Below are 230,686 nucleotides of genomic sequence, written 5' to 3'. Positions count from 1 at the left end.
TTCTCGTAGCTATTCGCGGTAATAATCCAGGAATGACTTTCCATTTCATTTTCTAGTTGGTTTTCATTCCAACCTGTATAACCTAGAAAGAATCGGATGTTATCGTTGTTAATGGCTCCTTTGTTGATTAATTCCTTTGTCGATTCAAAATCACCTCCCCAGTATATTCCATTAGAGATTTCGATGCTATTGGGAATCAATTCTGGAATGTTATGTATAAAATAGAGGTTGTCTTGTTCTACCGGACCGCCATTATAAATCTTAAATCGCGCGTCTATATCCGGAATTAAATCATGTATAGTATATTTCAAGGGTTTGTTAATTATAAAACCAACTGATCCTTCTTCGTTGTAATCAGCTAATAAAATCACCGATCTGTTGAATGATAGATCCCCAATTATCGTAGGCTCTGCTATAAGCAAATATCCTTTCTTTAGTTTATCTGTAATCATCGGAATGTGTTTTTTTATTAAATTTAAGTTTTTTATTATAATAATGCAAAATAAAATCGTTGAAACGCATAAAAAAACCTTCCAGATGGAAGGTTTTGATTATATTGGGGGAACTAAAATTAGTTTACCGCACCTTCTAATTCTGCACCTGCTTTAAATTTTACTACATTTTTAGCAGCGATTTGAATAGTTTTTCCTGTTTGAGGATTTCTACCGTCTCTTGCAGCTCTAGCAGAAACAGACCATGATCCGAAACCTACTAAAGATACTCTTCCACCTTTTTTCAAAGTTCCGCCTACATTACCTAAAAACGACTCTAAAGCCAATTTTGCTGCAGCTTTAGTAATTCCTGCATCAGCAGCGATAGCATCGATTAATTCTGATTTGTTCATAATAATTAGTTATTAATTGTTGGTTAAAAAAATTGTTAATACACAAATTTAGTAGGAAATACGTTCCTTGCAAGTGTTTTGCTTGATTTTAGTTTATTTTGTTAATAACTTATTTCTTTTGTTAATAATTGGAAAGTTATTTCTTACTAAAACCAATTAAACGCCCGTTTTTATTGATGTTAATGAGCCTTTGCTTCAGCTGAAAATGCAATTCCATTAAGTAATTCTGCCGTATTCATCTTCTTTTTGCCTGGAAACTGCAAACTTAGCACTTGAATAAATCCATTTTCTACCGCAATCTTCATTTCTTTTTTGGTACAAATCAAACTTCCAATGCTGTAATTATGATCTTCTAAAACAATTTTAGCTTCGTATATTTTTACATTCCATTCTTCATTTTTGTCCTGAATGAAACACCAAGCTGCTGGATATGGACTCAAACCTCGAATTAAATTGTTGATTTCTAAAGCTGGTTTTGTCCAGTCAATTTTGCAATTCTCTTTATTAAGTTTGTAAGCCGTTTTAATATCGGCAGTGTCTTTTTGAATAATTGTGGATACATTGCCTTTTTCAATCATCTCCAAAGTATCAATAACAGTCTTGCTTCCAAGATCCATTAATCGGTCATGCAATTGACCTGCATTTTCGGTTTCATTGATAGGTGTTTCGGCACTTAAAATCATTGCACCGGTATCAATTTTGTCATCAATAAAAAAAGTAGTCACACCCGTTTTTGTCTCTCCATTTATTATTGCCCAGTTTATTGGCGCTGCTCCGCGATAATTCGGTAGGAGTGAGGCATGAAGATTGAAAGTGCCTAACGCTGGCATTTCCCAAACTACTTTTGGTAACATTCTAAAGGCAACTACGATTTGTAAATTAGCATTCAACGATTTCAATTCCGATAAAAAAGTTTCGTCTTTAAGATTTACTGGCTGTAATAAAATAAGATTATTAGCCAGCGCATATTCTTTTACTGCTGAATATTTTAATTTTTGTCCACGACCGGCAGGTTTGTCTGCGGCAGTTATGACACCCACAACTTCGTAGTTGTTTTTGAGTATGGTATCTAATATTCCCACTGCAAATTCGGGCGTTCCCATAAAAACAATTCGTAATTTTTCCATTATGATTTTAAAGTATATTTATTATTTGGTTTAACCAAAATTGTGTTATTTTCTAATAAATTCTGAAGTGCAAAGATAACTTCGTCAGGGTTATTTTTAGTTCTGTTTTGTATGTCTCTCGAATTTAAATCTTCGGACTGTAATAAAGCTATGATTGCTGCAGAAAGTGACGTGTTGTCTTTTTTCTTGTTTTTCTTGGTAATGCAAAAGGAACAAATTCCACAATCAACATCCGTTTTTTCTCCAAAATAATTCAAGATTAGCTTGTTCTTACAAACCTTTTTTTCGGTAATATAATTCAGAACGGATTGAAGTTGTTCTTTCTTTAGTTGATTTTGATTTTCTAAATATTTTGAAACCCGGCTGATAGTTCTTTCATCTTCCCTAACTTCATTAAAAATTAATGTGGAATCATTATTTTTCGAATGGTACTCAATAATTTCTTTTCCTTTCAATTTATTTAAGACCGCTTGTATTTCAGCTTCCTTATGATTTGATTTTTTGGCAATCAATTGTAAGTTGAAAGCGGTTTGCATTTCATAAATCCCGGGATAGGTTCGCAATATTGCCAAAATAATTTCTTCGTCATTCGGATTCAAACTCATATACCGAATCACTTCTTTGGAAGGAATAAGAAATTGTAATGTAATTTTTTCAGAAAACTCTTGAGACAAATTGATAATTCCTTGTCTGTCCAGAAATTGCATTGCATTGTATGTTTTCAATGTGGGGAATTCATATTTTAAACAAAAATGATTCAAATTGAATGTAAACTGCTCGTTGATTCCTTCTCCGTAAGCTATCTGAAAATAATTGCAGAGTTTGACATACATGAGATTCAAGAACTTTTTATCTGGAAGAATATTTATAAATTGGTTTTCAGCCTGAATTATATCCGAAGGGCTTGTTAGTAAAACGGCATAGGCTTTTTCTCCATTTCTTCCGGCGCGTCCCGCTTCTTGGTAATAATTTTCTAAATTTTCGGGTAATTGAATGTGGATTACGGTTTTTACATTGGCTTTGTCAATTCCCATCCCGAAGGCGTTGGTGGCCACAATAACCTGAACGTCTTCATTCATCCATGATTGCATGTTTTTATCTTTTTCTTTGGACGAAAGTCCGCCGTGATAATACGTTGCTTTAAATCCTAACGAATTCAGTTGTGCCGAAATGTCCAGACACGATTTTCTGTTTCGAACATAAATGATAGATGATTCTGGATTTTTCTTCAGGATTTGTTCTATTCTGAAAAGTTTGTCTTCTACTTCAAAAACCATGTAGGCAATATTTTCTCTTGCAAATGATTTCTCAAAAACGTGTACATCATGCAATCCAAGTTCAGTGATGATATCTTCTTTGACTTTTGGAGTTGCAGTAGCCGTTAATGCAAGGAAAGGTACTTTTGGGAAATGTTTTTTTAATGCCGAAATCTTCAAATAAGCAGGTCGGAAATCATGTCCCCATTGTGATACGCAATGCGCTTCATCAATGGTAATTAAGTTTATGGGAAGGCTTTTTATTCGGTCCAAAATCCAATCGGACTGTAAGCGTTCCGGGGATAAATAGAGGAATTTATAATTACCGAATTGGCAATTGTCCAGCAAATCAATCATTTCTTCGGATCTGATGCCACCAGTTAATGCAATGGCTTTGATATTTCGCTTTTGCAAATTAGCAACTTGATCTTTCATCAGCGCTACTAATGGCGAAATTACCAGGCAAATTCCCTCGTTCATCATTGCCGGAATCTGGAAACATATAGATTTTCCTCCTCCGGTTGGCATCAATGCAAAGGTGTCTTGACCACTTAAAACGGAATCAATAATTTCCTTTTGCAGCGACCTGAATTTGTCGTGTTTCCAATATTTTTGAAGAATAGCTAACGCTTCTTGCATAGATTACAGATTTCAATTCGTAGAAAAAATCCCAAATTGTAACTTCTAAACTCGAAAATTATTTAGAAATTTCATCTAAGATAAAAAGAATTCTGTTATCCAGAGTATTTTTAGGAACTTCTATGAGTTCGTAACCGTAACTTTGATATGTTTCAGTAAGGTGATTATAAATAAGTTTAGCTTGTTCGAAGTTTTCATAACGTTCATGATCGCTAATGTAAATTTCTTCCCAAGGCGGAAGAATGAAGATTTTTGAGTACGTATGTTCGCGACAAGCGATGTCAAAAGACGCAGGATAGCTATCGCCAATGTAATGCATGTAAGCCAAAACATCTGGAATTCCTCGGTCAATAAAAACGATTTCATGTGGCTCTTTGGAAGCATTATGAAATTGTTTTTTTCTTCCTTCAAGGAGTAATTCACTGAATAAGAGTGGTTTTTCGAGGAATAATTGCTCAATTCCTTGTTTTTTTGCTTCCAAAGTTACTTCCCGTGAAATTTCGGGATAACAACAATGTCCTTTGGCTATCAATCCATCGATGATAGTTGTTTTACCTGTTCCTGGACCGCCAATGATAACTATGATTTCTTTCTGCACCTTTAAAAAATAAGGGGCAAATTTACTTAAACTTATTGGGATTTGAAAAAATGATTGCGGTTAAAATAATATTAGGTAAAAAATCATAATTCAAAATTCATAATTTACGTTTGAAACAGTATATTTGCCTTTATTTTTAAATGAAAAATGGATAAGAACACTCAAGAATTTTATGATAGATTAAAAGTAGAGTTGGACATGAGCAATACATGGCCTGCAGAATACTTGTTTAAGTTTATTGTGCCAACTGAAGAGGACAATATCGAACGTGTTCAACTGGCTTTTGATTGTATGGGAGCGGTCATAAAAACGACAAAATCTAAGACGGGTAAGTTTACCAGTATATCTGTTGACGTAACCATGAAAGATTCACAAGAAATAGTAGATAAATACCTAGAAGTTTCTACCATTAAGGGAATTATTTCTCTTTAGATATAAAACTAAATTTTGATGCATATACAATCGAATGATTGCAAATCTTCGAAAAAGAGCATGTAAGATTAAAAAATATACATTCGAATATGAATTCAAAATATATTAAAGAAAACTCGAACGATGTGGTGCATCATTTGGAATATAATGCGGAAAGATCGCATTTGATTATTCCAGAATATGGACGCCATTTGCAAAAACTAATTGATCAAGCGACCAAAATTGAAGATGATGTAGAACGCAATAAAGCGGCAAAATACATTATTCAGGTTATGGGAAGTTTGAATCCACATTTGCGTGATGTTCCTGATTTTCAGCACAAGTTGTGGGATCAGATTTTTATTATGTCTGATTTTAAATTAGTGGCTGATTCTCCATATCCAATTCCATCCCGTGAAGTATTACAATTGAAACCGGATGTGTTAAGTTATCCTCAGAATTTTCCAAAATACAGATACTATGGCAACAACATAAAATACATGATTGATGTAGCCAATAAATGGGAAGATGGTGAAATGAAAAGTGCTTTAGTGAAAGTTATTGCTAATCACATGAAAAAATCCTATTTGAGTTGGAACAAAGACACTGTTAAGGATGATGTTATTTTCGAACATTTATATGAATTGTCAGGCGGTAAATTGAATTTGCTTCAAAGTACCGAAGAGCTTCTTAATACCACTGATTTATTGCGAACCAATAAGCGAGTTTCTAATAAAATCTCACCGGCTGGTCCTCCAAAAATTCAAAGTAATAAGAATACAAAAACTGGAAAACCAAATCCGATTCACAAAAATCAAAATAGAAAACCGTTGTAAAATTTAGTTATAAGGTATCAATTATAAGTTATGAGTTTAAAAAACCGTAGTTTATCAATTCATAGTTTATTCATTCATAATTCATAATTGTAAAAAAATATGGGAATTTTTAAAATAGAAGGCGGCATTAGTCTTAAAGGAGAAATCACGCCACAAGGAGCCAAAAATGAAGCATTACAAATTTTATGTGCTGTTCTTTTAACCCCTGAAAAAGTGATTATTAATAATATTCCTGATATTATTGACATCAATAAACTAATTACACTTTTAGGAAACTTAGGAGTTAAAATCCAAAAAACAGGATCTGGCTCGTATACTTTTCAAGCTGATGAAGTGAATATTCAGTATTTAGAAACCGAAGCATTCAAGAAAGAAGGCGGTTCTCTTCGTGGATCGATTATGATTGTTGGACCACTTTTGGCAAGATTTGGAAAAGGATATATTCCAAAACCAGGTGGTGATAAAATTGGACGTAGAAGATTAGATACTCACTTTGAAGGATTTATAAATCTTGGAGCAAAATTCCGTTACAATAGAGAAGATCATTTTTATGGTGTAGAAGCGCCTAAAGGATTGAAAGGTGCCGATATGTTATTGGACGAAGCTTCAGTTACCGGAACAGCAAATATTGTTATGGCTGCCGTTTTGGCCAAAGGAAAAACAACAGTTTATAATGCTGCTTGTGAACCTTATTTACAACAATTGTGTAAGATGTTAAACTCCATGGGAGCTAAAATTACAGGCGTTGGGTCTAACTTATTGACTATTGAAGGTGTTGAAAGTTTAGGTGGTTGTGAGCATAGAATTCTTCCTGATATGATTGAAATAGGAAGTTGGATTGGTCTTGCTGCAATGACAAAATCAGAAATCACGATAAAAGATGTAAGTTGGGATAATTTAGGAGTAATTCCTAATACTTTTAGAAAACTTGGAATTACCCTGGAGCGTAAAGGAGATGATATTTACATTCCTGCTCACGTAGATGGATATGAAGTAAAAACAGATATTGATGGTTCTATTTTAACAATTGCAGATGCTCCTTGGCCTGGATTTACTCCGGATTTATTGAGTATTGTTCTTGTAGTTGCGACTCAAGCGAGAGGTGATGTATTGATTCATCAAAAAATGTTTGAAAGCAGATTGTTCTTTGTGGATAAATTAATCGATATGGGGGCTAAAATTATGTTGTGTGATCCACATCGTGCCGTTGTTATGGGGCACGATTTCAAATCACAATTGAAAGCCACCACAATGTCTTCACCAGATATTCGTGCGGGAATCTCATTGTTAATTGCAGCGCTTTCAGCAAAAGGAACGAGTACCATTCAGAATATTGAACAAATTGACAGAGGGTACGAGCGCATTGACGAACGATTGAGAGCTATTGGAGCTAATATTGTACGTGCATAAATCAAATAAATAATTACAAAATATCGTTTAAGTAAACCAAATAGGATTTGAATCTAACCATTCAATACGGTTTACTTAAACGTTTTTAATTTTAATTCATCTTTAGAAAAAGAGCATGTCAACGGAACAAACAGCGATAAAGGCCACTTATTTTAGTATTATTGGAAATACATCTTTGGCCATTATTAAAGGGCTGGCAGGTTTTTTTGGAAATTCGTATGCTTTAATAGCGGACGCAATTGAATCTACCACGGATATTTTTGCTTCATTTTTAGTTTTATTTGGAATAAAATATTCGAATAAACCTGCAGATAAAAATCATCCTTACGGACATGGAAGGGCAGAGCCTTTAATCACTTTTTTAGTTGTTGGTTTCTTAATCACTTCAGCTACCATCATCGCTTATGAAAGTATCATCAATATTGGTACGCCACATGAATTGCCAAAACCATGGACATTAATCGTTCTTGGAGCAATAATTATTTGGAAAGAGTATTCCTTTCGAGTAGTGATGAAAAGAAGTATTCAAACAAATAGTTCCTCATTAAGAGCTGATGCTTGGCACCATCGTAGCGATGCAATAACATCGGTAGCGGCATTTCTTGGGATTTCAATTGCTTTGATTTTAGGAAATGGATACGAATCAGCCGATGATTGGGCAGCACTTTTTGCTTCAGGATTTATTCTTTATAACAGTTATCTTATTTTTAGACCTGCTTTGGGCGAAATCATGGATGAACATTTATACGATGATTTGATTGAGCAAATTAGAATAGTTTCACTTCAAGTAGACGGAATAATAGATACCGAAAAGTGTTTTATTAGAAAAGCAGGAATGCAATATCACGTAGATTTGCATGCAATTGTAGATTCGAATATTACGGTAAAAGAAGGGCATGACTTAGCACATAAACTGAAAGATACGTTGCGGGAGGAAATTCCGGAATTAGGTCATGTTTTAATTCATGTAGAACCGAATTAATTTTATAATTTAATTCATTTTGAAATTTATAAGACAAAAAAAAGGCACAAGAAATAATCTTCTTGTGTCTTTTTTTCTTGTGGAAGTTTTACTCTAAAATATTTAAAAATTTAAGTCCAAAAACTACTCCGTCACCTTGAAATCCATTTTGGTAGGAACGTACATAGTCAACTCTTAGCATCTTAAATTTTCCAAATCCTAAATTATTTAAACCTACCGTGAACTCAGTGTAAGGCTTAATATTTGGTGTAGAAAGTGTATGAGCACCCAGAATTAATGTTGATTTTAATTTATTCAACAACGGAATTTTATTCATAAAATATCCTTCGTCATTGTATTCTGCATGTGCTTCAAAATAACGGTCATTTGTACTGTTAGAATAATAAGGCAATAAGTTAAAAACATTCAAGTAGCGTTCTGTCTGGCCTATGTGTGTTTGATTTCCATTGAAATGTTTGTAATCTACAAAGGAGATATTTTCTGCATTCAGGAATTTCCCGGCTTTTAAATTCATTCCTAGAGTTCCTTTATTTTCTAATTTTAAATCATAAGTTAATCGTGCATTTACATGGTCAAATTCATATTTTTTTTCATTGGCAGCAAAGCCTTTTTCATACCCTAAAAATAGTGTAGGATATTTTTCATTTCTAATATTATATTTTCCGTCTGGACGGGAAGAATATTTATTTCCAAAATTTATTCTTGCATTTAGATTCGCTTTCATCAAATGATGTTTTTCAAAAGCTGGAGTTGTGAAATCACCCGGAGCCAAAGGATTATTCGAAGTATATAAATCGTCCTTGTTAAAAAATGAGAAATCAGTGTTGTTGAATAATGGTTTGCGTTGTTGGTATTCTATTTTTCCATTTAGGTTCACTCCATTTGCAATATCCTGGCTGTACCCAATTGCTGCCGATTCCAGATTATACAACTTCATGAAATTGTTCTTAAATGCTAATGAACTTATCGAATTTATAGTAGCACTAATGGGTTGTTCTGCATTAAATTGTTTCACTGTATTTCCTCCGGTTAAGTATAAAGTGGCATAATTCTGGTTGTTGAACCGATGGATAAATTGTCCTGTTATACGCAAACGATCTTCAGCAAAACCATAATTGAGTTTTGTACTGATGGAAGTGTACATCCCTTTATTTTCCTGATTTTTCCAGTTGGTGTATCTAAATCCAGAATCAAAATTATATCCTTGTACAGTATTGAAACTTAGAGAACCCAGATTTAGCAATCCTTCATAACTAAAGGAATTTTTCTCTGAACTGTTTCTATAAGTATAACCCGTTAAGATTTTCAGCAGTTTGAATTTATTCCCTTTTGCATCAATAGAATCTAAATATTTTTTAGAATTTCGAACCTTATAAATACTGTCTTTTCGAATATAATCATTACTCTCTTCAATTGATAAAGGAATGGGTCTGTTGCTATTCCAAAAAATAGAATCTTTTTTATTTGAATTTATTTCGACACTTGTAATTTGATTTGTAAACGTTTTTTTAGCAAATGAGTTTACAAATTCATAATTACTGTAGACATAGGTATATTTCCCATCGAATTTTATTCCAAAGGCTCCGGCTGTAATATCGAGACTTTGGGTATTTTTTGCCCATATTTTGTTGCTTTTGTTGTAACTGAAGTTTTGTTTTAAGGTCATTACATCTACAAATTCTTCTTTCATTCGGTAACCTTTAATATCCAAGTCAACGGCATATATCGCCCAAGAATCTTCAACAATATAAATGTAACCTTCAAAAACAGGTTCGCTGTCACGTTTTGCAGTAACTTTTATTTTATTAATCATTTGATTATTGTCATCATAAAAAGTGCTCTCCAGTTTATATTTATAATAATTGAAGGCATTATTTGCGATTGGAGAAATCATATTAACCCCAAAGTCAATCGTATTGTCATAGAAGTCATAAAACGAAGATCTGGCCGTATTGTAACTGTAGCCGTTATCTCTTCCGCTTACTTTGGAGGCAGTTACGACTTCTCTTAAATTATTGGGTTTCTCAAAAGTAATTTTAGAAAAAGTTTCAGACAATGAAATAATTCCCGTTCCTGTAGAATCCAAAGAACCATTCAGATCGCCAATTTTTTGACCAAATATTTTTTTAGGGGCATTTTTTAGTTTGAAAATTCCTCTGGAGTAAAAATCAGCATTGAAAAGTGCTGTTTTTTCAGTATTTTCTTTTTTACTGGCAATCGCATTTTTTATGATAGCAATTGCAGGATTTATTTTAGTGTTGATTACCACTTCGTTCAAAGAATAACTTTCTTCAATCATCTTAACGTCAAATGAATAGGGTAATTTATCCGTCTGAATTGTTATTCTTTGCGTTTTAAAACCTAAAAATTGAAATACTACTGTTTGCTTTTCCGCTTTCTTCAAGTTGAGTTCATATTTTCCTACTTCATTTGAGGTAGTCCCATTATAGGTTTCTTCTTGAAAAATAGTCACAAAAGGTAGGGGATTCCCTTTTTCGTCAGAAACAGTTCCTTTTATTTGTGCATGGTTGGTAAGCGATACCAATGAAATTAGAAGTAGGTAGTATTTTCTCATGAAAGTTTTTTCTTTCACAAAAATATAAGAAGTTTAAAAAGAGGCTATTAATTATTTGTTAAACATTTATAAGAATATTTTTATTCTAAAATGTGACTTACACGAAAGATTGGATAGCCAATTCATAACTTTTTAAACCAAAACCTAAGATTACTCCTTTTGCATTTCCAGAAATGTAGGACTGATGTCTGAAACTTTCACGTGAAAATGTATTCGAAATATGGACTTCAACAACTGGAGTTGTGATAGCTTTAATGGCGTCACCAATGCCAATGGAAGTGTGGGTATAAGCGCCAGCATTTAGAATAATACCATCGTAGGTGAAACCAAATTCCTGAATTTTATCAATTAATTCTCCTTCAATATTACTTTGAAAATAAGAGAATTCTATTGTTGGAAATTTTATTTGTAAAGTCGTAAAATATTCTTCAAAAGTTAAGCTGCCATAAACTTCTGGTTCGCGTTTTCCTAAAAGATTGAGATTTGGTCCGTTGATGATACTAATTTTCATAATTCCAGTTTTGGTAAAAATAAAAAAACCGTTCTAATTTAAAGAACGGTTTTGATAAATTTAATTTTTTTATTGGAATTAGAACGTAAATCCAGCTGATATTTGTACCACAGAGTTTTTAACTTCAGCCTCTTTTGACGCTTCAGTTAATCCTAGTACATAACGACCTTGTAAAAAGAAGTTTTTAGTGATATTAAATCCTAATCCTCCTGCTACACCAAACTCAAAAGTTTCTGCGTTTTCTATATCAAAATCATTTCTTTCGCTCAATAAAAAGGATGCTTGTGGTCCAAGATCAAGACTGACTGTTTTATTCAAATGAAATTTTGCTAAAACAGGAATAGACAGGTAACCTAATTCATTTTTGAATTCTTCAGCAGCATTCTTATAGGTTGCACCTTGAGTAGAGTACAATAATTCAGGCTGAACTGAAAAACCATCGGTTAACTTAATCTCGGCTACTAGTCCAGCATGATAACTGGTGATAGCATCTGTTGAATTGTAATTTGTCGAATTGATTGTCACTTCGCTTCCAGTTTGATTGGCATAGTTTAAACCAGCTTTAATTCCAAACTTGACCAATTGAGCTTGCATGTCTACAGACGCGGCAAGAAGTACTACTGCTACTAAAATTATTCTCTTCATAATTTGTTTTTTATATTAATAATTGAATTGGGACTTTTACTTAAAACTATTTTGTTTAAGTATTATTGTCTAATTTTTCTTAAAACCAATTCTTGCAAAAATTAGTCCAATAAATTACAAAAGCAATTTTAAGTGCTCTGTTTTTACTTGTTTTTTATGTTTTTAAATTTATTAAAAATATAAAATAATGACAGTCAGATAGTTATAAAATATATTTTTTACTGTTTTTAATCTGATTTATTTGATACTCAACGAGTTTTTCTTTCAAATAAGCCTTCTCCTATTTGATTTTTTTAACTTTGGTAGTATTAATTTTAAATGATGAATCATGAAAAAAATTATTTTAATGGTAGTTATGGTGTTCACTTTTGGTTTTGTGAATGCTCAAGAAAAAGCAGATATGGCATTTGGGGTTAAAGGAGGTTTGAATATCTCCACAATTACTAATGCTGATGTAGATGGAGTAAATACTAAATCTTTAGTAGGATTTCATGTTGGTTTTTTTGGAGAATTTATGATTAGTAATAAATTCGCGATTCAACCTGAAGTTTTGTACTCTGCGCAAGGAACGGAATTAGAGTTTGAGGGGATAAGTGGAGATTTGAAATTAGATTACATTACTATTCCTGTTATGGCTAAATATTATGTAGCGGATGCTTTTAGTCTTGAATTAGGTCCTCAAATAGGATTTTTAGTATCAGCCAAGGCTAAATCCGGTGGAGAATCTGAGGACGTTAAGGACGAGCTTAAATCAACCGATGTAAGTTTGAATTTTGGTGCAGGATATGATATTACGCCAAACTTTATGATTGGTGTGCGTTATAGTTTAGGCTTGACACGTTTGCAAGATGAAATTTTCCCCGGAGAAGATGAATCTAAAAATTCTGTTTTTCAAATTTCAGTAGGTTACAAATTTTAATATTTTAAAAAAGTTATATTCTAAACCTCCCAATTTGGGAGGTTTTTTTATGTAATTAAATCGATATTTTCTTCAAATGAACTTTCTATCTATTTTTTTTATAAGTTTTATATTGTTAAATTTAATTGGATTGTTTTAAAAAATAAACTCACTAAATTCCGTGAGAGAAGTGATATTAAATTATTGAAATTCATATATTTAATTAAAATTGATTAAATATCTCAAAATAAACTTACAATGAGTTTTTACTTTTTATTATAGAAAAAAAGTACTTATTCTGAGGTTTTTCTTATGTTTGTTGAAAAAAACAATCAAATGAAAAAAATTATTTTAACTGCAGTAGCAGTATTTGTATTTGGATTCGCAAATGCACAAGAAGCAAAATTTGGGCTTAAAGGAGGATTAAATCTTTCTACATTTACGGGTGATACTGATGGTCTGGATCTAAAATTAAAGCCAGGATTTAATGTTGGAGCTTTTGTAGCGGTTAAATTATCAGATAAACTTACATTTCAACCAGAAGCTTTGTATTCGATGCAAGGAACAAAAATTGATGAGTTTGAATTTGAATTTGATAATGCTGTTTATTTAGCTGAAGCCAAGATTAATTTGTCTTATATAAATGTGCCTTTGATGTTAAAATATTATGCTGCTGAAAAATTTAATCTAGAAATCGGACCACAAGTTGGGTTTTTAGTAGCTGCAAAAACAGTAGCTGAGGTAAATGGAAATGAGGGAGAAGAAGATGTTAAAGATAGTTTCGAATCGGTAGATTTTGGACTTAATTTTGGTGCAGGATATGACTTTACAGATAATATCTCAGCTGGCTTAAGATATAATTTAGGTTTATCTAATAACGCAAAAACAGAATCTGGTGATGACTCTAAACTGAATAACAGTGTGTTGTCAATTTCATTAGGATACAAATTTTAATATTTTAAAAAATATATAATTTTAAGCCTCTCAATTTGGGAGGCTTTTTTTATGCTCAAAAAAGCTTTACTTTGTAACTATGAATTGGATTTCCTGTATCAAAAGCTATCAGTCATACTTGAAAATCGAACGCGGTTTGTCTAAGAATACTATAGATAATTATTCTTTCGATATTGAACGGTTGTGTCTTTTTTTGACTAAAAATGAAATTGTTGTTTCACCGATTAAAATTGGAGAAGAAACGGTTCAGCAATTTATTTATAGTGTTGCTAAGGAAGTCAATCCACGTTCACAAGCCAGAATCATATCGGGTCTTAAAAGTTTTTTTAGTTATTTGATATTTGAAGATTATCGGGTAGATAATCCATTAGAACTTATTGAAACTCCTAAAACTGGCAGGAAACTCCCGGACACTTTATCCGTAGATGAGATTGATAGTCTTATTTTTGCGATTGACTTAACCACTAACGAAGGCGAACGCAATCGCGCCATGCTCGAAACACTTTATGGATGTGGATTGCGGGTTTCCGAATTAGTTTCTTTGAAAATTTCGGATTTATTTTTTGAGGAAGGTTTTGTTAAAATAACGGGTAAAGGAAATAAACAGCGTTTTGTGCCCATAAGTGATTTGACGCAGAAGTACATTCAAATTTACAGGAATACCATTAGAACTCATATCACTATTCAAAAAGGTTTTGAGGATACGCTCTTTTTAAACAGAAGAGGGAAACAGTTAACAAGGGCTATGATTTTTACTATCATTAAAAACTTAGCGGTCAAAATAGATTTGAATAAAACGATAAGTCCGCATACTTTACGACATTCTTTTGCTACTCATCTTTTAGAAAACGGGGCTGATTTGCGCTCTATACAATTGATGCTTGGGCATGAATCGATAACAACTACAGAAATATATGTACATCTTGACAGAACGTTTCTGACACAAGTTCTAAATTCATTTCATCCTAGAAAATAACATTTTGTTAATAATTTAAAATTTAGAATTGTTTAAGAAAGAAAAGGTTTACGGATTAAGCCTAAAATTAAATTTCTGAAAATTCAGTTTATAATCTCATCAAATTGGTGGGATTTTATTGTTAATTTGCCTGTTAAATAAAAAATATAATCTAAATTGTTCACCTATTAAATGTTATAAAAGAATATGGTTTTTGATTTTCCCCAAAACGGAAATTGCCAAGAGGTAAATGATTTTTACAGTAAATTATTTAATGAGATTCCAGATTTAATTTTTGAATTTGTGATTGCTCCTGACAATACCTATTTGTTTCCTTTAGTGAGTAAATCGGTAAACGATTTTTTTGAGCTGTCTTCAAATCATTTTGTTGACAGTGACAAATACGTAATCTATAATAGAATATTTGAAGCTGACCGATTGTCTTTTTTTCAGTCATTGGTAAATGCAAAAAGGAATATTACAAGATGGGATTTTGAGTTTCGGGTTTTATTACCTGAAAAGGGATTGAGATGGCTTAAAGTTTCATCAAAACCAGAATTATATCCTGATGGGAATATTGCTTTTTATGGAAGAATTTCAGATGTAACGGACTTAAAAGAACAGGAAATCAAGCTTAAAATTTCTGAAGAACGATTTAAATTTGCTCTTGAAGCTTCTACAGCAGGAGTATGGGATTGGGATTTAACGACCAATAAAGTTTTTTATTCCTCACAATCGATGAAAATCCTGGAGCAAGAGTCTTTGGATATTTTTGATAATCCGGAACGTTGGGACGAAATTGTGCATCCGGATGATTTAGAAAAATATTACTCTGAAATCCATGATCATTTTGATAATAAAATACCTTTTTATGAAAATTACCACCGTGTTTTAACCTCCAGCGGGAAATACAAATGGATTTTAGACAGAGGAAAAGTAATTGAGCGTGATGAAGATGGGAAGCCATTACGAGTTATTGGCACGCATACTGATATTTCTTCGCAAAAAGAAAAAGAGCTAGAATTAGTGCGAACAATGGAATTGTTTAGTCAGCAAAATAGCCGACTATTGAATTTTTCACATATTGTATCCCATAATTTAAATACACAAGCAGGAAATATTAAATCACTATTAGACATTATAGATGAGGATGATAATTTAGAGAGTAACAAAGAAATGTTGGCTCATTTGCGCACTGTTTCGAATGATTTAAACGAAACAATTGCTAATTTGACTCAATTGGTGCTAATACAAAGTAATTCGAACATTCCGATTAAATCATTAGACTTGAATTTTTATTTAAATAAGACTTTAGATTTAATCAAAAATTTAAAAAATTACAATCAAGTTACCATCATAAATGAGATTCCTGAAGGTGTTTTTGTCGATTTTAATCCGGCTTACTTAGAAAGTGTTTTGTTGAATTTTACAACAAATGCCATAAAATATTCGAATTCTAATAAACCAGTGGAGATAAAATACTCGTTCTCATTGGAAAATGGTAAAAAGACCTTATCGATTTCAGATAATGGATTAGGCATCGATTTGAAGAAATATGGAGATTCTCTTTTTGGTATGTACAAAACATTTCACAAGCATGAAGAAGCTAGGGGATTAGGATTGCATATCACGAAGAATCAAATAGAATCGATGAAAGGGACTGTTTCGGTTGAAAGTGAAGTAGGAGTAGGAACTACTTTTAAAATCGTTTTTCACGACAGTTTGAATGATTAGTTAATTGGTTTCGATAGATAACAAAGTGTCTTTTAAAGTAATTAAATAGCATGCAAAAAAAAACTTCTCAGCGATGAGAAGTTTTTTTATATGTAAATTTAAATAAATTATTTGGCAATATTCACGGCTCTTGTTTCACGAATTACAGTTACTTTAACTTGTCCAGGATACGTCATCTCTGTTTGGATTTTTTGAGAGATATCAAAAGATAAGTTAGCCGCGTTTTCATCAGAAACTTTTTCGCTTTCCACAATTACTCGAAGTTCTCTACCAGCTTGAATTGCATAAGCGTTTTTTACACCGCTGAATCCGTAAGCTACTTCTTCAAGATCTTTTAGACGTTGAATATAAGAATCCAATACTTGTCTTCTCGCTCCTGGTCTTGCGCCTGAGATTGCATCACAAACCTGAATAATTGGCGATAATAATGATTTCATTTCTATCTCATCGTGGTGTGCTCCAATAGCGTTACAAACCTCTTCTTTTTCACCATATTTCTCCGCCCATTGCATTCCTAATAATGCGTGTGGTAAATCACTTTCGGCATCTGGTACTTTACCAATATCGTGTAATAAACCAGCTCTTTTAGCCAGTTTTACGTTTAGACCAAGTTCAGCTGCCATGATTCCACAAAGTTTAGAAACTTCTCGGGAGTGTTGTAATAAATTCTGTCCGTAAGAAGAACGGTATTTCATACGTCCTACCACTTTAATCAATTCAGGATGTAAGCCGTGAATTCCTAAATCGATAACGGTACGTTTACCAACTTCTATAATTTCATCGTCAATTTGTTTAGCAGTTTTTGCAACTACTTCTTCAATACGAGCAGGGTGAATTCTTCCGTCAGTTACTAATTTATGTAAAGCCAAACGTGCAATTTCTCTACGTACAGGATCAAAACAAGAAAGGATAATCGCTTCTGGTGTATCATCTACAATGATTTCTACTCCAGTCGCAGCTTCCAGTGCACGGATATTTCTACCTTCACGACCAATGATTCTACCTTTTACGTCGTCAGATTCAATGTTAAATACCGAAACACAGTTTTCTACTGCTTCTTCTGTACCAACTCTTTGAATGGTATTGATGATGATTTTTTTAGCTTCTTGTTGTGCAGTCAATTTTGCCTCTTCAATAGTATCTTGAATATGAGACATTGCTTTGCTTTTTGCTTCCGCTTTCAATCCTTCTACTAATTGATCTTTAGCTTCTTCAGCAGATAAACCGGAGATAACTTCTAATTGTTGCAATTGACTTTTATGCAATTTGTCAACTTCAGATTGTTTCTTATCTAGGTTTTCAATTTTAGTGGTGTATTCTAAAGTTTTAGATTCGAAATCATCATTTACTTTTTTAGCTTTTGATAATTCATTAGAAACTTGAGATTCTTTGTCACGAACTCTTTTTTCTATTTCTGCAACTTTTTTATCACGAGATAAAATGACCTGTTCGTGCTCTGATTTTAATTCAATAAACTTTTCTTTTGCTTGAAGAATTTTATCTTTTTTTATGTTTTCAGCTTCCAGATTTGCATCTTTTAATATGGATGCTGCTTCTTTTTTTGCGTTTTTAATTAAGTTTGAAATATTGCTTTTTTCAATCAATTTGGCGATCCCAAAACCTCCCGCAATACCTATAATTCCTGAAATAATAATCGTTAATATGTTGTCCATGTTTGTTAAAATTTATATATAAAAAAGCCTACATTAGATTGCTTGTATAAACTCGAAAAGACAAGTTTTGAGCTAACTCGTTGTTCAAGCTTCCAAACTGAATTGGCTTGCTATAGTAACGATGATTTGCTCATTCTAAATTGTTAGTGTTGAGTTTACCAAATATGAACTAATGTAGGCAGTATCTTAGTTTTTGTAAAGAACGTTTATTTGTCGAGATATTGATCTAAAATCGCATTGATTTTTTTAATTCTTTCGATGGTTGCTTCTCCATCTATCGCATTATCAATTTGTTTTTGTTCCGTTTGTGAGGCAAATTGTAAAGCACACATGGCTAATACATCTTGCTTGTCACGAACAGCATAATTTTCTTCAAATTGCTTGATCATCGTATCAATTTTTTTAGAAGCGCTTCTAAGGCCTTCTTCCTGAGAGAAATCAACCGTTAACGGGTAAACTCTGTCTGCGATTGATATTTTAATTTTAAGCTTTTCGTCCATATCTTTTATTAATCTGATAGCTGTGCTATACAGTAATCAATTTCGCGAATTAATGAATTTATTTTAAGCTTCGTATCTCTTTTATTATCGTCACTGCCTAGTAATGTATTTGCTACTTTGAGTGTTTCATACTGCGTTTTTAGCGCTTCAATCTCTTGTGACTGAGTTTGTATTATGGATGCAGTTTTTGTTAATTCGTTTTTCAAATCTTGATTATTTTTCTCCAAACCTTTCATTTTTGTGAAAAGTTTTTCAATCTTACTTTCAAGAGTATCAATAATTTCTGCAATTGCACTCATTATATATCTTATTCATTACATAATCATACAAAGTTAGTATTCCTTTTTAATTTTGCAATATTTTATTATTTTTTTTGCATTAAATTAATTAAATATCAGTTGTACAAATGGTTACGAACCATTTTTTTTATCGCTGTTTTGAATACTTTTTTTATCTTAGCAAAAATGTAAACGATGAGATTTCCTGTATTTTTTTTATTTTTTTGCACTTCTGTTTTTGCACAAGTTGACTATCCAAAAGATTATTTTAGATCTCCTTTAGATATTCCGATGCAATTATCAGGAAATTTTGGAGAATTGAGACCCAACCATTTTCATGCAGGTTTTGATTTAAGAACGCAACAAAAAGAAGGATTGAAAGTATACGCAGTGGCCGATGGTTATGTGTCCAGAATAAAGATTTCTACTTTTGGAAACGGAAAAACAATTTACATCAACCATCCCAATGGGTACACATCGGTTTATGGGCATTTAAAAATGGCCAATGGCGAAATAGAAAACTACATCAAGAAAACGCATTATAAAGAGGCATCATTTGAAATCGAAATGTTTTTTAAACCTGATGAAATGGTAGTAAAAAAAGGAGAAATCATTGCTTTTTCCGGGAATACAGGAGCTTCAGAAGGGCCACATTTACATTTTGAATTTCGGGATACTAAAACAGAGTTTATAATCAATCCGATGCTTTTTGGGTACGATAAATTTTTAAAGGATACAAAGAAACCTGTCGTTTCCGGAGTTTATGTGTATCCTTTGGATTCAAAAACTACGGTTAATCACTCGAAACGACCTTTGTTGCTGAATGTCTCCTTGCAAAAAGATGGAACTTACCTTTCTGATAAAGTAGTTGCAAACGGTACAATAGGTTTTGGAATTTCGGCTTATGATACTGATGATGTTTCGTTTAATAATAACGGAGTGTATAAAGTGCAGTCTTTTTATAATGGAAAACCAAATTTCGGTTATGAATTCAATACCTATTCATTTGACGAAATGCGCTATATCAATGCGTTGATTGATTATTCTAGATATAAGAAAATGCAGCAACGGGTTCAGAAATTATTCATGAAAAACCCGTATAATTTGAGCTTTATCCAAGCCGATGAAAATAAAGGAGTTTTACAGGTAACTCCAAATTTAGCATCTTTATATCGTATTGAAGTTTCGGATTTTTTTGGAAATAAAAAAACAATAGCCATTCCTATTCAATATGATTTATTGTCTACAACTATCAGTCCTGAGCCAGTGCAATCGAACTATTTTGTTAAAGCGAATAAAGACAGCAATTTTGCTTTAGCGAATATGTCGGTTTTCTTTCCTGCGGGAACTTTTTACGAAGATTTTGATTTGAATTTTGATGTAAAAAATGACACGTTGTTTTTACACGACGATACAGTTCCTGCCCACACTAATTTTACGGTTTCAATTGAAGACACAAAATCGACTGAGGCGCAAAGAGAGAAAATGTTCATTGGCAGAATAGAAGGAAAGAAAATAAATTACAATCCAACCTATAGAAAAGACAGCATATTCAATACAAAGGTTAAAATTTTAGGTAAATATGCTTTGGTTGCAGATACTATTGCACCAAAAATTACTATGGCGGTTCCTGTTGAAGGGAAATGGATTAGCGAGCAAAAAACAATTCAGCTTTCTATATACGATGAAGTGTCTGGCATAAAATCATACAACGGCTATTTAAACGGAAAATGGGTGTTATTCGAATATGATAATAAAACCAGAAAACTAACCCATTATTTTACTGATGGAATTGTTGCTGAAGGTGCCAATGATTTAAAAGTTGTTGTGATTGATAATGTAGGAAATTCAACTACCTTTGAAACTCGTTTTTTTAGAAGCCAAAAAAAATAAAAACCAAATCATTTGAGTACTAATAAATTAATTTTTGTTTTCTTCTTCTTCTTCGTAAGCCTATCTTTATTGGCTCAAACGGCTAGAATAAAAGGAGTTATTTTAGACAAAAACAATCAACCCGTAGGTAACGTAAATGTTTCTTATTCCAGTATTGGCACTCAATCCAATAAAAATGGATTTTACGATCTAAAAGTTCCTGCGAACCAAAAAGTAACGCTTGTTTTTACGCATGTTTCGTTAAAAAAAATAACAATAACTTTTTCTTTGGATTCCAATGAGCAAAAGGAATTCAACCCAGTGATGAGTGATCAGGAAGAACAAATGGGTGAAGTGATTGTGACGTCCAATAATAGAAAGCTGATTCAAGGAATTTCTACAATTGAGCCTGAGGTTATCCGAAAAATTCCAGGAGCTAATGCCGGTATCGAAAATATTTTAAAAACCTTACCTGGAGTAAACTCTAATAACGAATTGAGTACACAATATGCCGTGCGCGGTGGAAATTATGACGAGAATTTAGTTTATGTAAACGAAATTGAAGTTTATCGCCCGTTCCTGATTCGTTCGGGACAGCAAGAAGGTTTGAGTTTCACTAATACTGATTTGGTACAAAATGTTGATTTCTCAGCGGGAGGTTTTCAAGCTAAGTTTGGAGATAAATTATCCTCGGTTTTAGATATTACATATAGAAAACCAGTTAAATTTGGCGCAAGCCTTGAAGCGAGTTTTCTTGGCGGAAGCCTTTCTGTTGATGCGGTTTCTAAAGATAAAAAATGGTCTGTGGTAACGGGAGTTCGATATCGAAACAACAGCCTTTTGGTGAAAAGCCAAGAGACACAGACGAATTTTACGCCGTCATTTGCAGATATTCAAACCAATATAAATTATCAGGCCTCGGCTAAATGGCAGTGGAGTTTTTTAGGAAATATTTCTCAAAATAAATACCAATATCAGCCATTGACGAGACAGACTACTTTTGGAACCATAGATAATCCTATGGCACTTACTGTTTTTTATGAAGGTCAGGAAAAGGATAAATACGATACGTATTTTGGAGCTTTAAAAACAACATTCAATGTTTCTGATAATTTTACGTTGAAATTCATCGGTTCTGTTTTTCATACTTTAGAACAAGAATATTTTGATATTTTCGCCCAATACCGTTTAGGCGAAGTGGATTCCAGTATTGGGTCAGAAACTTTTGGAGAAGTCGCTTTTACAAGAGGAATTGGTTCGCAGCTGAGTCATGCCAGAAATGATTTGGATGCACTAATTGTAAATACCGAGATAAAAGGATTCCACGACTGGAAAGAAAATCAATTTGAATGGGGAATTAAATATACGCGGGAATCCATTCGTGACAGAATAATAGAGTGGGAGGTAATTGATTCGGCTGGTTTTTCATTGAATCCACCAATTATTGATTTGCCTAAAAATGATCAGCCGTATTCGCCTTACACCGGACCGCTTGTTCCGTATCAAAATATTCGAGCGACTAATTTTAACTCTATCAATAGATTTTCGGGTTATGGTCAATGGAGTTTGAAATCGAATATTGGTTCGAGTGAAGTTTGGTATAATGCCGGCGTGCGCATGCACAATTGGGAAGTTATAGGGGCTACTACATCGGGAAAATCCCAAATTACTTTTAGTCCCAGAGCGCAATTTGCCATAAAACCAGATTGGGAGAAAGATATGGTTTTTAGACTTTCAGGAGGATTATACCATCAGCCGCCATTTTACAGGGAATTGAGAGGTGCGGATGGAATGATGCAACCCAATACTAAGGCGCAACAATCGGTGCATGTTGTTTTTGGGAATGATTATAGTTTTAAGATGTGGGATCGTCCTTTCAAATTGGTTTCGGAGTTGTATTATAAATCGCTGACAGATGTAAATACGTACACGATTGACAACGTTCGCATTCGTTACTCAGCCAATAATAATGCAACAGCCTATGCTCAAGGATTAGATGTTCGCTTGAACGGGGAATTTGTACCCGGAACGGAATCTTGGTTTAGCTTTGGCTATTTAAAAACTGAAGAAAATAGTGATGATAAAGGATATATTGCCAGACCTACAGATCAACGACTGAAATTTGGGCTTTTGTTTCAAGATTATATGCCTAATATTCCAAGTATAAAATTGTACTTGAATTTGGTTTACAATACTGGATTGCCAGGAGGTTCGCCATCATATGCTGATCCTTACTTATACCAAAATCGATTGAATGATTACCGCCGTGTGGATGTTGGTTTCTCCAAAGTTTTCATAGATAACACTACAAGAAAAGAGAATAATACGGGTTGGTTCAAAAACTTTAAAGAGTTGGCGATAGGATTAGAAATTTTTAATCTTTTTGACAATCAAAATGCCATTACGAATACCTGGGTTCGGGATGTATATTCGAAAAATCAATATGCAATTCCTAATTATATGACCACCAGAGTTTTTAATGTAAAATTGACTGCGAAGTTATAAACGTTAAGAAGCGGTAAAGTTTAACCCAATTTTAATTCGTTAAATCAAGTATTGAATGGCGTTACCATTTTTAAAAATGATTACATTTGAATTTTAATAGTACAACAACATGAAAAAACTACATATCACAATATTAGGAATCGCAATTTTGCTTTTAACCAGTTGTAAAGAAGAGGTTGAAAAACCAAAAGTTACTTACGATGGAGCGAGTAGGGCTAAAGAACTAGCCAAAGCGGATTCTACCCAAATACAAATCGCCGATTTGCCACTTCAAATGGAAGGAACGGACTATTTGATTCATCCCGTAGCTGATTTAAGCATTCGTGAGAAAGGGATAAAATCGAGATATGGTTCTTCCAGTGTGAACGATTTGAGTTTTACAATATCGAACTATGGTGAATATGAAATCACCGGTTTTTTACAGAATTTAAAATTTCAAAAAGTAGATTCGGATTCCATCAGAAAATTGACAGACAAACCTGTTTTGATTCAAACTGCTACGTATTTAAAATCGGTTGCTGACAAAACCAATAACCAAATTATGGTATATACTATGGTTGACATGGATACGAATAAAGACGGGAAATTAGATACAAGTGATATAAAAGCATTGTATTTAAGCGAAATCAGCGGGGAGAAATTCACTAAAATATCTTCCGATTTTCAGGAATTAATAGATTGGAAATTGATAGGTTCAAAAAATCGTTTGTACTATAGAACCGTTGAAGATACTAACAAAAACGGAGAGTTTGATAAGAAGGATGTGGTGAATTACTACTATATCGATTTGTCAAAAAAAGAATGGAAAATAATTGGTTACGAGCCAGTTTAGTAACACTAATTCTAAATCAAAATATCACTTTCCAAGTCTGATTTTTCAATGGTGAAATCAAATCCCAGTTGTTTTACTAATTGAATAACCAGGTTTTTATACCAGTTTTCGGATTTGGGATGAATGTATATTTTTTCAATCAATTGATTGATATCTACATTGATTTTAAGTCCCTCATTGATTTTGATGTCGCTTTTGCCAATGTCTGTGATAATGCGCACTTCGCCTTCATATTGAAAACTTTTTCGCTTGAATAAAAAAGGAAAAAACATATCATCAAACGGAATGTGTTCTTTTTTGTAATCGATGTAATTTACTTCCCCAATATATTGATTGAAATTAGTTTCTGGAATAAGAGATTCCTGTAATCTGCCAATGGTTGATTGTATCGCCAAACCTTCACTATTTTGGGTGAAAATCTGCCACATAGCAAACGATTCATATTCATTGATATGCCAGCTGCTAATCGCGACTTTTTCCCGATGTGTTTTGTAATAATTTAAAAAGTCAGGATTGTCAATGGAAAGTTTTTTTATTTCCTCAAAAGTGGGTTCGCTAAAAGTGCCTTCATATTGATCTTCAAATTTATCAGATCGCGACATGAATAACTTCTCGGACATTAATAAATCTAAGAATTTAGATAAGTCAAGATATTTCCAAACAATAGTATTTGGGTCTTCAGGTAGTTTTATGTTTTGATTATTGATGTACATTTAAATTATTTAAAAAATTGTCAGGGCAACAAGTAAATAAGACATGTAAAGTTCACCAATTTATTTTAGAATTATGATTTAAGGACTTGTTTTTTTATAATGATTTTTTGTCCATTCAACTTTTCTATTTCATAGCTGTCTTTTTTAAGATTTTCAATTCTCCACAATAAAAAATCACACTCGTCTATAAAATCCGTTGCAGCTAAACCATTTATTGATTTTATTTCTTCTTCTGTAGCTAAATCTTTTGCTGAACTTTCAGAATTGTTGTTTTTACCGACTATTATTAACTTACCATTTTTCAAAAAACAATCGGCATCAAAACTCATTTGTAAAGAAATAGGTTTGTTTGAAAGTTTCAAATAATATTTAGAATTGTTATTGTTTAGAATCATAATTGAGGATAATTGAGAAAAGAATTTGAGCCCGATTTTATTTTCAATATTGGACCTGATTTCAATTTTTAAATCGTCAAATCTTGTGTTGCCTATCATCAAATTATCAAAGCTTAAAGTCTCGTACTTGTTGATTTCCATATTTGAAAGACTCATTGTCAATCGCGAACCAGAAATTATTGCATCTTGATTTTCCTGTTTTAGTTTTTTAAAAAAGGGTTCTTTCTCAGAAACTTCAAAAAAGTCATTATATCCTAAGTCTACTAAGCAATTTTTGAATACTGTTTCATTGATGCTAAAAGTAGTGAAATGTCGGTTGTTTTTATAATTAATGGGCATTTCGAGCATTTCGTCTGAATATTCAAAAGTTGATTTTGAGACGTATAAAAGTTTTTTTTCAAAATCAATTTTCCAGTTCAGCTTGTTGATTGCATTTGCACCTAATAAATAATAATTATTACAAGTCAAAAACGGCATGTCATAAACGACACTTTTTATATTTTTAATTTCGAAAGAGCCAATTGTTACTGTTTCAATCATGGCTTCTGACATTGAGTTTACATTCTCATTGCTGTCAGTGATATTCTTTTTCCCAGCAATTCGTATTTTAGTATCACTTGCTTTCGCAGATGTAATAACTCCAATAGCTGCACCTGTATCTAACACAAAATCAGTTTCGACACCATTTATTTGTCCCTTGAAAACTAATAATGATGATGAAGTAGTAAAGGGAATTGTATCAATTTTGACAGATTGAGCTTTACTTAAAAAAGATATTAAAAAGAGCACTGAGAGTAGTAGATTTTTTCTCATTGGTATTGATTTGATTTTTGAGATTTTAGTTTTCGTAATGTTCGACCGATGAAGATACCACCAATAATTCCTGGTAAACTCCACGCTAAAACTGCGGGTAAAAAAGTGTTATTAATAACAAGAAATGCTGTAAAAGCTGCAATATAAGCTCCAGTCATTCTACCGATATGATTCTTTAATCCGTATAATTTATCAGTTACTTTTCCGGTGTAAGCTTTGTATTCAACGGAACATAATCGCAAACTAATACTTCCAAACAGAATATAAACTATCCCGAAAATTTGTTTTGCTAACATATATTTAAACCCAATATAAAAGAAGATAATACTGGAAATAAGCATTAGAATAGTTAAAAAAGCATCGCCTATTTTAGGTTTTTGACCCAGATGAGCCTTTTTTAAATGAATCATTCGATAGCCTGAAATAGACAGGTAAATTGTAAACACGCCTACTATAAAAAGGAATAAGTTAGGATGTACATACGAAAGGTAGAATGCGCACAAACCAGTTGAAACCATGGCTAAAGTAAATACTTTGCCAAGTTTTTTATGAATGACATCTCCTTTTTTGCGAATTAAAAGCAGCGTTCCTAACAGTAATCCGGTGAATCCGGAAATGATATGAATGGTTAAGATAATTTTGAAAATCATATTTTTCAGTATTAAATTAAAAAGGTTGAGTAAATATATTAGATGTTACTCAACCTTTTTTAAATTTCTTACTGAACTGTAATTTTAACAGTCTGAAGTGTATTTTATGGCAACTTACTCGAAAGACTGCATGGTAACTAATTTATTATATGTCCCATTCATTGCAATAAGTTCCTCGTGTTTTCCTTGCTCCACTATTTTTCCTTTTTGCATTACCACAATCAAATCGGCTTTTTGAATGGTAGAAAGACGGTGTGCAATAACAATTGAAGTTCTGTTTTGCATCATGTTTTCCAGTGCTACTTGAACGAATTTTTCGCTTTCCGTGTCCAATGCTGAAGTTGCTTCATCCAAAATCATAATTGGAGGATTTTTCAAAACTGCTCTGGCAATGGATAATCGTTGTTTTTGTCCACCGGAAAGTTTGTTTCCGCTGTCGCCAATATTTGTATGAATTCCCAATGGCAAGTCTTTCACAAATTCGTAAGCATTTGCAATTTTTAGGGCTTCAATGATTTCTGTATCAGTGGCATCATGTTTTCCCAAAGCAATATTTGCTTTTATAGTATCATTAAACAAAATACTGTCTTGCGTTACTAATCCCATTAAATCACGAAGGGAATGCAGGTTCATGTCTTTGATGTCAATTCCATCAATAGCGATTGTACCTTCATTTACATCGTAAAAACGAGTCAATAAATTGGCAATCGTACTTTTTCCACTACCGGATTGTCCTACAAGAGCAACAGTTTGTCCTTTCTTAACTTGAAGCGAAAAGTCTTTTAAAACATTTTCGTCCTCGTATCTGAAATTAATATTCGTAATTGCGATACTGTCTTCAAAAGTTAATTTTTTAATTGCATTTTCGCTGTCTGTTATCTCATTTTTTACTTCTAAAACTTCAAAAACACGTTGGGCTGCTGCTAGTCCATTTTTTACCGAATAAGAGGCTTTAGAAATGGCTTTGGCAGGAGTTAAGATGTTATAGGCAAGACCCATGTAAGCTAGGAATTTAGCTCCATCAAGTAATGCTTTTCCATTAGGTAATTTGTCAACAAGTACCATTTTTCCACCAAACCAAAGTAATATGCAAATAGTAATGATCCCTAAGAACTCACTTAAAGGTGTAGCCAAGTTGTTTTTTTTACCTATACTGTTAGACAATTTTAAAACTCGGGTAACTGAATCATTAAATTTTTGTTTAAAATTTGATTCGGCATTATAGCTTTTAACAACTTTTAGTCCAGATAACGATTCTTCTACAATCGATATTAGATAACCGTTTTCATATTGTACTCTTTCGGATTTGCTGCGCAGTGATTTACCAATTTTTGATATTAATAGTCCTGAAAGAGGGATGAAAATAAAGACAAACAAGGTTAACTTGAAACTGATTGCAATCATACCAACGAGGGTGAATATGATGGTCATTGGCTCCTTAACAATTAATTCTAAGACAGAAAAAAAAGAATTTTGAACCTCATTTACATCACCTAGCATTCGAGCCATAATATCACCTTTTCTTTTTTCGGAATAGTAGGAAACAGGTAAGTTGATGATTTTGTGATACATTGAATTTCTTAAATCCTTCAATACACCATTTTTAAGATGCATCAAATGATTAGATGCTAAGTAATTAAATAGATTTTTGAATAGGAAAGTTATACTCACTATGGCAATAACTAACAGTAAGGCAAATTCAGGACCATTCTTTTCGGTTAGTAGTGTGATGTTGTAATATAAGTACTCTTTAGAAAATTTGATGATGTCAAAAATTGACTCTAAAACAGGTTTTTCATTGACTTTTTCAGTAGTGCCAAAAAGGACATCCATCATTGGGATTAATGCAATAAAAGACAAGGTGCTAAAGAGTGCGTAAAAAATATTGAATATTACGTTCCAAACCACATGAGAACGGTACGGGTTTGTGAAAGGAATAATTTTTTTGAAATTTGAATCCATTTAAGTTGTTTTTTTATCATCAAGACCCGATAAGTGGAGAACTTATCGGGTCTGTCTGAAAAATCAATTTTGTTTTTTTTTATTAATTCAATTGCATTGAAGTAATAATGTTTTTTATTTTATTGTCCAAAATGCTTTCTACTTCGTTGAAATCTTCAACTGAATCCAATTCCGTATTTACACTGATATAGAATTTTATTTTAGGCTCCGTTCCACTTGGTCTGGCGCAAATTTTTGAACCGTCTTCGGTATAATAAATCAATACGTTCGATTTTGGAATTTCCATTTTGGTTTCCTCATCAGTAAGCAAGTTTTTAGCTATTGAAGATTGGTAATCCTCTACCATGACAACTCGTTGTCCGTTGATTTCTTTCAATGGATTTTCACGCAAATCAATCATCATCTGATTAATTTCCTGTAAGCCATCCATTCCTTTTTTGGTCAATGAAACTAAATATTCTTTGTAAAAACCGTTATCAACATACAGTTGTAGTAGTTCTTTGTAAACCGTGCTTCCTTTTGCTTTGGCTTGAGCCGCAACTTCGCAAATCAATAAAGTAGCCGCAACTGCATCTTTATCACGTACAGCATCGCCTACCATATAACCAAAACTTTCTTCGCCACCACCAATGAATTCCAACTCAGGAAAATCCTTAATCATCTTGGCAATCCATTTGAAACCAGTCAAACCAACTTTGCATTCTACACCGTAATTTGTTGCTAATTCCATCATCATAGGAGTAGAAACGATTGTAGAACCCACAAATTGTTTGCCATTGATTTTACCCGCTTTTTTCCATTGTTCCAATAAAAATGCAGTCATCAAAATCATCGTTTGATTTCCGTTAAGCAACGTCATTTTGCCTTCGTTATTTCTAACGGCAATTCCTAAACGGTCACAGTCAGGATCAGTCCCAATAACAATATCCGAATTTGTCTTGTCTGCCAATGCCAATGCCATTGTCAATGCTTCCGGCTCTTCAGGATTTGGAGATTTAACAGTTGGGAAATCACCATTCGGCACTCTTTGTTCTTCAACAATATTCACATTAGGATAACCCGCTTGCGATAAAGTATCAGGAACTAATTTTATAGATGTTCCGTGCAAAGAAGTGAAAACAATATTCAGATTTTTTTTGGCTTCAGCCGAAGTTCCAAAGCTCGCATTTTCGATAGTCGATTTGATAAAAGCTTCATCAACTTCTGTATCAATATAGTGTATCAAATCTTCATTGGCAGTAAACTTGATTTGATTGTAATTTAAATTCTCAATAACATTGATGATACCCTCATCTTCCGGTGGTACAATTTGTCCACCATCTTGCCAGTACACTTTGTATCCGTTATATTCCGGTGGATTGTGTGATGCGGTAAGAACAATTCCGCACTGACAGCCTAAATGTTTCACTGCAAATGACAATTCTGGAGTAGGTCTCAATTCCGAAAACAAATACACTTCAATTCCGTTAGCCGAGAAAACATCCGCAACTAATTTGGCCAACGTATCACTATTATGACGACAATCGTAAGCAATAACCGCTTTCAAAGGCTGGTTAGGAAATGCAGTATGCAAGTAATCAGAAAGTCCTTGCGTGCTTTTTCCAAGTGTGTATTTATTGATGCGATTGTTTCCCACACCCATAACTCCGCGCATTCCGCCAGTTCCAAATTCAAGATTTTTATAAAAACTCTCTTCCAGTTCTTTAGGCGATGTAGTCATTAATTCTTTAATCGCTTCCTGCGTAGCGGTGTCAAATGTTGGCGTAAGCCACTCATTTACTGCGTCCAAAATGTTTTGTTTGATATCCATTCGATATGTTTTTTAGTTTCTAAATTCGTAATTAAAATTTAAATACAGTTGTTTTGTTTTAGGAGCTATATCCTGCTATCCGCTGTATCTTTTTCTTTTTTTTAAGAAAAAAAAGAAAAAGGATGCCGCTGTTATCAGGGCTAGTTATAGTGTAAACGATAACTATTATCTTTAAATTTAGTTTTAGTTAAATTTATAAAAAATTAACTTCACTCGACACTTTATAACGCTCTTCATTATTTTTTGTTCGCAAAATTATTTCGCCAAGAAATCCGGCCAAAAATAATTGTGTTCCCAAAATCATTGTCGTAAGTGCAATATAAAACCAAGGATTATTTGTTACCAGACTATAGCGCATGTCATTATACATATGATATAGTTTTGAAATACCAATATATCCGGCAAGCATAAACCCGATAATAAACATTAACGATCCCATGGCACCAAATAAATGCATCGGTCTTTTTCCAAAACGAGAAAGAAACCAAATGGTAATTAAATCCAAGAAACCATTGATGAAACGTTCCATACCAAACTTGGTCTCGCCGTATTTTCTGGCTTGATGCTGTACTACTTTTTCGCCAATTTTTCCAAAACCGGCATTTTTTGCCAAAACCGGAATGTATCGGTGCATTTCGCCCGAAACTTCAATGTTTTTCACAACAACATTTTTGTATGCTTTCAATCCGCAATTGAAATCATTCAATTCAACTCCCGAAGTTTTTCTCGCAGCCCAGTTGAATAATTTAGAAGGCAAGTTTTTTGCCACTACGGAGTCGTAGCGTTTCTTTTTCCATCCGGAAACCAAATCATATTTACCGTTGGTAATCATATCATACAATCCCGGAATTTCCTCTGGACTGTCCTGCAAATCAGCATCCATAGTAATAATTACATCGCCTTGTGCTTTTGCAAAACCAGCATGTAGCGCTTGCGATTTACCAAAATTTTTCATGAAACGAACCCCTTTTACATGAGGGTTTTCTTGTGCAAATCCTTCGATAATAGTCCATGAATTATCAGTACTTCCATCATCCAGAAAAATGATTTCGTACGTATAATTATGAGATTGCATCACTTTGATGATCCAGTTGTATAGTTCATTAAGTGATTCCTCTTCATTAAGAAGCGGTATGAGTATAGATAAATTCATTAATTTTTATTCTTGTGTAGATTTGCTTTTAAAGAATGCTGCCAAAATTAATCCGAAAATTGAACTAAAAACAATACTAAAAATAGATCCTTTTAGTAATTCCAATGTAGAATAAGGATTGTTTTCTTTCATTTTTGCTATAGCGTCGTTAATGGCTGATGCTGGTGTACCAAATTTTTGCATCATGTTGACAGTATATTTAATCATTAATTCACTTAAAGTCTCTTTAGCAGAAGGATCAATAAAATTGAATAAAAGAACATTAAAAAGTGTTGAAATTAAAATACCTATTAGTGTAGCAATGAAGTAAGTTGTAAAAGCATCTTTGAAAGAAAAAACATTGTTGAGCTCTTTTTTTGTTTTCGAAAGTAAAATAATTCCCAATGTAAGATAAACCAAAATACTTAAGACTCCAATCCACCAAGAAGTAAACAAATTTAAATCAATAGCGTAAATTGTTGAAGTAATTAATGCAGAAACAATTCCAATTGTTACTCCAAAGGTTATTCCATTCTTTTTAATAATTTCATTTATCATTGTTGATGTTTTAGAATTAATCCACAAATATAACAATTCCCAATATATTCGTAGCTAAAAATCGTTTTTTACGATTATATAAAAAAAGTGATACAAAGATTTGTTTATTGGAAAATAATTGTAAATTTGCAAACTCAAAATAATATTGTAAAACAAAAAGTTATAAGGAGTTTATACCTTTTCTGTTAGAAGAAAAGCTTCAAGACTAATTATAATTAACAAATAAAAAAGATTAACAAGATGAAAAAAGGAATTCACCCAGAAAATTACAGATTAGTTGCATTTAAAGACATGTCAAATGACGAAGTTTTTATCACTAAATCTACTGCAGATACAAAAGAAACATTAACAGTTGACGGAGTTGAATATCCAGTTGTGAAAATGGAGATCTCTAGAACTTCTCACCCTTTTTACACAGGTAAATCTAAACTTATTGATACTGCAGGTCGTATTGATAAATTCAAAACTAAATACGCTAAACACGTTAAATAATTTTAACTCGTTTTCAAATACAATTAAGCCTTCCTTTTTGGGAGGCTTTTTTATTTTTATCTATTTGAAAACTTTGTAACTTTGGTGTCAATATTATTAAAACGGCAGGTTGATGAAATTAATTTTCAAATCAACAAATAACCGAATCAACAAATAAACAATTTTATGAATTACATACTTTTTGACGGACCTTCCAGAAACGCTTTATTGCCTTTTACTTTCACGCGTCCGGTTGCGGATATTCTTATTGGAATCATGACCATTCGTCAAAAATGGGAAATGCGTTTGGGTTCTACTACAACCACATTGACAGAGGAATATTTGTCTGAGAAATTCCCAATGGTAGAATTAGAAGAGAATGTAATGATAAACGCTTCCTTTCTTCCTAATGATGTTTTAGCAGAAATGGTTAGTAATCTGGAACCCAATCAAGCTATTTTCAAAGGAGACGAAGTAATTGCTTTTTATACGAATGATAAGCAGGAAGAAGTAAATTTTGATACCTATGAAATTATTGAATACACTGATGATTGCTTGACTGTTGAGCATACTTGGGATATTTTTTCTAAAAATGATGCAGCGATACGAGAAGATTTTGAATATTTGACGGAGGATAGAAAATCACAACCAATACCAAAAAGTGTCAATGTCATTGCACCTGAAAATATATTCATTGAAGAAGGAGCGAAGTTAGAGTTTGTGACTTTAAATGCTTCTGCAGGTCCTATTTATATTGGTAAAGATTCAGAAATCATGGAAGGTTCCGTAATCAGAGGACCTTTTGCCTTGTGCGAAAATGCGCAAGTGAAAATGGCTTCAAAAGTATATGGTGCTACAACCGTAGGACCTTATTCCAGAATTGGTGGTGAAGTAAAAAACGTGGTGCTTTTTGCATATTCGAATAAAGGGCATGATGGGTTTTTAGGAGATTCTGTTCTTGGCGAATGGTGTAATATTGGAGCCGACAGTAATAATTCTAATCTAAAGAATAATTACGAAGAAGTGAAATTGTGGAGTTATGAAACGGAAGGTTTTGCTAAAACGGGACTTCAGTTTTGCGGATTGATGATGGGAGATCACAGTAAATGTGGCATTAACACCATGTTCAACACAGGAACGGTAGTAGGCGTAAGCGCTAATATCTTTGGCAGCGGATTTCCTCGCAACTTTGTGCCTAGCTTTTCTTGGGGTGGTGCTTCTGGTTTTACCACTTATGTGACCAAAAAAGCTTTTGAAACAGCTCGATTAGTGATGAGTCGCAGAAACGTAGATTTTGATGAAAGAGAAGCTGCTATTCTTGAACATATTTTTGAAGAATCAAAAAAGTGGAGAAAAGAATAATTTCTCATTTTAGATATAAAAAAAGCCTCTTGATAGAGGCTTTTTTATTTTAAGTTAACCTTTTATTGATAAGCATAAATAAGTGACCCATTTTTTATTAAGTTAATTAGGGTGTTGGCATTGTTGTCCGGAACTGAAAAACATCCCCAACTGAATTTACTAAACATCTTTTTTGACGAATGGACTACGATATTTCTTTTCAAAGCATTCGAATTTTTATCATTTTCCAACCCATCTAATCGTAAAGAATATCCCCACATCCCTTGATAGGTCTGTAATGTAAGATAGCATCCTAATGAAGTGGCTTTGCTTCCTTCAATATTGCTAAAAGAACTGGGAGTTAATCCTGTTCCTGAGCCGGAACCATGATCAACATTACTGGTTAGAAGTATTTTGTTGTTTTTTAAATCAATAACGTAGAGCCTTGCTTCGTTGATTGATTTTGAAAAATCAATGAGTGTAATAATATTTTTATTTTTGGCTTTAAAGCCCCATTTTGTTTGTACTTCGCAAGCTTTTTGTACAATTTCTTCATTGCTTTGGGCTGCAATAAACTGGAAAGCGCACAAGAGAATAATTGTTAATGTTTTTGTCATGATCTAGTTTTTAAATTTTCATTCAACCTATAAAAGTTAGGTTTTCGGTTTACGCATCGGTTTTATTTTCTACACCATTCTCCTGTTTTTACATTGTTTAAACAGGGATTACTATTTTCATAATGATTTAGGGATTTGTTGTTTTTAAGATTTAATGTTGTTTCAAATGAAAATATTTTTTGTAGTTAAACGTCTAATTATCAAATGCAAAACTATAAAAAAATACTATTATTGTGCGTTGTTTAAATTTTATATTTCTTTTATTCAAAATTTAAATTGTTATAAATTATTCAATTGTCCAATTCCTGAATTAATCTATCTTTGCACTTTTAAAAAACACTTGCTGAGAAGTCTAATAATCTAAGCAGTCTAAAAATCTAAAAATCTAAATGATTACAGTTAACGATATTTCTGTGCAGTTTGGTGGCACGACACTTTTTAGTGATGTTTCTTTTGCTATAAATGAAAATGATAAAATTGCCCTTATGGGTAAAAATGGAGCAGGAAAATCGACGCTTCTAAAAATTATTGCGGGTCAAAGTAAGCCTTCAACCGGTAATATTTCGGCACCAAAAGATGCTGTTGTGGCCTATTTGCCTCAGCATTTATTGACTACAGATGGTGCGACGGTGATGGAAGAAACTTCGAAAGCGTTTGGAGAAGTTTTTGCAATGAAAGCAGAAATCGATGAAATCAATGAGCAACTAACCATTCGTACTGATTATGAAAGTGATGCATACATGAAATTAATCGAAAGAGTTTCGGACTTGAGCGAGAAATTTTATGCTATTGAAGAAATAAATTATGAAGCCGAAGTAGAGAAAATCCTAATCGGTTTGGGATTTGTTCGTGAAGATTTTAGCCGTCAGACTTCAGAGTTTTCCGGAGGATGGAGAATGCGAATCGAACTTGCCAAAATCCTTTTGCAAAAACCAGACTTAATTTTACTGGATGAGCCTACCAACCACATGGATATTGAAAGTATTCAATGGTTAGAGGATTTCTTGATTAATTCAGCCAAAGCTGTTGTGGTAATTTCTCACGACAGGGCTTTTGTAGATAATATTACGAATCGTACCATCGAAGTTACAATGGGACGTATTTATGATTATAAAGCCAAATATTCTCATTATTTGGAACTTAGAAAAGACAGACGCGTGCATCAGCAAAAAGCGTATGACGAGCAACAACGCATGATTGCTGATAACAGGACTTTTATAGATCGTTTTAAAGGGACATTTTCTAAAACGGATGCCGTTCAGTCTCGTGTTAAGATGTTAGAGAAGCTGGTTATTGTTCAGGTTGACGAGGTGGATACTTCGGCTTTGAAACTAAAATTCCCTCCTGCTGCACGTTCCGGACAATATCCCGTAATTGTAAAGGATTTGTCAAAATCATATGGCGATCATGTGGTTTTTTCGAATGCAAATATGGTTATTGAAAGAGGAGAAAAAGTAGCTTTTGTAGGAAAAAATGGGGAAGGAAAATCGACGATGATAAAAGCCATTATGAAAGAAATCGAAATAAATGGTGGAAGTTTAGAGATTGGTCATAATGCACAAATTGGTTATTTTGCCCAGAATCAAGCCTCTTTATTAGACGAAAATGCTACTATTTTTGAAACTATTGATGATATTGCCGTGGGGGATGTTCGAACTAAAATTAAAGATATTTTAGGGGCTTTCATGTTTCAGGGTGATGATGTGACCAAAAAAGTGAAAGTGCTTTCCGGTGGCGAGAAAACGCGTTTGGCAATGATTAAATTATTGTTGGAACCAGTGAATTTATTGATTCTGGATGAGCCTTCGAATCACTTGGACATGAAAACCAAAGATATTATCAAAGATGCGTTGCGTGATTTTGACGGAACATTAATTTTGGTTTCTCACGACAGGGATTTCTTGGATGGATTGGCGACTAAAGTTTTCGAATTCGGAAACAAAAGAGTAGTAGAACATTTTGAAGATATTACCGGTTTCTTGGCAAATAAAAAAATGGACAGTATGCGAGAGATAGAAAAATAGTCTTTGGTAAGAACAGTTTATAAATACTAAAACGGCATGCGGATAACGCATGCCGTTTTTATTTAAGTCAATTTTTGAGTAGTTTTTTTGCAGTAAAACGATAGTGATTTTTGAATGTAATTTTTTATATATAAAAGGTTAAAGTGCTTGTTATTAAGTGTTTAATTTTAAATTTTTCGTACCTTGTGTAGTAATTTAATTTCAATGTATAAAATTTTTTAGTCATGAAAAAATTAATTTTATCCTTAGTCTTTTTAGCTACTGCGCTGTTTAGTGTGCCTCTGTTTTCGCAAATAGACAACAGACCGGTAGCTTTGGGTATGCCGGGTGATAACCTTAATCTTTATGCTGTATTAGATATTTTTCAAAAATCAAAAACTTTAGAAGAATTTGAAAGAGCAATTAATGATAAAGATACCAATGTTAATAATCTTGATTTGAATAATGATGGCTATGTCGATTATATTCAGGTAGTTAGTTATAGAGAAGGCGATTCTTATTCAATAGTCCTTCGCGTAGCGGTAAATAGAATTGAATATCAGGATGTGGCCGTTATAGAAGCCAATAAAAATAGATACGGGAAGGTTGTTATTCAAATTATAGGCGATGAAGAATTGTATGGTGAAGATTATATTCTGGAACCTTCAGCAGGGGATGGGTATGCGCCAAATCCAGGCTATTTAGGTTATGAAAGAACGTACACGGGTAATTATTGGAATGGAGTTTTATATGTTAACAATTGGCCAATAATAATCAATTTATTTTCTCCGTCATTTGTAGTTTATATATCTCCGTGGCGTTGGGGTTATTATCCGTCTTATTGGCGTGCATGGACTCCCATTTACTACTATAATTATTGGGATTACCACCGTCATTATTATAGAAATGATTTTTATCGCAGAGTGGGATATGTACGATATCCGCTTGCGTATTCCTATTATTATTCCAGAAGGAACAGTTCTCCGATGGTAAGGAGAAACAGAGTCAATAATGTTTATAGAGATACCTATCAAGGAAGAAGTTTTACAAGACCGCAAGGAACAGTTCTTCCTAGAACTCGAGAACAAATGAGAGGCGACCGTTCTGTAAATCCTCGAACCTCCCGTTCGGATCAGCCCATGAGACCTACAAGACGTCAAAATATAGAAGAAAATCGTCAACAAAACCCTTCATCAGCGCGTCCTGTTCGGCCTGCATCGCCAACAAATCGCCAACCGGCTCCAAGAAGCCGACAAGATAATCCTGCAACTGCACGTCCATCTCGATCCAATGCGCCGTCAAGTCGTCAACAAAACGAAGGAGCTCGTTCTGCTCCATCTAGAAGACCTATGGAGAAATCGGCTCCGGAAAGAACGAATAATCCTTCTCGTGGTAAGGATAGAAATTAATACGGGTTTTGAATTTTCATTAAATAAAAAAGGCTGTGTTTTTATATGACACAGCCTTTTTTTATAATCGTATTCCAGGAGGCAACAGCTCTTTGTAGACAGGATTTTTTTTGAAAAACGCCACTATTTTAGGCTGGATAGGAACAACTTTTAATTTTCGTTCAATCGCAATTTCCATGATATTTTTTAGAAAATTAGAAACGAATTCCTCGTTTTTGAATGTTTCCGGTACATTTAATTTTGTCAGAAATATTTTTTTCTCCTGAAAAGAATACTCAACTGAGATTAATTCTTTTTCAACTATAGTTTCAAATTGTCTTGAAAAAGTATTGTCTTTGATTTCCATAGTGATTGCTGTATCCATACTAATTAACGCTAATTCATTGGCACTTCTACCAATAGTATTTTTGATTTGGTACTGATTTTAATTTCGAATTGATCAAAATCGGTTATTCCCATGGCATCTCTTGCCTTCAAAGTTTGATTATTCACTTCTATTTCGCCCTCAATCAAAAATAAATAGACACCATTTTTAGGGATTTTAACCTCATATTTAGTGGTGGTATTGCTATCGAAAATGCCTAAATGGAAAAAGGTTTTTTGGTAAACCCAAAGTGCATTTCCGTCATTTTTATCCTTTGGCGAAACGATGTTTACAAAGGTATTGATTTGATTTTCAATATCAAATGATTTTTGGTCATATCTTGGAGCCACGTTTTCGGTGTCAGGAAAAACCCATAATTGCAGTGTTTTTGCTTCGTTTTTCTGGCTGGCATTCATTTCAGAATGTTCTACTCCAGATCCGGCACTCATTACCTGCACTTCTCCAAAACCAATTACACCTTCATTTCCCATACTGTCGCGATGTTGCAGCCCGCCTTCGAGCGGAATAGTGATGATTTCCATATTGGCATGGCCATGAGTACCAAAACCTGATCCGCCCGCAATAGTATCGTCATTTAAAACGCGTAACATTCCGAATTGTACGCGTTCTGGATTGAAATAATTTCCGAAAGAAAAAGAAAAATTGGCTTTAAGCCATCCAAAATCGGCCTTGCCTCTTGTATTTGATTCAAATAGTTGTGTAGTCATAAATTATTGATAATATAAAGTGAAAAGTGAATAGGGTTTGAATAAAAAAATTATTTTTATACAAAATTCGCCATAAAAAGACTGAATTTTGTTATAAAATAGTTAAAACAATTATGAGTAAAATCGCAGTTTATTTAATGCCGGGATTAGCGGCAAGTACAACCATTTTTGAGCGAATTGCACTTCCCGAAGAAATGTTTGAAATAGTCTTGTTGGAGTGGGAAATCCCTCTTAATAATGAGTCTTTGACGGATTATGCCAAGAGAATTGCAGATAAAATTACGCATCCGAATCCGGTTTTGATTGGGGTTTCGTTCGGAGGTATTTTGGTACAGGAAATGGCTAAATATGTCGAAGCCAGAAAAATAATTATTATTTCGAGTGTCAAAAGTAATGTGGAATTTCCCAGAAGAATGAAAATTGCTAAAACTACCAAAGCTTATAAATTAATTCCCATGAATCTGATAGCAAATATTGAAAGTCTTGCTAAGTTTTCCTTTGGCGAAAAAGTAAACCAAAGGCTCAAGCTATACGAGAAATTTCTCTCGGTTAGGGATATTCGTTATTTGAATTGGGCAGTGGAACAGGTGATTTTATGGGATAGAACGGTTGTTGACGAGAATGTAATCCACATCCATGGAGATATGGATGATGTATTTCCTATAAAATATATCAAGAATTGTGTCGTTGTAAAAGGAGGGACGCACATTATGATTTTGAATAAGTACAAATGGTTGAATGAAAATTTGCCTTCCATTATATTGGGAACAGAAAAGAAGTAAACGCACTTTTATAGCTATATGAAAGGTCTAAAAAAGAAAAGATGAAATTGATTAATAAAGCTGCCATAATCCTTACCGTGATTTTTGCGAGTAGTGTATTTATTTTTGCCGCTAAAAATCCGACAGAGGAAAAAGAGGTTGCAAAAGAAATAGCGGGTGATTTTCCTGTGAAATTAGATTTTGCAGGCGAGGAAACACCTTTAAAAATATCAGATGTAAAAGAACGTTTGGATAGGGAATTGCTGGTAAATGTAAATCTGCATGCTTCTACTATTTTGGCTATAAAAAGAGCGAATCGTGCTTTTCCTGTAATTGAGCCTATTTTAAAAAAGAACGGAATTCCGGATGATTTTAAGTATTTGGCAGTTATAGAAAGTGGCTTGGTCAATGTGGTTTCCCCAGCAGGAGCAAGAGGAATTTGGCAGTTCATGCCGGATACGGCTAAAGAACGCGGAATGGAAGTCAATGAAAATGTGGATCAGCGCTATGATTTAGAAAAATCAACGCAAGCAGCTTGCAGTTATTTTTTGAGTGCCAAAGGAAAATTTGGAAGCTGGACTTTGGCGGCAGCCTCTTATAACGGAGGAATGACGGGTGTCAATAAACAAATTGACATTCAAAAAGTGACGAATTATTACGATTTGTTGCTTACCGAAGAAACGTCTCGCTATGTTTTTAGGATTTTAGCCTTGAAAGAAATCATGGAGAATCCCGTAAAATATGGATTTACAATTGCTTCCGAAGATTTATATGCAACGTTACCAACCAAGAAAATCGAAATAGACAGTACGATTACAGATTTGGCTGATTTTGCAAAAGGGCAAGGGATTAACTATAAGATTTTAAAAATTCACAACCCTTGGCTCAGAGAAACGAAACTAATAAATGATACCGGTAAAAAATACCAAATCGAAATTCCGTTAAAAGGATATTAACTATTCTTAAACTATATAAAGCATTTAAGGAAATATAACCCACGTAAAAACTTATATTTCTTATATGGTTAATAAAAAATGGGGAGTAGCTTTGTTCTCCAAAAATTTAGGATATAACCAAATAAAAAAGGGTCAAATGTGTATCATTTGACCCTTTTTCGATAATTATAAAAAAAATTATATTTTTTTCATTTGTTCTTTCATCATGACAATCTGATCTTTCAACATGTTTTGTTTGTCTAATTTTTTGGCTTCATTCAATAACGTAGTAGCTTCTAATTTTCTTCTGCGTGTCATGGCAACTCCGGCTAAGTTTAATTTGGCTACAGCCAAATCCATATCCATTGATAATCCCAGTTCAATTGCTTTTTTGAAAAATTTCTCTGCTTGATTGATATTGGTTTGCGAAAGCATGATTCCGTGTAGGTAATTAAAGTATCCTTGTTGTTTTCTTACCAAAGCTGTTTCCGGGTTTTTGATGTAAGCCAACCATTTTTTGGCTCCTTCAAAATCTTGTTTTCTTAATTTTAAGAAGGCTAATAAGATGAATTCGTTTTTAAAGTAAAGGAAAATAGGAATTGCACTCAATAATATAAGGAAAATTCCATTACCGATATTGCTTTCCGTGAATTGCCAAATGCCAGTAATGATAATTAGTCCGGCGATAATAAGTTTAATATTTCTGTGAAACATAGTGTGATTATTTTAAGATGACAAATATAGTAAAATGAATTGAAAATATTTTTACAAAACTGCTTGTGAGAAAAAAAAGTCTTTGTATATTTGCACTCGGTTTTAGAATAACAGTTATTCAAAAATAGGAAGACATATAAATAAGATTTTAAAGATACAAAGCAATGAGCAAAAGAACGTTTCAACCATCGAAAAGAAAAAGAAGAAATAAGCACGGATTTATGGACAGAATGGCTTCTGCAAATGGAAGAAAAGTTCTTGCGCGTAGAAGAGCTAAAGGAAGACATAAATTGACTGTTTCTTGCGAACCAAGACACAAAAAATAATGTTTCTATAAACATAAATAAGGCGTTACTTTTTTTAGTATCGCCTTTTTTTATACCTATTCGTTAAAAAAAGTTTAAGATTTACAGTTAAAGGGTTTGAGTTCAGTAACTTTAATCTTTTGAAGACAACAACTACACAACACAATAATACCATACAATGCCAAAAGATACATCTATAAAATCAGTTTTAATAATAGGTTCAGGTCCTATTGTTATTGGTCAAGCGTGCGAATTTGATTATGCGGGATCGCAATCTGCCCGTTCTATTCGTGAAGAAGGAATTGAAGTTATTTTGATAAACTCCAATCCGGCAACGATTATGACCGACCCAAGTATGGCCGATCATATTTATTTGAAGCCATTAACGACCAAGTCAATTATTGAAATCCTTAAAGCACATCCTCAAATCGATGCCGTTTTACCTACAATGGGTGGACAAACCGCTTTGAACTTGTGTCTGGAGGCAGATGAAAAAGGAATTTGGGAAGATTTCGGAGTACGATTAATCGGGGTTGATGTAAACGCCATTAATATTACCGAAGACAGAGAGCAATTTAAGCAATTGCTTCAAAAAATAAATGTACCAACTGCACCTGCAAAAACGGCTACTTCTTTCTTGGAAGGAAAAGAAATTGCACAGGAATTTGGTTTCCCGTTAGTAATTCGTCCTTCGTTTACACTTGGGGGAACTGGAGCAGCTTTTGTACATACCAAAGAAGAATTTGACGAAAAACTAACCTACGGATTAGAAATGTCACCCATTCATGAAGTTTTAATTGATAAAGCTTTAATAGGTTGGAAAGAATACGAATTGGAATTATTGAGAGATAAAAATGACAATGTTGTTATTATCTGTTCTATCGAAAATATGGATCCAATGGGAATTCATACCGGAGATTCCATCACGGTTGCACCAGCAATGACATTATCAGATACGACTTTTCAAAAGTTGCGTGATATGGCAATCTTGATGATGCGCAGTATCGGAAATTTTGCAGGAGGTTGTAACGTGCAGTTTGCCGTTTCACCAGATGATAAAGAAGATATCGTAGCGATTGAAATCAATCCTCGTGTATCTCGTTCCTCAGCTTTGGCATCAAAAGCAACGGGTTATCCTATTGCAAAAATTGCTTCTAAACTGGCTTTAGGTTACAATTTAGATGAATTACAAAACCAAATTACCAAATCGACTTCGGCTTTATTCGAACCGACTTTGGATTATGTGATTGTTAAAATTCCACGTTGGAACTTTGATAAATTTGAAGGAGCTGACAGAACGTTAGGACTTCAAATGAAATCCGTAGGTGAAGTAATGGGTATTGGACGTTCGTTCCAAGAAGCCTTGCACAAAGCGACTCAATCATTGGAAATCAAAAGAAATGGTTTGGGTGCCGACGGGAAAGGATACACTAACTACGAACAAATTATCGAGAAACTGACTTTTGCAAGTTGGGACCGTGTTTTCGTGATTTATGATGCTATCGCGATGGGAATTCCATTGAGCCGTATTCATGAAATCACTAAAATCGATATGTGGTTCTTGAAACAATACGAAGAACTTTATACTTTAGAGAAAGAAATTTCGAACTATAAAGTTTCGAATCTTCCAAAAGAATTGTTGCTTGAAGCGAAACAAAAAGGTTTTGCTGACAGACAAATTGCTCACATGATGAACTGTCTGGAAAGTGAAGTGCATACGTTGCGTATGGATAAGAACATCAACCGCGTCTTTAAATTGGTTGATACTTGTGCCGCAGAATTCAAAGCTAAAACACCATATTACTACTCTACTTTTGAGGCTGAAATCGAAAAAGCAAACGGCGAACGTTATGTAGATAACGAAAGTGTTGTAACTGATAAAAAGAAAATCATTGTTTTAGGTTCAGGACCAAACAGAATTGGACAAGGAATCGAGTTTGATTATTCTTGTGTTCACGGAGTTTTGGCAGCAAAAGAATGTGGTTATGAGACGATTATGATTAACTGTAATCCGGAAACAGTTTCGACTGATTTTGATACAGCTGATAAATTATACTTCGAACCCGTTTTCTGGGAACATATTTACGACATCATTCAGCATGAAAAACCAGAAGGTGTAATCGTTCAATTAGGTGGACAAACAGCCTTGAAATTGGCTGAAAAGCTTTCTAAATACGGAGTAAAGATTATAGGAACCAGCTTTGATGCACTTGATTTAGCCGAAGACAGAGGACGTTTCTCTGAATTGTTAACTGATCTGAATATTCCTTTCCCACAATTCGGGATTGCTGAAACAGCTGATGAAGCTTCTGCCTTAGCAGATACTTTAGACTTTCCATTATTGATTCGTCCTTCGTATGTGTTAGGTGGTCAGGGAATGAAAATCGTAATCAACAAGAAAGAGTTGGAAGAGCATGTTATCAATTTATTGAAAACAATTCCAGGGAATAAATTGCTGTTAGATCATTATTTGGCCGGAGCAATCGAAGCGGAAGCCGATGCAATTTGTGATGCGGATGGTAATGTGTACATCATAGGAATTATGGAGCACATCGAACCTTGCGGAGTACACTCTGGAGATAGTAATGCTACTTTGCCTCCTTTTAACTTAGGAGAATTTGTGATGCAACAAATAAAAGATCATACCGTTAAAATTGCTAAAGCGTTAAAAACTGTAGGTCTAATCAATATTCAGTTTGCTATAAAAGATGATACGGTTTACATTATCGAGGCAAATCCTAGAGCTTCTAGAACTGTTCCATTTATTGCAAAAGCATACGGAGAACCTTATGTAAACTATGCTACTAAAGTAATGTTAGGTCACAATAAAGTAACCGATTTCAAATTCAATCCACAGTTGAAAGGATATGCGATCAAGCAACCAGTTTTCTCTTTCAGCAAGTTCCAAAATGTAAACAAAGCATTAGGACCAGAAATGAAATCAACAGGAGAAAGCATCTTGTTTATTGATGACTTGAAAGACGATCAATTCTACGAATTGTACTCCAGAAGAAAAATGTATTTGAGTAAATAAAACTTGAATGTATATATTGAAAAAGCCCCGTTTGGGGCTTTTTTTGTTGAATAGTGTTTCTTGTTTGATAATAATTACGGGGTCAAAGTCGGAGACATTTATCCCAACGAATTCTATATTTTGTCAATAGTTTTAAATGTCAAATAAAAAATTGTTGAATTTCAGTTGTTTGTATTTTTAAAGTCATCAATTATCAAATAACCATCAAATAAGAATTATGCCCAAAAAGGGACGTATTTTTTATATTTTCTTGAATTGCTTTCGGGATCATCTTCTTTGATAACTTTTGCAAGTAAAGCTTCTTTGATAATTCTAGAAGCTATTGCAGCATTTTTATCTTCAATTTTAAATCTATCTCTTAGTGATTGGTTAGTCATTTTGTCATTTGAAACATATCTCAAACAACAATGCTGATAACAAGCTCTTACTTTATCTTTTTTATCCATTTGATTTAGAGTTTTATAAGAATACATAATTACTTTGGTATGCTTCTCTTGAATAAGTATTTCTGGAGCCGGAAGTTGATAAATTTCATTATAGGATATTACTTTATCAATTCCACTTCCTTTTTCCTCACATATTCCTAATCGTCTCATTAAATCTGCAAGGGTATCATTTCTAGATTGGTATTCATCAATAAATCTCTCTGGAGTAATTAAGGGAATTCCGGGATTTGTAATTTCTATCCTATCCGAGAAAATTTCAACCATAGGAAATCCTTTTTCCTCAAAATCTTGGTGGATTATTGCATTAGCTAATAATTCTCTCACAGCAATTTCTGGATACATTCTTTTATCATCTCGAAATGCTTTACCTATTTCTTCATTTGCTGGTAGTTGACTATTTACCCAATCAATTAATCCTTGATAGCCTGATACATATCCTTTTCCTCCAATTTGCTCACGAATTGTTTCAATCTTATTATTGTTTTTGTAAACTATAACTCTAATTGCTTTTCTTTTTAAATTCGGGAAGTCTTCTAAGTTTTTAGCGAATAAAATGGCACCTAAATTTGTAATTGAGTATTTTGTAGTTTTCTTAATGATTAAGTTTTCTGAAATGAATTTATCGATTACTCCTTGTCTATTAGATGGATAAGGAAGTTTCAGTAAATCAAAATAAGTTTGAGTATCAAGTAAATAAATGATTGTGTCGTCATCAATATTTTCTTTAGCTAATTGCAACTCGAATTTATCTTTGGTTTTTCTATTCCAAATTTTTGCTTCTTTTTCTGGAAAATCTTTAAGTAATCTCGTATAACTACCAATTCTAATGTAAGCTTGATTAAGGAACTTGACGGGACGATTAATAGACGCAGGAATAACAAACATACTAATTCGGATATTCTCCGAATAAAAAAATTCATAAGTTTTAAAATCGATACGGGGATCTAAACGTTGAATTAGCCAATTTTCAAGTTCCTCTTTTCCTTGAGTTGCCGATTTTACTTTAAATGTTGTTCCCTTAATTGTATGGGTTTTGTCTTCGACTCCAAAAATTAAAAACCCATTTTGTTTATTATTTAAACAAGCACCATTTGCTAAGGCTGAAATTCTTTCTCCTATTTCTTCATTAGAATGAAAGTTCAACTTGAATTCAACCCATTCGGTTTCTTGAGAAAAGGTTACAAGCTCTTTTATTAATGATTTTAATTCGATTTCTTCCATATTTTCAAATAAGTGTCAAATAAGAAACCCTTTAAAATAGGGCTTTATTTACTGATCAGATGTAAATATACATTTTTTAATCAAATAAGATATTGGATTTTTATTGAATTTAAAATTATTACCAAACCCGTTGGGTGTAATTATTTTTTAAAGATCAATTTGATAAAGATTGTCTCACTGAGCTTGTCGAAGTGTATCTTTTTTGGTCTTCGACAGGCTCAGACTGACATTTTTATTTCTATTTTGATGTAATTTTAACTTGAAAAGTTATATTTTAAACAATTTATTAATTAACCCCAACGGGTTTATTACCAATATAAAAAATACTCAACACCAGACCTAAAAAAAGCCCCAATCACGGGACTTTTAAATAGCAGTATTCTGAAATTATTTCTTCTTCAATTTCTCCTTAAAAAAATCTATGGTTCTTGTCCAAGATAAAGTAGCAGCTTTTTCATCATATCTGGGAGTGGTATTGTTATGAAAACCATGATTCACTCCTTCATAGAAATAAGCGGTATGTTCTACTTTGTTCTTTTTAAGGATGGCTTCAAAAGCGGGCCAACCTTCATTTACGCGGGTGTCTAAACTGGCATACTGCGCTAGGATTGGCGTTTTTATTTTTTCGGCTTCGGCAGCAGTGGGTTGTCCACCGTAATAGGGAACTGCGGCACACAAATCTGGGATTTTTACCGCCATCATATTGGCAATCCAACCGCCAAAACAAAATCCTACCACACCAATACGACCATTACAATCTTTGTGGGATTTTAGGTATTCGTATGCTGCAATAAAGTCTTCGAGCATTTCCTCACGAGTACGTTTTTTTTGTAATTCCCTTCCCGCATCATCATTTCCGGGATAACCGCCCAAAGGCGATAAAGCATCAGGAGCCAAAGTAATAAATCCTTCCACAGCGGCTCTTCGTCCTACATCTTCAATATACGGATTCAGTCCACGGTTTTCATGTACGACGATGATTCCCGGTAATTTCTTTTTGGTTCCTGTGGGTTGGGATAAAAGTCCTTTGATTTTTCCTCCGCCTTTTGGAGAATCGTAGGTGATAAATTCTGATTTCAACCTTGGGTCACCAGGTTTTATCAAAATAGAATCAATATAATTGGGTGTCATGAAGCTTAGAAGTGACGGTAGCGTAAGTGTTCCTACCGCAAACAAGGATAGTTTCTCGACGAATTGTCTTCTTTCAATTTTGTTATGGGCGTAATCATCGTATAAGTCAAATACTTCCTGACTGATATCTTCTTTGGTTAGTTTTTTCATAGCATTTATTTTGATTCAACTAATTTAGGAAAAAAAAGCAAGTAAAGTCCCAATGAAGGAATTTTACTTGCAGTATACGAATTGATTTACTCCCCTTGATTTTTCTCAAAATTTATCATCCAGTTCACCCCAAATTTATCCGTGAATGTGCCAAAATAGCCACCCCAAAAAGCATCTTCCATAGGCATGATGACTTTTCCACCGGCTGAAAGAGCTTGGAACACTTTATCGGCTTCGTCTTTGCTTTCGGCATTGATAGAAAGTGAAAAATTATTCCCGTAAATAGTTTTTGCCTCAAAAGATTCGAAACTGTCACTTCCCATTATTGCTGTTTCGTCACTAATGGGCAGAGAAACATGCATTATTTTTTCAGCATCTCCGGGAGGGCAGGTTTTGCCTTCTGACATTGGCATTTCTTTGAATCTTCCAAAATAAGAAAATTCACCACCGAAAACTGATTTGTAAAACAGGAATGCTTCTTCGCAATTCCCATTATAAGTGATATACGTATTAACTGTTACCATGATACTTTTTATTTAAAGGATTGTTTGCTTCTTTACTTTTTTCTAAATTTATAATTGGTATTATTCGTCTTTTGTTGTTAAATACCTTTTGTACCAAACCATTGCTAATTCAGCTACTTCAAGTAATTTTCCAGATTCTTCAAAAAGATGGGTGGCTCCGGAAATTATTTTCATTTCTTTTACGGATTCTAATTGATCGTAGGCCATTTTATTCATCCCGATAACTGCAACATCAAGACCGCCTACAATCAGTAGAGTGGGAGCGGTTACTTGTGGCAATTCGGTAATGGCTAAATCGGGTCGTCCGCCACGGGAAACGACAGCTTTAATTTTTGTCTTGAAATAAGCCGCTGCTCGCAACGCCGATGCAGCTCCCGTGCTGGCTCCAAAATAACCAATTGGTAAATCCGTAGTGCTTTTATAGTCCATCAACCATTGCGTAGTTTCGATTAATCGGTCGCTTAATAAATCAATATTGAATCGGTTCTCATACAGTTCATCTTCTTCCTCGGTGAGTAAGTCAAAAAGGAATGTGCCCATGTTTTGTTTTTGTATCAACTCAGCTACCATTCTGTTTCGGGAACTGAATCTGCTGCTACCACTTCCGTGAGAAAAAATAACGATTCCTCTTGCGTTTTCAGGAATTATCAAATCTCCTTTCAATGTGACAGATGATAAAGGAATGTCTAAATCTAATTTTTCCATCATTTCAAGTTTTAAATATGAAACTGTATTTTAAAAATGACATTATTCTGTGCTAATAGGAAGTCGCAACAATTCTATCACTTCATTATCTTCTACTTGATTGAATACTTCATAAAATCCGCCTACACCCGTAAAATATTTCGAAGCTATCAGGTAGATAAATTCATCGGTATTTTTCTCAAATACAGGCACGTTCTCATAGGGTATTACGGGTGTAGCCACGATTATTTTTGCCGGATTTTTTTTCCGAAGCATATTTATGCTGGCAAGCAAAGTATTTCCTGTAGCGATGCCATCATCTACTAAAATTATATTTTTACCTTTTACATCCAGCGGTTTTCTATTGCCCATATAGAGCTCGTATTTATGTTTCATTAATTGCCGCAGCCGAATAATTTCACTGTCGATATACTTTCTAGGGATATTTGGATGTTCATCAAGAATCATAGAATCTGATGAGACGGCACCAATCGCAAATTCTTTATTATTGGGGTGTCCTATTTTTTTTGAAAGAACGATATCTAAAGGAAGGTGTAAATTTTTAGCAATTACATATCCCACAGGCACTCCGCCTCTGGGAACGGCAAGTACTATGGTGTTGCTATTCTGGTACTTTTTTAGTTTTTCCGAAAGCAATAAACCCGCCTCAATTCTATCTTTTAAGATCTCGTCAAACATAGCTTAAAGTTTTGTGTGAAAGAATAAATCACACATAAAGATATTGATTTTCAATTAATTACAATTGTGTTTTAAAAATATTTTAGCATTAAAAACAGCAGTTATGCAAAAAAATGTTTTTAAAAAGAAACATTAGTGATAAATAAAAAAAGGAGGGTACAAATGAACAAATAGCGTTATAAAAACAAGTTGGATTAAGGAATGGTATATTCGAAAGGTAAAATCACTTCTTATTTATAAAGCGTTTTTTTTGCTATTTTTACCTCACAACAAATGAATAGCAATAACTGCAATGAAGAAAATAAATTCAAAGGCTAAGGCAGATACCAATACTGGTTTTGGAGTAAATGCCAATAACTATGGTGGGCGTTTTGTGAATAAAAATGGAACGGCTAATGTAGAGAAACGAGGCATGCATCTCTTGCATCGCATTAGTTGGTATCATACCATGATTGATTTGCCAAGATGGAAATTCATGTTGATTCTTTTGTTGTTCTACGTGGGTATGAATTTTCTATTTGCGCTACTGTATTATGCCATTGGAATCGAAAATCTGAATGGGATTGATGCTTCAGGTTCAAATTGGGTTCAATTTGGCCAGGCTTATTTTTTTAGTGCGCAAACTTTTACAACCGTGGGATATGGACACATTAGTCCTTCCGGTTTTTTGACCAGTTTATTAGCTGCTGCTGAGGCTTTGATAGGATTGTTGAGTTTTGCGATTGCTACCGGTTTATTTTTTGGACGTTTTAGCAAGCCCACCGCTTTTTTGAAATTTTCTCACAATGCCCTGATAGCTCCTTATGGGGAAATCAAGGGGTTAATGATAAGAATTACACCTTTTAAAAATACTAATTTTACTGATGCTGAAGCCAAAATGACGCTCGGTATGAGTGTGGAAGAAAATGGTGCAAAAACAAATAAATTCTATTCTTTAGATTTAGAATTGGAAAGAATAAATGCATTAACCTTAAGCTGGACTTTGGTTCATCCCATAACCGAAAATAGTCCGCTGTATAACTTAACCAAAGAAGATTTTGATAGTATTCATGGAGAAATCCTTGTTTTTATAAAAACCTTTGATGATATGTTTAGTAATACGGTTGCCATTCGTACTTCGTATACTTTTGAGGAAGTTATTTACGGAGCAAAATTTGAACCTATGTACACTCGAAGTACTGATAATTCAAAAACAGTTCTTGATTTAGACAAATTAAATGCTTTTTACAGCGTCACTTTAGACTAATGCAATAGTTTTCAAATTATTTCAAATTTATAATAAAATTTATTTTACATTTGTTTATTAAATTTAGACAAATGATAAACAATATAAAAAGTGTGTTTAGTATAAAAGATCTTGAAAATCTTTCAGGAATCAAAGCACACACTATACGAATCTGGGAAAAAAGATACGATATTCTTCAGCCGATGCGTACAGATACTAACATCCGATTGTACGATTTGGCTAGTTTGCAGAAACTATTAAACATTACTTTGCTACATGACTATGGCTATAAAATTTCAAAAATAGCGACTTATCCACAAGAAAAAATACCCTCTCTTGTACGAGAAATAATTTCGAACAAAACGGCCAAAAGTCATGCTATCAGTGAGTTTAAGATGGCAATGATGAATTTTGACCAAGAGTTATTTTTTAATACATACAATTGGTTGATTGCTGAAAAATCATTCAAAGAAGTATTTCTTCAAGTCTTTATCCCTTTGATGAATGAACTGGGATTGTTATGGCAATCTGATACGATAACACCAGCCCACGAGCATTTTATCAGCTATTTAATCAAGCAAAAACTACTCATTAATACGGAGAAACTTCAAGTTTTAAAGCAAACTAAAAACGATAAAGTTTTTGTGCTTTCGTTACCAATGAATGAAATTCATGAACTTGGGTTGATGTATTTAAATTATGAAATTCTGTTACTGGGTTACAAAACCATCTATCTGGGTGAAAGTATGCCTATCAGTAATTTGAAAGATTTGAAAAAGCATTTTGACTCGATTATTTTTATTTCGTATTTCACGGTGCAACCTGAAAGAGATATTTTGGATGAATACATCCAAAAAATGGCAGATGAATTATTAGATGAGAATACAGAGTTATGGTATACTGGACGTTTGGTGGAGTTTATCAACAAAGAAGGGCTTTCAGATAAAATATCAATTTTCAATTCCATTTCTGAATTAGTGAATGAAATTTGATTTTTTGTTTAAACTTTTTGTATATTTGCTAAACAAATGAAAGAGATAAAAAAAATTACAATTATAGGTTCTGGGTTTTCTTCACTTGCTGCTTCCTGTTATTTAGCGCAAAGCGGTCACGATGTTACCGTTTATGAAAAAAATGCAACAATTGGAGGAAGAGCACGACAATTAAAAATGGAGGGTTTCACGTTTGACATGGGGCCAAGTTGGTACTGGATGCCAGATGTGTTCGATCGTTTTTTTGCTGATTTTGATAAAAAAACTTCTGATTATTACGAGTTAATAAAGTTATCACCGGCGTATCGTGTGTATTACGGAATCGATGATTTCATTACCATTGCGGATAATTTAACCGATATAATATTTGCTTTTGAAGCGATTGAAAAAGGTAGCGGAAAAATATTAAATGATTTTATGGCTGAGGCCAAAAGCAATTATGACATTGCCATAAAAGATTTAGTTTACCGTCCGGGAGTTTCTCCACTGGAGTTGATAACTGTTGAAACGGCTAAAAAAGTAGGACAGTTTTTCAGTAACATCAGTAAAGATGTTCGTAAGAAATTTAAAAATGAACGATTGATTCAAATTCTGGAATTCCCAGTTTTGTTTCTTGGTGCAAAACCATCCGATACGCCTTCGTTTTATAGTTTTATGAACTATGCCGATTTTGGTCTTGGAACCTGGCATCCTAAAACTGGAATGTTTGATGTGGTTCGTGCCATGGAAAGTTTAGCAAGAGAATTAGGAGTTACGTTTCACACGAATTCAAATATTGAAAAGATAATTGTTGAGAATAAAACAGCTAAGGCTTTAGTGGTAAATGGCGAAACAATTGCATCTGATTTGATTTTGAGCGGTGCCGATTACCATCATACCGAAACATTATTGGATCAGGAACATCGTGCGTATTCTGAGAAATATTGGAACAGCAGAGTTTTCGCACCTTCGTCATTATTGTTTTATGTTGGTTTCAATAAAAAAATAGATAATATTTCGCATCATGCATTATTTTTTGATGTCGATTTTTATCAGCATGCCAAGGATATTTATGATGAACCACAATGGCCTAGTGAACCGTTGTTTTATGCCAATTTTCCATCAGTGACAGATAAAACTGCTGCTCCTGAAGGAATGGAATCTGGCTTTTTCTTAGTGCCTTTGGCCCCGGGAATCAATGATACTGAGGCATTACGAGAAGAATATTTTGAAAAAATAATAGATCGTTTTGAAACGTTAACACAGCAAAGCGTGAAAAATAATATTATATTTAAAAAATCATTTTGCAAAAACGACTTTGTTTCAGAGTACAATTCTTATAAAGGAAATGCATATGGAATGGCGAATACATTATTGCAAACCGCTTTTTTGAGGCCTAAATTAAAAAGTAAAAAAGTAAAGAATTTATATTTCACAGGTCAATTGACCGTTCCGGGACCAGGTGTTCCGCCAGCATTAATTTCTGGAAAATTAGTGTCAGAATTAATTAATAAGCAATTTTCAGAGCAATAATATGAAGCAATTATTTGATGATGTATCTTTTAAATGTAGCAAGCTAGTTACAAAAAACTATAGCACCTCTTTCTCTATGGCGGTTTACATGTTGTCGCCAAGTATAAGAGATGCCATTTATAGTATTTATGGATTTGTTCGTTTTGCAGATGAAATTGTAGATTCATTTCACGGTTTCGATAAAGAAAGTTTAATCACGGAGTTTGAGGATGAGTATTACAAATCAATGGATAGAGGAATCAGTCTGAATCCAATTTTGAATTCTTTTCAGCAAACGGTAAAACAATACAATATCTCGGATGATTTAATTCAAGCTTTCTTGAGAAGTATGAAATTAGATTTAATCAAATCCGATTACAACAGCAAAGCCGAATATGATGAATATATTTATGGTTCCGCTGATGTGGTTGGATTGATGTGTCTTAAGGTTTTTGTTGCCGGTGATAATAATCGATATGAGCAACTAAAAGACGAAGCCATGCGATTGGGTTCTGCTTTCCAGAAAGTTAATTTTTTGAGAGATTTGAAAGATGATAATTTGGTTTTGAACCGAAACTATTTTCCAGGTGTAGACTTGAATTCATTCGATGAAAAAGCTAAAACAGCAATCATCAATGAAATTGAAGAAGATTTTAAAGTCGCCTATCAAGGAATTGTGAAATTGCCAATTGAAGCTAAGTTTGGCGTTTACACCGCATTTGTGTATTACAAAAAACTATTGAAAAAATTAGAAAACACGCCTTGTCATGAAATTGGAAATGCAAGAATTCGAGTTTCTAATTATACTAAAGCGGGTCTTTTGGCGCAATCTTTTGTGACGTATAAATTAAAATTGGTATAAAATAATACCAATTTTGAAAAGTATATTTTTAATTAAATAAAAAAACAATGATTTCCTTTTTAATCTTTTTGGGTGTTTTCCTTTTCATGGAATGTGTGACCTGGCTTACGCATAAGTACATTATGCACGGTTTGATGTGGTATTTTCATGCCGATCATCACCAACCTAAATACGCCAATGTTTTCGAACGAAATGACATTTTTTTTGTGATTTTTGCCATTCCCAGCATCGTTCTTTTCTACTTTGGCGTGCAAGGCGGAATGAATTATTTGTTTTTCATTGGACTCGGAATCACATTTTATGGATTTTGTTATTTCATGATTCACGACGTCTTAATTCACCAACGATTTAAGTGGTTCAAAAACACCAATAACAAGTATTTAATAGGCTTGCGAAAAGCACACAAAGTACATCACAAACATTTGGGTAAGGAACACGGCGAGTGTTTCGGAATGTTATTTGTGCCTTTCAAGTATTATAAAATGTAACAATTCCATTTGGGCGTGACCCGCTGAAAAAGCTGGTCGGGCTGTACGTTCCCGCTTTTTTATAGGTAGTCTCGTTCAAAAAAACGAGACCACCTATAAAAAGAGCTCCACTGCCATCCCTCACGCACAATTCCGTAAAGTTAAAGAGATTTTTGGATGAAGATTAATGATTTTTGTCCTGAAGCTTCGGGAGCAGATTTCTGAAAATCCTTAAAAGCACGTTTGAAAATCTTAAATCAAGAATCGTTAATCAAAAATCTTAAATATTTTTAGATGAAACTCTATAAAAAAGAAACCGTTCAGCATGTAAATGCAACTTTAGAAGAATGTTGGGCTTTTTTCTCCAGTCCACGTAATCTTCAAAAAATCACACCAGAAACGATGGGTTTCGAAATCACTGATTTCGATAATAAATCCATGTACGCAGGGCAAATAATACAATACAAAGTGTCACCACTTTTGGGATTGAAATTGCCTTGGGTTACTGAAATTACATTCGTAAAAGAGAATAGTTATTTTATAGACGAACAACGTTTTGGACCTTACGCACTGTGGCATCACAAACATTTTTTTGAAGCTACTGAAAACGGAGTGAAAATGACTGATTTGGTTCATTATGCGTTGCCTTTGGGTTTCATCGGTCGCATTATGAACACACTTATCGTAAAGAATAAATTGAAAGCCATCTTTGATCACAGACGTGTTATGGTAGATCAAATGTTTAACTCAAAATAATGGTGAAACAAGAAGTATCTTTTTTTTGGTTCAGACGCGATTTGCGTTTAGAAGATAATATTGGATTATTCCATGCTTTAAAATCCAAATGCCCGGTTATTCCATTGTTTATTTTTGATGATTCCATTTTAGACAGTTTACCAAAAAACGATGCTCGAGTAGGTTTCATCCACGAATCACTTTCGAAAATAAACACGCAATTACAAGAAATAGGAAGTTCTCTTTTGGTAAAAAAGGGAAAAACTCTGGAAGTTTGGCAATCGCTGATTCAAGAATTTGATGTTAAGGAAGTCTTTTTCAACAAAGATTACGAGCCATACGCAATACAACGAGACATTGTTATTTGTGAGATTTTGGAAGCTAACAATACCATCACTTATTCTTTTAAAGACCAAGTAATTTTCGAAGAGAAAGAAATCACAAAAGCTGATGGATTGCCGTACACGGTTTATACTCCTTTTAAAAATAAATGGTTAGAAAAATACAAATCAATGGCTCCGGTTCCAGAATACGATGCCACGGATATGTTTTCTAATTTTCATAAAAATAGTTTTACTTTTTCAACATTGGAACAAATAGGTTTCGAAGAAAGTCCAATAAAAGTAAAGCCGCACAATTTAAAATTCATTGTAAATTATCACGATATAAGGGACTTTCCAGCCTTGGACAAAACCTCATATCTTTCGCCACATCTGCGTTTTGGAACCGTAAGCGTCAGAAAATTAGTCAATTGGGCATTTCATAAAAATGATGTTTTTTTGAGTGAATTGATTTGGAGAGAATTCTTCATGCAAATCTTATTCAGTTTCCCAAAAGTTGTTACGCAAAACTTCAAATCAGCGTATGATGGGATTCAGTGGCGCAATGATGAAGAGGATTTCAAGCGATGGTGTTCGGGAACAACTGGATATCCTATGGTTGATGCCGGAATGCGTCAGCTCAATGAAACAGGATACATGCACAACAGAGTCCGAATGGTCGTGGCGAGTTTTCTCTGCAAGCATTTATTGATTCAGTGGCAATGGGGTGAGGCTTATTTTGCTCAAAAACTATTGGATTACGAATTGTCTGCCAATGTAGGAAACTGGCAATGGGCAGCAGGAACCGGTTGTGATGCTGCGCCTTATTTCCGTGTTTTTAATCCGGAAATTCAACAAAAAAAATTCGACGAAAAAGGAATCTACATCCGAAAATGGATTCCAGAATTTGATTTAGGATATGGAAAACCAATGGTAGAACACGCCATGGCTAGAGACAGAGCGATTGCAACTTACAAGGCCGGAATTTTAAAATAAAAGATACAAATTGAACAGATTGATAACCTGTTCAATTTGTATTTCCTTTTTCCAGTAGGTACAGAAAAGGATATTTGTTTACTATTGAATTAATTTCTTCAGCATTCCCTCGAAAATAAATCCATGAAACGGTAAAACAGAATACCAGTATAATTTTCCCCAAATTCCTTTTGGTCTGAAAGTCGCCGCTTGATACAAAGTATTTCCGATAATTTTAAATTCTAACCAAGCTTCACCTGGTAATTTCATTTCGGCAAATAAGATTAGTTTTCCCTCTTCTTTATTGGCATACAAAACGCGCCAAAAATCTAAGGCATCACCAGAATGTATATCATGACGATTCGTTCTTCCTCTTCGGGAACCCACGCCACCGTATAATTTGTCTATAAAACCTCGTAAATCCCAAAGCCAATCCCCATAATACCAACCCGAATCGCCACCGATGGACCAGATTCTGCTGATGGTAAAATCGCGGTCAATGATTTCCATTTTACGGCGGTCGATGTAGCAATCTTTTTTTGGAACTTTTAAATATTCCGACATATTGCTGCTAAAACGCCCGCTGATTAAGGAATCTTTCCAACTTGAAGCTACTTTGTCTTCGTCTACTTTTATCAAAGCACGGGAAAGCGCTTGTTTGTAAGTCATAGGCGTAACATTCAATAAAGCATTGATTCGGTTATCACTGCAAACCACTTCGACTTTCATACTGCTAACCAGTGCTGATGCGAGTCTATACGATGTTGAGGTTACAAAATACAACCAATAAGAGGATAATTTTGGAGTCATTATTGGGACAGTAAAAATCCATCGCTTTAGTTTTTTTGCTTCTGCAAAACCCAAAAGCATTTCTTTGTACGTTAAAATATCCGGTCCGCCAATGTCAAAACTCTGATTGTAGGTAAGCGGATTTAATAAAGATTTGGATAAAAAATCAAGAACATCCGGAATTGCAATCGGCTGGCATTTTGTATTGAGCCACTTTGGAGTAATCATAATGGGTAATTTATTCACTAAATCCCGAATGATTTCGAACGATGCACTTCCGGAACCTACAATAATTCCAGCTCGTAAAGTTGTCGTGGCAAACGTTCCAATATTTAAAATTTCTTCTACTTTTTTTCTCGATGATAAATGTTTGGACAGCGATTTATCATTGACAATGCCGCTCAAATAAATAACTTGTTTTGCTTTGGTTTCATTCAATCGTTGCACAAAATTCAATGCTGATACACTTTCTAATTCATCAAAATTATTAGCGGATCCTGACATGGAATGAATCAGATAATAAGCGGCATCAATAGCATCTGGAATGGCTGTCAATGTTTCTTGTTTGAGAAAATCGACTTCAATTACGGTAACACTTTTTTGAAATTCTATGGGACAATAAAACCTGTTTTTATCTCTTACACAACAGATTATTTCATGTCCTTGTGCCACCAACAAAGGCAAAAGTCGCTTCCCGATATAACCTGTTGCGCCTGTTAAGAGAATTTTCATGATTTTGTGTTTAAATGATAAAAATTAACTCAGTTTATTAGAAACCAAACTGATAAATTCTTTTCTGGTTTTGTCTTTTTCGAAAGCACCGGTGAAAGATGATGTTGTGGTAACTGAGTTTTGTTTTTGAATCCCTCGCATTTGCATACACATGTGTTGGGCTTCAATCACAACCGCTACACCAAGTGGATTCAAAGCGTCCTGAATACAGTTTTTAATCTGGTCTGTCAATCGTTCTTGTACTTGCATTCTTCTGGCAAAAGCATCTACGACTCTTGGTATTTTACTTAAACCTACAATTTTTCCATTTGGAATATAAGCGACATGTGCTTTTCCAAAAAACGGCAACATATGGTGTTCACACATAGAGTAAACTTCGATGTCCTTTACCACAATCATTTGTTGATGGTCTTCGGTAAACATTGCCGATTTTAATATCTCTAATGGATCTAATCCGTAACCATGAGTTAAATATTGCATGGCTTTGGCAACACGTTCCGGTGTTTTTTCAAGACCTTCTCTAGTTACATCTTCTCCTAAATTTTCAATTATTACTCTATAATTATCAGCTAAAGCTTCCGTTATTTCAGTATCGTATTGTTCGATTTTTTCGTAACTTTTCATTTCTTTTATCATGGTGTTCTGTCTTTCAATATTAAGTTTGGCTAATTATTTTATTGGATGTTTTTAATTTTTTTTATAAACCATTAAGAGATTAAGAAAAGTTAAGTACACTTTCTAAATAAACTTAATTCCTTAATGGTTTAAAAACTTATTTTCTAGATGATAAATAACAACTTCTTTAGATTTTAAAAGTCACTATTCCGTAATCCATCTCGAATATCTGACCTGAGATTGATTTCGCATTTTCCGAAATCAGGAAGTTTGCCATATTCGCTACTTCTTCCGGTTTCAAATAACCTTTCATCGGGTGGCGTTCCACCATATTTTCTTTCATTCGATCATTTCTTAAAATACCTGCCGAAAGTGATGTTTCGGTAATCGTGGGAGCAATGGCATTGATGCGTACTACCGAAGCCAATTCTGCTCCCAGCGATTTCACTAATCCTTCAATTCCTGCTTTTGCGGTAGCAATACTAGCATGAAACGGCATTCCTAATTTTGCGGCTACGGTGCTAAACAAAACAATCGATGGATTAGTTCCCTTTTTTAAAACAGGTAAATATTTCTGAATGGCTTTTACTGCGCCAATGACATTAATTTCAAAATCATTTCTAAAATCATCGATACTAAGACTTCCGATGGGTTTCAAATTGATAGAACCCGGACAGTAAATCAAGGTATCAATAGTTTCAATTTCCGGAAGTGCATCCTGCAAAACATCTGCAGAAAAGTGTTTCAGATTGGGATGTGTGATATCTGGAGCGTTTCGGCTGATGTTGTACACCATGTTTGTCTCTAATTGTTGCAACAAAATGGCACTGCCAATTCCCTTACTACCACCTATGATTACTATGTTTTTCATTTTTTATATGTTGTTGTTTTAATAGATTACGGTTCGCTAAACCCTAATTTTTATCGCTTAGAAATCTTGTTGTTGTTAATTTGTCTTTGCATCGTACATTTAAAACGCCCTTCTCGAAAATCCCTCAATTTTTCATGTTTTGTTTTGCGGCCTTGCACTCTTTCGCGCCACATTCTAAAACTCGAAGGTTTCATTTCGGTACGCATCAGGTCGATTACTTCTTGTTCTTTTAATCCAAATTGCATTAAAATCGCATCAAAAGTGGTTCGGTCTTCCCAAGCCATTTCTATGATTCGGTCTTTGTCTAAATCGGTAAGTTCTTTTTTTACAGTCACGATATTTTATTTATTTGAAATTGCTTTTGTTTTTGAGATTGCTTTTGAAAAATTATTCACTGTCGCCAATATCGGCCATGGTGTGTAATTTTAATATGCGTGAACTTTCCTCTTTTACCAATGGATTTTTCTTCATTTTCCATAAAAAATCACTGGCAAATTTCCTCGTTCGTTCCATATTTACAATTGGTTTCGGATAGCTGATGCCTATTTCGAAATCATTAAATTTCTGGTCTAAATAGGTCATTTTATATGGTTCATGTATAAAACCTCGTGGCAAATTGCGTAATTCCGGCACCCATTTTTTTATAAATTCACCATCAGGATCGTGTTCGTAACTGTTCTTTATTGGATTATATATACGTAACATATTGATTCCGGTTTCACCAGCCTGCATTTGCAACTGCGGAAAATGAATTCCAGGTTCAAAATCCAAAAACATTTGTGATAAATGTTGTGTGGCTTCTTGCCAAGGCTGCCATAGATTATGTGTAAAAAACGATACTAACATGGCACGCATTCTAAAGTTCAAATAACCGGTTTCATTCAAGCAGCGCATGGAAGCATCGATTAACGGAAATCCTGTTTTTCCTGTTTTCCAAGCTTCAATATAATTTTCATTGACTTTCTTTTTCATCGAATGAAAACCTTTATTGACACTTTCAAACTCCATGATTTCTTCCATTTTAAATTTTTGAATGAAATGTGCCTGCCAAGTAAGTCTGGAGATAAAAGAATCAATTTGTTTTTTATGGCTGCACGTCAATCGGAACGTAGCTGCTTTTTGCAAAACTTGTCTGGATGATAGATTTCCCCAAGCAATGTATGGGGATAATCTGCTGCAACTTTTTCGAGCCAATAAAGGTTTCGAAATATGCGAACTATAATTATGATAGCGCTCGTCAAAGAAGTTTTGTAAATATTTGCCAGCCATTGTGCTACCTCCCTTTTGAAAAATAGTATCCGGAACAGTTTCTAAATTTGTCTTTTCTAATGCTTTTTCGAGTTCGGTTATTGCTTCTGTATCGAGGAAATTTTCTGCTTTCGAATCAAAAATGAATTGTGGTTCATTCATGTATTTTTCCCACTTTGAAACCCAGTTTGTTCTGTTTATTAACGCTCTAAAAATTCCGTTATTGGTGTTTTCAACCCAATTTATTTGATTGTTTTTACAAAAACGTTTGAAGGTTTTGTCTCTTTCATAAGTGATTTTTAGTCCCGTTTCCTGATGCGAAAAAACCGTGTCTATTTTATAGATTTCTTGTAGGGTATTGAAAACCGGAAGCACTTCAGAAGACACCGCTAAAACATGTGTATTCGATTGTTCCAGTTGTTTGTTGATATCTACAAGCGATTGTTTGATGAAATTCCAATGTCTCGGGCTGTAATGCGAATCATTTTCTAAAGATTTTTCGAATACGTAAAGCAACAAAGTAGGAGTGTTAGTTTTTAGGGCATTAAAAATCGCTTCGTTATCCTGTAAACGAAGGTCTCTTTTAAACCAAACCACATTGATATGTTTCTTGTTTGTATTCATTTAATTTTTAAAATAATTGTTGTTGCAACCATAATTTCTGGAATTTTGATTGCCCGTCATAATTCTCGGCCTGTAACTTAATATTGAATTTTCTATCTCTTGGGTCGTTGCCAACTCCTGAAACATACATCCAATTCCCGTAATTGCTGTGTACATCGTAATCAATAAGCATCGCTTCAAAATAAGCCGCTCCTATGCGCCAATCTAACAAGAGATTTTTTGCAAAATAGGAACCTACATTTTGTCTGCCACGATTGCTCATCCAGCCTGTTTGTTGCAATTCAATCATATTGGCATTTACAAAAGGCTCTTCAGTTGTGCCGTTAATCCAATTTTTTATCGCTAATGGATTGTTTTTCCAATCGTATTTTTTGTCTAAAATCCCTCCAATTTTAAAAATCGAATTCCCGTTTTTCATCGAAACGTATTTAAAATAATCTCTCCAAATCAGTTCAAAAATCAACCAATACGTAGAATCATTTTTCTCGATTTGTTGCTCGTATTTGACAATCTCCCAATAAATGGTTTTCGCCGAAATTGAACCGTTTGCCAACCAAGGAGAAAATTTCGAACTAAAATCAGTGCCAATTAATCCGTTGCGAGTCAATTTATAAACACTTAGTTTTTTGGTTTCCCAAAAATATTGCTCCAACCTTTGTAACGCTTCATTTTCACCACCACGAAAAGGAAAAGCTGTTCTGGAATCCATTTGAAAGTCAGTAAATCCTAATGTTTCCATCGTAGGAATTACAGTTTTATTTGCGATCCAATTTTCTTCAGACATCTGTTGAACTGCAAATTCAGGTCTGACTTTTGTCGATTTTTCACACTGATTTCTGAATTGTGTAAAAACATTTGGAATCGATTGAATTTCAAACGGAATGTCTTCAGGATGAAATAAGAACTGATTGTAAGTTGCTTTAAACGATACTGAACCCGATATTTTCGATTTGATATTATATAAAACTTCCATTTCTTCACTCGTCCATTCTTCTTGGAAGTAAACAGAATTGATTTCATTTTGAGTTACAATTTCCGGAATAGAATCTTCGGGTTTTTGATGATACACCAAAAGAGGAATATTCAATTTTTCCAGATTTTGTCTCAATACTGTCACAGACTCAATTAGAAATTTGGCTCGAAATTTTTCTGTTTTTTTAAAACCAAATCTTGTTTGTTCAAAGTGTCTTGGATCAAAACAATAGACGGCAATTACTGTGTCATTTTCTTGTATCGCATTTGTCAAAGATTCATTATCATGGACTCTGAGATCATTTCTAAACCAAACTAACCCTTTTTGTTTCTCTTGCATTTTTCGCTACAATATTTGACTTCCTTCCAAACTTTTTCCCATTTTTTCCGCCAGCTAAAAGGTCGGTTACAAACCAAACACATTTTTGAAGGCAGATTTTCCTTTTTCACTAGTTGTATTTTTGATATTCATTGACAACAATTGTCGCTTTCAAATCAAACATTAAATTGTATAACCCAAAGAACGTTCTGTTCATATAAATGAAATGTTTGGAACCTCGATTGCCATTCATTTTTCTAAGATTGGTATCTTTTGAAAATCGTTCGCCCAATTGTGCGATGCTTTCAAAGAATGCTGCGTCCGAGAAATCAAACGTTTCGGTTTGAAAAGGTTTCGTGAACAGCGATAACAAATCGTAAAACATTTGAGTAAAATATTCCACTTCCTCTTTGGAATCATCCGCTCTAAGGATTTCCAATTCGAATAATTTTTGACTAAAAAGTTTCTTGTTGTCAATCACTTCTTTGTTTATTAATTCGAAATAAGGAATATAAAAGTCATTGGGAATTTGTTTCATACAACCAAAATCCAATGCTACTAATTGGTTTTTATCGTTTACCAAGAAATTTCCAGGATGCGGATCAGCGTGTACTTTTCTTAAAATATGAATCTGATACATATAGAAATCCCATAAAGCCTGACCAATTTTGTCCGCGATTTCTTGATTGTCATTTTTATTAGTAAATTCCGATAGATGAATTCCTGTCATCCAATCCATCGTGATAATCTTCTCAGATGAAAATTCAGAATAGTAATTTGGGAAAACCAGATTCTCAATCTTTTTACAGGCTTCAACCACTTCTTGGCTTTGTTTTAATTCCAATAAATAATTGGTTTCCTCAATCAATTTGTCCTCCACTTCCTTGAAATACTTGTCAGAATCTTTTCCTTGAAGGTTAAACATTCTGATTGCAATGGGTTTTACCAAAGCCAAATCAGATGAAATACTATTGGCTACGCCAGGATATTGAATTTTCACAGCCAGTTTTTTTCCGTCTTTTACTGCGAGATGAACTTGTCCGATACTTGCGGCGTTAACGGAATTTGCGTTGAACTCATCAAAAATCTCATACGGTGTTTTGCCAAAATTTGTCTTGAACGTTTTCAATACTAATGGAGCCGAAAGTGGCGGAACAGAAAACTGTGACAATGAAAATTTTTCTACATAAGCCTGTGGCAAAAAACTTTTGTCCATACTTAGCATTTGTGCGACTTTGAGCGCACTTCCTTTCAAACTTTTTAGTCCGTCATAAATATCTTCGGCATTATCTTCGTTGAGTTTATCACGAGTCAAATCAGAATTAACCATTTTTTCTCCGTAGTATTTTAGATAATTGACGCCAACTTTTGCACCGGTTTGCACCAGTTTTGTGGCCCTTTCAATTTTTGAGGTAGGAATGTAGTCTATCGTTTTCATTACTTGTTGTATATTTTTTCTTTGAAAATAAATTTTCCAAAGTCTATTAAGCTATCCAGCGGTGCAATATTCATTAATTCAAAAGAGGCTTTTACAGACTTCTCAATATAGATATCAGTTTTTTCAAAAGCTGGTGAAGAATCATCCAACCAGAATTTTAGCGTCAATAAAAGTTGAATCCATGACGTTTCCTGAAACGCTTTCTCCTGGAATTTTTGAATTTTTTCTTGTTGCGTTCTAAAGTCGTCTGAGATTATTTCGATAAGATAATTTTTAAAACTATTTCTAAGTTCAGAAAGCTGCATCAGTTTTTTTAATTGATTGTTGTGTTCTTTTAAAACGAGCACGACATAACTTCTGTTCGCAGTTAGAATTTCAAAAAAAGTAAAGTAGAAGCTGAGCATTTTACTTTTCATATCATACATCTCATATTCCTTGTTTTTGTTGAGCAATTCTACCGTTTTTTCTAAAAACATTTTAAAAATCTCTTTTTCGATGCTTTCTATTGTTCCAAAAAATGAATAGAATTCCGCTTCCGTAAAGTCATTTATTTTTGCAAAATGATATACGGATTTCGGTTTTTCACTATGATCGAGAACATAGTTCATATAAAGTGAAACTATTTTGTCCTTTGTTAGTATTATTTTTTTAGCAGCCATTTTTAGTATATTTCAAATTAAAGTATAAAGGTATGAAATGTTTAACTATATATTAATAAAGTTAAACAAAATTTAATATAATTTTATATCGTTATAAATCATTAGCTTTACACTATCATGAAAAAAAATGTTTTAATAAGCGGAGGTTCGGGATTTATCGGTAGCCATTTAACAGGTTTATTGATCGCGAAAGGGTATTCAGTATCTATCCTGAGTAGAAGTGAAAAACAAAATAAAGGAGACATTTTCTATTACAAATGGGATGTCGCAAATCAGACTATTGACGAAAGCGCCGTTTTAAACGCGGATTATATTATTCACTTAGCAGGTGAAAATATTGCTGAAAATAGATGGACCGCTAAACGTAAAGCGGCTATTATTGATAGCCGGGAAAAATCTACTCAATTGTTGTATTCTGTTTTAAAAAAGAACAATAAAAAACTGGACGCTTTTATTTCAGCATCGGCTGTAGGTATTTATGGAGCCGTAAATGGCGAAGAGATTTGTTCAGAAAATACACCTCCTGCAAATGATTTCTTGGGTTACACCTGCCAGAAATGGGAAGGTGCTTTAGATTTTATAGAAAACTTAAACATTCGCACCGTAAAAATCCGTACTGGATTAGTATTAGGGAAAAATGATGGTTTCTTAAAAAAACTTATTCCCTTGTTCAAGTTTAGATTGGGTTCTGCATTGGGTTCCGGTAAGCAATACATGCCTTGGATTCATGTAGATGATTTGTGTAACATCTATCTTCAAGCGGTTTTAAATCCTAATATGGAAGGTGCATATAACGCAGCTGTAAATGATAATACGACCAATACTATTTTTTCTAAAACGTTGGCTCGTATTTTTGGTTATTCTATTTGGTTGCCTAATGTTCCTGCTTTTGTGTTAAAATTGGTAATGGGCGAAATGGCAGTGATTGTCTTGACCGGTAGAAGGGTGTCCTCTGATAAGATTGAAGAAACGGGTTTTCAATTTAAATTTAAAAATCTGGAAGAGGCTTTAAAGGATTGTTTAACAAAATAGATTTATTGTAAGACACAAATGAGTTGTGTGTTGACGCTTTTGGATATTTTGCTGCGAACTATAAAAGGAATTTCAATCATAAAATCATCCGTGTTTAAGGGGAACTCAGAGATAAGTTCAATTCGCTTATCCACTTTTTTTAGGATGCCACTAATACCTATTTTTTTTGTTTTGCCATGAATGGTGATTTTCCCGTTGATTTGATATTGTTTAGGAACTGAATTGATGTTTTTTAAATCAAATTTTTCAATTTTGCCTTTAAAAACTGCTCTTGGAAAGCGTTTGCTTTCCATGTAGTTTTCATTAAAATGTTCTTCCATCAGGCTTCTTTGAAATTTGAAGTCTTTAATGTTCATCCAACAGGCTATTTGTCCTGTTTTAGTTATCAAAATACAGGTTGTTTTTTCATTACTTGCTTTTACTTCTTCAAATAAGGGAATTGAAGCCTCAAAATGTATGATTGCTCCATAAGTCACCATTTTATCTTGTGCAAAAGATTTAATTGCAATAATGAGTAGTACTATTAGAGTAATTTTTTTCATAATGATTTATGAATTAAATTACTTAAAGTTACGAAATTTACCGATGAAATAAAAGTATTGAACGGTTGAAAAAATCACCAAATGAGTTAATTTTTCTCGGTTTTTTTAATCAGAAATTAAAGTATAATTGGGAATGTAATATTTGTGGAAAAGTATTTTTTACAAAAGTGTTAGTTATCGATTGACTTAATTATAATTCTAACTTTATGTTGTATTTTTTTAAGCTTTCTAATGATTCTTCTGAAGTGTAATCAAACTTTTCTTCATGAAGGTCTTTTTCCTTTTTTAAGGCGATCTGTTTGATGCAATTGCAAAAACGGCGTACTTCACTCATATTAGATAAAATTAATCCTGGAACAAGCATGCTATTGCCTTCTTTGTCTTTGGCAACCATCGTAAAATAGGAAGAATTGCAATGTTTAATTTTTCCCGTTTGAATATTCTCTGCTTCTACACGAATGCCAATAATCATGGAACTATTGCCTACGTAATTCACGCAGGCTTTCATTGTAACTAGTTCACCTACTTCTATTGGTTTGAGGAAATTGACCGTATCCACGGATGCTGTTACGCAATAATTTCCTGAAAATTTGGATGCACAGGCAAATGCAATCTGATCTAATAAGGATAAAATATAACCACCATGAATTTTCCCGCTAAAATTAGTGTGTGACGGCAACATCAATTCTGATATTCGAATATTTGAGGATGCAACGGTTTTAAAAGTACGGTTCATTTATTTTATTTTAAAAGGAGAATTTACTTTTTTAACTTCTGTTATAAAATAGCGTGTATCGCCCCACCAAGGAAATGTCCTGTAGCGTTCTACATAAGCTACCTGAACATATTGACCTTCGAATTCTTGTAAGTCAGTAATTACTTTTTCCTCACTGTCCAATACCGAAAAAGAAAAAATTTGTGCCCCGGAAATCCCTTGACTTATTTCACCTTCCCAAGTTTTGAATGCAACTCCTTTGCGGCTCACTTTTATTAATTCGCCTGAACGTACTCCTTCGCTATACGTGGCAGTGTATAAAAAAGCGAAATAACCGGCAACTGATACAATAAGTATTAAAGTTATAACCATTAAAAATTTTCTCATTTTTGTTTAGTTTAAAAGTTGATTTTCGTCTTTTTCTGCTCTATTTAATATACTTTCTGGAAGTGCTTTTTTCGCTTTGGCTCCCATTTTTTTCAATTTCTCTACACTTACGATTAAGTTTCCTTTTCCTTCTACGAGTTTATTCATAGCGCCGCTGTATTCAGTTTTGCTTTCGTCTATTTTCTTTCCAATTCGGATTAAATCCCCAACAAAACCTTCAAATTTGTCATACAAAGCACCAGCTTGACGTGCAATTTCAAGTGCGTTTTCCTGCTGCTTTTGGTTGGTCCACATGCTGTCAATCGTTCGCAAAGTAGCTAATAATGTCGCCGGAGTAACAATTACTATGTTTTTCTCGAATGCTTTGTTGTATAAAGTCGTATCCTCGTTCAGAGCCATCGCAAAAGCCGGTTCGATAGGAATAAATAACAAGACAAAGTCAGGACTTTCTATTTGATATAAATCTTGGTAGTTCTTATTGCCCAATTGCTCTACGTGGCGTTTGATGGAGTTAACGTGTTCTTTTAAAAATCCAACTTTTACATCGTCATCTTCTTCATTGATGTATTTTTCATAAGCGGTCAAAGAAACTTTAGAATCGACAATCATCTTTTTACCGTCCGGCAGATTGATGACAACGTCAGGAAAAACACGATTTCCATCTTCGGTAGTGAACGCTTGTTGCACTTCATATTCACGTCCTTTTTCTAATCCTGATTTTTCAAGAACACGTTCCAAAACCAATTCGCCCCAATTTCCTTGCATCTTGCTGTCGCCTTTCAAAGCCTTGGTCAAGTTGAGGGTTTCCTTGCTCATTTGTATATTCATTTCTCGTAAGCCCAGAATCTGTTGGCGCAAAGCCGCATGATAATCAATGCTTTCTTTGTGCGTGTCTTCGACTTTCTTTTCGAACAATTGAATTTTATCCTGTAAAGGTGACAAGATATTTTTCATGTTTTCCTTGTTCTGTTCCGTAAATTTATTAGATTTTTCGTCTAATATTTTGTTGGCGAGATTCTCAAATTCTTTAGTGAATTTTTCTTGTAGTTTCTCGACTTCTTCTTTTTGTTCTTTGTTGCGTTCCCAAAGATTCTCAAAATCAACTTCTTTCTTAGAAAGCTGAATCGCCAAACTGTCTTTTTCACTTCGAATGCTTTCTTTCTCGACATTTGCATTTTCTAATTGCTTTTCAAAAGTTGTTTTATCAATGACAATCTGCTCTTTTAGTTGGTTGAATTGGGAAGTAAAAGCAATTAGTTTTTCTTCTAAACTGATTTTTTCCGATTGGAATCGGGCGGAGAAAATGAGTTTGCCAATAAAAATACCAATAGCGAGAGCAACGATGAAAATCAATAAAAACGGAAGCATATTTGACATAAAATTTCTTTTTGTAAGTTTGTAAAAATAAACAAAAGTTTCCTTCTTTCCTTTCGGAAATCAAAATAGTATCTCAAGTTTTAGTATTCATGGATTTGTAAAATTAGTTGCCAATTAATTTTTATACTTTAAAAAATATGCAGGATAAATCTTTAAAATTGAATTCTCGTTTTTTTGCAATTATTGCTATTGTCGGTTGGTTTGCGGTTGTATTACAATTGTACCTTATCATTATCAATCGGGTGGTGTCACTTTCGGAAACGATTGTTCGGTTTTTTAGTTTTTTCACCATTCAAACGAATATTTTGGTGGCAGTTTGTTTTACTTTTCTTTGGCTGAAGCCAAAATCCAAATGGGGGTTGTTTTTTTCGAAACCTAAAAACACAACAGCAATTACGTTATACATCACCATTGTAGGACTTGTTTACAATGCAATTCTTAGATTTTTATGGGCGCCAACGGGTTCTCAAAAAGTAGTGGATGAGTTGTTGCATTTGGTTATTCCAATTTTGGTTTTACTCTATTGGATTCTATTTGTACCTAAGAAAACATTGGAATTCAAAGACATTTTTCCGTGGTTAATTTTCCCTGCGGTGTATTTGGTTTACACATTAATTCGGGGCGCTTTTTTTAGTTTTTATCCCTATCCATTTATAGATGTGATACTTTTGGGTTATGACAAAGTATTGATTAACAGTTTTTTTATGCTGCTGGCTTTTCTTTTTTTTGGAACTTTATTCATAGGGATTGGGAAAATAAAAAAGGCCAATAGGAATTAGATTCGTATTGGCCTTTTTCAACATAATCAACTTTTATTCATCCAGTTTTATATTTCCTCGGTCTTCCTTATTATCAGGATGGGAATTTGGATAACGGTTTGGAATGATATCAGAATTATGATCTTTATTTTCGACCATTTTTTTAGCTTGTTCTTCAGAGACATTTGCAATATCAGAACTTAAATTTATAGGAGTACTATCCTCATTTTGTTCTAAAGTTCCGTCTATATTCCGTGCTCTTTGGACAATTTTTTGATTTCCATGTGCATCAGTTTCTACTTCTGATTTTAAATGTGATACTTCAGGATTCGTATTTTGGGCTAGATTCTGACCGCTAAATCCTTCATTTATATTTTGCTTATTATTTGTTTTTTTTGAACCTAAATCATTGCTTTCCATACTCTTTAATTTTAAAGCTAATACTGTTAGCTTATATAAGATTACGCCTTTTAAACGAAGGAATTCAATCATTTAACATAGCTTTTGGTTTACACCAATAAATGTATGGCGACACTATTTTAAATCCAGAGAAAACAAAACTATCTTTGCACGCACAACTAATACACTAAAATGTCTCATTCTCATTTCATCATTCATAAGCCTTACGGGTATCTGAGTCAGTTTATTTACGAATTAAAAAGAAAAAAGAAACTGCTGGGTGAATTGCACGATTTCCCAAAAGGAACGATGGCAATAGGGCGTCTTGACGAAGATTCCGAAGGATTGTTGCTGTTGACCACAGACGGGATGATGAGCGAAATCATTCGAAGCAAAAAAGTCGACAAGGAATATTATGTCCAAGTCGATGGCATTATCAATCAGGAAGCCATTGAGCAATTGCAAAAAGGAGTCGAAATAGGTTTCAATGGCACGAAATACATCACGAAACGGTGTAAAGCTTTTTTGATAAACGAAATTCCCGCTTTTGGCGCAAGAGGAAAAAAGATACGCGATGAACGTCACGGTCCCACTTCTTGGGCTTCGATAACGGTAAATGAAGGGAAGTTTCGCCAAGTCCGAAAAATGACTGCCGCTGTTGGTTTCCCTACGTTACGATTGGTTCGTGTTCGAATAGGAAACGTACATCTCAATGATTTACAGGCAGGAGAAGTTTTGGAAGTATCTGATTTTGCAGTCGATTCGAATGAAAAATAACAATAAAAAATAACAATAATTGCAATGTTAAACATCGTTTTAGTAGAACCTGAAATCCCAAATAATACCGGAAATATAGGCCGATTGTGCGTAGGCACCGAAAGCCGTTTGCACTTAATTCATCCTTTTGGATTTGTCATTAATGATAAAAACCTGAAACGTTCCGGATTGGATTATTGGGTGCATCTTGATGTTACTGAATATCAAAATGTAGCCGAATGGAAAGCACAAATTCCTGATTTATCCCGAGTTTTCCTGATGAGTTCCCATGCCAAAAAATCATATCTGGAGACTGATTTTCAGGATGGAGACTGGTTGGTTTTTGGAAAAGAAAGTAAGGGTTTGAGTGAAGCTGTTTTAAATGAATTCCCCAACCATCTGACAATTCCTATGTCATCGTTAATCAGAAGTTTTAATATAGCAAATTCTGTTGCGTTTGTCATTGGCGAAGCAAAAAGACAAATAGCTAGTAGACTGTGAATTGTAAATTAAAAGTTGTAAAAAAGTAAGGCTATTTTGTGGTTGAAATTTCATATATTTGAATAGGTCATTCTGGATCTAATTGTGTTTTTTCTCCCTTAAAACGTACTTTTTATGATTGATAAAATTACTCTTAGAAGCACCATTTTCAAACATTTAGACGGTTTGGTTACCGCTCCCGTTGCGCATGTTTTGTATGAAAAAGGGGTACTGTCCTATATTCTTGACAAAAAAGAAGTCACGCTTTCGGAACTTTCGGAACACTTTAAAGCCAATGAAGGTTATCTCAATGTGGGTTTGCGTGTTTTGTGTTCGCAAGGATTCCTGAATTATCACATCAATACTTCCACAGACCAAATTACGTTTGCCATAAACGAAAAAAGCGCGATTGCTTTTCCTATGTTCTATTTGTATGAAGACGTGCTTGATTTACTGCATTTCACGATGCAATTTCGCACGCGATTATTAGACGATATTCCATTCGTTCGATTGGGTTTAATTTTCGATTTGTACAAAAAAAATTATGGAATTTCATTTTCGAATGATGCGCTGACCAATGAAATTCAGCATCAGATTCTAACGCACATTGAAGGTTCTTTGGTTGGACCAATATTAGTAAGACTGGGTATGAGCGGTATGTTTCATAAGTATTTTATGGAGATTTCCTTCCGTCCTGAAGAATTTCATAAATCTCCCGAGAATTTCAAAATTATATTAGATTTCTTTGCAGATTTAGGTTGGTTTACCCAAAAAAAAGGCAATTACCAGTTTACGGAAAAGGGGTTGTTTTTTGCCAAAAGGGCTTCTGCTTATGGAGTTACGGTTTCCTATTTGCCTACATTTAGTAAAATGGAGGATTTGATTTTTGGTAACCCAAATATACTCCGAACGGTGGCTGAAGGCGAAGATGAAATTCATGTGGACCGAGAAATGAATGTTTGGGGAAGCGGAGGTGCGCACGATACTTATTTTAAAGTCGTAGATGAGATTATCATCAAATTATTCAATTTACCAATAGAAGATCAGCCGAAAGGAATTCTCGATATGGGTTGTGGCAATGGAGCATTTATTGAACATATTTATAATGTAATCGAACGACAAACCCTTCGCGGAAAAATGCTGGATGATTATCCTTTATTCTTGGTTGGTGCCGATTATAATCAGGCGGCCTTGAAAGTAACCCGAGCCAATTTAATCAAAGCCGATATTTGGGCCAAAGTAATTTGGGGCGATATTGGTCAACCCGATTTGTTAGCCAATGACTTATTGGAAAATTATAACATTGATTTGAAAGATTTACTGAATGTGAGAACCTTCTTGGATCATAACCGAATTTGGGAAATGCCAAAACATGTTACCAAAGACAGAGTAAGTCATTCAACAGGAGCATTTGCGCATAGAGGAGAGCGAATCAGTAATGGTCTTGTCGAAGATAATCTATTGGAACATTTGAACAAATGGTCGCCTTACGTTCGGAAATTCGGGTTATTAATGATTGAATTGCATACGATTGCTCCAAATTTGACTGCTGCTAATTTAGGCAAAACGGCTGCTACGGCTTATGATGCCACGCATGGTTTTTCGGATCAATACATCGTTGAAATTCCCGTTTTGCACAAAATCGCTGCTGAAGCGGGATTGTATCCGGATGCTAATTTCTTTAGGAGATTCCCAGACTCAAATCTTGCAACAGTGAGTATAAATTTATTGAAAGGGAATGGTTAGTACGATTTTGGACGGAATAAAATGTTGGAACTAAACAATCATGAATTTTCCTTTTTCAGCGTCAAAAACAATATGTTCGTCTTTGAATAAGGTATTGAAACTTCCTTTTGCAATAAAATTACAAGGCTCGTCTTGAAGCACTGTTTCTGGAGTCATAATGATCATTTCGTCACTCAATTGTATCGCCATATCAATATCATGAGTAGAAAATAAAATGCATTTTCCGGTTTCATGAGTAAGCTTTTTCAAAAGTTTGAATAAAGCCACCTTATGTAATAAATCCAAATGGGTAGTGGGTTCGTCCAAAATTATTAATGGAGTATCCTGTGCCAAAGCTCGTGCAATTAATACTTTTTGCAATTGCCCATCACTAATTTCATAATGTTTTTTTGTGGCTAAATGACTGATTTGTGTCAATGCCATGGCCTCGTTAACTTTAACAATATCAATATCAGATAAAGTTCCCATCCAATTGGTGTAGGGCTGTCTTCCTAAAGCAATGAGTTCAAAAACGGTTAAATTACTGGGAGGCAATTTTTCGGTTAAAACGATACTTAGGTTTTGGGCCAAGTTCAAAGGTTCGTAATCAGTAATTTTCTTTTCATTCAAGAAAACTGCACCGGAAAGTGGTTTCTGGATTCCAGTTATCGTTTTTAAAAGCGTTGATTTTCCAATGCCATTCGCACCAATTAAAGCAATCAGTTTTCCTTTTTTTAAAGCAATAGAAATATCCGAAGCCACTACGATTTTCTCTTTTTTATGAGAATAACCAATGCTAATTTGAGACGCTTGTAAGATGATTTTGTTTTCCATTAGGCAATCATTTTTCGTTTACTAACCAATAGCCAAATCACAACTGGAGCTCCAATTATAGAAGTTACAGCATTGATTGGTAAAGTGATCTCCAATCCGGGCAATTCTGAAATTACATCACAAATAAGCATAATTGAAGCGCCTAAAAGTAAGGTACTCCAATACAAAACCGAATGGTTACTGGTTTGAAACACTAATTTTGCTATGTGCGGAACTGCCAGTCCTACAAAGGCAATTGGACCTGCATACGCCGTGATGCTTCCTGCTAAAATGCTTGTTGCAAAAATAATAATTAATCGTGTTTTTTTGAAATTCAAACCTAAACTACGCGCATAATTTTCACCCAAAAGCAATGCATTAAGTGGCTTGATGCTAAATAGACTTAATAATAAGCCAATCCCGACACAAATTGTTAGAATTAATATAGAAGACCAAGACAAATTGCCTAAGTTTCCCATAGACCAAAACGTGAATTTCTGCAATTGTTCAGCGGAACTAAAATACGTAAGAACGCCTACTATTGCGCTGGTAAAACTACCAAACATCAATCCCACAATTAAGATGGCCATTGTATCGCGAAGCCTTTGGGAAACCATCAAAACAGCGAGTAATACAACTGAACTTCCTATAGTTGAAGCTAAAACCACTCCATAAGAGGATAATAAAATGGTACTTAAAAAAGGTGGAAGTAAGCTCGCTCCTAATAGTACAAAAGCAACGCCTAAACTGGCACCGGAACTCAGCCCTAAAACATAAGGTCCTGCTAATGGATTTCGAAACAGAGTTTGCATCAGCAAACCACTTATAGATAATCCCATTCCAACAAGAATTGCAGTAATGGCTTTGGGTAAACGATAATTGATGATGATATATTCCCAGGTGGATTTACTCGCTTGACCTCCAGTTAAACTAGTATAAATTTCTTTAAAAGGTATCGTGATGGAACCAAAACTAATGTTTACAAAAAACAATAGAACAAGCCCTAAAGTAAGCAAGAAAAATAGAATCGTATTTCGTTTTTGATTCGCCAATTTAATTTAGTTTTTGTGCAAAAGTAAAAGTATAATTTGGAAGCAGTTCAGGATGGAAGATTTTAATGTAATCTTTCAAGACTAAATCGGGTCTGCTTGGTGCTAATTCATAATAAATAGTTCCTCTTGTTGCACCTAATTTACTTTCAAAAGTATACACATTTTTAGATTTAGAAGCGTCAAACTGACTGTAATGTGGATTACTGTTTTCGAATTCAGCAATACTTTTAAAAGAACCTGTTGCAATCCAATATTGCGCCGTTTTTGCTTTCTCTAATATTTTTTCAAAAGGCAAACTAAGACTTCCTGTTCCTTTAACATTTGCCCACAAATAATTTGCTTTGGCATCTTTCATGAATTGGGCTACCCAGCTATTTCCTCTTGCTACATACCATTGCTCTTGATACATTGATCCATACAAAACGGTTGCTGTTGGTTTTTGGGTTGCAACCAATTGTATCGCGTCATTGTAATTTTTAACGATTTCATCAAAAAGCGTTTTGGCTTCTTTTTCTTTTCCAAATAAAGCACCGTAAAGCTTAATCCATTCTGCTTTACCCAATGGAGTTTGTTCCATCCAGTCCGCTTGTACGAGTACATTAAGACCACTTTTTTGTAAATTATCAATCATCGGATTGTTGTTGTCAACGCCAAAAGTTACTATTAAATTAGGCACCAAATCAATGAGTTGCTCCATGTTTAATTTTTCGTTTTGTCCTATGTTTTTTACAGCGCCACCATCAATTAGTTTTCTGGTTTTTTCAGAAGAAACATAATCGGTATGAGGGAAACCCACCAGTGATTTTTCAACTCCCAGCATTTCCAAAAAAGGAATATTGGTCGTTGAGGTAACGACGATTGATTCTAAAGGAACTGAAATTGTGGTGTATTTTTGCAGGCTATCAGGAATGCTGCCGTTTTTTTCTTTTAATATATAAGTGAAGTTTTTATTGGCTTCAGGCCAAGGATTTGAAACTGTCACTACTGAATATCCTTCGTATTTATTAATAGAAAGTCCCGAGGCATATTCTATTGCATTTTTTGAATCAGTACTTTCTTTTACGGTTAGGTTTTCGCTTTTTTTACATCCAACGAAAGTTGAAAAAGAGAGAACAAAAAGGATTAATTTAAAGGTGAATTTCATGATTTAATTTTTCGATAGCGACAAAGGTATACCAAATTTATAAAATTTCTTGTTTATTTTTAGCAGTAAAAAATTGAACAAATACTATCTTTACGAAATGAATAGCATTAAAGTCAAAAACTGTTCTACTTGCGGAACTCCTTTTAATTGTGGGGACACACCTGAAGGAAGTAAATGCTGGTGCAACAATTTTCCACCCATTTTTACTCCGTCAGAAGTGGTGGATTGCTTGTGTTCCAGTTGTTTTACAACTGCCTGCTCTACTAAAATTGACGAATATGTTGCAACACTATCTTCTGAAACTGCAACGGATAATAAAGCCAAAGATTTACCCAAAACGACGAATCTCATAGAAGGAATTGACTATTATTTAGAAAATGGGAACTATGTTTTTAAAGCTTGGTTTCATCTAAAAAGAGGTAATTGTTGTGGCAATGGATGTAGACATTGTCCGTATAAATAATTATAAATTGTAAATTATCAATGATGAAAGATAATATTGTTAAAACCAAGAGTTTTGATTTTGCTGTACGAATAGTTAGATTATATCAATATCTATGTTGTGATAAAAAAGAGTTTGTGCTTTCAAAGCAGCTATTAAGATCTGGGACAAGTATTGGTGCTATGATTCGCGAAGCAGAACATGCCGAGAGCAAGCACGATTTTATTCACAAGTTTGCAATTGCACAAAAAGAAGCTAATGAGGTTGTTTATTGGTTAGAATTATTAAAAGCTACGGATTATTTAAATGAGAAAGAATATGAAAATATAAATAACGATGCAATATCAATATTAAAACTTATAACAAGTATTATTAAAACGACTAAAGCAAAAGTTGATGCCAAGAAATAAGTTATTCAATTAGCATAAAAGATGTTACTACAATTTACAATTAATAATTTACAATTAGAATGATATATTTAATAACTGGCGGGGAACGCTCCGGTAAAAGTAGTTATGCCGAAAATTTAGCAAAAGAATTATCGGATAAACCAATGTATGTGGCTACAGCCCGAAAATGGGATGATGATTTCCAAAAGAGAATCGATCGCCATCAAAAAGATCGGGACGAACGATGGATTAATATTGAAAAAGAAAAACACTTGAGCGAAATTGATTTTTCGGGAAAAGTAGCTATCGTCGATTGTGTTACGCTTTGGTTAACGAACTTTTTCGTGGATACTAAAAACGATGTTCCCTTGTGCTTAGAAGAAGCTAAAGCCGAATTTGATGCTATTGCCAATCAAGAAAATGCGACAATTATTATTGTAACCAATGAAATAGGGATGGGTATTCATGCCGAAACTCATATTGGTAGAAAATTTACCGAACTTCAAGGTTGGATGAATCAATATATAGCTGCAACTGCCGATACCGTTGTGCTTATGGTTTCTGGAATTCCTGTAACGATAAAAGAAAAAAAATGAAATGGCTATGATCTTACAATATTAAATTCAAAGAAATATTGCCTCATAGCGTATTACATATTCAATTAAAAATCAATAAATAACTACATATGAATTTTGTAACTTCTTGGAGTGGCGGAAAGGACAGTTGTTATGCAATGATGCAAGCAATTCAGCAAGGATTTATTCCAAAAGTGTTACTCAATATGATGAATGAAAACGGGAAAGTGTCTCGTTCTCATGGCTTGCCATTGTCTATATTGAATCAACAAGCTCAAAAAATGGGATTGCCTCTGCAAGGTATTCCCGCAACTTGGGGCGATTATGAAACCAAGTTTATAGCAGTTTTGAAAATGCTAAAAGCTGAATATGATTTGGAAGCAGCCGTTTTTGGTGACATTGACTTGCAACCGCACAAAGATTGGGAAGACAAAGTATGTGCCGCAGCATCGCTAAAAGCAATTTTACCTTTGTGGCAACAAGACCGAATTGCTTTGGTAAATCAAATGCTTGAAAACGGAATTGTAACGATGATTGTTTCTTGCAATACAATTATGGGAGAACGTTATCTGGGTAAAATTTTGACCAAAGAATTAGCACAAGAATTACATGAAAAAGGAATAGATCCTTGTGGTGAAAATGGGGAGTTTCATACTTTGGTAATTAACTGTCCGTTATTTTCTGGAGCGATTGAATTGCCTGAATTCACCAGAATTACCTATGAGAATTATTGTTTCATCGTTTGGGAAGAAGTATAAAAACAAAATTATTTTAAGATGACTTATTTAGATGAAATTTTAAAATCCCGTCGTGACACCCGTCATTTTACGGAGGATCAAGTACCAGATGCTGTTCTTGAAAAAGCACTGCAAGCTGGACATTGGGCGCCTTCAGTGGGTTTGACTGATGCTACAAAATATTATCTGATCAAGTCGCCTGAAATGAAGAAAGCCATTAAAGATTTGTTTTTAGATTATGATAAAAAAGCAATTTCGCTAACTGATAATGAACAACAAAAACAAGCGTACAAAGACCTTAAGTTAGAAGCTATAGAAGAAGCTCCGCTGGGATTGGTCATTTGTTATGACCGCTCGGTTTTAAATAATTTTACGATTGGAACTGTCGGGAGTAATGAAGCGGTAAAGTTCAGCTCTGTTTGTGCTGCGCAAAATATTTGGCTATCCTTAACGGAGCAAGGCTATTCCATGGGATGGGTTTCTATCTTGAATTACTATCAGTTCAAGCAATTATTAGGTTTACCTGAAAATATGGAGCCGTTGGGGTATTTTTGCGTGGGAAAACCAGCTACTGACTATGATAATCAACCCATGTTGCAACAACTGAATTGGAAACAAAAGCAAGAAATTCCACTAGTTGAGGAAATCACTGTTTTGCATGAAAATAAGGTGGAGAAAGTATTTTTTGATGCTAAAAAAGAAATAGATGCTGCTGCTTTTGCAAATGCGTTACAACATAAAATCGACCAAAAAACAAAACCAACGGGTTCATTAGGAATTTTAGAAGTACTCGCCAAACAAATCGGGATGGTATTTCAAACTTTAGAACCAAAAATTATAAAACCTAATCTGGTTGTTTTTGCCGCGGATCACGGAATTGCAAATCACGGAGTAAGTGCCTATCCGCAAGATGTAACCAGACAGATGGTGAGTAATTTTTTGATAGGTGGTGCAGCTATCAATGTGTTTTGTAAACAAAATAAGATTCAATTAGCTATTGTGGATGCAGGTGTGAATTATGATTTTCCTATGAATACGGATTTGATTTCGGCTAAAGTAGGGAAGGGAACCAACTCCTTTTTACAAGGACCTGCGATGAGTAAAACAGAAGTTGAATTGTGTTTTATGAAAGGAAGCGAAATTGTTGCCACTATTGCAAAAACGTGTAGTAATTGTATTGGTTTTGGAGAAATGGGTATTGGAAACACTGCTACGGCTTCGGTTTTAATGAGCATTATTTTAGAATTACCAATTGAAGATTGCGTAGGAAAAGGCACTGGTGTAAATGATGAACAGTTGATTCAAAAAATTAATATCCTTAAAAAATGCATTGCCAATTATAATGGTTCAGATGATTTAGAGAGCAAATTAGCTTATTTCGGAGGATTTGAAATCCTTCAAATGGTAGGTGGAATGCTTCAAGCTAAGGAAGCAAATATGTTGATTCTAGTGGATGGATTTATCTGTAGTGTTGCTTTTTTAATTGCCTTTAAAAAGAATCCATCTATTACTGAAAATGCTATTTTTTGCCATTCTTCCGCTGAGCAAGGGCACCAAAAAATATTAGATTACCTAGGAGTTCGTTCTTTGTTGCAACTTGATTTACGGTTGGGTGAAGGAACGGGTTGTGCCATTGCTTTTCCTATAATTGAGTCGGCAGTAGCATTCTTGAATGATATGGCGAGTTTTGAATCTGCGGGGGTTAGCAGTCGGTAGAGACGCATTTAGAGACGCACTGCAGTGCGTCTCTACAGGAAAATAAAACAAAAAATAATTCCAAAAATGAGAAAAGAACTACACATATTTTTTACAGCATTAATGTTTTACACCAGGATTCCGTGTCCTGCAACCATCGATCACAATCCAGATTATTTAAATAAAGCGTCTCGTTATTTTCCATTGATTGGTTGGATTGTCGGGAGCGTTGCTTTTGGAGTATATTGTGTTTTTAATTATTTAGTTGCTCCTGAAATTGCGGTAATCTTCTCTATGATTGCTTCCGTTTTAGTTACCGGAGCTTTTCATGAAGATGGTTTTGCTGATGTTTGCGATGGTTTTGGCGGCGGTTGGACCAAAGAAAAAATACTAATGATTATGAAAGACAGCGCCATTGGTGCGTATGGCGCGATTGGTTTAGTGCTGTTGTTAGTGCTTAAATTTCAAGGGCTGACTCAATTAATTGATGTCTCGGATAATCCTAAATTTATAATTTATAATTCACAATTTATAATTCTATTACTTCTTGTTTCTGCGCATTCCATCAGTCGATTAGCAGCGATTTCAATTGTTTTTACCCATCAATATTCACGAGAAGATGCTACAAGTAAAAGCAAACCAATCGCACAAAGTTATTCTTGGAAAGAAGTGGCAGGAGCGTTCTTTTTTGGATTGCTTCCATTAGTTATTTTGTCTTATTTTCAGTGGCAAATGCTGTTGGTTTTAATCCCTGTTTTCCTGACACGATTCTTTTTGGCGCGTTATTTTCAGAAATGGATTGACGGATATACAGGGGATTGTTTGGGCGCAACCCAACAGGTTTGCGAAGTGGTTTTTTACATATCAGTTATTGCATTATGGAAGTTTATTTAGTACGTCACACGGAAACGGTTTGCGAAAAAGGAATTTGTTATGGACAATCCGATGTGAAAATCATGGAGCCTTATGACGCTGTTTTTCAGTCTGTTTTGGGTCAATTGCCTCAAGATGCAATATTGTATTCCAGTCCTTTACTTCGCTGTGTGCTTTTGGCAAATTATATCAAATACAATTCAGAGATTACTGCTGTAAACGAAGATTTCCGTTTAATGGAAATGAATTTTGGCGATTGGGAAATGAAAAATTGGGATGTAATTCCACCTGATGATTTTACACCTTGGATGACTGATTTTGTAAATGTTCGTGTGCCGAACGGTGAATCATTTACGGATTTGCATAATCGAGTAATTGATTTTATGCATAATGAACTTCAAAGAACGAATTCAAAACCAGTAATTATTGTGGCCCATGCTGGAGTGATACGAAGTTTTTTATGTAAAATTTCGGATTTACCGCTGAAAGACGCTTTTCAGAATAAAGTAGATTTTGGAGCTGTAATTAAAATTGAATTATAAAATCCGCAATTATTTAGGTTATTAACTTAATATAATTTTATCTTTGCTGCCGTATTGAGGTTGAGGTTTGTTTTTTTCAAACCACATTAAAAGGGAATCAGGTGATAGATTTCAAGTTTTAGATTTCAGATTTCAGGATTTAAATCCTAAATCAAGAATCCTAAATCTTAAATCAAAAATCCTGAGCTGTACCCGCAACTGTAAGCTATCAAGCTTGTTGTTATCTACAAAACCATTGTTCGCCGCAGCGAATGAGAAGGTAAACAACAAGACGCAAGCCAGGAGACCTGCCTATTACATCGAGTATCAAACTTTCGGGAAAAAAGGTTTGGGTATGGGTCATTCTATGCTTTTCTCCCCATTTATTAAATTTTACATTTTTAAAATGAACAAAAAATTCATTCGCTTTAGTGCGATTGCATTGTTATTTGCAATGAACACGTATGCACAAGAACAAGAACCAAAACAACTTGATGAAGTTGTTGTTTCCGATTCGAAATTTGCTTTGCCAAAAGAAAAATCAGGAAAAGTTATCGTGAAAATTACTGCTGCAGATTTGAAGAAAAAAGCAGGACAATCAGTAGCTTCAATTTTAAGTACGGTAGCTGGTGTTGAAATCAATGGGAATCAGAGTCGTAATGGTAAGGATTTGGGACTTTACATTCGTGGAGGAAGAAATCATCAGGTTTTAATTTTGATTGACGGGGTTCCTGTTACGGATGCTTCCGGGATTAGCTTATCGTATGATTTGAGATTGATTCCTGTGGAGCAAATTGAAAGTATTGAGATTATGAAAGGTGCTTCAAGTACTTTGTACGGTTCTGGAGCAGCTACAGGTGTTATTAATATTACACTTAAAAAAGCAGGTAAAAAAGCTATTGCTGGAAATGCATACGTGAATATTGGTACACAAACAGCTGCCAAAAATGCAAATTATAGCATACAAGATTACAGTCAAGGAATTGCTGTAAACGGTGGTTTTGAAAAAGTAAATTATTTTGCTTCTTTGAATAGTACTGAAACTACAGGGATTTCTGAGGCAAGACCATTAAATTCAAATACTAAATTTGAGAACGATGATTTTTCAAGATTAAATTCGGTGGTAAAAATTGGCTTTACGCCAACTAAAAAATTATCATTTGATTTCTTTGCAAATTATGATCGAATGAAAAACGGTTTTGATGCAGGTTCATTTTCAGATGATCTTACAAATTTCAGTCTTTCGGAGCAATTTAGAGTTGGTTTTTCTCCAAAATACAAATACAATAAAGGAGAATTGGTAATCAATACCGGTGCAAATGTAATCAATCGCGACATCTTTAGTTATGGCTCTTTATTCCAGGCAAAGTCAAGAAGTGTTGATGTTGATGCTTTTAATAAATATGAAATTTCATCTGAGCTATTTGTGGTTACAGGAGCACAATTTCAGTTTCACGAAATGTCAAACTTAAGCGAGTATGATGCAATTACAACTGATATGGCAAAATTCAATATGATTGATCCTTATGTAACGGCAGTTTATAATTCTAGTTTTGGATTAAACTTAAATGCAGGAGCACGTTATAACATTCATAGTAAATACGGGAATAATTTAGTTTATAATGTTAATCCATCGTATAGCTTTTCAGAATCATTGAAAGTATTGGCTTCTTATAGCACAGCATTTGTTACTCCAAGTTTGTACCAATTGTACTCTCCGTATGGTGATTTGGATTTATCTCCAGAGAAAGATGCAACTGCCGAAGTTGGTTTTGAAGTAAGTTTGGCAGATAAGAAAGTGGTTTTAAATGCTGTTGTTTTTCAAAGAGAAGAAGAAGATGCAATAGGGTTTGATTTGATGACTTATAAATACTTTAATGTAGATGGTAAAAACAAAGCCAAAGGTCTTGAAACAATGATTTCTTATGCTTTTAATGATAAAGTAAAATTCAATGCCAATTATACTTTTACGGAGTTAGAAAAACAATCTCGCATTCTAAACCCGAAACATAAAGCTAATGCTTCTGTGGATGTGCAAGCAACAGAACGCCTTGCTTTTAATCTGGCGTATCAGTTTGTATCAGACAGATATTTAGAATACACGACTTATCCGGAGCCAACTTATGATCCTGTTTTAAATTCAGAAATTTTGAAAGACTATCAATTAGTAAATGCCAATGCTCGTTATGAATTGATCAAAAACAGATTGAATGTTTTTGGTGCAGTTGATAATATTTTGGATAAAGATTTTGTTGAAAGTCGCGGATACAGTACAAGAGGAAGAAACTTTAAATTAGGTTTAAATTTCTTATTCTAAAAGAGTATGTTTTAGTTTTTAGTCTTAATTCCCGTTCCTAATTTGGAGCGGGTTTTTTGTTGGAGAAAATCGGATTCTTTGATTTATAATGATAAAAAAAAGAGGCTATCAGTAATGAAAGCCTCTTTTTAGTTTAATTTTTGAAATTAATATTATTCCAATGCTTTCAAAAGTCCTTCTGGAGCTTTGTCAATATACATTTGATTTTGGATTCCTTTGATTGATTTTGCATCTTTGAAAAACTCAAAATCTACTCCTGTATTTTGTTTCAACATTCTGGTTGTTCCTGTTATTTTTCCAATAGCGGTACTTAATAAAGGTTCTGAAGTGTCTCCAAGAACTCCATAAGTGCTAATAGTTTCTTTTAATAAATAATCAGGTTGTAGTCCATTGAAATAATCTCCAAAACCGGTTGAATTCACAATTTTCAATACAATCGGCTGCATGGCGTATCTGTGATTTGGGTTTCTGTTTTCGGAACCAAAAGTAGCAGAGTCATATAGTGTAACTGACCCAACATTTTTCCCTACAGTTACATCACCAATTTGTATTACATTGATATGAGGTTCTAATCCGTTGATTACTAATTCACTTGCCGATGCTGTGCTTTGAGTAGTCAATATATAGACTTTAGTCAAGTTTAAACTGTTTATTGCGGTAGTCCCAATTTTGTCAGTAAAATTATTTATTAAAGCTCCGGGATTGTTAGTTTCGAAATACGCGTTGATTTTAGCATTCCATTGTTGTTTAGCAAATACCTGTCCAGTAAATTGTCCGGTAATCATACTCGCTAAACGTGTAGCCGTTTGCACAGAACCACCTCCGTTATAACGTAAATCCAAAACTAAGTCCGTAACTCCTTGTGATTTTAAAGAAGCAAAAGCTTCATTCAATTGCGTGTCATAATTAGCATAAAAACCATTGTACATCAAATACCCTATTTTATGTGAACCGGAAGTGATTACTTTGTTGATTAAAATTGGATTTTCGGATAAAACGGTTTTTGTTAACTCTACTGATTTTCCGTTGGCAACAATAGTAGTTCCGTTATAATCTGCCAGATTTAATGTGTAAGTTTCGTTTGAACCAAATAATAGAGATTCATAATTACTCAAAGTAAGCTGAGTTCCATTTACGGCAGTAAAAAAATCACCACGCTTGATGTTCTTGTTCGACGCATCTGAATTTGCAATGATGTAACGTACATAACCAAATATTTCAGTAGTGCTTCCGGGCTTTCTGCTTAAACCAAAATCAACACCATTGTTTTTAGTTGTTCCTTGAAGCGTTCCTTCCAGCTCTAAATAATCATCCACAATCCAACTGAAACGGTCTATGGTTTTGTCAACTCTAAGCGCGTCAAACAACTCTTCAGGAACAGGGTATCCTCTTAGAAACGTATTTAATGCAGTTTGGTCTGCAAATTTATCATCTGATAAATTTGGAACATCTGCCTGCCATAAGTAATATTGGTTCATCCCTTTCCAAATAAAATCTTGTATGTCTAAACTGGCTGGTGGGGCAACATCATCATTATCTTGACAGCTTTGGAAAGTGAAAACTGCTATAAATAATAAAAGCGTAATTTTGAAACTTGTTCTCATATGTAGGTTTTAATATAATTAACGTAAAAATAGTAACTTTAGTTTTATTTTATGTTTTTTGTTACAAAAATAAAAATGAGTCGTCTAGATTATATAACCAGTTTAAAAACCAAATTTTTTATGAACCAAAATGAGTTTGTGCAACTCGTCACTCCTTTTAAAGACAAAGTCTTTAGGTTGGCTAAGCGATTGCTCGTAAGTACTGAAGAAGCCGAAGACGCAACTCAGGAAATTTTGGTCAAATTATGGAGTAAAAATGGAAATTTAGCAGCGTACAGCAGTGTAGAAGCATTTGCAATGACAATGACCAAAAATTATTGTTTGGATCAGCTAAAATCAAAAAGAACAGGAAACCTCAAAATCGTTCATACAAATTATGTAGATAGAGAACCGGGTCTCGATAAGAAAATGGAAGACTTAGACAGTTTGGATTGGGTGGAGAAAATAATGGATAAATTGCCCGTTCAACAAAGATTAATTATTCAAATGCGGGATGTTGAACAATACGAATTTGAAGAAATCGCAAAAATACTCGACATGAATGAGAGTGCGATTCGGGTGGCGCTTTCAAGAGCAAGGAAAACGATACGGGATTATATGACAGAAACACACAATTATGGAATTAGTTAAAATAGAAGATTTATTAGAAAAATACTTTCAGGGAGAAACCAGTATTGCAGAAGAAAATGAATTACGTAATTATTTTTCTTCATCGAATGTTGCGCAGCATTTAGAACAATACAAACCTTTATTTGGGTATTTCTCTCTTGCAAAAGAGCATCAGTTTACGCCAGAAATTCCAATACTCCCGAGGCCTCGGGATAAAAAACGTAATGTTGCGTGGATATCAATTGCGGCTTCGGTTGTTGTTTTGCTGGGAATAGGAACCTATGCTTATTATAGTGCAGATGTTGTTAACAAAAACCAAGATTTAGGAACGTATGATGATCCTGAAGAGGCTTTCAGAGCAACTCAAAAAGCATTATCATTATTATCAGATAATGTAAATGTTGGCATAGAAAGTGTACTGTATATTCAAGAATATCAAACCACAAAAGACAAAATATTCATTAGTACTAAAAAACAGTCTGGTGGTTCTTAATTGCCTTGAGTAAACAGTAAAAAACAAAAAAATAATTTTAAACCATAACAATTTAAAAAAATGAAATCAACAATCAATAATAACAAAATGAACAGTAATTTTAATAAGAGTAAAAAGTTTATACTAACATTAGTATTTACATTAGTTTCAAGCACATTTTTTGCACAAGCGATTTTTGATAAATTCGACGGGCAAGAAGGCGTAAAATCAATCATTGTCAATAAAAAAATGTTTGATTTGATGAGCAAAGTAAAAATGGATGCTTCAGATAAAGAAACACAACAGTACTTGAGTTTGATAAAGAAACTGGATGATTTGAAAGTGTTTACCACTAAAAGCGCCAGAATAGAAGGCGAAATGAAAGTTGTGGCTGATAAATACATAAAAACGGCAGGATTAGAAGAACTGATGCGTGTGAATGAAGATGGCAGAAGCATTAAAATTCTAGTAAAATCAGGAGCGAGTGATTCTCAAATAAGAGAGTTGTTTATGTTCATTGAAGGTGCCAAAAATGACGATACGGTTTTAATGTCTTTGAAAGGTAATTTCGATTTGAATGAAATTTCAGTTCTTACCAATAAGATGAAAATTCCTGGTGGAGAAGATTTGAAGAAAGCAACTAAAGGAAAAAAGTAAGATGAAAACAGTTTTTGGATTAGCGCTGCTATTGAGTTTGTTTCTCGTGAGCTGTAACTCGGAACCGACCTTGCAAAAGTATTTTGTGGAAAATACCGAAAACAAAAATTTTATCGCTCTTGATGTGTCACCTAATATTCTGAACGTTGATAAAACAAAATTGTCAATTGCACAGAGTGATGCTTTAAAGTCTTTTGACAAGATGAATGTTTTGGCTTTCAAATTAAACGATAAGAATAAAGCGGAATTTGAAATTGAACGTGCTAAGGTTAATTTGATTTTAAAAGACAAAAAGTACCAACAGCTTATGAAGTTTGGTTCTGGTAAAGAAGGTGCTTCGGTGAGCTTCGTAGGAACTGATGAGCATATTGAAGAGTTTGTTTTTTTTGCGAATAAAAAGGAAAATGGTTTTGCTGTTGTTCGAATTTTAGGCAAGGATATGAATCCTACTAGTGTTATGACTATGATGAGCGTTTTACAGCAATCTAATATTGATTTAGAGCAATTGAAGCCTTTGCAGCAGTTAATGAAATAAACGTATTCTAAAACAATAAAAAGCGCCTTGATAATATGTCAAGGCGCTTTTTTTATGATGTATAATTTTCGATTAAATGTAAATGTGTTATTGTTTGCAAAACATCTTTTTATTGCCACTGAATCGTTCTTGTTAAATTATGATTTTAGATATATAAATAATGAATAAGAGTTAGGATGAAAAATAAAAGGAACTAAAGCGGATTTACTTTGCCTTTCCCAACAAAGCCCAGCTTTGAAAACAAAAATGCTTCAAAAATAATTCCAAGTAAGCTTGATTATTTTTGAAGCATTTTTATTTATTCGTGACCACGGCGGGATTTGAACCCGCACGCCCTTGCGAGCACCAGCCCCTCAAGCTGGCAAGTCTACCGTTTCTCCACGTGGCCTAAAAAAAGAAAAGGTCAAGTAATAAATTACTCGACCTTTTGTGACCCGACTGGGGCTCGAACCCAGGACCCCATCATTAAAAGTGATGTGCTCTACCAACTGAGCTATCGAGTCAATGCTTCAAGGAAATTATGTGTTGATCACTAAAATTGTGACCCGACTGGGGCTCGAACCCAGGACCCCATCATTAAAAGTGATGTGCTCTACCAACTGAGCTATCGAGTCATATTCTTTCCTTGAATGCGGGTGCAAATATAAGGACTTATTTTGGAGTTTTCCAAGCAATTTTATTATAAATTTGTCTTTTTTTAACAAAATCACTCAACACCTTAATTTGTAAGGTTTTATTCAGATGAAAAAAATTATATTATTAGGTTATATGGGCTGTGGTAAGTCCACAATTGCAAATAAATTGTCAAAACTTATCGGAATTCCTTTTGTGGATTTAGATAAAAAGATTGAAGAGAAGGTAAATTTATCTATAAATGCTATTTTTGAAAAGCACGGAGAAATTTATTTTAGAAAGTTAGAACATGAAGTTTTTATCGAATTATTGCATTCGCCTGAACAATTAATCATCGGTTTAGGTGGAGGAACTCCATGTTATGCCAATAATCATGAGTTGCTAAAAGGCGATAATGTGGTGTCAGTTTATCTTAAAGCTTCTATAGATACTTTGTTCAATAGATTGAGCCATAATAAAAGCAAGCGCCCTCTTATTGCAAATAAAAGTGACGCTGAGATGAAAGAGTTTATTGCGAAACATCTTTTTGATAGAAGTTTTTATTACAATCAAGCACAATATAAAGTGAATGTTGATGATAAGACAATCGATCAGACGGTACTCGATATCGTTGCAATTCTAGCTTAAATAAGCATAATTGTCATTGTTTTCATCAAAAACGACTTGTACGTGTTCTAATAATGATGTAGAAAGTGAGATGCCTTTGAAATCAGCTTTTACAGGGTATTTTTTGTGGTTTCGGTCCACAAGTACTGCGGTTTTAAACTTTTTCAAAGGAACGTCTATAAAATGCCTAACTGCATAGATTAATGTGGTGCCTGAATTTAATACATCATCAACAAGAACTAAGCCTTTATTAGCGTACTGTTCTTTTGATAAGGAAGTGTGAATTGGTAATTCGGGATTTTGCTTATTGATTTGTACTTCGCAAAGCGAAACTTTGAGAGGAGAAATGGTTTCTAAGATTGAAGCTATTTTTTTTGCAAATGTAAAACCGTTAGAGGCAATTCCTGCAATTACAATTTCTTCTTCATCTACAAATGTTTCATAGATTTGGTAAGCAATTCTTTTTATTTTATGCTCGATTTCTTGATTCGTTAAGATAATATTTTTGCTCATTATTTTTAGTTTGTTATTTAACCATTTACAGTTTAAAATTCAAAGGATCATTTTGGTAACTTAAACAAGTAACGTTTTAGGCTTACTCATCATCTTCATCGGTGGTTGTTTCATTCCCAAATTCATCAATATCTCTTCGGTCTTTTTTGGTAGGTCTTCCGGTGCCATTTTTTCGGTAATGCTCCTTTGATAATTTCAGTAATTCTAAATGCTGGTAGGCTTCTGCTGGAGTATCATTTCTTCGGTAGATATCAACTAATTTAGCGCCAACACGATTCTCTGGTACATCCAGAACGGTGATGATTTGGGTAATTTGGTCTTTCCTGAACGTAATTTTGTCAGTAGGAAAAACCTCTTTTGATGGCTTGGCAACAAGACCATTTACAGTCACATGATTCTTTTTACAGGCCTCGGTAACCATATTTCTGGTTTTGTAATACCGCATGCACCATAAATATTTATCTATTCTCATAAATTTTCTAAAATCGGAGTTAAATAGTTTACAAAAATCAATCAATATTGTATCTTGCGCACTTAAAAATTTAGCTATAATGAACAAATTTAAGTATTATTTTATTCTATTAATTACAACCGTCTCTTTATTTTCATGTTCAAAGGATGATGCTGCTGAAATTGAACCACCTAGAGATTATGCAGCACAACTTGCTACTGATTTAACTGATATTGAAGAATATTTAAAAACCTATTCTATAACTGTTCTTAATCATCCTGGTTTTGCTGATGATCAAGATGTTACTTTTACAAAAATTCCAACAGGAGGAACAGCACCCTCTATTTATTCCTATTTGAATAGTGCCACTTTTCCTAAACTTTTGAGTAAAGAGGTGAAACTTCATGATATAACTTACAAGTTGTATTATTTAGTGTTAAGAGAAGGAGTAGGAGAGAAACCTTCTAATGTTGATGGTGTGTTAGCCGCTTACAAAGGAGATTATTTAGATCGTCAAACGGTATCTGAAGTTACGGCATTAACGGCAACCCAATTTGAAGAAGCTAAGAATCCACAACAATTTTTAAGTTTATTTAGTACAATAACAGGATGGGGTGAAACTTTTCCTGAGTTTAAGGTGGGAACGTATTCTTCTAATGCTGACGGTACAGTTTCTTATAATGATTTTGGAGCAGGAATTATGTTTATTCCTTCAGGACTTGGATATTACAATTCAGGAAGTGCCAGTATTCCAGCTTATGCTCCTTTAGTTTTTAGTTTTAAATTATTTGCAATTAGCAGATTAGATTCTGATAATGATGGAATTATGAACTTTCAAGAGGATGTAAACGGAGACGGTTACATGCGTATTTTGGCAACAGGCGTTGTGAATCCTGATGATACTGATGGAGATGGTATTCCTAACTTTTTAGATGCTGACGATGATGGAGATGGAGTTAGTACAAAAACAGAAATTACAGGAGCTAATGGTGTTTTAATTCCTTTTGCAGATATACCGAGTTGTGATGGTAATACTACTGATCCGGCTAGAGTAAAAAGACACTTAGTAAAGTGTAATTAAAAAATAAATTCAAAAAAAAATCCAGTTCAATTGAACTGGATTTTTTTTGGTGTAAAATGAAAATATTATTTTCTTTTCATTACTCTTTCTACAGCTTCAACAATCGCTTGATTGTTCAATTTGTATTTTTCCATTAGTTGTTCTGGTGTTCCAGATTCTCCAAAACTGTCATTAACCGCGACAAACTCTTGTGGAGCTGGACTGTTCAATGCTAGGACTCTGGAAACGCTTTCGCCAAGACCACCAAGAATATTATGCTCTTCAGCAGTAACGATACATTTTGTTTTTGCCAATGATTTCAAAATCGCTTCTTCATCCAATGGTTTGATCGTATGGATATTGATTACTTCAGCAGAAATACCTTTTGCTTCCAAAGCTTCAGCAGCAATTAGCGCTTCCCAAACTAAATGTCCAGTAGCAATAATTGTTACGTCAGAACCTTCGCTTAAAACAATCGCTTTTCCTATTACTAAAGGCTCATCAGCAGGCATGAAATTAGGCACAACCGGACGACCAAAACGCAAGTAAGCTGGGCCATGGTGATCTGCTAATGCTAAAGTAGCCGCTTTAGTTTGATTGTAATCACAAGTATTGATTACAGTCATTCCCGGTAACATTTTCATTAATCCAATATCTTCAAGAATTTGGTGTGTAGCACCGTCTTCACCTAATGTCAATCCAGCGTGTGAAGCACAAATTTTTACGTTTTTCTCAGAATACGCCACTGATTGACGGATTTGATCATACACTCTTCCTGTGGAAAAGTTAGCGAAAGTTCCTGTAAAAGGAATTTTACCACCAACAGTTAAACCAGCTGCTATTCCAATCATGTTTGCTTCTGCAATCCCAATTTGGAAAAAACGTTCCGGGTGATTTTTCTTGAAATCGTCAAATTTTAAAGAACCTATTAAATCCGCACAAAGTGCAACCACATTTTCATTCTTTTGACCTAATTCAGTCATTCCCGCTCCAAAACCCGAACGAGTGTCTTTACTTCCTGTATTTGTATATTTTTTCATTTTTCAATTTAGATTTTTAGCAGTATTCTACAGAACACTAATTACTGAGCTCTGAACACTTTCTAGTAGTCGCTTTCGCCTTCAGTATAATTTTGACCTAAAGCAATTTCAAGTTGCGTATCATTTGGCGCTTTACCGTGCCAAGCATGACTGTACATCATAAAATCTACACCATTACCCATTTCAGTATGCAACAACACACAAACTGGTTTTCCTTTTCCAGTTCTTGATTTTGCATCATTCATTCCAGCAATAATAGCTTCAATATCATTTCCTTTTTCAATTTCTAAAACATCCCAATCAAAAGCTTCAAATTTAGCGCGGATACTTCCCATTGCTAAAACTTCATCAGTTGTTCCGTCAATTTGTTTTCCGTTTAAATCGATTGTAGCGATAAGATTGTCTACTTTTTTTGCAGAAGCATACATGATTGCTTCCCAGTTTTGACCTTCTTGTAATTCACCATCTCCGTGAAGCGTGTAAATTATATGATTGTCACCATTTAATTTTTTAGCTTGAGCAGCACCAATTCCTACTGATAATCCTTGTCCAAGAGAACCTGACGCAATTCTCACTCCAGGTAAACCATCATGAGTAGTTGGGTGACCTTGCAATCTTGAATTGATCAAACGGAAAGTTGCTAATTCCGATACCGGGAAATAACCGCTTCTCGCTAAAACGCTGTAGAAAACAGGAGAAATATGTCCGTTTGAAAGGAAGAAAAGATCTTCTCCAATACCGTCCATATCAAAACCTTCTTTGCGTTCCATTATGTTTTGGTATAAGGTTACCAGAAATTCAGTACAACCTAGAGAACCACCTGGGTGACCTGAATTGACAGCGTGTACCATTCGAAGAATATCTCTTCTGACTTGGATTGTTAAATCGTTTAATTGTTGTGTGTTAGGCTTCATTTTGTGTGTAAAAGTTAAACTGCTGCAAATGTAATTTTTATTTAGGGTTACCGCAAAAGTTTTTAGGAATATTTAATGTAAGATTCCGTTAGAATTTAAGTTGAATAAAATTACCGGCATAAGTTTGCATAATTCACAAAAAAGCCCGCATTTGGCGGGCTTTTTTGTGAATGGAGAAACATATAATATTTGTATATTCTCCAATTACAATTATAGTTAAGTGTTCGTAATTGCATCAGCTCTGTGCGCTTGATTATTGATAGCAGTTAATGCGATTCCAGTTAATACCGCATCTGTTTTTTTCTCCTCATCAAGACTCATCGCCAATAGATTTGCCGCTTTATCTTCTCCTAAAGTTTTTGCAAAAGCATGGAGGGTTCCATAAGTTGCAATTTCATAATGTTTTACCTTTTGATCTGCTGCAATAATTCCGGCATCTCGAACAACGCCAATATCAGTTTGTCTGATCAAGCTATTTGTTTCTTTCAATATGCCTCCCATTGCTTCGCATTTTTTGGCAGTCGCTTCAACACCAGTTGCTTCAAATATTTTTTCCAAACGTGAAACGTGTTCTTGCGTCTCATTCAATTGGTTTTTTAAAGAGTTAACTAATTCTGGTGATGATGCGTTTTTCATCATTTTTGGCAATGTTTTAGTTAACACTTTCTCTGCCCAATAAATATCTTTCAATCCAACTTCAAATAAATCTCTCAATCCATGTGCTGCATTTGCTTGTACAGCTCCTTTACTATTTTCGCTTTTACCCATTTCAGTTCTCATAACACTAGTTTTTTAAGATTAATTTTTTATGAAAAATATTAAATATGATATTCTCTTAAACAAACTCATTATTTAATTTTCAAGTAGGGTAAAATTAAACATATTAAAATGTAATCAATTGTTAATTAACTAATTGTAAATACGAAATGTATGATTTTTTAAAGAAATTAATGTTCTGATTTTAGTTTTGAATAGCCGTTGGATTGTCTTTTTAAGTGGTTTGTGACTGATGATAATTCACATCCAGCCATGAACCGCCATTATAAGATTCAATTCCATGTGCCGTTAGAAACACTTGTGCCTGTCCACTTCTATTTCCCGATGCACAACAAAGAATTAATGGGGCTTTAAGTTCTTGTATTTCCTGCATTCTATGTGGTATCTCATTCAAAGGAATGTTTATGGAACCAGCAACATGACCGCCCATAAACTCATCATAGGAACGTACATCGACTATGGTTCCCAGTTTTTCTTTAATTATTTTTGCTACTTCCATTTTGTTGTTCTTTAAAGATTATTAATCTATGATAGCATAAAGCTGTTTTGCTCTATCTAAATTTACGGATTTATTCAACGGAATTTCTAAGAAATATTCCAGTTGCCATTTTTGGGTTTTTTGCGCTTGTTTGCTTTCTGTCAAGTCCCACGGCGGATACACCCGAATTCCTCGTTTTCCTTCTTTTAAGTTGGTACTGATAATTCCTTGTTGGCAAAGTACCGACTTTGGAAATATAAATTGACCAAATTTATCGTTGCTTTTAGTATTTATAACAAAAAAATCAATATCGTCTGAAACCGCATAAGGCTCGATAGGTCCATTTTCGCTTCTCTTCCAAAAAGTGACAAATTGCCCAATCTTTGTAGGGGTAATTTTTGCAAGACGAAAGAGTATTTTAATGGTGTCAAGGTCAAATTTACAGGCGCAATATTCGGCACTTTCTTTTTCTATTTCAAGATTTCGGAGTTCAAAACCACATTTGTCAAATACAAGCTCTTTAGTCTCAATTAGGTTTTCGGGAATCATTCGTGTTGTTATTTGGGATTTTATGTGAGAACTAATTTTCTAATGGGTGTAAGTCAGTATCAGGTATGATTTTCACTTCTTCTTCCTCATCCTTCAATTCATAAAGTAAGTGTTCAACTTCAGAATAATCCTTAATCACTTTTACAGTAATTATGGCTAGAGGAATACCAATTATTGAAGCAACAATACTGGCAATTGTAGTCGTAGTAAGCTCTTCAAGTGTCTCCGCCTTCATGGAATATCTAAAAATGAATTGCCCTAAAAATGAAGAAATAATCCATAATGCCCACCACCATCCAATGAAATGGGTCCTTAGATTTCGAGCATAATTTTCATCCTTTTTAGATAGTAAACTTTGTGTTTCCAGATACAACTCTTTCATGATTTGATTGGGTCTATAAAGAGAAATGATTGGTACAAACCAGCAACCTGCGGCCCATCCTTCGGTGAATGATAAACTTTCGGCTTTTATGTGAAGATTGTAGTAGGCTCTCCTGAACCAGCGTATAAAAGTAATTCCCGAAATCACATATACTGTCAAATAAATTAGGCCTATGATTTTTTGTCTTAAATCATTATCAGTGGCTGCTTCAGTTGTGATTTGTCCACCATTTGCAACAGTTTCTAATAAGTCATATTGCAAATAATCAGAAAGGAGTGAAATTATTTCGACAGTTAGCACAGTCCATAATAGCATAATAGCAATTTTTGCTCTTTGGCCGTTGGGTTTTAAATTTTCCATTTTTTATTTTTTTGTCAATTTAAATGCTCCACCACCTTGTTTTATAATCATTTGTTTTTCATTTGGCTTAAATTCTAGTTGTATTCCAGCGGCTAAAAACTCAAATTTATCTTTCTCAGTTGCTTCTAACGGAAATGCTGATTGTCCGGTTGCTTGTGCAAAAAGTTTTAAATTATCTTTTGTAATTGTAATTTTCATGGGAAATCCAGCATCTGAATATTCTCCTAAATAAGGATCCAAGTCTTCGGTTTTGAGTTCGAAATTTTTAAAAGTAGGAATTACAAACGGCTTGTTGAAGTAACTACTTAAAGCGGCGATAATGATATCATTATTGTCGTATGTCTTTCCGTTTGATGTTAAAGCAACGGCAATCTTGTCCTCTGTAAAATAATACAACACAGATCTGAATTCATCAATTCCTCCATTATGGCCAAATCCTTTTTTATCATAAAACGGAATTTGGAAAATCCCCATGCCGTAGTTGTCTTGTAAAGTAATCATTTGTTTTAAACTGCTTTCGTTGATTATTTTATTCGCGAATAAAAGGTCAATAAAAATGGTCAAATCAGTCGGATTAGAAACAATTGAACCAGCACCCATTGGGATTGACATATCCGTTTCGGTTTCTTTTATCCATTTTTCTGAAAATTTATAAGAATTAGATTCGTTGTTTTGAATGCTTATTTTATCTCCTACGTAAGTGTTTTTTAAGCCTAATGGCTTTGTAATTTTATCTTTTAAAATAGCTGCGTATGGTTTTTTGTATGCTTTTTGAAGAATATAACTCAACAAAACATAATTTGAATTGCTATAATCTGCTTTGCTGTTTGGTTCAAAATCACTTTTTCCTTTTGCAATGATTGCTACCATTTGCTCTTCGGATTTGGGTTCGGTATTGTACTTTAAATAGTCTGGATTATTGGTAAAATTATGGATGCCGCTTCTGTGGTTTAATAAATTTCCAATCGTTATTTTCGTTGCATTTTCGATTGTTGGGAAATAGATTTCGATAGTTTGATTTAATGCTATTTTCTTCTCTTCAACTGCTTTGAATATTAATGCAGAAGTAAACATTTTTGAAATAGAACCAATTCGGTATTTGGATAAATTAGTTGCTTTTTTATTCGTTTCAATATCTGCTTTTCCAATTGATTTGGAATAAATAAGCGTTCCATTTTGCGAAACGGCTATACTTCCCATAAACTTATCTTTTGCTTCAAGAATTTGAAATAAACTATCCAGTTTTGCTACGTTCATTTTTTGGGAATATCCAGTGCCAAATAATAAACTGAAAAGCATTGTAATTAAAATTTTCTTTACCATAATTGTTTCAATTGTATTGTTGTAAGGTTTTAAAAAATCTTGTGAAATCCCAGTTCATTTTGAAAAGGATAAAAGAATAAGATTTTAGCAATTTTCAAGTAAATATATACGATTAAACTGATATAAAATTATTTTTATAAAAAATAACTTCCTGTAAAAGGATTACAACAGCGTTGCTTTTTTTGGAATTATATTTTTCTGTTTCAGTTTTGAAAAGAGTTATGCAGTTAGGAAAAGTCCGTGTTTTTATGTTTTTATTCGTCCGTAAAAGGGAATTATTTTATGAATTTGAATGCAAAAAAATTCAAAAATGTTCCTTCTTTATTTAAAACAAGACGAAAGTTTTTAATCGTAAATATCTGATATTCAGTATTTATGATTAAATTTAATGTCTTATTAACCAAAAAAACAAATAAATATGAAAAAATTTTTCTCAATGGTACTGTTGATTGCAGTTTGCATCACTTACGCTCAAAAGAAAACAAACGGGACTATTTATGTGGAGCATCCTGCAATTAATGTTGTTGAAGCCATGACTCAAGCTTATGTAAAGGGAGACGCTGATAAAGTTGCCAGTTTTTTAACAGACGATTTTAAATCATTTAATGGTGTGAGTTCTAATAAGGATGATAAAGGATCAGACAAAACTGCTTTTTTAAACGAGGTCAAGTTTTGGAAAGAGAATATTGATTATTTAAGTATTAAAAAATCAGAAGGTGCTTATCCAGATGCTTTAGAATATAAAGAAGCTGATAATAAAGATGTAGTTTGGGTTCAAACTTGGGACGATTTAAAAGGAGTGCACAATAAAACAGGAGTTAAAATTGATACACCGTTGCACCGTTTATTTGTGGTGGATAAGAACAATAAAATCAAGACTATTATTAGATACAGAAATAGCAGTGTTTTTGATGAAATCGGGCATAGTTTCAATGACAGGGAAAATGGTGCGATTTATAATCATCACGAAAACATTAATAGTGTCAGAAAAATGATTTATGCTTTTGAAAACAAAGACTTTGATAAAGCGTATAGTTTTTATGACGAAAAGGCAACATTCTCTGATATAAATATGCCTGTAGACAAAAGCATCACTTTAGCGGAGCAAAAAGCAAATGATCAAAAGCTTTTTGCAAAATATGATTTGACAAGTATTGACATGGTAGGATATCCAGACTATTTGCATTATGAAATGGGAGATGCAAGAGTGGTACAGTCATGGTGGAATTTTAGACTAACAAGAAAATCAGATAACAAGAAAATAGTTTTGCCTATATTTTTCATTGATAATTTTGATGATAAAGGCAAAATAATTTCTGAAATTGCTTACTACAGTGAAAAACTATTAGAATAATTATATCCGTTTAAAAATGGATAACGTCCTAAAATAAGTTGGCAGAAAACACAACTTGTTTTAGGACGTTTTTATATTTAATGATTTTTTAAAGAGTTTTTCTTTTCAAAACGGAATCCATAGAATAGGTACCGCTTCCCAATAAAAATAGGGCAATATAGCACAGTAAATACATTAATGCAGATTCCATTGTTCCCAGATCATCATTTATGTGAACAATAAACACGGCTACTACCATGGTAATAATTAGCGGAATCAATGCCAGTCTGGTCCATAATCCGATTACAATTAATAAAGAGCATACAACTTCTGCAAAAACAGTCAAAGTCAATGATGCCGGAACACCAATGCCTATTGGGTCACCAAATTCCATTGTGCCATTCATTAATTTCATCAGTTTAGGAATGCCATGACTCAACATCAACAAACCAAGTGTTAATCGTAAAATAAGCGAAGCCCAATCGTTTGCATTAGCGGACCAAGAAGTTGGGGAGAACAGTTTTTGAATCATAATTTAAAGTTTTTAGTATTGTGTTCTTACAAACGTAAGATATTTTTGCAAGAATTTGCTGTATGGAATAGCTTATTTTAGCGATAGCCCGAAGCTCTTATTGTTTTTTATTCTCTTGTTTTGGAATGAATTTTTCAATGCTAATTACGGCCAAAATTCCAAGCACGTAGGCAAGCAAATCCATCCAGGCGAAAGAATTTCCAAGAACAACTTTAGCAATTTTGTAATGCTGTAATCCTAATTTTTCAACCATATTAAAATATTGTGCGGTTTCGATAGCAAATGAAAAGAGCAACACAAGACCAGCGGCAGCCCAAACCGATACGTTTAGAAACGATTTCAGGAAACAATAGAGTAGCATGACCACTAAAAAATCTCCAAAATAAGGCCTTATAAAGTTGTCATGAACAAACAAAGCGATGACTGTTTCCAAGAGAAAAAGGAATATTGTAAAAGCAAAATAAGTGCGGTTGAATTGAAGCATTTTGGTTGTTTAATTATTTAGGATTTTATTTTTTATTGCATTCGTTTTTGTTGTTCACTGATTTGTATTGTTTTTTCAAGCCGTGATATTCTGGTTTTTTCTTGTTTTGCGGTCATTATCCAATGTATCATTACCTTTTTGTAGGAAGGCGCTTGTGTATTAAAAAAGTCCCAGGCTAATGAATTCATTTTAAATTGGCTTTCATAATTTGAGGCAAGAGCAACCGGTTCTTTTTCGTGAGAATAAATTCGGGATTTATTTTCTGTACGTAAATCAAATGCTTTTTGTCCTTCAGGAGTCATTAACCCGGCTTTAGTGAGTTCCTCGACTTTCTGGATGTTGATGGCACTCCAAATACTGCTGCTTCTTCGTGGCGTAAAACGAATGCTGTAACTTTCATTATCAATTGATCTTCGTACACCGTCAATCCAACCAAAGCAAAGTGCTTGATCCACTGATTGCGACCAAGTCATGGAAGGTTTGCCACTACTCACTTTATAGAAACCAACGAGAAGTTCCGTTTCCTTTTTGTGGTGCTTTTCTAACCATTCTCTAAATGCTGCTTGTGTTGCAAAAAAGGTTGGTGTCATTTTAAAAAAAAGGTTATTAAATAATTTAGATTGTTAATATTTACAGAAAATGGTTAGCGCAGTCAGACATTAAGGTTGAAATTTTTAATATTTCTAATTTTTATTTTTTAGCTTTTCTAAAATTATGTCGTTTTGTAATTTTAAAATTTTTACTTGATTTTCAAGGATAGCGTTTGATTGAAATAATATTTTGTTTTCTAATTCATATCTATTCTCAACGCTTTTTTTGGTTTGAAATATTGGAATATTTTCTAGAATTATTGGGATAATAGAAATAAAAGCAAAAATCAATGCGATTATTGTTAATCTTTTATTGTTAATAAACTGCTTTTCAGCTGTTTTAGATTGTAATTCTGCTACCTCAAATTGTTTTTGGTTGCTTTCTTTCAAGAAGTTAAGAATTTCCTTTTGTGTCAGTTCTGGGTCTTTAAATAAAGATTGTAGATTTGGATTAATACTTGGAGAAATATTCGCAGTATTTAATTTTTTAAACCAGCTAAAATCGATATTGTTTTTTTCCATTTTATATAATTTTAACAAACTTTCTGACAGCTTGCATGTACTAAAAAAAATTAATACATACACCCAAACAATGGCAGTTTTGTGAAGTTTTTTTTCTTTATACTTCTTCAAATATATTAAAATTTTCTTACAAACCGTAAAATGGGCTTTTAGTTTGCAGGATTATTGCTGAATTTAAATGGGACTATTTTAGTTGTCGTTATCGCTCATTTACGTGAGGATTACTTCACTTTTTTGATATTTTTCATAGGAGTTCAGTGAACTTCGTTTGCAGTGGAAATCCTTTTATGAAGTATAGGCGGAATAAAAGATTGCAACGGATAGCCCGACCTTTTTAGGGCACGCCCAAAATGATTTCCCAAATCTTAAATAAATTTTTAAATTATGTAATTATCTAATTTTCAAATTAACCTATCTTTGCCAGCCGAACAATCGGGTGAAATACGTTACTATGAAGTTTGATTTATTAAAAAAAGATCCGCAGTCCAAAGCCAGAGCGGGAACTGTTACCACTGATCACGGTGTGATTGAAACCCCAATTTTTATGCCTGTAGGAACCGTAGGTTCTGTAAAAGGGGTGCATCAACGAGAATTGAAAGACGATATAAACCCGGATATTATACTGGGAAATACCTACCATTTATACCTGCGACCACAAACCGAAATCCTCGAGAAAGCGGGTGGTTTGCATAAATTCATGAACTGGGACCGTAATATTTTGACGGATTCTGGTGGCTACCAAGTGTATTCACTTTCGGCCAACCGAAAAATTAAGGAAGAAGGAGTGAAGTTCAAATCGCATATTGACGGTTCGTACCACTTTTTTACGCCAGAGAATGTGATGGAAATTCAACGTACCATTGGTGCCGATATTATTATGGCTTTTGATGAGTGTACGCCTTATCCATGTGATTACAACTACGCAAAACGCTCCATGAAAATGACGCATCGCTGGTTAGACCGTTGCATCAATCATTTAGACACGCAGCCTTTTAAATACGGATACGAACAAACGTTTTTCCCAATTGTTCAGGGAAGTTGTTATAAAGATTTACGCCAACAATCAGCGGAATATATTGCGAATTCAAACCAACAAGGAAATGCGATTGGCGGACTTTCAGTAGGGGAACCTGCGGAGGAAATGTATGCCATGACCGAAGTGGTTTGTGAAATTTTACCGGAAGACAAACCGCGTTACCTGATGGGCGTGGGAACTCCGATAAATATTCTAGAAAATATAGCTCTTGGAATCGATATGTTTGATTGTGTGATGCCAACGCGTAACGCCAGAAACGGAATGTTATTTACAGCAAATGGTACAATAAATATAAAAAATAAAAAGTGGGAAGATGATTTTTCGCCAATTGACGAAATGGGAATCACTTACGTGGACACCGAATATACAAAAGCGTATTTGCGTCACCTTTTTGCTGCCAATGAATATCTTGGAAAACAAATTGCCACGATACACAATCTTGGTTTTTATATGTGGTTGGTTCGTGAAGCGAGAAAACATATCTTAGCGGGCGATTTCAGACCTTGGAAAGAAATGATGGTGAAAAATATGAGCCAAAGACTTTAAAAATGTTTAATCGTTTAATCGTTAATTCGGTTAAACGATTAAACAAATAACCGATTAAACTTTACTATGCTTACAATAATAGACAAATACATCCTAAAAAGATATTTAGCCACATTTGCGGTGATGCTGTTGTTGTTTATCCCTATAGGAATTGTTGTTGATGTATCGGAGAAGATCAATAAAATGCTCGAAAATAAAGTTGCGTTTTTAGAGATTGCGCTCTACTATTACAACTTTACTATTTATTTTGCAAATTCCCTTTTCCCGATATTTTTGTTTTTATCGGTGATTTGGTTTACTTCAAAACTGGCGAATGATACGGAGATTATCGCTATTTTAAGTTCCGGGATTTCATTTACGCGCTTTCTAAGGCCTTATATAATAGGCGCTTCCATTGTTTCCGTTTTTGTATTGCTGATGGGTTTCTTTGTGGTTCCTGCAGCCAGTGAAGGATTCAATAATTTTAGATATACGTACTTGAAAGGTGGCGGAAAAGAGGCGATGCGTGGCGATAATACGGACGTTTACAGACAAATTAGTGATGATGAGTTTATCTATGTAAACAGTTTTAACGCGGAGTCTAAAACTGCTTTTAGTTTTTCACTTGAAAAGTTTAAAAACGAAAAGTTAGTCCATAAAATTACCGCTACCAGAATCAAATGGAATCAAAAGGACAGCACTTACACCATGTATGATTATACCAAAAGAACGGTGGGTGAACTGAATGATAAGATTGAAAAAGCACCTCAAAAAGACGCTGTTTTCACTTTTGATTTAGAAGATTTAACACCGGTGGTTTACATTGCAGAAACCTTGAGTTTAGGAAAATTGAATGCTTTTATTAAAAAAGAAAGAGAAAGAGGATCATCTAATATCAATGTGTATTTGGTGGTTTTGTATAAAAAATATAGCGTTCCGGTATCGGCATTTATTCTTACCATTATTGCTGTTGCCGTTTCCGCCATGAAGCGAAGAGGAGGAATGGGAACTAATTTAGCAATAGGAATTGCATTGGCTTTTGCCTTTGTATTTTTTGATAAAATCTTTGGCGTATTGGCCGAAAAATCGAGTATTCCACCCATGTTAGCCGTTTGGTTGCCTAATATTGCTTTTGGAATTTTAGCCATTTATTTGTTACGTAATGCAAAACGATAAATTAAAGAGTTACTTAAATCTTCATTTGATAGTTTTTATATGGGGTTTTACCGCCATTTTAGGAGCTTTAATCACCATTACCGCCGATGCTTTAGTTTGGTATCGCATGTTTTTTGCAGGGCTGTTTTTAGCTTTGTTTATTGCATTCAAGAAGATATCATTTAAAATCCCTTTAAAATCCTTCTTGAAATTGATTTTTGTGGGATTGCTGATTGCCTTGCATTGGATCTTTTTCTTCAAAGCCATCCATGTTTCTAATGTATCCATTACACTATCCGTTTTTTCACTGGGAGCGTTTTTTGCTTCCATTTTAGAGCCTGTTTTTTATGGTCGAAAAGTATTGTGGTACGAAGTATTTTTTGGTCTTATTATTATTGCTGGTCTGGCATTGATTATGAAAGTCGAAATTAACTATTTGGACGGAATGCTATATGCCTTGGCATCGATTATATTAGGTGTTTTGTTTACGCTGATGAATGGAAAATTGATAGAAAAGCACGAACCTCCAGTAATTGCTTTTTACGAATTTCTGGCAGGCGTTTTCTTTATTACGATTTACTTTTTGTTCCAACAAAAATTCACTGCGGACTTCTTTATACTGACAGCTAATAATTGGGTTTTAATACTGATTTTGGCTTCTATTTGTACGGCGTATGCGTTTACCGCTTCTGTAAAAGTAATGCGAAAACTAACGCCCTACACTGTAATGCTGACTACAAATTTAGAGCCGGTTTACGGGATTGTTTTGGCCTATTTTATCCTTGGCGGAAAAGAGAAAATGAGCTTTGAGTTTTACATCGGAGCATTAATAATTGTAATCACCGTAATCCTGAACGGGGTTATAAAACACTATCAAAAGGACAAATAAGAATAACTTTCTCAACGTTTTGAGAAGCAAACTTTTACACATAAATATAAAATTTACCTTTTTGAACGATTTAAAATTTTATATTTGCGGTTCCAAATAAAAACAAAAACGCAAAAATCCTATGGAATATTTAGATTTTGAGCTTCCAATAAAAGAACTAGAAGAACAGTTAGACAAATGTCTTATTATTGGTCAAGAATCGGATGTTGATGTAACGAATACTTGCAAACAAATCAACAAAAAGTTAGAAGAGACTAAGAGACATATTTATAAAAACTTGACAGCTTGGCAACGTGTCCAGCTATCAAGGCATCCAAGCCGTCCCTATACAATGGATCACGTGCGTGCTTTATGCGGTGATACTTTCTTGGAGCTTTTTGGCGACAGAGGTTTTAAAGATGACAAAGCCATGATTGGCGGTTTAGGTAAAATTGATGGACAGTCATTTATGATTGTTGGTCAGCAAAAAGGATTTAACACTAAGACACGTCAGTTCCGTAATTTCGGAATGGCAAATCCTGAAGGATATAGAAAAGCATTGCGATTGATGAAAATGGCAGAGAAATTCGGTATTCCTGTTTTGACTTTGATTGACACTCCGGGAGCTTATCCGGGATTGGAAGCAGAAGAACGTGGACAAGGTGAAGCGATTGCCAGAAACATATTTGAAATGATTCGTTTAAAAGTGCCTATTATCACAGTAATTGTTGGTGAAGGTGCTTCTGGAGGAGCATTAGGAATAGGTGTGGGTGACAAAGTGTACATGATGGAAAATACTTGGTATTCTGTTATTTCACCAGAATCTTGTTCGTCTATTTTATGGAAAAGCTGGGAATATAAAGAACAAGCTGCCGAAGCATTAAAATTGACTTCTGCTGACATGAAAAAACAAAAATTAGTGGATGATATCATTCCGGAACCTTTAGGTGGAGCACACTATGATAGAGAGACTGCTTTCAAAACAGTGGAGCAATATATCATGAAAGGATTTAATGAATTGAAAGACTTATCAACAGAAGAATTAATAGCCCAAAGAATGGATAAATACTGTAAAATGGGCGAATATAAAGAGTAAAATCTTACAAATTAATCTTTAATCCGAAGCCTTACCGTTTCGGATTTTTTTTTGGTTATAAACAAAAAATAGTTACTTATGAACAATTATTTGTAACAACTCAATGACAATAATTTTTTAATTTTTGCTACTTTCGCTCTATGGAAAACTTCAGAAATATAAACCCTGTAAAGGTGGATAAAACAACAATTATAAGCTTAGAAAAAGGGAAATTGCCTCCTCAGGTTCTCGATTTAGAAGAGGCGGTGCTGGGTGCCATGATGATTGATAAAAAAGGGGTTGATGATGTGATTGACATTTTACAACCTGATGCTTTTTACAAAGATGCACACAAACATATTTTTGAGGCTATCGTTCAACTGTTTACAGAAACACAGCCTATTGACTTATTAACCGTTTCAGCCCAGCTTAAGAAAAATGCAAAATTAGAGTTGGCAGGCGGTGATTTTTACTTAATTCAACTAACGCAGAAGATTTCCTCTTCGGCACACATTGAATTTCACTCCAGAATCATTTTACAAAAATTTATTCAGCGTAGTTTGATTCGAATATCTTCAGAAATCATCGAAGAATCCTATGATGAAACAACAGATGTTTTTGATTTATTGGACAGAGCTGAATCTAAATTATACGAAGTAACACAAGGAAACATTAAACGTAGTTCTGAAACTGCCCAAAGTTTAGTATTGCAAGCCAAGAAAAGAATCGAGGAAATTGCAGGTCAGGAAGGATTGAGTGGTGTTGCTACAGGTTTTGATAAATTAGATAAGATTACCTCAGGTTGGCAACCAAGTGATTTAATTATTATTGCAGCGAGGCCAGCGATGGGTAAGACCGCATTTGTATTATCGATGGCACGAAATATGGCAATTGATTTTGGAATGCCAGTTGCCTTATTTTCTCTTGAGATGGCATCGGTTCAGTTGATTACCCGTTTGATTTCTTCTGAAACTGGTTTATCTTCTGAGAAATTGCGTACCGGAAAACTGGAAAAACACGAATGGGAACAACTGAGTACCAAAGTTAAGAATTTAGAAAAAGCACCTTTGTTTATTGACGATACGCCTTCCTTGTCTATTTTCGATTTAAGGGCTAAAGCGAGACGTTTGGTTTCACAGCATGGTATCCGAATTATCATTGTCGATTACTTGCAATTGATGACTGCCGGAGGAAACGGAAAAGGTGGAGGAAATAGAGAGCAGGAGATTTCTACGATTTCCCGAAACTTAAAAGCATTGGCAAAGGAATTAAATGTTCCGGTTATTGCTCTTTCTCAATTGTCGCGTGCGGTGGAAACTCGTGGTTCGAGTAAAAGACCTTTGCTTTCTGACCTTCGTGAATCTGGGGCGATTGAGCAGGATGCCGATATTGTATCGTTTTTATACCGTCCTGAATATTATAAAATTGATGAATGGGATGATGATGAAGCTTCCCCTACAACTGGTCAGGCAGAAATAATGATTGCTAAACACCGTAATGGTAGTATAGAAAACGTTCGATTGAAGTTTATTGGACATTTAGGTAAGTTTGATAATCTGGAAGATTTCAGTGGTGGTTATGATGATTTACCGTCTAGTATGAACCAAGAAGATAATCCTTTTATCACTAAAAATCTCCCTTCGGCTAATGAAGCTTTTGGAAGTAATTTGAATGATTTGGATGATGACAGTGACGTTCCGTTTTAGAAAATTAAACAAGTCAGATATTGTTTTTAGAATATAAAATTAAAAAGCCTGAATCAAATGAATGATTTAGGCTTTTTAATTTTGTAATACATAGGATGTATTTTGTTAAAACAATAAAAAGTAGTAGTTTAGCTATCGATTTTTATTTTTAAATATAGTGTTGACCAAAACCTAAAACCTATGTCACAAGAAACTACTTCTGAAAACCATAAACAAACAAAAACTGTAAATGCAATTCCTTTAAAAACTGCACAAAAATGGGCCAAACGTTGGACTAAAAAAGAAGGAGATTACAACAAACACCATCATGTTAATGCTTTTTTGATTCCAAAAGTAGATTTACTGGAAGTATTGGCTGAAGGCGTTGATGCCGTTAGAGCTTACATTGGGATAGATGATAATAATGTAGAGAAATTGATGATCGTAGGTACTAAATACGATCCTGTAACAAAAATTTATGTAGACATGATTACCGTTGGGGTAGGGAATGCGACTGCCGAGGAAGATAATATTTATGATTTTTCAACGCCTTGCCCACCAGCGGGGGATCCTGAAAGTCCTTTAAATGTATAATTAAAATGTATTATGTACTTGTAAATATTGGTTATTTAATTTTATTTTTTAATCTGATACTATTTATAAAAGGTTTTGCCAATAAAGGCAAAGCTTATAAAATCTTCACTTGGTATTTGGGAGTGGTTTTTACTATACAAATCATATCGAATATCTTTATGAGAATGAATACTAACAACTTATTCTTGTCTCATTTCTATTTTATTGGCCAATTTATTTTATTGAGCTTTTTTTATATAACGCTTCTAAAAGAAGAGTTTCAAAAGAAGCTGGTGAAAGCTGGTTTGGTAATAGGATTAATGGCTTTATCTATACAATATGCGTATGATACCAGCCTGTTTTTTAAATTCAATTTATTCGAAATATTCATCACCTCTTTTTTGCTAATCATTTATGCCACCATTCATTTTTATAATATGTTGAATGAAAAAAAGGAATTTTATTATGTTAATGTTGGGCTTCTGATATATTTATTAGGAAGTACGATATTATTTCTTGTTGGTAATTTGACAGCTGTTTTAAGCCCAAAAATGAGTTTGTTTACCTGGATATTGAATGCTTTGCTTATTATTATAAATCAATTTTTTATTTTAATAGAATGGAAAAAAAGTTTTTATAAAAAGGAAATTAATACCGCTTTATGAAAGTAAACACACTACAAGAAAGTGAAATAATTGAAATCGTAATTTATAGTTGTGTCGCTTTTCTTTTAATGGGATTTGTTTTGATATTGTTTTTCTATTTTTCAAGAAAGAAAATTATTCAAAAGGAATTAGAAAAAAAAGATTTAGAAATTCAGTATCAAAAAGAACTTTTGAGCGCTGTAATTATTACTCAGGAAGAGGAACGCAAGCGTATTGCCCAAGATTTGCATGACGATATTAGTTCTAAACTCAACATAGTTTCTTTGAACAGTCATTTGCTTACCACGCCTAATTTAACCGAAAATGAGGTAGCTGAAATCACGACCAATATCATTAATCTTACGACCAAAGCATTAGATAATTCAAGGAAAATTGCACACGGTTTGTTGCCTCCAGTATTGGAAAAATTTGGATTGCATGCAGGTGTTGAAGAATTGTGTTTGGAATTTAGCAGTTCCAAAGCTGTAAAAGTAAATTATGAAAATAAAACTGCTTTTGATATTACTGACAATGATAAACATTTACACGTATTTAGAATTTTGCAAGAGCTGATGAACAATTCGTTGCGTCATGGAAAAGCATCCTTTATTTCGATTGTTTTTGAAAATAAGAATGAAAAGAATTGGTGTTTTTACACGGATGACGGAATTGGTTTTGAAATGAAAAACAATGAAAATCAGAAAGGTCTGGGAATGAAAAATATAGAAAGCAGAATCGCTTTTTTAAACGGTAAAATGACCTTGGAATCATCAATAAATAAAGGTATTTCAGTAGTTTTTAATTTTTAAAGAATGAACAAAACTATAAAAATAATATTAGTGGATGACGAGATTCTTTTTAGAAAAGGAATCTCTTTTTTATTGGGACGCGAAACAAATATTGAGATTATTTTTGAAGCTTCTAATGGTGATGAATTGATTTCTTTTCTCCAAAACAATAAAGATAATCATCCTGATATTATTATCATGGATTTAAAAATGCCAATAATAAATGGAGTTGAGGCAACTAAGATTATTCGAAAGGAATTTCCGGAACTAAAAATCATCGCTCTGACCAGTTATGATTCGAAATCTTTTGTGGCTAATATGATTGATGTAGGTGCTGTTTCGTATTTGATAAAAAATGCAACGCCACAAGAATTACTGACTACAATTAAAGAAGTCGCCTCAAAGGGATTTTATTACACGGATTATGTCATGAAAATAATTCAGGCTGATGTATTGACTAATAAGAAGACCAAGAGTAATTTTGACAGCAACTTTCTTAGTCCACGAGAGATTGAAGTGCTTAAACTTATTTGTATTCAAAAAAGTACGGTGGAAATTGCTGAGCAACTTTTTATAAGTCCGAGAACAGTAGAAGGACATAGAAATAATTTGTTGCTGAAAACCGAATCCAGAAACATTGCCGGTTTAGTGGTTTATGCCGTTCAGAACGAATTGATGTTGCTGAACGATTAATTCTATAAAGGAATCGTGGAGTTAATTTCTTTTTTTCAATGTTTGTATCAAGAAACCCTCTGTAATTTTTCTGTCTTTTTGTAGGTTTTAAATCGGAGTTTGTATTCCTTTAAATCCCTTTCGAAAACTGTTTCCAATAATTTTTTTACAGATTTTTTTCCACCAAAATCTCTCAAATAAGACAATAAAAAATCGGAAGCTCTAATTGTTTTAGACTCATTATCAAATTCAGTTTCCAGACGAATGAAATCTTTGGTAACGATAGTAAGTTGTTTCTCAATTTCTTCACAATCGAAATAATCAATAGTTTTTTTCTCCAAATTAATACTTCTCAATGCAAAATGGATTCTGTAATCGACTTTGCTTACAGCTAAGGTTTTTATAAAATCAGAGTAGAATGGATTCGTAATATATCCAAAACCAATTCTAAATTTATATTTTCTTAAAATACCGTGTTCAATATCATTTAATGAAAATATGGCGCGTGCAATTTTGATTCTTTTCAAATTGAAAATTTCTTTTCCTTGTTTTGTTTCTTTTAAGTTGATGAGGTAAAAAGCATTATAGATATTTATCCAAAAAGTCTTTTTTAAATCATCTGTATTTAAACTTTTTTCAAGTTTTGCTTGTCTGATGTAAAAAAGTTGTCTCCGCAAGGTGACAGTATCTTTCCCTGATTTTGCAAGAGAAAGAATTTCTTCTGATAAAGTTGTGTAATAATTTTTCACAATAATGGGGTATTGTATTTATAACTTAAAAGAAATATTAATTGAAGATAAGCTGATAACACAAAACATAGAAAGTAATGATAAGTATTATTAAAAAGACTATTGCAACATTTTTTATAAGATTCTTAATATTGACAGGTCTATTTTTTTCGGTAGAATTCATTGTTAAATTTTTCATCTTCATTGATTATAGGATATCTGCGAATTTAGGAATAGGAAATTGTTTGGCTATGCGTATTTTTACGTGTTTTGTCTATAAACTTATTTTTAGAATAGATTTAATCGTTAAATTTCATGTATTTGAATAGCTTACTTTCTATCTTTGAGGTATAAAAATTAAAAATCGATGTCGAAACCATTTCTATATATTCTTATTTTTTTGCTGAGTATAACAGCAAAAGCTTCTTTTATTTTGTTGCCAATGGATGAAACGAGTCAACAGAATCATCTAAAAGCATACGGAATTACATACTGGTGTTTGGATAAAAATTATAAAGCCAGTTGGTTGCTTAACTATCGAGGAGGTTCTTTTTTATTACCTGATGCGGAGGAAATTCGCAAAGAATGTCAAATTAGGGGAGTGAGTTTTGAGGTTATTTCCGATGGTGATGAATTGGCAATCCTGAATGAAATATCCAGTCCTTCCCAAAATATGGAATCTGTTGTACTGGAAAAAGCACCTAAAATTGCTGTTTATACCCCAAAAGGAAAACAACCTTGGGACGATGCGGTGACGATGGTACTGACTTATGCAGAAATTCCTTTTACTCCAATTTATGATGAAGAAGTTTTGAGTGATCAATTGTTACTTTATGATTGGTTGCACTTGCATCATGAGGATTTTACTGGACAATATGGTAAGTTTTATGGAGCTTATAAAAATGCACCTTGGTATATCGAGCAAAAGAAAGATTCAGAAACACTGGCAAGTAAATTAGGATTTCCTAAAGTGTCTCAAGAAAAAGGAGCTGTTGCTAAAAAAATCAGGGATTTTGTCATAGGTGGTGGGTTTATGTTTGCCATGTGTTCTGCAACGGATAGTTTTGATATTGCTTTGGCAGCGGATGGTGTTGATATTTGTGAAACCATGTTTGATGGAGACCCGAGTGAAGGAAATTACCAATCAAAAATGAATTACAGTAATTCATTTGCTTTCAAAGATTTTACTTTAGAAAGAAGACCGGAACAATATGAATTTTCAGATATTGATATGACTTCGAAACGAAGAGTTCCTATGGAGAAAGATTATTTTACTTTAATGGAATTTTCGGCAAAATGGGATCCAATTCCTAGTATGCTTTGTCAAAATCATACCCAACTCGTAAAAGGGTTCATGGGGCAAACCACCGCATTTGATATTCCTTTAATTAAGTCGAATATTCTGGTGATGGGTACTTGCGAGGTTAATGGTGAAGCACGTTACATTCATGGGCAAAAAGGGAAGGGAATGTTCACGTTTTATGGTGGTCACGACCCAGAAGATTTTCAGCACCAAGTGGGCGATCCACCAACGGTTTTGGATTTGCATCCTAATTCGCCGGGATATCGTTTGATTCTGAATAATGTATTGTTTCCTGCAGCGAGAAAGAAAAAATTGAAAACGTAGTATAATACAAAAGCCAATCGTAATCGATTGGCTTTTGTGTTTTTAGCCCTGATGGCAGTGACATCCTTTCTTTGCCTTTTTAGGCAGAGAAAGATATAACGGACAGCAGGATTAGCTCCTGAAAAAACTATACGATTCCGTGTTCGTTTTCTTTGTCTAAATATTCTTGTACAATATCGATGGCATTAGTGACAACATCGCTTAAAGCGGTGATGAAACTTCCTTCTTCGGCACAATTTATAGCGTGTTTTATCGCTTCAGTTTCTTTAGGGATAATTTCATAGGTAACAGTTTTGCCTGATTTTTTAATTCCGTCGAGGATTAAATTAATGATTTCATCTTCGGTTCTTCCTCTCAGATATTTTTCTTGACGAATGATAATATGGTCAAACATTCGGGCGGCTATCGAGGCGCATTCTTTGATATCTTCATCACGACGGTCTCCAACACCGGCAATAATTCCTATTTTTTTTGTGGCTTCAACACTTTGTAAATATTCTTCAACACCTTTATAACCGGAAGCATTGTGGGCAAAGTCAATCAATACTTTGAATTTTTTGAACTCAAATATATTCATACGACCCGGAGTTTGTGCAGCACTTGGAATAAAAGTTTGTAATGAAAGGCTGATATCTTCGGTTTTAAATCCCCACAAATAACTCGCTAAAGTGGCCGCAAGGACATTGGCAATCATGAATTTTGCTTTTCCGCCTAATGTTAATGGAACGTGAGTGGCGCGTTCGATTCGGATTTTCCATTCTCCTTTTTTGATGGTAATGTATCCATTTTCATATACAGCAACTGTTTTACCTTCGGCAGAAAGTTTTTTGATAAAATCACTGTCTTCGCTCAAACTAAAATAAGCGACATTGCAATTCAAATCTTGACCTATTTTTACACAATGTTCATCGTCTCCATTCAAAACTGCCCAACCATTTTTCTTGATGCTTTTGACAACCGTAGCTTTTACTCTGGCCAAATCATCTAACGTGTGAATGTCACTTAAACCCAAATGATCTTCTTGAATGTTAGTAATAATTCCAATATCACAACTGCTAAAACCCAAACCGGAACGAAGGATTCCTCCTCGAGCGGTTTCTAAAACGGCAAATTCTACAGTTGGATCTCTCAAAACATATTCAGCACTAATAGGCCCGGTAGTATCACCTTTTTCCATCATATGGTTTTGAATATAAATCCCATCGGATGTGGTGAATCCTACTTTGAATCCATTATTTTTTACAATATGAGCCAAAAGTCGGGTAGTGGTCGTTTTTCCATTGGTTCCTGTAACAGCAATTATAGGAATGCGACAGGATTTTCCCGGTGGGTATAACATATCAATTACGGGCGAGGCAACGTTTCTTGGCAATCCTTCAGAAGGAGCAAGGTGCATTCTAAATCCAGGAGCCGCATTGACTTCCAGAATTACACCGCCATTTTCTTTTAACGGTTGGGTTAAATTTTCTGCCATAATATCGACACCACACACATCGAGTCCAATTACTCTTGAAATTCTTTCGGCAAGAAATATATTTTCAGGGTGCATCATATCGGTAACATCCACAGAAGTTCCGCCTGTGCTTAAATTTGCTGTAGATTTTAAGAATACAATTTCACCAATTCTAGGAATGGTTTCTAATGTGTAGCCTAGTTTTTCCAATAAATCTTCGGTATCTCTATCGACATCAATTTGTGTCAGTACATTTTCATGACCGTAACCTCTTCTTGGATCCAGATTCGTAGTTTCAATTAATTGCTGAATGGTATCCGTTCCGTTTCCAATTACATGAGCAGGAACTCGTTTTGCAGCAGCAACTAATTTATTATCAATTACCAATATTCTAAAGTCGAAGCCGGTAATGAATTTCTCAACAATGATTCGTTTGCTGTATTCTTTGGCGAAAGCCAAGCCAGAAACGGCATCTTCCCAATTCGTGACATTGATTGAAGCACCTTTTCCGTGGTTTCCATCCAATGGTTTTAACACGATTGGGTAACCAATTTTTTTTATGGTCTCAGCCAAGTCGTCTTCGTCAACACAAATACTTCCGCTGGCAACAGGAATGGATGCCATGTCCAACATTTTTTTGGTAAGTTCTTTATTGCAGGCAATATCAACCGCAATACTACTTGTTTTACAGGTGATTGTTGCCTGAAAACGCATTTGGTTAATTCCATATCCTAATTGAACCAAAGAATTTGTTCCTAATCGTATCCAAGGAATATTTCTGGAAACGGCTTCTTCTACAATACTTCCGGTACTTGGTCCTAGTCTAACGCGTTCGCGTATTTCACGCATTTTCTGTAAGTCGGCATTCAAATCATAATCTGTTCCGGCAATTAATGCTTCAGCAATGGCAACAGAAGATTCTGCAGCAAAAAGCCCCACATTTTCTTCGGTATAACTAAAGACTACATTATAGGTTCCGGGAGTTTTGGTTTCTCGAGTCCTTCCAAAACCAGTTTCCATACCAGCCAAAGATTGAATTTCAAGGGCAATATGCTCAATAACATGTCCCATCCAAGTACCTCGTTCTACTCTGGAAAAAAATCCGCCACGACACCCTTCGGAACAACGGTGCTCAATCATCGTAGGAAACATAGCTTCGATGCGTTCTCTAAATCCTTCTATTTTATTAGTAGGAAACTGTTCCATTTCTTCCAAATCCAATCGCATTTGGATTAATTTTTTTCTTTGGATACTCCAAATATTGGGGCCACGAAGTGCTTGTACTTTAATTATTTTCATAAAACGGAAAGATTATTTTTGAACTAAAAAATGGATATGTAATGACTTAATTTTAAATGAAATAGATTCTAACTTAGGAAAAGAGCTGATTTGAGACGGTATTTTTTTTAAAAAAAAGTATAGAATCCAACTAAAGTAGTTTTTTAAAAATAGGAATCAAAATTTATTACCTTAAAAATAAACAATAAATATTGAGTTTGTGATAATTTAAAAAAAAAGCCTAGTTCAATGGCTTCTTTTATCTTTTTGGTTATTTTTACAAAATGAATATACTAGGAAAACTAATAATAATAGGAGGTGCGGTAGATAAAGGAAGTTTTACTGAAACTGATTTAGATAAAAATGCAACTAGCAATTTAAACTTTTTTGAAGCAGGCATTTTAAAAAGGATATTAAACGAGTCAAAACACAAAGAGAATTCACGAATAGAAGTCATTACAACCGCTTCAATTATTCCGCGCGAAATAGGTCCAGAATATGTTAAGGCATTTGAATATTTGAATGCTAAAAATGTAGATATACTTACTATAGAAAGACGGGAACAAGCAGCTGATGAGGAAGTTTTAGCCCGATTAAAAGCTGCAGATATTGTTATGTTTACCGGAGGCGATCAATTGCGATTGACATCTATTCTTGGCGGAACACCATTTCATGATATTTTACTGGATAAATACCATAATGAAGAGTTTATCTATGCCGGAACTTCAGCAGGAGCAGCTGCGGCATCTAATAATATGATTTATCAAGGCAGCAGTTCTGAAGCTTTATTGAAAGGCGAAGTGAAAATTTCAAGTGGATTAGGCTTAATTGATGGTGTTATTATCGATACCCATTTTGTACAACGCGGGAGAATTGGCAGGCTTTTTCAAGCTGTTGTTGGTAATCCAAGAGTATTGGGAATAGGACTTGGAGAAGATACTGGTTTGTTAATTACCAATAATACTCAAATGGAAGCTATAGGTTCCGGATTAGTTATTTTGGTGGATGGTCGTGAAATAAAAGACACTAATTTGACAAAAGTTGAATTAGGTCAGCCGATATCAATCTCACATTTGGTAACGCACGTTATGAGTAAATTTGATACTTATAATCTCGAAACGCATAAAATGCACATTCAATCTTCACACTACGTATAAATAAGAAAGCCTTTCAGTATTTAGATAACTGTCGAAATACGGAAGCTGCACCCAATACATTATGAAACTAATTATACATGGAGGTTTTTTTTCGGAATCATCCACTAATCACGAAACAAAAGTTGCCAAACAAAATGCATTAGAGCGAATTGTAAAAGATTCGTACGATTTTTTAAAAACACATTCGGCTTTGGAAACGGTTGTTTATGCAGTGTCACTTTTGGAAGACGATGAATTGTTTAATGCGGGAATTGGTTCCCAAATTCAAAGTGATGGAAAAATAAGGATGAGCGCTGCTGTTATGGATGGAGAAACTCAGAAAATGAGTGGTGTTATCAATATTGAAGAAGTGAAAAATCCAGTTCAGGTTGCTCAAGTATTGATGAATTATGACGACAGGGTTTTAGGTGGAAGCGGAGCAACGAATTTTGCAAGGGAGAATGGTTTTGAAGCTTTTTCAGCTGAGATTCCACAACGTCTAGCTGAATATGAAGCAAAGCTAAAATCTCTAGGAACCGGAACTGTGGGTTGTGTAGCTTTGGATACTAATGGAAAAATTGCTGTTGCTACTTCCACAGGAGGTAAAGGTTTTGAAATTCCGGGACGCATTTCAGATTCGGCTACAGTAGCGGGAAATTATGCCAATACATTTTGCGGAGTGAGCTTGACAGGAGTAGGCGAGGACATTGTGAGTAATGCCACCGCTGCTAAAATCGTGACTCGTGTTACTGATGGTTTTACATTGCAAGATGCCTTTGCTAAAACATTCAATGAATTAAAGCCTTATGATGGTTTTGCTGGTGCAATTGCTATCGATAATAAGGGAAATATGTTTCATCAGGATTCACATCCCAGCATGGTTTTTGCCAGTTTTGACGGAGATAATTTTGAAGTTTTCGATTAATTTAATTCAAAGAAAATTCAAACCAAATAGGAATATGATCTGATATTATTCTAGCTTCTTTTAATGAATTAAAGTTTTTATGAAAAGGGATAATTCCTGAATTTATAGTATTGATTTTTGAAGTTCTGTAGTACATATTGTCAAATTCGGATGCTAGACATTTACCATTTTTACATTCTTGTTTCAAAGAGGTTTTCTGGTTGACTAAAATCGATTGATATCCCATTTTTTTCAAAGGATTAAAAACCGTGTGCGATTGCGGACAATTGAAATCTCCTGCAAATATTAAATTCAAGTTGGGGTATTCATCGGGTAAAAACTTAAAGTATTTTATTTCGGTTTCAGGTTGTCTATTTTTAGTGATAGCATGAAAATTAACGACAGTAAATTGCTTGTTTTCATATTGAAACGTGCAAAAATACGGTTCTCTATCAATCTCTAAATGGTATTTTTTTTCGAGCCAAGCGCTACCTATCTTTTTCAATTTGCTCGTTTTCCATATAAAAGCATAGCGTTCCGTTTTGTATGCACTACTACTGGTTGGGTCGCTGATTACATAATCCCATTTGGCTCCTTTGCGGTTGAGTTCATCTGCTAATCGCGTTACTGCTTGAGCACCGCCATAACCCGCTACAACCTCTTGGATTGCAATGATATCGTAATCACGAAGTGTATTGGCGATATAGTTTATCGTTTCATCTGATTTAGATTTACCAAGGTTTTCTATGTTCCAAGAAAGGAGTTTGGTTTGTGAGAAACAAAAGGTTGAAATAAGAAATAGTAGTAGAGAAAAGAGGGATTTCAATTTTAGGGGATTGTATTTTTAAGTTATTTAGTTAAACAATAACGAAATTAACTGTCAGCAATTGTTGGAGCTCATATTAAATTATGAATAGAGTATATTTTGCTTTGATTTTTCTCTTTATTACCTTTCTGACTAAACTGATTTAACAGCAAAAATAGTGAAATAACTTTGAAATTTTTGTGGTGTAATTTTAAGCTTTTGAATTTACAAATTAATGAATCTTCCTTTTATAAACCTAAACGATAAAAATAAAGTTTCTTTTATTCTTATCTCCTTTTCCAAATTTTATAGACTAAATAGATGATGCATATAGAGCCAAAAAGAATTATTGCAATATGTGCAGCGTATAATAGATTAGATTTCAAAATAAGTAATGACTTCATTGATTTAATTTTATTAGTGTAAAACTACATGCTTAAAAGAATATTATTTTACGGTTTTCCTCATTTGAGATAAAAAACAAAAACCGTTTTATTTAATATCAATAGTTTGAGTTTTTGTTTGGTTTTTTATGTAGATAATTTTTCCTTTTCGATGTCTGGAAAAATGTTTTACCGGACGTTGTTTAGCAGAAATGTCTATGGTGCTTTTTATTGGTTCATCAAATTTATTTAATGGATAATCCCTTCTATTGATTATCAGTTGCCTTTCATTAGCATCATATTTATTTTGTGTATTCCTTTGTTTTTCGGGTTGCTTTTTTGAAGTATAAGAGAATAATGCTATGAATAACAAGAGTCCTAGAATTATAATTTTTTCATTTGTTTTTAAAGACTATATTAATTACAACATGCATTCACGATTTTTTTTCGAATTTTAAAAACCTTTGTGAGTTGCTTTTTCGTCAATAACTCTTTCTTGATTCCTTTATTCAATTTTTTGCTTAAGCTTTCAGATTTTACTTTTAAATAAGGGTATTTTGATAATGAAGCCATATTCCCTTTAAGAGATTTTTTATAATGTATGAGATATTCTTTGACATAATTATCATAGTCATTTAGTTTTTCATCCCATTTATCTAGAATTAATTCCTCTTTATTTTTTTCTGATACGTTCAGAATGGATATAGTTTCGTTTCTCGTCATGACCTAAAAATTATTTTTTTGAAAATGATTTGGATTTTTTATCTTCTCAAAAGTAAGTTTGATAAAAGAGATTACCTTACGGGAACCCGTAAACCATTGAAAAAAACACCACAATACTTTATAAGCTCTCGTGCTTATAAAATATTCTGAAATTCTGAATTTAGTGCATTGAAATAAACGGCTATTATATTTTTATCCAATTGCTTGCAATCCAGTCTAATAATTGAGATCGGTAGATTTCATTTTCCAAAGAGGGATGTTGTAAAAAGCTTTCTGCTTTTTGAAAACTTGCTTTGGTTTGAGGAACTTTATATTTCTTTAGAAACTGATTACAGAAATGAATTACTTCAAATTCTTCTGTTTTATCAACATAAATCCTATCAAGAACTTCGATAGTTTTAGGATAATCGTCAGCATTTATAGTTTGTGAATATCCAGTAAATGCTAAGTCTTCTCTCGTGAAATCTGCCATTTTATATGATTTAAAGTTTTATTAGCCAAACCTAATATCTTTAAAAACCATTTCTTTACGGGAAACCGTAAAAGAGGTAATTATTTTAAAAAATTAAATGATATCCAATTTCTAAGATTTGAAATTGCGATTTTCTTTAACGAATTTTATTGATTGTTGCACCGTTTTTATTGGAGAAAAATTAGCTTAAACTAAGCCTAAATCTTTGGTAATAGCAATAAGATGCACATTATTACTGGCTTTGAAGTATATTTTTAATCTGTTGATTCGTTTTTCGAGACTGCTGCTACCATTTGGGATGATTCCTGAATGTTTAAATTCTGATGAAATATCTTCAAGAGTCAAACCTTTAGATAATGATTTTAATAGTGAAATGTCATAGGATTCAATTTCAAATAGCGATTTGTCTCTTAATGCATGAGATATTTCAGCTGAAGGTTTAATTTCTTCATTATTATAAATGCGTTGTATCGCTTTCTTTAGCTCAGGAATACTGTCTCTCCCTTTAGATACATAGGCATTAATTCCCAAGTTATTGAATAGTGATTTTATTCTGAAAGATTTGTCTTCTATGGAGAATACTATAGTCTTGATATCCGGTTGTGCTTTTTTTACTGCCTCAATTAGTTCTTCGCCTGAGTTTAGTCTGTTTTCTCGATGGTCAGGTTTAAATGATAAATCACTAATTAATAAGTCATAGGGCTGATTGTCATGAAGTGCTTTTTTTATTTTTAAAAAAGCATCATCACAGTATTTGGCATGATTAATTTCTAAGATAGAAATTTCTTCCAGAGCTTGAACAACTGCTATACTAATACTGTCTAAATCTTCGGCTATTAAAACTTTATGGAACATAGAATCGAGTATTATATTGGAATAATAAATTGCACTTTAAATCCTTTATTTGATTTAGTGTCAAAATTAATTAATCCTTTTATGGCCTGAATACGGTTTTCCACATTTTGAAGTCCATTTTTTGAATTTAATTGTTTTATAGTTGCTCCGACCCCGTTATCAGTGTAGTCTATTTGTAATTTGTCTCCTATTTTTTTAAAAGTTAGAACAACTAAACTGCATTGACTATGTTTTTTCATGTTGACTAGCAATTCTTGGATAACACGATAAATGATGATTTTTTTGTTACTTTCTATTTTCATCCAATTGATAGAATCCATTCCATTAGTTATCACATTTACTTCTTGAGTATTAAAACCGGACATCATTTCTTTCAAATCAGATATAAATAACGGTCCAGTTTCCATAGCATTGTTTTCTCTGGAGATATTTCGAGTTCTTGAATAAATGGTGTCTAGATTGGAAATTAATATTTCTTTATTATGTGTTGTTGATAAATCTTGAGTTTCAGCAAATGCCATGGTATGATATACATCATTTGCTAATTCATCGTGAAGTTTTTTAGCAATTCGAATTTCAGTAGTATAGGAAGCTTTAATTTTTTCTCTTTTATTTCTGGCTAAAAGGAGATTAGTTATAAAAATACTTATTGCAATAATGATTCCCACAACTGTATATAACACTAGATTTCTCTTTTTTTGATGTTCTAATTGAAGTGTTTTTTGGGCTTTTAATTTCAGATTTTCATCTTTTTCTTTTTTTGAATCGTATTTGATTTTAGCAAATTGATTTTTAGCCTTTTGTCTTACTTTAGTGATACTGTCATTAATATGTAGGTATTTTAGAGAATATTCTTTTGATTTATTTGCTGAACTGTTTTGTATTAATAATTTTAAGCTGTAAAGACGGTCATCTGGGCATTTTAATTTTGTAGCAGCATCATACGCTAATAATGCATATTCATTTGCTAAATTTTTATTCGTTTTTTGGTAATATTCGGATAGATAAGCGTAGCTTGATATTTTACCAATATCATTTCTTTTAAGTCTTATTTGAAGTGATTTGTTTAAATAATTTAACGCTTTAGCATTACCTGTTTTAAAATAACAATACCCTAAGTTTGTCAAAATTCTTGAATAGTTAGAGGAGTCATTCAAGATTTCTTTTTTAGTAATTAAAGGCTCTAGTATAGTAATCGCTTTTTTAAATTCTTTCATTTGTAGATATACAACTGCAATATTATTTAAAGAAACTAATTTTTCAATAGGAGTTGTTGTTTTGATAAGTGATGCTTTATTATAACAATATATAGCATTCTCATAATCGAAAGTGTTTGAATAAATATTTCCTAAAGTTAGGTTTAAGTCAAAGTTGTAAGAGTGATCTTTTTTTGTTTCAAGTAATGGAATAGTTTCAATCACTACAGTTTCAGCTCCACTATAATCAGTTTGGGTATAATGGATTGTTGCTAAATTTATTAATGAAAGAATCATTCGAGAAGTGTCTTTTTTTGATTCAGCAGATAATTTAGCTTTAGAATAATAGTAATAGGCTTTATCGTAATCCCATTTTTTTAAAAGGCTATCTCCTGCATCTATATATCTGTCCGTTTCGACTCGATCTGCTTTTGATCTTTTCCAAGAATTTTGTTTCTTCTCACAAGATTGCAAGAAGATCAAGATAGTTAGTACTGAAATATATTTGCATAGATTTTTTGTTATCATTTCCCGAAAATACAGAAATTAATTAAAATACTGAATATATCTCCTAAGCAATTTAGAGTATAGTTTTACAGGAAGAGTTAGAGTTTTCAGTTTCGATGTGTCAATTAAATTATCCTCAGTGTTTTAAATGGTTGCATTGTTTTAATTTAGTTAAAACTTTACGAAACATAGAACCGAATACTATATTGGAATGATAAATTGCACTTTAAATCCTTTACTTGATTTAGTGTCAAAAGTTATTATTCCTTTTATAGCCTCAATACGGTTTTTAATATTTTGAAGTCCATTTTTTGAATTTAATTGTTCTAATGTTGCCCCAACTCCGTTATCTGTGTAGTCTATCTGTAATTTGTTTCCATTTTGTTTCAAAGTCAGTACTACTAAACTACATTGACTATGCTTTTTCATGTTGACAAGCAATTCTTGTATAACACGGTAAATGATGATTTTTTTATTACTTTCTACTACCAACCAATCAATTGAATCCATTCCATTGGTTAAAACATTCACCTTATCCGTAATGAATCCGGACATCATTTCTTTTAAATGAGATACAAATAATGTTCCTGTTTCTATGGTGCTGTTTTCTCGGGATATATTGCGTGTTCGGGAATAAATAGTATCCAGATTGGTCAGTAATATTTCTTTATTCTGGGTGGTAGATAAATCTTGAGTTTCAGCAAATGCCATTGTATGATATACATCATTAGCTAATTCATCATGAAGTTTCTTAGCAATACGAGTTTCAGTATTGTAAGAGGTTTTTATTTTTTCTCTTTTATTTTTTGCTACCAGATAATTATAGACAAAAACACTTATCATTATTATAATTCCAACGGCTAAGTATAATAATAAATTTCTGTTTTTTTGTTGTTCTAACAGAAGTGCATTTTCTGCCTTTTGTGTTTTTAGATTTAGATTTTCTTCTCTGTTTTGATCACTATCGTATTTGATTTTTATAAACTGATCTCTGGCATTATTACGAACTTTTATAATACTATCATTAAGTCTGATGTAGTCTAAAGCATAGTTAGTAGTGCTTTTTTCAGAATTATTTGATATTAAAAAAGACAATGATCTCAATCTTTCATCAATACTGTTGAGTTTTGTAGCAGTTATATAGGCTTCTTTGGCGTATGTTTTAGCATATTGCGGATTTATTCCTTGATAGTACTCGGCTAAATGTAAATTACTTTCAATACTTCCATAGAAATCTGTATTGCTTTTTCTGATGAATAGTGATTTTGTCATCAATTGTAATCCTTCTGAATTACGTTTTGTTTTAAAGTAACAATAGCCTAGATTGTCTAGAACTCTGGCTTTTCTTTTATTGTTCGTGTTTAAATAAGATGATTTCAAAATGGATTCTAATATCTTAATAGAAGAGTCGTATTTTTTCATTTTGATGTAAACCGTAGCAATATTATTTTCAAAAGTAATTCTTCCTATCGAATCATTAGTTTCAGTTTTGGCTTTATTGTAATAATACAAAGCATCTTCATAATTGAACAGTTCTTTTGAAGAAATGCCAAGAAGGTTGTATGCTGCTGATTTATAAGTCGAGTTTAGCTCTGTAAAGGATAAAGCTTCAATTAAATTTTTTTCACTTCCAACATAATCACCAGAGGTTTGTTGGCTATGCGCCATTTGAATTAAATTGTAGGTTACTGACGCACTATCTTTTTCTAATTCATATAGTATTTTTGAACGGTTATGGTAATGAAAAGCACTGTCAAATTTTTGAAGTGCTAAGAACTTATCGCCTGTATCTAATAGTTCGCGTGCCTGAATAGCATTTTTACTGATATTATTTCCTTTATTGGAGGCTGATTCGTTTTTTAAATCATTTTGACAAGAATAGATAAATATCGAGAATAGGAATATAAAAATCGGGGAACGCATCATAAAGATAACTTTCCCCGAAAGTAATAATTTATAGTTTATAAACTCTAGTTTTATTATTTTGATTAATTTTTAGGAGTATTTTCATATCCCGGATTCCATCCTTTATATGGGAAACCATTAAAACCAATTATACAGTATTATTTAAAGCTAAATTATCCCATAAAAAAAACTCCCATTCCGATTTTTTAGAATCTAAATGAGAGTTTTTTATGGTTCAAAAAAATTATTTTATGGCAAGAGCATTATCGATTAAGAAAATGAGGTTGCCTCGATGTGCCCGTGTACTTTCGTCTATGGAAGTTGCTGTAAGCAGCATTGATTTAATTTTTTTCAATGTTTGTCTTGCGGCAGCTTTCGAAATATCATCATAAGAGTTTCTGGAAGAATTTATATCCGAAATTTCTACAGCTTGTTTAACAAAATAAGTTTGAAGGTATTGTCTTTGCATATTCACTTTTCCAACTAAATCAGCTTTGAATATTCCGCTAACTAAATCATTCATAACCTCTGCTACTGAATACGTATTGCCGTACAGACTTGTATTAGAAATTCGTTGCAATGTTGTAGGGTGGAGAATGTGTGAAAGCGCTCCATCAGTTTGCATTGATAGATAGATACCACCCAATTTTGGATCTTCTGTAGAAGAGAAAAATCCAAATCCACGTCTTTGCAATTGTAAATACGGATATAAAGAAGCATCAGCGTCAAATGCATTTGGTGCAAATGCATATTTATTCAATACTTCAATAGCTCTTTTTTGCTCAGCTTCAGATACAGGGGTGAATGGTTTTTCAGTTGTATTTTGGCCTACATAACTTCGGTCAACATACACTCCGCCAACATAGCGGCTTACCACAGCAATCATGTTTCTTCTTTGCCCATTTAGCATACTATATCGTGAACGCATTTCTGCATAATTCTGTCCAGTTTTACTATATTTTACTTTAAGTTTAGGCATTACAGTGTTGACTAATTTAAATCGGCCTTCGGCATATCCTATTGCATCACTACTTAAGTCTTCAACCATTACATGTGGATCAATCGCCTTTCCAGATGCTCTCATATCATCGGCATCATTACCAAAAGCAAGACCCGGTTCAGTACTTCTGCTAAGAATTTTATTTAACTCATTGTCTTCCAGTTTTTCATCGAATTCTTTGTATCCATATTCAATGGCCCAAAGATCGTATGGTCCAGGTTTTGTTGTAAAATAGTTTCCTTGTTTTGTTCTATCCAATGAAAGATTAATAGTAGGATAATCCATTACTGAACCAATTAAACCAATTTTTTCTGTAATAGATGTATCATTAAGTTCAGAAGGACTTAACATTTGACTCGCTTTCATATTGTGATTTAGTCCCAAAGTATGACCCATTTCATGTAAGATCAAATAATATAAAAATTCTTTATGAACTTTTAAAATAGTTTTTGGATCTTCATCATAAGCTTCTGCTATAGTTGCACCAGTCAAAAACTGACTTTTTAGTTCGCTTGCCATGGTACAAAGGTGCCCATCTGAATGGAAATAGGTGTTGAGATTATTTTGATTTTGAATGCTTTTCGCCGAAAATAATTCATCATATATTGGAGATCTGCTTCCTGAACTCCATTCCACTGTAATATCAGAACCTAAAATTTGTCCTGTTCGTGGATTGGCAAAACTTGGGCCAATTGCACCATAATTTGGATTAGCAGAAGCAACCCAACGGATAACGTTATAACGCACATCTCCTGCATCCCAATCAACAGAGTCTGGTTGTATTTTCATTACAACAGCATTTTTGAAACCTGCTTTTTCAAAAGCTTGATTCCAACGATTACCTGCCTCAACAATAGTTTGACGATATTCAACGGGAGTTGTGTTCTCAACCCACCAAACAATGGGTTCTACAGGTTCACTGATAGCTGCCGTAGGATCCTTTTTTGTCAAATACCATCGATTGATAATGTCTTTATAAGGTGTTGGTTTTATACTGGTTTGGTCGTTAATAGTTTGTCCAAAATATCCAATACGAGGGTCATCCTGTCTGGATTTGAAATTATTTTCAGGAATTTCTAAAAACGTATGTTGCATACGTACACGAACATATCGTGCATCAGTAATGTCATTTCCACCGCCATTTAAAGGTGCTGGATTATCATAAGCCAAATCTACAACTACATCAGTATTATTAGGAAAAGATCGGATGCTGTGGTATTTTGACTTAGCTGAATTGAAATTACCCAGGTTGAAAATTGCTCCAGGAGGTATTCCTGGTGGCATCGTAGGTTTTACTGGATCTAATTTTTCACTCAAGAAAAGTCCATCAGCAACAATTAAGAAACCAGTACTGTCTTGTGCTACAATTTTCTCAGCCAGAAAAATTGCTTCCGAAATATCAGTACCCGCAGTTTTACTAACAGCATTTGTTTTGTCGTAATAAAAAGCGGTGTTTACTAATCCAAATTCAATTTTGTCATTGGCTTTCTTTATGTTGAAAACACTTGTTGCACGATGCATACTTTGATTTAAAAACAAAGCCGTTGGTCCATTCATGGAATAGCTTTGATAAATAAATTCCTTATCCAGTTGGTTTTTCTTAATGTAAAGTTGCATGTTTCCAGTAACGGTATCCTGATACATGGTAAACAAGCCTTCAATTTTTTTAGCGCTTTTTATTTTATCATTTATAGAAACGGTAGCAGTTTTTTTCTTCTTAATGCTATCAGATTTTGCAGCTGCAATCTCTTTTTTGTTTCTCTTCTTACGATTGTTTTTTTCTTGAGCGAATGTAGAACTTGTAATAAATAAAAGCACTAAAGAAAGAAGCAGTGTGGATTTCAATTTAGTCATAGTATTTGAGTTTAATGAAAAATGATAGGAATCACGTCTGATTTTTTGAAAATCCTTACGAAAATAGAATAAAATTTTGATATTAGTTGCATGTTTTTTAATTAGAATAAATTTTAAAAACAAAAAAACCCCAATCTTTCGATTGAGGTTTCTATATAAGTAAGTAATCTAAATTGAGTTTATAAAACGTTTATTTTACTTTGTTAAGTATTGCTTTGAAAGCATCTGGGTGATTCATTGCTAAATCGGCAAGAACTTTACGGTTCAATTCGATATTGTTAGCTTTTAATTTCCCGATGAATTGAGAATAAGACATTCCTTCCAATCTAGCTCCAGCGTTGATACGTTGAATCCATAAAGCACGGAAATTTCTTTTATTCACTTTTCTGTCACGGTAAGCGTAGCACATTGCTTTCTCTACCGCATTCTTAGCAACTGTCCAAACGTTTTTACGTCTACCAAAGAAACCTTTGGCTTGCTTCATTATTTTTTTTCTTCTTGCTCTTTTAGCAACTGAATTTACCGATCTTGGCATAATTTTACTGTTTTTTTGTAGCAGGCGGCTTGAATTTAATCAAAAGCACTTAATGGCCATACTCCAAGGTTATTTGAAATTGTTTTAACCTAAAGATTATTTAGTCAAAAGTTTTTAAAGTCTAATGTCGAAAGTCTTTAAGACCTTTGACTTTGAAACTTTAAGACTTAATTAAATAATTCTTAATTGTTGTTTGATGCTTTTCATATCTGTTTTGTGAACTAGCGCTGAATGTGTCAAAGCTAATTTACGTTTTTTAGACTTTTTAGTCAAGATGTGACTTTTAAAAGCATGCTTTCTTTTAATCTTTCCAGAACCAGTAACTTTGAAACGTTTCTTGGCGCTAGATTTGGTTTTCATTTTAGGCATTTTTTCCTAGTGTTTTAATTTATTCTTACTTACTTATCTTCTTTAGTCAGAAAGTTTTTAAAGTCTTAAAGTCAAAAGTATTCAACTTTTGACTTTAAGACTTTTGACTTTAAGACTTATTTCTTTTTCTTAGGGGCAATGAACATTATCATTCTCTTTCCTTCTAGAACTGGCATCGCTTCCACTTTACCAAATTCTTCAAGATCTGTAGCTAATCTTAATAATAAGATTTGCCCTTGATCTTTATAGATAATCGAACGTCCTTTAAAGAAAACAAATGCTTTCAATTTCGCACCTTCTTTCAAGAACTTCTCAGCATTCTTTCTCTTAAATTCGTAATCATGCTCATCTGTTTGAGGTCCAAAACGAATTTCCTTAACGACTACTTGTGTAGATTTCGCTTTTAGGATTTTATCACGTTTCTTTTGCTCGTAAACAAATTTCTTATAATCCATGATTTTACAAACCGGTGGATCTGCATTTGGTGAAATCTCAACTAAATCCAATTCAAATTGGTCAGCTAATCTTAAAGCTTCCGAAAGTTTAAAAACTCCAGGTTCAATATTTTCACCTACAAGTCTTACTTCTTGTACACCACGAATAAGGCTGTTTATTCTGTGGGCATCTTTTTTTTCTACGCGAGGTTGGTAACCTCTGTTGCTTCTTATTGCTATGACTTTATAATTTAAGTTAAACTGTAAATACTTTTAATGTTTTATTGATCTCTTCGTTTACAATAGCAGCAAATTCTTCTATTGTAACGCTGATATTTCCTTTTCCTTCCTGTCCATGACGACGGATAGAAATAGTCCCATTTTTCTCTTCTTCCTCACCTACAATCAACATAAATGGGGTTTTTTGCATTTCTGCATCCCTAATTTTCTTCCCGATTGTCTCGTTTCTATTGTCAATGAGGGCGCGAATTTCGTGATTTTCTAGCAAATCTAAAACTTTTTTCGCATATATTTCATATTTCTCGCTCAAAGACAATATTATAGCTTGTTCAGGCATCAGCCAAAGAGGGAAATTTCCTGCTGTATGTTCTAATAAAATAGCGATAAATCGTTCCATTGAACCAAAAGGTGCTCTGTGAATCATTACTGGTCTATGCAATTCGTTATCAGATCCTTTGTAGGTTAAATCAAAACGTTCTGGAAGGTTGTAATCAACCTGAATCGTTCCTAATTGCCATTGTCTTCCCAAGGCATCTTTTACCATGAAATCCAATTTTGGACCATAGAAAGCTGCTTCGCCATATTCTACTACAGTATTTAGACCTTTGTCGGCTGCAGCGTTAATAATTGCATTTTCCGCTTTTTCCCAGTTTTCATCAGTACCTATATACTTATCTCTGTTTTCTTTATCTCTCAGTGAAATCTGAGCGGTAAAGTTTTCGAATCCTAATGAACCAAATACATAAAGTACCAAGTCAATTACTTTCTTAAACTCTTCGTCTAGTTGTTCAGGAGTGCAAAAAATGTGCGCGTCATCCTGAGTAAACCCTCTTACACGAGTTAAACCGTGTAATTCTCCACTTTGTTCGTATCTGTAAACAGTACCAAATTCAGCATAACGCTTTGGTAAATCTTTGTATGACCAAGGACGTACATTGTATATTTCGCAGTGATGAGGACAGTTCATAGGTTTTAATAAAAACTCTTCGCCTTCAGCTGGAGTGCTTATAGGTTGGAAACTATCGGCGCCATATTTTGCATAATGTCCTGAAGTTACATACAATTCTTTTTGACCAATATGTGGTGTAACCACTTGCTCGTATCCACCTTTTTTCTGTGCTTTTTTCAAAAACTGTTCTAGTCTGTCTCTTAAAGCGGCTCCTTTAGGCAACCATAATGGTAAACCTGCGCCTACCTTTTGAGAAAAAGCAAAAAGTTCAAGTTCTTTTCCTAGTTTTCTATGGTCACGACGTTTTGCTTCTTCCAGTAATTCTAAGTATTCCGTTAAATCCTTTTGTTTAGGGAATGAAGTTCCATAAACACGAGTCAGTTGTTTGTTTTTCTCGTCACCACGCCAGTATGCTCCTGCAACGCTCATTATTTTCATCGCTTTGATTATTCCAGTATTTGGAATATGCCCACCACGACATAAATCAGTAAACGTATCGTGATCACAAAACGTAATTGTTCCGTCCTCAAGATTGCTAATAAGCTCTGTTTTGTAAACGTTGTCCTTATATAGTTCTAAAGCTTCAGCTTTAGAAACGGGACGTAGTTTGAATTCATGCTTACCTCTAGAAATTTCAAGAACACGATCTTCAATTTTTTTAAAGTCAGCATCAGTGATTTTTTGGTCTTCAAAATCTACATCGTAATAAAAGCCATTAGAGATTGCTGGTCCAAGAGTTAATTTTATACCAGGAAACATTTCCTCAAGAACTTGTGCCATTACGTGTGAAGTAGAATGCCAAAAAGCTTTTTTTCCGCCTTCGTCATTCCAAGTATATAATATAAGACTGCCGTCCGTCGTCAAAGGAGTTGTTGTTTCCACAGTTGTACCATCAAAAGAAGCCGAAATAACATTTCTGGCAAATCCTTCACTAATGCTCTTGGCTACATCCATAGGAGTAATCCCAGGAGCAAACTCTTTAACTGACCCATCGGGCAAAGTAATCTTAATCATCATTTATTATTTTAAGAATGCAAATATAGACCATTACAAAAATACATACAATATATATATAAGGTTTGTTATCATAAATAGGTCTAAAAACTAAAAGAAGAGTTATTATAGCATATGAGTTTAGTAGGAGTGTTATAATTAGGAGCTGTTTCCCGCTATTCGTTGTAATCTTTTCTCTCGTAAAGAAACGAGAGAAAAGGATTTTCACTGCTATCGGGGCTAGGAGAGTGGTTTTGGTTAGTCGTATCCTGCTTAAATCATCCGAAATAGGGAGTAATTAGGGGTGTTAATTAAAAAAGTGAATAAAGATTATGGGTACGTATATATTGTATAGTCTTGATAAAAGGAGAATCTGGTGTGTTTTTTGATTTTTCTTTTGAATAGTATAAAAAACTTTACTATTCAAGAATCATGTTTTCAGCGAGTTAAAGATTGGGTTAAGAAAACATGAAAAAAAGGTTTAAAAAAGCTTGTAAAAGCGAATAAAGGTGCTACTTTTGCACCCGCAATGACGCAGACGTTCTTTAGAAGACTGACAAGTAAACTGGATTGAGAGAGGGAATTTATTTTCAAAAAAAGATTCAGAAAAGCTTGTGAGATTAGAAAGAGCTTATTACATTTGCACCCCGCAAAACGCGCAAAGTTCCTTGACAAGCTGATAAGAAAACGGTAGTAAAACGGAGATAAAAATTTCCAAAAAAAAACTTCAAAATTTTCTTGCCAGTTAAAAAAGAAGTTGTACTTTTGCACCCGCTTCGAGAAACACTTTAAGTAGTGTTAACGAAGGGAAAAACAAAGAAGAACACGTTCCTAGACATATTGAATTGACAGCCGTTTTGAAAGAGATTTCAAAACAAAAGAATGAGAGTAATAGAATCGAGAGATTTGAAAAAACCACTAGAATTTAGTCGAATAAACAAAGAGAGAAGATTTATCTGATCTCACACAATATACGATGAAGAGTTTGATCCTGGCTCAGGATGAACGCTAGCGGCAGGCTTAACACATGCAAGTCGAGGGGTATAGTTCTTCGGAACTAGAGACCGGCGCACGGGTGCGTAACGCGTATGCAATCTACCTTTCACAGAGGGATAGCCCAGAGAAATTTGGATTAATACCTCATAGTATTATAGAGTGGCATCACTTTATAATTAAAGTCACAACGGTGAAAGATGAGCATGCGTCCCATTAGCTAGTTGGTAAGGTAACGGCTTACCAAGGCAACGATGGGTAGGGGTCCTGAGAGGGAGATCCCCCACACTGGTACTGAGACACGGACCAGACTCCTACGGGAGGCAGCAGTGAGGAATATTGGACAATGGGCGCAAGCCTGATCCAGCCATGCCGCGTGCAGGATGACGGTCCTATGGATTGTAAACTGCTTTTGTACAGGAAGAAACAGTTCTACGTGTAGAACCTTGACGGTACTGTAAGAATAAGGATCGGCTAACTCCGTGCCAGCAGCCGCGGTAATACGGAGGATCCAAGCGTTATCCGGAATCATTGGGTTTAAAGGGTCCGTAGGCGGTTTAGTAAGTCAGTGGTGAAAGCCCATCGCTCAACGGTGGAACGGCCATTGATACTGCTAAACTTGAATTATTAGGAAGTAACTAGAATATGTAGTGTAGCGGTGAAATGCTTAGAGATTACATGGAATACCAATTGCGAAGGCAGGTTACTACTAATGGATTGACGCTGATGGACGAAAGCGTGGGTAGCGAACAGGATTAGATACCCTGGTAGTCCACGCCGTAAACGATGGATACTAGCTGTTGGAAGCAATTTCAGTGGCTAAGCGAAAGTGATAAGTATCCCACCTGGGGAGTACGTTCGCAAGAATGAAACTCAAAGGAATTGACGGGGGCCCGCACAAGCGGTGGAGCATGTGGTTTAATTCGATGATACGCGAGGAACCTTACCAAGGCTTAAATGTAGATTGACCGGTTTGGAAACAGACTTTTCGCAAGACAATTTACAAGGTGCTGCATGGTTGTCGTCAGCTCGTGCCGTGAGGTGTCAGGTTAAGTCCTATAACGAGCGCAACCCCTGTTGTTAGTTGCCAGCGAGTCATGTCGGGAACTCTAACGAGACTGCCAGTGCAAACTGAGAGGAAGGTGGGGATGACGTCAAATCATCACGGCCCTTACGCCTTGGGCTACACACGTGCTACAATGGCCGGTACAGAGAGCAGCCACTGGGTGACCAGGAGCGAATCTATAAAACCGGTCACAGTTCGGATCGGAGTCTGCAACTCGACTCCGTGAAGCTGGAATCGCTAGTAATCGGATATCAGCCATGATCCGGTGAATACGTTCCCGGGCCTTGTACACACCGCCCGTCAAGCCATGGAAGCTGGGGGTGCCTGAAGTCGGTGACCGCAAGGAGCTGCCTAGGGTAAAACTGGTAACTAGGGCTAAGTCGTAACAAGGTAGCCGTACCGGAAGGTGCGGCTGGAACACCTCCTTTCTAGAGCTTTAGTGTTAGCTATATGCACGCTAAAGAAAGAAGACGAAAGTTCAAGTTGGAAGCAAACCCCAACGTTTTATTACTCTTGCTGTTAGTTCAAATAATACCATTTAAGAATAAGAGTGTCTCGTAGCTCAGCTGGTTAGAGTACTACACTGATAATGTAGGGGTCGACAGTTCGAGTCTGTCCGAGACAACTATTTTAGACTTAAATAAAAGAAGAAATTCTAGAGTTGAGGAGTTATGAAATATAAATTCATAATTCATAATTCACAATTCATAATTAGATTGGGGGATTAGCTCAGCTGGCTAGAGCGCCTGCCTTGCACGCAGGAGGTCAACGGTTCGACTCCGTTATTCTCCACTATTCGAGTGAATAGTAAAGAGTAAAAAGTAATTAGTCAAAAACTAATCACTAATTACTAAGGGCTAATCACTAGAAAAAAGTTCATTGACATATTGAGATAAGAAAATAATAAAAAGTAGAAAGCATTTTTACTTGTTTATCATTAGACAAGTAAAGAAACGGTCTCGTTTTAATTAACGAGATTGGTACAATAAGCAAAATAAGGGCGTATGGGGGATGCCTTGGCTCTCAGAGGCGATGAAAGGCGTGATAAGCTGCGAAAAGTTACGGGGATTGGCACACACGATACGATCCGTAAATACCTGAATGGGGCAACCCACTATGTTGAAGACATAGTACACCGATAGGTGGGCAAACCCGCTGAACTGAAACATCTAAGTAGGCGGAGGAGAAGAAAACAAAAGTGATTCCGTAAGTAGTGGCGAGCGAACGCGGATTAGCCCAAACCAATGTTGTTACGGCAATGTTGGGGTTGTAGGACCACGTTATTTGTTGCGGATAGAATTAGAATCTACTGGAAAGTAGAGCCAAAGAAGGTGATAGCCCTGTATAAGTAATAGAAGATAACGATAGTGGTATCCTGAGTAGGGCGGGGCACGTGAAACCCTGTCTGAATTTGGCGGGACCATCCGCTAAGGCTAAATACTCCTGAGAGACCGATAGTGAACCAGTACCGTGAGGGAAAGGTGAAAAGAACCGTGAATAACGGAGTGAAATAGATCCTGAAACCATACGCTTACAAGCGGTCGGAGCCCTTTAGTGGGGTGACGGCGTGCCTTTTGCATAATGAGCCTACGAGTTAACGTTGCTGGCAAGGATAAGTGGTTAAGCCACGGATCCGTAGCGAAAGCGAGTCTGAATAGGGCGCTTTAGTCAGTAGTGTTAGACGCGAAACCGTGTGATCTACCCATGGGCAGGATGAAGCGCTGGTAACACAGTGTGGAGGTCCGAACCGGTTGACGTTGAAAAGTCTTCGGATGACCTGTGGGTAGGGGTGAAAGGCCAATCAAACTCGGAAATAGCTCGTACTCCCCGAAATGCATTTAGGTGCAGCGTTATGCGTAAAGTTATATAGAGGTAGAGCTACTGATTGGATGCGGGGGCTTCACCGCCTACCAATTCCTGACAAACTCCGAATGCTATATAATGTTTCATAACAGTGAGGGCTTGGGTGCTAAGGTCCAAGTCCGAGAGGGAAAGAACCCAGACCATCAGCTAAGGTCCCCAAATATATGTTAAGTTGAAAGAACGAGGTTTGTCTGCCCAGACAGCTAGGATGTTGGCTTGGAAGCAGCCATTCATTTAAAGAGTGCGTAACAGCTCACTAGTCGAGCGGACGAGCATGGATAATAATCGGGCATAAACATATTACCGAAGCTATGGATTTGTAATTTATTACAAGTGGTAGGGGAGCATTCTAACAGGGTAGAAGGTGTGTCGTAAGGCATGCTGGACTGGTTAGAAAAGAAAATGTAGGCATAAGTAACGATAATGCGGGCGAGAAACCCGCACACCGAAAGACTAAGGTTTCCACAGCTATGCTAATCAGCTGTGGGTTAGTCGGGACCTAAGGCGAACCCGAAAGGGACAGTCGATGGACAACGGGTTAATATTCCCGTACTAGTTATTACTGTGATGGGGTGACGGAGTGATGAAAGCGCCGCGAACTGACGGAATAGTTCGTTGAAGTACCTACCTATAAGCTGCGCAGGCAAATCCACGCGGCTTGGGGAAATACGATAGTACTCGGAGTCTTCGGACAAAGAGATAGTGCGCCTAAGGGCTTCCAAGAAAAACCTCTAAACTTCAGGTAATAAGTACCCGTACCGCAAACCGACACAGGTAGTCGAGGAGAGAATCCTAAGGTGCTCGAGAGATTCATGGCTAAGGAATTAGGCAAAATAGACCCGTAACTTCGGGAGAAGGGTCGCCAGCAGCAATGCTGGCCGCAGTGAAGAGGTCCAGGCGACTGTTTATCAAAAACACAGGGCTCTGCAAAATCGTAAGATGAAGTATAGGGCCTGACACCTGCCCGGTGCTGGAAGGTTAAGAGGAGATGTTATCTTCGGAGAAGCATTGAATTGAAGCCCCAGTAAACGGCGGCCGTAACTATAACGGTCCTAAGGTAGCGAAATTCCTTGTCGGGTAAGTTCCGACCTGCACGAATGGTGTAACGATCTGGACACTGTCTCAGCCATGAGCTCGGTGAAATTGTAGTAGCGGTGAAGATGCCGCTTACCCGCAGTGGGACGAAAAGACCCTGTGCACCTTTACTATAGCTTAGTATTGACCTTGGATAAATGATGTGTAGGATAGGTTGGAGACTGTGAAGTGGCGTCGCTAGGCGTTGTGGAGTCATTGTTGAAATACAACCCTTTGTTTATCTGAGGCCTAACCCCGCTTTGCGGGGGACATTGCTTGGTGGGTAGTTTGACTGGGGTGGTCGCCTCCAAAAGAGTAACGGAGGCTTCTAAAGGTTCCCTCAGTACGCTTGGTAACCGTGCGTAGAGTGCAATGGCATAAGGGAGCTTGACTGAGAGACATACAGGTCGATCAGGTACGAAAGTAGAGCATAGTGATCCGGTGGTTCCGCATGGAAGGGCCATCGCTCAAAGGATAAAAGGTACGCCGGGGATAACAGGCTGATCTCCCCCAAGAGCTCATATCGACGGGGGGGTTTGGCACCTCGATGTCGGCTCGTCACATCCTGGGGCTGGAGAAGGTCCCAAGGGTTGGGCTGTTCGCCCATTAAAGTGGCACGCGAGCTGGGTTCAGAACGTCGTGAGACAGTTCGGTCTCTATCTACTGTGGGCGCAAGAAATTTGAGTGGATCTGATTCTAGTACGAGAGGACCGAATTGGACAAACCTCTAGTGTATCTGTTGTCACGCCAGTGGCATCGCAGAGTAGCTACGTTTGGAAGGGATAAGCGCTGAAAGCATATAAGCGCGAAACCCACCACAAGATGAGATTTCTTTTAAGGGTCGTGGGAGATGACCACGTTGATAGGCTATAGATGTAAAGGCAGTAATGTCATAGTCGAGTAGTACTAATAACCCGTAAGCTTATGTACGCTTTTCTCCCGTCTTTCGGGACGGGAGAAGAAACTTTCTAATACTTTTTATTTTCTTTATCTCAGTATGTTAAGATATTATGTAATTAATTATCAATGATAAATTGTTAATTGTTACAATAATTGCCCAAAGCAATTATAACCTCTTAAGGTGGTTATTGCGGCGGGGCTCACCTCTTCCCATCCCGAACAGAGTAGTTAAGCCCGCCTGCGCAGATGGTACTGCAGTTATGTGGGAGAGTATGTCGTCGCCTTTCTTTGAAGAATCCTCATCATTTATTTGATGAGGATTTTTTTGTTATAAATCAATATTTTATTATTGTAATGTTCGAATTTAGAGGATTGTTATCATTTTTTTATCCTTATTTGCATAGCATAATTATAAGGATCAAGTGGTGTAAATGATATTTTCTCCTGTTTCACAAATTGAAAATAGCTGTGTATTTTTCCTTTTGTAAATCGTTGTGACCAAAATCTTTCTTTAGTAGCCGTAAAACTATCTTTTGCATCAGTTATTACTGTCATTCCCATTTTCTGATACGATAGTTCTTGCTTTTTTCTTGTATTCTCGTTGTCAATATAGCAGGCTCCAATTAAAATTTCTCCATTTACATTCAGCATTTTATAGGCAAAGGTGAAAATAGTATCAAATTTTTCATTTTTTGATAAATCAAGTTTTTTGGATAATAAATTATAATTTTCAAAAGGGAAGTTTTCAGGATAAAAATTACCTGCTGTAAACCAAGTTGTAATAATCAAATCATAATGCTTTTGTAATTGATTTAAATTTACTGCATCTAAAAAATAAACACTTACTTTGTCTTCAATATTTAATTCTTTTATTGTGTTGCGGGATAAAATAACACATGTTTCGGCATTATCAGTGCCGTCATAGAATTCAATCATATCCCACATTTCTGGTATTGCATATAAATGTTTTACTATTCTTGCATTTCCAATTCCTATGTCTAAGATGGTTATTGGACTTCCTTTTTTAAGGAATATTTCGGTAATTACTTTCTTTAGTTCTATGAATTCAGCCCATTGAGCCTGCAACAACTCTTCGGATAAATAATTTTCATCAAATGATTTGTGTGCAGTATTTTCATTGTCATACATTTCCATAACTACTTTATTTTAAACTAATTCAAATTTAAAATTTAATCTGTCATAATTTAATCTGAAGAGCCTTTATATTTTAAGTGCTCATATTTTTTTAGATTTGGTTTTAACCGAGTTAAGAGAAGATTAATTTATAGGTTTTAAGTTTTGTTCCGTACAATTTTTAAACATTAAATTGTATTTTTGCTAAACTATATAAAAATATAATATGAAAAGAATTATTTTGTTTTTGACATTTATTATGTCTTTAAACTCACAAGCTCAACAACGCCCAAAATTAGTGGTAGGTATAGTGGTAGACCAAATGAAAATGGAATATCTATATCGTTTTTCAGATGACTTTTCTGCGAATGGTTTTAAAAGATTAATGAATAATGGCTATACTTTTCACAATATGCATTATAATTATGTACCTACTTATACTGCACCGGGTCACGCGAGTATTTATACTGGAACTACTCCGTCTACTCATGGTATCGTAGGGAATGATTGGTTTAATAAAGCTACTGGAAAAGATATGTATTGTACTGATGATGCTTCAGTTAAAACAGTAGGTGACGGAACAGAAAAAGAGGGAGCAATGTCTCCAAAAAATTTGTTAAGCACCACCATTACAGATGAGTTGCGAATGGCGACAAATTTTAAAGGGAAAGTAATTGGGATGAGTGTCAAAGATCGTGGAGCAATTTTGCCTGCGGGACATTTTGCTAATTGGGCATTTTGGTACAGTAAAACTGGAGCTTTTATCTCAAGCACTTTTTATGGTTCAGCATTACCGAATTGGGTAACTGAATTTAATCAAGAAAAACGATACATGAATTACATTAATAAAGGATGGAATTTATTGAATCCCATAGCAACTTATAATGAAAGTCTTCCTGATGATAATCCTTATGAAGGAAAGTTAGATAAAGCTAATGCGCCAGTTTTTCCTTACGATTTAAGTAAAATGTATAAAGAAAAAGGAGCAGATGTTTTGAGAACTACCCCTTTTGGGAATGATATTTTGGCGGAATTGGCCATGAAAGCTATAGAAAAAGAAGAGTTAGGCAAAGATGAAATTACGGATTTTTTGACGGTTAGTTTTTCTTCAACGGATTATGTTGGACATACTTTTGGACCACGTTCAATGGAGTTGCAGGATACTTATTTGCGTTTAGATCAGACGATGGCTCAGTTTTTAAACTATTTAGATAAAACGGTTGGAAAGGATAATTACTTGCTTTTTTTGACTGCTGATCACGCTGGTGCTGAAAATCCAAATTATCTAAAAGATAATAAATATAATGTGAAAAATATTCCTTCTAAAGACATTGTAGAGGCATTAAAAAAACATTCTAACGAAACTTTCGGCGCTGATTTAATATTAGATTATTCTAACTTTAATCTTTTTTTCAATAAAGAAATTATTAAACAGAAAGGTTTAGAATTAGCAAAAGTGAAGCAAAGTTTTAAAGATTTTTTGATGACGCAAGAACAAGTTAAAAGAGTGTATACTGAAGAAGAAATTTTAGCTTCGTCAGGAGATGACTATTTTTTAAGTTTTATTTCTAAAGGCTATGATCCTAAACAAAATGGTGATATTGTTATACTTGATAAAACAGGCTATATGCAATATCAAGCCACAGGAACTACTCATGGTTCACCAAATAGTTATGATACACACGTGCCTTTGCTTTTTTATGGATGGCAAGTTCCAAAAGGAGAATTGCACACTAAAAAATTCATTACTCAAATAGCACCAACCCTTTCACAAATGTTGAAAATTCCATTTCCTAATGGAACTGAATCTGAAGTTTTAGATACGCTGTTAGATAAGAAATAATAGTATTGCGTATTATCAAAAAATCCCATTTGCATTAGCGAATGGGATTTTTTTATTTATGCTGTTGTTGCTGCAACTGGCAGCGGAATTTGATTTTTTAATAAATCCTCAAAGGTTTCATGCGCTCTTATCAAATGACCTTCACCGTTCATCCATAATACTTCGGCTGGCTTGTATCTAGAGTTGTAGTTGGATGCCATAGAGAAACAATAAGCTCCTGCATTTCTAAAAGATAAAATATCACCTTCTTTTATTTCAGCAATTTTTCTGTTATTAGCAAAAGTATCGGTTTCGCAAATATATCCTACCACAGAGTAGAAACGTTCTTTCCCTTTTGGATGTGATATGTTTTCGATATGATGTTGTGAACCATAAAACATTGGTCTGATCAAATGGTTAAAACCACTATCTATTCCTGCAAAAACAGTCGAAGTAGTTTGTTTAACTACATTTACTTTAGCTAAAAAGAAACCTGCTTCACTTACTAAAAATTTCCCAGGTTCAAATATTAATGTTAATTCTTTCCCGTATTCAGTACAAAAGGCATTGAATCTTTTGGATAATTTTTTACCTAATTCTTCAATGTCAGTTTCGATATCGTCTTTTTTATAAGGTACTTTAAATCCACTTCCAAAGTCTAAGAATTCAAGGTTTTTAAAGTTTCTAGCGGCATCAAATAATATTTCGGCAGCATATAAAAATACTTCGATATCTAAAATATCAGAGCCGGTATGCATATGAATTCCGACAATGTTCATTTTAGTATTTTCAACAATACGAACTAAATGAGGTAATTGGTGAACAGAAATACCAAATTTACTATCGATATGACCAACAGATATATTAGCATTTCCACCAGCCATTACGTGCGGATTTATTCTGATACATACAGGTACATTTGGGTATTTTGTACCAAATTGCTCTAATATGGATAAGTTGTCAATATTTATTTGAACTCCCATCGCCGATACTTCTTCAATTTCTTCAAGAGAAACACCATTTGGAGTATAAAATATTTTGTCTGGGTCGTAGCCGGCATGAAGTCCTAATAATACTTCTTGAATTGAAACAGTATCTAATCCTGACCCCATTTCTTTCAATAATTGAAGTATAGCAACATTAGACAAAGCCTTCATTGCATAATTGATGCGCAACTTATCTACCTTTGAAAAAGCTTTCGTTAATCTGTTGTATTGAGATTGTATTTTTTCGGCATCATAAACGTATAATGGACTGCCAAATTGTTCTGCTAATTGTAGTAAGTCTTTTGATTGCATGATTATTAATTTTGAGCAAATTTATTATTCTTTATTTAGTCCCACAAGCTAATAGATGAATTCTAACAAATTCTAACAAAAAGTTATAAATTAAACATTTATTTGAAATTTTATAAAAAAATAACCCTTGACAAATTTTTCTATCAAGGGTTATAAAATGTTATTCAAACCTATAAGTTGGGTAAATCACCATTTCCTTTGGTAGGTAAATTGGTATAACCCATCAAGTATTTATCAACTTCTCTGGCAGCTTCACGACCTTCAGATATTGCCCATACAATTAAAGATTGTCCTCTTCGCATGTCACCAGCAGTAAATATATGAGGAACATTAGTTTGATAATTAGTCGCTTTAAAATTGCTTCTCATATCAATTTCTAATCCTAATTGATCGCTTAAAGTTTTCTCCGGACCTGTAAATCCAAGTGCCAATAAAGCTAAATCACAAGGCCAAATTTTTTCAGAACCTTCTTTTTCTATCAGTTCAGGTCTTTGTCCAGGTGTCATTTTCCAAGCAACTTCAACGGTTTTTAAACCAACAAGTTCTCCTTTTTCATTAGAAATAAATTCTTTGGTATTGATTAGCCAGTTTCTATTACAACCTTCTTCATGTGAAGAAGATGTTTTTAATTGCAATGGCCAAAATGGCCAAGGAGTAGTTTCACTTCTTCCAACTGGTGGTTTTGGTAAAATCTCAAAATTAGTAACTGATTTTGCACCGTGTCTGTTTGAAGTTCCAATACAATCTGAACCTGTATCTCCACCACCAATAACGATAACATCTTTACCAGTTGCTTTAATTTGATCTGGAATGGATTCTCCGTACAATACTTTAGTTTGTTGCGTTAAAAAGTCCATTGCCTGTACAACTCCTTTACTTTCTATTCCTTTGGTAGGCAAGCTTCGTCTTTCGGTTGCACCACCACATAATACGATAGAATCAAAAGAATTTAATTCTTCAACACTATAGTTTACGCCAACATTTACATTAGTTTTAAAAGTAATTCCTTCAGCTTCTAAAACAGCAACACGTCTGTCGATAATTCCTTTTTCTAATTTGAAATTTGGAATCCCATAACGTAGTAATCCACCAATGGCATTGTCTCTTTCAAAAACCGTAACAGTATGTCCTGCACGATTTAATTGTTGTGCAGCCGCTAAGCCAGCAGGGCCAGAGCCTATTACAGCTACTGTTTTTCCTGTTCTAACTTCTGGTGGTTGTGGTTTAATCCAACCTTCAGCGAAACCTCTTTCGATAATATTTTTTTCAATATTCTCGATAGCTACTGGCTCGCTTATAATTCCTAATACACATGATTTTTCACATGGAGCAGGGCATAAACGGCCTGTGAATTCTGGAAAGTTATTGGTTGATTGCAATATTTTCAATGCACTTTCCCATTCTTCCTGATGTACCATGTCATTAAAATCTGGTATCAAATTTCCTAATGGACAGGCACTGTGGCAAAATGGAATCCCACAATCCATACATCTGGATCCTTGTTCTTTGATTTTATCTTTGGTTAACGGAATTGTAAATTCATCATAATTCGATACTCTTTCTGGAACAGCAACATTACTTTCGTCGGTTCTAGTATATTCTTTAAATCCTCCTATCTTTCCCATGACTATAGTGCTATTAGTTCTTCAATTTTTTTTCTTCTGCCAATCTCTGTAATGCTTTTTTGTAATCAGTAGGCATTACTTTGATAAAATGGTTGCGTTGGTTTTCCCAATCTTCTAAAATCCTTTTTGCCAAAGGACTATTGGTATACATAGAATGATTTTTTATCAAACGTCTCAGTTTGGTAAAGTCATCATCTTCCAATGTTTCAAAAGCGACCATTTCCATATTACATAATGTAGCATCGAATTTTTTATTTGGATCAAAAACATAAGCAATACCACCGCTCATTCCTGCAGCAAAATTTCTTCCTGTTTTTCCTAAAACCACTACAGTTCCTCCAGTCATGTATTCGCATCCATGATCTCCAATCCCTTCTACAACAGCTGTTGCACCAGAATTTCTCACACAAAAACGTTCTCCAGCCATACCATTTATATAAGCTTCACCAGTGATTGCTCCATAAAGTGCCACGTTACCAATAATGATATTTTCTTCTGGTTTGAAAGTGGCAGTAGGAGGGACTTTTATAATTAATTTACCTCCAGAAAGTCCTTTTCCTAAATAATCATTACAGTTTCCATGTATTTTAAAAGAAAGACCATTTGTTGCAAAAGCACCAAAACTTTGTCCGGCAGAACCTGTAAAATCAACTAATATTGTGTCCTCAGGTAAACCTTGTGCACCATATATTTTTGAAATTTCATTACTCAATATAGCTCCAACGGAACGGTCTGTGTTTTTGATATCAAAAGTAACTCTTGTTTTTTCTTTTCTATAAATAGAAGGAATAGCCGCTTTTATAATTTCAAAATCAAGTACATGGTCTAAAGCATGGTCTTGTGTAGTCGTATTGTGGTTTGGAACTTCTTTAGCTTTTTCTGGTTTATATAGAATAGTAGATAAATCTAATCCACTTGCTTTATAATGCTTGATGGCTTTATTGACATTCAATTTTTGAGATTGTCCCACCATTTCTTTTAATGTTCTAAATCCAAGTTGTGCCATGATTTCTCTCAACTCCTCAGCAATAAAATACATGAAGTTGATGATGTGTTCCGGTGTTCCTTTGAAATTTTTTCTCAATTCAGGATCTTGAGTTGCAATACCTACAGGACACGTATTCAAGTGACACGCTCTCATCATAATACAACCAGATGCTACTAAAGGAGCGGTTGCAAAACCAAATTCCTCAGCTCCAAGTAATGCAGCGATAGCAACATCACGTCCTGTTTTCAATTGCCCGTCACATTCTAAAACTACACGACTTCTTAAATCATTTAGAATTAATGTTTGTTGTGCTTCTGCTAATCCAAGTTCCCAAGGAATACCCGTATGTTGAAGTGATGTTAATGGTGCAGCTCCAGTTCCTCCGTCGTATCCTGAAATCAAAATCACGTCGGCTTTTGCTTTAGCAACACCGGCAGCGATTGTTCCAACACCCACTTCAGAAACTAATTTTACATTAATTCGAGCTTCACGATTAGCATTTTTTAAATCAAAAATTAACTGTGATAAATCTTCAATAGAATAAATATCATGGTGTGGCGGAGGTGAAATTAATCCAACATAAGGTGTAGAATTTCTTACTTCAGCAATCCAAGGCACTACTTTTTCGCCAGGTAATTGTCCACCTTCTCCAGGTTTTGCACCCTGAGCCATTTTTATTTGAATCTCTTTGGCATTTGTCAAATAGTTGATAGAAACCCCAAATCTTCCAGAAGCAACTTGTTTAATGGCACTATTTCTAGAATCACCATTTAAGTCTTTTTGGAAACGTTTAGAATCTTCTCCACCTTCTCCAGAATTACTTTTTCCACCAATTCTGTTCATTGCAATCGCTAGATTTTCATGAGCTTCTTGGCTGATAGATCCATAAGACATGGCGCCAGTTTTGAATTTTTTTACAATTTCTGTCCAAGGCTCCACTTCCTCAATTGAAATAGGATCTAAGTTATTGAATTCAAATAAACCTCTGATGGTCATCAAGTTTTCACTTTGATCATTGACCATTTTAGAGTATTCTTTATAACTTTCAGGACTGTTTAAACGTACTGCTTGTTGCAATTTTGAAATCGTCGTTGGATTAAACATGTGTTTTTCTCCTGATCTTCTCCATCTGTAAATACCTCCAATTTCTAAAGGCAATAAATTGCTGACTTTTGAATTTGGAAATGCTTTTTGGTATCTTTTCTTGATTTCTTTTTCCACTTCCATTAGCCCAATTCCTTCAATTCTGGAAGGAGTGTAGGGGAAATATTTAGAAGTGAATGTTTTGTTTAATCCTAAAATTTCAAAAATTTGTGCCGCTCTGTACGAATGTAAAGTAGAGATACCAATTTTGTTCATGATTTTCAGAATCCCTTTTGCAATAGCTTTATTATAGTTTTTAATAGCATAATCTGCTTTTACACCAGTGATAAAACCTTGGTTAACTTGGTCATGAATAATTTCATTTACCATGTAAGGATTGATTGCGCTGGCACCATAACCAAATAGTAAGGCAAAATGATGTGGTTCGCGAGGTTCTGCGGATTCGATTATAATTCCAAATTTAGAACGAACTTTCAGAATGTTAAGCGAATGATGAATGTAAGAACACGCCAATAACATTGGTATTGGAGCCATTTTTTCGCTTACTCCTCTATCCGAAAGAATCACAATGTTGCAACCTTCTGAAACTGCTTTGAAAGTCGCCTGAACCGCTCTTTCCAAAGCGCGTTCTAGCCCGTTTACTCCTTTTTTTATATCGTATAATGTAGAAATAGTGACTGATTTGAAATCAGCATGATCAATATTTCTTATTTTATCTAAATCCTCGTTTGAAATTACAGGATTTTGTATTTTTAATTTTTTACAATGCTTAGGCTCAATATCAAAAATATTAAAATCTCCACCAATCGCTAAACTAATATCAGTAATGATTTCTTCACGAATACCATCCAAAGGTGGATTGGTAACCTGAGCAAATAATTGTTTGAAATAGTTGTATAACAGTTGTGGCTGATCAGATAAAACAGCTAGCGGAGTATCATTACCCATAGAACTTAATGCTTCTGCACCTTCAGCTCCCATTGGGTTTATGATTGTTTTTAAATCCTCTATTGTGTAACCAAACAAACGTTGTCTTGTTTCGAAATCAATATTTTCCGTAGGGATTGGATTGTCAGTATAAGGGATTTTTGCTAATTGCAATAAATTTTCATCCAACCATTGTTTGTAAGGACGTTTGGTTACAATCGCATTTTTAATCTCATCATCTTCAATGATACGACCTTCGTTCATGTCAACCAAAAACATTTTTCCGGGTTCTAAACGACCGTGTTGAATCACATCTTCGGGTTTGATGTCAAGAACACCAATCTCTGAAGACATAATTACAAAACCACTTTTAGTCAATGTATAACGAGATGGACGTAATCCATTTCTATCCAATAAAGCACCAATAACGTTACCATCTGTAAAAGGAATAGAAGCTGGTCCGTCCCATGGTTCCATGATGCATGCATTGTATTCGTAAAACGCTTTTTTGTCTTCCGACATGGTTTGGTGTTTTTCCCAAGCTTCAGGAACAACCATCATCATTGCTTCCGGTAGAGAACGACCTGTCATCAATAACAGTTCAATTACCATATCCATAGAAGCCGAATCTGATTTTCCTTCTAAAATAATTGGGAATAATTTTTTGATGTCATCACCAAAAACATCACTTTTCATAAGTTCTTCACGAGCACGCATACGGCTAATATTCCCGCGAAGTGTATTGATTTCACCATTGTGGCACATGTAACGGAAAGGTTGTGCCAATTCCCAAGATGGAAATGTATTGGTAGAGAAACGTTGGTGAACCAAAGCTAATCTGGTTACCAAGTCATCGTCTAACAAATCAGTATAGTATCTACTGATGTCTTCCGGCATCAACAAACCTTTGTATATAATGGTTGTAGTGGAGAAACTTGAAAAATAGAATCTGTAACTTTCTGAAATTCGTGAATTCCTGATTGTATGTTCAGCAATTTTTCTTCCCGCAAACATTTTGGCGTTAAATTGTTGTTCTGTAAGGTCTAATCCATTTTTACCAACAAATACTTGTTTAACGGTTGGTTCCTTTTCGGCAGCAATTTGACCCAAATTAGAAACATCTACAGGGACATCTCTCCATCCTAAAACTTCTAAATTTTGATCACGTATTGATGCTTCAAAAGTTGTTTTACAAAACGCTACTTGGTTGGGACTTTTTGGCATAAAAACCATTCCTACTGCATATTGTCTAGCTTCTGGGATTTCAAAATCACATACTTTCTTAAAAAAATCATGAGGGATATCAAATAATATTCCAGCTCCATCTCCAGTTCTGCCATCTGAACTCACAGCACCACGATGTTCTAATTTGATTAGAATGTCCAGTGCTTTGTGTATAATATCATTTGATTTAATTCCATTCAAATTACAAATGAATCCTGCTCCGCAATTGTCGTGTTCAAATTCGGGCAAATAAAGGCCTTGTTCTTTAACTTTCATGCTTAATATTTTTTTTTACAAAATTAAAGATTTAGTAACATATAACAGGCTTAAAAGTTAAAAACGCCTTGTTTTTACAGTTCTAATAGAAAAAGGTTAAATAAATCACAATAATAAGATTTAAGGACATCTGATTTGATTTTTCGACAAAAACAAAATGAAATTTGAGCCATAAAGCCCAGAATTTTGAGAGAAATATTTTACTGATGGTTTTTCTTCAATATTTATAACAAATTAGTAATTAATTTTTATATTTTTTATAATTTGATGCCTGTTATTGCCAGGTTTAAAATATCTAAATTTAGACTCCATTTAAATTGAAAAAAAAATAACAGTTAAGTTTAATTTTGCTATTTTTGTGCCACTTTTATTCTGAAATAAATTCAGAATCCAGACAAATTCTATATTATGAACATACACGAATATCAAGGAAAAGAGATTTTAGCTAGCTACGGAGTTCGCATTCAACGCGGAATCGTTGCTAATAGCCCAGTAGAAGCGGTTGCTGCTGCAAAACAATTAACTACCGAAACTGGTACAAGTTGGTATGTTGTAAAAGCCCAAGTTCATGCAGGTGGACGTGGAAAAGGTGGTGGAGTTAAACTTGCCAAAAATTTACAACAAGTAGAAGAGATTTCAGAGCAAATCATCGGAATGCAATTGATAACTCCTCAAACTTCTGCTGAGGGTAAAAAAGTACACAAAGTTTTAATCGCTGAAGATGTTTATTATCCTGGTGAAAGTGAAACTTCTGAGTTTTATGTTTCTGTTTTATTGAATAGAGCTACAGGTCGTAACATGATTATGTATTCTACTGAAGGTGGAATGGATATTGAAGAAGTTGCGGAGCACACTCCACATTTAATTTTTACTGAAGAGGTTGATCCTTCTGTTGGATTACAAGGTTTTCAAGCAAGAAGAATTGCTTTTAACTTAGGTCTTTCTGGAAATGCTTTCAAAGAAATGGTGAAATTCATCGATTCTTTATACAATGCTTATATTGGATCTGATGCTTCGATGTTTGAAATCAACCCGGTTTTAAAAACATCTGACAATAAAATTATGGCTGTAGATGCTAAAGTAAATATCGATGATAATGCTTTATACAGACAAAAGAAATATGCTGACATGCGTGACGTTCGTGAGGAAAACCCAATCGAAGTTGAAGCAAAAGAAGTAGGTTTAAACTATGTAGATCTTGACGGTACAGTAGGATGTATGGTAAACGGAGCTGGTTTAGCTATGGCAACTATGGATTTAATTAAGTATGCTGGTTTTGAGCCTGCTAACTTCCTTGACGTAGGTGGAACTGCTGATGCAAAACGTGTTGAAACTGCTTTCCGTATTATCTTAAAAGATCAAAACGTAAAAGCAATTTTGATTAATATTTTTGGTGGAATCGTTCGTTGTGACCGTGTGGCGCAAGGAGTTGTTGATGCTTACAAAAATATGGGTGACGCAATTAAAGTACCAATCATTGTTCGTTTACAAGGTACAAATGCAGCTATCGCAAAAGAATTAATTGATAATTCGGGAATGCCAATTTTATCTGCTGTTGAATTTCAAGAAGCAGCTGACCAAGTAAAAGCAGCACTTTCTTAATTAGAAAATTGTTATATATATTTAAAAAATCCTGAGTGAAAGCTCAGGATTTTTTTGTTTTTACCTGTAGATTTTTTGTTTTTTGAAATCTATTTTTATGGGACATGTTTTTTTATAGCTAGAATTTTTAGGACCTAAAAATCATAAAAATAAATAAAAGTATAAATAATACTGACTTACAACCGTTACCTTTACTATTGTAAAAAATTCTTTTTTAAATATTATGAAACTTCATTTGCAAAATAATTTTATAGCCGAGTTACCTGCTGATACGAGTGATATCAATATGCCAAGGCAAGTGCAACAAGCTTGTTATTCGTTTGTTTTGCCAAAAAAGCCTTCAAATCCATCGCTGATTCACGCTTCGATTGAAGTGGCTAATGCTATTGGTCTTTCTCAGGAAGATATTGTTTCCGCTGATTTTTTAAATACTTTTTCAGGAAGTACTGTTTTTCCGGAAACAAAACCTTTTGCCTTGTGTTATGCCGGACATCAATTTGGGAATTGGGCTGGACAATTAGGAGATGGTCGTGCTATCAATCTTACCGAAGTAGTTCATGATAATAAAACATACACTTTGCAACTAAAAGGAGCAGGGCCAACACCATATTCCCGAACTGCAGATGGTTTTGCCGTATTGCGTTCTTCCATTCGAGAATATTTGTGTGCCGAAGCAATGCATTATTTGGGAGTTCCAACAACGCGTTCGCTTTCGCTAATGCTTTCTGGAGATCAAGTATTGCGTGATGTTTTGTATAATGGAAATCCTGCCTATGAAAAAGGCGCTATTGTTTGTAGAGTGGCTCCTTCTTTTATTCGTTTTGGAAGTTTTGAATTATTTGCAGCTCGGGAAGATCATATTAATCTCAAATTATTGGCGGATTTTACCATTAAACATCATTTTCCTCATATTCAACAAGAAGGTGTCGAAAAATACCTGGCTTTTTTTCAAGAAGTTACCCAAACTACACTCAAGATGATTGTTCATTGGCAACGCGTAGGTTTTGTTCATGGAGTTATGAATACCGATAATATGTCTATTCACGGCATCACCATTGATTACGGTCCTTACGGTTGGTTAGACGATTACAACTCCAGCTGGACGCCCAATACAACCGATATACAGCATAAAAGATACCGTTTTGGCAATCAACCTGAAATTGCGCTTTGGAATCTGTATCAATTGGCAAATGCATTGTATCCTTTGATAAAGGAAGCGAAACCGCTGGAAACTATTTTAGATGCTTTTAGTGTAGAGTACGAAAAGGAGTATTTGAATATGATGCAAAATAAGCTTGGTTTCCAAATCAAAAAAGAACAAGATGTAGTTTTGATTCAGAGTTTGACTCAATTGTTGGAACGAGTAGAAACAGATATGACTATTTTCTTTAGGAACCTGAGTACTGTTACCAAAGCGGATATTGTAATAAATGCTTTCAATACCATAAAAGACGCCTTCTATAATGAAAAGGATTTGAATGAAGCAATATTGAAAGATTGGCACGATTGGTTTGAGAAATACACTATTCGAATCAATGAAGAAACACTTTCTGATTCTGAAAGAAAAGAGCAAATGAATACAGTGAATCCAAAATATGTATTGCGAAATTACATGGCGCAGTTGTGTATTGATGACGCGGATAAGGGAGATTATTCGTTGCTGAACGAATTATTTGAAATGCTTAAAAATCCTTATGACGAACAACCGAATTTGCAAAAATGGTTTGCCAAAAGACCCGATTGGGCGAGAGATAAAGTGGGATGTTCTATGTTAAGCTGTAGTTCTTAAATTAGATTTAAACACTATTGAAAACAGAATCTATTTAACACCTATTGCTTCATGACCTCTTAATAAAACCTTGTTTTTATTTTCTAAATTTTCTTTGGTTTTCCCTAAGATGTTGATGATGTCAAATTTGGTATCGCTCTTTCTTAAGTTATAAAATTCTTCTGAATTAGTGATTTCAACTTCTAAAATATAGTTTCGATCTAATTTGAAAGTTTCAATATTGTCTTTTATAAATGCTCCATTTACCATATAAATGACATCGTTACTTTTGATTTTGGTAAATTCAGATTTAATTTGTTCCAAACTTATAAAATCATATTTCTTAGGGTTTTTGGAAGTAATGTTAATTTGGCCACGATACAAAACCCCATTTATTATGGTGTCTTTTTTGACAACATTTATAGATTCAATTTCATTTGGCTCAATATATTCCATTGTATTTATTGAAAGTAAGGTTGAATCAAAAAACATGGCTGGTTCTTCAGTTTTATTGTTTTGTCCAAAAAAGAGTGTAGTAAAAAATAATAGAGAGAAGGTGAGAATAAATTTCATTTTTCAAGGGATAAAGTAGTAATGATGAATTAAATATACAAAAAAAAATCTGTTCGCCACGGCGAACAGGTTTTTTTGACTTATTTAGCAAGGCACTGCAGTGATTCGCTACTATTTACGATTTTTTATTCTTACCGAAATTAAATTTCACTTTCTCTACAACTTGAACTTTTGGAGTTCCTTTTGTAAATTGCTTTTTGAACGGTTTCTTAGCAGCAGGTTTCGATTTTGAAGGACTTTCGTCACCTCTTGATTTCTCTTCGTCTCTAGGCTTTGCTTTAAATTCAGTTCTTTCAGAAGCTCCTTCTTTTACAGGAATTTGAGCTTTGTGTTTGGCTAAAACATCATTTGGGTTTTTTGGATTTTCTTTCGTTCCACGCAAGTGAATTACTAATCCGTTTAGGAAATTACGCAACACTTGGTCGCCACATTCCATATAATTTTCATGTTTTTCATCACGGAAAAAAGCACCCAATTCTGATTTGGTGATTCTGAAATCCACCAATTCTAATATTTCAACTATTTGATCGTCACGTAGCATTAAGGCCACACGAAGTTTTTTAAAGATATCGTTGTTTGTCATCTTATTCTAATTTTTTACAAAGGTACGGTTTAAAAGCAATTGCACCACAATTTTAGATTTAGAATTGATTTTGGTTAAGAATGTGAATTATTGTATCCAAATCTTCTTTTTGGTGATTCGCAGTAATTACAATTCGATTTAGATTCTTACTGTCGGTCGGGTATTTAAAATTGGTTACGATAATTTTATTCGCTGTAAAAATTTCATTTAAGCCTTCTATTTCTGGATAAATTAAAGGATAATTTGAATCAAAATGAATTGCTTTGTTTTTAATCAAATTTACATCTATATATTGAAGATTGTCTTTTAGTTTTTGATGCTGTTGCAAATAAATATTGTCCGCATCAGCCATTGTCTGAACAAATGCAGCATTCATTCCGGCACTGGAAACAAAAGTGTCGTGAGTTGCCATTTGATTAATAAATTCCGCATCACTGGCAATTACACCTCCTGTCAATCCAAAGGCTTTCCCTAAAGAGGATATCATAATTTTTCTTTTAATATTGGGAACATTGATTGTCGAAAAAATCCCGCAACCATTCATACCCAAAATTCCAAGCGAATGTGATTCATCAATAACCAAAGTAATTTCTTTATTGTACGGAATCGAATTTATTATAGTAAGATCGATTGGTTTTACATGAAAAGAAGGAACCGAATCCGTTAGAATCGTAATTTTTTCAATAGTGTTATCCAGCAAACGAGGATTTAATTGTTTTCCAATAAAAACAGGTAAGCTGTTTTGTGCTTTGATGGCCGTGTGCGTGTCTGGAAAATGAAAAAAGGAATCCGTTTCAGTTGTTAATGTTTCAACAACTAATTTTCCTGCCAACATTCCTGAAGAAAGGGTAAGAGCTGCATCTGCGTTGATGAAATCGGCTAAAAATCGTTCTCCGTTTTCATAAGCGTTCAGTTGAATATTGGCACTTCTGGAACTTCCATAAGCCGTTCCCCATTGCAAAATATTTTTGATAATTAGTTTTTGAAATTCGGGATGAGTCGGTAAACCTAAATAGGCTGTTCCGCCAAAATACAAATAGTCTTCATTGTCGATTTCAATTATTCGATCCGGAAATTGGTTGACTTTCATTTTAAAATCAAATTAAAGTTACACCAGTTCCGTTTAAATCAGAATACTTTATTTTTCCAAAATCTATAGTTACACCATTTGCAATATCTTCAGCCAAAAGCAATGCGCCGTCCATGTCTACATAATCCAGTTGCGGTAATAAATGCGCAATCGCAGATATCCCAACAGTTGATTCGGTCATGCAGCCCACCATCGTTTTTAAACCTAATTTTTTGGCTTCCTCAATCATTCTTCTTCCAGGAGTTAATCCGCCACATTTTACCAACTTCACATTCACACCATGAAAATGGTTGTGACATTTGGCTACATCTTCTTCTATAATGCAACTTTCGTCAGCTATTATTGGTAAAACCGAATGTTTGAAAACTTCTTTATGACCTTCCCAATTGTCCGCTTTCATGGGTTGTTCCAAAAATTCTACTCCTAGTTTCTTTAACTCGATGGCATTATTGATGGTTTCTTCCACACCCCAACCGCAATTGGCGTCAATTCTGAAAATAGCATTCGTATGTTTCCGAAGTTCGGTAACAATAGCAATATCTTCTTTGGTTCCCAATTTTATTTTATAAATCGGCCAAGGCAGTTCCTTCATTTTAGCAACCATTTTTTCAATAGACGCAATTCCAATTGTGTAATCTGTCAATGGATTTTTGGCAATGGTATAATTCCACAATTCGTACAGTTTCTTTCCTTTTTTGCGTGCATATAAATCATTGTATGCCATATCCAAAGCGCACAAAGCAAACATGTCATCTTTTAAATAAGGATGGATTTTTGCCCAAAATGCTGAAGGTGTTTCATTTGTTGCAGCTTCAATTACAGAACGAATTTTTTCTAAATCCTGCATCATCATCGGAACAGTTGTTTTGTAATACGGATTAGAAGTTGCTTCGCCAAAACCGGAGAAACCGTCACTTTTTAATTCCACAATCAAAGAAGGCTGAAAGTCTATGGACTCTCTCGAAATCGTGAATGTATGTTTTAATTTGAGGTTGTATTCTCTTAATATTAGTTCCATTTGAATCTGATTTTGTACTTAAAATTAATGAGTTTCTTTAAACAGGAGATTTAATAACCAAGCCATAAAACGGCTTTCACAAAACCATCCCGCCATAATTTTTCATTATGTTGTCCGCCTTTTATAATTTTTTTTTCATTCAAATTAAGACAGTAACATCTATTTGAATTTAATAAATATTCCATTTTGTTCAAATCTGAGACCATATCATCACTTTCACTATCGCCACATAGGAAATAGATTTTAGACTTTATCTTTTTGGATTTTTCAGTCAAATCATAAATGTCTTTACTGTACCAAAACGAAGGAGAAAACACACCCGCTTTTCCAAATATTTCGGGATATTTTAAAATGGCATAATACGAAGTGAGCCCGCCAAGCGAACTTCCCATAATAATAGTATTTCTCTTTTTAGTTTTTGTTCGATATGTTTTGTCGATTTGCGGTTTTAGAGTTTTTACGATAAATTCTAAATAACTATCTGCTTTTCCTCCACCATATTTCTCATTTTTAAAAGGCGTTAATTCATCGATTCGTTTGTCATTTCCATGTTCGATTCCCACAACAATAACTTGTGCTTTTAGGCTGTCCAGTTTCTCATCTACATTCCATTCACCTGAATAGGAAGTTTTAACATCAAATAAATTTTGAGCATCATGCATATAAATTATAGAGAATTTCTTTTTAGAAGTTCCATAATTTTCTGGTAAATACACCCAAATTTTCTTTTCCGTTTGTAGCTGCGGTGCTTGAATCATAAAGGTTGAAACTTGTTTTGAAGCAGTACTTTGTTTTGACGGTTTAGAGTCTTGAGCAGTAATTTTTGCCATTGTAAAAAAGAAGAGTAGCAGTAGGAATAGTGGTCGAATCATTATTAGTTTTTGTGTTTTGATTTAAAAACAATATTTTAGCTAAAAATAATAATTTGATGAATACATTCGAAGAAAAGAGGAGTTTACTTTTAGAGATGATTGCTTTTTCCACTGTTGATGGACATTTGCATAAGAGAGAGTATGATTTTTTAGCAATTATTGCTAAAGAATTGAGTTTCGAAATAGCTGTTTTTAAAGATTTATTTCATCAGGAATTACCACAATTACCTATTAAAACAGAGTTTTTGCGCATTCAGCAATTTTACAGATTGGCGTTGTTGATGTATTGTGATGGTGTTTTACATAAAAAAGAAATGACAACTATTCAGCAAATAGCGATTGATATGGGGCTTAATCCTATAGCCACAAAACGAATTCTTAAATTGATGAATGAAGCACCAAATGCTATTATTGATGGCGAGATTTTATTGAATGTTTTTCAGGAACAACACAATTAAATTTTTATTAAATATACTGAACTGATTATTAGTTATTTGGATTTTTTTATTAAGAACTAATTAATTAGGATTTCTCTAAAAAAATAATTTGAAATAAAAATCTTATTTATTTCAAATTTTTGCAAAAATTTAATATTATCATTTTTTTTTTTTAATAAAACATTTATATTTGTAAATCAACAAATAAAATGCTTATGAAAAAAATTACTCTTTTATCAGGTTTAGGTTGTTTATTTTTACTTTATTCGTGTGCTTCTAAAGCTCCAGTAGTAAAGTTATCTGGGCCACAAGTTACCGCAAGTGCTAAAGAATTAGTTAGAATAACGGATGATGTAGTGCCTGAATTTCAGCCATGTTTATCTCCTGATGGTAAAAAATTATTATACGTAATTAGAGATGATGCAAATACTGGATTCAGTAAATGGAGTATTAGATTAAAGAACGATGTAATGTTACCAGGTTTTACTCCATTAATTGGTAATAAAACAGACAGACCATCTTGGACTGATAATGAGAATTTTATTTTTACTTATTATGCTTCTAAACCAACTATAGCCGTAACAAGTGTGAACAAACTAGGGTTAACTTACATTGGTCAGAATGCTTATGGTGATTTCGATGCTGATGCCAGTCTATCTCCTGATAATAAAAAAATTGTATTGACAACTACTCTCCAAGATACAAGAAATATTTGCCTTGTTAATAAAGATGGAAGCAGCTTTACAGTTCTTTCTGAAGGAATTAATCCTAAATGGAGTCCAAAAGGAGATAAATTACTTTACACAAAACTTTCTGGAGATTTTTTCCAATTATTTGAATTAGACTTGAAATCATTCCAAAGTACTCAAATAACTACTGGAGAACAAAATTCTACAAATGGTGCTTACTCTCCTAACGGGAAGCATATTGTATACATCGGTACAAAAGATAAATTTAGCCATCTTTTTGTAATGAAAATAAATGGAACATCTTTAACTCAAATTACAAGCGGTGAATCTAATGAAACTCAACCGTTTTGGGGTGTAGATGGTAATATCTATTTTTCTTCCACTGCTGGCGCACGTCAACCAGAAAAAGCCGTTACTAAAATAGGAAATGTTTTTGCTAGAATTTCTTCAAACAATATTACTCAAGAACAATCAGCATACTCTTATCCATATACTGATATATGGAGAGTTCAACCTTTGATTGTTGAATAATGTATAGCTTATGAATTGAACGTTCATAAGAGAAAATAATATTAAAAAGAGCTGTAATATATTCTTACAGCTCTTTTTTCTTTTTATGTAGAGTTCGATAATAATTAAACATAGGATTTATGTTGGCCTGATTTTTTATGACAATTGCCCTTGTAGCACTTTTATTTCATCACGTAATTTTGCGGCCTGCATAAAGTCTAATTCTTTAGCTGCTTTTTCCATGTTTTTTCGTTTTTCTCGAATACGTTTCTCAATATCGGGTTTTGATAGATATTCTGTAACTGGTTCTGCTGCAGTTGAAAGTGTATAGCCTAATTCGTAATCTGCTAAAGGATTTTTGGTAAAGGCACTTTCTATTTTTTTATTTAATGCTTGAGGAACTAAATTATTTGCAGTATTGTAATTAATTTGCTTGGTTCTGCGATAATTGGTTTCATCAATGGTTTTTTGCATACTAGCCGTAATTTTGTCCGCATACATAATTGCTTTACCATTTAGGTTTCTTGCTGCACGTCCAATTGTTTGCGTAAGCGAACGATGGCTTCGTAAAAAACCTTCTTTGTCTGCATCTAAAATTGCTACCAAAGAAACTTCAGGTAAATCCAAACCTTCACGTAGTAAATTCACACCAATTAATACATCAAAAATTCCTTTTCGTAAATCTTGCATGATTTCTATTCGTTCCAAAGTATCTACTTCAGAGTGAATATAGCGACAACGAATATTAACTTTGGTTAAATATTTAGCCAGTTCTTCCGCCATTCTTTTGGTTAAAGTCGTTACCAAAACACGTTCATCAATTTCTGCCCGAACCTGAATTTCTTCAATCAAATCATCAATTTGATTTAAACTTGGTCGGATTTCAATAATTGGATCCAATAATCCGGTTGGACGAATCACTTGCTCCACAACAACGCCTTCCGTTTTTTGCAACTCATAATCGGCTGGTGTTGCCGAAACATAAATTACCTGATTTTGCATAGCTTCGAATTCTTCAAACTTCAAAGGACGATTGTCCATTGCTGCGGGAAGTCTAAAACCATATTCCACTAAATTTTCTTTTCGGCTTCTGTCTCCGCCATACATAGCGCTAACTTGAGAAAGTGTCACGTGACTTTCATCTACCACCATTAAGTAATCTTTAGGGAAATAATCGAGTAAGCAAAAAGGTCTTGTTCCTGGCAAACGACCGTCAAGATAACGAGAATAATTTTCGATTCCAGAGCAATAACCAAGTTCACGAATCATTTCCAAATCAAAATTGGTACGTTCTTCCAATCGTTTTGCTTCCAAATGTTTGCCAATTTCCTTGAAATAATCGACCTGTTTTACTAAATCTTGCTGGATTTCCCAAATGGCATTTTGCAAAACATCTGGAGAAGTCACAAACATATTAGCAGGGTAAATGGTCAGTCTGTCAAATTTTTCAATAACCTGTGAGTTCTTTGTATCGAAACTTTCAATTTCTTCGATTTCATCACCAAAAAAATGGATTCGGTACGCTTCATCCGCATAACTCGGATAAACATCTACTGTATCACCTTTTATTCTGAAACTTCCGGGATTAAAATCGGCTTCAGTTCTGGAATATAAACTTTGCACCAATTGATGCAATAATTTGGTACGAGAAATAATTTGTCCTTTCTCAATTGGAATTAAGTTTTTCTGAAATTCGATAGGATTTCCAATACCGTACAAACAGGAAACCGACGCCACTACCAAAATATCTCTTCGTCCGGAAAGTAACGAAGCGGTGGTTGACATTCGCATTTTTTCCAGTTCTTCATTGATAGATAAATCCTTTTCGATGAAAACGCCAGTTACAGGCATAAAAGCTTCTGGCTGGTAATAATCGTAATAAGAAACAAAATATTCGACAGCATTATTCGGGAAGAATTGCTTGAATTCCGAATATAATTGTGCTGCCAACGTTTTGTTATGTGCCAAAACTAATGTGGGTCTTTGTACTTCCTGAATCACATTGGCCACTGTAAATGTTTTCCCGGATCCGGTAACTCCTAAAAGGGTTTGGAATTTATCACCATCGATAATCCCTTGGGCTAATTTTTCAATCGCTTGCGGTTGGTCGCCTTTGGGCTGGTAATCGGATACTACTTGGAAATTCATTTAATTAAGGGGCAAAGTTTTAGAGTTGCAAAGGTACAAAGTTTGGATTCTTTTTTTACCAAAGTTTTAGCCAAAAAAAAACCATCCTGTCAAAGCAGGATGGTTTTCATAATTAAGAATAGTTCTTAGAAACTGAAGTTCAATCGAGCAAAAACAAAACGACCGTTTTGACCAAATTGGGAAACGTTTCTTGAGTATACAAATTGGTTAGCATTTGATAAGTCGATAGTTGCAGGAGCAGCGGTGTAATCAATAGCTCCTGATACTAATCTAGGTCTGATTGCAGTTTGCGTTCCAAGATTCATATCTGGATAAATATCAAAAATATTATTAGCTCCAATAACAATTTTTGCAGCACTAGTAATTTTGAAACCAACAGACAAATCAGTAATAATTTTAGCTCCCCAGATTGGGTGCTCAATTTCTACTGCTTGACCGTTTACAATAACACCTTCAACTCTTCCATCTCCATTTACGTCAGCAGTATTTGGATCAGTAACTTTACCGAAATAAACATTTCTCAAGAAGAAATCGAATTTTTTGTAAGTAACTGAGTTGGTTAAATTAGCTTTAACTCTAGGAATTGCTTCTTGTAAGTACACTCTACTTGCTTCAGAATAGTATCTGTTGATTTGACCTGCAGCTTCTAATACTGGTGAAGCGTGAATTTCGCCCACTCTGTAGGTTTTAGAAAAAGTTCCTGATAAATCGGTTTTTAAAGAAACGTTATTTCCAAAACTTGTTTTATGGCTTATTACAACATCAATTCCTTTTGATTCTGTGTCAATTGCATTAGCAAAGAAAGTTGCTGCTGTTGCTCCGGCTGTATCAAATAATCCATTCAAAACTGCATTTGGAGATCCAGCTGCAGGAGTTCCACCCGGTCTTGAAAATTGATCGGTAAGAACCACTCTGTCGTCTATTTTTACAATGTAAGCATCAGCAGTCAAGGTTAAATTGGCTTCTGGTATTTTAGCAGTAAAACCAACACTAGCACTTTGAGATTCTTCTTGTTTCAATTTAGGAATTCCTAATAATTGTGCTGCTTGTGAATCATTACTGAAAGTTCCTACCTCAAATGGCACACCACCTACGAATTGTGTAGCGGTTGAATTAAAATAGATTTGGTGTAATGATGGCGCTCTAAATCCAGTTGAAACTGCACCACGTAAATTGATATTATCTGTTAGTTTATAACGAGTCGCCAACTTGAAATTAGTTGTATTTCCGAAATCAGAATAATTCTCAAAACGAACTGCTCCGTTTAATAACCATTTGTCAGTAACGTCTAATTCTAAATCAGTATAAAGAGCCACACTGTTACGGTCTTTATCAATAGCATTTGCTGGTCTGAAACCTGGAAAGACTTGAGCTCCTCCTGGTCTTGCTGCTCCAAAAAAGTCAGTAACTCTGATATTTGCAGCGGTAGTTCCTGTTACTACACCTCCATTAATGTCGTATTGATTGTAAGAATCAGGCTCACCTGCATTGATTTGGAAATTTTCATGACGGTATTCAGCACCAAAAGCAACGTTCAATCCTTTAAGAACATCAAATTTTCTGTTCATGTCAAAATTAGTAGTGTTTTGGGCGAAAGCCAATCCACCTGCATCAAATTCAGTTGCTGAATTTTCTCTTAAAGAAGCGTTTACTGTATTTTCAATATTGTAATCAAAAGCATTTTTCCCAAAAGTATTGCTTAAATCAAAATTCCAATTTTCGAATAGCATACCTCTAAGACCCGCAGCAACTGATACATCATTTATTGTAGAATGAATTTCCGGTAAAAAACCGTTTAAATATAATCCTGTGTATGATCTTGCTTGATTCGGTCTTCTGTAAAAACCTGCGGCTTCACCATTTCTGTAACTGGTCCCTCCAAAAGCATACGCTTCTAATTTGTCATTTATTGGATAAGCAGCATTCAAAAAGAACTGGGCACTTTGTAAGGAAGATTGTCCCACTCTCATATTAAAATCTTTTCTTTGAAGACCTCTATATAATAATTCTCCTTCGGTTGCATCAAAATTTAATGCTGTCTGCATTTGAGAAATACTAGTTGCACCAAGTATTGCAGTTTGCTGTGCACCTGTAAAATAAGATACACCCGGAGCATACTGTTTTATAGTGGTAAGAATTTGAGCTGTATTTGGAGTATTTGTTATGTTTCCAAACAATGCATTAATATTTGTTCCAGCTTCAGCAGCTCTTTGTTCAACAGCATTGTACCCATTGAATAAAGTTCCGGTTACATCTTTTGCTCTACTTGTAGCATCACGCAATTGGAAACTACCAGTAGCATTAATGAAACTTTTTTCTTTACCAAGACTTGTTCCGTAGTTTAAGTCTAATTGATAGTTACCACCATCGAAACCACCGTCATGATCATTAGCACCTTTAGAAAGATTTCCACCTCCAAAAAGGTTTACTTCTAATTTGTTCGTGTTTTTCTTAACATTAATGTTGATTACACCAGCAATAGCATCAGATCCATATTGAGCAGAAGCTCCGTCTCTTAATACTTCAATTTTTTCTATGGCAAAAGCAGGAATAGCATTTAAATCTGTTCCTACAGATCCTCTACCTGGAGATCCGTTAATATTTACTAATGAAGAAGTGTGTCTTCTTTTTCCATTTATTAAAACCAATACTTGATCCGGTCCTAAACCTCTTAATTGTGCAGGGTCAATGTGATCCGTTCCATCAGCAACCGTTTGAGTGTTTGATGTAAACGATGGTGCAACCATGTTCAAAATTTGGTTTAAGTTTACTTGAGCTCCTTGTGAAGCAATTTCTTTCATAGAAATCACATCAATAGGCACAGCAGATTCTGTTACAGTTCGTGCAGGATTACGGGAACCTATCACGACAACATCTTGTAATGTTTCTCCACTTCCCGTTAAAGTAACGTTTAATGTAGTCCCAGTTACAGTTACCGATTTAGTTTCAAGTCCCACATAAGAAAATTGCAAAACATCTCCAATCTCGGCACTGATGGTATAGTTTCCATCGATATCAGTCGTTGTTCCTTTTGTAGTTCCTTTTACAAGAATCGTTACACCAGGTAAAGATTCTCCTTTTTCATCAACTACGCGGCCTTTAATAATTTCAGCCATTGCGTTTTGATTTAAAGTCGAGAAAACTTCTCCATTAATTCCTGTTTTGGCAATTCCTTCCTTTTGTAAAATAATTTGATTGCTTACTTCAGTGTAATTAATTTTTAGTGGTTTTAAAATGCGGGTCAGTACGCTTGATAATGCTTCATTATTAGCATATACACTCACTTTTTGATTCAATTGTGACATTCTCGAATTGTACGAAAATTTCACATGTGCCAATTTTTCAAGTTTAGTCAGCGCAGTATCTAAGTTCAAGTCGGTCACGGTAATAGTTACCTTTGTGTCCAGCTTTTTTTGACCTCTGATATTGTTCGCTATAGTTACACTTGAAAAGACAAGGGCTAAAACAAATTGAAATAAGGTTATTTTCATAATTCGAATTAGTAGTCGTTGTTTAAGGACGGTTTTTTTCATAGTTTTGGTCTGTTTTTATTAATATTCGTTAGTTAGGGTATTGGTAGAACACAGCAATTACTCTTTACAGAGAGTGAATTGATTTTATTCAAGGCGTCGGGAATGTTACAGCATTTTCGGCGCTTTTTTATGGTATACTTTAATTCATAGGCGAGTTACTGTTAGTTACATCCATCTGATATAATAATAATTTGGTTGCCATTCATTTCATAACTTGTATTGTTTCCAAGACTTTTACAAATAATTTTAAGTTTTTCAGGCAAAGGCTGATCGCTTAAAGACGTGGTGAGATAGCAATCTTTTAATTTTGTTTGAGGGAAATCAATTTTTACTAAATACGCCTGCTCAATAGTTTTGAAAATTTGCGCCACAGGAATATCGGTGAATTCGAATCCCAATTGCTCTATATTGCTGGTCGAACGGCTTAATGATTCGTCCTGTGTTATATCCGTAATTTTATTGAAACTTAAGTTTTTTCGAACGAATCGTAAGGCTTGATTCGGTAATAAAACAATCAATTCGTCTTTTGTATTTGAAATTAATTCATTAGATCTTACTTTTACTTTTCCAGTTCGAACTACAACTTCTACATTTGGCTGATTAGCGTATGCTTTTATTTTAAAACTGGTTCCAACTACTTTAGTAACGATTTCATTTGCAAATACAAAAAACGGTTTTTTAGGGTCTTTACTGATTTCGAAAAAGCCTTCACCGGAGAGGTACACTTTTCTTTCATTGCCCACAAATATTTTTGGATAACTTAATTTACTGTTGGGTTGTAATAAAACAGAACTACCATCGGATAGGGTTATAATTTGTGGTTTGTCGGAGTTATTAGTTTGCTCAACCAGACCTTCTTCATTTTCATTGATCAATTCACTATAACTTAACGCGGAGTTTTCAGAACTGGTACTTTGATTGTACAACCAGCCGGATAAAAGACTTAAAATCAAAACAGCGGCAACTCCGTTAAACCATTTTTTTCTCAAAAGTTTAAGAACTGGTTTTTCGGTGTCTTTTTTATTTTCTTCTGCTCTTTCAATTTTTTCCCAAGTAGCTTCCAAAGCATGTTGAACGTCATCCGCAGCTAATTTATCAGCAGGGACTTTCATTGCTAACAACCATAATCTGGCTTCTTCAACCAATTTAGCACGACTAGAATTCTCTAAAGTCCATTCTTCCCATTCTTGTTGGTCGTCTTTGAAACACACCCATAATCGGAATGATTCATCAGCTAAAAAGTGTTCTATCTCGGTATAATTATTACGGTGTTGCATCAAAAAAAGGGGTTACAATTATATAGAGGACCATTTCTTTAATTGATACTCACTAAAACGTAAATTTTTTTGAATTTATTTTTTGTAGCTTAAAATGCAAATGAAAACAGCACTAAAATAAGGAAGATATTTCCTTTCCATTCTTTGCGTAAGCTCAACAAAGCGCGGTGTAAAAGGTTGTTTGCTGATTGATAATTAATGTCAAGTGTATCGGCAATTTGGTCTACGGTAAGTTCTTGGGAATAACGAAGATATAAGGCTTCTTTTTGTCGAGAAGGTAAATCATTTATCAGATGATTGAGATGCGAAACTTTAGAAGCTGTCGTTTCATCTGAGATAAGGTTGTGTTCAATGGAGAAATCAAATAAAAATTCAACAGTATCTATAGAAGTACTGAGGCGAAAAATACGATCTCGTTCTTGTGATCTTGTAATTCGCTTGCGAACGCACGCCAGTAAATAGGCTTTTACAACCACTTTATCACTCAGTTTGTCTCTGTAAATCCAAATATCTGTAAAAACATCTTGAACACAGTCTTGTACTTTTTCAGGAAAAGGAAGAAATGAATTTCCATAACGCACTAAATGAGAATAATGTCTTTTAAAAAGTATTGAAAAAGCATTTTCATTCCCTTCCTTCAGGCTGTTCCAAAGTGTGGAGTCCTCAAGTATTTCGGTATGTAAGAGTTGCTTTTTCACAATTTGTTTTGAATTAGTTCATTGGTTTTATGCGAAATTTTGATACACGTATTTTTGATATTAAATGCCAAAAAATAAAATAAAAAAGAATAATAATGGGGTGTTAGTATCTTATTTTAAGCGCTTTTTTGGTTTGAGAATTACGATTTTCAGTTAGCTTTTTGATGCATCGTAAAAGAAATTTCTTTTTAATTATTTAAAGATTTCTTTACCAAATTTACGCAAATTTATGTTAAAATTCATTTTTGCTCTTTAAAATAGGAAGAAATACAACTATTTATGAATTGTTGTATTTTTTTTTCGGTAAAATAAATTTATAGAAGTTTAATTATTGATTTAATAATGGAAGTTTTTTAAGAGCTTCATTTTAAATGTATAATGGGAAAAAGTATAGGTGCAAATTAATTTTCCCGACTATCAAGAATGATTGGTGGGATTAAATACTTAAATATAAAAGGAGTTTTTATTCGAACTTCCAGGCTTTTTGTTGTGCTTCACTCAGGAAAGTCCAAGCTACTATTCGGCTTGTTTTTTGGCCTTGAGCCATATCAATCGTTTTAACTTCGACGGCACTAACCTTGTTTAATGTTTTGTAAAGACTGGAAAGATTTTCTTTTTTAGACACTAAAGTCGTAAACCATAAACACTGCATCGGATATTTTGCACTTTCGTAAATCATTTGGGTAACGAAACCTAATTCGCCGCCTTCACACCACAGTTCAGCATTATGACCACCAAAATTTAAAACAGGTTTAGCTACGCTCCGTTCGGCTGTGCCTCGCATTGTAGTTTTGGTATTTTCTAAATTATTTATTTTTCGAAGCGTACTTTTCGTAGCTTCATCTTGTGAGGCATGAAAAGGAGGATTGCAAATGGTAAACGTAAATTTGTCTTCGGGAGTGATTATGTTTTTAAAAATAAAACGCGATTCCGTTTGTTGCTGTAAACTGATGGCATCAATCAGTTTTGGATTTTCTTCAATGATGGCGCTACAGTTTTCAATTGCTTTTAAATCAATATCGGTTCCTACAAAACTCCATCCGTAAGCTGAATGACCAATTATTGGATAAATACAATTGGCACCTATACCAATGTCTAAACCCTGAACAGTTTCTCCTTCAGGAATGATTCCGTTGTTGCCAGAAGCTAATAAATCAGCAATATAATGGATGTAATCCGCTCTTCCGGGAATGGGTGGACAAAGATAATTTTTAGGAATATCCCAGTTTTGAATGTCATAATGTAATAATAACAATGCTTTGTTAAGTGACTTTACGGCATCAGGATTACTAAAATCAATAGTCTCGATATTATGCTCGTTGATAGAAACAAAAGACTTTAATTCAGGGGATTTTTCTATTAATTGCTCAAAATTATATCCAAATCTATCCAGATTTCTAGGATGTAAATTAGTCTTTTCGGTAATCGTTTTCGGTTTCATTTTCTATATTTCGATGCAAAGATAGGCATAACTATTTTGTAAACGCATAAAGACGACTTTGACCTATTAAACGAATAAAAAATAAATCATAAAATTAGAATATTGCCGCTTTTTTGAAACATAAAAACGGTTACTTTTATAAAAAAATACAAATAGTATGACTTTTATGCCCGCTTCATTTAAATTCAAAAAGAGATACATAGCTTACAGTTTTATGTTTTTTTATATCATAATGTGTCAGTCTTGTATGACTATGCGATTTTCGAATAAAGAAACCATCACTTTTTTTACGCCATCAAAAATAGAATTTCAGGATAAAACAATTGCTTTTGAAGGCTATAAAATTCATTATGTAGAAACGGGTAATGCGCAAAATCCGACATTGTTTTTTGTACACGGTTCGCCAGGAAGTTGGAATGCCTTTAAAGAATATCTTAAAGACACTTTATTGTTGAAAAAATACCGAATGATTGCTATTGACCGACCTGGTTTTGGGTACAGTGATTTTGGGGATGCCCAAAATTTAAGTGTTCAATCTAAAAGAATTTCGGAGTTTATAAAAAAAATCGATAATAAAAAGCCGCTAATTTTGGTAGGACATTCCGTTGGCGGACCAGTTGTGGCTAAATTAGCTGTAGATAATCCAACTTGGTACAAACGATTAGTAATTCTGGCTGGATCATTGGACCCAAAAGCTGAAAACCCAGAAAAATGGAGAACTGTTATCAAGGTTTCGCCTTTGCGGTATTTGATTCCCGGAGCATTACGACCTTCTAATGATGAGTTGTGGTGGCTGAAACAAGATTTAGTAGACTTAGAGCCAGAACTGAAAAACATTACTAGCGATGTTACCGTTATTCATGGAACTAAAGATGTTTTGGTACCGTACAGTAATGTTGCCTTTATTCAAAAAAAGTTTGTCAATGCAAAATCAATGGATACAATAACGATCGAAAAAGCGAATCATTTTATCCCGTGGAGTCATTATGAAATTGTGAGAAATGCTTTGTTGACTATTCAATAAGTCCTAATCCAGACATTCCATCATCAATAAATCACCTTCGTCATGTTCTATTGTTACGATGCCGTCCTTGATGACATGATTGCTGCTTCCAGTTCTGTAACCAATAGTCAGACTATCATCTTTCAACGGATAAAATAAATTATCCGAATGAATTCCAGTAACGTGACCGATGGGAATTAAAGAAATAGGAGTGTTTGCCGTGTACCATTTTTCGAATTTCTTAGGCAATAAAAACACTTTCGAGTGATCGTCCAGAATCACAATTTTTAATAGATTTCTGTATCGCGTGATGTTAGTAAGATTGGTAATGGTATGATCGGCTCTTCGTCCAGTTGCCCAAACCACATTTACTGCGGGAATTTTTCTTTCGATTAAATAGTCAAAAGCTTTTTCTAAATCGGTTTTATTTTGGTCCGGAGTATGAATGATTTCGATTGGAAATTGAGATGTTCTGTAAATTTCAGGATCAAATCCTCTGTCGAAATCGCCTAAAAGCACATCGACTTTTATGTCTAATTCCATAACACGCACCATCGCCGAATCTAATACTACCACAAGCGGTGACCATTCCAGTAATTGACCCAATAGTTCCGGGTTGCAGGAAGCGCCGTTGGCAATGATTAAAGCAGGTTCTTGGTCGTCGCGAACGATATGATGTGAGGACATAGTTAATTATGAATTGAAAATTACATGCAAATATACTTATTCGATAGTGTAATTTCTAATATCGACTTCACTAAGGGAAAAATAGCCTAATGGATAATTAGCCGCATCAGTGGTGTTGATGATGTTTCCTCTAACGGTTGCTGGCGGAGATTGAAACGGTCCGCCGCCATTATTTCCGGCAATACTTACTAAAACACTCATGTAATTGTAATATGCTTTAGAAATCCCGAAATGGCTTATTTCGATTTTATCGTCTTTTTTTAAATCATCATTTTGCGAGATACTGAAGAATTCGTTTCCGTTAAAAAACTCATCTGGGTCTACATAATAGTTTGATTTTACTTGGTTTGAATACACATATTTGTAGAGGTAGTAATTCGATTCACCTGCTGGATCTTGATAAAATGTTTTAATTTCGATATCAGTTCCAGTAAAACCTCCTTGGTTGTTTTGAACAATTTTTGTTACAGGCGTAACGGGTTTCAACGTTTCGGTAGCAGTGTACGTATTGCCATTGTTGATCACTGTCAGTGTATAGGTTTCGTTGATTACCGGTATAAAAGTAGCACAAGTATATTCGCCTGTTTTTTGGATTTCGGAAAAATTGAAAAGAACATTTGAACTGTTTTTAATGGAAACTGTTGCTCCGGAAACTTTTGGAATTTGAGTGCTGTAAAATCCGGTGGTAGTGGTTAGTTTTATTTTCTGTTGGCTTCCTGAAGTTCCTTTTTTCCAATTGATTGCTGCTTCAATAACCAGTTTTGGTGGTGCATTGTCTAAATCTACTTCGACAACATCTTCACAACTTGCCGAAAAAACAGCAATGAAAAGTATCAGATATAGTGTTATTTTTTTCATGATTTTATTTTTTATTTCTTTGCTTTATTGAATTCGAAGCTTAAAATTTGAAATTATAACTCACCGCAGGAACAACACCAAAAATCGAAGTTTTTACAGCTTCATTGCTTCCGGTATCTGAGTTTTGTCTAAAATTGATAGAGGCGGCATTTTTCCGATTGTACAAATTGTAAATGCTAAAAACCCATTCTCCTTTCCATTCTCTGTTTTTGTTTTTTCTTGGAGTCAGAGTAGCGGCAATATCCAGATGATGGTATGCCGGAAGACGATTCTCGTTTCTCAGTCCATAACTGGGTACATTGATTCCTAAGTATTCATATTGCCCAACGGGATACGTTACCGGTTGTCCGGTTTGCAGGGCGAAATTAGCTCCAAAAGACCATTTCTCGTTCCAATTATAGGATGTGGTTATGGCAATATTATGCAGTTTGTCATATACTGAATTGTACCATTGACCGTTGTTGATTCCTGTTTCTATTGGCGTTCTTCCGGGAGTTTGCTGCTCTGATTTGGATAATGTATACGAAATCCAGCCGTTAAATTTCCCTTCGTTTTTTCGGAACATGATTTCTAAACCATAGGATCTTAATTGACCGTTCAGGATTATTTGTTCAATGGCTTTATTGGCAATCAAATCAGCGCCATCAATATAATCCAATCGGTTTTGCACTTCTTTATAATACGTTTCTACTTCAAGTGAATACATATCATTTTCGAAATTTTTAAAGTAACCCAAAGCTACTTGATCAGCAATTTGTGGCTTGATAAAACTATCGCTTGGCGTCCAGACATCAAGCGGAGTAGGTGATGAGGTATTCGAAATTAGTTGTAAATACTGTACCATTCTGTTGTAGCTTGCTTTTACAGATTGGTCTTCATTGATTTGATACGCCAATGAAAATCGCGGTTCCAAGTAATTATAGCTTTGAATAACTTTATTTCTATCGTAGAACTTGGTGCTAATTGGAGTTGCTTTTTCATAAATCTGTAATTCTGAATTGAACATTACCGGATTGTCATTTTCATAAATATTCACGGTAGATTGTCCTAAGCGATAAAACATACTATAGCGAAGTCCGTAGGAAAGTGCTATTTTACTGGATATTTCGTGATCGGCATTGATATAAAGTGCCGGTTCAAAAGCATATTTTTTATCCAATTGGTCAAAATTAATTCCAGAGTCAGCATCAGATGGCTGAATAGTTCCCGGGTTGAACTCGTAATAAATTCCGTTTATCCCGTAATTCAATTTGAATTTATCCGAAATATAATTCTTGAAATCGTATTTGATATTGTAGTTTTTAATGCCAGAATCCCATTTGAAACCTACAAAATCCAAATCCAGACCGTAATAATAATCGCTATAGATCAAAGATAAATTCGAAAATAATCTTTCAGAAAACAAGTGGTTCCAACGGAGGTTTAAAGTCGCATTTCCGTAAATATTGGTGAAGCTTTTGTTCAGGCTGAAAACATCCCGTCCAAAATAACCGGATAAATACAAGCTGTTGTTAGCATCTAATTTATAACTCAACTTGGTATTCAAATCATAAAAATATGCCGAGTTGTTTTTTTGTTCTTCGGATAATTTCAGGAATAAATGCGCATAGGAACTTCTACCGCCAATAAGGAATGAACCTTTGTCTTTTACCAATGGTCCTTCGGCCAAAATCCTGCTGGAAATCAATCCGATTCCGCCATTGACATGAAATCCTTTGCTGTTGCCGTCTTTTTGATAAATATCCAAAACAGAAGAAGCTCTTCCGCCATAACGGGCTGGAATTCCACCTTTGTATAACTTTAAATCTTTGATGGCATCAGGATTAAAAACAGAGAAAAAACCAAAAACATGCGAAGAATTGAATATAGTTGCTTCGTCCAATAGAATCAAATTCTGGTCGGCTCCACCACCACGAACATTGAAACCAGAGGCACCTTCGCCAGCATTAGTAACTCCGGGAAGTAATAAAATAGATTTTAAAACATCGACTTCACCCAAAACAACAGGCATTTTCTTAATGGTTGAAATAGAAAGTTTATTAACGCTCATTTCGGGTTTCTTGATGTCTATTTTTGTTTTATTATCGGTAATGATAACTTCTTTCAATGCTGTTTCATTACTGTATAAATTGAAATTATTTTTTATGTTTTGGTTCAGACTTATTGATTCCTCGATGGTCTGATATCCCAAATAGCTGATTTGTACAGTATATTTTCCTTGAGGAACAGTGAGGGAGTAAAATCCATATTCATTGGTGGTTACGCCTGTTTTTAGTTCTGGAATTACAACATTGACACCTATTAAAGTTTCATTGCTGTTGGCATCAATAATAGTTCCGCTTAGCGTAAATTTCTCTTGGGCGAAAGAAAAGAACGAGGGTAATAATACAACTAAAAAGGTAATAATTTTCTTTGGAGTCATTGTTTAAATTTTATCGAAAGGAAGAAATGCAAATTACATTAAATAGAATTTCAATTGCATTATAACGCATGTTAAGGTATTGCTAATATAAAAAAAAAGACGACCGTTTCCAGTCGTCTTTTCAATAGTATTACTTATAAAGCAATTATTAAGCGATTTTTGCCAATATTGTATTGAATGTTTCGCTTGGACGCATTGCTTTGCTTGTTAATTCAGGATTTGGTTGGTAATGACCACCAATGTCTTGTGGTTTTCCTTGTGCTGCAATTAACTCGGCGTTAATTTTGGCTTCATTTGCTGTAAATTCTGCGGCAATAGGAGTAAAGATCGCTTTTAATCCAGCCTCTTTATCTTGTGCTGCCAAAGCCTCTGCCCAATACATTGCTAAGTAAAAATGAGAACCACGGTTGTCAATTCCTCCTAGTTTACGTGCTGGAGATTTATCAGTTGCTAAGAATTTCTCCGTGGCAACATCAAGAGTTTCCGCCAAAACAATTGCTTTAGAATTGTTTAAAGTTTGTCCTAAATGCTCTAGTGAAGCACCTAAAGCCAAGAACTCACCAAGAGAATCCCAACGTAAATATCCTTCTGCCGTAAATTGCTCAACGTGTTTTGGAGCTGATCCACCTGCACCAGTTTCAAACAAACCACCACCATTCATTAATGGAACAATTGATAGCATTTTTGCTGATGTTCCCACTTCTAAAATTGGGAATAAGTCTGTTAAATAATCACGTAATACGTTTCCTGTAACAGAAATAGTATCTAATCCTTTTACGATTCTTTCCAATGTGAAGTTTGTTGCTTCAATAGGATTCAGGATTTGAATGTCTAAACCGCTAGTATCGTGATCTTTTAAATATTTTGTAACTTTTTCAATAAGTTCTCTATCGTGTGCTCTATTATTATCCAACCAAAAAATAGCGGGAGTATTAGATAAACGCGCTCTGTTTACAGCCAATTTAACCCAGTCTTGAATTGGAGCATCTTTTGCCTGACACATTCTGAAAATATCTTTAGCTTCAACAGCTTGTTCCATTAAAAAGTTTCCATTCGTGTCTACAACACGAACCACACCATCAGCAGTCATTTGGAATGTTTTGTCATGAGAACCATATTCTTCTGCTTTTTGTGCCATCAAACCTACGTTTGGTACACTTCCCATTGTAGTTGGGTCAAAAGCACCGTGTTTTTTACAAAAATCAATAGTTGCAGTATAAACACCGGCATAACTTCTGTCTGGTATAATAGCTACGGTATCTTGTTGTTTTCCGTCTTTATTGAACATCTGTCCTGAAGTACGAATCATGGCTGGCATAGAAGCATCCACAATCACATCCGAAGGAACATGAAGATTAGTAATTCCTTTTTCAGAATTTACCATGGCCAATGCTGGTCCGTTTGCTATTGCTTGGTTTAATGCAGCTTCTACTTCAGCCTGCATTGGTTGTCCTGCAATTTTTGCATATACATCACCCAAACCGTTTCTGGTATCAATATTCAATTCATTAAATAAGGCAGCGTATTTTTCGAAAACAGCAGCGAAATATACTTCTACGATAGCTCCAAAAATAATGGGATCAGAAACTTTCATCATAGTAGCTTTCAGGTGAACCGAAAGTAAAACGTTTAATTTTTTTGCTTCTGCAATTGTTTTGGTAATAAACGTTTTTAAAGCGTTCAAGTTCATTACTGAACTATCGATTATTTCACCTGATTTTAGTGGAGTACTCGCTTTTAAGACGGTTGTTGAGCCATCTTTAGCAACGAATTCGATTTTTACATCAGTTGCATCTGCAAGAGTTATTGATTTTTCACTTCCGTAAAAATCACCGCTTTCCATAGAGGCTACGTGTGTTTTTGAGTCAGCAGACCAAGCTCCCATAGAATGTGGGTTTGCTTTAGCGTAGTTTTTCACTGCTTTTGGTGCTCTACGATCAGAGTTCCCTTCGCGTAAAACTGGGTTTACAGCTGAACCTAATATTTTAGAGTATTTAGCTTTGATAGTTGTTTCCGCTTCATTTTGCGGTTCTTCAGGGAAGTTTGGTAAATTATAACCATGAGATTGTAATTCAGCAATAGCCGCTTTTAATTGAGGAACAGATGCCGATACATTTGGTAATTTTATGATATTAGCTTCTGGGGTTGTAGCTAATTGACCAAGTTCTAATAAAGCATCTCCTGTTTTTTGATCTTCTGTCAAAAATTCAGGGAAATTTGCTAAAATTCTTCCGGCTAAAGAAATGTCTCTAGTTTCAATTTCAATGTCAGAAGTTGATGTAAATGCTTGTACAATAGGTAAAAATGAATAAGTTGCCAATAAAGGCGCTTCATCAGTAAGTGTGTAAAAAATTTTTGATTTCTGTGTCATTTTTTTATTTTTATAATCGAATCACGGTTAAATGTAGCTTATATAAGGTATTTCACTTAAAATAAGGCGGACAAATATATGAAAATCAGATGTAATAGAAGGTGGATTTTATGTAGAAAAACACGAATTTTAAGATTACTAACTTGTTATTCTTATATTGTTAGTTTTATGGGTTCAATAATCCTAAATTAGGAATTTATAAGGAAAATATTAAACAAAAAAAGTCCCAACATTGTTGGGACTTTTATAATAAAGAGACAGTAAACTATCTTCTTTTATCTTTAATTTTAGCTTTTTTACCAGTAAGTTCTCTGAAGTAGAAAATTCTAGCTCTACGTACAGCACCTTTCTTATTGATTTCAATTTTTTGTAAAGCAGGAAGATTTACTGGGAAGATACGCTCAACTCCAATAGCTCCAGACATTTTACGGATAGTAAAAGTTTCTGTATTAGCAGAACCTCTTCTTTGAATAACAACTCCTTTGAAAAACTGAGTTCTAGTTTTTTCACCCTCTCTAATTTCGTAGTAAACGGTAATAGTGTCTCCAGCTGCAAAAACTGGGAATTCTTTTCTTGTTACGAATTCGTCTTGAACGAATTTCATTAAATCTGCCATGATAATTTTTTTAATTATGGTTTGTATTAAATCAACATTCACGGATCTCGCCAGAGGTTGAACTAATGTGGGTGCAAAAGTAAATAAAAAAGTTTAAAGTTTAAAGTTTTTCTTGTTTAAAGTTTAGAAGTTCTTGAATACCAACTTTAAACCTAAAACTTTAAACAAATTTTTACTCCTCCAGTAAATCCGGTCGTCTGTTCTTTGTATGTTCGTACGCCATATCTTCACGCCATTTATCAATTTTGGCAAAATTACCACTGGTCAAAACCTCTGGAACTTTCCATCCATTGTAATCGGCTGGTCTTGTATATATAGGTCCTGACAATAATCCATCCTGAAAACTATCGGTCAATGCTGAGGTTTCGTCACTCAAAACTCCAGGAATCAATCGGATTAATGCATCCGATAATACCAAAGCTCCTAATTCACCTCCGCTCAATACATAATCACCTATTGATATTTCTTTGGTAATAAAATGATCGCGTACGCGTTGGTCCACACCTTTATAATGTCCGCAAAGGATAATGATATTTTCGTACATTGACATCGTATTCGCCATTTTCTGGTTCAGGGTTTCCCCGTCCGGCGACATATAAATGATCTCGTCGTAGGTTCTTTCACTTTTCAAATGTGTAATACAGGCATCAATAGGCTGCACCGTCATGACCATTCCAGCACCACCGCCATAGGGATAATCATCTACACTTTTTTGTCTGTTTGTGGTGTAATCCCGTAAGTTATGAAAATGAACCTCTACTAAACCTTTGTCAATAGCGCGTTTCATGATTGAAGCCTCAAACGGACTTCGCAATAATTCTGGGAGGACGGTAACAATATCGATGCGCATAATTTTGAATCTTAGTTTGAAAGGTGCAAAGGTACAAAGTTGCAGAGGTTTTCAAATAACCAAATCAATGATTAAACTTTTTTAGGCACTATTTTAGCTTTTTGCTGAACTAATGATGCTTTTAACAGGGATTAATTCTTTAGTGCACTATTTCATACTATGCTTTTTTCAACTACTTTTATGTCTTAAAAATAAACCACTTAATTATGCAAATTTTTTCGAAAATAATTGTTGCTAGTTCCTTGTTTTTAGTCGCTTCTTTACAAACTGAAACACTCTATGCACAAAACAAATCTGTTAAGATGACAAATCCTCTTTTACAAAAAAGTACGTTGCAGTATCAAGCACCGACTTTTGATTTAATCAAAGACGAACATTTTAAACCTGCTTTTGAATACGGTTTGAAAATTCATGATCAAGAAATTGAAAAGATTGCAAACAATCCGGCGAAACCAACTTTTCAAAATACAGTATTGGCATTAGAAACCAGTGGTGTGGATTTAGGGAGAGCAACAGGTGTTTTTTATAATTTAACGGGGTCTAATACTAACCCGACATTACAAGCGATTGATGAGGAATACGCTCCAATTTTTTCGGCTCATAATGATAAAATTTATTTGAACAGTAAGCTGTACAATCGCTTCAAGGCATTGAATATTGCAGCTTTAAAAGGAGAAGATAAAAAATTAACACAGTATTATTTGCAACAATTTGAATTAGCCGGAGCAAATTTATCAGCTACGGATAAAGATAAAATGAAAAAAATCAATGAAGAGTTAGCGAGTTTGAGCACGCTCTTTGGAAATAAATTATTGATTGCCCGAAAAAACGGAGCCATTTTATTTGACAATGTAAATGATTTAGCGGGTTTAAGTGCTGATGAAATCGCTGCTGCAAAAGCAAAAGCTACAGAAGCGGGGCAAGACGGAAAGTATTTAATAGGGTTGTTAAACACGACACAGCAACCATTATTGCAAAGTCTTACTAACAGAGCCACAAGAGAAAAGATATTCAAAGCATCATGGAATCGTGCCGAAAAAAATGATGATGGTGATACTCGTGAAGTAATAGAACGAATGGCAAGATTGCGTTTGCAAAAAGCAAATTTAATGGGTAAGAAAAGTTTCGCCGAATGGAAATTACAAGATCAAATGGCGCAATCACCAGCACCAGCGATGGATTTATTGGCAAAAATTGCAGGTCCGGCAGTTGTAAAAGCAAAAGTAGAAGCCAAAGAAATTCAAGACCTGATTGATTCACAAAACGGAGGATTTAAATTAGAGCCTTGGGATTGGAACTTTTATTCAGAGCAAGTGCGTAAAGCAAAATATGATTTAGATGAAAGCCAAATAAAACCGTATTTCGAAATTGGTACTGTTTTAGAAAAAGGAGTATTTTTCGCAGCACAACAAATGTATGGCATCACGTTTAAAGAAAGGAATGATTTGCCGGTCTATCATCCAGATGTAAAAGTGTATGAAGTATATGATAATGACGGAAAATCAATTGCAATATATTATTTAGATTTTTACACCAGAGACAATAAAAACGGTGGTGCTTGGATGAGTAATTTTGTGAATCAGTCACATTATTTAAAACAAAAACCAGTTATTGTCAATGTATATAATTTCTCAAAACCAGCCGGAGGAAATCCATCCTTGATTAGTTTTGATGATGTAACTACACTGTTTCATGAGTTCGGACATACTTTACACGGATTGTTTGCAAACCAGCAGTATGTAACGCTTTCAGGGACATCTGTACCGCGTGATTATGTAGAGTTTCCTTCCCAAATCAATGAGCATGCGGCATTGGATCCTTTGGTTTTAAAAAACTATGCGATACATTATCAAACCAAACAAGCCATTCCTCAAGAGTTAATTGATAAAATTAAAAAAGCCGATACCTTTAATAAAGGATACGTAGTAACGGAGCTTTTAGCAGCGGCAACGCTAGATATGGCTTGGCATAGTGTCGAAAAAGAATCGGATTTCAAACCGACTTTAGTTTTCGAAAAAGAAGCATTGCAAAAATTCGGTTTGTTGGTAAATGAAGTTCCAACAAGATACCACACGCCTTATTTTGCCCATATTTGGGGTGGAGGATATTCAGCAGGATATTATGCGTATACTTGGTCAAAAACATTGGATTATAATGCTTTCGATTGGATGCAGGCCAATGGTGGTATGACAAGAGCCAATTGTGAGCGTTTCAGGAAATACATTTTATCGGTGGGTAATAGTGTCGATTTAAACAAAGCCTTCAAGGATTTTATTGGGCATGACATGCAAATAGAACCGTATTTGAGAAACGCGGGTTTACTGGTGAAATAATAAAATTTTGATATAAATAACTAAATGACATTCGTAAGGATGTCATTTTTTTAGGAGCTATTTCCAGCTTTACACGCTATCTTTCCTTGCTTAAAGAAAGCAAGAAAAGGATGTTGTTTCAATCTGGGCTAGGATGTAGTGGAATTATGAGATTTAAAGAGCCGAATTTGCGTAGCGGAAAAGATTATAATTATCTGAAAAAGTCTAAATAATTTGCAAACTTTCAAATAGTCAAATCAACGAATCTCCCAATTCCCTTTTTAAAATTAATTTCGTAAATTTGCCCTTCAATAAAAATTAAAAAACATGGAAAACGGAATATATGCTAAATTCAACACCTCTAAAGGTGCTATTTTAGTAAAACTAACACACGATTTGACTCCTGGTACAGTGGGGAATTTCGTAGGATTGGCAGAAGGAAATTTAGAAAATAAAGTAAAACCACAAGGGGTTAAATTTTATGACGGATTAAAATTCCACAGAGTAATTCCTGATTTCATGATTCAAGGTGGTTGTCCACAAGGAACAGGAACTGGAGATCCAGGGTATAAATTTGATGATGAGTTTCATCCAAGTTTGAAACACGATCGTCCGGGAGTTTTGGCAATGGCTAATTCAGGGCCTGGAACAAACGGTTCTCAATTCTACATTACACACATCCCAACAGAATGGTTGGATAACAAACATACTGTTTTTGGACACGTGGTAGAAGGTCAAGATGTTGTTGATGCTGTTGCTCAAGGTGATGTTTTAGAGTCTTTAGAGATTGTTAGAGTAGGAGAAGAAGCTAAAAGTTGGAATGCAATCGAAGCTTTTATCACTTTCAAAGGAGCTCGTAACAAGCGTGATGCAGCTTTAAGAGCAGATGCTGAAGCGGCTATGGAAAAATTGGCTGCTGGTTTTGAAAAAACAGAAAGCGGTTTGCGTTACCAATTCATCCAAAGAGGTGAAGGTAAAAAAGCAGAGAACGGAAAAACAGTTTCTGTACATTATACAGGGCAACTTCCTGACGGAAAAGTTTTTGACAGTTCATATCCTCGTAAAAAACCAATTGAATTTCCATTAGGAAGAGGAAACGTTATTGAAGGTTGGGACGAAGGTATTGCCTTGTTACGCGTAGGTGACAAAGCACGTTTTGTGATTCCGGCTCATTTAGGTTACGGATCTCGTGGTGCTGGAGGAGCAATTCCACCAAATGCTACTTTGATTTTTGACGTAGAATTAATGGACGTTAAATAGTTTAAACGATTCATATAAAATTAAAAAATCCCGAAACGAAAGTTTTGGGATTTTTTTTGCCGAGTAAAATAGAGTTTTCGATGTTTTTTTACGAATAAATTGGTGTATTGTTTTTTAAGGTTTTTTTGACTTTTGAAGTATTAAAATTATTTTACAATCACTCCTAAAAGTTCAAATTTTAAATAAAATTCAGCAGTGACACTTTCTTTGAGTAACTTATTTGTGTCCTTAAAATCTTTGTTTTTTTAAGTTAAGGCTGTTTTATTATTTTTAAAAACCTTAATTTAGTTTTTTAAAATTGTTAAATGTAACACTAAATAAAATCTATGGAACTAACTTGGTCTGAATTTGAAAGAGTAGAAATGCGTGTAGGAACTATTCTGGAAGTTAATGATTTTCCTGAAGCCCGAAAGCCAGCGTACCAATTGACGATTGATTTTGGTTCTGAAATTGGAATCCGAAAAACATCTGCACAAATAACGAAACGTTATCAAAAAGAAGATTTACTCAACAGACAAATGGTTGCTGTAGTCAATTTTCCTAAAAAACAAATCGGAAAATTTATGAGCGAGTGCTTGGTGTTGGGAGCAGTAGGAGATGAAGGGGATGTGATTTTGCTGGCTCCTGATTTTAAAATAGAAAATGGATTGCGAATTGGGTAAACTAGGAATTCGTTTTATTTAGTAACTGTTGCAAAATCAACTGTCCTTCTTCCCAATATTCTAAATTTGATTCAGAATTTATGTGTCCTTTTTGACCTACGTTGATAAAATCACTGCCCCATTTTTGGGCTAAATACTCGGCTCTTTCGATTGAAATATAAGGGTCGTTTTCGCTGCTGATGACTATCGAAGGGAAATTAAGTTTTAATTTTGGTATAGGAGAAAAGTTCCAAGTTACCTCAGGTGTATGTTCAGCCGAATCAACATCGGCAGGAGCAACGAGCAAAGCGCCTATTATATTCTGATTACTATTGGCGGAAGCCCAATGCACGACCATTGAAACCGCTAGACTATGCGCTATTAAAACAGTTGGAGTGTCTAATTTTCGGATTGTTTCATTGAGATTTTCAAGCCAGTTATTAAGTTGAGGTTCCTCCCAATTGTCCTGAATAAGCTTAGTTGAGTTGTCAAATTTTCGCAGCCAATAACTTTGCCAATGATTCTCTCCTGAATCTCCAAGTCCTGTTAGAATTAATAATTTTGGTTCCATATTTAAAATAAATTAGGCTATTTCTCTATTGGAAGATTCTCCAGTTGTCCCCATTCTGTCCAAGAACCATCATAGACTGATTTCGGATTTTTACCAATCAATTCGTAGGCTATTAAATCAATACAGGCTGTAACTCCGGAACCGCAAGTGAATATTAGAGGTTTATCGTCAGTTTTTAGGATAGTAACTAATTCTTCTTTTGGTAAAAATTTTCCATTTTGTAAAAGCTGTGTATACGGAATATTTATAGAACCGGGAATATGACCGCTTCGTAATCCAGGTCTGGGCTCATCGCCAATTCCTTTGAATCGGTTTTCTGCACGTGCATCAATCAAAATAGCATCTTTGGTTTGTATGTTTTCTAGAATTTGTTCTTTACTTTTTACTAATTCTGGGATAAATTTGGCTTCAAAATCTCCAAGGGCATAGATTGGATTTTCTGGTATTTCTTCAACAGAATAACCTTCTTTTACCCATTCGGGCAACCCGCCATCTAAAACAGCAACATTTTGATGCCCCATTATTTTAAACAGCCACCAAGCTCTTGGACTCGAATAAATACCCAAGTTGTCATAGACTACTATTGTACTTTTCTTATTGATTCCTAGTTTTTTAGCTTCTGTTTCAAACTGTTTGGGACTCTGAAGTGTATTGGGTAATGGGTTGGCAGTATCACTGAAGGTGTTCTTTATGTCAAAAAATCGGGCACCTTTAATTTGGATATTTTCTAAGCCAGTTTTTAAATTGGATTGATTCTCTTTTAAACTGGCATCGAGGATTATTACATTTGGATTTTTAAGATTAGCTTGAAGCCATGCGACACTTACGATTGGTTCTGTCATTTGTTTTAGTGTTTCTTTTCCTTAGTAATTCTTCGGACTTCATTAAGCAATAAAGGAAAAGCGGGTTCTGTCATGTTGTGACCAAATCCGTCTAATTCATATAGTTTCGTGTTTTTGTGTCCAGCAATTTTCATCATGCGCATTAAATAAGCGTTTTCTTCATAACGGCCTAACATTTCTAATTCACGATCTCCGGTTATTAGTAATAGAGTAGGAGCATCTGCACGAACGTGAAAAAGTGGTGCTAAATCATCTATTACCGGCTGCGTATCTGCAATACCGCGTTCTTTTCGAACTAAAAAATGAGTAATTGCCTGTCCGCTAAGAGGAATAAGACCCGCTATTTTATTGGCATCGATTCCCTGAGTGTTCAGCCATTTTTTATCTAAACCTACCATGCTTGCCAGATATCCACCTGCAGAATGACCGGATACAAAAATCAAAGATTCGTCTCCACCAAATGCAGGGATATTTTTAAAAACCCAAGCTACAGCAGCGACCGCATCCTCAATATATTTTGGGGCACTTACTTTTGGACCCAAGCGATAATTGACTGAAATAACTGCTATTCCTTGGTTTTTTAGTCCTTCAGGAAGTTCTTTGTTTCCACCGGTTAATCCACCGCCATGAAACCAAATCACGGTTGCAAATCCCGGACTATTTTTTGGGTAATAGACATCTAGTACACATCGTTCTTTTATGTATGCATCTGATTTATTGATGGCTTCTGTGTAATAAGGAAGATTGGTTTGTGTTGTATATTCTAGTTCTTGAGCTGATATAGTAAACCCGAAAAAGAATAGCAATACAAAAAGAGAAACGTTTTTCATTTGGCATCATTTATTTTTTAAATGTACAAAAAAAGTCCAAAAATCAAATGACTTTTGGACTTTTTACTTTTGTAAGTAGGGAACTAAAAATTAAATATCATCAAATTCAATATCAGTGAACGTTGATGTTTGTGGTATAATTTCATCATCTGATTTCTCAGATGCATATTCTTTTTTGAAATCTTTTTGGTGTCTTTCTGAAATTACTTCTTCGCCTTTGTGGTTCAAAACATAAGAAGTCATTTCGCCAAGAATCTCTGCAAAAGCAGCAAAATCTTCTTTGTATAAATAGATTTTATGTTTTTTGAAATGGAATGATCCATCTTCTTCAGTGAATTTTTTGCTTTCGGTAATGGTAATGTAATAATCATCTGCTTTTGTCGCTCTCACATCAAAGAAATAAGTTCTTCTTCCAGCTCTTAAAACTTTAGAAAATATCTCTTCTTTTTCTAACATGTCATGTTCTCTCATAATCCTTTCTATCAATTTATGGTTGTTAAGTAGTATCCAAAAATCTAAAAAATATATGTATTATCCAACAATTATAGCATTTCTTTTTCTGAAAGTTGTTTCAAATACAAAGCGGCATAATAGCCTTCTTGATTTATCAATTGATTATGAGAACCTTGTTGTATAATTTCACCCTTTTCGATGATGATTATTCTATCGGCATTTTTAGCAGATGAGACACGATGGCTTACAATTATAGTTGTTTTGTCTTTGCAAATTTCATACAAGTTGTTTAATATAGTTTCTTCAGTTTCGGTATCTACTGCAGATAAACAATCGTCAAAAAGTAAAATAGGGGGATTCTTAATAATTGCTCTTGCAATAGAGACCCTTTGTTTTTGACCTCCGGAAAGTGTAATTCCTCTTTCGCCAAGAATGGTTTCGTATTGTTTATTAAAGCCCATAATATTGTCATGGACAACGGCACTTTTAGCGGCTGATTCCACTTCTTGAATAGTCGCATTCTCTTTGCCAAACATGATATTATTCTTGATACTGTCTGAAAATAAGAACGCATCTTGCGGAACGATACCAATGCTGTTTCGTAAATCAAAAAGATTAACGGTGCTTATTTCGCTTCCGTCAATGGTTATTTTTCCATCTGTTACATCATACATTCTGGAAATTAAGGATAAAATAGTAGATTTTCCGGAGCCTGTTTTACCTAGAATAGCTAAAGTTTCTCCTTTTTTTACGGTGAAAGAAATGTTTTGCAACGCTTTGATATTAGTGTCTTCGTAAGTATAGCTTACATTTTCGAAAGAAATAGAACCTTCAATCACTGATTTATTCAGATTTTTATTTTTTATCTCCGGTTCGATTTTAAGGAATTCATTCAGCCTTTTTTGAGAAGCTTCGGCCTCTTGAACCATAGAAGAAACCCAACCTAAAGATGCTACAGGCCAAGTAAGCATATTGACGTATAAAATAAATTCGGCAATTGTTCCAATGCTTTTTATAGAGCCGTTGATGTACATTAAACCACCAAAATAAATTACGACTAAGTTACTGATTCCTATCAGTGCCAACATTAACGGTCCAAATAAGGATTGCACTTTGGCCAAATTCAAGCTTTTACTTTTGCTTTCATTGGCTAAATTCACCATATTATTTTGATGTTGGTTTTCTAATGAATAGGCTTTTATCACTCGGATTCCAGAAAATATTTCTTGTGAAAAACTGGAAACTTTAGATAAATATTGTTGAAAAATCGTGCTTCTCACATTGATTTCGGAACTCAGTTTGAAAATAGCGTATGATAAAATTGGTAAAGGAAGCAATGTGTATAAGGTCAGTATCGGCGATACATTATACATATAGACAATGACTATTGCAAAACGTATGACGGTATTTATGGTATACATTACTGCTGGCCCAACGTACATTCTTACCTTAGAAACGTCCTCACTGATTCGGTTCATTAAATCTCCAGTTCGATTTTGCTTGTAGAAGTTCTGCGAAAGATTCTCATATTGACGGAATACTTCGTTTTTTAAATCAAATTCTATGTGGCGTGACATCACAATTAAAGTTTGTCTCATTAAGAAAGTAAGAAATCCAGCAATAATTGTAGTAGCAATAATCAATAGGATATTCGATATTAATTCTTCGTGAATAACTGATTTGGCTACGGCTTTATCTTTGGCGAAAGCCTCAATGACCTTGAATGATTTGCTAATCAACTTGGGTGTAAAAAGCATGAATATTTGTGCGATAATGGTAAAAATAATTCCCAGTAAGAAGCTGTATTTGTATTTGACGAAATATTTATTTAAATAACGTAATTCTTTCATTTTTTAAGATATTCTATGTTGAAATGATTTTATTTTTTAAAATAATTGTATTTTTTAATAATTTCAGTGTTGAATTGCTAGCGAGTTAAATTATTGATTTGATAATTTTTAAACAAAAAATCAATACATATTCATTTTTTGTTTAAATTTGGATTGTCTTTTTGACGAATTCGTAATTTATCACTATAAAAACTTACACTATGAATGCAGCTTTCACAACTGGAAAGGAACTTCAAAAAATGGATCCCGTTTTTGGTCAATTATCATTTGATGATCACGAACAAATTGTATTTTGCAACGACAAAGATACAGGTTTAAAAGCAATTATTGGTATTCATAATTCGGTTATGGGACCAGCTTTAGGTGGTACTCGAATGTATAATTATGCAAATGAATGGGAAGCATTGAACGATGTATTGCGTCTTTCTCGCGGTATGACTTATAAGGCAGCGATTACAGGACTGAATATTGGTGGAGGAAAAGCAGTGATTATTGGAGATGCTAAAACGCAAAAAACTCCTGAGTTGATGCGTAAGTTTGGTGAATTTGTACATTCTTTAAGCGGAAGATATATTACGGCTGAAGATGTAGGAATGGAAACCGCAGATATGGATATCGTTAGAGATGTAACGCCTTATGTTACCGGAATTTCTGAATCAAGAGGTGGTTCTGGAAATCCATCACCTGTTACAGCTTACGGTGTGTATTTAGGTATGAAAGCGGCTGCAAAACAACAATTTGGTTCTGATGTTTTGAGTGGCAAGAAAGTTTTGGTTCAAGGAATTGGTCACGTTGGCGAAACTTTAGTTGATTATTTGACAAAAGAAGGAGCAATAGTAACCATTTCGGATATCAACGAAGATAGATTGTATGAAGTGGGAGCGAAATACAATGCAGAAATTTTCAGAGGAGAAGATTTGTACAGTGCAGATGTTGATATTTATGCGCCTTGTGCGATGGGAGCAACGTTAAATGACAATACAGTTTATAAAATCAAAGCAAAAGTTATTGCTGGTGCTGCTAATAATCAATTAGCTGATGAGAATGTTCATGGTGCAATTCTACAGGAAAGAGGCATTCTTTATGCTCCGGATTTCTTGATTAATGCAGGTGGAATTATCAATGTGTATGCTGAATTAGCACATTATGACAAAGCGGAGATTATGCGTAAAACAGAAAATATCTATAACACTACATTAGAAATATTTGATTTTGCCATTGCTAACAAGATGACAACGCATCATGCTGCTTTGACTATTGCTCAAAATCGCATCAATCAAAGAAAAATAGAAAACAGTAAAAAGTAAAAAATAGTACTCAGTTATCAGTATTCAGTGAGCAATTTATTACCGTTCACTGAATGCTGCTGATTGAAAACTTTAAAATAAGCGATTATATATTTTATTTTAAAAAATGAAATACTTATTTTTGCAGACTAATTAATAAAAGTTCTTACAAGGTGGTAAATAGAAGACACATTCGCGTTAAAGTAATGCAATCCATTTATGCGATGCATCAAAGCGGTTCAGATAATCTGGAAAAAGAAGAAAAATTCCTTTTTTACAGTATCGACAATATTCAAGATTTATACCTTATAATGCTTTCTTCCCTGATTGAAATTTGTAAAACAGAGACTGTCTTTTTACATAAATCTAGTTTGAAACATCTTGCAACTCCTGAGGAACGTAAACCCAACGAAAAGTTCATCAAAAACAGAATCTTTCAAATCCTTGCCGAAAACAATTCATTAAGTATTGCGCTGGAAAACCGTAAAATCAATAATTGGTCTTTAAACGACGATTATATTTTACTGCTTTTGAATGATGTAAAAGCTAGTAAATTGTATGCGGATTACATGAGTAATTCAGTAAATACATTTGAAGAAGACAGGCAATTTATCGTTGATTTATTCATGGATGTAATTGTTCCAAACGAGAAATTATACGAGTATTTAGAGGATGATAAGTTAACTTGGGTTGATGATATTCCATTAGTGAATACGCATATTATCAAGCAATTGAAAGCCATTAAATCTGGTGAAGATGATAATTTCAGAGTTCCAAAATTGTATAAAGACAATGAGGATAAGGATTTTGTTAAAGATTTGTTCAGAAAAACAGTCTTAAACGAAACGGAATTAGCCAAAGAATACCTTGATAAAACCCCAAATTGGGATACTGAAAGAATTGCCGAAATTGACACCATTATTCTTAAAATGGCAATCTGTGAATTTTTGAAATTCCCATCGATACCAGTAAAAGTAACTCTTAACGAATATTTAGAAGTTGCCAAAGAATATTCTACGCCAAAAAGTAGTATTTTTATCAACGGAATTTTAGACAATTTAGTAAAAGAACTGGAAGCCAGCAAAAGAATCATTAAAGCTGGTCGTGGTTTAATGTAATAATTAACTAATAAAAAAAGAATTTAAATTATGGAACAATTAACTCAATTTGCACCGTTTTTATTAATGTTTGTGGTGATCTATTTCTTCATGATCAGACCACAACAGAAAAGAGCGAAAAATGAAAAAGAATTCGAAAGCAGCTTGAAAGTGGGTGATAAAATCATCACAAAAAGTGGTCTTCACGGAAAAGTTTCTGAGTTAGCGGATACAACTGTTGTTGTTGAAACGATGTCAGGAAAATTGAAAATGGAGCGTTCTGCTATTTCTATGGAAATGAGTGCAGTATTGAACAAAAAATAATTCTCATTTTAATGAATTAAAAAAGTCCCAACCGATTATTCGGATTGGGACTTTTTTTTGGATAAAAAATATCCTTATTTTTTATTCTTTTTATTCTTCTTCGCTTTTTTTGATTTTGCTTTGGCTTTTTTAGCTTTTATCTTGGCTTTAACTTTTGCTTTCTTGGCTTTATCCTTTTTGGCTTTTTTTGCCTTTTTGGCTTTTGCTTTCGCTTTTTGCTTAGCTTTCTCTTTTGCGTCGGCTTTTTTAGCCTTTTTCTTGTCTTTATCTTTCATCTTTACTTTGGTTTTAATCTTGTTTTTACTTTTTTTCTGATTTGAAACGTCACTATCATCATTGTCTTCTAGATCAATAGTCGAAATTTCTATAGTTTCTGTTATGATTTCTTCAATTACAGGAACTATAATTTCAGCGGGTTCCACTTCAGGTTTAACAACTTTTGTTCTTCGAGCTCTAACTGGCTTAACAATTTCAGGTTTTGCCGGAGATACTGGATCAGTTTCCGCTTCTTTCTTTGGTATCATAATTTATAGTATTAGTTTTTATGCAATTAAACGAATAGTTATTCTGGTGTTACTAAATTGTTACGTGGTTGTAAGTAAATATAGTGATTTAATAGACTGGTCAATGTTAAGTTTTTCAGAACGATTTAGCTAATTTATTCTGTTTTACAACAAATAGTAACCTAGGAAGGAAGTGTTTTCTTTTTTTAAGAAAGAGATTGTGTAAAAGATTATGGGAGAACAAAGAGCTATTCTAATATGATTTTGAACAAAAAAAAAGTCCCAACTCTGAGTTTCAGAATTGGGACTTCATTTTATCGGTATTTATCATTCAAACCAATATTTTCTTTTATCATCGGTTTGATTTTTTCAATCCGGGAACGTTTGGTTTCTTCTCGTTTTGCAGTTTCAATATATTCTAAAAATTCATATTGTTTGTAAGGAGAGAATTTTAGAAAAGCATCTGCTAAATTGGCATCTGCATCTAATTCCTTTTGAAGAAGTTCAGAAACGATAGGTTCTTTTTTCTGTGGTTTACTATTCTTTCCTTGTTTTTCATTGGCAATCGCTTCATGAATGTAATCTAAAACTGCTGCTTCATTGACTTCTTCTTTTGATGAAAATCGCCATTGTCGCAATGATTTGGTAACGCCTTCTTGCGCATTAACCAAAACCTTTTTTTTATCATGCAATAAAACACCATTGAAAAACCAAATCGCAAAGTAATTTTTGAATCCTCCAATTCCGAGTACGTTTTTACCATTCAAAACATAAACAATACCGCCCCATTTGGTTGTTTCCACGAGTTCCGTTTTGACAATAACTGATTTTAGAAGTTCTAATTCTTCTGACCAACTGTTATTTCTATCCCAGATATGAGTCGTTTTTGAAGGTTCCAAATAGATTATTTTTTAGAAGAATCTTCTGTAGCTGTCAATTCAGCAATTTTTACAATTACTTCAACTGCTTTTTGCATACTTTCTACTGGAACATATTCGTATTTTCCATGAAAATTGTGTCCGCCGGCAAAGATATTTGGGCAAGGCAATCCTTTATAGGATAATTGAGAACCATCAGTTCCACCACGAATAGGTTTTATAAGCGGTTTAATTCCTATTTCTTTCATTGCTTTTTCAGCAATATCCACAATATGTTTCACAGGTAAAACCTTTTCTTTCATATTGTAATATTGATCTTTAATCTCAGTGATAACGATGTCTTCACCAAATTGTTTTGCAAATTTCTTATTGATTTTTCGAGCAATTTTCTCGATTAGTTCTTTGCGTTTTTCGAATTTTTTCTTGTTGTGGTCGCGAATGATTAATTCCAATACGGTTTCTTCAATACTTCCATTCAGATGATGTACGTGAAAGAAACCTTCATAACCTTTAGTTTCTTCAGGAGTTTCTCCTGCTGGAAGTTCATTGATAAAAGCATTGGCAATCAACATAGAATTGATCATTTTTCCTTTGGCATAACCGGGATGCACACTTTTTCCTTTGAAAGTGATTTTGGCGCCAGCCGCATTAAAATTTTCATATTCTAATTCGCCTATTTGACTTCCGTCCATTGTGTACGCCCAATCCGCTCCAAATTTCTCTACATCAAAATGATGCGCACCACGACCAATTTCTTCGTCTGGAGTAAAACCAATTCTGATTTTTCCGTGTTTGATTTCAGGATTGTTAACAAGGAATTCCATTGCAGTAACAATCTCGGTAATTCCGGCTTTATCATCAGCGCCTAAAAGTGTTGTTCCGTCAGTAGTTATTAAAGTTTGCCCTTTGTAAAGCAATAAATCTTTGAAATAACTTGGTGATAACACAATGTTTTTATCTGCATTTAATACAATGTCTTTACCATCATAGTTCGATACAATTTGAGGTTTTACATTGGCTCCGGTAAAATCAGGGGAAGTGTCAAAATGAGAAATAAATCCAATTACAGGAACTTCATGATTTACATTACTTGGCAAAGTAGCCATAATATATGCTTTTTCATCAATTGTTACGTCCTGCAATCCAATTGTTTTAAGTTCTTCAACCAGTTTATTGGCTAAATCCCATTGTTTTGCTGTACTTGGCGTACTTTCTGATTTGTGGTCAGATTCAGTATCAATAGTTACGTAACTGATGAAACGGTCAATTATATGTTGCATTTTAAATTTGTTTTAATGCAAATATAAACATTTTTTCAGGAGCTTTTTGAAGTTAATGAGCAACTAAATCTTGCAAATTAAAAATAATAATTGCATTGTATAAACAGCAATAAACAATGCTATTTTTCGGTAAAAATCAACTTTTTTACATAAAAAAACCACCCGAAGGTGGTTCAAATTAATCTCTCATTTTATGCAGTTTTTCTTCTGCTTTATCTAAATCTCCTTCCAGCTTATTTATTTTTATTTGTCGCTTACTGATTTTGATATTTTCTTTTTCAATTTCAGTAGAACTAAGCTTTCCTTTTGATTTTCTCTGTTCAAATTTTTCTTTGAGTTTTATTAAATATCTTTCCTCATCTGAGATTTTTGTTTTTATCTTACTAATTGATTTTTCACTCGAAAGAATTTTGTCTTGTCGTTTATCAAAAGCTTTTTGTTTTTTTTCAAAATCTTTCTGCTCTTTTTCAATTTTATTAGCTTCTCTTAGCGCTTTTTTCTCCAATTTCATTTTGTCCTTGAGTACTTTAGCTTCTTTTTTTAATGCTTCTTTTTCGGCAGTCGTTGCTAATTTTGCTGCTACTTCTGGAGCAACTTTTATCGTATCTTTGATTGTTGTAACCGTAGTAATCGTAGTTTTTGTGGCTAACTTTATCGTGTCAGATTTAGTTTCTTGAGCAAAGAAAAGTTGAAAACTAGAAAGCAATACTACAGTGAGAAATAATTTTATATTCATGGCTATGTGTTTTAAGTTGATGAAAATTGATGTTCAACACTAATTTATTTATTACAAGATAAGAAAAATCATTGAAAAAATCATTTCTTATTTTGTGTTGAGGATGTTGAGTCAATATTTTTTAATTTTAAATTGCTAGTAGTCAGTTGTTTGTTTTTTATTGGTGTAAAGTTTTTGTGCTTTATTTAACTACTGTTTATTTTAACTATTTCTTCTTTGGCTGAAGCCAAATCAAATGTTGCTGTATAATTTTTTTTCGAAATATTTAATTATCGATTAGATAGTTCTATTTTTGCACCAACAACACTACAACCATGTATAAATTACTCATTCGTCCATTTCTATTTTTGTTTGATCCGGAAAAAGTTCATTATTTTACTTTTTCATTAATTCGATTTTTGTCCAAAATTCCAGGTTTTACTAGCCTTTTTAGATTGCTTTATGAAGTAAAAGATTCAAGATTAGAAACTGAAGTTTTTGGTTTAAAATTTAGAAATCCAGTTGGACTTGCTGCTGGGTTTGATAAAGATGCCAAGCTATATAAAGAATTGTCCAATTTTGGTTTTGGTTTTATTGAAATAGGAACGCTAACTCCAAAAGGTCAGGAAGGAAATCCTAAAAAAAGATTGTTTCGTCTGAAAGAAGATAGCGCAATCATTAATAGAATGGGTTTCAATAACGGCGGTGTTCAAGAAGCGGTGGAACGTTTGAAACAAAATAAAGGCGTTTTAATAGGGGGAATATTGGTAAAAATAAATTGACACCAAACGAAGAAGCCACTTTGGATTATGAAATCTGTTTTGATGCTTTATATGATTATGTGGACTATTTTGTGGTAAATGTAAGTTCCCCAAACACGCCAAATCTTCGAGCGTTACAAGACAAAGAGCCATTGACACAATTACTGCAAACACTTCAAAATAAGAATTTGGCTAAGCCAAAACAAAAACCAATCCTCTTAAAAATCGCTCCGGATTTGACAGATGAACAGTTGCTTGATATTATTGATATTATCAAAGAAACTAAAATTGCGGGCGTTATTGCCACAAATACTACCATTTCTCGTGAAGGATTACAATCCGAGAATAAAACAGAAATGGGCGGTTTGTCTGGAAAACCATTAACGCATCGTTCTACTGAAGTCATCCGTTTTTTATCTCAAAAAAGCAATAAAGCCTTCCCAATTATTGGAGTAGGAGGAATTCATTCTGCGGAAGATGCAATAGAAAAATTAGATGCAGGAGCAAGTTTAGTTCAGTTGTACACTGGTTTTATTTATGAAGGTCCGGCTTTGGTGAAAGCCATAAACAAAAAGATTTTAGAAAGATTGTAATATTTTATTTTTGAAGGTACTTTTCAAGAGTTAATAATGTCTCCTTTGATTAAACGTATGATAATTCAATTATAATTTAAAAATCAAGTTCAATTCTAAAAGTTTAATATCAAAATATTACCAAATTGCGTAATATTTTAATTTATTACCGAAATATGTAATAATGTCAATTTTAGAAAATTTGAAACGCAGAATTTAAAATTCTTAATTGTTTTTCTATCTTTGGCTTTCTATGGAGCCAATAAAAATTATAGAATGTCCACGTGATGCCATGCAAGGCATAAAGCCTTTTATTCCTACGGCAAGAAAAGTGACTTACATCCAGTCTTTGTTACGTGTAGGTTTTGATACCATAGATTTTGGAAGCTTTGTTTCGCCTAAAGCGATTCCGCAAATGCAAGATACAGCAGAGGTATTGGCACAACTGGATTTATCTCAAACCAAAAGCAAATTATTGGCAATTATTGCCAATACGCAAGGAGCAACTCTGGCTTCAAATCATCCCGAAATACAGTATTTAGGATTCCCATTTTCGATTTCTGAGAATTTCCAAATGCGGAATACCCATAAAACGATTGCCGAATCGTTAATTACATTAAATGAAATCCTTGAAATTGCCGACAGGACAAATAAGGAAGTAGTAGCCTATCTTTCTATGGGATTTGGTAATCCTTACGGTGATCCTTGGAGCGTTGAAATTGTAGGCGAATGGACTGAGAAATTAGCATTAATGGGAGTTAAAATCTTGTCACTTTCGGATACGGTAGGAAGTTCAACACCAGATGTGATTTCGTATTTGTTTTCGAATCTAATTCCGAAATATCCCAAAATAGAATTTGGTGCGCATCTTCATACCACACCTGATAAATGGTTTGAGAAAATTGATGCGGCTTATAAAGCGGGTTGTCGTCGTTTTGATGGTGCTATTCAAGGTTTTGGCGGATGTCCGATGGCAACAGATGATTTAACGGGTAATATGCCTACTGAGAAGTTATTATCTTATTTTACTTCGCAAAAAGAAAAAACAGACATGAGTCCTATGAGTTTTGAAAGTGCTTACAATGAGGCTTCTAAGTTATTTGGTGAGTTTCATTAAAATTAAAAAATGATAATTGTACTTGAACTCTAATCTTGAAAATAATAAGTTTATGAATGATACGTTAGTTATACAGTTCCCCAATTTACTTTTAATAGACTAATATGATGCAACTACGGACCATCCATAGAATCCTAAGTGTACTAATTCTAATCTTATTTTCGTCTTCATGCGCAAGTGATTTAGATTACAATCAAGTAAATGATATAAAGTTAGAACCTGTAATTATATCAAATTTAGCTTATTTTGATGTTGAGGCAAATCAGTTTGTAACTGGCGGAGTAGAACAAAACGTAATTTTTGATGCCCCAACTGTCGATGTGTTCAGCGAAAAATTTTTCACGGAAAAGTTAAATAGAATCGATCTTTTTTTTGAAATTAACAATACCATAAATAGAAGTTACAGAATAGACTTAGTCTTTCTGGATAGAAATAATCAGCCAGTTCATTCCTCAAATTTTATCGTACCTGCTTACTCCGGTGCAGAAAATATAGTTACTAAAACTGAAACATTTCAAAATGCTTCACTGGATTTATTAAAAAGAACAATTAAAATTACTTTTAGGCTCACCATGTTAGCAGGTCCTCCATTAAGCGAAAGCAGTGTAGGGAATTTAAAATTACGTTCAGGAGTAACCGCTTATTTTGTAGTAGAATGAGAAAAATAATTTTAATTTTTGCTCTATTTCTAACAATAGGTTGCTTTTCACAAAACAAACAAATTCTATATAATTTCACTTCAGTGCCTCAGTCTTTGCTGACTAATCCTGGGTCTGATGTCAAGTTCAATTGGTATTTTGGGATTCCTTTATTGTCTGGTATTTCTACAAATGTAGGCTCTAGTGGATTTTCGGCGTATGATTTATTTGCAGATAACGGAGTCGATTTTAATGTGAAACTGCGAAATGTAGTATTCTCCACTACAAGAAAAGACAGAATGGCCATAAACGAACAGATAGAATTATTTAATGGCGGTTTTAAAATAGCTGGAGGGCAAGGAGATTCCTATGTTTCTTTTGGTATGTACCAAGAATTTGATTTTATGAGCTATGTTCCTAAAGATATTGCAATTTTGGTTTTGGACGGGAATAGAGATTATTTGGGAAAAGTATTCAATTTAGGCGATTTGAATCTAAAAGCAGAAATGCTTTCGGTTTTTCATCTGGGATTTCATAAAAAGATAAATGAAAAATTAATTCTAGGAGCGCGAGGAAAGATTTATTCCAGTATTTATAATGTTAACTCCACGAATAATTCAGGTTATATTTATACCATTCCTTCCACACAAGGTGTTTATGAGCAAATGATTTATTCGGATTTGCAATTCAATACATCAGGGGTTGCTAAATATGATGATGAAGATTACGATCCAAATGTGGTAAAAGATATTACTAAAAGAGCCCTTCTAGGCGGAAATTTAGGTTTGGGATTTGATGCCGGTTTAACTTATTATCCAAAGAAAAATATTCAATTTACTGCAAGTGTGATAGATCTTGGTTTTATAAAACATACGAATGAAGTAGAAAGTTTGACTTTTAAAGGAACTTATAAATACGAAGGAGTTATTCCCAAATTCAGCTCTGGAAATTCAGCAGAAGATGGCTATCAAGAATTTAAGGATGCCGTTCCTTTAGATACCTTGTATGCTGATTATACAACTTGGCGACCTACAAAACTCAATACTTCCATTCAGTTTTCATTCGAAGAAGAAGTCTCTGAAGATTGTAATTGTCTTAATTATGATCCTGAAACTATTTATAAAAGTGCTGTAGGTGCTCAATTATTTGTAATGTCTACCCCGAGAACGCCTTTAGTTGCTTTTACGACCTATTACAGAAGAAAAATTTTCAATTCGTTGCAAATGAAGGCAACTTATACCATAGATTCTTATTCCTATAAAAATATAGGATTGGGCTTGTCCAGTATGTTTGGACCGGTTAATTTCTATATTCTTGCCGATAATCTTTTGGAATATAGGGATGTCACTAAAGCCAATAGTCTGTCTTTTCAGCTAGGTCTTAATGTTATTTTTAAGGATAGTAAAAAATAATATTGGTTTTTATTTGAGTCTTTGTCGTTTAAATCCTTTGTAAATTTCTATCCAAAGTACCGAGACAAATCCCACTAAAATACTCAGACAAATTTGTAACCCAGAAACCCTTTCGAACTCGAAAAAATGAGCAAATAAAGGAACGAACAGCAATAAAACAGTGATTAGAATGGTTGCGCCAATAATCATTAGAACTAAATTATTTTTATAACGTAAAGTTGTAAATATTGAATAGTAGAAAGAGCGGTTGGTGAGTGTCAAGAAAATATTGGAAGCAATCAAAGTGAGGAATACAACAGTTCTTGTGGCGCTTTCGGAGCAATTGTCAGCAACACAATATTGGTAGACAAATAAAAGTCCTAAAGTGATGACAAACCCTTGAATAATACTTATCGTTATTTCTTTCAGTTTAAAAAAGGTCGTGGTAAATGGTCTTGGTTCGAGGAGCATCAAATTGCGTTCCATAGGTTCATTTTCATAAATTATAGAACAGGTAGGTCCCATAATTATTTCCAGAAAAATGACATGAACCGGAGAGAAAATATTGGGATAAATCCATCCTAAAGCCAAAGGAATAAAGACAATCATGATAATTGGAATGTGAATCGAAATGATGTATTGAATCGCTTTTTTTAGATTGTTATATATTTTTCGGCCCATGGCAATAGCGTCAATCATTTTTGAAAAATCATCCTCAATAAGGATAAGATTGGCGGCTTGTTTGGCAATTTCGGTTCCCTTTTTGCCCATAGCAATTCCTATGTGCGCTGATTTTAATGCGGGTCCGTCGTTTACGCCATCGCCAGTCATGGCTACAATTTGATTGTTATCTTTCAGCGCTTTTATGATTTTGAGTTTGGCTTCAGGAAACATTCTTGTGAAAATAGCAGTTTCCATTACTTTTTCTTTCAAAGTGGCATCGTCCATCGCCATTAATTCATCTCCATTGAGTGTCTTTTCTACGTTTCGAAAACCAATTTGTTTGGCTATAGTGGCTGTTGTCGCAGCATTGTCACCAGTAACTATTTTTACTTGAATGCCTGCCTTATAAAATGTTTCAAAAACGGATTTTATATTCTCTTTTGGCGGGTCATAAAAAGCGACTAGTCCTTTGAAATCAAAAGAAAATTCCTGTTGCGTTTCGGGATAATCTGTTCCTGAAAATTCAGCTACGCCAACACCTAAAACGCGAAACCCTTTCAGAGCCATAGTTGTCATTGCGGCAAGTACTTGTTGTGTTTCTTTTTCGGATAGATTAGAGCATGCAATTAAGGCTTCGGGCGCACCTTTGGCAGCAATAATTCTGGTTCCATTTTGGTTTTCAAAAATATGGGTCATCATGGGAGGTTTTCCGCATAATGGATATTCATGTGTCAATTTGAAATGGGCTCGTTCATCTGGAATTTCTAATTTTGAATACGCTTCATGCAGTGCAATTTCCATAGCGTCAAACGGAATAGGTTCACTGGCCCACATGGAAAGCGTTAATAATTCGAGTTCGTCATTACTAAGCTGTTTCTTTGGGTTAGATATTTCATTCGATGAAAAAGTGTACCATTGCGCCAAACTCATTTTGTTTTCGGTGATAGTTCCTGTTTTATCGGTGCAAATTACGGTGGCACTGCCCAAGGTTTCTACCGTTTTCGTTTGTTTGACAATAATTCCCATATTCATCAAGCGCCAAGCACCAAGTGCCATAAAAGTGGTAAAAGCCACTGGAATTTCTTCAGGGATGATGCTCATTGCCAAGGTCAAGGCTTTTAATAAACTGTCCAGAACATCTTTGGAATTATAATAATTAATAATCCAGACGATACCAAAAATTGCCAGTCCTACAAAAGACATCTTTTTTACAAAGTTCCCAATTTGTATTTGCAAAGGCGTTTTTTCTTCGATAATCGTTTCCAGACTTTTGCCTATTTTGCCTAATTGGGTTTGGTTTCCAATGGCTGTTACTTCACAAATGGCTAAGCCGCTGGTGACAATTGTTCCAAGATATACCTGATTATTTTCAGATGTTTCATTTTTAAAGACAGCCAGCGATTCACCGGTAAGAATGGATTCATTTATAGAAAAATCATTAGACTTGATAATGATACCATCTGCCGGAATAAAGGTTCCTTCTTCGGTTTGAATGAGATCACCCAAGACAATTTCCTCACTTGGGATTTCTATAATTTCGCTATTGCGAATGACTTTACTTTTGGGTTGAGATAGTTTTTTTAAAGCTTCGATTGCATTTCTGCTTTTTGATTCCTGATAAAGTGATATCGTAGAAACCATTACAATAGCAACAGCCATAAAAATTCCGTTGCCAAAATCGCCTGTGATAAAATAAATACTGGTAGCGGTCAAAAGCAATAAAAACATAGGTTCTTTAACCATTTCGATTAAAGAAGTGAAGAAGTTGTTTTTGTCCTGATGCGCTATGGAATTTGCTCCATGTTTTGCTCTTGATTGCAAGACTTCATCATTTGAAAGTCCTTTTATTTGTTGTTGCGGTTCTTTCATAGCAAAAAATAAATGAATCAAATTTCACAGATTATAAAAACGGAAGAAGTTGGATTAGAGAAAACTCTATAATGCAATTTAATCATTTATTATAAAATTTACTCGTTTTTTTGCATAAGATTGTCTATATTTGCACGCAATTAAACTCCAACTACAATTGCAATGATCGCACACAACTCTAAGATTATCGGTGAAGGATTAACTTACGATGATGTTCTATTAGTTCCTAACTACTCAAATGTGCTTCCTCGCGAAGTGAGTATTCAATCAAAATTTTCAAGAAATATTACACTTAATGTTCCTATTGTATCTGCTGCTATGGATACAGTTACCGAAAGTGCAATGGCAATTGCTATGGCGCAAGAAGGCGGAATTGGTGTTTTGCATAAAAATATGACTATCGAGCAACAAGCTGCGAAAGTTAGAAAAGTAAAACGTGCGGAGTCTGGAATGATTATCGATCCGGTTACTTTGCCATTGACTTCTACTGTTGCAGATGCTAAAAGTGCAATGAAAGAATTTGGTATTGGAGGTATTCCAATTGTAGATGAAAACCAAATATTAAAAGGTATCGTTACCAATAGAGATTTGCGTTTCGAAAAAAATAGTTCAAGACCTATTGTTGAGGTAATGACCAGTGAAAACTTAGTAACTGTTGCCGAAGGTACTTCTCTGGAACAAGCAGAAGTAGTTTTGCAAGGTCATAAAATTGAAAAACTTCCAGTAGTAAATGCTGATTATAAATTAGTGGGTTTGATTACTTTCAGAGACATCACTAAATTGACTCAAAAACCAAATGCAAACAAAGACAAATACGGACGTTTACGTGTTGCTGCTGCATTAGGTGTTACCGCAGATGCTGTTGAAAGAGCTACAGCTTTGGTTAATGCCGGAGTAGATGCAGTTATAATCGATACCGCTCACGGTCATACAAAAGGAGTGGTAGATGTACTGAAATTAGTGAAAGCTAAATTTCCAGACTTAGACGTTATTGTTGGTAATATTGCCACTGCAGAAGCAGCTAAATATTTAGTTGAAAATGGCGCAGATGGAGTAAAAGTAGGGATTGGACCAGGTTCTATCTGTACAACTCGTATTGTTGCTGGTGTTGGTTTTCCTCAATTTTCTGCAGTACTTGAAGTTGCTGCGGCGATTAAAGGTACTGGCGTTCCAGTAATTGCTGATGGTGGAATTCGTTACACAGGTGATATTCCTAAAGCGATTGCTGCAGGTGCAGATTGTGTGATGTTAGGTTCATTACTGGCTGGTACTATGGAATCTCCTGGTGAAACTATTATTTTCGAAGGAAGAAAATTCAAGTCATACCGTGGAATGGGTTCTGTGGAAGCGATGCAAGAAGGTTCAAAAGACCGTTATTTCCAAGATGTAGAAGATGATGTTAAGAAATTAGTACCGGAAGGAATTGTAGGGCGTGTGCCTTATAAAGGAGAATTGAACGAAAGTATGCAACAATTCATTGGTGGTCTTCGTGCCGGAATGGGATATTGTGGCTCAAAAGATATTCCTACTTTACAAGATACAGGTCGTTTTGTTCGTATTACCGCAAGCGGAATCAACGAAAGTCATCCTCATAATGTAACTATTACGAAAGAAGCTCCTAATTATTCTAGATAATTTATAGTTTTAAAATCATAAAAAAAAAGCATAATTAATTCCGTTTTAGGGTTTTAATTATGCTTTTTTATTGCTTTAAACTTTAGTCCTGCAATTCAGAGGAGTCAGACAAGTCAGCCAGATTGTTCTTTAAATGTTGACTGTCCCAACTGTGATTGGTTGCTGCAACTTGGGAATAAATATCACTCTTTAATAACTGTTCCTGTAATTCAATTTCTTCCTTAATAGTAATCATGTATGCCATTTTATCGTGGCGCTTTTCGGCAAGTTTACGTGTGGTAATTTCATCGTATTTTATAAACTGTTGCCCTTGTCTGGTTGCCGTATATTTTCGAAGTCCTAATTCTACTAATGCATCAACACCCATATTCACAGCGCTGTATAAAGTTTCTCTGTAAATATGTTCCACTTTATGATCGATTAATTCATAGGCATCATTTCGATTTCGGGCACGCGTTAAAATTTTTAAATTTGGAAAGTGCTTCTTTAAGGTTTCAATGACTTGAAGATTTACGGTTGGATTATCAATGGCGGCAATGAAAACTTTAGCATTTTCACAACCGGCAGCTTTCAATAGTTCTAGCCGGGTTGCATCTCCATAATAGACTTTAAAACCCATTTTTCGTAATAAATCGATTCGGTCTGAATCATAATCAAGAATAGTTGATTTTATTTGATTAGCTCTCAATAATCGACCGACTGTGCTTCCAAAATGCCCAAAACCAGCTATAATAACAGGATTATCCTCGTCAATATAATCATTGTCTTTTTTTATTTCTTTTTCCTGAATTCGGGTGTTTGGATATATTATTCGCTCATTTATTAGTAACAGAAAAGGAGTTGCAACCATACTCATGGCTATGACTGCCATAATTTGATTGGCTAAAATACTGGGTACAATATTCAATTGCATACAGAAACTCATAATTACAAAACCAAATTCTCCTGCTTGGCTCAAACCAAATGCAAACAGTAGATTTTGGTCTAATTTCTTTTTATAATACCGACTGGTAAAAAATAGAACTATGAATTTTACTAATGTTAGAATCGCTCCAAAAGCAAAAATAAATAATGGATTGTCAATAATTAATTGGAAGTTTATTGAGGCACCTACGCCCAGAAAAAACAATCCCAAAAGCAATCCTTTAAATGGTGCAATGTCGCCTTCTAATTCATGGCGAAATTCAGAGTTGGCTAATACGACACCAGCCATAAAAGCACCTAACGCAGGACTTAATCCAATTAATTGCATCATATACGAAACCCCAACTACGAGCAGTAATGCAGAAGCAGTAAACAATTCCTGTAATCTGGTTTTTGCGATTATATGCAATAAAGGAACAAACAAAAAACGGCCTGCAAAATAAATTGTCGAAATAATTCCGATTACGATTACCGTTTGCAACCAGCTCGCATAACCTGTGATTAATGATTGTGGCGCATCATTTGTTGCCTCAAGATTTACGGTTGACAAAAGAGGTAAAAAGGCTAAAATTGGGATTACGGCAATGTCTTGGAAAAGTAAAACTGCAAATGAGGAACGTCCTACTGAAGTATTTGATAATCCTTTTTCTTTTAAGGTTTGCAATACAATAGCAGTAGAAGATAATGCCAGCGCCAGTGAAATCGCTAATGTAGTTTCCCATCTCCAGTCCATAAAAAAAAGACATCCGAGAAATAGGATTATTGTCGTTCCAATTAATTGCATGGAGCCCATTCCAAGTATGAATTTCCGCATTTTCCAAAACTTACTTGGTTCTAATTCAAGACCAATTAAAAAAAGCATCATTACTACACCAAATTCGGCAAAATGCATTATATCCTGACCTTCCTGACCTATAAACCCAAGAACAAAAGGACCAATGATTATGCCCGCCAATAAATAGCCTAAAATAGAACTCAAGCCTAATTTTTTAGCAATTGGTACGCAAATTACGGCAGCAGTTAAATAAATGATTGCCTGAAGCAAAAAATTAGTATCCATATTATGTCAGTATTGTTGCAAACCATTCATTCAAGTAATGGTGTTGCAAAATTTCATCCGTATCTATATCATGATTCTCTAAATAGTCCAGAAAATAGCCATAAATCAAACCATTTTTTTCATAATCTTCATCGGTCATATTATGTGTTCCGTGCACTACAAAAGGAGGTAAGTAAATCATATTACACACTTTTGCAGTTTGGTTAAAAGGTTCCAATAATTCAAGAATACTATAACGATCACTACCCGTTTCGCAATAATTTTCCTTGTCGCCACCAGTAGTAATCACCTGAAAAATAATTTTATCCTGTAATGCTTTTCCCTTTTTTCCATAAGCCCAGTTATGTTCCAGTACCATATCAATCCATTGTTTCATTAATGGCGGGCAGCTATACCAATACATGGGATGGTGCCAAATGATAATGTCATGCTGACTTAATAAATCTTGCTCGAATTTTACATCAATATCAAAATCAGGGTAGTGTTCATATAAATCATGAAAAGTAATATTTTCTGAATCGGGAATGTTTTCCACCAAAGCTTTATTCGCATGAGATTTCTCGAATAGCGGATGTGAAAATAGGATTAAGATTTTATTTTTTGGCATAAATTTATTTTAACTATTTAAAAGAATTATTGTGTTGATTTACACTGTTTTTATGAAAATAAAACTGCTCTAAGGTATAAAATATTGCTTAATCTTAATAATTTACTATGGTTCAAATATTATTTTTTTGACGATAAATAAAAAATCCCGTCTAAACAAAATCTAAAGTTTCGTTCAGACGGGATGTATTTAGAATCTATAATTCAGGATTGTATTAATTCAATCAAAATAGATTGTAAAAAAATGTTCTTATTTAATTTTTGGAAAGATTAGCTAATAATTTTTTGCTGCCCACAATCCAAAGAATATCATTTTTTTCTAAAATCAATTTTGATTCTGGGTTGAGTATTCTCTTTCCTCCTCTTTCCAAGCCAACAATCAAGCCATGAGTTTTTTCACGTAATTCAGAATCACGTATGCTTTTTCCAATAAATGCTTCGTTGATGAGCTCTAACTGTTGTAATACAATATCAGATTCAGTTTCCAATGGTGAAACATCAATCTCATTTTGGTCCAAATATTTTTTAAATGCTGCCACTTGGGTATCAGTACCAATGACACAAATTTCATCGCCTGGAAAAAGTCTTTCGTTTCTACTAGGAATATTAATCGTGATTTCTCCTCGCTTAACAAATGCGATATTAATTCCTAATTGCTCGCGAATACTTAATTCTTCTAATGTTTTTCCAGCAATATTCGAGGTTGGAGCAATTTCAAAAGTCGTCATGTGTCCGTCCCAAGGTGTCAAATCACTACGACTTCTTACCGCTTTTTTAATTTCTCGGGCGTTTAAATTTTGCAAAAAGTGATTTTCAATTTTGTGGTACTGTGCATTTAATTTTTTTGGAAAAACAAAATAGACTACTACAGCTGCAATCAGGACTAAAAAAGCGATTACAGGAGAGAAAAAGATATTCAATAAAAATCCAATATAAATCAGGGTCAATATCATTCGCAGTAAAATCATCATTAGTATTGGCCCTCGATATTTGCGCTCTTCCCTTAAAATAGCCACTTGTTTAACTGCAATTCGGCGCAAAGAAAGTGCCCATAAGAAAGGGGATAGTATCACTAATGTAATTAATGCGGCGAATATGTTTCCAAATTGTGATCCTTCAACTAAAGGTAAAATGAATTTTGATGAAAGTAAAATAACGGCCACTATAATCACGGAATGGATAATCACCTGAGTCAGAAATGCGCGTACAACTATTTGCCAGTTGCTTACTAATTTTATGGATTGCGCATTGGCACTGTAACGTTCAATTTTTTTAATCCATTTTCTAGGTAGTTTTTTCTCCAGATATTCTGAAAAAGGAGTGGCAAATTTCACCATAAATGGAGTCGTAAAAGTGGTCACTGCTGACACTGCCACCACAATTGGATATAAAAAATTACTGGTTACATTAAGCGTCATTCCTAATGTTGCAATAATAAAAGAAAATTCCCCAATTTGCGATAAACTCATTCCGGTTTGCACGGATTGTTTTAGTGGTTGTCCCGAAAGTAAAGCTCCAATTGTTGAACTTACAGATTGTCCTATAATCACTACGAATGTCAAAATTGCGACAGGTAATGCATATTCATACAAGGTCCCCGGATTGATTAACATTCCAACGGATACAAAGAAAACGGCACCAAAAAGGTCTTTAACAGGTTTTACCAAATGTTCTATGTGTTCGGCCTGAGTTGTTTCGGCAATGATGGAACCCATAATAAAAGCACCTAATGCAGGAGAAAAACCAACATTGGCAGCCAGAATAACCATCATTAAACACAATGCAAGTGAGATGATTAACAGCATTTCGTCCGTTAATATATTTTTAGCTTTTTTAAGTAAAGTCGGGATAAAAAAGATACCACCAACAAACCAAATGGTCAAGAAAAAAATCAGTTTAAGAACGGATAATAACAATTCACTTCCTGAAAATTGTTGACTTACTGCAATTGTAGAAAGCAATACCATCATCAAAATGGCAACTATATCTTGAACGATAAGTGAACCAATAACGATTCCCGCAAATTTCTGGGTTTTTACGCCCAATTCATCAAATGTTTTTAGGATAATGGTAGTGGATGAAATCGAAAGAATCACTCCTAAAAAGATACTGTCCATAGGTTTCCAGCCAATCCATTGGCCCACTAAATATCCGATGGAAACCATCGCAATAATTTGTGTTACTGCTGTAATTGATGCTGTTCCACCCACTTTCATCAGTTTCTTAAAACTGAATTCCAGTCCCAAGCTAAATAATAAAAAGATTACCCCAATCTCTGCCCAAACTTCTACACTTTTAATATCTTTTACGGAAGGGAAAAAATCAAAATGATTTCCTGCCAAAAATCCGGCAATTAAATACCCCAGAACCAGCGGTTGTTTTATTTTTTTAAATAACAAAACTGCCACTGCAGCTGTCATCAGGATTAATCCTAAATCACTAATTAGAGGTTGTAAGTGGTGTGATACATTTGCTACTGTTTCTGCGGTATTCATAGGCGTTTACTGATTTTTAAGGTTTTTGTGTATATTGGTAAGATATAAAAAAACTTTAATTTTTGAAGTATAATTGCAGCTGAATACGGCTTTTTATGATTTTTTTAGCAATAAAAATCCCGTTGAAAAGAATTCTTATTTCTTTTCAACGGGATTTTATAAAATGGAATAATCCTTTAAAATTTATATTCCTAAGAAATTGCTAGGAGTGATTTGCATCAATTCAGCCTTAATTTCATCCGAAACTTCTAAGGTTGCAATAAAACCGTGAATTGCATTTTTATCAATCGCTTCATTGGTTCTGGTCAATCCTTTTAATGCTTCATACGGATTAGGATATCCTTCACGACGCAAAATAGTTTGAATTGCTTCGGCAACAACAGCCCAGTTTTTCTCTAAATCTTCGTGGAATTTTGGCTCATTCAATAACAATTTGTTTAATCCTTTCAAAGTGGCTTCAAAAGCGATTAATGTATGTCCCATTGGTACACCAATATTTCTCAAAACCGTACTATCTGTCAAATCACGTTGTAATCTTGACAATGGTAATTTAGCAGATAAATGTTCGAAAATAGCATTGGCTATTCCTAAGTTCCCTTCTGAATTTTCAAAATCAATTGGGTTTACTTTGTGTGGCATTGCCGAAGAACCTATTTCTCCAGCTTTGATTTTTTGTTTGAAATATTCCATCGAAACGTACGTCCAAATATCTCGGTCTAAATCAATGATGATGGTATTTATTCTTTTCAATGCATCAAAAAAGGCTGCGAAATGATCGTAATGTTCAATTTGTGTAGTAGGGAAGGAGTGGTGTAAACCAAGGTTTTCTTCTACAAATTTCCCGCCGAATTTTCTCCAGTCAATTTGAGGATACGCCACGTGATGTGCATTATAATTTCCTGTTGCACCACCAAATTTAGCCGCAAAAGGAACATTAAACAACAAACGCATTTGCTCTTCTAAACGTTCTACAAAAACCCCAATTTCTTTACCCAAACGCGTTGGAGAAGCCGGTTGTCCGTGTGTACGGGCAAGCATTGGAACGTCTTTCCACTCTACACTTAAATCTTTCAATTTTGAAGTTAAAGTAATCAAAGAAGGCATATATACTTTCTCGAAAGCTTCTTTTGTAGATAGCGGAATCGCCGTATTATTAATATCTTGGGAAGTCAATCCAAAATGAATGAACTCTTTGTATTCTGACAAACCTAATTTTTCAAAAGCATCTTTGATAAAGTATTCCACCGCTTTTACATCGTGGTTGGTTACTTTTTCGGTTTCTTTTATCCAAAGTGCATCTTCAGTAGAGAAGTTTTTATAGATGTTACGTAAACTCTCGAATAAATCTGGGTTTACGTTTTTTAATTGTGGCAAAGGCACTTCGCACAAAGCAATAAAATATTCAATTTCAACCAATACGCGGTATTTGATTAAGGCTTCTTCAGAGAAAAATGGAGCCAGAGAAATAGTCTTGTTTCTATATCTTCCGTCGATTGGCGATATAGCATTCAATTCGTTTAAAGTAGTCATTGTTTTGTTGTTTGTTCGAAAGGCACAAATATAAACCTTTCGAGACAAATTAGAAAACTAATGGTTTTTAAATAAACTCGATAAGCTTCTTTTTTAGTATTTTCATTCCTTCCGAAGCCACTTCCGGAATCACATCCAATAGATTTCTAAGATTTGGGATTTTTATAGGTTTTGGATCAATATAAAAAATAGGCGTTTCTCTCGTTGTGAAATCGATTAATCCTGCCGCAGGATAGACTTGTAATGAAGTTCCTATAACAGCAAAATAATCCGCACTTTGAGTTAGTGTTATTGCTTCATCAAGAGCAGGAACTTCCTCGCCAAACCAAACGATATGCGGACGCAATTGATTTTTGTTATCGTCTAAATCTCCAAAATTCAAATCGTCTTGCCAGTCCAGAATATAATTTGGATTTTTAGTACTTCTCACTTTTAATAATTCGCCGTGCAAATGCAACACATTAGTACTTCCGGCGCGTTCATGTAAATCATCTACATTTTGGGTAATAATGTAAACATCGAATTCATTCTCTAATTCAGCCAGAATTTGATGTCCCAAATTAGGTGCGACTTCTTTGAGTTGTTTTCGTCTTTGATTGTAAAAATCCAGCACCAAAGCCGGGTTTTTATGCCAGCCTTCGGGAGTTGCCACATCCATAACGTTATGACCTTCCCAAAGTCCATCACTGTCACGAAAAGTTTTGATACCACTTTCGGCACTTATTCCTGCTCCGGTTAGGACTACTAGTTTCTTTTTCATTTGTAAAATACATTTATAATGTGAATCAGCTTGAATAGCTGTTTGGCTGTGCCGTTAGGCACTAAATATCGGTAGTAATTAGGGTTAAAGTTTATTAACGTGCCGTAGGTACGCGACAAAACCATAAATGTTGCGTACCTATGGCACGCTAAATTCGTTTCACTTCTTGTTTTCTACCCATATTTAGTGCCTAACGGCACATTCAATACTTGATTCGAATTAGTATATAAAACTACTCTTTTTTAGTATTTTTGCCAAAAAAATAACCCGCAATGATTGATATCGATTACCTTAATTTTCTTGAAAATATCTTGACTGATAACCGCAAAGAAAAATTTCTGAAAGTATTGGAAAACAGAACCAAGCATTTTACGATTGCTGTCGAAGATATTTTCCAGATGCATAATACGAGTGCAGTGATGCGCAGTTGTGAGATTTTTGGGATTCAGGAATTGAATGTTATCGAGCAGCGTTACGGAAAAAGTATCGATAAAGAAATTGCGATGGGCGCTCAAAAATGGGTTGATATTAATACATTCGATAATATTACGAATTGTGTGGATACGTTAAAAAGTAAAGGGTATCAAATCATTGCCACGACGCCACATGAGAATGATTGTTTGATGGAAGATTTTGACATTTCTAAACCGAGTGCTTTATTTTTTGGAACAGAAAGAGACGGATTATCCGAAGAAATTTTGCAACGCGCCGATGGTTTTCTAAAAATCCCAATGGTTGGTTTTACGGAGAGTTTGAATATCTCGGTTTCGGCAGCGATCATCATTCAAAATCTGACGAATCGATTGCGTAATTCAAACATCGATTGGCATTTATCCGAAGAGGAAATTTTAGTAAAAAGATTGGCTTGGGCCAAAAATTCCATAAAAGATATTAAGCGAATTGAAGAACGGTATTTTGAGGAGAATCCAAGATAGTGTAAACAAACGCTTAAACTAGATTTTAACGGTTTGCTGAGTCATTGCGAGTAACGAAGCAATTACATTTAGTATTTTCTTTTGATTAAGTGCTTATCGTTGTGGGCACGGATTGCAAATCCGCGCAATCGGGTTATTTCAGTTTTGCATAAAGTCAAGCACTATATCGGGTTAATGAAAGTCAACTACTTTATGACGTTTTAATATACTCTCAAGTTATAAAAGCTGCGCAAAGTCAGAGACATTTGCGCAGCTTTTACTAAAAATTTATGTGTTCTAAGGAGTGTTTTTCTGAGCGGATAGCCGTTATTGCACCTTTACTTTAATAGAGTCATAGCTATTCGAATTTGAACCTATCAATCCATAAACTGTTTCACCTTTTTTGATTGTTTTTCCATTAAGATCAAATTGCATTAATTCATTTTTAAAATTCTTATTTGCTGAACTTGCAGCGATCATATTACCACCAGCTAATCCTGGACCTACTATCAATCCAATTGGAAATGAGTTTGCAGGTTTAGTTTCAGTATAATATCCATTTGATGTAGTTGTAGTTCCTGAATATAATTGAACTGGAGATAAAAGTAAGTACCATAAATAGGAAGCTGGACTTTGTTTGATAGTTTTAAATAATTTTTCAGTTTCAATTAAATTAACTTCATTACCGTTTTCATAAGAAAGTTTAAAATCTCTTCCCAAAACTATTTCTTTTTCGGTATTATTTGTGATTTTGACTGCAATTAGCTTAATGTTATTTTTAGTTTCTTTCTTTTTATATTTTTTTCCTAATAAATCATATTTGTATTCTAGTAAAATATTACTTTCAATACTTTTTGATACGTAATTTATTGTTTCAGGATTTATTTTTTTATACCCAGAAGCACAACTATTCATAAGCATTGCAAAAGCTAAAAGCGAACTAATTTTAATCATTTTTTTCATTCTATAATTTATTTTAAGGTTTAATATTTATTCTCGTTTTTTTATTATGGTTTTCGCTAATGTTTTGTTAGTAATACGGTTTTTGGATTAGATTAAGCCTTGTTTTTGGATTTGCCACCAGGGTGATAGCGAACAGGCGTAGCAAATCATCCCAAATACAAAGCCAATTGCTCAAATCTGTTGTAGTAGCTTTTAGCTGATTGCTTTTTATATTTTATTATTTTCGTCTTTCTTTACTGCTAATTCTTTTTGTTCTTTCGCAATTTCTTCGACCCAATCTTTTTTATTTGAATCGTTAATTGCTAAATCATAATGTTTTATTGCTTCATCAAAATTTCCAATTCTTCTTTCCATTTCAGCAATTAAATAATTAATGTTTGCAATTACTGATTTGTCTTCATATTCATTTTTATCTAAAGCTGAAATCAAATTATCTTTAGCTTTTGATTGGAGTTCTTTTCTAAATTCAACTTGTTTATCATTGTTACGTAATAAATACGAACCTGTGACGTAACAAAAGGCAATTTCTTTGTTTGATTTTTTTTGTAATTCCTTGATTTCGCCTGCAATCAAACATTGTTTTGCATCATCAATTTTCGTGTCATCAAATTTTGTTAGATATTCTTTAATTTTAATTTTTTCTTCTCCGTTCAGTTCTGTTTTGAAGTCATCAATATAACCTGAAAAATGACATTTTGGACAAGTGTTTATTAGTCCCTCGTAATGTTCTCCAATTGCACCTTGCTTTTGAAAATCTTTAAAAGAACCAAAAGTTGTCATACTCATTGTTACACAAAATGTTACGTTTTTTCCATCTATTGGGCATTTTACAGTTTCATTTTCGCAAGTATGCGCATTTGCAAAATTTTGTCCCATTAAAAGGATTATTGTAAGTAAAATTATTTTTTTCATAGTTATTTCTAATTATTCAACTTCTTTATTTTTTAAGATATTTGCTAACGTTCTAGTACTACAGCGGGTTTGGATCTAAATTAAGTCCATTATTCCGATTTGTCAAATCATCCCAAATCCGTTGTAGTAACTATTATTATCAGTTGCTTATACTTTTAACATAATTCCATGATGTGGGTCATTTTTTCTCTGTAAAAAAAGTTGTGATATCTTATCCAAAAAATGTATTTCAAATACTCCTATTATTTCAGAATTAAAATTTTCTGCCTCAACAGTTATTATTTCTATTAGATCACGTTTAAACTTCCACAAATAATTTTCTTTTTTCGAATTTGAATAAATCACTTCTAAAGTATGATCATCTTTAAATTCAAAAGATACACTTTCAGCATATTTTGTTAAGGTTACTTTCACTATAACTCCATTTTTTTTAGCAACTTCAAATTGTTTTAATTCCCACTTATGAATTAGTCTCTCTTGAGAACTTTTCTCAATTTTACTTTGTCCAAGACAAGTTGAAATTGTAAAGAGTAAAATAATTATTGCTTTCATATGGTTTCTATCTTAAAAATTGTGTTAGATTCTTGAATTCTCCTATTCTGCAGAACAATTGCTGGTAACTTGTTTATAAATCTGATAAACGTCAGATTTTATTTATTTTCAAATATATAAATTAATCGCTGAAAAATCTTATAAATTTGAATTAGTAATTAATTTATCACAAAATCCCTAGCCCCGACAGCAGCGGAAAGCCTATGCCGGTTGAAAACCACTTTTTTCTGGTGGTGGCAGAGCGAATCCCGACACTTCGGGAGAAGCTCCTGACAGCGGCTAGAAAAAGGGTTTGAAACCAAATAACTTGCAGCGTAGGGCGGGAATTGCTCCTGGAAAAGATTTAAAAAAAGATCCTGAAATAAATTCAGGATTAAATTCAGGATAAAAAAAATTCCCCAACTACTTTCGTAATTGGGGAATGTAATAGTAAAGATTTGAAACGGTTATTAGTTAACGATAACCCATTGTCCTGAAGCGATTAAGCTTTCGGCTTTTTTGTATTTCATTTCTTGAATTTGTCCGTTGGCCACGTTTTGAATCGTTACGTTATCATTACGATTGATTTTTGGCATATCTCTCACGATAGTTTCGGTTACTTGTCGTTGTTGCGTTTCTCCCGCTTCACGATTAGCACTTTCACTATTTGGAATTTCGTCTTTACTTAATTTATAATCTTCTTGTTGACGAACTTCTTTCGCTTCTTGAATTTGTTGATTTTCTTGAGCTGGTAAATCACCTTTGAACAAGAATGAAATCACTTCCTTGTTTACATTGTCAATCATTGCTCTAAACAAATTGAACGCTTCCAGTTTGTAAATAAGTAATGGATCTTTTTGTTCGTGAACCGCAAGTTGAACCGATTGTTTCAACTCATCCATTTTACGTAAGTGTTTCTTCCAAGCTTCATCTACAATAGATAAAGTGATATTTTTTTCGAAATCAGCAACAAGTTGAGCTCCCTCAGTTTCGTAGGCTTTTTTCAAATCAGTAACCACATTCAATGATTTAATTCCATCTGTAAAAGGAACTACAATACGTTCAAATTGGTTGTTTTTATCTTCGTAAACACTTTTTATGATTGGGAATGCTTCTCTGGCACTTCTTTCGGTTTTCTCTGTATAATATTCCAGCGTAGCTTTGTATATTTTACCGGTTAATTCCATTTCACTCAATTTACTGAATTCACTTTCAGTAACTGGCGATGTGATTGAGAAATAACGAATCAATTCGAATTCAAAGTTTTTGAAATTATTTGATGCTTTGTTTTGGTCAACGATCAATTCACAAGTATCGTAAAGCATGTTTGCAATATCTAATTTCAAACGCTCTCCAAACAATGCATGACGACGACGTTTGTACACTACTTCACGTTGTGCGTTCATTACATCATCATATTCCAATAAACGTTTACGAACACCAAAGTTGTTTTCTTCTACTTTTTTCTGAGCACGTTCGATAGATTTAGTCATCATAGAATGCTGAATCACTTCACCTTCCTGCAATCCCATTCTGTCCATCACTTTAGCCACTCTTTCAGAACCAAACAAACGCATTAGGTTGTCTTCAAGAGAAACATAAAACTGAGAACTTCCAGGATCACCTTGACGTCCTGCACGACCACGTAACTGACGGTCAACACGACGGGAATCATGACGTTCTGTTCCTACAATTGCTAATCCACCAGCAGCTTTTACTTCGGCAGATAATTTAATATCGGTACCACGACCAGCCATGTTGGTTGCAATCGTTACCACACCAGGTTTTCCTGCTTCTTCAACAATTTGCGCTTCTTGTTTGTGCATTTTTGCATTCAAGACATTGTGTGCAACGCCTCTCATTTTCAACATTCGGCTTAATAATTCTGAAATCTCTACAGAAGTTGTACCAATAAGTACCGGTCTTCCTGCATTAGATAATTCAGTTACGTCTTCGATAACGGCATTGAATTTTTCACGAGTAGTTTTATAAATAAAATCCTCTTTGTCTTTTCTGGCCATTCCTCTGTTCGTAGGAATTTCTACAACGTCTAGTTTATATATTTGCCATAACTCACCCGCTTCAGTTACTGCAGTTCCAGTCATTCCTCCCAGTTTGTTGTACATTCTGAAGTAATTCTGTAACGTAACGGTTGCAAATGTTTGAGTTGCAGCTTCGATTTTTACATTTTCTTTGGCTTCAATCGCTTGGTGCAATCCGTCGGAATAACGACGACCATCCATGATACGACCTGTTTGCTCATCAACAATCATGATTTTGTTATCCATGATTACATATTCAACATCTTTTTCGAATAAAGCATAGGCTTTCAAAAGTTGTGTCAAAGTATGAATACGCTCACTTTTCACTCCAAAATCTTGAAACAATTGTTCTTTTTCTTCGGCTTCAGTGTCTTTATCTAATTTTTTCTTTTCGATAGCGGCAATTTCAGTTCCAATGTCCGGAAGTACAAAAAAGTCAGCATCAGTATCTCCAGAAAGGTATTTAATTCCGTTATCGGTCAATTCAACCTGATTGTTTTTTTCTTCAATAACAAAATACAATGCCTCATCAATCTTGTGCATTTCTCTTTTGTTATCCTGCATGTATTGATTTTCGGTTTTTTGAAGCAATTGTTTAATTCCTTCTTCACTCAAAAATTTAATTAATGCTTTGTTTTTTGGTAATGCTCTGTAAGCTCTTAACAATTGGAATCCACCTTCTTTAGTATTTCCCTCTTTAATTAATTTTTTTGCTTCAGATAAGAAACCGTTAGCCAATTGTCTTTGTATGCTAACTAAGTTTTCAATTTTTGGTTTCAATTCATTAAACTCATGACGATCTCCTTGCGGAACCGGACCTGAAATAATCAATGGTGTTCTGGCATCATCAATTAAAACTGAATCGACCTCATCGACAATCGCATAATTGTGTTTTCGTTGCACTAAATCTTCTGGCGAATGCGCCATGTTATCTCTTAAGTAGTCAAAACCAAACTCATTATTGGTTCCGTAAGTGATATCAGCATCATATGCTTTTTTTCTTCCTTCAGAACTTGGTTGGTAATTGTCAATACATTCTACAGTCATACCGTGAAATTCGAATAATGGCGCTTTCCAAGTACTATCTCTTTTTGCCAAATAATCATTCACAGTTACTAAATGCACACCGTTTCCAGTTAAAGCATTTAAGTAAAGCGGTAAAGTTGCCACTAATGTTTTTCCTTCACCTGTTTGCATTTCAGCTACTTTTCCTTCATGCAAAACCATTCCGCCAATTAATTGTACGTCATAGTGAATCATGTCCCAAGTAATTTCTTTTCCTGCAGCACTCCATGAATTTGCCCAAACTGCATTGTCACCATCTAAGGTAATGTAGGTTTTAGTAGCAGAAAGTTCACGATCTTTAGGTGTTGCGGTTACCACTATTTGAGTGTTGTCTTTGAAACGTCTAGCTGTTTCTTTTACAACGGCAAATGCTTCCGGAAGAATTTCCATCAACGTTTTTTCTGAGATATCGTAAGCTTCTTTTTCTAATGCGTCAATAGCAACATAAATATCTTCTCTCTTGTCAATATCTTCAATGCTTTCCACTTCTAGTTTCAGCGCCGCAATTTTAGCATCTTTTTCAGCACGTGCCTGTTTGATTCTATCTTTGAAAAAAGCAGTGCGTCCTCTAAGATCATCATTAGATAATGCCATCAGAGGAGTTTCAAAAGCTTTAATTTTGGTAAGATACGGTTGTAAAGCTTTGACATCTTTTTGGGATTTATCCCCAACAAAGACTTTAATAATACTATTTATAAAACTCATAATATGTTTTTATTTCTGTTTGTGTAATTCTGTAAATTTAAACAAAAAAAAAGCCTCTTTTGAGACTTTTTCTTGGTTTACTTTTTAATATTCATCCTCATTCCAAAGATAATCTTCGTCAGTTGGATAATCTGGCCAAATTTCTTCCATTGATTCATATATCTCGCCTTCATCCTCTATAGATTGAAGGTTTTCTACTACTTCTAATGGAGCTCCTGCTCTAATAGCGTAGTCAATAAGTTCGTCTTTGTTAGCAGGCCACGGTGCATCGCTTAAATAAGATGCTAATTCTAATGTCCAATACATGTGTTGTCGATTTAGTTTTGTGCAAAAATAAATTTTTTACTGAAAAAGACAAGTAAAAAATCATTTATTTTTAGTTAAAGTTAAGAACGTTTTGTTGATTGCTGATTTTTGATTTCAGATTAACGATTTTTGATTTTTTAAATACATCTGAAATCAAAAATCGTTAATCTTCAATCTGAAATCCTACTTCCTCGGAATCCATTGAACTTCGGCAGCGTTCAAATCATGAGACAACTTTCGTGCCAACACAAAAAGGTAGTCAGAAAGTCGGTTTAAGTACTTGATTGCTATTTCAGGAACGGGTTCATTGTGGCTTAAATGAACGGATAAACGCTCTGCTCTGCGACAAACACAACGTGCAATATGACAATATGACACAGTAGTATGTCCGCCTGGAAGTACAAAATGAGTCATTGGCGGCAATGCTTCTTCCATAGCGTCAATTTCATTTTCCAATAATTCAATGTCAGATTCTATAATCCCCAATTTTTTTAAACGAAGTTCTCCGTTTTTCATCACTTCTTTTTCCGGTGGCGTTGCTAATATTGCACCAACAGTAAATAGACGATCTTGGATTTCGATAAGGATTTCTTTGTAATGCGCATTCATTTCCTGATCGCGAATCAGACCAATATGAGAATTCAATTCGTCAACAGTTCCGTAACTTTCAATTCGGGCATGGTCTTTTGGGACTCTTGTTCCGCCAAAAAGTGCTGTTGTTCCTTTATCTCCAGTCTTTGTATATACTTTCATCTACCGTTTATTTGATTTAAAAAACAAATTTAGCGTATTAATTCCACTATTGCTGCAACAAATCGTTCCAGTGAATTTTCACTGAGATTGAAATATAAATCAGGTTCAATGCATTCAATTTCCATTAAATAGAGTTCGTTCTCAATAAGGATTCCGTCTACTCGCGCATAGAGTAAATTCTCTGGAAATGTATTGGCAATTTTTTGCGCTTTTTCAATTAGTTCCTGACTGGGTTGAACCAAATTGTATTTTCCTCCAAAAAGGGATTGTACTCTAAAATCGCCATCCACGGGTTTTTTATTGACCGCATGTGAGAATTTTTTATTGAAAAAGATAAAAGAAGTTTCGCCCAATGTTTGAATTTCGGGCATGAATTCCTGTAAAAGCAACTCTTTCTCAGCTGCAATACTTTTATATTTTGTGCTTATTTCCTGAATTTCGGATACGTCAAAAACTTCGGTGAGATAGGAACCAGCAGAAAATGCGGGTTTTATAACCGCTTTTTTCCAATGTGTAGGTATCAATTCAGCAAGATTAAGATGATCTGTTTTATCAATGAAAACGGTTGGCAAAATGGTGATTCCCTGCTGTTCCATTTCACGCAAGTAAAACTTATGGATGTTTTGCTTGATTACTTCAATGGGATTTAGTGTTTTGATTCCCAGTTTTTCTATTTGGTCGAGCCAAATTTTAAACTCGGTTTCTTTCTCGAAATAATCCCAAGTATTGCGAAAAATCAGATAATCAAAATCAGTCCAATTGATGCTTTTGTCGCTCCAAATAGCGGCGCTGGCTTCTATATTATGTTTGGCTAATGCCGGAATTATTTTTTGATCTTCGGGATTTAGGTCTGGAAGTTTTTCGCAGGTTAGTATAGCGATTTTCATTTTTTGGTGGGTGTTATTTGGAATTTTAAACGCAATCGTAATTTGGATTTCCTAGCCCGGATAAAAGCGATATCCTCTTTCTTGTCATTCAGACGAAGGAAGAATGACAAGAAAGAGATACAAGCGGATAGCCGGAAAAAGCTCCTGAAAAAACTATTTAGAGGTATCGCTTTCTATAAGTCCGTCACGTAAGCGAATTACGCGATTGGCGTAAGCGGCGATTTCTTCCTCGTGGGTTACCAGAATTACGGTATTTCCATTGGCGTGGATGTCTCCAAAAAGTTTCATGATTTCTAATGATGTTTTACTGTCCAGATTTCCGGTAGGTTCATCGGCAAGAATGATGGACGGTTTGTTGACCAAAGCACGGGCGATTGCCACACGCTGACGTTGTCCACCCGAAAGCTGATTGGGTTGGTGGTCCATTCTGTCTGCAAGATTTACTTGTTCTAAAACTTCGGTAGCTCTTGCTTTTCTTTCTGATTTTGAAAATCCGGCATAAATCATGGGTAAAGCCACGTTATCTAATGCGGTGGTTCTGGGTAAAAGGTTGAAAGTCTGGAAAACGAATCCTATTTCTTTATTTCGAATTTCGGCTAATTCATCATCTTTCATCTGGCTGACGTCTTTTCCGTTGAGGATGTAACTCCCGGAAGTTGGTGTGTCTAAACAACCTAATAAATTCATTAAAGTTGATTTTCCAGATCCTGAAGGTCCCATTAATGCTACATATTCACCTTTATTTATTTCTAAATCAATGCCTTTAAGAACATAAACGATTTCATTTCCAAGTACAAAATCTCGTTTGATATTGGTTATTTTGATTAGCGGGTTTGCCATTAGAATATATGATTTTGACCTTCGACGGAGCGTAGGCTGCTATTAAATTAGATTTTAAAAGTACAAAAGACTTTTGAATTATTAATAAGTAGTTGTTTTTTAAAATTTGTTACATTTTGCGCCTTAATTTTAAATAAGAACTAACTTTTTTAAAATCAAACAATTGCGTTTTTTGCTAATTTCTTTTAAAAGGCAATTTTTAATACATAGAATCAGCCGTAATTATTTATACTATTTCAGGGTTAGTTTATATAATTCACACTTTATTTCTCTTTATTTCATAATTATATGTAATATTTATAAGATTTTTGGATTATAATTATGAATCGAATAATGTTACTTAAATTTACATAAATAATATTAATCAAATCAAGTAGTTATGAAAAGTACAAAAATGGTGTTAGGAATAGCGGTAATCGCTTTAGGATTTACTTCATGTAAAGATGAGAAAGCTGAACAAGCAGAAAAAACGGTAGATACGTATGTAATGTATGTTGATTCATTAGGAAATGTTGCTTCAGAGGATGCTAAAGCAAACTGGCAAGGAATTGAAGCTACGTATCAATTAAGAAGCGGAGATGCTCAAGCAGCCTTGGCAAATATGAAAGATAACGCAGAAGCGCAAGAACGTCTTGATGCTGCAACTGCTAAATACGAAGCGTTAAAAGCTAAATATGAAGCTGAAATGCAAGAGAATGCTCAAGCTGCTGTAGCTGCAAACCCAAAACAACAACTAAGAAATGCTTTGTTTGGTGAAGGAAAAATTGGGGATGACATGAGCTTTACTTGGGTAAACAAAGACAATATTCTTGGTGTTTATCAACAATTTGTAAGTACTGTTGAAACAAATAAAGATGCTTATTCTCGTGAAGACTGGGATGAAATTAAATTGATGTATGAAGCATTGGACAGCAGAAAAAATACTGTTGAAAAAGAAGGACTTTCAGGTGATGATAACAGAAAAATTGCTAGTTTAAAATTGAAATTTGCACCAATGTATACTGTAAACAGAATGGGAGCAAAATCTGGTGAAATGAAAAAAGCTAAAGAATAAGGAATAATTAATTCAATGTTAGAAATGACAGTCAGCAATGGCTGTCATTTTTTTTTAGGTACGAATCACAAAATGCTCTTTGGGTTGTTCTCTTCTAAAAAATACCAATCCCCACTGAAACGTATCAAGAGTCACCGTCACTTTTGGATGGTTTTTTATGATTTTCCAAGCCTCTTCCATTTCTGGCGACCAATGAATGTCATCGAATATCCAAACGGTTTCGTTTGTTATCGTAGGAAGTAATAATTCAAAATAGTCCAGTGTTGCTTTCTTAGAGTGATTACCGTCGAAGTAAATTAAGGAAAAGTGTTCAGTGTTCAGTGTACAGTTTTGCAGATAAGTACTGAACTCTGTTATTTCGGAACGTATAGTATTGAAATTGAATTTTTGAAATTGCAATTGAGCTTGTTTTGCAGTTTCGGGACAACCTTCCAGAGTTGTGATTTTTGCTTTTATCCCGATGCTTCGGGACCCTAAAGAAAGCGCAGCAGTCGCCAATCCTAACGAAGTTCCAATTTCTAATATCGTATCGGGCTGTAAATAATTTGTGATTCTAAATAATAATTCGGCTCGTTTTGGAGAAATCCCCGCTGTTTTTGCAATCTTGGAAATAACTCTTGTATTCGATTTAAAAACTTTCGAACCTGCACCAAAATCAGTGACTTCAATCGTATTGTTATTAGCTAAAAGCGAGTTTCTGTATTTTTTTAAAATAGCATATTCCGGTTTTGATTTTTTATCATAAAAACATTTCGTCAACAAATTAAACACAAAAGGTGAATGTACAGCATGCTCATTTTTTGAGTGCCAAAGGAATTGTAAGTACGATTTTATTTGGAAAAACATAGAGATTGTTAGAAGGTAGGTGCGAAGATAGTAAGATTATAGTCGAAAGTCAAAAGATAGAATGACTTCATCTTCGCACTTGGACTTAGGACTTTATGACCTTGAAACTTTACGACTTTAAAAGCCTATCTTTGCGCGCTTGGAATTTACACCAAGAATAATACCTATTTTTTACGATAATGATTGAACAAATAGAAAATAAAAGTGCCATAAGCTCGGAGGAAATTGACCGATGCATCGCTATTTTGGCACAATTGAATACCGATACCGACCAAATATTTGATATTCCAAAAGAACAACGTACAGCTTTAATCAAAGCGGCTGGAATGTTTTCCAGACCCGATCGTGATGAGCTTTCCCGTAGAAAAAAAGACGGAAAAGTGGCTGCCAAACGCAAAATGGAAAAACGCGACCGTACCGCCCGGAAGGAAACTGGAATCCGTCATGCGCGTGAAGCGAGTATTTTTGTAGCGCCAAAATTATTGGCTTCACATGATCTTGCCCACAAAGAGCAATTGGAACTGGAAACTCCACGAAATTGTTACGTTTGTAAAACTGAGTTTACTAAAATGCACCACTTTTATGATACGATGTGTGCCGATTGTGGTGATTTTAATTATGCCAAACGTTTTCAAACGGCAGATGTACAAGGACAAGTGGCAGTCATTACAGGTTCTCGCTTAAAAATTGGGTATCATATTACGTTGATGCTTTTACGAGGTGGAGCAACAGTTATTGCAACGACCCGTTTTCCTGTGGATTCAGCATTGCGTTTTTCTAAGGAAGACGATTTTATGGATTGGGGACATCGTTTGAAAATTCACGGATTGGATTTGAGACACATTCCCAGTGTGGAGATTTTTTGCAATTTCATAGAGCAGAAATACGAACGTTTGGATATTTTAATCAATAATGCAGCGCAAACGGTGAGACGTCCTGCCGGATTCTATACCCATTTAATGGAAAATGAAGAGCGTTCCATAGCTTCTTTGCCCAAACAAGCGCAAGAATTATTATTGGATCATACCAATTGTTTGGATGAATTGAAAGTATTGACATCTGGAGCTTCTCCAAATCAGAATATGCCAGTTACTTGGCACGGACCAGAACCTGGAATTGGGTTGCGGGCTTCTGCCAAATTATCACAGATTCCGTATTCGTTTGATAATGCGCTCGTGGCAAACGAAGTTTTTCCGGAAGGAGAACTTGATGCCGATTTGCAGCAAGTAGATTTAAGAAAAACCAACAGTTGGCGCTTGCGATTGGGACAAATAGAAACCACGGAGATGATAGAAGTACAATTGGTGAATTCGGTGGCACCTTTTGTATTGTGCAACCGCCTTTCGGAAGTAATGAAGAAAGACAACACCGGAAAAAAACACATCATCAATGTGTCGGCAATGGAAGGGAAGTTTCATCGCTTTTTCAAGGAAGACCGCCATCCGCATACTAATATGGCTAAAGCCGCTTTGAATATGTTGACACATACTTCTTCGGGAACTTTGGCAAAAGATGGTATTTTTATGAATGCGGTAGACACTGGTTGGGTAACCGACGAAGATCCGGCAGAATTAGCCAAAAGAAAGCAAGAAGAAGAAGATTTTCAACCGCCATTGGATATTGTAGATGGAGCTGCACGAGTTATGGATCCATTGTTTGACGGTATCAATACCGGAAAGCATTGGTGCGGTAAGTTTTTGAAAGATTACAATCCGATTCCTTGGTAGAAACTTCAGATTTATAAAATAAAAAACCACAACAGAATCTAATTCTGTTGTGGTTTTTTTATGTGTTAATGTCAGTATTGTTTATTGTTCTCTCAGCATTTTTTCGACCTCTTTTTGTAGAATGGGTAAATGTCGAATTACAATTCCCCAAATCACGTCGTCAGAAACGGAATCATAACCGTGAATTATTCTATTTCTAACATCAACTATTTTTCTGGAGTTTGAAATAATTATTTCACTATCTTCTTTTAAAATTCGGTTCATTGCTTCACCAATGATTTCAATATTCCTTTCGACAGCTCTTTTTGTTCTTACATCATTTTCATAGACTTTAAATTCTTTTGGTCTATCAATAAAATAACTTTCTATTTCATTGATGGAACTTAAAATATCATAAAGCCAAGTTTTAATATTATTGTCCATAAATCAGTTGTTTATTTTGATTTATAGTTTTTCTGAAATAAGGATTTTTAATTGCTTTTTCTTCAAGCAAATCAATTTCTCTTTTTAATATCGTTTCTAATGAAAATTTTAAATCATAATAATTATCTACATAATCCAAGACATCTAATGGTTGAAATTCAACGATTAAGTCAATGTCACTTTCCGTATTGAATTTATCAGTTAAAACAGAACCAAATGCATACAATGACTTGACATTATGTGTTTTGCATAATTTAGTGATATCAGTAGTATGGCTTTCTATTGGATTCATGGTTTAAATAGTATAATTCAAAAATACGCAAAATAATTCATTTACTGGAATTTTGACTATTCAAATTCCTGTTTGACCTATTAAGTGGTTCACCGTTATAGGCGCAAAGTCCGAGGCATTTGTGCAGCGTAATCAAGAACTATTGTATACTTCTAAGAGCTGGACTTGCAAGCTTATTTAGTAATAGTAATTAATATTCTATTTCTAATTCAAAATATAAAACTTGATTGTAATCTTTGCTTCTTTGTGTTTGTTTCCAAATACTGGAATCAACTTTCTCATTTTTTGTTAAGACTCTATATTCAATATCTTTATTCGCTTGAATATGTTTAAAAGCAGGAGATCTTTCAAAAGCTAAGCTTTCATATTCTTCTTTTGAAAAAGGTGAAAGTGCTATAAAAAAACCTGTATTATTTATTTCTATTTGGTTGTCTAATTTAAGAGTTACGTATTTTTTACCTTCCTCTAATTTTAAAATAAAATCTTTCTCAAAAATGCGCTGATCCGGAATGTCGTATATAGAATCCACTGTATATAAATTTAGTTTAAAAGGAGCATATTTCTGATTTTTATAACGTTCAGATTTGATTTTATCTTTCTCATTAAGATATGCAATCGAAAAATCTGTGGGTTCTAATGTAATACTGTTGATAAAAAATTAACATTTAAATTGTTCGGAATATGAACAGCATATATGTTCTTTTCATCTAATGGAGCTGACGTTCCATAGTTTCTAGGATTTAAGTTGCCAACAGATTTTTTAGGATAAATTATCTTTATTCTCTTTTTGTGGATAACAATCTCATTCAGTTTTGTAATTCTCTTATTTAAGAAAAGTGTATCTCGTAGGGATGAAATCTTAGTGTTTATTGTATCGTAGGCAATATGTGTAATCACTACATTTTCAGAAGGAATTGATTTTAATATTACCCTGCCATTTTTGTTTGAACTATAGTTGGTGCCTCCATTAAATATAAAATTTACATTTTCTATAGCCTTATTTTCAGTTATGTCGTACGTAATTATTGTTTTATTTTGACTATAAATATTAGGTATACAGAAGGTGAAAATTATTAATAATTGAAATTTCATTCTGAAGTAGGATTTTTTAAGGTCGATTAGGTTATTATTCTATATAAACATCAAGCTTTATTTTTCTCAAAAATATATAAAATAAACTATAAATAATTAGATGAACTTTTAATTATTCTAATATTTCTTACCTAATTTAAAATTAGTTTTTTACTAAAAAAACAAACCCACAACAGAATTAGATTCTGTTGTGGGTGTAAACTAATAGGATTAATGTTCTGTAATGCAAACTATGACTGAACACTGAATACTATTTTTATCCTTCTATCTTCGCAGAAAGCTCAAACCATCTTTCCTCTTTATCTTCAATCTTATTGTTGATGTTTTCTAATTCTTTGGCTTTGGTCATTACATCACTTTCTTGCACTTTTCCATCCGAGAATAATTGCTCGATAGCTACTTTTTGAATCTCTAAATCTTTGATTTCTCGTTCGATTTTCTGAAATTCTTTTTGCTCGTTGAACGTTAGGTTTCCAGTTGGATTATTTTGTTTCCAGTCTTTCTTTTCGGCTTTGTTTTCTTCTTTTTGCGCTACATCAGTGCTGTCTTCGTAGGCTCTAAAATCAGAATAGTTTCCAGGGAAATCTTCTACTACACCATCACCTCTAAAAATAAATAAGTGATCCACAATTTTATCCATGAAATACCTATCGTGAGAAACCACTAAAAGGCAACCTGGATAATCCAAAAGGAAGCTTTCCAAAACATTCAGCGTCACAATATCCAAATCATTCGTTGGCTCATCCAGAATCAAAAAATTCGGATTCTGAATTAAAACTGTACACAAGTACAAACGTTTCAATTCGCCACCGCTCAATCGGTCCACAAAGTCATATTGTTTTTTAGCATCAAACAGGAAACGTTCTAACAATTGCGAAGCTGAAATCAATTTCCCTTTCATCAACGGAATGAATTCTCCGTATTCCTTAATCACATCAATCACGCGCTGACCCGGTTTTGGATTAATACCGCTTTGTGTGTAGTAACCCACTTTTATGGTTTCACCAATCACTACTTTTCCACCATCAAGCGGTAAAGTTCCAGTCAATAAATTCAAGAAAGTCGATTTCCCGGTTCCGTTTTTTCCAATTATTCCAATGCGTTCGCCACGTTGAAAATCAAAACTGAAATTATCCATGATGACGTGATCCTTGAATTTTTTGGAGATTTTGTGAAGCTCAATAATCTTGCTTCCCATACGTTCCATATTAATTTCAAGCTCTACTTTATTTTCGCGACGGCGACTTTGTGCTTTTTCCTTGATTTCATAAAAATCATCCTGACGCGATTTCGATTTTGTCGTTCTCGCTTTTGGCTGACGGCGCATCCATTCCAATTCTTTTACAAAAAGATTCTGTGCTTTATCCACACTCGAATTTTCGGATGCGATACGTTCTTCTTTTTTCTCTAAATAATAGGAGTAATTTCCTTTGTATTGGTATAGTTTTCCGTTGTCCAGTTCGATGATTTCATTACAAACACGCTCCAAAAAGAAACGGTCGTGCGTCACCATAAACAACGTTATGTTTTCTTTGGCAAAATAGCTTTCCAGCCATTCAATCATTTCTAAATCCAAGTGATTTGTAGGCTCATCCAGAATTAACAAGTCGGGACGATTAATTAAAATGATAGCCAGTGATAAACGTTTTTTCTGTCCACCGGAAAGATTTTTTACTTTCAGTTTGAAATTTTCCAATTTCAGTTTGAACAAAATTTGCTTGTACTGCGTTTCAAAATCCCACGCATTGTGCTGATCCATTCCGTCAAAAGCTTTTTGGTAGGCTTCTTCGTCTTCTGGATTTTCTAACGCTTTTTCATAGGCTTCAATCACTTTCAAAGTCTCGTTATCCGATGCAAAAATGCTTTCTTCAATGGTTAATTCGTCCTGCAAGTTATTATTTTGCGAAAGGAAAGCCATTTTGATGCCTTTTCTCAATACGACTTGTCCAGTATCAGATTCTTCTAGACCATTAATGATACTCATAATAGTCGTTTTTCCAGAACCGTTTTTGGCTATGAAAGCAATTTTTTGATCTTTATTAATTCCAAACGAGATGTCTTTAAACAACGTACGTTCACCAAAAGATTTCGAGATATTTTCTACAGAAAGGTAATTCACAAGGCTAAATTTTTTGCAAAAGTAAGCTATTAAATAACGATTTGCCAATTGTTTAGTCGAATCTAAGTTTTCATTAACAATTATTGTTTCAGATAATTGGTTAGAAATGCACTTAAATCGAATTGATGTAACTTTTGTGGGACATTTATAATTGGTTTTCTGATGAAATTTTCATTGGTCAAATAATAATGAAGTCCATCTTGGGTGCTGATGCCTTCCATCTGATAAAACGGAAGTGCAATATTGATTTTTCTCTTATTTCCGGAAAAGAAACCGGAATCATTATAATCGTAAAGCAGATAAATGAAAGGCGATAAAAACCTGCTGTAGCCCGCAAGAACGAGTAGCTTTTTTTTAGGTAAATAAGTTGCTGAGGTAATCAATCCTTTTACATCATAGGATTCTTTCAGTTGAGCAACGTGCTTACCGGGAATCTTCGGAATCACATAGATACTGGTTTTTTTGTCTTTCCATTGTTTGGTAAATAAGAAAATATTCTCTCCGGAAACAATAAAAGCTTCACAATCAAAATTGGTCGCATTGGACTTGGTTTTGGTGAAATTGGTTTGATTGGAATACGAAAACGAAAGCGTATCAATTTTTGGATTGTTCTGTGAAAACGATTGTTTTTCGACTCGCAATATATGCAGGTCTTTCCTGTTTCCGGAGACATTATTTCCAAAATCGCCAATGTAAAAGTAGTCGTTGTCTTGTGCAATTTCTTCCCAGTCGGTATTGGTAGTGTTCTTGAGCTGGATTTTATTTTGAATAACACCTTTGTTATTAATCGCATAAAGTGCTTTGTCAGTGTTGTCATTACTGGTCCATAACAGCGAATCACTTTGTGTCAAACTTGAAGTTTCTTTCAGAACCGCATCTAATTTTACGGAGTATTTGGGTTTAATTTTTACCGAAGTATAGACACAACTTCCGTCATTAATAGTAGCAGCTGGATTGTAGTTTTTAGAAAGTGGATCCGTGCAACCTGAAATTTGAGACTGTGCAGGGTTAAAAAAAATCAAGAATAATAATGAGAATATCTTTTTCAATGTTTAAAAGGTATAGAGTCGTTAGTGTTCTCCAAAAGTAATGGATTCTAAAGATTAAAATCTTAATCTGGAGCGAATGATTTGGATTTATTTGCTGATATCGTTCCCGCTTACGCCTTTATCTTTGTTCGTTCCTCTCAAAGGATATCGGCTTTATCGGGGCTAAGGAGAAATATGTTTTTGTGTTTTTAAATTTTGAACCTTTGTGTCTTTACATCTTAAAATATATCTTTGAAGAATGCAACTATCCGTCATCATCCTTAATTATAATGTTCGTTTCTTTTTGGAGCAATGTGTCCTAAGTGTTCAAAATGCATTAGAAACCATTGATGGAGAAATTATTGTAATAGATAATAATTCTTCGGATGACAGTTTTGCAATGATGAAACAGCGTTTTCCAAAGGTAAAACTGATTCAAAACAACGAAAATATAGGTTTCCCAAAAGGCAATAATATAGGAGTTGCTCAAGCTCAAGGCGAATACATTTGTATTCTGAATCCTGATACTGTTGTCGCTGAAGATACATTTGTAAAAGTATTGGCTTTCGCCCAAAAACAATCAGATTTAGGAATCTTGGGTTGTAAACTCATTGATGGAACCGGGAATTTTCTTCCCGAAAGCAAGCGCGGTGTTCCAACGCCTTTTGTTGCATTTACAAAAATTACGGGTTTGTATAAATTATTTCCTAAATCAAGGACTTTCGGAAAATATTATGCTGCGCATTTAAACGAAAACCAAACCGGAAAAGTGGATATTCTCGTTGGGGCTTTTATGTTTATGAAAAGAGATTTATATCTTGAAATGGGTGGATTTGATGAAGATTGTTTCATGTATTCTGACGATATCGATTTGTCGTATCGAGTCCTGAAAGAAGGAAAATCTAATTTTTATTTTCATGAAACCACCGTAATCCATTATAAAGGAGAAAGTACCATTAAAGACGAAACGTATATGAAACGTTTTCAGGAAGCGATGAATTTTTTTTATAAAAAGCATTTTCGTGTATCCGTGTTATTCTCACTTTTTATGAAAATAGGAATTGTCTTTTTCTCTTTGGCAAAAATGTTTCAAGGAAAATCCTCGCGAAACTTCGGGATAAAAATGACTCCAAAATTATATCTGTTGTATTCGGCTAATGAAAAATTAGTAGATAAACTCCGTTTAGTTTTGCAAAAAAAAGTCCTGTTTCACGATTTGAAAACAGAAAAAATGGTAATTTCGTCTTCTGTTAAGAGTAAAATAAGCACAGAAGTTATTTTAGATAACGAATTCATTTCTTTTAAAGAGTGTATTGCAATTCTCGAATCTTCAAGAAATAAAAGGTTTACCTTTAAAATTATACCAAAAAACGCTAATTTTTTAATAGGAAGTAACAATAGTAACGAGAGAGGTGAGATTATAGAAATAGAGTAAAAAATTACATTTAATGTAATTTATATTTGAAATATTTAGTAATTTCGCAAACTGAAAATCAAAATCACCTTTTAGGTTAACAATATGGCAAGATTTGAATTAAAGCTTCCGAAAATGGGAGAAAGCGTTGCAGAAGCGACCATTACAAATTGGTTGAAACAAGTTGGAGACAAAATTGAAGCCGATGAAGCGGTACTCGAAATTGCTACTGATAAAGTGGACAGTGAAGTGCCGAGCGAAGTTTCGGGTATTTTAGTCGAACAACTGTTCGGTAAAGATGATTTGGTTCAAGTAGGGCAAACGATTGCCATTATTGAAACGGATAGTGCAGCTGTTGCTGAAACTGTTCAAGAAGTTGCTGCTCCTGCTGAAGTTGCAATTATTGAAAAAACAGTTGAAGTAGCCAAAGAAGCGGTTGCGGTTCCTGCTGATTTCTCTGATTCTGAAAAATTCTTATCGCCTTTAGTGAAAAATATTGCCAAAGAAGAAGGGGTTTCTGTAGCAGAATTAGCATCAATTTCCGGAACAGGAAAAGAAGGAAGAGTTACTAAAAATGATATTTTAGACTACGTAAAAAATAGAACAAGCCAGCCAGCAGTTTCGGCTCCGGTTGCAGCAGTTCAAAAACCGGTTGCAACTCCAGTGGCTCAAAAAGCAGCTCCAGTATCAGTAAGCGGTGGTGATGAAATCATAGAAATGGACAGAATGCGCAAGCTGATTTCTGGTTATATGGTGGCTTCTGTGCAAACTTCGGCTCACGTACAATCATTTATTGAAGTAGATGTGACGAATATTGTAAAATGGAGAGAGAAAAATAAAGTTACTTTCGAAAAAAGAGAAGGGGAGAAATTGACGTACACTCCAATTTTTATGGAAGCAGTTGCTAAAGCGCTGAAAGATTTCCCTGGAATGAATATTTCTGTAGATGGTGATTATATCATTAAAAAGAAAAACATCAACCTAGGAATGGCTGCTGCGTTACCAAACGGAAATTTAATTGTTCCTGTTATTAAAAACGCTGACCAACTGAATTTAGTAGGAATGGCAAAAGCGGTAAACGATTTAGGAAACCGTGCTAAAATGGGGAAACTGAAACCAGACGATACGCAAGGCGGAACTTATACGGTTACAAATGTGGGGACTTTTGGAAGTGTTTTTGGAACGCCAATTATCAATCAGCCACAAGTTGGGATTTTAGCTCTTGGAGCAATTCGTAAAATGCCGGCAGTAATCGAAACTCCAGAAGGAGATTTTATCGGAATTCGTCAAAAAATGTTCTTGTCGCATAGCTATGACCACAGAGTAGTTGACGGAGCATTAGGAGGTAGCTTTGTAAAAAGAGTTGCTGAGTACTTAGAAGCTTTTGATGTAAACAGAGATGTTTAAATAAATATAATTAGAATAGTAGACCCGACCGATTTTCAAAAATCAGTCGGGTTTTTATTTTAGTACACCGTTTTAATTGCACAAAAAGACAAGAATTCTTGAAGAAATTATTTGGGGATAATTCGTCAAATTCGTGTTTAACCTATATATTTGTATCCACACAAAATTTAAAAATGGAACTCAAACTCAATAAACCAATTTGCTTTTTCGATCTTGAAACTACAGGAATTGATATCGGAAAAGATAGAATTGTAGAAATCTCAATATTCAAAGTTTTCCCAAACGGAAATAAAGAAAGCAAAACTTGGCTGGTTAATCCAACGATTCCAATTCCGCCACAAACAACAGCTGTTCATGGAATTACCGATGAAAAAGTGGCAAATGAGCCTACTTTTAATGAACTGGCTGCGCAAGTTTATAATATGATTAAAGACAGTGATTTGGCTGGATTTAACTCGGATCGATTTGATATTCCGTTATTGGCAGAGGAAATGCTTCGTGCCGGAGTAGATTTTGACATGAAAAACAGGGTTTCAGTTGATGTACAGACCGTTTTTCATAAAATGGAAGAGCGAACTTTAAGCGCGGCGCATAAGTTTTATTGTGGGAAAACGCTTGAAAATGCACATTCTGCAGAAGCGGATACCATGGCGACTTATGAAATATTAAAAGCGCAACTGGATCGTTATCCGGAACTGGAAAACGATATGAAATCATTATCGGAGTTTACGACAAGAAAGAAAATCGCTGATTTTGCTGGTATGATTGCTTTTGATAAGGACGATGAAGAGATTTTTACTTTTGGAAAACACAAAGGAGTGAAAGTGGATAAAATTCTGGAAACAGAACCCGGTTATTTCAGTTGGATACAAAATGCAGATTTTCCGTTGTATACCAAGAAAGTTTTAACGGCAATAAAACTTCGAAAACTGAATAATAAATTAAGCTAATTTTTGAATCAATAAGAAATGAAAATAATCTGCATTGGTAGAAATTACACCAATCATATAGAAGAATTACAGAACGAAAGACCAACAGAACCTGTTGTTTTTATGAAGCCGGATTCGGCCGTTTTATTAAAGCAGCATCCATTTGTGATTCCGGAATTTTCGGAGGATATTCATCACGAGATTGAGATTATTGTCAAAATAAATAAAGTTGGTAAATACATCGAGCCTAAGTTTGCGCATAAATATTATGACGAAATTAGTGTTGGAATTGACTTTACGGCACGTGATTTACAGGCGAAATTAAAAGCAAAAGGCTTGCCTTGGGAAAAAGCAAAAGCATTTGACGGCTCGGCAGTTATAGGTGAATTTTTACCAAAAAATCAATTTAGTTCATTAGAAAATATTACTTTTGAATTAACCAACAACAATAAAACGGTACAAAAGGGTAATTCCAGTCATATGTTGTGGAAAATTGACGAGCTAATTTCATACGTTTCTCAGTTTTTTACCCTAAAAATTGGAGATATTATTTTTACAGGAACTCCAGAAGGAGTAGCTGCTGTAAAGCCAGATGACGTTTTGGAAGGATTTTTAGAAGGACAACAACTCTTTAGAATACAAGTAAAATAATGGCTATAAACTACAACCTTTCAAAAGTGTACGCACTTTCAGACAACGATGCAGAATTTGTAAATGAAATTTTGACATTGTTTGTTACCGAAGTTCCAGATGATTTAGTGCAAATCAAAGAAGGAATAAAAAAGAAAGACCATAAGCACGCTTATGCTTATGCGCACAAGATAAAACCTACGCTTGATTTAATGGGGTTAAACGTGGCTTTTGAGGAGATTCTTCAAATCGAAGCCTGGACCAAAGCCGAAGGTAAAAAGAAAGACATCAAAGAAACTTTTAAGAGCGTAAAAAACCAAGTTAATGACGCTATCAAAGAAATCAAAAAAGATTTCGATTTGTAATATTGGGGCGTGACCCGCTGAAAAAGCGGGTCGGGCTATCCGTTACAAACTAAGTTCACTGAACTCCTATGAAAATAATTATTAGGTAAAGTGATCTCTCTCGTTAAAAAACGAGAGAGGATTTTCACTATTATCCCTCACGCAAACTACAAATGAATACTTTCATTTAACTATAGCGTATTTTTAAAAACTACCATAGAATTGTTTTTTGGTCTAAAAGGCAAATATGAAATACAAAATAATACTCCTGCTATTTTTATTGTCTTCTATCAATATATATAGTCAAAAAAAATATTTTTTTGACTATATTATTGAGTATAAGTTTCAGGCAAATCAAACTTCAAAAGTAGAGAAACGATATCTTTTAACTAATTCTAAAGACGATACTTATGATTGTTTAGTTTACGAAGAAGATAAGTTGAATTTTGCTATGAATTTTAGAGATAGGAATGGTACTCATAGTGTTTCGATAATTGATAAAAATGATTTTTTTAAAGCAGAAACCATATCATTATTGTGTGAGAGTATACATTATTTAATGGTTAAAGAAAAGTATGACGGAAGTATGTTTGATATTATCAATAAAAGGGATACGCTGATTAATGGTATTTATCATCAAAATTATACAATGAAGTATCATAAAACTGCAAATTCGAGGAAGTATAATCGTGGAATTTCGAATTATATTATAGAAAACAATACAGAATTCCATCTTCCCCTACTTGTATTTTCAGGATCCTTTGATAGCAGAGAAAACGGTAAAAATATCCCCAATGGGATTGTAAAAGAAAGTTATACGATGAGTTATAATAGTAAGAAATATTTGTTTGTTTATAAATTGATACAATTTGTAAAAATCAATAAATACCTCATTATTCCTGAAAATTGTAATACTGGTAAGCCATTAGGGCCTAGGTTGATAATTAAATAATCATCTAAATTGTAATACTTTTAAATTTTAGAAACTTCTAAATTCCTAAATCAGAAAAATGAAAGCAACCATAGTTACCATTGGTGACGAAATTTTAATAGGTCAAATTGTCGATACGAATTCTGGTTTTATAGCCAAATCATTAGATAAGATTGGTGTTGAAATAAACGAAATGATTTCGATTAGTGATAATAAAAAACACATTTTAGATACGTTTGCAGTACTTCAAAACAAAGTCGATTTGGTGATTATAACTGGAGGTTTAGGGCCAACAAAAGATGATATTACCAAAAAAACATTTTGTGATTATTTTGAAGATGAATTGATTGTAGACCAAAAAGTGCTGGCCCATGTTACGCAACTTATAGAAGGTTTCTACAAGCGAACAATTACGCAGATCAATAAAGATCAGGCACTGGTTCCTTCAAAATGTACGGTGCTTCACAATCAAGTAGGTACTGCGCCAGGAATGTGGATGAAAAAGGAAAACACAGTTTTTATTTCGCTTCCCGGAGTTCCTTATGAAATGAAGTATTTAGTGGAGCATGAAATTATCCCAAAAGTAGTTCGGGAATATAAACGCCCTTATATTATCCATAAAACAATTCTCACTTACGGACAAGGTGAAAGCATGGTTGCCGAACGAATAGAGGATTGGGAAAATAACCTTCCTGAATTTATTAAGTTGGCTTATTTGCCTGCACCGGGAAGAGTTCGTTTGCGTCTTTCTGCCCGTGGCACTGACAAAGAAAAATTAGAAGCCGCTCTCGAAGAAAATGTAAATTCGCTGGATGTGATAATCCATGATATTATCGTGGGTTTTGATGATGATGAAACCTTGGAAGTTGTAGTAGGAAAAATGCTTACAAAGCAAAATAAAACGATTTCCACCGCTGAGAGTTGTACCGGAGGTAAAATTGCAGCAGTATTGACATCAGTTTCCGGGGCTTCAAAGTATTTTAAAGGAGGTGTTGTTTCATATGCGACTGCTGCTAAAATTGATGTTTTGGGTGTTTCGGAAAGTCTCATAAAAGAACATTCTGTTGTGAGTAGAGCGGTAGTTTCGGAGATGGCTTTGAATATAAAAAACATGATGAAAACGGACTATGCAATTGCGACAACCGGAAACGCTGGACCATCAAAAGGAGACTCAAATGCAGAAGTTGGAGCAGTTTTTATTGCATTGGCAACGCCAAGTGAAGTAATTGTTGAAGAATTTAATTTTGGTCAACCCCGTGAAAAAGTGATAGATAGAGCTGTAATTAAAAGTTTAGAACTATTACAGAAAGAAATTTTAAAAAATGTGCAGTAAATTTGTTGCTTAATAGGTTTATTTTTCTTTTCTTTGCACCCTGATTTTGAATAACGATAAAAGATAAGTATAATGTCAAGAGTTTGTGACCTTACAGGTAAAAGAGCGATGGTAGGAAATAACGTTTCTCACGCTATGAACAAAACTAAGAGAAAATTTTCTGTAAACTTAGTTAAAAAGCGTTTTTATCTTCCAGAAGAAGATAGATGGATTACTCTAAGAGTAGCTGCATCTACGATAAAAACAATTAATAAAAATGGAATCGCTGCAGTTTTGAAAAAAGCGCAGTCAGAAGGATTTATTAAATAATCCATTCCAAAATAAAAAAATAGCAAGATGGCAAAGAAAGGTAATAGAATCCAGGTAATTTTAGAATGTACTGAGCACAAGACTTCGGGTGTTGCAGGAACTTCAAGATACATAACAACAAAGAACAAAAAAAATACACCAGATAGATTAGAGATTAAAAAATTTAATCCAATCTTGAAACGTGTAACTGTTCACAAAGAAATTAAGTAATAATTAGAGATTTTGATAAAATCTTAAATGGTAACATTTGAAGATTTTATTTAAATTTAAATAACATTTGAATCATGGCAAAGAAAACCGTAGCATCGTTACAAACATCTTCTAAGAGATTATCAAAAGCCATCAAAATGGTGAAATCTCCAAAAACAGGTGCATATACATTCGTAGAATCTATTATGGCTCCTGAAGCTGTTGATGAATTCTTGAAAAAGAAATAATTAGCAATCACATTATATAGAAAAGCTACTTTCATTCGGAAGTAGCTTTTTTATTTTCTATATTTACCGTTAGAAAAACGTATTGGTTCTATGGACTTAAATACTTCATTCTTAATACTATTTATACAATGAGTTTTTTCAAAAGAATATTTTCATCAGAGAAAAAAGAAACATTAGACAAAGGTCTTGAAAAATCAAAAACAAATTTCTTTTCGAAGTTAACCAAAGCTGTTGCCGGAAAGTCAAAAGTTGATGATGAAGTTTTAGATAATTTAGAGGAAATCCTTGTTGCCTCAGATGTTGGTGTAAATACGACATTAAAAATAATTACCAGAATCGAGAATCGTGTTGCTTCAGATAAATACCTTGGTATAGAGGAACTCAATCAAATTCTTAGAGAAGAAATTGCGGCTTTATTATCAGAGACAAATACTGGTGAAGCTACTGAATTTGTAATTCCAGTTCAGACTAAGCCTTATGTTTTAATGGTGGTAGGAGTTAATGGAGTTGGGAAAACGACTACCATTGGTAAGTTAGCCTATCAGTTTAAAAAAGCAGGTTATAATGTGGTTCTTGGTGCAGCCGATACTTTTCGTGCCGCAGCCATCGATCAGTTGCAAATATGGGCGGATAGAGTAGGAGTTCCTATTGTTCGTCAGGATATGGGAAGTGACCCGGCTTCGGTAGCTTTTGATACCTTGCAGTCAGCAGTGGCGCAAAATGCCGATATTGTTATAATTGATACCGCAGGTCGTTTGCATAATAAAATTAATTTAATGAACGAATTGACC

Annotated in this window: 211 protein-coding genes, 5 tRNA genes, 3 rRNA genes, 1 other RNA gene, 1 pseudogene and 1 riboswitch (2 of these 222 cut by a window edge); of the genes and pseudogenes, 94 read left to right on the top strand and 127 right to left on the bottom strand. The window is 34.2% G+C overall.

What is annotated here, in order from left to right:
* From CLV00_RS16080 to CLV00_RS16060, 5 genes are all read right to left on the bottom strand, one after another.
* Window positions 1–452, bottom strand: partial view of a YqgE/AlgH family protein gene (locus CLV00_RS16080; protein WP_099716119.1) — the 5' portion only. It extends 109 nt beyond the left edge of the window; only the first 452 of its 561 coding nucleotides appear in the window; the start codon lies at window positions 450–452; the stop codon falls past the left edge of the window.
* A gap of 119 nt (window positions 453–571) precedes the next feature.
* Window positions 572–844, bottom strand: a complete 273-nt coding sequence (locus CLV00_RS16075; RefSeq protein WP_073017033.1) for an HU family DNA-binding protein — start codon at window positions 842–844, stop codon at window positions 572–574.
* Between the two features lie 179 nt (window positions 845–1,023).
* Window positions 1,024–1,971, bottom strand: coding sequence for a methionyl-tRNA formyltransferase (gene fmt / locus CLV00_RS16070; protein WP_099716118.1), 948 nt, complete (start codon window positions 1,969–1,971; stop codon window positions 1,024–1,026).
* Window positions 1,971–3,866 (bottom strand): ATP-dependent DNA helicase RecQ, encoded by a 1,896-nt coding sequence (locus CLV00_RS16065; protein WP_099716117.1) that lies wholly within the window; start codon window positions 3,864–3,866, stop codon window positions 1,971–1,973. Before CLV00_RS16065 ends, fmt begins: the two co-directional genes overlap by 1 nt.
* Window positions 3,867–3,924: 58 nt before the next feature.
* Window positions 3,925–4,464: an AAA family ATPase gene (locus tag CLV00_RS16060; protein WP_099716116.1), complete on the bottom strand. Its 540-nt coding sequence runs from the start codon at window positions 4,462–4,464 to the stop codon at window positions 3,925–3,927.
* Window positions 4,465–4,611: 147 nt separating this feature from the next.
* Here CLV00_RS16060 and CLV00_RS16055 point away from each other — a divergent pair, with 147 nt between their 5' ends.
* The 4 genes from CLV00_RS16055 to CLV00_RS16040 all read left to right on the top strand — a co-directional run bounded on the left by CLV00_RS16055 (window position 4,612) and on the right by CLV00_RS16040 (window position 8,103).
* Complete coding sequence (locus CLV00_RS16055) at window positions 4,612–4,896, top strand: DUF493 family protein (protein WP_099716115.1); 285 nt, start codon at window positions 4,612–4,614, stop codon at window positions 4,894–4,896.
* An 89-nt stretch (window positions 4,897–4,985) separates the two neighbouring features.
* Window positions 4,986–5,711, top strand: a complete 726-nt coding sequence (locus tag CLV00_RS16050; RefSeq protein ID WP_099716386.1) for a DUF4290 domain-containing protein — start codon at window positions 4,986–4,988, stop codon at window positions 5,709–5,711.
* Between the two features lie 99 nt (window positions 5,712–5,810).
* Window positions 5,811–7,121, top strand: a complete 1,311-nt coding sequence (gene murA / locus CLV00_RS16045; RefSeq protein ID WP_099716114.1) for a UDP-N-acetylglucosamine 1-carboxyvinyltransferase — start codon at window positions 5,811–5,813, stop codon at window positions 7,119–7,121.
* Between the two features lie 115 nt (window positions 7,122–7,236).
* Window positions 7,237–8,103, top strand: a complete 867-nt coding sequence (locus tag CLV00_RS16040; protein WP_099716113.1) for a cation diffusion facilitator family transporter — start codon at window positions 7,237–7,239, stop codon at window positions 8,101–8,103.
* Window positions 8,104–8,191: 88 nt separating this feature from the next.
* On the opposite strand, the gene CLV00_RS16035 is transcribed toward CLV00_RS16040, so the two are convergent.
* From CLV00_RS16035 to CLV00_RS16025, 3 genes are all read right to left on the bottom strand, one after another.
* Entirely contained in the window at window positions 8,192–10,678 is a 2,487-nt protein-coding gene (locus CLV00_RS16035) for a DUF5686 and carboxypeptidase regulatory-like domain-containing protein (RefSeq protein WP_099716112.1), read from the bottom strand.
* Between the two features lie 97 nt (window positions 10,679–10,775).
* A complete protein-coding gene (gene aroQ, locus CLV00_RS16030; protein WP_099716111.1) occupies window positions 10,776–11,189 on the bottom strand; it encodes a type II 3-dehydroquinate dehydratase in 414 nt (137 codons plus the stop codon).
* Window positions 11,190–11,267: 78 nt separating this feature from the next.
* Window positions 11,268–11,834, bottom strand: coding sequence for a porin family protein (locus CLV00_RS16025; RefSeq protein WP_099716110.1), 567 nt, complete (start codon window positions 11,832–11,834; stop codon window positions 11,268–11,270).
* 328 nt (window positions 11,835–12,162) lie between these two features.
* Here CLV00_RS16025 and CLV00_RS16020 point away from each other — a divergent pair, with 328 nt between their 5' ends.
* The 4 genes from CLV00_RS16020 to CLV00_RS16005 all read left to right on the top strand — a co-directional run bounded on the left by CLV00_RS16020 (window position 12,163) and on the right by CLV00_RS16005 (window position 16,375).
* Window positions 12,163–12,753, top strand: a complete 591-nt coding sequence (locus CLV00_RS16020; protein ID WP_099716109.1) for a porin family protein — start codon at window positions 12,163–12,165, stop codon at window positions 12,751–12,753.
* A 315-nt stretch (window positions 12,754–13,068) separates the two neighbouring features.
* Complete coding sequence (locus tag CLV00_RS16015) at window positions 13,069–13,686, top strand: porin family protein (RefSeq protein ID WP_099716385.1); 618 nt, start codon at window positions 13,069–13,071, stop codon at window positions 13,684–13,686.
* A gap of 79 nt (window positions 13,687–13,765) precedes the next feature.
* Window positions 13,766–14,662: a site-specific tyrosine recombinase XerD gene (gene xerD / locus CLV00_RS16010; protein ID WP_099716108.1), complete on the top strand. Its 897-nt coding sequence runs from the start codon at window positions 13,766–13,768 to the stop codon at window positions 14,660–14,662.
* Between the two features lie 186 nt (window positions 14,663–14,848).
* Window positions 14,849–16,375 carry a PAS domain-containing protein gene (locus tag CLV00_RS16005; protein WP_099716107.1) on the top strand — a complete coding sequence of 509 codons (1,527 nt, stop codon included), beginning with the start codon at window positions 14,849–14,851 and terminating at the stop codon, window positions 16,373–16,375.
* Window positions 16,376–16,482: 107 nt separating this feature from the next.
* Here CLV00_RS16005 and rny read toward each other — a convergent pair whose 3' ends face one another.
* The 4 genes from rny to CLV00_RS15985 all read right to left on the bottom strand — a co-directional run bounded on the left by rny (window position 16,483) and on the right by CLV00_RS15985 (window position 18,847).
* Window positions 16,483–18,048, bottom strand: coding sequence for a ribonuclease Y (gene rny / locus CLV00_RS16000; protein WP_099716106.1), 1,566 nt, complete (start codon window positions 18,046–18,048; stop codon window positions 16,483–16,485).
* A gap of 48 nt (window positions 18,049–18,096) precedes the next feature.
* A non-coding RNA gene (gene ssrS / locus CLV00_RS15995) (6S RNA) lies at window positions 18,097–18,203 on the bottom strand.
* 51 nt (window positions 18,204–18,254) lie between these two features.
* Entirely contained in the window at window positions 18,255–18,548 is a 294-nt protein-coding gene (locus tag CLV00_RS15990; RefSeq protein WP_099716105.1) for a cell division protein ZapA, read from the bottom strand.
* 8 nt (window positions 18,549–18,556) lie between these two features.
* Window positions 18,557–18,847: a hypothetical protein gene (locus CLV00_RS15985; protein WP_099716104.1), complete on the bottom strand. Its 291-nt coding sequence runs from the start codon at window positions 18,845–18,847 to the stop codon at window positions 18,557–18,559.
* Window positions 18,848–19,021: 174 nt separating this feature from the next.
* On the opposite strand from CLV00_RS15985, the gene CLV00_RS15980 reads away from it, so the two are divergent.
* The 3 genes from CLV00_RS15980 (at window position 19,022) to CLV00_RS15970 (ending at window position 24,035) form a co-directional block, all read left to right on the top strand.
* A complete protein-coding gene (locus tag CLV00_RS15980; RefSeq protein WP_099716103.1) occupies window positions 19,022–20,719 on the top strand; it encodes a M23 family metallopeptidase in 1,698 nt (565 codons plus the stop codon).
* 12 nt (window positions 20,720–20,731) lie between these two features.
* Window positions 20,732–23,203: a TonB-dependent receptor gene (locus CLV00_RS15975; RefSeq protein ID WP_099716102.1), complete on the top strand. Its 2,472-nt coding sequence runs from the start codon at window positions 20,732–20,734 to the stop codon at window positions 23,201–23,203.
* 109 nt (window positions 23,204–23,312) lie between these two features.
* Window positions 23,313–24,035: a hypothetical protein gene (locus tag CLV00_RS15970; protein WP_099716101.1), complete on the top strand. Its 723-nt coding sequence runs from the start codon at window positions 23,313–23,315 to the stop codon at window positions 24,033–24,035.
* Window positions 24,036–24,046: 11 nt separating this feature from the next.
* Here the strand turns inward: CLV00_RS15970 and CLV00_RS15965 are convergent, their stop codons facing one another.
* The 7 genes from CLV00_RS15965 to CLV00_RS15935 form a co-directional block, all read right to left on the bottom strand.
* The gene (locus tag CLV00_RS15965) at window positions 24,047–24,748 is read right to left on the bottom strand and encodes a hypothetical protein (protein ID WP_099716100.1); all 702 of its coding nucleotides are present in this window, start codon (window positions 24,746–24,748) and stop codon (window positions 24,047–24,049) included.
* Between the two features lie 71 nt (window positions 24,749–24,819).
* Window positions 24,820–25,956: a retropepsin-like aspartic protease gene (locus tag CLV00_RS15960; protein ID WP_099716099.1), complete on the bottom strand. Its 1,137-nt coding sequence runs from the start codon at window positions 25,954–25,956 to the stop codon at window positions 24,820–24,822.
* Window positions 25,953–26,606, bottom strand: coding sequence for a hypothetical protein (locus CLV00_RS15955; protein WP_099716098.1), 654 nt, complete (start codon window positions 26,604–26,606; stop codon window positions 25,953–25,955). Before CLV00_RS15955 ends, CLV00_RS15960 begins: the two co-directional genes overlap by 4 nt.
* 114 nt (window positions 26,607–26,720) lie before the next feature.
* The gene (locus CLV00_RS15950) at window positions 26,721–28,568 is read right to left on the bottom strand and encodes an ABC transporter ATP-binding protein (protein WP_099716097.1); all 1,848 of its coding nucleotides are present in this window, start codon (window positions 28,566–28,568) and stop codon (window positions 26,721–26,723) included.
* A gap of 82 nt (window positions 28,569–28,650) precedes the next feature.
* A complete protein-coding gene (locus tag CLV00_RS15945; RefSeq protein ID WP_099716096.1) occupies window positions 28,651–30,378 on the bottom strand; it encodes a phospho-sugar mutase in 1,728 nt (575 codons plus the stop codon).
* Window positions 30,379–30,571: 193 nt separating this feature from the next.
* Window positions 30,572–31,531 (bottom strand): glycosyltransferase family 2 protein, encoded by a 960-nt coding sequence (locus CLV00_RS15940; RefSeq protein WP_099716095.1) that lies wholly within the window; start codon window positions 31,529–31,531, stop codon window positions 30,572–30,574.
* 6 nt (window positions 31,532–31,537) lie between these two features.
* Window positions 31,538–32,068 (bottom strand): DUF4199 domain-containing protein, encoded by a 531-nt coding sequence (locus tag CLV00_RS15935; protein WP_099716094.1) that lies wholly within the window; start codon window positions 32,066–32,068, stop codon window positions 31,538–31,540.
* A gap of 240 nt (window positions 32,069–32,308) precedes the next feature.
* Here CLV00_RS15935 and CLV00_RS15930 point away from each other — a divergent pair, with 240 nt between their 5' ends.
* Together CLV00_RS15930 and CLV00_RS15925 are read left to right on the top strand one after the other, a co-directional pair.
* Window positions 32,309–32,560: a type B 50S ribosomal protein L31 gene (locus tag CLV00_RS15930; protein WP_099716093.1), complete on the top strand. Its 252-nt coding sequence runs from the start codon at window positions 32,309–32,311 to the stop codon at window positions 32,558–32,560.
* Window positions 32,561–32,725: 165 nt separating this feature from the next.
* On the top strand, window positions 32,726–33,901 hold the full coding sequence (locus CLV00_RS15925; RefSeq protein ID WP_099716092.1) for a GlmU family protein: 1,176 nt from the start codon (window positions 32,726–32,728) through the stop codon (window positions 33,899–33,901).
* A 62-nt stretch (window positions 33,902–33,963) separates the two neighbouring features.
* Here the strand turns inward: CLV00_RS15925 and CLV00_RS15920 are convergent, their stop codons facing one another.
* Window positions 33,964–34,497 carry a murein L,D-transpeptidase catalytic domain family protein gene (locus tag CLV00_RS15920; RefSeq protein WP_099716091.1) on the bottom strand — a complete coding sequence of 178 codons (534 nt, stop codon included), beginning with the start codon at window positions 34,495–34,497 and terminating at the stop codon, window positions 33,964–33,966.
* A 389-nt stretch (window positions 34,498–34,886) separates the two neighbouring features.
* On the opposite strand from CLV00_RS15920, the gene CLV00_RS15915 reads away from it, so the two are divergent.
* Window positions 34,887–36,521 (top strand): ABC-F family ATP-binding cassette domain-containing protein, encoded by a 1,635-nt coding sequence (locus tag CLV00_RS15915; RefSeq protein ID WP_099716090.1) that lies wholly within the window; start codon window positions 34,887–34,889, stop codon window positions 36,519–36,521.
* Between the two features lie 224 nt (window positions 36,522–36,745).
* Window positions 36,746–37,909, top strand: a complete 1,164-nt coding sequence (locus tag CLV00_RS15910; protein ID WP_099716089.1) for a hypothetical protein — start codon at window positions 36,746–36,748, stop codon at window positions 37,907–37,909.
* 61 nt (window positions 37,910–37,970) lie between these two features.
* Here CLV00_RS15910 and CLV00_RS15905 read toward each other — a convergent pair whose 3' ends face one another.
* Both CLV00_RS15905 and CLV00_RS15900 read right to left on the bottom strand, forming a co-directional pair.
* Window positions 37,971–38,255 carry a GNAT family N-acetyltransferase gene (locus CLV00_RS15905; RefSeq protein WP_099716384.1) on the bottom strand — a complete coding sequence of 95 codons (285 nt, stop codon included), beginning with the start codon at window positions 38,253–38,255 and terminating at the stop codon, window positions 37,971–37,973.
* 29 nt (window positions 38,256–38,284) lie between these two features.
* Entirely contained in the window at window positions 38,285–39,001 is a 717-nt protein-coding gene (locus CLV00_RS15900) for a pirin family protein (protein ID WP_099716088.1), read from the bottom strand.
* A 113-nt stretch (window positions 39,002–39,114) separates the two neighbouring features.
* Between CLV00_RS15900 and CLV00_RS15895 the strand changes: the two genes are divergently transcribed.
* Window positions 39,115–39,783: an alpha/beta hydrolase gene (locus CLV00_RS15895; RefSeq protein WP_099716087.1), complete on the top strand. Its 669-nt coding sequence runs from the start codon at window positions 39,115–39,117 to the stop codon at window positions 39,781–39,783.
* 41 nt (window positions 39,784–39,824) lie between these two features.
* The gene (locus CLV00_RS15890; RefSeq protein ID WP_099716086.1) at window positions 39,825–40,718 is read left to right on the top strand and encodes a lytic transglycosylase domain-containing protein; all 894 of its coding nucleotides are present in this window, start codon (window positions 39,825–39,827) and stop codon (window positions 40,716–40,718) included.
* Between the two features lie 177 nt (window positions 40,719–40,895).
* Here the strand turns inward: CLV00_RS15890 and CLV00_RS15885 are convergent, their stop codons facing one another.
* On the bottom strand, window positions 40,896–41,411 hold the full coding sequence (locus CLV00_RS15885) for a hypothetical protein (protein WP_099716085.1): 516 nt from the start codon (window positions 41,409–41,411) through the stop codon (window positions 40,896–40,898).
* 164 nt (window positions 41,412–41,575) lie between these two features.
* On the opposite strand from CLV00_RS15885, the gene rpmH reads away from it, so the two are divergent.
* Both rpmH and carB read left to right on the top strand, forming a co-directional pair.
* The gene (rpmH, locus tag CLV00_RS15880) at window positions 41,576–41,737 is read left to right on the top strand and encodes a 50S ribosomal protein L34 (RefSeq protein ID WP_007136275.1); all 162 of its coding nucleotides are present in this window, start codon (window positions 41,576–41,578) and stop codon (window positions 41,735–41,737) included.
* Window positions 41,738–41,894: 157 nt separating this feature from the next.
* Complete coding sequence (carB, locus tag CLV00_RS15875) at window positions 41,895–44,750, top strand: carbamoyl-phosphate synthase large subunit (protein ID WP_099716084.1); 2,856 nt, start codon at window positions 41,895–41,897, stop codon at window positions 44,748–44,750.
* 215 nt (window positions 44,751–44,965) lie between these two features.
* Here carB and CLV00_RS15870 read toward each other — a convergent pair whose 3' ends face one another.
* The 5 genes from CLV00_RS15870 to CLV00_RS15850 form a co-directional block, all read right to left on the bottom strand.
* A complete protein-coding gene (locus tag CLV00_RS15870; RefSeq protein WP_099716083.1) occupies window positions 44,966–46,417 on the bottom strand; it encodes an ATP-binding protein in 1,452 nt (483 codons plus the stop codon).
* Window positions 46,418–46,804: 387 nt separating this feature from the next.
* Complete coding sequence (locus tag CLV00_RS15865; RefSeq protein WP_099716082.1) at window positions 46,805–47,698, bottom strand: dienelactone hydrolase family protein; 894 nt, start codon at window positions 47,696–47,698, stop codon at window positions 46,805–46,807.
* A gap of 86 nt (window positions 47,699–47,784) precedes the next feature.
* The gene (locus CLV00_RS15860; RefSeq protein ID WP_099716081.1) at window positions 47,785–48,222 is read right to left on the bottom strand and encodes a VOC family protein; all 438 of its coding nucleotides are present in this window, start codon (window positions 48,220–48,222) and stop codon (window positions 47,785–47,787) included.
* Between the two features lie 60 nt (window positions 48,223–48,282).
* Complete coding sequence (locus CLV00_RS15855; protein ID WP_233206924.1) at window positions 48,283–48,930, bottom strand: dienelactone hydrolase family protein; 648 nt, start codon at window positions 48,928–48,930, stop codon at window positions 48,283–48,285.
* 39 nt (window positions 48,931–48,969) lie between these two features.
* Complete coding sequence (locus CLV00_RS15850; protein ID WP_099716079.1) at window positions 48,970–49,605, bottom strand: phosphoribosyltransferase; 636 nt, start codon at window positions 49,603–49,605, stop codon at window positions 48,970–48,972.
* A 292-nt stretch (window positions 49,606–49,897) separates the two neighbouring features.
* Here CLV00_RS15850 and CLV00_RS15845 point away from each other — a divergent pair, with 292 nt between their 5' ends.
* The 7 genes from CLV00_RS15845 to CLV00_RS15815 all read left to right on the top strand — a co-directional run bounded on the left by CLV00_RS15845 (window position 49,898) and on the right by CLV00_RS15815 (window position 56,693).
* Window positions 49,898–50,851 (top strand): ion channel, encoded by a 954-nt coding sequence (locus CLV00_RS15845; RefSeq protein WP_369800960.1) that lies wholly within the window; start codon window positions 49,898–49,900, stop codon window positions 50,849–50,851.
* Between the two features lie 71 nt (window positions 50,852–50,922).
* Window positions 50,923–51,822, top strand: coding sequence for a MerR family transcriptional regulator (locus CLV00_RS15840; RefSeq protein WP_199074811.1), 900 nt, complete (start codon window positions 50,923–50,925; stop codon window positions 51,820–51,822).
* Between the two features lie 36 nt (window positions 51,823–51,858).
* Window positions 51,859–53,334 carry an NAD(P)/FAD-dependent oxidoreductase gene (locus CLV00_RS15835; RefSeq protein ID WP_099716077.1) on the top strand — a complete coding sequence of 492 codons (1,476 nt, stop codon included), beginning with the start codon at window positions 51,859–51,861 and terminating at the stop codon, window positions 53,332–53,334.
* A 1-nt stretch (window position 53,335) separates the two neighbouring features.
* Window positions 53,336–54,175: a phytoene/squalene synthase family protein gene (locus CLV00_RS15830; protein WP_099716076.1), complete on the top strand. Its 840-nt coding sequence runs from the start codon at window positions 53,336–53,338 to the stop codon at window positions 54,173–54,175.
* Between the two features lie 47 nt (window positions 54,176–54,222).
* A complete protein-coding gene (locus tag CLV00_RS15825) occupies window positions 54,223–54,663 on the top strand; it encodes a sterol desaturase family protein (RefSeq protein WP_099716075.1) in 441 nt (146 codons plus the stop codon).
* A gap of 273 nt (window positions 54,664–54,936) precedes the next feature.
* A complete protein-coding gene (locus CLV00_RS15820; RefSeq protein WP_099716074.1) occupies window positions 54,937–55,398 on the top strand; it encodes an SRPBCC family protein in 462 nt (153 codons plus the stop codon).
* The gene (locus CLV00_RS15815; protein ID WP_099716073.1) at window positions 55,398–56,693 is read left to right on the top strand and encodes a deoxyribodipyrimidine photo-lyase; all 1,296 of its coding nucleotides are present in this window, start codon (window positions 55,398–55,400) and stop codon (window positions 56,691–56,693) included. Before CLV00_RS15820 ends, CLV00_RS15815 begins: the two co-directional genes overlap by 1 nt.
* An 81-nt stretch (window positions 56,694–56,774) precedes the next feature.
* Here the strand turns inward: CLV00_RS15815 and CLV00_RS15810 are convergent, their stop codons facing one another.
* The 9 genes from CLV00_RS15810 to CLV00_RS15770 form a co-directional block, all read right to left on the bottom strand.
* Window positions 56,775–58,193 (bottom strand): SDR family oxidoreductase, encoded by a 1,419-nt coding sequence (locus CLV00_RS15810; RefSeq protein ID WP_099716072.1) that lies wholly within the window; start codon window positions 58,191–58,193, stop codon window positions 56,775–56,777.
* A 24-nt stretch (window positions 58,194–58,217) separates the two neighbouring features.
* The gene (gene folE, locus CLV00_RS15805) at window positions 58,218–58,817 is read right to left on the bottom strand and encodes a GTP cyclohydrolase I FolE (RefSeq protein ID WP_099716382.1); all 600 of its coding nucleotides are present in this window, start codon (window positions 58,815–58,817) and stop codon (window positions 58,218–58,220) included.
* A 178-nt stretch (window positions 58,818–58,995) separates the two neighbouring features.
* Complete coding sequence (locus tag CLV00_RS15800) at window positions 58,996–59,679, bottom strand: SDR family NAD(P)-dependent oxidoreductase (RefSeq protein ID WP_099716071.1); 684 nt, start codon at window positions 59,677–59,679, stop codon at window positions 58,996–58,998.
* 50 nt (window positions 59,680–59,729) lie between these two features.
* A complete protein-coding gene (locus tag CLV00_RS15795) occupies window positions 59,730–60,014 on the bottom strand; it encodes a TIGR03643 family protein (RefSeq protein WP_255409053.1) in 285 nt (94 codons plus the stop codon).
* Between the two features lie 52 nt (window positions 60,015–60,066).
* Complete coding sequence (locus CLV00_RS15790) at window positions 60,067–61,551, bottom strand: cryptochrome/deoxyribodipyrimidine photo-lyase family protein (RefSeq protein WP_099716070.1); 1,485 nt, start codon at window positions 61,549–61,551, stop codon at window positions 60,067–60,069.
* 7 nt (window positions 61,552–61,558) lie between these two features.
* Entirely contained in the window at window positions 61,559–62,863 is a 1,305-nt protein-coding gene (locus CLV00_RS15785) for a DASH family cryptochrome (protein WP_099716069.1), read from the bottom strand.
* Entirely contained in the window at window positions 62,839–62,973 is a 135-nt protein-coding gene (locus CLV00_RS15780) for a DUF2256 domain-containing protein (protein WP_099716068.1), read from the bottom strand. Before CLV00_RS15780 ends, CLV00_RS15785 begins: the two co-directional genes overlap by 25 nt.
* Window positions 62,973–64,280: an AarF/ABC1/UbiB kinase family protein gene (locus CLV00_RS15775; RefSeq protein WP_099716067.1), complete on the bottom strand. Its 1,308-nt coding sequence runs from the start codon at window positions 64,278–64,280 to the stop codon at window positions 62,973–62,975. Before CLV00_RS15775 ends, CLV00_RS15780 begins: the two co-directional genes overlap by 1 nt.
* On the bottom strand, window positions 64,280–64,939 hold the full coding sequence (locus CLV00_RS15770; RefSeq protein ID WP_099716066.1) for a TetR family transcriptional regulator C-terminal domain-containing protein: 660 nt from the start codon (window positions 64,937–64,939) through the stop codon (window positions 64,280–64,282). The genes CLV00_RS15775 and CLV00_RS15770 overlap by 1 nt, the downstream gene beginning before the upstream one ends.
* Window positions 64,940–65,056: 117 nt before the next feature.
* Between CLV00_RS15770 and CLV00_RS15765 the strand changes: the two genes are divergently transcribed.
* Window positions 65,057–65,971 (top strand): TIGR01777 family oxidoreductase, encoded by a 915-nt coding sequence (locus CLV00_RS15765; RefSeq protein WP_099716065.1) that lies wholly within the window; start codon window positions 65,057–65,059, stop codon window positions 65,969–65,971.
* Window positions 65,972–65,973: 2 nt separating this feature from the next.
* Here CLV00_RS15765 and CLV00_RS15760 read toward each other — a convergent pair whose 3' ends face one another.
* The 4 genes from CLV00_RS15760 to rmuC form a co-directional block, all read right to left on the bottom strand.
* On the bottom strand, window positions 65,974–66,513 hold the full coding sequence (locus CLV00_RS15760) for a YceI family protein (protein ID WP_099716064.1): 540 nt from the start codon (window positions 66,511–66,513) through the stop codon (window positions 65,974–65,976).
* Between the two features lie 190 nt (window positions 66,514–66,703).
* Window positions 66,704–67,249 carry an acyl-CoA thioesterase gene (locus tag CLV00_RS15755; protein ID WP_099716063.1) on the bottom strand — a complete coding sequence of 182 codons (546 nt, stop codon included), beginning with the start codon at window positions 67,247–67,249 and terminating at the stop codon, window positions 66,704–66,706.
* Entirely contained in the window at window positions 67,250–67,615 is a 366-nt protein-coding gene (locus CLV00_RS15750) for a 6-phosphogluconate dehydrogenase (RefSeq protein ID WP_099716062.1), read from the bottom strand.
* 6 nt (window positions 67,616–67,621) lie between these two features.
* Window positions 67,622–68,992 (bottom strand): DNA recombination protein RmuC, encoded by a 1,371-nt coding sequence (gene rmuC, locus CLV00_RS15745; protein ID WP_099716061.1) that lies wholly within the window; start codon window positions 68,990–68,992, stop codon window positions 67,622–67,624.
* Window positions 68,993–69,129: 137 nt separating this feature from the next.
* Between rmuC and CLV00_RS15740 the strand changes: the two genes are divergently transcribed.
* Window positions 69,130–69,771 (top strand): Pr6Pr family membrane protein, encoded by a 642-nt coding sequence (locus CLV00_RS15740; protein WP_099716380.1) that lies wholly within the window; start codon window positions 69,130–69,132, stop codon window positions 69,769–69,771.
* Window positions 69,772–69,804: 33 nt separating this feature from the next.
* On the opposite strand, the gene CLV00_RS15735 is transcribed toward CLV00_RS15740, so the two are convergent.
* Window positions 69,805–70,242: a hypothetical protein gene (locus CLV00_RS15735; protein ID WP_233206923.1), complete on the bottom strand. Its 438-nt coding sequence runs from the start codon at window positions 70,240–70,242 to the stop codon at window positions 69,805–69,807.
* A 99-nt stretch (window positions 70,243–70,341) separates the two neighbouring features.
* On the opposite strand from CLV00_RS15735, the gene CLV00_RS15730 reads away from it, so the two are divergent.
* The 3 genes from CLV00_RS15730 (at window position 70,342) to CLV00_RS15720 (ending at window position 73,131) form a co-directional block, all read left to right on the top strand.
* A complete protein-coding gene (locus CLV00_RS15730) occupies window positions 70,342–70,926 on the top strand; it encodes a pseudouridine synthase (RefSeq protein ID WP_099716060.1) in 585 nt (194 codons plus the stop codon).
* A 24-nt stretch (window positions 70,927–70,950) separates the two neighbouring features.
* The gene (locus tag CLV00_RS15725) at window positions 70,951–71,406 is read left to right on the top strand and encodes a tRNA (cytidine(34)-2'-O)-methyltransferase (RefSeq protein WP_099716059.1); all 456 of its coding nucleotides are present in this window, start codon (window positions 70,951–70,953) and stop codon (window positions 71,404–71,406) included.
* 114 nt (window positions 71,407–71,520) lie between these two features.
* Window positions 71,521–73,131 carry a class I SAM-dependent methyltransferase gene (locus tag CLV00_RS15720; protein WP_099716058.1) on the top strand — a complete coding sequence of 537 codons (1,611 nt, stop codon included), beginning with the start codon at window positions 71,521–71,523 and terminating at the stop codon, window positions 73,129–73,131.
* Window positions 73,132–73,161: 30 nt separating this feature from the next.
* Here CLV00_RS15720 and CLV00_RS15715 read toward each other — a convergent pair whose 3' ends face one another.
* From CLV00_RS15715 to CLV00_RS16615, 4 genes are all read right to left on the bottom strand, one after another.
* A complete protein-coding gene (locus CLV00_RS15715; protein ID WP_099716057.1) occupies window positions 73,162–73,944 on the bottom strand; it encodes an ABC transporter ATP-binding protein in 783 nt (260 codons plus the stop codon).
* The gene (locus CLV00_RS15710; protein WP_099716056.1) at window positions 73,944–74,975 is read right to left on the bottom strand and encodes an iron ABC transporter permease; all 1,032 of its coding nucleotides are present in this window, start codon (window positions 74,973–74,975) and stop codon (window positions 73,944–73,946) included. The genes CLV00_RS15715 and CLV00_RS15710 overlap by 1 nt, the downstream gene beginning before the upstream one ends.
* 1 nt (window position 74,976) lies before the next feature.
* Window positions 74,977–76,119 carry an ABC transporter substrate-binding protein gene (locus CLV00_RS15705; protein WP_099716055.1) on the bottom strand — a complete coding sequence of 381 codons (1,143 nt, stop codon included), beginning with the start codon at window positions 76,117–76,119 and terminating at the stop codon, window positions 74,977–74,979.
* A 90-nt stretch (window positions 76,120–76,209) separates the two neighbouring features.
* Window positions 76,210–76,470 (bottom strand): hypothetical protein, encoded by a 261-nt coding sequence (locus tag CLV00_RS16615; RefSeq protein WP_233206937.1) that lies wholly within the window; start codon window positions 76,468–76,470, stop codon window positions 76,210–76,212.
* Between CLV00_RS16615 and CLV00_RS16610 the strand changes: the two genes are divergently transcribed.
* The 8 genes from CLV00_RS16610 to CLV00_RS15665 all read left to right on the top strand — a co-directional run bounded on the left by CLV00_RS16610 (window position 76,388) and on the right by CLV00_RS15665 (window position 83,668).
* Window positions 76,388–76,582 carry a DUF5522 domain-containing protein gene (locus CLV00_RS16610; RefSeq protein WP_233206936.1) on the top strand — a complete coding sequence of 65 codons (195 nt, stop codon included), beginning with the start codon at window positions 76,388–76,390 and terminating at the stop codon, window positions 76,580–76,582. The genes CLV00_RS16615 and CLV00_RS16610 overlap by 83 nt on opposite strands.
* A 23-nt stretch (window positions 76,583–76,605) precedes the next feature.
* On the top strand, window positions 76,606–76,971 hold the full coding sequence (locus CLV00_RS15695; protein ID WP_099716053.1) for a four helix bundle protein: 366 nt from the start codon (window positions 76,606–76,608) through the stop codon (window positions 76,969–76,971).
* A 59-nt stretch (window positions 76,972–77,030) separates the two neighbouring features.
* The gene (cobU, locus tag CLV00_RS15690) at window positions 77,031–77,546 is read left to right on the top strand and encodes a bifunctional adenosylcobinamide kinase/adenosylcobinamide-phosphate guanylyltransferase (RefSeq protein WP_099716052.1); all 516 of its coding nucleotides are present in this window, start codon (window positions 77,031–77,033) and stop codon (window positions 77,544–77,546) included.
* 89 nt (window positions 77,547–77,635) lie between these two features.
* On the top strand, window positions 77,636–78,283 hold the full coding sequence (locus CLV00_RS15685; RefSeq protein ID WP_099716051.1) for a diphthine--ammonia ligase: 648 nt from the start codon (window positions 77,636–77,638) through the stop codon (window positions 78,281–78,283).
* A gap of 18 nt (window positions 78,284–78,301) precedes the next feature.
* Window positions 78,302–79,978 (top strand): nicotinate-nucleotide--dimethylbenzimidazole phosphoribosyltransferase, encoded by a 1,677-nt coding sequence (cobT, locus tag CLV00_RS15680; RefSeq protein WP_099716050.1) that lies wholly within the window; start codon window positions 78,302–78,304, stop codon window positions 79,976–79,978.
* A 66-nt stretch (window positions 79,979–80,044) separates the two neighbouring features.
* The gene (locus tag CLV00_RS15675; protein ID WP_099716049.1) at window positions 80,045–80,851 is read left to right on the top strand and encodes an adenosylcobinamide-GDP ribazoletransferase; all 807 of its coding nucleotides are present in this window, start codon (window positions 80,045–80,047) and stop codon (window positions 80,849–80,851) included.
* On the top strand, window positions 80,836–81,372 hold the full coding sequence (gene cobC, locus CLV00_RS15670; RefSeq protein WP_099716048.1) for an alpha-ribazole phosphatase: 537 nt from the start codon (window positions 80,836–80,838) through the stop codon (window positions 81,370–81,372). Before CLV00_RS15675 ends, cobC begins: the two co-directional genes overlap by 16 nt.
* A gap of 46 nt (window positions 81,373–81,418) precedes the next feature.
* Window positions 81,419–81,682, top strand: a riboswitch (cobalamin riboswitch).
* 75 nt (window positions 81,683–81,757) lie between these two features.
* Window positions 81,758–83,668 (top strand): TonB-dependent siderophore receptor, encoded by a 1,911-nt coding sequence (locus tag CLV00_RS15665; RefSeq protein WP_099716378.1) that lies wholly within the window; start codon window positions 81,758–81,760, stop codon window positions 83,666–83,668.
* 152 nt (window positions 83,669–83,820) lie between these two features.
* Here CLV00_RS15665 and CLV00_RS15660 read toward each other — a convergent pair whose 3' ends face one another.
* On the bottom strand, window positions 83,821–85,272 hold the full coding sequence (locus CLV00_RS15660; protein WP_099716047.1) for a S41 family peptidase: 1,452 nt from the start codon (window positions 85,270–85,272) through the stop codon (window positions 83,821–83,823).
* A 120-nt stretch (window positions 85,273–85,392) separates the two neighbouring features.
* Between CLV00_RS15660 and CLV00_RS15655 the strand changes: the two genes are divergently transcribed.
* Genes CLV00_RS15655 through CLV00_RS15640 form a run of 4 tightly spaced genes read left to right on the top strand, consistent with a single transcriptional unit; the run spans window position 85,393 to window position 87,545 of the window.
* Window positions 85,393–85,902 carry an RNA polymerase sigma factor gene (locus tag CLV00_RS15655; RefSeq protein ID WP_099716377.1) on the top strand — a complete coding sequence of 170 codons (510 nt, stop codon included), beginning with the start codon at window positions 85,393–85,395 and terminating at the stop codon, window positions 85,900–85,902.
* A complete protein-coding gene (locus CLV00_RS15650) occupies window positions 85,889–86,374 on the top strand; it encodes a hypothetical protein (protein ID WP_099716046.1) in 486 nt (161 codons plus the stop codon). Before CLV00_RS15655 ends, CLV00_RS15650 begins: the two co-directional genes overlap by 14 nt.
* Before the next feature lie 60 nt (window positions 86,375–86,434).
* Window positions 86,435–87,010 carry a DUF4252 domain-containing protein gene (locus CLV00_RS15645; RefSeq protein ID WP_233206922.1) on the top strand — a complete coding sequence of 192 codons (576 nt, stop codon included), beginning with the start codon at window positions 86,435–86,437 and terminating at the stop codon, window positions 87,008–87,010.
* Window position 87,011: 1 nt separating this feature from the next.
* Window positions 87,012–87,545 carry a DUF4252 domain-containing protein gene (locus tag CLV00_RS15640; protein WP_099716045.1) on the top strand — a complete coding sequence of 178 codons (534 nt, stop codon included), beginning with the start codon at window positions 87,012–87,014 and terminating at the stop codon, window positions 87,543–87,545.
* A gap of 305 nt (window positions 87,546–87,850) precedes the next feature.
* Here CLV00_RS15640 and CLV00_RS15635 read toward each other — a convergent pair.
* The 3 genes from CLV00_RS15635 to CLV00_RS15625 all read right to left on the bottom strand — a co-directional run bounded on the left by CLV00_RS15635 (window position 87,851) and on the right by CLV00_RS15625 (window position 88,159).
* Window positions 87,851–87,933 (bottom strand) — tRNA-Leu (locus CLV00_RS15635).
* A gap of 42 nt (window positions 87,934–87,975) precedes the next feature.
* Window positions 87,976–88,048: transfer RNA gene (locus CLV00_RS15630), tRNA-Lys, on the bottom strand.
* A 38-nt stretch (window positions 88,049–88,086) separates the two neighbouring features.
* Window positions 88,087–88,159, bottom strand: a tRNA-Lys gene (locus CLV00_RS15625).
* Window positions 88,160–88,286: 127 nt separating this feature from the next.
* On the opposite strand from CLV00_RS15625, the gene CLV00_RS15620 reads away from it, so the two are divergent.
* A complete protein-coding gene (locus CLV00_RS15620) occupies window positions 88,287–88,805 on the top strand; it encodes a shikimate kinase (protein ID WP_099716044.1) in 519 nt (172 codons plus the stop codon).
* Here CLV00_RS15620 and CLV00_RS15615 read toward each other — a convergent pair.
* Both CLV00_RS15615 and CLV00_RS15610 read right to left on the bottom strand, forming a co-directional pair.
* Window positions 88,797–89,297: a phosphoribosyltransferase domain-containing protein gene (locus CLV00_RS15615; protein ID WP_099716043.1), complete on the bottom strand. Its 501-nt coding sequence runs from the start codon at window positions 89,295–89,297 to the stop codon at window positions 88,797–88,799. The genes CLV00_RS15620 and CLV00_RS15615 overlap by 9 nt on opposite strands.
* Window positions 89,298–89,379: 82 nt before the next feature.
* On the bottom strand, window positions 89,380–89,769 hold the full coding sequence (locus CLV00_RS15610; RefSeq protein WP_099716042.1) for an RNA-binding S4 domain-containing protein: 390 nt from the start codon (window positions 89,767–89,769) through the stop codon (window positions 89,380–89,382).
* 79 nt (window positions 89,770–89,848) lie between these two features.
* Between CLV00_RS15610 and CLV00_RS15605 the strand changes: the two genes are divergently transcribed.
* On the top strand, window positions 89,849–90,829 hold the full coding sequence (locus CLV00_RS15605) for an FKBP-type peptidyl-prolyl cis-trans isomerase (RefSeq protein WP_099716375.1): 981 nt from the start codon (window positions 89,849–89,851) through the stop codon (window positions 90,827–90,829).
* A gap of 65 nt (window positions 90,830–90,894) precedes the next feature.
* Here the strand turns inward: CLV00_RS15605 and CLV00_RS15600 are convergent, their stop codons facing one another.
* From CLV00_RS15600 to CLV00_RS15570, 7 genes are all read right to left on the bottom strand, one after another.
* Complete coding sequence (locus CLV00_RS15600) at window positions 90,895–91,848, bottom strand: transketolase family protein (protein WP_099716041.1); 954 nt, start codon at window positions 91,846–91,848, stop codon at window positions 90,895–90,897.
* 62 nt (window positions 91,849–91,910) lie between these two features.
* Complete coding sequence (locus tag CLV00_RS15595) at window positions 91,911–92,762, bottom strand: transketolase (protein WP_099716040.1); 852 nt, start codon at window positions 92,760–92,762, stop codon at window positions 91,911–91,913.
* Between the two features lie 216 nt (window positions 92,763–92,978).
* Window positions 92,979–93,542 (bottom strand): ferritin-like domain-containing protein, encoded by a 564-nt coding sequence (locus CLV00_RS15590; protein ID WP_233206921.1) that lies wholly within the window; start codon window positions 93,540–93,542, stop codon window positions 92,979–92,981.
* 211 nt (window positions 93,543–93,753) lie between these two features.
* Window positions 93,754–94,038 carry a rhodanese-like domain-containing protein gene (locus CLV00_RS15585; RefSeq protein WP_099716039.1) on the bottom strand — a complete coding sequence of 95 codons (285 nt, stop codon included), beginning with the start codon at window positions 94,036–94,038 and terminating at the stop codon, window positions 93,754–93,756.
* A 21-nt stretch (window positions 94,039–94,059) separates the two neighbouring features.
* Window positions 94,060–94,566, bottom strand: coding sequence for a MepB family protein (locus CLV00_RS15580; protein ID WP_099716038.1), 507 nt, complete (start codon window positions 94,564–94,566; stop codon window positions 94,060–94,062).
* 31 nt (window positions 94,567–94,597) lie between these two features.
* Window positions 94,598–95,308 carry a DUF4328 domain-containing protein gene (locus CLV00_RS15575; protein ID WP_099716037.1) on the bottom strand — a complete coding sequence of 237 codons (711 nt, stop codon included), beginning with the start codon at window positions 95,306–95,308 and terminating at the stop codon, window positions 94,598–94,600.
* Window positions 95,309–95,311: 3 nt separating this feature from the next.
* Window positions 95,312–96,565 carry a serine hydrolase gene (locus tag CLV00_RS15570; protein ID WP_233206920.1) on the bottom strand — a complete coding sequence of 418 codons (1,254 nt, stop codon included), beginning with the start codon at window positions 96,563–96,565 and terminating at the stop codon, window positions 95,312–95,314.
* Between the two features lie 484 nt (window positions 96,566–97,049).
* Between CLV00_RS15570 and CLV00_RS15565 the strand changes: the two genes are divergently transcribed.
* Entirely contained in the window at window positions 97,050–97,985 is a 936-nt protein-coding gene (locus CLV00_RS15565) for a hypothetical protein (RefSeq protein WP_099716035.1), read from the top strand.
* A gap of 88 nt (window positions 97,986–98,073) precedes the next feature.
* On the opposite strand, the gene CLV00_RS15560 is transcribed toward CLV00_RS15565, so the two are convergent.
* The 4 genes from CLV00_RS15560 to CLV00_RS15545 form a co-directional block, all read right to left on the bottom strand.
* On the bottom strand, window positions 98,074–98,496 hold the full coding sequence (locus tag CLV00_RS15560; RefSeq protein ID WP_099716034.1) for a DoxX family protein: 423 nt from the start codon (window positions 98,494–98,496) through the stop codon (window positions 98,074–98,076).
* 97 nt (window positions 98,497–98,593) lie between these two features.
* On the bottom strand, window positions 98,594–98,980 hold the full coding sequence (locus tag CLV00_RS15555; protein WP_099716033.1) for a DUF2809 domain-containing protein: 387 nt from the start codon (window positions 98,978–98,980) through the stop codon (window positions 98,594–98,596).
* Between the two features lie 32 nt (window positions 98,981–99,012).
* On the bottom strand, window positions 99,013–99,570 hold the full coding sequence (locus CLV00_RS15550; protein WP_099716032.1) for a YdeI family protein: 558 nt from the start codon (window positions 99,568–99,570) through the stop codon (window positions 99,013–99,015).
* A gap of 93 nt (window positions 99,571–99,663) precedes the next feature.
* Window positions 99,664–100,092, bottom strand: a complete 429-nt coding sequence (locus CLV00_RS15545) for a hypothetical protein (protein WP_143394903.1) — start codon at window positions 100,090–100,092, stop codon at window positions 99,664–99,666.
* 451 nt (window positions 100,093–100,543) lie between these two features.
* On the opposite strand from CLV00_RS15545, the gene tgt reads away from it, so the two are divergent.
* The 9 genes from tgt (at window position 100,544) to CLV00_RS15500 (ending at window position 109,134) form a co-directional block, all read left to right on the top strand.
* Window positions 100,544–101,674, top strand: a complete 1,131-nt coding sequence (gene tgt, locus CLV00_RS15540) for a tRNA guanosine(34) transglycosylase Tgt (protein ID WP_099716030.1) — start codon at window positions 100,544–100,546, stop codon at window positions 101,672–101,674.
* A gap of 66 nt (window positions 101,675–101,740) precedes the next feature.
* Complete coding sequence (locus CLV00_RS15535) at window positions 101,741–102,829, top strand: LptF/LptG family permease (RefSeq protein ID WP_099716029.1); 1,089 nt, start codon at window positions 101,741–101,743, stop codon at window positions 102,827–102,829.
* A complete protein-coding gene (locus tag CLV00_RS15530) occupies window positions 102,816–103,697 on the top strand; it encodes a DMT family transporter (protein ID WP_099716028.1) in 882 nt (293 codons plus the stop codon). Before CLV00_RS15535 ends, CLV00_RS15530 begins: the two co-directional genes overlap by 14 nt.
* Before the next feature lie 121 nt (window positions 103,698–103,818).
* Entirely contained in the window at window positions 103,819–104,772 is a 954-nt protein-coding gene (locus CLV00_RS15525) for an acetyl-CoA carboxylase carboxyltransferase subunit alpha (protein WP_099716027.1), read from the top strand.
* Window positions 104,773–104,912: 140 nt separating this feature from the next.
* On the top strand, window positions 104,913–106,457 hold the full coding sequence (dnaB, locus tag CLV00_RS15520) for a replicative DNA helicase (RefSeq protein WP_099716026.1): 1,545 nt from the start codon (window positions 104,913–104,915) through the stop codon (window positions 106,455–106,457).
* Between the two features lie 180 nt (window positions 106,458–106,637).
* The gene (locus tag CLV00_RS15515; protein WP_099716025.1) at window positions 106,638–107,030 is read left to right on the top strand and encodes a hypothetical protein; all 393 of its coding nucleotides are present in this window, start codon (window positions 106,638–106,640) and stop codon (window positions 107,028–107,030) included.
* 5 nt (window positions 107,031–107,035) lie between these two features.
* Window positions 107,036–107,674 (top strand): hypothetical protein, encoded by a 639-nt coding sequence (locus CLV00_RS15510; RefSeq protein ID WP_099716024.1) that lies wholly within the window; start codon window positions 107,036–107,038, stop codon window positions 107,672–107,674.
* Entirely contained in the window at window positions 107,671–108,462 is a 792-nt protein-coding gene (locus tag CLV00_RS15505) for a sensor histidine kinase (protein ID WP_099716023.1), read from the top strand. The genes CLV00_RS15510 and CLV00_RS15505 overlap by 4 nt, the downstream gene beginning before the upstream one ends.
* Window positions 108,463–108,465: 3 nt before the next feature.
* Window positions 108,466–109,134 (top strand): response regulator transcription factor, encoded by a 669-nt coding sequence (locus tag CLV00_RS15500; protein WP_099716022.1) that lies wholly within the window; start codon window positions 108,466–108,468, stop codon window positions 109,132–109,134.
* A 47-nt stretch (window positions 109,135–109,181) separates the two neighbouring features.
* Here the strand turns inward: CLV00_RS15500 and CLV00_RS15495 are convergent, their stop codons facing one another.
* Window positions 109,182–109,862, bottom strand: a complete 681-nt coding sequence (locus CLV00_RS15495; RefSeq protein ID WP_158234607.1) for a DUF547 domain-containing protein — start codon at window positions 109,860–109,862, stop codon at window positions 109,182–109,184.
* 346 nt (window positions 109,863–110,208) lie between these two features.
* Between CLV00_RS15495 and CLV00_RS15490 the strand changes: the two genes are divergently transcribed.
* Window positions 110,209–111,468 (top strand): asparagine synthetase B, encoded by a 1,260-nt coding sequence (locus tag CLV00_RS15490; protein ID WP_099716020.1) that lies wholly within the window; start codon window positions 110,209–110,211, stop codon window positions 111,466–111,468.
* 127 nt (window positions 111,469–111,595) lie between these two features.
* Here CLV00_RS15490 and cphA read toward each other — a convergent pair whose 3' ends face one another.
* Window positions 111,596–114,220 (bottom strand): cyanophycin synthetase, encoded by a 2,625-nt coding sequence (cphA, locus tag CLV00_RS15485; protein ID WP_099716019.1) that lies wholly within the window; start codon window positions 114,218–114,220, stop codon window positions 111,596–111,598.
* A gap of 263 nt (window positions 114,221–114,483) precedes the next feature.
* On the opposite strand from cphA, the gene CLV00_RS15480 reads away from it, so the two are divergent.
* Entirely contained in the window at window positions 114,484–115,356 is an 873-nt protein-coding gene (locus CLV00_RS15480; protein WP_099716018.1) for a cyanophycinase, read from the top strand.
* 61 nt (window positions 115,357–115,417) lie between these two features.
* On the top strand, window positions 115,418–116,260 hold the full coding sequence (locus tag CLV00_RS15475; RefSeq protein WP_099716017.1) for an isoaspartyl peptidase/L-asparaginase: 843 nt from the start codon (window positions 115,418–115,420) through the stop codon (window positions 116,258–116,260).
* Between the two features lies 1 nt (window position 116,261).
* Here the strand turns inward: CLV00_RS15475 and CLV00_RS15470 are convergent, their stop codons facing one another.
* The 12 genes from CLV00_RS15470 to thrS all read right to left on the bottom strand — a co-directional run bounded on the left by CLV00_RS15470 (window position 116,262) and on the right by thrS (window position 129,480).
* The gene (locus tag CLV00_RS15470; protein ID WP_099716016.1) at window positions 116,262–117,065 is read right to left on the bottom strand and encodes an endonuclease/exonuclease/phosphatase family protein; all 804 of its coding nucleotides are present in this window, start codon (window positions 117,063–117,065) and stop codon (window positions 116,262–116,264) included.
* Between the two features lie 471 nt (window positions 117,066–117,536).
* Window positions 117,537–117,800 (bottom strand): hypothetical protein, encoded by a 264-nt coding sequence (locus tag CLV00_RS15465; protein ID WP_099716015.1) that lies wholly within the window; start codon window positions 117,798–117,800, stop codon window positions 117,537–117,539.
* A gap of 44 nt (window positions 117,801–117,844) precedes the next feature.
* Window positions 117,845–118,150, bottom strand: a complete 306-nt coding sequence (locus CLV00_RS15460; RefSeq protein ID WP_099716014.1) for a hypothetical protein — start codon at window positions 118,148–118,150, stop codon at window positions 117,845–117,847.
* A gap of 184 nt (window positions 118,151–118,334) precedes the next feature.
* Window positions 118,335–118,622, bottom strand: coding sequence for a hypothetical protein (locus CLV00_RS15455; RefSeq protein ID WP_099716013.1), 288 nt, complete (start codon window positions 118,620–118,622; stop codon window positions 118,335–118,337).
* Between the two features lie 186 nt (window positions 118,623–118,808).
* Window positions 118,809–119,477, bottom strand: coding sequence for a response regulator transcription factor (locus CLV00_RS15450; RefSeq protein ID WP_099716012.1), 669 nt, complete (start codon window positions 119,475–119,477; stop codon window positions 118,809–118,811).
* A gap of 11 nt (window positions 119,478–119,488) precedes the next feature.
* Complete coding sequence (locus tag CLV00_RS15445; protein WP_143394902.1) at window positions 119,489–121,201, bottom strand: tetratricopeptide repeat-containing sensor histidine kinase; 1,713 nt, start codon at window positions 121,199–121,201, stop codon at window positions 119,489–119,491.
* Between the two features lie 180 nt (window positions 121,202–121,381).
* Window positions 121,382–123,106, bottom strand: a complete 1,725-nt coding sequence (locus CLV00_RS15440) for a tetratricopeptide repeat-containing sensor histidine kinase (RefSeq protein WP_143394901.1) — start codon at window positions 123,104–123,106, stop codon at window positions 121,382–121,384.
* A gap of 223 nt (window positions 123,107–123,329) precedes the next feature.
* On the bottom strand, window positions 123,330–125,939 hold the full coding sequence (locus CLV00_RS15435; RefSeq protein WP_099716009.1) for a zinc-dependent metalloprotease: 2,610 nt from the start codon (window positions 125,937–125,939) through the stop codon (window positions 123,330–123,332).
* A 190-nt stretch (window positions 125,940–126,129) separates the two neighbouring features.
* A complete protein-coding gene (rplT, locus tag CLV00_RS15430; RefSeq protein ID WP_099716008.1) occupies window positions 126,130–126,474 on the bottom strand; it encodes a 50S ribosomal protein L20 in 345 nt (114 codons plus the stop codon).
* Between the two features lie 171 nt (window positions 126,475–126,645).
* Complete coding sequence (gene rpmI / locus CLV00_RS15425; protein WP_022827375.1) at window positions 126,646–126,843, bottom strand: 50S ribosomal protein L35; 198 nt, start codon at window positions 126,841–126,843, stop codon at window positions 126,646–126,648.
* A gap of 116 nt (window positions 126,844–126,959) precedes the next feature.
* Complete coding sequence (infC, locus tag CLV00_RS15420) at window positions 126,960–127,517, bottom strand: translation initiation factor IF-3 (protein WP_369800971.1); 558 nt, start codon at window positions 127,515–127,517, stop codon at window positions 126,960–126,962.
* Between the two features lie 16 nt (window positions 127,518–127,533).
* Window positions 127,534–129,480: a threonine--tRNA ligase gene (thrS, locus tag CLV00_RS15415; RefSeq protein WP_099716006.1), complete on the bottom strand. Its 1,947-nt coding sequence runs from the start codon at window positions 129,478–129,480 to the stop codon at window positions 127,534–127,536.
* A gap of 952 nt (window positions 129,481–130,432) precedes the next feature.
* Here thrS and CLV00_RS15410 point away from each other — a divergent pair.
* The 5 genes from CLV00_RS15410 to rrf all read left to right on the top strand — a co-directional run bounded on the left by CLV00_RS15410 (window position 130,433) and on the right by rrf (window position 135,642).
* A 16S ribosomal RNA gene (locus tag CLV00_RS15410) occupies window positions 130,433–131,946 on the top strand.
* A 123-nt stretch (window positions 131,947–132,069) separates the two neighbouring features.
* Window positions 132,070–132,143 (top strand) — tRNA-Ile (locus CLV00_RS15405).
* Window positions 132,144–132,236: 93 nt separating this feature from the next.
* A tRNA-Ala gene (locus CLV00_RS15400) sits at window positions 132,237–132,310 on the top strand.
* Between the two features lie 191 nt (window positions 132,311–132,501).
* Window positions 132,502–135,385, top strand: a 23S ribosomal RNA gene (locus CLV00_RS15395).
* Between the two features lie 147 nt (window positions 135,386–135,532).
* Window positions 135,533–135,642 (top strand): 5S ribosomal RNA (gene rrf, locus CLV00_RS15390).
* The 16S, 23S and 5S rRNA genes sit together here with 2 tRNA genes alongside, the layout of an rRNA operon.
* Before the next feature lie 91 nt (window positions 135,643–135,733).
* Here rrf and CLV00_RS15385 read toward each other — a convergent pair.
* The gene (locus CLV00_RS15385; protein WP_099716005.1) at window positions 135,734–136,510 is read right to left on the bottom strand and encodes a hypothetical protein; all 777 of its coding nucleotides are present in this window, start codon (window positions 136,508–136,510) and stop codon (window positions 135,734–135,736) included.
* Between the two features lie 205 nt (window positions 136,511–136,715).
* Here CLV00_RS15385 and pafA point away from each other — a divergent pair, with 205 nt between their 5' ends.
* Window positions 136,716–138,332: an alkaline phosphatase PafA gene (pafA, locus tag CLV00_RS15380; protein WP_099716004.1), complete on the top strand. Its 1,617-nt coding sequence runs from the start codon at window positions 136,716–136,718 to the stop codon at window positions 138,330–138,332.
* 56 nt (window positions 138,333–138,388) lie between these two features.
* On the opposite strand, the gene lysA is transcribed toward pafA, so the two are convergent.
* From lysA to gltB, 3 genes are all read right to left on the bottom strand, one after another.
* Window positions 138,389–139,609, bottom strand: coding sequence for a diaminopimelate decarboxylase (gene lysA / locus CLV00_RS15375; protein ID WP_099716003.1), 1,221 nt, complete (start codon window positions 139,607–139,609; stop codon window positions 138,389–138,391).
* 170 nt (window positions 139,610–139,779) lie between these two features.
* On the bottom strand, window positions 139,780–141,234 hold the full coding sequence (locus CLV00_RS15370; protein WP_099716002.1) for a glutamate synthase subunit beta: 1,455 nt from the start codon (window positions 141,232–141,234) through the stop codon (window positions 139,780–139,782).
* Window positions 141,235–141,247: 13 nt separating this feature from the next.
* Complete coding sequence (gltB, locus tag CLV00_RS15365; RefSeq protein ID WP_099716001.1) at window positions 141,248–145,753, bottom strand: glutamate synthase large subunit; 4,506 nt, start codon at window positions 145,751–145,753, stop codon at window positions 141,248–141,250.
* Between the two features lie 408 nt (window positions 145,754–146,161).
* Between gltB and sucC the strand changes: the two genes are divergently transcribed.
* Together sucC and CLV00_RS15355 are read left to right on the top strand one after the other, a co-directional pair.
* Window positions 146,162–147,355 carry an ADP-forming succinate--CoA ligase subunit beta gene (sucC, locus tag CLV00_RS15360; protein ID WP_099716000.1) on the top strand — a complete coding sequence of 398 codons (1,194 nt, stop codon included), beginning with the start codon at window positions 146,162–146,164 and terminating at the stop codon, window positions 147,353–147,355.
* A 220-nt stretch (window positions 147,356–147,575) separates the two neighbouring features.
* Window positions 147,576–149,144 carry a YdiU family protein gene (locus tag CLV00_RS15355; RefSeq protein ID WP_199074835.1) on the top strand — a complete coding sequence of 523 codons (1,569 nt, stop codon included), beginning with the start codon at window positions 147,576–147,578 and terminating at the stop codon, window positions 149,142–149,144.
* A 30-nt stretch (window positions 149,145–149,174) separates the two neighbouring features.
* Here the strand turns inward: CLV00_RS15355 and CLV00_RS15350 are convergent, their stop codons facing one another.
* The 5 genes from CLV00_RS15350 to CLV00_RS15330 all read right to left on the bottom strand — a co-directional run bounded on the left by CLV00_RS15350 (window position 149,175) and on the right by CLV00_RS15330 (window position 153,217).
* On the bottom strand, window positions 149,175–149,696 hold the full coding sequence (locus CLV00_RS15350) for a hypothetical protein (protein ID WP_099715998.1): 522 nt from the start codon (window positions 149,694–149,696) through the stop codon (window positions 149,175–149,177).
* Between the two features lie 115 nt (window positions 149,697–149,811).
* Window positions 149,812–150,279, bottom strand: coding sequence for a DUF1456 family protein (locus tag CLV00_RS15345; RefSeq protein ID WP_099715997.1), 468 nt, complete (start codon window positions 150,277–150,279; stop codon window positions 149,812–149,814).
* Window positions 150,280–150,337: 58 nt separating this feature from the next.
* Complete coding sequence (locus tag CLV00_RS15340) at window positions 150,338–151,369, bottom strand: aminotransferase class I/II-fold pyridoxal phosphate-dependent enzyme (RefSeq protein WP_099715996.1); 1,032 nt, start codon at window positions 151,367–151,369, stop codon at window positions 150,338–150,340.
* A gap of 7 nt (window positions 151,370–151,376) precedes the next feature.
* Complete coding sequence (locus CLV00_RS15335; RefSeq protein WP_099715995.1) at window positions 151,377–152,387, bottom strand: dipeptide epimerase; 1,011 nt, start codon at window positions 152,385–152,387, stop codon at window positions 151,377–151,379.
* Window positions 152,388–152,437: 50 nt separating this feature from the next.
* Window positions 152,438–153,217 (bottom strand): alpha/beta hydrolase, encoded by a 780-nt coding sequence (locus tag CLV00_RS15330; protein WP_233206919.1) that lies wholly within the window; start codon window positions 153,215–153,217, stop codon window positions 152,438–152,440.
* Between the two features lie 98 nt (window positions 153,218–153,315).
* Here CLV00_RS15330 and CLV00_RS15325 point away from each other — a divergent pair, with 98 nt between their 5' ends.
* A complete protein-coding gene (locus CLV00_RS15325; protein ID WP_099715993.1) occupies window positions 153,316–153,717 on the top strand; it encodes an excinuclease ABC subunit B in 402 nt (133 codons plus the stop codon).
* 194 nt (window positions 153,718–153,911) lie between these two features.
* Complete coding sequence (locus tag CLV00_RS15320; protein WP_099715992.1) at window positions 153,912–154,916, top strand: PD40 domain-containing protein; 1,005 nt, start codon at window positions 153,912–153,914, stop codon at window positions 154,914–154,916.
* A 135-nt stretch (window positions 154,917–155,051) separates the two neighbouring features.
* Here the strand turns inward: CLV00_RS15320 and uvrB are convergent, their stop codons facing one another.
* From uvrB to rlmF, 5 genes are all read right to left on the bottom strand, one after another.
* Window positions 155,052–157,043 (bottom strand): excinuclease ABC subunit UvrB, encoded by a 1,992-nt coding sequence (uvrB, locus tag CLV00_RS15315; protein ID WP_099715991.1) that lies wholly within the window; start codon window positions 157,041–157,043, stop codon window positions 155,052–155,054.
* Window positions 157,044–157,168: 125 nt separating this feature from the next.
* Window positions 157,169–160,159 (bottom strand): TonB-dependent receptor domain-containing protein, encoded by a 2,991-nt coding sequence (locus CLV00_RS15310; RefSeq protein WP_099716373.1) that lies wholly within the window; start codon window positions 160,157–160,159, stop codon window positions 157,169–157,171.
* Between the two features lie 578 nt (window positions 160,160–160,737).
* Entirely contained in the window at window positions 160,738–161,853 is a 1,116-nt protein-coding gene (locus CLV00_RS15305; RefSeq protein ID WP_099715990.1) for a FecR family protein, read from the bottom strand.
* A gap of 89 nt (window positions 161,854–161,942) precedes the next feature.
* On the bottom strand, window positions 161,943–162,551 hold the full coding sequence (locus tag CLV00_RS15300) for an RNA polymerase sigma factor (RefSeq protein WP_099715989.1): 609 nt from the start codon (window positions 162,549–162,551) through the stop codon (window positions 161,943–161,945).
* Between the two features lie 463 nt (window positions 162,552–163,014).
* Window positions 163,015–163,992, bottom strand: coding sequence for a 23S rRNA (adenine(1618)-N(6))-methyltransferase RlmF (gene rlmF / locus CLV00_RS15295; protein ID WP_099715988.1), 978 nt, complete (start codon window positions 163,990–163,992; stop codon window positions 163,015–163,017).
* Between the two features lie 247 nt (window positions 163,993–164,239).
* Between rlmF and CLV00_RS15290 the strand changes: the two genes are divergently transcribed.
* A complete protein-coding gene (locus tag CLV00_RS15290; RefSeq protein WP_158234606.1) occupies window positions 164,240–165,016 on the top strand; it encodes an alpha/beta fold hydrolase in 777 nt (258 codons plus the stop codon).
* A 3-nt stretch (window positions 165,017–165,019) separates the two neighbouring features.
* Here CLV00_RS15290 and CLV00_RS15285 read toward each other — a convergent pair whose 3' ends face one another.
* From CLV00_RS15285 to trmD, 6 genes are all read right to left on the bottom strand, one after another.
* Window positions 165,020–165,682, bottom strand: coding sequence for a thiamine diphosphokinase (locus CLV00_RS15285; protein ID WP_099715986.1), 663 nt, complete (start codon window positions 165,680–165,682; stop codon window positions 165,020–165,022).
* 36 nt (window positions 165,683–165,718) lie between these two features.
* Window positions 165,719–166,540, bottom strand: coding sequence for a DUF4249 domain-containing protein (locus tag CLV00_RS15280; protein ID WP_099715985.1), 822 nt, complete (start codon window positions 166,538–166,540; stop codon window positions 165,719–165,721).
* A 40-nt stretch (window positions 166,541–166,580) separates the two neighbouring features.
* Window positions 166,581–168,962 carry a TonB-dependent receptor gene (locus CLV00_RS15275; RefSeq protein ID WP_099715984.1) on the bottom strand — a complete coding sequence of 794 codons (2,382 nt, stop codon included), beginning with the start codon at window positions 168,960–168,962 and terminating at the stop codon, window positions 166,581–166,583.
* A 148-nt stretch (window positions 168,963–169,110) separates the two neighbouring features.
* Entirely contained in the window at window positions 169,111–171,333 is a 2,223-nt protein-coding gene (locus CLV00_RS15270; RefSeq protein WP_099715983.1) for an NADP-dependent isocitrate dehydrogenase, read from the bottom strand.
* A gap of 265 nt (window positions 171,334–171,598) precedes the next feature.
* Window positions 171,599–171,949 (bottom strand): 50S ribosomal protein L19, encoded by a 351-nt coding sequence (gene rplS / locus CLV00_RS15265; RefSeq protein ID WP_073354306.1) that lies wholly within the window; start codon window positions 171,947–171,949, stop codon window positions 171,599–171,601.
* Between the two features lie 172 nt (window positions 171,950–172,121).
* On the bottom strand, window positions 172,122–172,799 hold the full coding sequence (gene trmD / locus CLV00_RS15260) for a tRNA (guanosine(37)-N1)-methyltransferase TrmD (protein ID WP_074723946.1): 678 nt from the start codon (window positions 172,797–172,799) through the stop codon (window positions 172,122–172,124).
* Window positions 172,800–173,101: 302 nt separating this feature from the next.
* Between trmD and CLV00_RS15255 the strand changes: the two genes are divergently transcribed.
* The 3 genes from CLV00_RS15255 to CLV00_RS15245 all read left to right on the top strand — a co-directional run bounded on the left by CLV00_RS15255 (window position 173,102) and on the right by CLV00_RS15245 (window position 177,033).
* Window positions 173,102–175,132 carry a M3 family metallopeptidase gene (locus CLV00_RS15255; RefSeq protein WP_369800956.1) on the top strand — a complete coding sequence of 677 codons (2,031 nt, stop codon included), beginning with the start codon at window positions 173,102–173,104 and terminating at the stop codon, window positions 175,130–175,132.
* A gap of 306 nt (window positions 175,133–175,438) precedes the next feature.
* On the top strand, window positions 175,439–176,371 hold the full coding sequence (locus CLV00_RS15250; RefSeq protein ID WP_099715981.1) for a peptidylprolyl isomerase: 933 nt from the start codon (window positions 175,439–175,441) through the stop codon (window positions 176,369–176,371).
* A 326-nt stretch (window positions 176,372–176,697) separates the two neighbouring features.
* Window positions 176,698–177,033 carry a tRNA-binding protein gene (locus CLV00_RS15245; protein ID WP_099715980.1) on the top strand — a complete coding sequence of 112 codons (336 nt, stop codon included), beginning with the start codon at window positions 176,698–176,700 and terminating at the stop codon, window positions 177,031–177,033.
* Window position 177,034: 1 nt separating this feature from the next.
* Here the strand turns inward: CLV00_RS15245 and CLV00_RS15240 are convergent, their stop codons facing one another.
* From CLV00_RS15240 to CLV00_RS15220, 5 genes are all read right to left on the bottom strand, one after another.
* On the bottom strand, window positions 177,035–177,583 hold the full coding sequence (locus tag CLV00_RS15240; RefSeq protein WP_099715979.1) for an alpha/beta hydrolase: 549 nt from the start codon (window positions 177,581–177,583) through the stop codon (window positions 177,035–177,037).
* 17 nt (window positions 177,584–177,600) lie between these two features.
* Complete coding sequence (locus CLV00_RS15235) at window positions 177,601–178,425, bottom strand: sulfurtransferase (RefSeq protein ID WP_099715978.1); 825 nt, start codon at window positions 178,423–178,425, stop codon at window positions 177,601–177,603.
* A 5-nt stretch (window positions 178,426–178,430) separates the two neighbouring features.
* Window positions 178,431–179,255, bottom strand: coding sequence for an alpha/beta hydrolase (locus CLV00_RS15230; protein ID WP_099715977.1), 825 nt, complete (start codon window positions 179,253–179,255; stop codon window positions 178,431–178,433).
* A gap of 90 nt (window positions 179,256–179,345) precedes the next feature.
* Window positions 179,346–179,726, bottom strand: coding sequence for a PUR family DNA/RNA-binding protein (locus CLV00_RS15225; protein WP_099715976.1), 381 nt, complete (start codon window positions 179,724–179,726; stop codon window positions 179,346–179,348).
* A gap of 71 nt (window positions 179,727–179,797) precedes the next feature.
* Entirely contained in the window at window positions 179,798–181,558 is a 1,761-nt protein-coding gene (locus CLV00_RS15220) for an ABC transporter ATP-binding protein (RefSeq protein WP_099715975.1), read from the bottom strand.
* Window positions 181,559–181,758: 200 nt separating this feature from the next.
* Between CLV00_RS15220 and CLV00_RS15215 the strand changes: the two genes are divergently transcribed.
* The 3 genes from CLV00_RS15215 (at window position 181,759) to yajC (ending at window position 184,265) form a co-directional block, all read left to right on the top strand.
* Entirely contained in the window at window positions 181,759–182,865 is a 1,107-nt protein-coding gene (locus tag CLV00_RS15215; RefSeq protein WP_099715974.1) for a Glu/Leu/Phe/Val dehydrogenase, read from the top strand.
* Window positions 182,866–183,050: 185 nt separating this feature from the next.
* Window positions 183,051–183,962, top strand: coding sequence for a transcription antitermination factor NusB (gene nusB / locus CLV00_RS15210; RefSeq protein WP_099716372.1), 912 nt, complete (start codon window positions 183,051–183,053; stop codon window positions 183,960–183,962).
* 30 nt (window positions 183,963–183,992) lie between these two features.
* Window positions 183,993–184,265: a preprotein translocase subunit YajC gene (yajC, locus tag CLV00_RS15205; RefSeq protein ID WP_099715973.1), complete on the top strand. Its 273-nt coding sequence runs from the start codon at window positions 183,993–183,995 to the stop codon at window positions 184,263–184,265.
* Window positions 184,266–184,339: 74 nt separating this feature from the next.
* Here yajC and CLV00_RS16495 read toward each other — a convergent pair whose 3' ends face one another.
* From CLV00_RS16495 to CLV00_RS15185, 4 genes are all read right to left on the bottom strand, one after another.
* Window positions 184,340–184,789, bottom strand: coding sequence for a hypothetical protein (locus CLV00_RS16495; RefSeq protein WP_199074810.1), 450 nt, complete (start codon window positions 184,787–184,789; stop codon window positions 184,340–184,342).
* 293 nt (window positions 184,790–185,082) lie between these two features.
* On the bottom strand, window positions 185,083–185,667 hold the full coding sequence (locus CLV00_RS15195) for a YdeI family protein (RefSeq protein WP_099715972.1): 585 nt from the start codon (window positions 185,665–185,667) through the stop codon (window positions 185,083–185,085).
* 5 nt (window positions 185,668–185,672) lie between these two features.
* Window positions 185,673–186,926 (bottom strand): peptidase T, encoded by a 1,254-nt coding sequence (gene pepT, locus CLV00_RS15190; protein WP_099715971.1) that lies wholly within the window; start codon window positions 186,924–186,926, stop codon window positions 185,673–185,675.
* A gap of 178 nt (window positions 186,927–187,104) precedes the next feature.
* Window positions 187,105–187,662, bottom strand: a complete 558-nt coding sequence (locus tag CLV00_RS15185; RefSeq protein WP_099715970.1) for a hypothetical protein — start codon at window positions 187,660–187,662, stop codon at window positions 187,105–187,107.
* A 314-nt stretch (window positions 187,663–187,976) separates the two neighbouring features.
* On the opposite strand from CLV00_RS15185, the pseudogene CLV00_RS15180 reads away from it, so the two are divergent.
* The 4 genes and pseudogenes from CLV00_RS15180 (at window position 187,977) to CLV00_RS15165 (ending at window position 192,141) form a co-directional block, all read left to right on the top strand.
* Window positions 187,977–188,995 (top strand): annotated as a pseudogene (locus tag CLV00_RS15180) (quinone-dependent dihydroorotate dehydrogenase).
* A gap of 232 nt (window positions 188,996–189,227) precedes the next feature.
* The gene (locus tag CLV00_RS15175) at window positions 189,228–190,091 is read left to right on the top strand and encodes a hydroxymethylglutaryl-CoA lyase (RefSeq protein WP_099715969.1); all 864 of its coding nucleotides are present in this window, start codon (window positions 189,228–189,230) and stop codon (window positions 190,089–190,091) included.
* 104 nt (window positions 190,092–190,195) lie between these two features.
* Window positions 190,196–190,750: a hypothetical protein gene (locus CLV00_RS15170; protein ID WP_233206918.1), complete on the top strand. Its 555-nt coding sequence runs from the start codon at window positions 190,196–190,198 to the stop codon at window positions 190,748–190,750.
* On the top strand, window positions 190,747–192,141 hold the full coding sequence (locus tag CLV00_RS15165) for a DUF5723 family protein (protein ID WP_099715967.1): 1,395 nt from the start codon (window positions 190,747–190,749) through the stop codon (window positions 192,139–192,141). Before CLV00_RS15170 ends, CLV00_RS15165 begins: the two co-directional genes overlap by 4 nt.
* A gap of 9 nt (window positions 192,142–192,150) precedes the next feature.
* On the opposite strand, the gene CLV00_RS15160 is transcribed toward CLV00_RS15165, so the two are convergent.
* Window positions 192,151–194,652, bottom strand: coding sequence for a cation-translocating P-type ATPase (locus tag CLV00_RS15160; RefSeq protein WP_099715966.1), 2,502 nt, complete (start codon window positions 194,650–194,652; stop codon window positions 192,151–192,153).
* A 162-nt stretch (window positions 194,653–194,814) separates the two neighbouring features.
* Between CLV00_RS15160 and guaB the strand changes: the two genes are divergently transcribed.
* Window positions 194,815–196,287 (top strand): IMP dehydrogenase, encoded by a 1,473-nt coding sequence (gene guaB, locus CLV00_RS15155; protein WP_099715965.1) that lies wholly within the window; start codon window positions 194,815–194,817, stop codon window positions 196,285–196,287.
* A gap of 82 nt (window positions 196,288–196,369) precedes the next feature.
* Here the strand turns inward: guaB and CLV00_RS15150 are convergent, their stop codons facing one another.
* The 5 genes from CLV00_RS15150 to CLV00_RS15130 all read right to left on the bottom strand — a co-directional run bounded on the left by CLV00_RS15150 (window position 196,370) and on the right by CLV00_RS15130 (window position 203,662).
* Window positions 196,370–198,271 carry a monovalent cation:proton antiporter-2 (CPA2) family protein gene (locus tag CLV00_RS15150; protein WP_099715964.1) on the bottom strand — a complete coding sequence of 634 codons (1,902 nt, stop codon included), beginning with the start codon at window positions 198,269–198,271 and terminating at the stop codon, window positions 196,370–196,372.
* Between the two features lies 1 nt (window position 198,272).
* Window positions 198,273–198,878 (bottom strand): NAD(P)H-dependent oxidoreductase, encoded by a 606-nt coding sequence (locus CLV00_RS15145; RefSeq protein WP_099715963.1) that lies wholly within the window; start codon window positions 198,876–198,878, stop codon window positions 198,273–198,275.
* Between the two features lie 253 nt (window positions 198,879–199,131).
* Entirely contained in the window at window positions 199,132–201,372 is a 2,241-nt protein-coding gene (locus CLV00_RS15140; RefSeq protein WP_099715962.1) for a cation:proton antiporter, read from the bottom strand.
* Window positions 201,373–201,555: 183 nt separating this feature from the next.
* The gene (gene purB, locus CLV00_RS15135) at window positions 201,556–202,902 is read right to left on the bottom strand and encodes an adenylosuccinate lyase (RefSeq protein WP_099715961.1); all 1,347 of its coding nucleotides are present in this window, start codon (window positions 202,900–202,902) and stop codon (window positions 201,556–201,558) included.
* 67 nt (window positions 202,903–202,969) lie between these two features.
* Window positions 202,970–203,662, bottom strand: coding sequence for an NAD-dependent deacylase (locus CLV00_RS15130; RefSeq protein WP_099715960.1), 693 nt, complete (start codon window positions 203,660–203,662; stop codon window positions 202,970–202,972).
* A gap of 272 nt (window positions 203,663–203,934) precedes the next feature.
* Between CLV00_RS15130 and CLV00_RS15125 the strand changes: the two genes are divergently transcribed.
* Window positions 203,935–204,597: an RNA methyltransferase gene (locus CLV00_RS15125; RefSeq protein ID WP_099715959.1), complete on the top strand. Its 663-nt coding sequence runs from the start codon at window positions 203,935–203,937 to the stop codon at window positions 204,595–204,597.
* 306 nt (window positions 204,598–204,903) lie between these two features.
* Here CLV00_RS15125 and CLV00_RS15120 read toward each other — a convergent pair whose 3' ends face one another.
* The 8 genes from CLV00_RS15120 to CLV00_RS15085 all read right to left on the bottom strand — a co-directional run bounded on the left by CLV00_RS15120 (window position 204,904) and on the right by CLV00_RS15085 (window position 213,580).
* Entirely contained in the window at window positions 204,904–205,539 is a 636-nt protein-coding gene (locus tag CLV00_RS15120; protein WP_099715958.1) for a hypothetical protein, read from the bottom strand.
* A 207-nt stretch (window positions 205,540–205,746) separates the two neighbouring features.
* Window positions 205,747–206,451, bottom strand: a complete 705-nt coding sequence (locus CLV00_RS15115) for a DUF2225 domain-containing protein (RefSeq protein ID WP_099715957.1) — start codon at window positions 206,449–206,451, stop codon at window positions 205,747–205,749.
* A gap of 147 nt (window positions 206,452–206,598) precedes the next feature.
* A complete protein-coding gene (locus CLV00_RS15110) occupies window positions 206,599–207,003 on the bottom strand; it encodes a hypothetical protein (protein WP_099715956.1) in 405 nt (134 codons plus the stop codon).
* Between the two features lie 449 nt (window positions 207,004–207,452).
* Window positions 207,453–210,794, bottom strand: a complete 3,342-nt coding sequence (gene secA, locus CLV00_RS15105; RefSeq protein ID WP_099715955.1) for a preprotein translocase subunit SecA — start codon at window positions 210,792–210,794, stop codon at window positions 207,453–207,455.
* An 84-nt stretch (window positions 210,795–210,878) separates the two neighbouring features.
* On the bottom strand, window positions 210,879–211,100 hold the full coding sequence (locus CLV00_RS15100) for a DUF2795 domain-containing protein (RefSeq protein ID WP_007138072.1): 222 nt from the start codon (window positions 211,098–211,100) through the stop codon (window positions 210,879–210,881).
* 183 nt (window positions 211,101–211,283) lie between these two features.
* Entirely contained in the window at window positions 211,284–211,853 is a 570-nt protein-coding gene (locus tag CLV00_RS15095; RefSeq protein WP_099715954.1) for a cob(I)yrinic acid a,c-diamide adenosyltransferase, read from the bottom strand.
* Window positions 211,854–211,882: 29 nt separating this feature from the next.
* Entirely contained in the window at window positions 211,883–212,740 is an 858-nt protein-coding gene (locus CLV00_RS15090; RefSeq protein WP_099715953.1) for a RimK family alpha-L-glutamate ligase, read from the bottom strand.
* A 153-nt stretch (window positions 212,741–212,893) separates the two neighbouring features.
* Window positions 212,894–213,580 (bottom strand): ABC transporter ATP-binding protein, encoded by a 687-nt coding sequence (locus CLV00_RS15085; protein WP_099715952.1) that lies wholly within the window; start codon window positions 213,578–213,580, stop codon window positions 212,894–212,896.
* A gap of 379 nt (window positions 213,581–213,959) precedes the next feature.
* Between CLV00_RS15085 and CLV00_RS15080 the strand changes: the two genes are divergently transcribed.
* Complete coding sequence (locus tag CLV00_RS15080) at window positions 213,960–214,634, top strand: hypothetical protein (RefSeq protein ID WP_099715951.1); 675 nt, start codon at window positions 213,960–213,962, stop codon at window positions 214,632–214,634.
* 54 nt (window positions 214,635–214,688) lie between these two features.
* On the opposite strand, the gene CLV00_RS15075 is transcribed toward CLV00_RS15080, so the two are convergent.
* Window positions 214,689–215,480, bottom strand: a complete 792-nt coding sequence (locus CLV00_RS15075; protein WP_099715950.1) for an O-methyltransferase — start codon at window positions 215,478–215,480, stop codon at window positions 214,689–214,691.
* Between the two features lie 179 nt (window positions 215,481–215,659).
* On the opposite strand from CLV00_RS15075, the gene CLV00_RS15070 reads away from it, so the two are divergent.
* Window positions 215,660–217,207: an SDR family NAD(P)-dependent oxidoreductase gene (locus tag CLV00_RS15070; RefSeq protein WP_099715949.1), complete on the top strand. Its 1,548-nt coding sequence runs from the start codon at window positions 215,660–215,662 to the stop codon at window positions 217,205–217,207.
* A gap of 81 nt (window positions 217,208–217,288) precedes the next feature.
* On the opposite strand, the gene CLV00_RS15065 is transcribed toward CLV00_RS15070, so the two are convergent.
* From CLV00_RS15065 to CLV00_RS15040, 6 genes are all read right to left on the bottom strand, one after another.
* Window positions 217,289–217,630, bottom strand: coding sequence for a DUF86 domain-containing protein (locus tag CLV00_RS15065; protein WP_099715948.1), 342 nt, complete (start codon window positions 217,628–217,630; stop codon window positions 217,289–217,291).
* Window positions 217,620–217,922 (bottom strand): nucleotidyltransferase family protein, encoded by a 303-nt coding sequence (locus CLV00_RS15060; protein WP_099715947.1) that lies wholly within the window; start codon window positions 217,920–217,922, stop codon window positions 217,620–217,622. Before CLV00_RS15060 ends, CLV00_RS15065 begins: the two co-directional genes overlap by 11 nt.
* 190 nt (window positions 217,923–218,112) lie before the next feature.
* Window positions 218,113–218,451, bottom strand: a complete 339-nt coding sequence (locus tag CLV00_RS15055) for a hypothetical protein (protein WP_099715946.1) — start codon at window positions 218,449–218,451, stop codon at window positions 218,113–218,115.
* A gap of 104 nt (window positions 218,452–218,555) precedes the next feature.
* Window positions 218,556–219,014: a hypothetical protein gene (locus tag CLV00_RS15050; RefSeq protein WP_099715945.1), complete on the bottom strand. Its 459-nt coding sequence runs from the start codon at window positions 219,012–219,014 to the stop codon at window positions 218,556–218,558.
* A gap of 256 nt (window positions 219,015–219,270) precedes the next feature.
* Entirely contained in the window at window positions 219,271–221,133 is a 1,863-nt protein-coding gene (locus CLV00_RS15045; protein ID WP_099715944.1) for an ABC-F family ATP-binding cassette domain-containing protein, read from the bottom strand.
* A gap of 80 nt (window positions 221,134–221,213) precedes the next feature.
* Window positions 221,214–222,182, bottom strand: coding sequence for a T9SS C-terminal target domain-containing protein (locus CLV00_RS15040; RefSeq protein WP_233206917.1), 969 nt, complete (start codon window positions 222,180–222,182; stop codon window positions 221,214–221,216).
* Between the two features lie 238 nt (window positions 222,183–222,420).
* On the opposite strand from CLV00_RS15040, the gene CLV00_RS15035 reads away from it, so the two are divergent.
* The 11 genes from CLV00_RS15035 to ftsY form a co-directional block, all read left to right on the top strand.
* Window positions 222,421–223,596: a glycosyltransferase family 2 protein gene (locus tag CLV00_RS15035; RefSeq protein WP_099715943.1), complete on the top strand. Its 1,176-nt coding sequence runs from the start codon at window positions 222,421–222,423 to the stop codon at window positions 223,594–223,596.
* An 84-nt stretch (window positions 223,597–223,680) separates the two neighbouring features.
* A complete protein-coding gene (locus CLV00_RS15030; protein ID WP_099715942.1) occupies window positions 223,681–224,982 on the top strand; it encodes a dihydrolipoamide acetyltransferase family protein in 1,302 nt (433 codons plus the stop codon).
* Between the two features lie 173 nt (window positions 224,983–225,155).
* The gene (locus CLV00_RS15025; protein WP_099715941.1) at window positions 225,156–225,932 is read left to right on the top strand and encodes a 3'-5' exonuclease; all 777 of its coding nucleotides are present in this window, start codon (window positions 225,156–225,158) and stop codon (window positions 225,930–225,932) included.
* A gap of 18 nt (window positions 225,933–225,950) precedes the next feature.
* Window positions 225,951–226,562 (top strand): fumarylacetoacetate hydrolase family protein, encoded by a 612-nt coding sequence (locus CLV00_RS15020; protein ID WP_099715940.1) that lies wholly within the window; start codon window positions 225,951–225,953, stop codon window positions 226,560–226,562.
* Window positions 226,562–226,906, top strand: coding sequence for an Hpt domain-containing protein (locus CLV00_RS15015; RefSeq protein WP_099715939.1), 345 nt, complete (start codon window positions 226,562–226,564; stop codon window positions 226,904–226,906). The genes CLV00_RS15020 and CLV00_RS15015 overlap by 1 nt, the downstream gene beginning before the upstream one ends.
* Before the next feature lie 226 nt (window positions 226,907–227,132).
* Window positions 227,133–227,837 carry a hypothetical protein gene (locus CLV00_RS15010; protein ID WP_099715938.1) on the top strand — a complete coding sequence of 235 codons (705 nt, stop codon included), beginning with the start codon at window positions 227,133–227,135 and terminating at the stop codon, window positions 227,835–227,837.
* A 58-nt stretch (window positions 227,838–227,895) separates the two neighbouring features.
* Entirely contained in the window at window positions 227,896–229,149 is a 1,254-nt protein-coding gene (locus CLV00_RS15005; RefSeq protein ID WP_099715937.1) for a competence/damage-inducible protein A, read from the top strand.
* Between the two features lie 72 nt (window positions 229,150–229,221).
* On the top strand, window positions 229,222–229,458 hold the full coding sequence (rpmB, locus tag CLV00_RS15000; RefSeq protein WP_024980263.1) for a 50S ribosomal protein L28: 237 nt from the start codon (window positions 229,222–229,224) through the stop codon (window positions 229,456–229,458).
* Between the two features lie 27 nt (window positions 229,459–229,485).
* A complete protein-coding gene (rpmG, locus tag CLV00_RS14995; protein ID WP_017495179.1) occupies window positions 229,486–229,668 on the top strand; it encodes a 50S ribosomal protein L33 in 183 nt (60 codons plus the stop codon).
* Window positions 229,669–229,742: 74 nt separating this feature from the next.
* Entirely contained in the window at window positions 229,743–229,895 is a 153-nt protein-coding gene (locus CLV00_RS14990; RefSeq protein WP_073370281.1) for a DUF4295 domain-containing protein, read from the top strand.
* A gap of 128 nt (window positions 229,896–230,023) precedes the next feature.
* Window positions 230,024–230,686, top strand: partial view of a signal recognition particle-docking protein FtsY gene (gene ftsY / locus CLV00_RS14985; protein ID WP_099715936.1) — the 5' portion only. The gene runs 291 nt beyond the window's last position; only the first 663 of its 954 coding nucleotides appear in the window; the start codon lies at window positions 230,024–230,026; its stop codon lies beyond the right edge, outside the window.

The organism is Flavobacterium sp. 11, assembly GCF_002754315.1.
Lineage (GTDB): Bacteria > Bacteroidota > Bacteroidia > Flavobacteriales > Flavobacteriaceae > Flavobacterium > Flavobacterium algoritolerans.
The sequence above is the reverse complement of the archived record's forward strand: the minus strand, read 5'-3'. Positions and strand labels throughout refer to the sequence as shown.

Bases quoted from the DNA above. Each gene is read 5' to 3' on its own strand.
- CLV00_RS16075 (WP_073017033.1), bottom strand. From the start codon at position 844: ATGAACAAATCAGAATTAATCGATGCTATCGCTGCTGATGCAGGAATT.
- fmt (WP_099716118.1), bottom strand. From the start codon at position 1,971: ATGGAAAAATTACGAATTGTTTTTATGGGAACGCCCGAATTTGCAGTG.
- CLV00_RS16065 (WP_099716117.1), bottom strand. From the start codon at position 3,866: ATGCAAGAAGCGTTAGCTATTCTTCAAAAATATTGGAAACACGACAAA.
- CLV00_RS16055 (WP_099716115.1), top strand. From the start codon at position 4,612: ATGGATAAGAACACTCAAGAATTTTATGATAGATTAAAAGTAGAGTTG.
- CLV00_RS16050 (WP_099716386.1), top strand. From the start codon at position 4,986: ATGAATTCAAAATATATTAAAGAAAACTCGAACGATGTGGTGCATCAT.
- murA (WP_099716114.1), top strand. From the start codon at position 5,811: ATGGGAATTTTTAAAATAGAAGGCGGCATTAGTCTTAAAGGAGAAATC.
- CLV00_RS16040 (WP_099716113.1), top strand. From the start codon at position 7,237: ATGTCAACGGAACAAACAGCGATAAAGGCCACTTATTTTAGTATTATT.
- CLV00_RS16035 (WP_099716112.1), bottom strand. From the start codon at position 10,678: ATGAGAAAATACTACCTACTTCTAATTTCATTGGTATCGCTTACCAAC.
- aroQ (WP_099716111.1), bottom strand. From the start codon at position 11,189: ATGAAAATTAGTATCATCAACGGACCAAATCTCAATCTTTTAGGAAAA.
- CLV00_RS16025 (WP_099716110.1), bottom strand. From the start codon at position 11,834: ATGAAGAGAATAATTTTAGTAGCAGTAGTACTTCTTGCCGCGTCTGTA.
- CLV00_RS16020 (WP_099716109.1), top strand. From the start codon at position 12,163: ATGAAAAAAATTATTTTAATGGTAGTTATGGTGTTCACTTTTGGTTTT.
- CLV00_RS16015 (WP_099716385.1), top strand. From the start codon at position 13,069: ATGAAAAAAATTATTTTAACTGCAGTAGCAGTATTTGTATTTGGATTC.
- xerD (WP_099716108.1), top strand. From the start codon at position 13,766: ATGAATTGGATTTCCTGTATCAAAAGCTATCAGTCATACTTGAAAATC.
- CLV00_RS16005 (WP_099716107.1), top strand. From the start codon at position 14,849: ATGGTTTTTGATTTTCCCCAAAACGGAAATTGCCAAGAGGTAAATGAT.
- rny (WP_099716106.1), bottom strand. From the start codon at position 18,048: ATGGACAACATATTAACGATTATTATTTCAGGAATTATAGGTATTGCG.
- CLV00_RS15990 (WP_099716105.1), bottom strand. From the start codon at position 18,548: ATGGACGAAAAGCTTAAAATTAAAATATCAATCGCAGACAGAGTTTAC.
- CLV00_RS15985 (WP_099716104.1), bottom strand. From the start codon at position 18,847: ATGAGTGCAATTGCAGAAATTATTGATACTCTTGAAAGTAAGATTGAA.
- CLV00_RS15980 (WP_099716103.1), top strand. From the start codon at position 19,022: ATGAGATTTCCTGTATTTTTTTTATTTTTTTGCACTTCTGTTTTTGCA.
- CLV00_RS15970 (WP_099716101.1), top strand. From the start codon at position 23,313: ATGAAAAAACTACATATCACAATATTAGGAATCGCAATTTTGCTTTTA.
- CLV00_RS15965 (WP_099716100.1), bottom strand. From the start codon at position 24,748: ATGTACATCAATAATCAAAACATAAAACTACCTGAAGACCCAAATACT.
- CLV00_RS15960 (WP_099716099.1), bottom strand. From the start codon at position 25,956: ATGAGAAAAAATCTACTACTCTCAGTGCTCTTTTTAATATCTTTTTTA.
- CLV00_RS15955 (WP_099716098.1), bottom strand. From the start codon at position 26,606: ATGATTTTCAAAATTATCTTAACCATTCATATCATTTCCGGATTCACC.
- CLV00_RS15950 (WP_099716097.1), bottom strand. From the start codon at position 28,568: ATGGATTCAAATTTCAAAAAAATTATTCCTTTCACAAACCCGTACCGT.
- CLV00_RS15945 (WP_099716096.1), bottom strand. From the start codon at position 30,378: ATGGATATCAAACAAAACATTTTGGACGCAGTAAATGAGTGGCTTACG.
- CLV00_RS15940 (WP_099716095.1), bottom strand. From the start codon at position 31,531: ATGAATTTATCTATACTCATACCGCTTCTTAATGAAGAGGAATCACTT.
- CLV00_RS15935 (WP_099716094.1), bottom strand. From the start codon at position 32,068: ATGATAAATGAAATTATTAAAAAGAATGGAATAACCTTTGGAGTAACA.
- CLV00_RS15930 (WP_099716093.1), top strand. From the start codon at position 32,309: ATGAAAAAAGGAATTCACCCAGAAAATTACAGATTAGTTGCATTTAAA.
- CLV00_RS15925 (WP_099716092.1), top strand. From the start codon at position 32,726: ATGAATTACATACTTTTTGACGGACCTTCCAGAAACGCTTTATTGCCT.
- CLV00_RS15920 (WP_099716091.1), bottom strand. From the start codon at position 34,497: ATGACAAAAACATTAACAATTATTCTCTTGTGCGCTTTCCAGTTTATT.
- CLV00_RS15915 (WP_099716090.1), top strand. From the start codon at position 34,887: ATGATTACAGTTAACGATATTTCTGTGCAGTTTGGTGGCACGACACTT.
- CLV00_RS15910 (WP_099716089.1), top strand. From the start codon at position 36,746: ATGAAAAAATTAATTTTATCCTTAGTCTTTTTAGCTACTGCGCTGTTT.
- CLV00_RS15905 (WP_099716384.1), bottom strand. From the start codon at position 38,255: ATGGAAATCAAAGACAATACTTTTTCAAGACAATTTGAAACTATAGTT.
- CLV00_RS15900 (WP_099716088.1), bottom strand. From the start codon at position 39,001: ATGACTACACAACTATTTGAATCAAATACAAGAGGCAAGGCCGATTTT.
- CLV00_RS15895 (WP_099716087.1), top strand. From the start codon at position 39,115: ATGAGTAAAATCGCAGTTTATTTAATGCCGGGATTAGCGGCAAGTACA.
- CLV00_RS15890 (WP_099716086.1), top strand. From the start codon at position 39,825: ATGAAATTGATTAATAAAGCTGCCATAATCCTTACCGTGATTTTTGCG.
- CLV00_RS15885 (WP_099716085.1), bottom strand. From the start codon at position 41,411: ATGTTTCACAGAAATATTAAACTTATTATCGCCGGACTAATTATCATT.
- rpmH (WP_007136275.1), top strand. From the start codon at position 41,576: ATGAGCAAAAGAACGTTTCAACCATCGAAAAGAAAAAGAAGAAATAAG.
- carB (WP_099716084.1), top strand. From the start codon at position 41,895: ATGCCAAAAGATACATCTATAAAATCAGTTTTAATAATAGGTTCAGGT.
- CLV00_RS15870 (WP_099716083.1), bottom strand. From the start codon at position 46,417: ATGGAAGAAATCGAATTAAAATCATTAATAAAAGAGCTTGTAACCTTT.
- CLV00_RS15865 (WP_099716082.1), bottom strand. From the start codon at position 47,698: ATGAAAAAACTAACCAAAGAAGATATCAGTCAGGAAGTATTTGACTTA.
- CLV00_RS15860 (WP_099716081.1), bottom strand. From the start codon at position 48,222: ATGGTAACAGTTAATACGTATATCACTTATAATGGGAATTGCGAAGAA.
- CLV00_RS15855 (WP_233206924.1), bottom strand. From the start codon at position 48,930: ATGATGGAAAAATTAGATTTAGACATTCCTTTATCATCTGTCACATTG.
- CLV00_RS15850 (WP_099716079.1), bottom strand. From the start codon at position 49,605: ATGTTTGACGAGATCTTAAAAGATAGAATTGAGGCGGGTTTATTGCTT.
- CLV00_RS15845 (WP_369800960.1), top strand. From the start codon at position 49,898: ATGAAGAAAATAAATTCAAAGGCTAAGGCAGATACCAATACTGGTTTT.
- CLV00_RS15840 (WP_199074811.1), top strand. From the start codon at position 50,923: ATGATAAACAATATAAAAAGTGTGTTTAGTATAAAAGATCTTGAAAAT.
- CLV00_RS15835 (WP_099716077.1), top strand. From the start codon at position 51,859: ATGAAAGAGATAAAAAAAATTACAATTATAGGTTCTGGGTTTTCTTCA.
- CLV00_RS15830 (WP_099716076.1), top strand. From the start codon at position 53,336: ATGAAGCAATTATTTGATGATGTATCTTTTAAATGTAGCAAGCTAGTT.
- CLV00_RS15825 (WP_099716075.1), top strand. From the start codon at position 54,223: ATGATTTCCTTTTTAATCTTTTTGGGTGTTTTCCTTTTCATGGAATGT.
- CLV00_RS15820 (WP_099716074.1), top strand. From the start codon at position 54,937: ATGAAACTCTATAAAAAAGAAACCGTTCAGCATGTAAATGCAACTTTA.
- CLV00_RS15815 (WP_099716073.1), top strand. From the start codon at position 55,398: ATGGTGAAACAAGAAGTATCTTTTTTTTGGTTCAGACGCGATTTGCGT.
- CLV00_RS15810 (WP_099716072.1), bottom strand. From the start codon at position 58,193: ATGAAAATTCTCTTAACAGGCGCAACAGGTTATATCGGGAAGCGACTT.
- folE (WP_099716382.1), bottom strand. From the start codon at position 58,817: ATGAAAAGTTACGAAAAAATCGAACAATACGATACTGAAATAACGGAA.
- CLV00_RS15800 (WP_099716071.1), bottom strand. From the start codon at position 59,679: ATGAAAAACATAGTAATCATAGGTGGTAGTAAGGGAATTGGCAGTGCC.
- CLV00_RS15790 (WP_099716070.1), bottom strand. From the start codon at position 61,551: ATGAATACAAACAAGAAACATATCAATGTGGTTTGGTTTAAAAGAGAC.
- CLV00_RS15785 (WP_099716069.1), bottom strand. From the start codon at position 62,863: ATGCAAGAGAAACAAAAAGGGTTAGTTTGGTTTAGAAATGATCTCAGA.
- CLV00_RS15775 (WP_099716067.1), bottom strand. From the start codon at position 64,280: ATGAAAACGATAGACTACATTCCTACCTCAAAAATTGAAAGGGCCACA.
- CLV00_RS15770 (WP_099716066.1), bottom strand. From the start codon at position 64,939: ATGGCTGCTAAAAAAATAATACTAACAAAGGACAAAATAGTTTCACTT.
- CLV00_RS15765 (WP_099716065.1), top strand. From the start codon at position 65,057: ATGAAAAAAAATGTTTTAATAAGCGGAGGTTCGGGATTTATCGGTAGC.
- CLV00_RS15760 (WP_099716064.1), bottom strand. From the start codon at position 66,513: ATGAAAAAAATTACTCTAATAGTACTACTCATTATTGCAATTAAATCT.
- CLV00_RS15755 (WP_099716063.1), bottom strand. From the start codon at position 67,249: ATGAACCGTACTTTTAAAACCGTTGCATCCTCAAATATTCGAATATCA.
- CLV00_RS15750 (WP_099716062.1), bottom strand. From the start codon at position 67,615: ATGAGAAAATTTTTAATGGTTATAACTTTAATACTTATTGTATCAGTT.
- rmuC (WP_099716061.1), bottom strand. From the start codon at position 68,992: ATGTCAAATATGCTTCCGTTTTTATTGATTTTCATCGTTGCTCTCGCT.
- CLV00_RS15740 (WP_099716380.1), top strand. From the start codon at position 69,130: ATGCAGGATAAATCTTTAAAATTGAATTCTCGTTTTTTTGCAATTATT.
- CLV00_RS15735 (WP_233206923.1), bottom strand. From the start codon at position 70,242: ATGATTGAATTCCTTCGTTTAAAAGGCGTAATCTTATATAAGCTAACA.
- CLV00_RS15730 (WP_099716060.1), top strand. From the start codon at position 70,342: ATGTCTCATTCTCATTTCATCATTCATAAGCCTTACGGGTATCTGAGT.
- CLV00_RS15725 (WP_099716059.1), top strand. From the start codon at position 70,951: ATGTTAAACATCGTTTTAGTAGAACCTGAAATCCCAAATAATACCGGA.
- CLV00_RS15720 (WP_099716058.1), top strand. From the start codon at position 71,521: ATGATTGATAAAATTACTCTTAGAAGCACCATTTTCAAACATTTAGAC.
- CLV00_RS15715 (WP_099716057.1), bottom strand. From the start codon at position 73,944: ATGGAAAACAAAATCATCTTACAAGCGTCTCAAATTAGCATTGGTTAT.
- CLV00_RS15705 (WP_099716055.1), bottom strand. From the start codon at position 76,119: ATGAAATTCACCTTTAAATTAATCCTTTTTGTTCTCTCTTTTTCAACT.
- CLV00_RS16615 (WP_233206937.1), bottom strand. From the start codon at position 76,470: ATGAGATTCGTCGTTTTGGGTAAATCTTTGGCTTTATTATCCGTTGCA.
- CLV00_RS15695 (WP_099716053.1), top strand. From the start codon at position 76,606: ATGAAAGATAATATTGTTAAAACCAAGAGTTTTGATTTTGCTGTACGA.
- cobU (WP_099716052.1), top strand. From the start codon at position 77,031: ATGATATATTTAATAACTGGCGGGGAACGCTCCGGTAAAAGTAGTTAT.
- CLV00_RS15685 (WP_099716051.1), top strand. From the start codon at position 77,636: ATGAATTTTGTAACTTCTTGGAGTGGCGGAAAGGACAGTTGTTATGCA.
- cobT (WP_099716050.1), top strand. From the start codon at position 78,302: ATGACTTATTTAGATGAAATTTTAAAATCCCGTCGTGACACCCGTCAT.
- CLV00_RS15675 (WP_099716049.1), top strand. From the start codon at position 80,045: ATGAGAAAAGAACTACACATATTTTTTACAGCATTAATGTTTTACACC.
- cobC (WP_099716048.1), top strand. From the start codon at position 80,836: ATGGAAGTTTATTTAGTACGTCACACGGAAACGGTTTGCGAAAAAGGA.
- CLV00_RS15665 (WP_099716378.1), top strand. From the start codon at position 81,758: ATGAACAAAAAATTCATTCGCTTTAGTGCGATTGCATTGTTATTTGCA.
- CLV00_RS15660 (WP_099716047.1), bottom strand. From the start codon at position 85,272: ATGAGAACAAGTTTCAAAATTACGCTTTTATTATTTATAGCAGTTTTC.
- CLV00_RS15655 (WP_099716377.1), top strand. From the start codon at position 85,393: ATGAACCAAAATGAGTTTGTGCAACTCGTCACTCCTTTTAAAGACAAA.
- CLV00_RS15650 (WP_099716046.1), top strand. From the start codon at position 85,889: ATGGAATTAGTTAAAATAGAAGATTTATTAGAAAAATACTTTCAGGGA.
- CLV00_RS15645 (WP_233206922.1), top strand. From the start codon at position 86,435: ATGAAATCAACAATCAATAATAACAAAATGAACAGTAATTTTAATAAG.
- CLV00_RS15640 (WP_099716045.1), top strand. From the start codon at position 87,012: ATGAAAACAGTTTTTGGATTAGCGCTGCTATTGAGTTTGTTTCTCGTG.
- CLV00_RS15620 (WP_099716044.1), top strand. From the start codon at position 88,287: ATGAAAAAAATTATATTATTAGGTTATATGGGCTGTGGTAAGTCCACA.
- CLV00_RS15615 (WP_099716043.1), bottom strand. From the start codon at position 89,297: ATGAGCAAAAATATTATCTTAACGAATCAAGAAATCGAGCATAAAATA.
- CLV00_RS15610 (WP_099716042.1), bottom strand. From the start codon at position 89,769: ATGAGAATAGATAAATATTTATGGTGCATGCGGTATTACAAAACCAGA.
- CLV00_RS15605 (WP_099716375.1), top strand. From the start codon at position 89,849: ATGAACAAATTTAAGTATTATTTTATTCTATTAATTACAACCGTCTCT.
- CLV00_RS15600 (WP_099716041.1), bottom strand. From the start codon at position 91,848: ATGAAAAAATATACAAATACAGGAAGTAAAGACACTCGTTCGGGTTTT.
- CLV00_RS15595 (WP_099716040.1), bottom strand. From the start codon at position 92,762: ATGAAGCCTAACACACAACAATTAAACGATTTAACAATCCAAGTCAGA.
- CLV00_RS15590 (WP_233206921.1), bottom strand. From the start codon at position 93,542: ATGAGAACTGAAATGGGTAAAAGCGAAAATAGTAAAGGAGCTGTACAA.
- CLV00_RS15585 (WP_099716039.1), bottom strand. From the start codon at position 94,038: ATGGAAGTAGCAAAAATAATTAAAGAAAAACTGGGAACCATAGTCGAT.
- CLV00_RS15580 (WP_099716038.1), bottom strand. From the start codon at position 94,566: ATGATTCCCGAAAACCTAATTGAGACTAAAGAGCTTGTATTTGACAAA.
- CLV00_RS15575 (WP_099716037.1), bottom strand. From the start codon at position 95,308: ATGGAAAATTTAAAACCCAACGGCCAAAGAGCAAAAATTGCTATTATG.
- CLV00_RS15570 (WP_233206920.1), bottom strand. From the start codon at position 96,565: ATGAACGTAGCAAAACTGGATAGTTTATTTCAAATTCTTGAAGCAAAA.
- CLV00_RS15565 (WP_099716035.1), top strand. From the start codon at position 97,050: ATGAAAAAATTTTTCTCAATGGTACTGTTGATTGCAGTTTGCATCACT.
- CLV00_RS15560 (WP_099716034.1), bottom strand. From the start codon at position 98,496: ATGATTCAAAAACTGTTCTCCCCAACTTCTTGGTCCGCTAATGCAAAC.
- CLV00_RS15555 (WP_099716033.1), bottom strand. From the start codon at position 98,980: ATGCTTCAATTCAACCGCACTTATTTTGCTTTTACAATATTCCTTTTT.
- CLV00_RS15550 (WP_099716032.1), bottom strand. From the start codon at position 99,570: ATGACACCAACCTTTTTTGCAACACAAGCAGCATTTAGAGAATGGTTA.
- CLV00_RS15545 (WP_143394903.1), bottom strand. From the start codon at position 100,092: ATGGAAAAAAACAATATCGATTTTAGCTGGTTTAAAAAATTAAATACT.
- tgt (WP_099716030.1), top strand. From the start codon at position 100,544: ATGAAGTTTGATTTATTAAAAAAAGATCCGCAGTCCAAAGCCAGAGCG.
- CLV00_RS15535 (WP_099716029.1), top strand. From the start codon at position 101,741: ATGCTTACAATAATAGACAAATACATCCTAAAAAGATATTTAGCCACA.
- CLV00_RS15530 (WP_099716028.1), top strand. From the start codon at position 102,816: ATGCAAAACGATAAATTAAAGAGTTACTTAAATCTTCATTTGATAGTT.
- CLV00_RS15525 (WP_099716027.1), top strand. From the start codon at position 103,819: ATGGAATATTTAGATTTTGAGCTTCCAATAAAAGAACTAGAAGAACAG.
- dnaB (WP_099716026.1), top strand. From the start codon at position 104,913: ATGGAAAACTTCAGAAATATAAACCCTGTAAAGGTGGATAAAACAACA.
- CLV00_RS15515 (WP_099716025.1), top strand. From the start codon at position 106,638: ATGTCACAAGAAACTACTTCTGAAAACCATAAACAAACAAAAACTGTA.
- CLV00_RS15510 (WP_099716024.1), top strand. From the start codon at position 107,036: ATGTATTATGTACTTGTAAATATTGGTTATTTAATTTTATTTTTTAAT.
- CLV00_RS15505 (WP_099716023.1), top strand. From the start codon at position 107,671: ATGAAAGTAAACACACTACAAGAAAGTGAAATAATTGAAATCGTAATT.
- CLV00_RS15500 (WP_099716022.1), top strand. From the start codon at position 108,466: ATGAACAAAACTATAAAAATAATATTAGTGGATGACGAGATTCTTTTT.
- CLV00_RS15490 (WP_099716020.1), top strand. From the start codon at position 110,209: ATGTCGAAACCATTTCTATATATTCTTATTTTTTTGCTGAGTATAACA.
- cphA (WP_099716019.1), bottom strand. From the start codon at position 114,220: ATGAAAATAATTAAAGTACAAGCACTTCGTGGCCCCAATATTTGGAGT.
- CLV00_RS15480 (WP_099716018.1), top strand. From the start codon at position 114,484: ATGAATATACTAGGAAAACTAATAATAATAGGAGGTGCGGTAGATAAA.
- CLV00_RS15475 (WP_099716017.1), top strand. From the start codon at position 115,418: ATGAAACTAATTATACATGGAGGTTTTTTTTCGGAATCATCCACTAAT.
- CLV00_RS15460 (WP_099716014.1), bottom strand. From the start codon at position 118,150: ATGACGAGAAACGAAACTATATCCATTCTGAACGTATCAGAAAAAAAT.
- CLV00_RS15455 (WP_099716013.1), bottom strand. From the start codon at position 118,622: ATGGCAGATTTCACGAGAGAAGACTTAGCATTTACTGGATATTCACAA.
- CLV00_RS15450 (WP_099716012.1), bottom strand. From the start codon at position 119,477: ATGTTCCATAAAGTTTTAATAGCCGAAGATTTAGACAGTATTAGTATA.
- CLV00_RS15445 (WP_143394902.1), bottom strand. From the start codon at position 121,201: ATGATAACAAAAAATCTATGCAAATATATTTCAGTACTAACTATCTTG.
- CLV00_RS15440 (WP_143394901.1), bottom strand. From the start codon at position 123,106: ATGATGCGTTCCCCGATTTTTATATTCCTATTCTCGATATTTATCTAT.
- CLV00_RS15435 (WP_099716009.1), bottom strand. From the start codon at position 125,939: ATGACTAAATTGAAATCCACACTGCTTCTTTCTTTAGTGCTTTTATTT.
- rplT (WP_099716008.1), bottom strand. From the start codon at position 126,474: ATGCCAAGATCGGTAAATTCAGTTGCTAAAAGAGCAAGAAGAAAAAAA.
- rpmI (WP_022827375.1), bottom strand. From the start codon at position 126,843: ATGCCTAAAATGAAAACCAAATCTAGCGCCAAGAAACGTTTCAAAGTT.
- thrS (WP_099716006.1), bottom strand. From the start codon at position 129,480: ATGATTAAGATTACTTTGCCCGATGGGTCAGTTAAAGAGTTTGCTCCT.
- CLV00_RS15385 (WP_099716005.1), bottom strand. From the start codon at position 136,510: ATGGAAATGTATGACAATGAAAATACTGCACACAAATCATTTGATGAA.
- pafA (WP_099716004.1), top strand. From the start codon at position 136,716: ATGAAAAGAATTATTTTGTTTTTGACATTTATTATGTCTTTAAACTCA.
- lysA (WP_099716003.1), bottom strand. From the start codon at position 139,609: ATGCAATCAAAAGACTTACTACAATTAGCAGAACAATTTGGCAGTCCA.
- CLV00_RS15370 (WP_099716002.1), bottom strand. From the start codon at position 141,234: ATGGGAAAGATAGGAGGATTTAAAGAATATACTAGAACCGACGAAAGT.
- gltB (WP_099716001.1), bottom strand. From the start codon at position 145,753: ATGAAAGTTAAAGAACAAGGCCTTTATTTGCCCGAATTTGAACACGAC.
- sucC (WP_099716000.1), top strand. From the start codon at position 146,162: ATGAACATACACGAATATCAAGGAAAAGAGATTTTAGCTAGCTACGGA.
- CLV00_RS15350 (WP_099715998.1), bottom strand. From the start codon at position 149,696: ATGAAATTTATTCTCACCTTCTCTCTATTATTTTTTACTACACTCTTT.
- CLV00_RS15345 (WP_099715997.1), bottom strand. From the start codon at position 150,279: ATGACAAACAACGATATCTTTAAAAAACTTCGTGTGGCCTTAATGCTA.
- CLV00_RS15340 (WP_099715996.1), bottom strand. From the start codon at position 151,369: ATGAAAGTCAACCAATTTCCGGATCGAATAATTGAAATCGACAATGAA.
- CLV00_RS15335 (WP_099715995.1), bottom strand. From the start codon at position 152,387: ATGGAACTAATATTAAGAGAATACAACCTCAAATTAAAACATACATTC.
- CLV00_RS15330 (WP_233206919.1), bottom strand. From the start codon at position 153,217: ATGGCAAAAATTACTGCTCAAGACTCTAAACCGTCAAAACAAAGTACT.
- CLV00_RS15325 (WP_099715993.1), top strand. From the start codon at position 153,316: ATGAATACATTCGAAGAAAAGAGGAGTTTACTTTTAGAGATGATTGCT.
- CLV00_RS15320 (WP_099715992.1), top strand. From the start codon at position 153,912: ATGAAAAAAATTACTCTTTTATCAGGTTTAGGTTGTTTATTTTTACTT.
- uvrB (WP_099715991.1), bottom strand. From the start codon at position 157,043: ATGAATTTCCAAGTAGTATCCGATTACCAGCCCAAAGGCGACCAACCG.
- CLV00_RS15310 (WP_099716373.1), bottom strand. From the start codon at position 160,159: ATGGCTGAAATTATTAAAGGCCGCGTAGTTGATGAAAAAGGAGAATCT.
- CLV00_RS15305 (WP_099715990.1), bottom strand. From the start codon at position 161,853: ATGCAACACCGTAATAATTATACCGAGATAGAACACTTTTTAGCTGAT.
- rlmF (WP_099715988.1), bottom strand. From the start codon at position 163,992: ATGAAACCGAAAACGATTACCGAAAAGACTAATTTACATCCTAGAAAT.
- CLV00_RS15290 (WP_158234606.1), top strand. From the start codon at position 164,240: ATGACTATGCGATTTTCGAATAAAGAAACCATCACTTTTTTTACGCCA.
- CLV00_RS15285 (WP_099715986.1), bottom strand. From the start codon at position 165,682: ATGTCCTCACATCATATCGTTCGCGACGACCAAGAACCTGCTTTAATC.
- CLV00_RS15280 (WP_099715985.1), bottom strand. From the start codon at position 166,540: ATGAAAAAAATAACACTATATCTGATACTTTTCATTGCTGTTTTTTCG.
- CLV00_RS15275 (WP_099715984.1), bottom strand. From the start codon at position 168,962: ATGACTCCAAAGAAAATTATTACCTTTTTAGTTGTATTATTACCCTCG.
- CLV00_RS15270 (WP_099715983.1), bottom strand. From the start codon at position 171,333: ATGACACAGAAATCAAAAATTTTTTACACACTTACTGATGAAGCGCCT.
- rplS (WP_073354306.1), bottom strand. From the start codon at position 171,949: ATGGCAGATTTAATGAAATTCGTTCAAGACGAATTCGTAACAAGAAAA.
- trmD (WP_074723946.1), bottom strand. From the start codon at position 172,799: ATGCGCATCGATATTGTTACCGTCCTCCCAGAATTATTGCGAAGTCCG.
- CLV00_RS15255 (WP_369800956.1), top strand. From the start codon at position 173,102: ATGACAAATCCTCTTTTACAAAAAAGTACGTTGCAGTATCAAGCACCG.
- CLV00_RS15250 (WP_099715981.1), top strand. From the start codon at position 175,439: ATGGAAAACGGAATATATGCTAAATTCAACACCTCTAAAGGTGCTATT.
- CLV00_RS15245 (WP_099715980.1), top strand. From the start codon at position 176,698: ATGGAACTAACTTGGTCTGAATTTGAAAGAGTAGAAATGCGTGTAGGA.
- CLV00_RS15240 (WP_099715979.1), bottom strand. From the start codon at position 177,583: ATGGAACCAAAATTATTAATTCTAACAGGACTTGGAGATTCAGGAGAG.
- CLV00_RS15235 (WP_099715978.1), bottom strand. From the start codon at position 178,425: ATGACAGAACCAATCGTAAGTGTCGCATGGCTTCAAGCTAATCTTAAA.
- CLV00_RS15230 (WP_099715977.1), bottom strand. From the start codon at position 179,255: ATGAAAAACGTTTCTCTTTTTGTATTGCTATTCTTTTTCGGGTTTACT.
- CLV00_RS15225 (WP_099715976.1), bottom strand. From the start codon at position 179,726: ATGAGAGAACATGACATGTTAGAAAAAGAAGAGATATTTTCTAAAGTT.
- CLV00_RS15220 (WP_099715975.1), bottom strand. From the start codon at position 181,558: ATGAAAGAATTACGTTATTTAAATAAATATTTCGTCAAATACAAATAC.
- CLV00_RS15215 (WP_099715974.1), top strand. From the start codon at position 181,759: ATGAATGCAGCTTTCACAACTGGAAAGGAACTTCAAAAAATGGATCCC.
- nusB (WP_099716372.1), top strand. From the start codon at position 183,051: ATGCAATCCATTTATGCGATGCATCAAAGCGGTTCAGATAATCTGGAA.
- yajC (WP_099715973.1), top strand. From the start codon at position 183,993: ATGGAACAATTAACTCAATTTGCACCGTTTTTATTAATGTTTGTGGTG.
- CLV00_RS16495 (WP_199074810.1), bottom strand. From the start codon at position 184,789: ATGATACCAAAGAAAGAAGCGGAAACTGATCCAGTATCTCCGGCAAAA.
- pepT (WP_099715971.1), bottom strand. From the start codon at position 186,926: ATGCAACATATAATTGACCGTTTCATCAGTTACGTAACTATTGATACT.
- CLV00_RS15185 (WP_099715970.1), bottom strand. From the start codon at position 187,662: ATGAATATAAAATTATTTCTCACTGTAGTATTGCTTTCTAGTTTTCAA.
- CLV00_RS15175 (WP_099715969.1), top strand. From the start codon at position 189,228: ATGGAGCCAATAAAAATTATAGAATGTCCACGTGATGCCATGCAAGGC.
- CLV00_RS15170 (WP_233206918.1), top strand. From the start codon at position 190,196: ATGATGCAACTACGGACCATCCATAGAATCCTAAGTGTACTAATTCTA.
- CLV00_RS15165 (WP_099715967.1), top strand. From the start codon at position 190,747: ATGAGAAAAATAATTTTAATTTTTGCTCTATTTCTAACAATAGGTTGC.
- CLV00_RS15160 (WP_099715966.1), bottom strand. From the start codon at position 194,652: ATGAAAGAACCGCAACAACAAATAAAAGGACTTTCAAATGATGAAGTC.
- guaB (WP_099715965.1), top strand. From the start codon at position 194,815: ATGATCGCACACAACTCTAAGATTATCGGTGAAGGATTAACTTACGAT.
- CLV00_RS15150 (WP_099715964.1), bottom strand. From the start codon at position 198,271: ATGGATACTAATTTTTTGCTTCAGGCAATCATTTATTTAACTGCTGCC.
- CLV00_RS15145 (WP_099715963.1), bottom strand. From the start codon at position 198,878: ATGCCAAAAAATAAAATCTTAATCCTATTTTCACATCCGCTATTCGAG.
- CLV00_RS15140 (WP_099715962.1), bottom strand. From the start codon at position 201,372: ATGAATACCGCAGAAACAGTAGCAAATGTATCACACCACTTACAACCT.
- purB (WP_099715961.1), bottom strand. From the start codon at position 202,902: ATGACTACTTTAAACGAATTGAATGCTATATCGCCAATCGACGGAAGA.
- CLV00_RS15130 (WP_099715960.1), bottom strand. From the start codon at position 203,662: ATGAAAAAGAAACTAGTAGTCCTAACCGGAGCAGGAATAAGTGCCGAA.
- CLV00_RS15125 (WP_099715959.1), top strand. From the start codon at position 203,935: ATGATTGATATCGATTACCTTAATTTTCTTGAAAATATCTTGACTGAT.
- CLV00_RS15120 (WP_099715958.1), bottom strand. From the start codon at position 205,539: ATGAAAAAAATGATTAAAATTAGTTCGCTTTTAGCTTTTGCAATGCTT.
- CLV00_RS15115 (WP_099715957.1), bottom strand. From the start codon at position 206,451: ATGAAAAAAATAATTTTACTTACAATAATCCTTTTAATGGGACAAAAT.
- CLV00_RS15110 (WP_099715956.1), bottom strand. From the start codon at position 207,003: ATGAAAGCAATAATTATTTTACTCTTTACAATTTCAACTTGTCTTGGA.
- secA (WP_099715955.1), bottom strand. From the start codon at position 210,794: ATGAGTTTTATAAATAGTATTATTAAAGTCTTTGTTGGGGATAAATCC.
- CLV00_RS15100 (WP_007138072.1), bottom strand. From the start codon at position 211,100: ATGTATTGGACATTAGAATTAGCATCTTATTTAAGCGATGCACCGTGG.
- CLV00_RS15095 (WP_099715954.1), bottom strand. From the start codon at position 211,853: ATGAAAGTATATACAAAGACTGGAGATAAAGGAACAACAGCACTTTTT.
- CLV00_RS15090 (WP_099715953.1), bottom strand. From the start codon at position 212,740: ATGAAAATCGCTATACTAACCTGCGAAAAACTTCCAGACCTAAATCCC.
- CLV00_RS15085 (WP_099715952.1), bottom strand. From the start codon at position 213,580: ATGGCAAACCCGCTAATCAAAATAACCAATATCAAACGAGATTTTGTA.
- CLV00_RS15080 (WP_099715951.1), top strand. From the start codon at position 213,960: ATGAAAAGTACAAAAATGGTGTTAGGAATAGCGGTAATCGCTTTAGGA.
- CLV00_RS15075 (WP_099715950.1), bottom strand. From the start codon at position 215,480: ATGTTTTTCCAAATAAAATCGTACTTACAATTCCTTTGGCACTCAAAA.
- CLV00_RS15070 (WP_099715949.1), top strand. From the start codon at position 215,660: ATGATTGAACAAATAGAAAATAAAAGTGCCATAAGCTCGGAGGAAATT.
- CLV00_RS15065 (WP_099715948.1), bottom strand. From the start codon at position 217,630: ATGGACAATAATATTAAAACTTGGCTTTATGATATTTTAAGTTCCATC.
- CLV00_RS15060 (WP_099715947.1), bottom strand. From the start codon at position 217,922: ATGAATCCAATAGAAAGCCATACTACTGATATCACTAAATTATGCAAA.
- CLV00_RS15050 (WP_099715945.1), bottom strand. From the start codon at position 219,014: ATGAAATTTCAATTATTAATAATTTTCACCTTCTGTATACCTAATATT.
- CLV00_RS15035 (WP_099715943.1), top strand. From the start codon at position 222,421: ATGCAACTATCCGTCATCATCCTTAATTATAATGTTCGTTTCTTTTTG.
- CLV00_RS15030 (WP_099715942.1), top strand. From the start codon at position 223,681: ATGGCAAGATTTGAATTAAAGCTTCCGAAAATGGGAGAAAGCGTTGCA.
- CLV00_RS15025 (WP_099715941.1), top strand. From the start codon at position 225,156: ATGGAACTCAAACTCAATAAACCAATTTGCTTTTTCGATCTTGAAACT.
- CLV00_RS15020 (WP_099715940.1), top strand. From the start codon at position 225,951: ATGAAAATAATCTGCATTGGTAGAAATTACACCAATCATATAGAAGAA.
- CLV00_RS15015 (WP_099715939.1), top strand. From the start codon at position 226,562: ATGGCTATAAACTACAACCTTTCAAAAGTGTACGCACTTTCAGACAAC.
- CLV00_RS15010 (WP_099715938.1), top strand. From the start codon at position 227,133: ATGAAATACAAAATAATACTCCTGCTATTTTTATTGTCTTCTATCAAT.
- CLV00_RS15005 (WP_099715937.1), top strand. From the start codon at position 227,896: ATGAAAGCAACCATAGTTACCATTGGTGACGAAATTTTAATAGGTCAA.
- rpmB (WP_024980263.1), top strand. From the start codon at position 229,222: ATGTCAAGAGTTTGTGACCTTACAGGTAAAAGAGCGATGGTAGGAAAT.
- rpmG (WP_017495179.1), top strand. From the start codon at position 229,486: ATGGCAAAGAAAGGTAATAGAATCCAGGTAATTTTAGAATGTACTGAG.
- CLV00_RS14990 (WP_073370281.1), top strand. From the start codon at position 229,743: ATGGCAAAGAAAACCGTAGCATCGTTACAAACATCTTCTAAGAGATTA.